The sequence below is a fragment of the Desulfosporosinus shakirovi genome (genome assembly GCF_020595055.1).
GTDB lineage: Bacteria > Bacillota > Desulfitobacteriia > Desulfitobacteriales > Desulfitobacteriaceae > Desulfosporosinus > Desulfosporosinus shakirovi.
The window spans coordinates 57,672-286,418 of record NZ_JAJDOO010000002.1; the positions used below are offsets into that span (position 1 = coordinate 57,672).

Here is a 228,747-nt window from a genome sequence, read left to right on the forward strand (position 1 = left end):
CGATATTTGGGACCAAATTGAGTAAGTTTATTAGAGAACCGCATAATTTTGACATTAGGCACTGTAAAATCATCAATGAATGACTATTTTAAAATTTCCTAAATGGATTAAAGAAACATTATAAGGATAATTAAGTTATTGTTTACAGCTCAGGAAGGGAATGAAAAATATATGTAGAAATCATAATATATCAGCTCCGCGAGAGAAGGGGGCGAGTTATTTATATTTGTTTCAAATATAAATAACTAATAATTCTTCTAGCGGTATAGGATGCTCTGTTATGCCAATTAGTTCAAACTACGAAGTATTTGTTAGGAAAGAAGATGTACATAAAGCAAATCAAATAATTCATAGTCAACGGTAAGTTGATTTTGAAGGCTTCGTTAGAGGATCAGCCGTCATGGCTGTTCCTGAATTTAGAATTGCTAAACTAGTATTGCTTTATATGCCGGCCGCTCCGCATAAACGTGTATTCCCGACACTTTAGCCAAGATTTGGTTAGGGCGCGTCGGGAATACATGGGACGTTACCCAAATGTCCTATCCAAGCGTTCTCATCCTGCTTAAACGAACCCCGTTTAAGTATGTGATGTGAAGAATGTACGTTTTTATATTTTGTAGAAGAAGGGGCTTGAATATGAGAATAGCGATAAAAGATGTAAGAGTTCAAGATGCAGAAACCATCAGCAATATCTATGCCATAAGCTGGAAAGTGGCATATAAGGGGATTATTCCTCAAAGATATTTAGAAGAACTACAAAATGATTTTTGGGTTTCGGCTTTTCAAAACTGGATAAATAATAATATCTTGAAGGTAAAACAAATTTATGAGAATGATACTCCAGTGGGATGTATCAGTTATGGTAAATCAAGAGATGAAAAGCTACCTAATTGGGGTGAGATTGTTTCGATCTATCTTTCGATGCAGATAAAGCTCCATTTGGTTCAGTAACTGAATTTTTGCCTATTTGTGGTGTTGTCGGTTTAGGAAGTCTGATAGCTCAAGGAAATATGAAACATTGTGGTCTCTTGCGTGCGTCTGCTTCAGATATTAGATGGAGGATCAGAGAAGGGGTAGCGTTAGCCTTGCAAAGGTTTGGCGAATCGAATATGGATGGGCTGTTAGATGAGATGCTAGAGTGGGCTAAAGGAACTCTGTTGGAAAAGAGGGCAGTAGTTGCGGCTTTGTGCGAACCAATACTACTTAAGCAACCTAAAGATGTTCTAAGTGTATTACAAATACTTGATAAAATTACCCAAGACATGCTAAACACCGAAAATCGAAAAGATAAGGACTATAAAGTACTACGAAAAACATTAGGGTATGGTTGGAGTGTTGCAACGGTATCTGATCCTGAGAATGGAAAAAAGCTAATGGAGAAATGGTTTGTAAATGAGGATAAAGATATTAGGTGGATGATGAAGGAAAACTTGAGAAAAAAACGGTTAGTCAGAATGGATACAGATTGGACAAGAACTTGGAAATTAAATCTGGGTGTGGAATAGGCTTATACATAATTAGGAGGTTTCGGTTTGAGGTTCATTCATTATTTGAAAAAATTGAGAGATAGCTATGTAATTAATCAAGTGAAGCATATTGAGTTACCTTTATTTAAACCATCGTCAACTGTTAGAAAAAGGTTGATGTTTTCAGGAAGAGTGCAGAAGGTAGGGTTTAGATTAGAAGTTTATGAATTAGCGAAACGGCTGAATTTAACTGGTTGGGTTAAAAATAGAAATGATAAAAATGTTGAGGCTGAAGTACAGGGAGATAATGAGAAAATTATTTTCCTGATTAAATATTTAAAAACATTGAAGAGAGCATCTGTTCGTGATGTGGCAATAAACGAAATGCCGATTGTAGATGATGAGACAGATTTTGCGGTAATAAAGGAATGGTTTTAATTCGCAATTTACTTATATAGAGTACAAAATAACGTAGCTCAAGGGGCCGGCGTCCATGGCGGTCTCTGAATCTGGAAGCGTACGGCATCGAACAGAGGGTTTGCAACATCGGAGAAGACATTTTGGGTAATAACCAGACGTCTCAAACACTCGGACCGTTAGACGCCATGCCTAAGATATGAAAGGGGAAGGGGAGCAAATGAGAATACTAAAGATTTATCAGGTTGATGCATTTACTACTGAAAAATTTAAGGGAAATCCTGCCGGTGTAGTTTTGAACTCAGATGGACTTACTGATCAGGAAATGTTATACATTGCTCGGGAAATGAACAATTCGGAAACGGCATTTATATTCAAGCCGGATGGAGCTGATCATGAGGTTAAGATCAGATATTTTACTCCGAAAACTGAAGTGCCGGTGTGTGGACATGCCACAATTGCTGCGCATTATGTTCGGGCACTAGAATATAAACTTAGCGCTTCAACAGTAATTCATAAGATTGGAATTGGAATTTTACCGGTTGAAATAATTAAAGAGAGCAATGATTATTCCATATTAATGACTCAGGGTAAAATTGAATTTTATCCACCACTTGCTATGCAAGAAAGGGATAAAATCGTCAATGCCCTGGGACTAAAAGAGGACGATTTGGATCAACGATGCCCAATTCAAATTGTTTCTACAGGACATTCGAAGGTTATGATTGGAATTAAAACTAGACGTAGATTGAACGACTTGTTCCCAGATATGCAAGCATTAGCCCAAATAAGTAAAACCATTAACTGCAACGGGTATTTTGTTTTTACAATGGATTCGGAACAAAAGGATATCTTGACTCATGGAAGAATGTTTGCACCTTACATTGGAATTAACGAAGATCCGGTAACAGGAAACGCTAATGGTCCACTTGGGGCATATTTAGTAAAACACGGATTGGTTGAACATGATAAGTCTAACTTTTCTTTTAAAGGCGAACAAGGGCATGCAATTGGGCGAAGTGGTCTAGTAAACGTGATGGTTCATTTAGATAATGGAGAGCCTAAACAAGTCAAAATTGGGGGAAGAGCGGTTATTGTGTTTAAGACCGAGATTGAGATTTAAAAATAATTTAACATAGAAGAGATGACTTTAATTTTAGGGTCAAGCTAAGCTGGCGCGGAGTCTAACACGGTCTTCCCGACACTTAGTAAAGATGAAAGTGGTTAGGCGAGTTCGAGAATACCTTAACGATATAGGACATCTGGATGGTTGTAGATAAACGTTGGAGGAACATCATGGCAATTAGTGAGAGTTACCAAGAATATGTAGTAGACCAACTTAGAGAGTTAGGTTGCGTTTCTGTTAAAAAGATGTTTGGTGGTGCAGGTATTTACTATGACAGTTTAATTTTTGGGGTGAACAATGTTGATAAAGGAGCAAAAAATGTTAAATATACGTCGTGCTAAACCATATGAACATCAAATATTAACGGATATTGCAATTAAATCCGAGGCCTATTGGGGAAATAATTCTGATTATATGGATAAGTTTAAGTCAGTATACAAGGTAACTGAAGAGTTTATATGCCATAATCCAACTTTTGTTATAGAAGATGATAATATTGTGGGATTTTACGGTGTTTTGATAGATGACAAGGAAGTTTTCTTAGAATACCTCTTTATTGAACCCAAAAGTATAGGTAGAGGGTATGGAAAATTATTATGGATTCATTTGGTGAATACATGCAAATCTTTAAGAATTAAAGAATTTGTTATAGTTACAAGCCCTCAAGCTAAAGAATTCTATCTAAAAATGGGTGCAATACCCTTTGGAGAAGTAGAATCTCTTCTGAAAAAAGGACGTATAATTCCACGATTAATTTATACTGGACTTGTGTAAATAGTGGCTATAGTGAAAGGATGTTTGAGGGTCCGCCATATTACCATTAGGCTACGCACAAAAAAGCAATGAATCTTCAGCACTTGAATCGAAATACTATTCACTGGGTTATAGCACATTTAATTCAAATTATTCTATAATTCTATATAGTTTTGGACAAATTGTTAAGGTAGCATCTGAGGCTAAAACGATAATGAAATTATTGGAGGATAATTGTGAGAATTGAAATTTTGAAGGAAAACAAACTAGAAGTTGCTTTGGTAACAAGTGACAAGATCTTGTTAAAAGACGTTCAGTCAGCTCTAGACCTTATAGCAACAGTTGGGTATGAAACAGGGTGTGACTTCATGATTTTGAACAAGGCGGCAATATGTGAAGACTTTTTTGACCTAAGCACTAAGATGGCCGGAGACATTTTACAAAAGTTTGTTAACTACCATATGAAGATTGCAATCTTAGGTGATTTTTCTTCCTACAAAAGCAAGAGTCTAAAAGATTTCATTGATGAATGTAACAAGGGAAAGAATATCTTCTTTTTAAATAATGAAAAGCAAGCAATTGAACGATTTGCCATTTAATGGACCTGAAAATGTCAAATAAAGATGCCTGAAAGCAGGTTTTTTCAGGTTAATTGGTGAAAGTTACAAAGAGGTCAATATAACTGATGAGGAGAAGCCCAGGTTAATCTAATCATAGTTTGTGTAGTTATTCACAGAAAGGAGTGGAAGGCTTGCAATGAATATTATGATTAGGCGTGCAGAGGATAAAGAAAATGAGATTCTAACATTAATTGCATTCGAGGCAAAACGATATTGGAAATACCCCGAAGAGTATTTCGATGTGTGGAAGGACGAGTTGACAATTACTCCTGATTACATAAATAAGAATGAGGTTCATGTCGCAAAGGTCGATGGGAAGGCAGTTGGATTTATTTCAATAGTCGAAGTAAAAAATGATTTCCAGGTGGGAGATTTATTGATTGGAAAGGGTTTTTGGTTGGATCATAGTTTTGTCCAGCCATCTTTTATTCGAAATAGAGTTGGTTCGGAACTAATATTTTTTGCTAAGAAATTGTGTAAAGAAAATAATATTAGTTGTTTACATATTCTTTCAGACCCTAACGCAAAAGGCTTCTATGACAGCATAGGTGCCCAATTTATTGAGGAAGTTCCGTCAAATATCAAAGGGAGAACGGTTTCATTATATAAGCTTCCAATTTGAAAGTTACTTAAAAGGGTTTACGACAGTTTGCCTAGATGAATGCGGTTAGACGGGGTTATTACGGCCTTTTAGGGGCACTTGAAAAATATTTTTATTGGAGAGTTTTATTTATGAAGATAATTATTAGATTTTGCATTCTGATTGCAGTTAGTTTTTTACTCGCATCATGCGGAAAAGTAGCAGTTAGTACTGAGCAATCCCAAAACGGTAGTCCCTTGCTGGAGGTAGAACAACAAGTAGCCGCTGATGAGCGAGATCAAGTAAGTGGTAATTACGGAGTTTATGACATGAAGGGTGAGCTTGTAGATAAACTAAATAAGAATCCGATTGATGTCAATTATGAAGTTGAGCTCAAGGAGTTGAATCAATCCGAAATTTTTTCAACATTAGCACAGGTTGAACTTGAGTCAAAGTATACTAAATTGTGGGATACAGAGTTGAATGCTATATATAATAAACTACTCTCGAAGTTGAATTCAATAGAGAAAGAACTATTAATTCAGTCACAAAAGGGTTGGCTACAGCATCATATGAAAGAATCGGAATTCGTTAACCAAGTGTTTAATTTGCGAGAATCAGGCCCAGTCTTTGGTAGCCAGGGGAGAGTTCAGATGCAACAAGCAATCAATGGAAGAATCCGCGAGAGAACACTGGAGTTGATGGAGTATTATTCACTCCTTGGAAATGATGTGCAATTTGTATTTATAGGCACAAAAAAATAACTTCCCCAATGTCTAGATAAGACCAACTGCGTATAATGGCGTATTCTCAGCAGCCAACGGCCAGTATTGCGAATCATTACCCGATTGGGAGAGGGGGTTAGAGTATGCAGTATAGTTCAATGGTAATATATTTCATGAGCGGAACAGGAAACTCTTATCGAGCGTCTACGTGGATGGAAGATGCAGCTAACAAAAAAGGCGTGAACTCAAAACTAGATCAGATCTCAAAATCCTGTGAAGAATTAGATTTGAAAGAAGTAGACTTGTTAGGAGTAGTTTTTCCAACGCATGGGTTTACAGCACCTTGGCAAGTGATTAGACATGCTTTGCGCTTGCCACATGGAAATAGAAAACATGCTTATGTCCTAGCAACTAGAGCTGGTACTAGAATTGCGTCAATTCCGTTCCCAGGATTAGAAGGTACAGCAGGTTATCTTATTGCACTCATACTATTTTTAAAGGGTTACATTGTTCGTGGTGTCATGGGGCTCGATATGCCATCTAACTGGATGTCTCTGCATTGGGGTTTAAATCTCGAAAACTCCAGATTTATCATTCGTAAAGCAAGGGTAAAAACCAATCTTTTTATAAAAAGTATTTTAGACGGAAAAAGAGTGTACAGGGGATTTATATCTTTATTTTTAGGATTGATTCTGAGTTCTATTTCGCTAGGTTATTTAGTCATAGGACGATTTTTTCTATCAAAATTGTTTTTTGCTTCGGGAAATTGTACAGGTTGCGGTTTATGTGCTAATAGTTGCCCAGTTCAGGCAATAAGGATGGTAGGAAGTAACGAGCCGCGTCCTTATTGGACATTTGCTTGTGAAAGTTGTATGAGATGTATGGGTTATTGCCCTAATAAAGCGGTTGAAGTAAGCCATTCATTTGCAATCATTTTATATTTCATTGCCACATTACCAGTATCTTTTTATGTATTAAACCAATTAGGCAAAATTATACGGATAGAACATTATCTTTTCTTATATAACGTTGTGCTTAATTATATTTACATATTGATTTCATTTTTTGTAGCGTATCTTATTCTTTCAGTACTTATTAAAAATCCCTTCCTTAATAAGCTGTGTACCTACACAACCTTTACCCACTTATATCGTAGGTATCACGAGCCTGACACTTCGCTAATAGATATTGCAGAAAGAAAAAAAGATTGACCAAGAGTGGTTGTAATGCAAAGAGGAGTGGGAATTTGAAAAAGATAGTACTAATCTTTTCGATCATAATAACCATGTCGATTTGTAGTGGTTGTGGGCTACTTACTCAAAAGGATAAAACTACGGATATTTCGGATTACAGTGAATATCTTGGAGCTGAAGGAAAGCATCCCAATGATATATTCCCCCAGAGCATCCCAATCACGGCAGAAATTGAAGATTTTTGTTATTATTACTATAATTCATGGGACCCAAATCATGTAGTCTATCTTGTATATTCCTGCAATGAGGAAGACTATGCTAAAGAAACAGAGAGACTGTCAAAATTAAATTCCTCCAGTGATTATCTTATATATGGGGGAACAGGATTTAATTATCCAATTTGCGCAATTTATGCTGACAGTTATAATGGTTATATTTATGCTTTGGCTGACAAAGACAATAATAGATTGATTTATGTAGAAATTACTTTTTGTGATTATTTCAGCGACATAAACTATGAAGAAATAATTGATAAAGAATATCTTCCTAAAGGTTTCGATGCAAAGCTAGGAAATTCTACCCGACGAGCTTTCGACAAGGGTGAGTTAAACAAATAAGTATTGGGGGGAATCACACAGCTAGTCTAGCGCAAAGGCCGCGCTATCTTGGTACGGATGAGAAAAAATTGGGTATTACATCGCATTTGTAAGAAAGTGCGAATGAGGTAATTTGTATTTTATGAGGTGTACTGTTAGATTGCGAATGAAAGAATGGATTTGAGGATGTGGATTTTGATTTTTTAATTAAGGGTATAATTATTGGGTTCTCAATTGCTGCACCGGTCGGACCGATTGGAGTTCTTTGTATAAGGCGGACATTGACAGAGGGGAGATTATCTGGCTTTTTATCAGGATTAGGTGCTGCCACGGCTGATGCAACCTATGGAATGATCGCTGGTTTTGGCCTAGCAAGCATATCAAACTTTTTGATTGGGCAACAAATTTGGCTGAGGATTATTGGAGGACTTTTTCTTTTTTATTTAGGAATTAAGATATTTATAACAAAACCTTCAGATGAGGCGGAATCGTCGAAACAACACGGACTAATAGGAAGTTATATTTCTTCATTTTTCCTTACGATTGTAAACCCAATGACGATCATTTCCTTTGCGGCTGTCTTTGCTGGATTGGGGATAGGGACAATTCAAACTGATTATTTTTCGTCGATGATATTAGTGATGGGAGTATTTGTTGGATCAGGTTTATGGTGGTTGACTTTAAGTTCAACCGTTCATGTACTCGGAAAGAGATTTGACACTAAGAGGTTGGGGTGGGCAAATAAGGTCTCAGGAATAATAATATTGATATTTGGTTTTATTGCCCTGGCGAGCATCTGAGGGCCAAACCCTATATATCAACGGGGTTGTGAAACTTTGGCAAGAAAAATTCAGGTTCTATTAAAGTCAAAATAAATAAACCGGAGGGGAAATCGATGAAGACAATTGGATTAATCGGAGGGATGAGTTGGGAATCGTCATCCGAATATTATCGAATTATTAATGAAGAAGTTAAGAACCGCCTTGGAGGTTTGCATTCGGCAAAATGCGTTCTATACAGTGTGGACTTCGAGGAAATAGAAATCTGTCAAAGGAATGGTGAATGGGGAAAAGCTGCCCAGATTCTAGCAAATGCTGCACGCAGTCTTGAGAAAGCAGGGGGGGACTTTATTATCATTTGCACAAATACTATGCACAAAGTTGCTGATGAGATTCAGGCAGGTATTCGTATTCCATTACTTCACATTGCGGATATCACTGCAGAACAAGTTCTATTGAATGGTATAAAAACAGTCGGACTGCTTGGAACCAGATACACAATGGAACAGGATTTTTACAAATCACGCCTAGAGAATCAAAGTATAAAGGTTTTGATTCCTAAGGAAACAGATAGAGAGATAGTCAATACTGTAATTTATAAAGAACTATGCCTGGGACAAATCATTGACTCATCAAGGGTGAGTTATAAAAGAATTATTGAAGATTTAATAAAGCAAGGTGCAGAGGGAATCATCCTTGGATGTACGGAAATCGGCTTATTAGTTAAATCAGAAGATTCGATTGTGCCGTTATATGATACGACTTTGATTCATGCAATAGGTGCTGTAAACTTTTCACTTAATTAATCTGGGTATTCTTTCAGGCGCTGAGTAAATAGATTTCTATTTGGAGTTCGAGATACTAAAGGGTAAGTATGGATCCGGACTGTTTTGATGGGAGGCGAGGAAATGTCTGACTTCCTAGAGTTTAAAGAGAGGCGCAAAAGCTTTTAAAAGTGCTTTAGGTCCCAGTCGATATGAAGCTGGGAAGATCAAGGTCATCTGTCCCCATTGTCAGAATGATATTTTTGACGAGGGATCTGCTCAATTGAATACAGCAGGTGCTAGTTTATTGAACCTAGATTGGCTGAATAAATCGGCAAAGATTCTACTGCCTGATTACTCTAATTACGCTTGTCTGTTGGTATGAGTACTGTCCAAAAGGAGTGGGATAAATAATGAAAATTAGAAATAAAGAGTTAGGAATTGGAACTATATCATTAGTATTATTCATCGTTGGTGTCTTGTTTGGGATTTCGTTTAGAAATATTTGTATCGGTGATTATCTATTAAATGGAATTGGGCTGAAGTCATGGTCTAATGTTGACTCGGGGATTCATTATACGGTTTTTTACTCGTTAGCATTTTTTATTCCATCCTTTTTTATCGGACTAAATTATAAAGATAACTTCGGTTCAAAAGCAAGATATATGTCTGCTATAATTTCAGGCACTATTATATTTTGCTATTCGGGGCAGTTATTAAATTGGTAATATGAAATTGATCCGGGACAAAACTGAAAAAGAATATGGATGAAATCTGACAGTAATAATAGGTTATACTAAAGCACTTTAAGGAGTATGCAAGAAATGGATAATAATAATTTTAAGGTTAAGCAGATTACACGGTTGTATGAAAGTTGTAATCAATGTGGTTTGCCAACTTTGACTTGCATATGTGATCTTATTACTCCGATAAATACAAAAGCAAAGTTTTGGGTTTTAGTGAGTAAAAGTGAATTTTATAGACCGTCCAATACGGGAAGATTGCTTAAGTTAATAAACCCTAACTCTACCGAAGTATTTCTATGGGAACGTACTGCACCTTCTTTAAAACTGTTAGAGAATATAACTGCTTATAATGGTAGAACGTTTTTACTATTTCCATCTGAAGGGGAGGATTTGGTTAATAAAACTGCAGATCACCTTCAAGATGGAGAGAAGGCATTTATTTTAATTGATGGAACATGGAAGGAAGCCAGAAAGATAATTAGGAAGAGTTCTTATTTGCAGAATCTCCCGCTGGTCTCAATAAAGCCAGAATATGAATCTAACTTTATTTTGCGAAAAGGTAGAGTTGAAGGGACTCTTTGTACTATTGAAGCTGCAATGGAAATTTTAAGCATTACCGGTGAGACAGGGCAACAGGAAATTATCGACAAATACTTCAATCTATTTCTTAAACATTATAAAGCAGGGGCTAGCTCACATCTGCCTAAAGAATAGCGATTCAATGTGTTCGTACTTACGGTGGTATTGCCTACCCTTAAGAAAAATATATCCAAAGCCACAATATCGACCTGCACTTTTAAACTAATCTACACTAATCTTTAATCCGGATAATCGCTCAGAAGGTTGAACGAGAACCATTTGGTTAGGTTGATTAAACTGAAACTGATAGGATTCTCCGGAGGTTTGTCCAATCGCTGTTTTCCAGCTAAAGTTGTTCATGGACACACTTGGATCTCCGCCCCCGTTTGGTCCGCTTGTCCATGCTACCACAGCATCAGGATCAACAACACAGGGTGCTTCAAGCATGAGCGGATTACCATCGGTTATTACGGCAACTTGTTGGGGCAGGTTTGAGAAGTTGCTAAGGACAGTTGTTGCTAATCCTTTTTGAGATAATACTCCACTTCCGATAAAACGTATATCGTATTTGAGGTCTGTGGGAAAAGCCAGCAGATTTTCACTCTCAACGGATAAACAATCCCCGGGCTCCAGTTCAAAAACTGAAACGTGATAAGCGTTTTTAGCTAAATAAATGACGCCTGATCCTTCGACAGTCATTAGCTCAATATTTTCCCCGGTTAGTTTTCTTTTTGCCATACCTAAGAGAGAGCCCATCACTCCTCCACCATTGTCTGGACCTAGCAACATCTTGTCAAACTTGAAGTTCCCTTTAAAGGCAATCATTGCTCCCTTTTTCGCAATAAACTTACCAGTACCTTCTATTTTACAGCTTAGTTCTTCCTCTACATAAAATTTAAACATGGTTATAAACCTCCTTGAATTGTTACTGCTTTTGTCTATTCATATAGATAGGTTAAATATATAACAAAAGGACTGGCAGCACAACGAAACAGAACACATTGCTTATATATTGAAGCGATGTTTAATATGCAAATTAGAGGTAGTAAATGGGTATTCAGAAGTATCAATAATCTGAGGAGTGAGAGTATTGGACAAGGATTTTAAATACGTTGGACACACTTTTCCAATTCATGATGCATCGCAAAAAGTGAGAGGAAGTTTAGAATATCTAAGTGATATGAAACTGCCTGATATGTTATACGCGAAACTGCTTTTAAGTCCAATTGCCCATGCACTCATTACCAGAATTGATACAAGCAAAGCGGAGGCTTTGCCAGGGGTTATGGGAGTTTTCACGCATTTGAATACTCCAAGCAAAACATACAGTCGCTATCGAATTATACCCAACCAAGAATTTTGCCTAGAGGATGAGCGTTTATTAACAGACAAGGTGCGGTTCGCAGGAGATCGGGTTGCAGTAGTGGTGGCGGTCAGCAAAGAAATTGCCAAGCAGGCCATTGAACTTATTCAAGTGGAATATAAGGCTTTGCCTGTACTAAGCACTCCTGAGAAAGCCTTGCAAGATCAGGGGACTCGAATTCATCCTGAGGGGAATTTGCTTCACGAATATGAATACAAGCTAGGGGAACAGCTTCCACTTACTGAGGACTGTGTCGTTGTTGAAACTGTAACTAATACTCAGAAAGTCCATCATGCAGCAATGGAAACTCATGTTTGTCTTGCGGATTTTGATAGTTCGGAAAAGTTGACTCTATGGGCGGCTTGTCAAGGAGTTTTTGGCGTTAGAACCATTGTCGCTGATTTTCTGGAATTGAGTTATAACAAAGTCAGAGTCATTAAAGTACCCATGGGAGGGTCATTCGGGGGAAGACAAGAAACCATCTTAGAGCCGCTGACGGCTTTTTTGGCTAAGGAACTTAGGCGTCCTGTCAAATTAAGCTTGACGAGGGAAGAAACGATTATCTCTACGATGACCAGACCGGCGACAACTTCCAGGATACGAACTAAAGTTACAAAGGAAGGCTTTCTCGCGGAATGCTGTGTGGATACAGTTTTGGATGCCGGAGCGTATGCCACCAGCTCAATTGACAATACTTATGTAATGTCTAAAAAGATTTGCAAATTGTATCGAATACCTTACTATGAACATTGGGGCAAAACTGTCTATACGAATACGCCTGTTGCTGGTGGAGCGCGAGGGTGGGGAGCGCCGGAAATAATGACTGCCCTTGAAATTCATATGGATGAGGTGGCAAAAAGGTTAGGCATGGATTTTATAGAATTTAGGCTCAAGAATCTTGTCCATCCGTATGACCTAGATAAAAGATCTCAAATATCCTTGGGCAATGCTCGTGTGATAGAATGTCTGGAGAAAGGTGCCGAAGCCTTTGGTTGGAGTAAACGATTCAAGAGGGAGACGGGCCAAGGCAGATTTCGCAGAGGGGCAGGATTGGCCTGCGCTGCTCATAAAAACGGAATGTATGGTGGATTTCCTGAACACAGTACAATGACCCTTAAAATGAACGAGGACGGCTCTTTCATTCTTAATACCGGTCTTCATGAACTAGGGTGTGGAACCATTACCTCCATTACACAAATTACGGCAGAGGTTTTAGATATTGATCCCAAATACATTAGTACATTAGAGGCGGATACAGAACACGGTCCTTATGATTTTGGCTCTTATGGAAGCAGAGTGACCTATATATGTGGTGCTTGTGCCTACGAGGTTGCACAGCTTATAAAAAAGAGAATATTGGAATGTGCTTCGCAGATTTTACAAAAGTCTATCCGGTATTTGGAAAATAAAGATGGAAGAGTCTGGGTAAGCGGGGATGAACAACACTCAATAAGTTATGGTGATATCGCAACAACAGCAAAAATAAAGCATAATACCGACACTGTTATTACCCATACCTATCATGGGACGTCTAATCCAGGGGCTTATGCTGTTCATTTTGCCGAAGTCGAGGTTGACACAGCGACAGGCAGGGTTTGGGTTACTGATTATTTAGCTGCACATGATATTGGGAAAGCCATTAATCCTGGGATGGTCGAAGGGCAGATTCAAGGTGGCGTTCAAATGGGGATAGGCTATGCTTTATATGAAGAAATTAGGGTAGGTAAGGATGGAAGTATTCTGAACAGCAGTCTGAAAAATTATCATGTTCTTAATGCGCCGGACATGCCTGAGGTGCGCATTCTACTGATAGAACAAGGTGGAGATGAAGGTCCTTATGGTGCAAAGAGTATCGGGGAAATTGCCATTGTTCCTGTTGCAGCAGCGGTAGTTAATGCCGTTAATAATGCACTTGGAACCTCTATCTCCAATATGCCTCTTACACCAGAAAAGATTTTGAATGCCTTGGGGGGAAAAAAACATGCAAATTGAGTTTAAGGTCAACGGAAAAGAACATAATATGAAGGTTCAGCCAACCATAAGGTTGGTAGATTTATTGAGAGAAGAACTGGGTTTAACAGGGACTAAGGAGGGATGTGGTGAAGGAGAGTGTGGATCCTGCACTGTAATCATGAACGGCAAGGCTGTAAATTCCTGCTTAGTTCTTGCACCTCAAATTCGAGGTCAGGAGATTTTCACCATAGAAGCGCTTGAAGAGGATGGACAATTAAGTAAATTACAAGAATCCTTTATTAATAATAGTGCAGTTCAGTGTGGCTACTGTACACCAGGAATGCTGATGTCGGCCAAGGCACTCTTAATGGTAAATTCTCACCCTTCAGCAGAAGAGATTAAAACTGCAATTGCCGGCAATTTATGCCGATGTACCGGATACAACAAAATAGTACAGGCGATTCAAGAGGTCGCTGTTGGGAATCAAAAGTTGGGGACTTAAAATTGGATAAAGGAGAATTTTTATTATGAACTGCGATTTTGACCGAATAATTGATCGTCGCCACACATGCTCAGTAAAATGGGATTTCAATCAGAAAATTTTCGGGTGTGAGGATATTCTGCCGTTGTGGGTAGCAGACATGGACTTTCAAGCTCCTGAAGCTGTTATTGATGCGTTGGTTAATCGTGCGAAGCATGGGATATTTGGTTATTCTGATGGAATGGATCGTTATTATGAATCCCTGAGTACATGGATGCATGAGCACCATGGTTGGGAAATCCAAAGAGACTGGGTCTCCTTTAGCCCGGGAATAGTTTTTGCTTTATATCAATTGGTACGAAGTCTAACCAAGCCAGGGGATAAAATTCTCCTTCAATCCCCGGTATATCCGCCCTTCTTTATGGCAATAAAAAATAATGACCGTGAGCTTGTAAACAGCCAATTAAGATTTATACAAGGTCGTTATACCATGGATTTTGAGGATTTAGAGAGGAAGTTTTCCAACGGAGTTAAGATGATGATTTTATGCAACCCGCATAATCCAGTGGGGCGCGTTTGGGAGCGAGAGGAACTAGATCGCTTAGGTCAGCTTTGCCTTGCGCATGATGTCATTGTTATCGCCGATGAAATACATGGGGATCTTATCTACCAGGGACATCGCCATATTCCCTTTGCTGCTCTCTCACCGGAATTGGCTCTTAAATCGATTGTTTGTACGGCACCTAGCAAGACATTTAACCTGGCAGGTTTACAAACTTCAAATTTAATTATTCCAAATCCCGAATATAGACAAGCATTTCAAGAGACACGAGACTTGACAGGGATCCATAATCCCAATGTTTTTGGGATAACAGCTTTGGAAGCGGCTTACAGGTATGGTGGGGATTGGTTGAATCAGCTAATGGTTTATTTGCAAGGAAATGTAGAATTTATTATGTCATCCCTTGACACTGTTCCACAGCTTCAGGCAGTTAGACCTGAGGGGACCTACCTGATGTGGTTAGATTTTAGGGAATTAGGAATGGAACCTAAAGAATTACAAAAGTTTTTGGTGCACAAGGCTAGGGTGGGGCTAAATCCTGGCTTTCAGTTTGGTCCTGGTGGAGACGGCTTTGCACGTCTTAATATCGGTTGCTCCCGTTCCATACTTGAAGAAGGTTTTGAACGTATCAGAGTCGCAATTGATGGATTGGGCTAAAGAGATGCTGAACTAATGCATCGGCGAATTTAATAGTACCCCAAAAGAGCTTTAGAGAACTTGTTGTAGGAGTTTTCTAAAGCTTTTTTGAAATTTAATTAGAGTCTTGCTAATTTGTCGAAAAATCAAGACTTTGCAAGGGTTTACGGGTAGTTTCTTAATAAATATGTGCATGAAAAAACTGCCTTTGGCGTCAAAAACCGTGTACATGGAGTTAAAATCAAATGTTGCACCGGTGCACCATTTGGCCTCTCTTCCCCGACGGGGGGAGTAACTCACTCATTAATGTTATTTGGTAAATTTACGAATTGTTCACCGATGAATATACTTCCCAATAAACTAATAAAAACAGAGATGTGTTAAGGGGGGAATGCCGTTGAAACCAGTCGTCGAAGTTCATAACGTAGGAATGAAATATCAATCCCTCAATGGAGAAATAACAGCCTTGGAGAATATTAATTTTTCAGTGAGGGATGGAGAGTTCGTTAGTATTGTCGGGCCAAGCGGTTGTGGTAAATCCACCTTATTATCGATTATATCGGGACTGATTTTTTCAACCTCTGGTACGGTTTTTCTTTCTGGGGAAAAGGTCATGGGGACGTCTCCGAAAATAGGGTATATGTTACAAAAGGATCATCTTTTTAATTGGAGAACCATTTACCAAAATGTCATGCTCGGACTTGAAATAAGAAAAAATGTTACACCTTCAACGAAGGAGTATGCCATAAAACTCCTAAAAACATATGGTCTTTACGAATTTAAGGATAAATATCCTAACCAGCTTTCGGGAGGAATGAGACAAAGAGTTGCTCTTATAAGAACACTTGTGACTGATCCTCAAATCTTGTTACTAGATGAAGCTTTCTCTGCATTGGACTATCAAACCCGACTGGTGGTGAATGATGATATCTATGACATTATAAAAAAGGAGAATAAAACTGCACTGCTGGTCACCCATGACATTTCCGAGAGTATCAGTATGGCGGACCGAGTGGTCCTATTATCGAAGAGACCTGGAACAGTGAAAAATATCTATGAAGTTAATCTGAACTGTGCTAACAGGACCCCCTTATCTTCTCGAGAAACACAAGAGTTTAGGCATTATTTTCAAGAGATATGGAAGGGGCTTGATGTCCATGTTTAATTTGAAGAAAGACAGTATTTCCTATAGGGCTCAGGTCTCTGGCATTTCTCCAGAACATAAAGACTATCTCCATCGAGTTAGGATGGGAAAAATATTTGTTCGCGTTATACAGTTATTGATTTTTTGTACTGCCTTGTTGCTTTGGGAAATATGTGCAAATGCCAAAATTGTAGATCCGTTTATTACAAGTCAGCCATCAAGGGTTTTAAAAACAATGGCTAGGTTGTATGTAGATGGTGTGCTTTTTCAGCACATTGGAATAACCTGTCTGGAAGCTATTGTTGGTTTTGTCTTAGGGACAGTGTTAGGTACCTTAATAGCCATTATGTTATGGTGGTCTGAATTTTTGTGTAAAGTCTTAGAACCTTATTTAGTAGTTCTGAACAGTTTGCCTAAAATCGCACTTGGCCCTGTCTTCATTGTTTGGATTGGTGCAGGCCCTGCGGCGATTATTGTTATGACCTTGGCAATTTCTCTTATTGTCACAGTTTTAGAAGTATTGAATGGATTCTTAACCATTGATCAAGAAAAGATTAAGCTTGTTCAGACCTTCGGCGGCACAAAATTCCAAGTTCTTACAAAGGTTCTGCTTCCCGCCTCATACCCAACCTTTATAAATGCTCTAAAGATTAATGTTGGATTATCCTGGGTGGGAGTTATTGTTGGAGAGTTCTTAGTATCTAAAGCCGGATTAGGATATCTCATTGTTTATGGTGGGCAAGTTTTCAAATTAGATCTAGTGATGACTAGTGTCATCATCTTAGGTGTGGCAGCTACAGTAATGTATCAGGGGGTGGTATACCTTGAAAAAATGCTTGTAAAAAATAAGACTTGAGCAAGTGGTTTCTCTATATTTAAGCAAGTAGAAATTCTAATCAAATAAAGGAGGATCCTAGCGATGAAAAAAAGGTTTATGCTCGTACTTATTGCAGTAATTCTGGGCGTATCACTAGTGCTGTCAGGCTGCAACAATCAAACTGCGCTAACTAAGGTTAAGCTCTCAGAGGTCACCCATTCTGTTTTCTATGCTCCTCAGTACGTAGCCATGAGTAAAGGGTTCTTTTTAGAAGAAGGACTTGAAGTCGAGCTTACAAATGGTCAAGGGGCAGATAAGGTTATGACTGCTGTGTTGTCTGGCCAAGCTGATATTGGTTTTGCGGGCCCTGAGGCAAGTGTCTATGTATATAACGAAGGCAAAGAGGATAATAGTGTTGTATTTGCCCAACTTACTAACGGAGACGGTACCTTCCTCATGGGCAGAACGCCCGATCCAGACTTTAAATGGAGTGACCTCAAAGGAAAGAATGTAATAGGCGGACGTAAGGGCGGAATGCCCGCTATTGTCCTCCAATATGTTTTAAGCAAAAATGGTTTGACTGTAGGAAAAGACGTCTCTATTGATACCACAATGCAATTTGCAGCAATGCCGGGTGCCTTTATAGGAGGTCAAGGGGATTATGTCATTATCTTTGAGCCTACTGCATCAAGCATGGAGAAAGAAGGTAAAGCATATATCGTAGCTTCTTTAGGAAAGGAGAGCGGTGAGGTTCCCTATACAGCATATTTTACTAAAAAAAGTACAATTGAGAAAAATCCAGAGCTTATTCAAAAGTTCACTAACGCAATCTATAAAGGCCAGCTTTGGGTAGCAAGTCATACTCCCGAGGAAATCGCTATAGCTATAAAACTCCAATTCCCCGATGAAAATGATCAAATACTCGTGAGCGCGGTTAAAAATTATAAGGAGCAAAATTCTTGGAAGTTGGATCCTGTCCTCTTAGAAAATGACTTTTATCTTTTGCAACAAATTATTAAGGATGCTGGAGAGCTAAACAAAATTGCACCTTATGAAACAGTAGTAACAAAACAATTTGGAGAAAACGCGGTAAGGAATATCAAATAATGATAAAACAAGTACATTGAGGATTTTGAATTAGGGATTGAGCATTAAGCTTGGTCCCTTTTCAATGGCTGGTTAGACTCCTGACACTTCGCATCATCAGGTGAATTAGAAAGGCCAGCTATCCTTTGGAAATGGACAAGAATCAATTGACAGAATTTAATGTATCCTGGATAATAGAGGAATCATCTCTAAAGGAGTTAATCAAAATGCTTAATCGTTTAACAGTCATTGAACTATTGTCAAAAGCGAACAAAGATGAGTGGTAAACTAAAAGAGGCTAACGGATTAGCAGTACTATTAATCCTTATTTCCACTTTAGGTTTTAGTGTTTACCCGATCCTGGGGAAAGTAGTTTTTACAGGAGGCGCGGGTCTCTCTACGGTTTTATTTGTTAGATTTAGCATAGCAGCCCTTATTTTCTGGGGTATTACTATTTCTCTGGAAGGATTTCCACGGCTGCCCCTTAGGACATGGCTTCTTTTATGGGGCATGGGGGGGATTTGCTATTCTATGATGGCTGGTCTATATATATCTTCAGTACTATTTATTCCAGCATCCTTAGCAGCTTTACTTCTTTATGCTTACCCCATTATTGTTACTGTCATGGCGGTTTTGATCAAACAAGAAGAATTCTCTGGCTATAAGTTGGCTGGACTGCTTTTAGCAACCTTTGGTTTAGTTTTAGTCTTAGGGGTGGCTTTTCAAGGAATTAATTATCTTGGAGTTATGCTAGCACTTGGGGCTGCTTTTGTTTACGCGCTATATATCCTGATAGGAAATAAAGTGTTGAAAACAACGACCCCTTTAGTCAGTACTACAATAATTTCTACTTCAGCTGCGGTTACTTATGGAATAATAGGGTTACCTATTGGCGGGACGACTTGGAATCTCTCTTGGGGCACTTGGTTGGGGATAGGCGGAATTATTCTTTTCTCAACCATTATCGCGATGCTGACTTTTTTTGAAGGAATTAAACGTATAGGCGCAACATCTGCCTCAATTATTAGTACAAGTGAACCCTTAATGACCGTTATTTTAGCAGTAATTCTATTCAATGAACAACTAACGCCTATGCAAGCCTTGGGGGGCGGCTTCGTTATCATAGGCGGTATTTTCGCTGTTTTGTCATCGGATCCGAAAATGATCAAACAGGTGGATTCCTCAGCCCACTAAAGAATACTTTCTGAACATTTGAAACAAGATTCTTGGGGGTCCTAATAAATATGAATTTGTGCTGGAAGCTTTTCGTTTTCTTCAATATTGAGGGGAGTGAAAGGCTCTTGTTTTTTAAACATTAAGCAACAGGCCTTATATTCTATTTATGCTTTTCATTGTGGTACAATAATAATATGTTTTTCTTTAGCCAAGGCCGTATTGAAAGAAGGTATCCCATTTGGAAAAAACAAGTACACTAGAGCTTGAAAAATCGAAAGTGGGTGTGCTTTTATCTAAAATTAACCACTTTCTGAAGAACTTTAAACCATGGAAAAATCCAAAGTTTTGGAGCAGATTAGGCATTATCCTATTATTGTTTACTATTGTTATCAGCGGGGGAATTACCATTTATATTTCCGCCTTAGATATTAGCAAATTACAGACTCCTCTGGCGAAACCCTCTTATCTTTACGACCAAAAAGGCAACCGTATTTCCCAACTTTCATCCTCACGGATCGAACCTGTTACTGGACAGCAAATTCCTCTTGTTATGAAAAACGCCATTATTGCTGTTGAAGACCGCCGCTACTATGAGCATAAAGGAGTCGATCTTCGTTCTATCTCACGTGCTCTTTATCGAGATGTGATAACGGGTGACTTTTCTGAAGGGGGAAGCACCATCACCCAGCAATTAGCTAAAAATCTTTTTTTAGCTTCGGATAAAACCTTGGCTCGGAAATTAAAGGAAGCTGCTTATGCCCTAAAAATCGAGGCTGTACTTGATAAAGAGGAAATTTTAGAAGCCTATCTTAATCAGATATATTTTGGTGAAGGTCGTTGGGGCCTTCAAAATGCTGCCCAACTATATTTTGCTAAAAATGCTGACGAGCTGACTCTAGAAGAATCGGCTTTACTCGCTGGGCTGCTTAAAGCCCCTACTATTTATTCCCCGCTAAATAACAAGCAAAAGTCTTTGGAAAGAAGAAATCTTGTTCTATCATTGATGAAAGACCAAAATTATATCACATTAACAGAATACGAGAAGGCAATAGTTCAACCTATTGTCTTAAAAAAGGGATCATTAAGCGACCTTTCCGGACAATATGCTCCCTATGTAGATTATGTCATTGAAGAAGCAATTAATCGCATTGGTTTCACAGAAGAACAAATCTTAAACGGAGGCCTGCAAATATATACTCAAATGGATCCAGCGGTTCAAAAGGCGGCGGAAAACGTCTATGAAGAAAGCCATTATTTTCCTGAAGGAAAAGAGGACCAAATTGTCCAAAGCGGAGTGGTTATCTTAGATCATAAGACAGGAGGCATCAGAGGATTAGTAGGATACAGGGGGGAAAGAGTATACCGCGGGTTGAACCATTCGACCCAACTTGAGCGCCAACCGGGTTCTGCATTGAAGCCTTTATCGGTTTATGCTCCAGCCTTGGAAAAAGGCTATACTCCTAATACAATGGTTAGCGACCACCCCTTAAATATTAATGGGTACTCGCCCAAAGATTATGACAACCAGAATCGCGGTTACATAACAATGCAAGAAGCTGTTCGTAATTCTTGGAATATCCCCGCAGTTTGGTTACTTAATGAAATAGGGATAGAAAGCGGTGTTGATTTTGCTAAACGTTGTGAAATTCCCCTCGAAAAAGAGGACCACACCCTCAGCTTAGCCCTGGGGGGGCTTTCTAAAGGGGTTACACCCCTTCAAATGGCACAAGCTTACGGAGTGTTTGCCAATCTCGGAGATATGCATAAAGCTCATGCCATTAGTAAGATTACCACGAAAGAAGGTACAGTTTTATTCCAAGTCCAACCAGAGGTGGTTCAAGTGACGACTCCTAGCGTAGCCTACATGATGACTCTCATGTTACAAGAGGTTGTCAATAATGGAACTGGAGAAAATGCCTTTCTTGATCGACCAACAGCGGGTAAAACTGGTTCTGTCGAACTTCCCCACACTCAAGAATTTTCAGGAATCAGCAAAGGAGTTAAAGACGTTTGGTTTGTTGGTTACACTCCTGAACTCACAGCTGCTGTATGGATGGGTTATGATAACACTGATCGTAATCACCACCTGGCTACTTCAGGCGGCTCTGAGCCCGCCGTGGTTTTCCATGAGATCCTGTCTCGAGCCCTAATTGCCACACCGGTCGTCCCCTTTGAAATTCCGGAGGAATACATTGAACAGAATGAACTTTCCAACAAAGTATACAAGTGGTTTCAAGAAAATTTTCCACTCTTAGAAAGTGACAAAGATCAGTTTGGGAATTGAGCTAAAAGTAAGGGGACAGATAAAGACAAAGACAAGAACTGAGGAACATTGTAAAGAAAAAGGTATAACAAATTCTGTGTCGAATAATTAAAATTGTGTCAAAAATAAGTAGTTTAGGGTATAGAAGATAGGAGTGTCGAGTTCAAATGAGAAAACGATTTACTAGGTTTGGGATGGTTTTGATTGTTCTAAGTTTAGCTTTTATTTTTGGTTGCGGTGCACAAAAAGCCGCGGAGAATCAACCAAGGAAAAGTGAGAGTAAAATAGTCAAGATTGGGGTTTTACCCATTGAAGATAACCTGCCGTTCTATGTAGCTGAAAAGGATGGGATATACACTAAAGAAGGGGTTCAAGTAGAACTAGTCAGTTTTGCGAGTGCTATGGAACGAGATGCGGCAATGCAAGCAGGGCAAATTGATGGACAAGTTGCAGATTTGTTAGCTGTAGCTTTATTAAAGAAAATTGGCACAGATGTAAAAATTGCTACTATAGGATTGGGAGCAACTCCAAAGGAGGGCCGTTTTGCAATTTTATCCTCACCTAACTCGGGTATTAAAGATTTGGCAGGCTTAAACGGAGCGACATTGGGGATATCCCAGAACTCAATCATCGATTACGTCAGCGATCAAATGCTTCTTGATAAAGGAGTTAAGCTCGATGACGTAAAGAAGATGTCGATTCCTAAGATGCCAGTGCGTTTAGATATGCTGCTTTCGGACCAAATCAATACAGCTTGCCTTCCTGATCCCTTGGCTTCCCTTGCGCAAGCAAAAGGGGCCCATGTGCTTGTGGATGATACTTACAAGAATATTTCCCAAACTGTTTTCTTATTCCGCACCAAGAGTATTCAAGAGAATCCTGAGGGAATTAAAGCAGCCGTCCTAGCTTATGGCTCTGCCGGACAAGCCCTGACGAATAATCCTGATCAATATCGTGAGCTTTTCTTGGAAAAAGCACAAATTCCTCAAGATTTAAAGGATAGCTATAAAACTCCAACTTTCTCAAAGCTCCAGCTTCCAACAGAGGAAGAAGTCGAGAGTGTTATGAAATGGATGGTTGAAAAAGAGCTCATTCCTCAAGCGTATGCCTATCAAGAGCTAGTGGATCCCAGTCTACTGTCGAACTAGCAGAATCGATCTGCGTCATTTGAAAGTTGGCATTTATAGATCCTGGGGATTAGCCCAGATATGTGAAGCTTCACGTTTCAATCCACGAACCGCGAACTTCGCATTTCGCACTGCGATTCTGGCCTCCGGCCTCTGACCACTGATTTCTGTATAAAGGAGCGAACAACCTGTGATTGAAGTTTCTCATTGTGATCTCTCATATAACCAAGCAAAGTCACAGGTAAAGGTCTACGACAATTTTAATTTAAAGATAGAACAAGGAGAGAGCCTGGTTCTCATAGGTCCTTCAGGCTGTGGGAAAAGTACCCTTCTTTACCTTCTGTCTGGGTTGATGCCTCCCACAGGAGGCGAGATCCAGATTTGGGGTGAGCCAGTGAAGGGTACCCGTCAGAAAACAGCTTTTATTCTACAAGAATATGGGTTATTTCCATGGCTGAATGTAGAACAAAATGTTAGTTTAGGTTTACGGGTTAGGCATATGACTAAGGGCAAATACCAGTTGCTCGTTGAGGACATGATTCAGAAAATGGGATTAGGAGAGGTGAAACACAACTTTCCCAGTCAGTTGAGTGGGGGTCAAAGACAGAGAGTAGCATTAGCTCGGGCTTTAACATTACAACCTGATTTGCTGTTAATGGATGAACCTTTGTCGGCCTTAGATGCCTTGACCCGTGAAAGACTTCAGACACTGCTGTTAGAAATTTGGCAGGAACAGAAATTAACGACTGTTCTAGTAACCCACAGTATTGAGGAAGCAGTTTTTCTGGGCAGCCGTATCTTAGTACTGCTGGACGGCAGACCCACTCAGGTAGTGGGGGAAATTCTCAACCCTCTAGTTGGGCAAAGAGGATATCGCCAGACTGAGGAATTCTTTCAGAAAACCAGCTATGTTCGTTCCCTTCTAGAAAGGGGTGGACTCGATGAATCTGCGAAGTAGAATATTTAGAGGAAAGTTCTGGGGATACTTAGGAGCAGCATTATTCTTAGTTGTACTCTGGCAGTATGCAGCATGGAGCCTTAAAAATCCCCTTTTGCCAACACCGAAAGCGGCAATCCTCGCCACTGCTCGATTATTTGAAGCAGATCTTGGAAGACATTTTTGGGTCAGTACTTATCGGGTTGTCCTGTCCACCCTGACCGCGTTACTAGTGGGGCTTCCTCTAGGATTGATTATGGGCTTTGAACGAAGTATAGACCGATTTTTGGCCCCTTTAGTTTATATTACTTATCCTATCCCCAAGATAGTATTTCTGCCTTTAATACTCTTGTTTCTAGGCTTAGGAGACGCTTCAAAGATTTTCCTCATTACCTTTATCGTCTTTTTTCAAATATTAGTCACAACGCGGGATGCTGTTCGCAGGGTACAGTCCGAAACAATTTCCTCGCTGCGTTCTTTAGGCGGAAACAGGGCCCAAGTTTATCGCTACGTACTTTTGCCAGCCAGTTTACCGGATGTCCTGACGTCTCTTCGCTTAAGTATGGGCACAGCTATTGCTGTTTTGTTCTTTGCCGAGTCCTTCGCTACTACTGAAGGGTTAGGATATTTTATTATGGATTCTTGGAGCCGCGCAGCACCGGATGAGATGTTTGCTGGAATTATAATGATGGCCTTACTTGGGGTTGGACTATTTATTGTCGTAGACTTCTTCGACAATATCCTGTGTCGCTGGCAACATTTAAAAGGTAACTAGGCTTTGACCAAGAACCTTGAAACATTAAACACCAAATTTATAATTATTATCCAGGATATTTCTCGGATATAAACGTAACTATAACAGTGATGGCAACTGGAGTGAGAGTAACATCCAGCATATAAGGAGTGAAAATAATGGCAGAGTTCAAAGAAATTATTAGTATCCAAGAATTCGAAGGTATTATGGAGGAGTCTCATCAACGAAAAATCATAATCTTTAAACATAGTACAACCTGTCCAATCAGTGCACGAGCATGGCGGGAAGTGCAGGATTTTATTCAGGAAGGTTCGGATGAAGTCCTGGTGGTTATGATCAAAGTGATTGAGTCTCGACCGGTTTCTAATTTAGCGACTGAGAATTTAGGGATTAAGCACCAATCCCCTCAAGCTTTACTTATAAATAAGGGGCAGGTTTTATGGCATGCTTCACATCAGGCTGTGACCCAAACCAATATTAAGAAGGCATTAGAAGGAGATATATCCCCCCTATATTTGAACAATTCAAGCGTTACTTTTAAATAAGGGACAGATTTTTGCATGCTTCACATCAGGTTATGACCCGAATTAATAGCTTTTAAAGGCGAAATATCACTCTTTGATCTAAACAATTAAGTTTGAGAATCTAAATTGAGTGTTTAGATCAAAATCTATGGAGCTTTTCCTTTAGGGCGAGCTCCTTTATTGATTGTTTGTTCACCAAGATTTGTTCAAGTATTCAATTGTATGATATCCTTTTAAAGAAACTTTTTTGTTCAATCTCGGAAGGGTGGATGACGTTGAAGCACACCGAATTTGAATTCAGGACAAATGATGGAGCAGAACTTTTCGCACGAGAATGGCAACCAGAAGATATTCGGCTTCGGGGCGTTATTATTCTTTTGCATGGATTAGGTGAATACAGTGGTCGATATGCTAATATGGCTCTTAAATTCACTCAGGCAGGGTATATTTTATCAACCTATGACCAACGCGGTCACGGCAATTCACCGGGTAGGCGAGGGCATACACCCTCCTATGAGATTTTATTGGATGATATCGATTGCTTTAGACGTGAATCTTTAAAGCGATTTCCAGACTTGCCTGCCTTCCTGTACGGTCATAGCATGGGTGGCAACTTAGTGCTCAATTATGTTATACGTCGACGACCGAAGTTTTCTGGAGTGATTGTTACAGGCCCATGGCTTAAGTTAACGGTTCAATTGCCTGCATTGATTAGAGCGTTCTTAAGATTTCTTAGTAAGCTTTGGCCTACATTTTCACTTTCCAACGGGCTGGAATTAAATGCGCTTTCCCATGATCCTAGTGTGCTCAAGGCCTATGAACTTGATCCACTGGTTCATAAGAAAATTTCTGTTCGTCTATTTACGGCTATGGACCAAGCTGGGCGCTGGGCGATGAAAAATGCTGTTCAGTTCAATTTACCCTTACTGCTGATGCACGGTGGAGGGGACCGAATCACATCTCCTGAAGCCTCAATGGGATTTGCTGCCTGTGTTCAGAAAGATTGTACTCTAAAAATATGGCAAGACTTATATCATGAGCTTCATAATGAAATCGAGAAGGAAGAGATAATTGCCTTCATTATCAACTGGTTAGAACTTCAAGGCTCTAGTGGAGACTAATCGCTCCTTCCAAGCGTAACTAATCCTTCAGTGCGAACTCGTAAGGACTGCGCTTTTGGCAATTATCACGGGTTCGCTATAAATAATCTATTGAGGTGTTATATGGAGGCGACCAGGCAGCTATATTGGAATATCGACGGAAAGTCTTCAATGTATATTTTTGCACTGATAGCCTTTGTTATATTTATCGTAGGAATCATCAAAAAAGTTAGGAATTGGCAACAAGGACGACCTATTAGGTATGATAATCTACTTGTAAGATTTAAGACATTCTTTTCTGCTGTCTTTAAACATGACGAAGATGTTTTTAGGGCGCCTTATCGCCGTTTTATGCATTTAGGGATTTTTTATGGGTTTATAATGTTAACCTTCGGAACGTTAGTTATTGCCATTCAAGATCAGTTTGAAATTCCATTGTTCTATGGGAAGAAATATTTAGTACTTAGCCTTTTGCTGGATTTATTTGGGCTAATGGCCATGATTGGCATAGTAATGGCTGCCTATAAACGATATATACATATACAAGACTCTGAAAATGACACTTATGATGATGCTGTAGTCTTAATTCTTGTGTTTTCAATTCTTTTTTCAGGTTTTGTTTTAGAGAGTTTAAGAATTTACTCGACGGACGATCCCTGGGCATGGTGGTCACCAGTTGGGCTTCTTTTCTCTGAAATTACTCAAATAATTGGTTTATCAGCTCATTCAGCTTCAGTTGTTCATGCCTCTCTATGGTATTTTCATATGTTGCTAACCTTTGGGCTGATCGCCTATATCCCTTATTCGAAATTATTCCATATGTTATCGTCTCCCTTGAACATCTTTTTAAGATCTTATTCGCAGATTGGGGCATTAACCCCAGTCGATTTTCCCCTTACTGAGTTTAATAGTATTGGCGCTGGTCATCTTAAAGAGTTTAGTAAGAAACAACTTCTTGAATTAGATGCTTGTATTTCTTGTCTAAGATGTCAGAAGGGCTGTCCCGCAAATATGAGTGGAGCACCCTTAACGCCTAGAGAAGTGATACAAGATTTAAAGAAGCATGCCGGCAAAAAAAATAAGGACCCTATCATAGATAAGGTGATTTCCAGAGAGACACTTTGGTCTTGTACGACGTGTGGTCTTTGCGAAATCAAATGTCCAATCTATATAGAGCACGTCAAAAGAATTGTTGATATGCGAAGAAGTCTGGCTGCTTATGACCAAGGCTTACCCCCAGAGGTTCAGCAGGTATTTAATAATATCTCTGAATCAGGCAATCCTTGGGGCAAACCCAAAGAAAGCATGGTAGTTTATTCTTCTGAAAACTCACCGGTTCCAGTACTAAGTGAGGAAAAAGAGACAGATATCCTATATTGGGTAGGCTGTTTTGGCTCGTATGGATCACGTAATCAAAAGGTTTCTCAAGCAATGTTCAATATATTAGAAAAGGCTGGAGTTAACTATGCAATTTTAGGAGAAGAAGAAAACTGTTGCGGAGATTCCGTTAGGCGTCTCGGTAACGAAAAGCTATTTCAAAACTTAGCCTTTAAAAATGTTGAAACCTTAAACCGTTACAAATTCAAGACGATTTTAACTCATTGTCCCCATTGCTTCAACACCCTGAAAAATGATTATCCTCAGTTTGGGGGGCATTATCAAGTAATGCACCATTCAGAGTACCTATTAGAGCTGATTAAGTCAGAGAAAATTACCCTAAAGGGGTCTGTTAATAGCAAAGTTACGTTACATGACCCTTGTTATTTGGGAAGATATAATTCTATTTACGATGCCCCAAGAGAGGTGCTGAACTCGGTTCCAGGCTTAGAAATGATCGAGATGAGAAATAATCGAACCTATGCTTTTTGCTGTGGAGCCGGCGGTGGACGAGTATGGTTGGGAGATTACGGGAAGAAATCGGTTCATGGCATCTTGGTCAGGAAAGCCATGAAAACTGAAGCTGATATTTTAGCCAGTGCATGTTCATTATGTTTAGCCACATTGAGTGGAGCGATTAGCGGCCATAATGGAGATATGCAAAGCATGGACATTGCGGAAATTGTTAATTCTGCGCTGTAGCTTTTCTGGTGTCAAAAGATGCATAAGTAAAATTGTTAAATGATCAAATATCACTGGGGATCACGAACCAGGCGACAAGATAGGCTAAAAATCCTGTGCCGCCTACAAACATAAGAATAATAGCTGCAATCCGGACAAGACTGGGGTCAAGTTCCAAGTACTCAGCCAATCCTCCGCAGACTCCTCCTAGTTGCTTATCAAGGCTGGATCGATACAAGCGCTTTGACATAATTTTTCCTCCTTTGCAATCGTTTTCTGCCTGTTTTTTATCCTTGTTGGCTGACTGTTTCACCATTACACTCTTAATACGTAAGAGGGGAATTAAATGTTACACACTTACAAAAATATCTATGTTTAAGGAGTTGTGATTTTTGGAGGATTAGCGTGGTTGCAGTTTCTATATACTGCAGTAATGCTACTACTATACTGTTTGGACTATACTTTAAGGTATTGCAAAATCTTAGTGTCTTCCGAGCGGAGATAATAGGCATGCTTAAACCGGTGGTTGGCGCAAGTCGTAAAGTAGAGAATGTCTCGATATTATAAAGTTACGTATAAATATTTAGCAGAGAGTTCTTACCAACTGAGGTAGGAACTCTCTTTGCCATTAGGGTCAGATATTAAGAAGTTTATGACCTATCGATTTGTTTATTGCATATGCTGTCAAGACACGCTAAGCAATGACAAATCTAAATCTTAAAAAAAGATGACGAAACCTGTCAGTAAATATTTCCCACATAATGAAAGGAAATGCCATTTGATAAGAGAATAGTAAAACTATAAGGAGTGGGGACCGGAGTGAAGAAGGCAGTGACAATTTATGAACACAAACTATCTTGAACCGGATGAAATATATCTTTTTAATTGTGGAGAATTATACCATAGCTACTTAAAGATGGGGGCTCATATAATTGAATCTAACTCATTACACGGGACGAATTTTGCGGTTTGGGTACCTGAAGCACTCAACGTCTGTCTTGTAGGAGAGTTTAATAATTGGTCTTCCACTGATAGTTCAATGACCGAGATTGGGACCAGTGGGGTTTGGTCTATATTTATACCGAAAGTTCTTCATGGGCAGTTATATAAATATGAAGTTCATACGAAGAATGGAAAAGTATTTTTGAAATCCGATCCTTTTGCCTTTTATTCGGAATTTAGACCTGCAACAGCTTCTATCGTATGGCAACTTGAGGGATTTAGTTGGCAAGATCAAGTTTGGATGAAGCAAAGAGGGGTAAATGCTCAGGAAATGCCTCTTTTAATATATGAAGTTCATCTTGGTTCATGGAGAAGAAAAGAGGATGGAACTTATTATAATTGGCGCACCTTAGCTGTCGAGTTATTGGGTTATGTAATTAGCATGGGATATACCCATATTGAATTGATGCCGATTATGGAACACCCTTTCGATGGTTCGTGGGGATATCAATTAACGGGATTTTACTCCTGTACCAGTCGATTCGGCGATCCCCAAGATTTTATGTATTTTGTTAATCAATGTCACAGGGAGGGCATAGGAGTTATTTTGGACTGGGTGCCTGGTCATTTTTGTAAAGATGCTCATGGACTGAGCCGATTTAACGGATCACCCGTTTATGAAAATGATGAAAATGAACAATGGGGTACGTATAACTTTAATTTTGAGAAAACAGAGGTTTGGAGTTATCTCATTTCAAACGCCATATTTTGGCTTGATAGATTCCATGTTGATGGCTTACGAGTGGACGGAGTAAGCAGTATGCTCTATCCAGACTATGAGAAGCCGAAGCATTCTTGGAAATTTAACATTAATGGAGGCAGAGAAAATCTTCGGGCTGTTGCTTTCATGAAACGATTAAATGAAGCAGTTCTTCAAAATTTCCCGGATGCACTGATGATTGCAGAAGAATCTACGGAATGGCCTCTAGTCACCTGCCCAACAGATGAGCATGGACTTGGCTATAATTTTAAATGGAATATGGGTTGGATGAATGACACTTTGCGGTATATGGGTCTCGATTTTCCCTTGCGCAGAGATAATCATCAATTGTTAACTTTCTCGATGACTTACGCCTTTTCTGAAAATTATATCTTACCCTTGTCTCATGATGAGGTAGTTCATGGCAAAAAGTCCTTAATTGGCAGGATGCCGGGGGATTATTTCCAAAAATTCTCGGGACTAAGAAATCTATTCGGATATTGGATGTGCCATCCGGGTAAAAAACTATTATTTATGGGTGGGGAGTTTGCCCAGTTTATCGAGTGGAATGAGGAAGCAGAGCTGGATTGGTTCCTATTGGAATATGAGATGCATGAAAAGCTTCAAAATTATGTGCGTGATTTAAATAAACTATATTGCCAAGAAAGAGCACTCTGGGAAAATGAACAAGACTGGGCAGGGTTTGAATGGATTGATGTCCATAATCATCAACAGTGTATTTTAATATTTTGTCGGAAAGCATTGGAAAGGGATAATTTCCTTATCATATTAATTAATTTCCAACCAAATAGTTACGTGAATTTTAGACTCGGAGTACCTAGGAAAGGGCTGTATAAGGAAATATTCAATTCTGACTTGAGCATTTATGGGGGGAACAATCACACTAATTCTTCATTTGTTAGAGCGGAAAAGGTTGCATGGCATGGTCAAAAGTTTTCAATAACAATTAATGTTGCTCCCTTAGCAATAGTTATATTAAAACCAATCATGAATACTTAAGTATTGGAGGAACAAAACGCATGTTTACGGATAAAGAGAGCTTTAAACAGGCCTATCTAATGAAACTGATTGAGGGGGAGGGCATTACTACAGATGAAGCAACCTCTTGGGATAAATTTGTAGCCTTAGTCATGTTGCTAAAAGAAAAAACGAGCTATTATCGGGCAGTAAACAAAAACTCAATATCACAAGGGAAACAAATTTATTATTTTTCAATGGAGTTTCTAATTGGAAAACTCCTGCATAATTATTTAGTCAACTTTAAAATTGAGGATCTCGTAAGAGAAGCTTTGTCAGATTTAGATATTAATCTTGATGATTTACTAGAGCAAGAAGCGGATCCGGGCTTGGGCAATGGCGGATTAGGTAGATTAGCTGCCTGTTTCCTCGATTCGATGGCTTTCTTAGGAATTGACGGACATGGTAATGGAATTCGCTATAAATATGGGTTATTTGAACAAAGGATTGTATCTGGCAATCAAGTTGAGGTAGCAGATAACTGGCTTAAAAACGGCTATCCTTGGGAAACAAGAAAATCTGACAAGGCTGTGATTGTGAAATACAGAGGGACTGTCAAAACTAAATTCAAAGATGGGAAGGCAATGTTTTATCATGAAAACTATGAACCTGTTTTAGCTGTACCTTACGATGTTCCGATTATGAGCTACGATAATCCCAGGTATATCAACAACTTAAGGTTATGGAGCGCTGAAACAATTTGCAGCGAACTGGATTTGGCTTGTTTCAATCGAGGGGATTTTAATGAGGCCACAAGCTTCAGATCGGAAGTAGAGGCCATTTCCTATATTCTTTATCCGGATGACAGCAGTCGTGCAGGAAGAGAGCTAAGGCTTAAACAAGAATACTTCTTTGTAGCTGCAGGCTTAGGAACCATTGTTAGGAGTTACAAGAAAAAGAACGGTTTAAATTCTTTGCATGACTTCTCCAGACGTGTCTCAGTCCATATTAATGATACTCATCCGGTTTTATGTATCCCTGAACTGATGCGCATATTGATTGATGAAGAAGGAATGGGATGGGATGAGGCTTGGAATATCACTGTCAACACCATGTCCTTTACCAATCATACCATTATGCCTGAAGCGATGGAAAAATGGCCCATTGATATGGTCCAAAACCTCTTGCCTAGGATCTATTTGATTATTGAGGAAATCGATCGAAGATTCAAGGAGGATTTAAGGGCGCGTTTCATGGACAATGATCAAGTCAAGCAAAATACTCATATCTTTAAGGACGGATATATTTGGATGGCGAATTTAGCAATTGTCGGAAGCTCATCAGTTAATGGAGTTGCACAATTACATACTACAATTCTTAAAAATGAGGTCTTTAAAGACTACTATCGAGTATTTGGCTATAAATTTAATAATAAAACAAATGGGGTTAATCATAGAAGATTTCTATTAGCGGCAAACCCTAAATTGTCTCATCTGATTACAGAGGCAATCGGTCCAAACTGGAAGGAAGATGCAGGAGAACTTAAGAAACTTCATGTATTAAAGAATGATCAAAGTTTTTTGGAGCAACTCGCCAACGTAAAATACGAGAACAAATGTCGACTTGCCGAGAAGGCTAAACTTAAATATGGACTCATCCTAGACCCGAGTTCCATTTTTGATGTGCAAGTGAAGAGGATACATGCCTATAAACGGCAACTGCTTAATGTGCTTAAGATTTTGCACTTGTACAATAAATGTATCAATGAACCCGACTCCTTGTCTTGTTCACAAACCTTTATTTTTGGCGGAAAAGCTGCCCCAGGGTATCATTATGCCAAAACCGTGATTAAGCTTATTAACGTTTTGAGCAAAAAAATAGAACAGGATCCCAAAGTTGAGGGAAAGCTTAAGATTGTTTTCTTAGAAAATTTCAATGTGTCACAAGGAGAATTGATTTATCCTGCAGCAGACATTAGCGAACAAATATCGACAGCTAGTAAGGAGGCTTCAGGAACTGGAAACATGAAATTCATGATGAATGGAGCCTTAACTTTGGGAACTCTGGATGGAGCAAATGTCGAAATAAAAGAGGCTGTGGGGGAGGAAAATATTTTTATTTTTGGCCTTACTGCTGAACAAGTGCTGGATTACAACCGTTCCGGAGGGTATAAGCCTTGGGATGAATACCATGCTAATCCAGATATTAGAATGTGCGTGGATCAATTAAACAGTGACTTTTTTGATAATATGGGTCTGGAATTCAGGACACTATACGATTCTCTCATGATCTATAATGATGAATTTTACATTTTAAAAGATTTCCCATCATATCTTAAAATGCATGGAAAACTACAGGCGCTTTATCATACTCCTAAGGATTGGAACAAAATTTCTTTGCTCAATATTGCAAATTCGGGGATTTTTTCAAGTGATAGGACGATTAGAGAATATGCAGATTGGATATGGAAGATTCGATATCGTACCGTGAATTGCATCTCTTCAAATTAATCTTATATCTGTACGGCTGATTAATCTAAGAGAAAGGGGACAAGTATGAAAAGGCAGGAATGTGTTGCGATGCTATTGGCTGGAGGACAAGGAAGCAGATTAGGTGGATTAACTCGAAATCGTGCAAAACCAGCAGTATCTTTCTGTGGTAAGTATCGAATAATCGACTTTACTTTAAGTAACTGCACAAATTCGAATATTAATACCATTGGTGTTCTCATCCAATATAAGCCATTTCTACTTAATTCATATATTGGTCTGGGTTCCGCTTGGGACTTGGATAATCCTTTTGGCGGGGTTCATATTCTTCCCCCATTCTTTGGAGAAACCGAAGGAAGTTGGTACAACGGTACCGCAAATGCAGTGTACCAAAACTACGAGTTCATTGATTATTACGATCCTGAATATGTGATTATTCTCTCAGGAGACCATGTCTATAAAATGGACTATACTCTTATGCTGAAGTTTCACAAAGAGAAGAATGCAGAGATAACTCTGGCTGCGATTCAAGTACCCCGGGAGGAAGCTTCTCGGTTTGGAATCCTAACCATTGATTCGGAAGATCGGGTCACCAAATTCACAGAAAAACCGGCTAATCCGGAGAGTGATCTGGTTTCAATGGGGGTCTATATTTTTAACGGACCCACCCTAAAGCAAGCATTAATTGCTGATAAAGCAGATTATCTGTCTCAAAATGACTTCGGAAAAAATATTATTCCAAATCAGTTAAGTACAGGAAAACGAGTTTTTGCCTATAAGTTTCAAGGGTATTGGCGAGATGTCGGTACTATTGAAAGTTATTATCAAGCCAATATGGAGTCTTTAAAGGATGGACACTTTCTTAATATTTTCGATCCAAAGTTTAGGATCTTTTCCAACGAAGATATTTTTCCTCCCCATTTTGTGGGGTCTGCAGCAGAAATCGAGAATAGCTTAATTTGTAATGGGTGTACTGTTCACGGTAAGGTAAGCAATTCAATCCTGGGAGCAGGGGTTTATGTAGGCGAAGGAGTAGAAATTAAGGATTCAATTATCTTACCTTATGTAAAATTACACAAAGGGTCTAGTGTTTATCGGACGATTATTGGTGAAAATGCTGAAATTATGGGGAATTGTAACATAGGCGCAAGGGGACAAATCGCCCCTGGGTATGAAGGAATAACAGTAATTGAGGATTATCATTTGATCACTGAAGGAACTGTTATTGAATCCGGCATGCATATCTATAGAAGCCGGGCAATGTGAAAGGAGGAAAATAATGTCCAACGCTATAGGTATTATTTTTGCTAATAGCGGTTCTGATAACTTACAAGGGCTTGCCCAGGAAAGGCCAATAGCTGCTGTTCCTTTCGGAGGCAGATATCGCATTTTGGATTTTGCCTTATCTAGCATGGTCAATTCAGGTATAAGGACCATTGGCTTAGTTACGCCTCACCAATACAGACCGTTGCTAGATCACTTAGGGGCGGGAAAAGACTGGTTTTTAGAACGTAAAGATGGAGGGCTATTTATCTTACCCGGTGTCATGCATAGTTTGGCAGGGAGTAAAGATGCTTTTTGTATTAAAGATTTACAAAATAATTTGGAGTATTTACAGAAGGATTATGTAGAAAATGTGCTTATTAGCAGCGGTGATCAAATCTTTAATATAAATTTCAGAGATACTTTAGAATTTCATAAGGACAAGCATGCAGATGTTACCTTGATATATAAAGCAGTAAGGCCAAGAGACGATGACTCGCTGGATCAAATACTGCTTGAGGTTGATGGGGATCAGAAAGTGTCTAAAATCCATAACAAGTATAGTCTGGAAAGCGAAGAACTGACCTTTCTTAAATTTGTGAATATTATAATAATTCGTCGTGAGCTCTTGTTGGAAATTATTGAGAAGTATGGTTCCTATGGTTGTATCGGTTTAATGGAAATCCTCGCTTCGAATATAGAAGTTCTTGAAATCTTAGGCAGTCCAACGAATTCATCAATTGGAACGATTCACACTATCAAGGATTATTTTGATCGAAGTATGGATCTTCTAGACTTTAAAGTTCGAGAACAATTATGGTCGGGGGTGGATCGTACACATACAAAAATTGTGGACAATCCCCCCACTAAATATACAGCTCAGGCTAAAGTCAGTAATTCGTTAATTGCCAGTGGATGCTCTATTGCAGGGGAAATAACAAACTCGATTGTATTTCGTGGAGTAGTTCTAGAACAAGGGTGCAGAATTCAAAACAGTATCATTTTGCCAAAATGTCATATTCATAGCAATGCCCAAACGAACTATACAATTCTTGATAAATCTGTCATTGTTCACGGAGAAAATGTCCTTAAAGGAAGTGAGAGTCACCCTTTGGTTGTTCTCAAAAAAACGGTCATCTAGGAAAGGTGGGAGAGTATGAAACTGGTGTTTGTGACTGCAGAAGCCGATCCTTTTGCTAAAACTGGCGGTTTAGGGGAAGTGGCGGGTTCTTTACCAGCCTTCTTGCATAAACAAGGGATTGATGTCAGGATTATTATGCCTAAGTATAGCAGTATCCCTAAAGAATTCCAGAGAGAGTTTAAGCACTTGTCCCATTTCGACGTCCCAGTTGCTTGGCGTAAACAATATTGCGGCTTGGAAGAAACGGTTTATCAGGGGATACCTTATTACTTTATTGACAATGAGTACTATTTTACACGTCCAAATGTTTATGGAGAATACGATGATGCAGAGAGATTTGCTTTCTTTTCCCGGGCTTCCCTTGAAAGTCTGATCCACATACCGGGGTTCAAGCCAGATATCATACATTGCCACGATTGGCATACCGCATTAATCCCGCTTATGCTCAAAGAGTTTTATAACCGTGAGCCACTATACTACCCAATTAAAACTCTCTTTACAATCCACAACCTAAAATATCAGGGGATTTTTCCTAAGGAAGTTCTCTGCGATATTGTGGGTCTGGGAATGGAGTTTTTTAAGGAAAATGGCTTGGAATTTCACGGAGCGATTAATTTTATGAAGAGTGCTTTACTTTACGCAGATCAGATCACAACAGTGAGTCCAACTTATGCAGAGGAAATTCAAGATCCTTTTTATGGGGAAAATCTTGATGGCTTGTTAAGAAAAAGAAGAGATATTCTGAAGGGTATTCTCAATGGCATTGACTATGAGGTGTATGACCCTTTTAACGACCCCATTCTGGTAATGTCTTTTCATGACGTATCTCTGGCTAAAACGGAAAACAAAAAGCACCTGCAAAAAACAATCGGACTGCCAGTTAGAGATGAGTGTGCTATCTTGGGGATGGTAAGCAGAATCGTCGATCAGAAAGGCTTCGATCTATTGGCCCATGTTATCGAAGAGATTCTGGAACTGGATATTCAGATGGTTATCCTCGGTACTGGAGAGAAAAAATATGAAGAAATGTTACAACATTTTGCCTCTAAATATCCTGAGAAATTAACCATACGATTAGAATTCTCTAATGAAATAGCTCATCAGATTTATGCCGGAGCGGACATGTTGCTGATGCCCTCACGGTTTGAGCCCTGTGGTATTGCTCAAATGATTGCTATGCGCTATGGAACCGTTCCCATTGTCCGCGAAACCGGAGGATTAAAGGATACGGTCATTCCTTATAATGATATTATGGAAACAGGCAATGGATTTAGCTTTGTAAACTATAATGCTCATGAATTTTTATTTACTGTGCAACGAGCCTTAAGTATATATTATGAAAATAAGCTTGTTTGGAATAATATACGACTAAGGGGTTTGGAAAGTGACTTTAGTTGGAGCAGATCAGCAAATGCCTACATCGAACTATATAAGTCATTATTGCAAATATCCTGAAATTCTTAGACATTACTCTAGAAATTTGCTCAAATGAGTTAGATTATACAATTACGTATCACACTAATTTACAGTGTTTGTTTCTGCGATTGGATCAATAAAAAACGACAAGGGTATAGGTGATAAGTATGGAATTTGTGGCGTATCATAATTCGTATGACCTTTATTATCGTGAACCTTTTGGCTCAGTCAACTGTGGTCAAAAGATAACCTTTCGTATTAATGTACTTTCGCCAGTTCCTATTGACGCTTGTATTCTTCGTTTATGGGAAACAGACAGGGAAATTACTAATTTGATGCACCAAACTACTAAGAAGAGAAATCAAAAGGTTGCGTCTTCAGAACAGAGATCCTTTGAGGTTGCTGAGAAGGGAGAATCATATGAGGCAGAATATGCAGGGCCAAATGCTCCCGGACTAATTTGGTACTATTTTGTGATTTATGCAGGCTCTCGTATCTACTACTATGGAAATAATAATAAAAGGTTAGGGGGAATAGGCAGTCTCTGGGAACAAGAACCGCCGGCCTATCAAATTACGGTTCATAAGCAAACAGCAGTCCCTGAGTGGTATAAGCGAGGAGTTATGTACCAAATATTTATTGATCGGTTCTTTAATCCTCACGAAAAAGGGTTCATCTGTGAACCGCGGAAAAACACTCTGTTGCATGCAGATTGGTCAGATCAGCCTGTCTATATTAAGGATGAGCAGGGCAGAGTGACGGATTGGGATTTTTTTGGTGGAACCCTGCAAGGGGTCATTGAAAAGTTGCCTTACTTTCAAGAATTAGGGATTAGTATTCTCTACTTCAACCCAATATTTGAAGCCTCAAGCAATCATAAATATGATACGGGGGATTATCATAAAATCGATCCTATGTATGGGGATGATCTGGTTTTTAAACGATTGATTGACACAGCAAGACACTGGGGAATTTCGATTATTCTTGACGGTGTCTTTAGCCATACCGGAAGTGACAGCATCTACTTTAATAAATATGGCAATTACCCAGAAGTCGGTGCTTACCAATCCGTAGATTCTCCCTATCATAGTTGGTATAAGTTTAAAAAAGATCGCCAAGAGTATGAATCTTGGTGGGGGGTGGATTCCCTTCCGGAAGTAAATGAAATGAATTCCTCATACAGACAGTTTGTTTACGGCTCCGAAAACAGTGTTATTCAGAAATGGCTAAAGGTTGGTGTGGCTGGCTGGAGGCTGGATGTTGCAGACGAACTTCCGGATGAGTTTATTCAGGAATTGCGCCAAGGGATTAAATCCATTAACCCTAATGCTGTCTTAATCGGGGAAGTGTGGGAAGATGCTTCAAATAAAATCAGCTATGACAGTCCACGTCAATATTTTTTGGGGGATGAACTCGATGCCGCCATGAACTATCCTTTCAGGAATAGTTTACTGAGCTTTATCCTTGGTCAAAGTGATGCCAAGGATGTTTATCAAGAACTTATGAGTCTGTATGAAAATTATCCTCGAGAGAATTTTTACGCCGCCATGAACTTAATTGGGAGTCACGATACGATTCGGGTTTTGACTCTTTTAGGAAATGCTCCACCAGAAAAGAGTTTGACGAATACAGAGCGGAGAACTTTTCGGCTTTCACCGCCCGTACGGCTATTAGCAGTACAAAGACTCAAACTATTGAGTTTGGTTCAAATGACATTTCCCGGAGTTCCTTGTATTTATTATGGGGATGAAGCCGGTGTGGAAGGTTATTCTGATCCTTATAACCGGGGAACATATCCATGGGGCAGGGAAGACAGAAAAATAATGGATTGGTATAGTCGAATCCTGCGCATGAGAGCTGAATTTGAAGTGCTTCAAACGGGTCAATTTGAGCCGTTTTATTTCGAGCAGGATGTTTATGGTTTCTCTCGAGCAGGGAATGAGGAAGAAATAGTTATCCTTATCAATCGACACCGAGATGAAGTGAAACTAGTCGATCTTAGTCCAAAACTTTCGTCTGCTCCTTTTATAATTGATTTAATCAATGGAGAAAGACTTACTTCCGAAACGCTTAGTGCTGTGCCAATCAATGCTTTAAACGGAAGGGCTCTGTTTATTAAAAAAAATCCTCCTCACGATTTGCAACTACAGCGTTCCTGTGGGGTATTATTACATATTAGCTCGTTGCCATCTTCTTGGGGATTGGGAGATCTAGGGCAGGAAGCCTATGATTTTGTGGATTTTTTAGCTGAATCCGGACAATCGATATGGCAGGTCTTACCCTTGAATCCTGCTGGGGCGGGAGCTTGTCCTTACCAAAGTGATTCTGTATTTGCTGGGAATTCAGTGTTTATCAGTCTTGATCATTTGATTAATGAGGGCCTATTAGATCTGAAAGAGACTCGTAGAAAATATGAACAGCTTATAAATATTGGACTTCGGGAAAGTTTACTAAACCAAGGGCTAAAAGAACTTAAGCAAAAGTTACTCTATGAGGCCTATCAAAAATTTACTGAGCGTCTTGAATCAAGCAGGGCTAACTCTTTAATATCCTTAAGCTCTGAATATCTGTCTTATAAATACTCAGAATATCTATCTCAAGAAAACTATGCAAGATTTCAAGCCAAACATAAAGATTGGCTTCAGGACTACGTTCTCTTTCGTGCCTTAAAAGTTCACTTCGGAGGTGCTCCATGGTTCGAATGGGAATCAAAAATTGCTTCTCGTGAAACAGAGGGGTTATTCAATTATTCATTGCTTCTCCAAAAAGAAAGAGATTTTAATGAATTTCTACAATACACTTTCTTCTATGAATGGAATAAACTAAAATCTTACGCCGAGGGTAAAGGGATTAAAATAATGGGGGATTTGCCCCATTTTGTAGCGGCCGACAGCTGCGATGTATGGGTAAACCGCAGCTTGTTTATACTTGATGAAAAAGGCAGACCTGCTAAAACAGCGGGAGTCCCCCCCGATTATTTTAGCAAGACCGGTCAATTATGGGGGAATCCGGTGTATGACTGGAAGGCCCAGGCCACTTCTCAGTACTCTTGGTGGAAAATGCGGATTTACTTTGCCTTAGATCAGTTTGACTATATTCGCTTAGATCACTTTCGAGGATTTGAAGCCTTTTGGGAAGTGGATGCTGAGGAGGAGACTGCTGAAAGAGGGCGATGGATAAAAGGGCCGGGGAAACGATTCTTTGAAAGCATGTTTGAGGAGTTTGGAAAATGCCCTTTTATTGTTGAAGACCTGGGAATCATAACTACTGAAGTAAGTGTTTTGAAACAGATGTTTGGCTTTCCTGGAATTAAGGTACTTCAATTTACGCCACCAAAAGAGTTGTTACCGGATGTAATGGATTCGGAAACTAATTTCGTTTACTACACGGGAACACATGATAATAATACCTTGATCGGTTGGTGTGAGAGGAATCAATTAGGGGAAGAGAAAGGCCAAGTCGGCATTACCTCACATTCACAGGCCATAAGTCAAGAAGTCCGTGAAGACTGTCGTCAGTTGATTGAAGAGTTGTATTTGAGTCAAGCGGTTTGGGTTATTTTACCCATGCAAGATATATTAGAGCTGGGCGAGGAAGCGCGTATGAATGTCCCAGGGACAGTTCATGGAAATTGGAAGTGGCAACTTGATAAAAATGTCGATCTGGATGAAATAAAAGATTGGCTTCTTACCAAAGCCGAAAAAGCAATGAGATTACTGGTTTGACATTTGAAGTATTAAATAGAATAATAATCGTAATGGATTTATTGGATATACTTACTAATTGTTTAATGACTCTGTTTTAAATTTATGAAAATTGGGGATAAGGAATTGAAGAAATTTATCGGAATTTTTCTAAAAGGGTTATTAATATTGACTCCTTTAGTGCTTACCTTCTACATTCTCTATAAAATGTTTTTAGTAACTGATGGCTTATTTAAAGGAATGCTAGAGAGGTTTGGTTTATACTTTCCGGGATTTGGAGTGATCGTAACTCTGGCAGTGATTTTTATGGTAGGTTTATTAGCATCAAATTGGCTGACGAACGGATTACTAAATTACATGGAAAAGCTCTTAACTAAAATTCCGATACTTGGCAACATTTACGGAATTATCAAAGACACCGTAAATTCTTTCTCTGCTAATAAACAAGGCTTTTCTCGATTAGTTATGGTCAATATGTCCAGTGAACTTAAACTTTTGGGATTCCTTACTAATGATGAAGAAAGCGCTTTTATTCCCAAAGGATATGTGGCAGTCTACTTAATGCAGTCGATGCAATGGGCAGGGAATTTAATTGTTGTACCGAAAGATCAAGTTCAACTTCTCGAAGTCTCCTCCGAAGAGGCCTTGAAATTTATTGCATCTGCGGGACTCTTAAGTAAAAAGACGATCTAGGCTAAATGATGAGGTTCTGTATTCTCATAATACAGTCTTAGCTGAGAGAACATTTTTGATGATCTTACTGATATTATGACCATTGGCTAAGGTTTTTTCATGAAAAACCACCGGTAAATAGAATGAAGAATGTGATGGATAAAAATTTTAAGGCATGCCTAATTTGACACGCCTTAAAATTTCTTTATTATAGGGAATTTAAAAATTAATTACTCTGGTAGAAAAGTTGCACAGTCAGTCATTTCACTGGTACTGGCGTTAGGTGATTGGACCTCGATCTTTTCAGCATGACAATGATCACCTGATTCGTAATAATGGCAAGTGTTAACAAGACATTTGATCCCGTTGTTAGGTTGAGGCATTTTTTTAACTGACATTGCATATTCCTCCTTAAAATTGAATTCAGTTTAATATTTCCAGTTAATATGTTTTTTATGACATTAATTTATTAGAGTTTTGACAAAATATACATGCAGGTGAGAACTTAGAATGATTAACAACAAACAGAAGATATTTTAAAAGGGTCTGGATATCTAAAAAAGTTAAATATGAAGCCGATAGCAAGGACAAGCTATGGATTAAGAAGAAGTAATATTCAGACGTATTTTTAATAAAGTCTGGTAAGGGAGCAGAGCTTAATATGATCATCGACAAACTCAATCATAAAAGATTATGGTTCTTTCAGAAGAAGGCTAACAAGTATATTACGGACAAGAAAAAATCTTTAGATCTTCTCAATAATGCCATGAAAAAAGCTAACGCTAAAAGAGGTGCGCTTGGCGAAACCTGGGAGAAATTTCAGCTCTTATTTGGCGTATTTAAAGATTGGATTAACGGCAACTATAAGGAAATGCCCATGCATTCGCTGCTAATGATAGTCCTGGGAATCGTCTATTTTGTATCGCCCATAGACGGGATTTTCGATTATATTCCTTTTGCAGGATTAATCGATGACGCGGCAGTTGCTGGCTTTGTTATATCTCAAGTGAGCCTTGATCTTGAACGATATAAGCTCTGGAAAAAGCAAGTCGAAGCAGATTCAGCTAGCTCATCTGTATCTGAAGCATCTTCTTAAGAGTGTTTTCTAGGAACTTTTGATGCTGCAATAATAGTTTTTTGAGAGTATAATTACTCTAAAAGGTAAGCAGAAGTAAAAATTAACTTCTGCTTACCTTCTTTCATTAGAATAACTGTTCAATGGGCAAAAAGTTGAAAATTCGGAAGATTACATCTGTACTTGAGCAGAAATTAGTTGTAGAATTGAAATAACAGTTATGTCAAAAATAGTAATTCGATTTAGAATGTGGGTGAGGGGTAGAGATGTCTGCAGTATCTGAATTATTGTCACTAACTTCTGAATTAAAGCTTAACAAATCCTATGTCCAACAGATAGCAGAAGTGATCGCAGCAGTCATAGAATTTGAGGTTGCTATTATTGATAATAACTTAGAGGTAATTGCTGGGACGGGAAAATACCAAAGTGAAATTGGTTTTGTATACGGGAAAGGATCAATCACTGGACAGATAATTAACAGCGGCAGCAACTTTATCTTAGATGATGAACCGCTTAATCACAATATCTGCAAAGACTGCAATCAAAAAATTATTTGTAAACTCAAGGCAGGAATACTTTCTCCAATAATATGGACCGGGCATGTAATTGGCACAATTTCAATTTTTGCCTTTGATAACAAGGAAAAAAATGAGTTGCTTTCGAACCGTGATAAACTGCTTGATTTTTTAATGAAAATATCAGCCTTGATAAGCAGCAAAATTGGCGAGAATGAAATGCATGGACGCCTTTCATTAATGGCTGACCAATTCAGTGCAGTTATAAATTCCATTGTCGAAGGGCTCGTAACTATTGACCATTCAGGTTTTATAACCCATATTAACAAGTCTGCCGAAAAGTTATTGAATATTACTACACAGCAAGTTTGGGGGCGACACATAAACGATATTTTCCAAGGGTTCTCAGTTCCTAAAGTGTTAAAACTGGGACAACCATATGTTGAACAAGAAATCCAGTATATAAATAAGGGAGAAGTATGCCTATTTATCAGTACCATTACACCCATAAAAACGAATCAGGAAATTATCGGTTTGGTTATTTCATTTCGAAGTATCCGCGAATTGCGGAAGTTAGCGGGTCGTTTGATTAGGGAAGATCGCAAATATACTCTGGACGGAATATTAGGTACAAGCAAAACTATGACCATCCTTAAACAAAAAATGCAACTTGTCGCGGCAACCGACTCGACAATTTTGATTACCGGCGAAAGTGGAACGGGCAAAGAGTTATTTGCGAGGGCCATTCATGAAGAAAGCCATCGCAAAAATGGGCCATTTATCGCTATAAACTGCGGGGCTATTCCAGAAATGCTCTTAGAAAGTGAACTTTTTGGTTATGAAGAAGGGGCTTTTACCGGGGCTAGTCGCGGAGGTAAACCAGGGAAATTTGAGCTTGCAAACAATGGGACAATCTTTCTGGACGAAATTGGAGATATGCCGATGCATCTTCAGGTGAAGTTATTGCGAGTGTTGCAAGAAGTTAAAATTGAACGAATTGGTGGAGTAAAGCCGGTATGGATTGATGTCAGGATTATAGCAGCCACAAATCGCAATCTCGAAGAAATGATCAAAGAAAAACTTTTTAGAAGTGATCTCTTTTATAGGTTAAGTGTTATTCCATTCTTTATTCCTCCGTTACGTGAAAGGAAAGAGGACTTGATGCTTCTTCTCCATCACTTTTTGGATAAGTATAATCTGATTTTAGGTAAACAAATAACCGGTTTTACTCAAGAAGTTCAGAGAAAAATGCTTACCTATCCTTGGCAGGGGAATGTAAGGGAACTGGAAAATGCTGTTGAGTATGCAGTAAATATTGCTACAAATGATATCATTGACAGCGCTTATTTATCCTCTCGAGTCAATGACTATTTTGAACAGAATGCCAGTTTAGCATCGGGTGATCAACCAACGTTAGCTGAATTGGAGAAAACGGCAATTGCAGCCGCGCTGAAAAGATTTGGCAGTACCGGTCAAGCTAAAGAAAAAGCTGCCGATAGCTTGGGTATGAGCAGATCTACTTTCTATAGAAAGATAAAAGAATTGGGGCTAAATACTAAAATTCCCAAATGTAAATAAATTATCCTAAATTGAGATTAATGAAAAGGACTTTCCCTAGGGGAATTCAGAGATAGTATTTCGATTTTCGTTCTTATAATGAGACAACCTACTCATAGAAAAGCTTTTTGGATGTGACTACACAGTCTATCCAAAAGGCTTTTCTATTTAGTTTTAGCGAAATCTAAAATTAGTATATGAACTTAGACTATTGAGAGCGAAGGACCATGTCTTTAAAACTGTGATTAATACACGTTTTCGTTCGGAACGGTTGTGTTTTGCACAAGCTATTAAATAATTGTGGCATGACTATTGCAATATTCGGAAAATAAATCATAAACTCTATTTCGCGGCAGTTTGCAAATACTGCGTCTGCAATTATAAATAATGAGGGGGAATGCCAGCGATCAAGTGAACTCGTTCAACTAATCTTGAACATTGAGACAAGTATGGTATCAGGTACTACTCCCACTAAGAAGTCGGAGTCTCATGATTGGATTTAAGGAGGAACGAAGTATGAGTGAAGAAAAGAGTTTCTTGGGCAAAATTGATCGACCTATTTTTTCGATTTCAGCGCTTATTATGGTTTTTTTTGTTGCGTGGACACTGTTTCAACCTAAGACAGCTGGTGCCGCCTTCAGTGCTGTACAGAAATTCATCACGGTCAACTTCGGTTGGAGTTATGCAATAGGAGTTACATTTTTTTTGTTTTTTGCCTTTTATTTAGCATTTAGTAAATTTGGTAATATTACCTTGGGGAAAGATGGGGAGAAGCCTGAATACGGCACTGGAAAATGGTTTGCTATGCTGTTTGCAGCCGGTATGGGAATCGGCCTTGTCTTTTGGGGAGTAGCCGAACCAATGTCGTTCTATACTGCTCCGCCTTACGGTGAACCTTCGAGTATTGAATCTGCTCAAATTGCCATGCGTTATGTCTTTTTTCATTGGGGACTGCATCCTTGGAGTGTTTTTGCCGTTGTAGGGTTGTCAATGGCGTATTTTCAGTTCCGTAAAGGACTGCCCGCTTTAGTCAGTTCTTCTCTTTATCCCTTAATTGGAGAAAAAGGAGCTAAAGGTTGGATCGGAAAAATCGTTGATATTCTAGCTGTATTTGCAACTATCTTTGGAGTTGCTACTTCTCTGGGGTTAGGTGCTATGCAGATCGCCACAGGGTTGAATTATGCCTATGGCATTCCCACCGGTTTGATGACTTCAATTGTTATAATCTTAGTAATTACAGTATTATTCATAACATCTGCAGTAACTGGAATCGATAAAGGGATTTCCTTCCTTAGCAAAACTAATATGGCACTTATTGCCATCATTGTTGCATTTATGCTCATCGTTGGACCAACTCGATATATTCTTAATGGTTTTTCCGAAACTTTAGGGTCTTACCTTCAGAATATTCTTCAAATGAGTTTTTGGACAGATACTTTCAATACTAACCCTGGGTGGGTAGGAGGTTGGACAATTTTTTATTGGGCTTGGTGGGTTGCCTGGGGGCCGTTTGTTGGTGCGTTCATAGCGCGTATTTCCAAGGGCCGAAGGATTAAAGAATTTATTTTAGGCGTGGTCATTGCTCCTACTCTAATGAGTTTTGTGTGGTTGTCAGTAATGGGTAACAGCGCGTTGTTTGTTGATGTGGTTCAAAATGGCGGGATTGCAGCGGAAGTGGCAAAGGACTCGAGTACAGCGATCTTTGCTATGTTCCAGTACTTCCCGTTTACGGGCTTCATAACACTCGTGTCGACATTAATCATAGCGATCTTTTTTATCACCTCTGCTGATTCTGCAACTTTTGTTATGGCTATGTTCACCTCAGGCGGGGAATTGAACCCTAAACCTGGGCTGAAAATCACCTGGGGTTTGATTGTCAGTGCTGTAGCCATCGCATTGATGATAGCTGGAGGATTAGGTGCGTTGCAGACTGCTTCCATTGCTGCAGCATTTCCATTTATGATTGTCATGTTTGCAATGTGTCTATCAATTATAAAGGCCTTCAATAAAGAAATTAACGGAGAAAGCGTTAATCCACAAGTGAATGATTACAATCCAACCACTACGCACCCCAGTAAGCAGTCAATTAAGGAAAGCTTGTAAAATCAATCAGAAGAGCATAAATATTTGGTTCTGACCTGATAAGCGAAGACTCACATTTGAATGTTGGGTCTTTGTTTGTTAAAGGTTTAAGCTTGAATCTATAAGTTGAACCTTAAAGCTTAATTTAAATTATTATCAGAGGGATTTTTTTACTGTTATTTATCCCTCTGAACACTGGATGGTGATCGTTTTGCAGAAAATCCTAAAAATGGATTATAAAATCCTATAATAGGATTATTACGAATGAACGAACAACGGCACCTTGGGAATTAAAGCCTATTACATCTCAAAATGAGATATTTCTGTTGGAGTGGAAAAAACTTAGGGGCTAAAATGGGGACTAATTGCTAGCGTCATGGTTGGCATAATATTTGCAATACTTCGTCTAATTAAGTAAGACAATTAATTTTAACCTGGGAGGTAGAAGCGGAAATGCCAAATTATTATGAAGAGATTTCTCAAAACGTGATTACAGGTCAACTGGACAGAGTAAAACAGCTGACTCAACAGGCCATTGGAGCAGGGAACAATCCCGTTGAAATTATCAATCAAGGATTGATACCCGGTATGAGTGTAGTCGGAGCACGGTTTAAGGCTGGTCAGATGTATGTACCAGAAGTATTAATGTCGGCACGCGCTATGAATGCCGGAATGGATCTCGTCAAGCCTCTAATTTTAAGTGAAGATATCCCTTCCGCAGGTAAAGTAGTCCTTGGCACAGTAAAAGGAGACCTTCATGATATCGGAAAGAATTTAGTTGGCATGATGCTGGAGAGTGCTGGATTTACTGTCATTAATGTTGGGGTAGATGCGGGTCCTGAGAAATTTTTGCAATCGATAAAGGAGCATCAGCCTGGTGTCATTGGAATGTCTGCTCTTTTGACGACAACCATGCTGGCAATGAAAGATACTATCGAACTCTTAAAAGAAGAGGGTTTGCGCGACAAGGTTAAAGTGATGATCGGCGGAGCTCCCATATCTCAGGACTTCGCAGATGAAATCGGTGCAGATGGGTTTGCCCCTGATGCGGGTTCTGCCGCAGATCTGTGTAAGAAACTTCTAGCCTAATTCAATCCGTTTTCTATTGGGAAGGCGGCTCGGCGAAACCATCCACTGGTGGCTATGGTAACTGAAGAACAGCATGGAACTCTCAATTAAGAAGCAGGAGCCTTCTAAAGTAGCTAAATTAAAGAAGGAGCGTGTGTGATTTGTCAAGAAGCCAATACGTTAGGGCTAACTATCAAGTTAATGCAACACCACAATTAAAGATGTTAAGCGATGACCAATGTGAAAATGTCTTGAATGGTGCCCTCGAGGTACTGGAGCGAACAGGAGCAGAGATACACAGTGAAAAGGCTTTAGAAATTTTCAGAAAAGGAGGATGTTGGGTTGATGGCAACATGGTGCGTTTTCCGTCCCACCTGGTAGAGTGGGCGATTCGCAGTGCACCCTCACGAATTGTAATTTCTAATCAAAAAGGTGAACGCACCATGTTCTTGGAAGGACAAAACGTTTATTATGGCCCAGGTCCTACCAATACTTACACCATTGATCCTTTCACAGGAGAACGACGCCGTGCTAAGAAGTCCGATACTGTGCGGGCGGCAAAAGTAATCGATGCTTTACCTAATATATCCTTTGCCATGGATTGCGGCACAGTTATGGATGTCACTCCTACTTTATCAGATGTTCATGCTTTTCAGGCTATGTTAGAAAACACAAATAAACCCATTATCCACTGGGGTTTTGGTATAGATCAGTATCAGGATATCATTGATATGGCTGCAGCTGTAGCAGGTGGGTTAGAAGCTTTGCAACGCGATCCATTTATTCTTCTCTACTCAGAGTCTAGCCCTCCATTAAGACATTCAGGGGAAGCCATTGATAAAGCAATTTTTGCAGCCAAAAACAATATTCCCATCGTTTATACTCCTTGCACTTTCTCAGGAGGGGTAGCTCCGGCGACAATGGCAGCAACTCTCGTAATTGCAGTTGCAGATTCCTTGGTGGGGCTGGTAGCTGGTCAATTAGTCCGTAAAGGTTCTGGCTTTGTAATGGGTGGGTTAATTTCAACAATGGATATGTCTAGTACTATTCTGTCCTACGGTGCAGCAGAATTAAGCTTGCTTTCGGCTGGATTAACGGCTGTCGCCCGCTACATGAAAATACCGATGTTCAGTACTGGCGGTTGTTCAGATTCTAAGGTGATTGATACTCAGATGGGAATTGAAGCCGCTTTTTCAATCCTGATCGCAGGCTTAAGCGGTGCAAATCTAATTCATGACTGTGGTTATATGGAATATGGAGCGACATCATCCTTAGACTTAATGACCATGGATGATGAAATCATTGGCATGGTAAAGAAAATTCTTGGCGGCGTTTTGGTTGATGATGAACACTTAGCCCTTGATATCATTGATAAAGTCGGCCCGGGTGGACACTACTTAGCTGACGATCATACCATGGCCCATTTTCGCGAATTCTGGGCCCCTACTTTGATCAATAGACTGAGATTTGACGGATGGAAAGCAGAAGGCTCGAAGACCATGGCCCAACGAGTTAAAGAAAAAACCCAAGACATTATCAATAATCACAAACCTGAACAAAAACCAGAAAGTGTACTGAAAGAAATTCAAGCAATTGTCGATAGAGCAGAAGCGCGGGAAGCCAATAAACGATAGGAGGTAGAAAGATATGTCAAATTATTATGAAGAGATATCGCAGAACGTTATCACAGGTCAACTAGACCGAGTAAAACAGCTGACTCAGCAGGCTATCGATGCTGGGAATGATCCTGTTGAAATAATTAACCAGGGTTTGATCCTCGGAATGAGTGTCGTAGGAGCACGCTTTAAGTCCGGCCAAATGTTTGTGCCAGAAGTGCTGATGTCCGCTAGATCCATGACAGCTGGAATGGACATGGTCAAGCCACTCATTTTAAGTGAAGATATCCCATCAGCTGGTAAAGTAGTGATCGGAACGGTAAAAGGTGACTTGCATGATATTGGAAAGAACTTAGTGAGCATGATGTTAGAAAGTGCCGGATATACGACCATCAATGTTGGAGTAGATGCTGGTCCGGAAAAGTTTTTACAAGCGGTTAAGGAACATAAGCCAAATATCATCGCCATGTCAGCCCTACTAACAACAACGATGCTTTCTATGAAAGATACCATTGAACTATTAAAAGAAGAGGGACTGCGGGATAAAGTCTTGGTGATTATAGGTGGGGCTCCAATATCTCAGGATTTTGCAGATGAAATTGGTGCAGACGGGTTTGCTCCCGATGCTGGTTCAGCTACTGACCTTTGTAAAAAACTATTAGCTTAATATTAATTACAGGAAGGAGGATGGTTATGCCAGTAAAAAGTAATTACGTAGAAAATACCAGCCCTATGTTCAGTATCCTTTCCCCCAGCCAATGTGAAGAAATACTGCTAGCGGCTCAAGAGGTGCTTGAACGTACGGGTGTGACTGTACATGATGAGGAAGCTCGTGATATCCTAAAGAAAGCAGGTTGCTGGGTAGACGGAATCCTGGTTCGCATCCCTTCAGCGGTTGTGGACAGGGCGTTAAGATCTGTTCCTAAACGGGTCACTCTTTGTAATAACCGAACCGGATCCAGGGATGTGCATCTGGAAGGATATAACGCCTATTTTGGCACAGGTTCAGATACTCCGTTTACAATTGATCCCTACACGGGAAAGCGCCAACGTTCTACCAAAAAGTCGGTTAGCAACGCTTGCAAGGTGATTGACGCTTTGCCAAATCTCGATTTTGTGATGTCGTTGGGTATCGTCCAAGATGTCCCCCTTCTTATTTCCGATCGGCATCAGTTCGAGGCTCAAGTTCTTAATACGAGTAAACCAATTGTTACAACAGCTCATGATATTTATGGCTTCGCCGATATTATTGAAATGTGTGAAATAATGGCCGGCGGTGTTGAGGAGCTACGGCGCAATCCCTTTATGACCCTTTACGCTGAACCGATTTCCCCACTGCAACATGCCTGGGAAGCGGCATCTAAATTAATTTTGGCTGCCAGAAAAGGATTGCCCGTCGTTTATACTCCTTGTGTAATGGCTGGTGGGACAGTACCGGCTACAATGGCCGGTGTACTCACCCAAGGGTTAGCTGAATCGTTGAGTGGGTTAGTGATCAACCAATCGACGAGAGAAGGTTCCCCCTTTATTATGGGCGGCGTCTTTACAATTATGGACATGTCAAGCACCATTTTTAGCTATGGCTCACCGGAATTTAACCTTTTAATGTCTTCGTTAGCGGATTTAGCCCATTACCTGAAATTACCGATGTTTGGCACTGCCGGTTGCTCTGACTCTAACTTAGTGGATGAACAAGCGGGAATTGAAGCGGCTTTGTCCATTGCCATGACAGCTCTTTCCGGTCCTAATCTGAATCATGATGTCGGGTATATTGAATATGGTTCCACGTCATCCTTAGAATTTCTGGCGATCAACAATGACGTTATAGGGATGGCTCGTCGTTTAGTTCGCGGTATCAAAGTTAATGATGAGACTCTTGCCTTAGATATCATCCATAAAATTGGTCCTGGAGGACATTTCCTATCTGAGGATCACACCATGAAAAACTTTAAAACCGAAACGTATTATCCAAGTCTGATTGATCGTCAGCGTTATGAGTCTTGGCTGGAGAGTGGCTCGAAAACTCTGTTCGAACGGGCTAATGAAAAAGTTAAAGATATCATTGAAAATTATGAGCCGGATCCACTTCCCAAGGACGTCCAACAAAAAATTAGGGCGATTGTAGAACGGTCTGAACAGAAAGTCGTTAAGTCATAAGGGATTAGAAATGGAGTGACAGAATATGCCCTTAATATTAGGGATTGATACAGGCGGAACTTTTACAGACGGAGTGCTTCTTAATTTAGACACGAAGGAAGTAAAGGGAAAGGCCAAGGCGTTTACGACACGTGAAGATTTATCCATAGGTATTCGAAACTGTATCGAAAATATGGGTGATTTAGACCCGCGTCAAGTTCAGCTCGTATCTCTGTCTACGACATTAGCTACTAACGCTATTGTAGAGGGTCGCGGTTGCCGGGTTGGCTTAATTCTCATCGGTCATGAGCCGACTGGTGACCTCCCAGCTCAGCAGACATTTGTAGTTAGGGGCGGGCATGATATTAAGGGGATACCTGTTGCAGAACTCGATCTGGAGGCTATCTTAAAAGCAGTGACAGAAATGCGTGGGCAGGTCGATACGATTGCTATTTCCGGCTATCTTAGCATTAGAAATCCGGAGCATGAACAGAATGCTCAAAAAATAATCCGCGAGCTATGGGATGTGCCTATTGTATGCGCACACCAACTGACGACTGCTTTAGGTTTTCATGAGCGGACAGTGACTGCCTGTTTAAACGCCAGACTATTACCCATTATTGCCGAACTTCTTACCGCGGTAAAAGCTGTCCTTAAAGAGAAGAGTATTTCTGCTCCTTTGATGATCGTCAAAGGGGATGGCTCACTGATGAGTGAAACTATGACCCGGGAAAAGCCTATTGAAACGATCCTTTCAGGGCCTGCGGCCAGTATTGTAGGAGCTGTATTTCTGACGGGGACCGAGTCTGCACTTGCTTTAGATATGGGGGGGACAACCACAGATATAGCTATATTAGAAAATGGCCGGCCCCGAATGAACCGTGAGGGTGCAACCGTTGGAGGGTGGAAAACCCGTGTTGAGGCTGCCGAAATCAGTACTTTTGGCCTGGGAGGAGACAGTTATATTCAAGTTTCTAAGGATCAAAAGTTGATAATCGGCCCAAAGAGGGTCTGGCCACTGTCGGTGACAGCCAGCAAATACCCTATTCTCATTGAAGAACTAAAAAAGGTGGATCCCAATAGGCAAATAATAGATTCCCAGCCAATTGATTGTTTTATGTTGGTCAAGAAACCGGTCCGTAAAGATCAGTGGAATCAAACTGAATGGAGTATAATCAGCGCTCTGGAAGAAAGTGCTCACAATATTTTTGCCCTCGCAGAAAAGGTTGGACGAGATCCTAATTTATTGCCATTAAAAGACTTAGAGCAGGCTCAGGTAATAGGCAGGATTTCCTTTACCCCCACGGATTTGCTGCATGTCCTAAATACCTTTACAGACTATAATGTCGCGGCTGCTCAAGAAGGAGCTGGGATTCTAGCGCAGAGAATGCGCTTAGAACCGGATAAATTTGCAGCTAAAGTCTTGAGTGAGATCCAAGCCGCTCTATGTATGACTATTTTACAAAGCTTTGCTTACCGAGAGGGTTTACGTATTAAGCTTAGTAGTGAGGCCAGTGTCTCATTTCTATTAAGCTCCCTGCTTAATAGAGATCATAAGCGAGGATTTAAGTCCGAAATTACTCTTGATTATCCGATTGTTGCTTTAGGGGCTCCCGTATCCGGCTATCTTCCAGCTGTAGGAAGCACCTTGAATACCCCTGTTTTGATACCCACCCATGCTGAAGTGGCCAATGCGGTGGGAGCTGCCTCCGGTCAGGTCGCGGAACAAATTCGTATCTTGATTAAACCTGGGGTAGCAGGGGGGTATGTAGTGCATGCTCCTTGGAAACGGGAAGCTTTTTTATATCTGGAAGAGGCTGAAAAGAATGCTTTGAAAAAAGCAAAGGAAGTAGCTCTAGAGAGAGCACAGCGGGCGGGTGTGGTCAATCCTGAGTTGTTGGTCGAAAAAGAAGAAGTACTCAGTCATACGGCGGGAGGAAATGATGTCGTGTTTCTTGAGACGCGGATTGAGGTCACGGCCATAGGTCACCCCAGCTGGGAGGCTTGTGAATGAAGGCCAAAGTATTTGCTTGTTACACCTATTACCAAGAACAACAAGGTTCTGAGTGAAAACTGAAAGAAATGTCTGGAATTTCACTCTTGTAATCTAAGGCAGTTTGCATTAAAATACATATAACTTAATATTCGTTTGTTACTGGTGCCCTGCAAAGGGAGAATAGGGAACCGGGTGAGAATCCCGGACGGACCCACCACTGTAAAGAGGAGACTTATGCATAGCCACTGGGAAACCGGGAAGGCGCATAGAGTTGATGATTCTAAGTCAGGAGACCTGCCTGTAACTTAAAGACATGAACAAAGGTAAAGTTCATGGTCGGTTTTCATTTTCATACTAGTTGAAAATGAAAACTAGACTGTGAACTTTTTGGTTTTGTAAATTTATATGAGAGGTGAAAAGGTTTGGGATATCTCGGTCGGGATGTGGAAGTTGTTTCGATAAACGAAACACAATCTTTGGTCGTTTCCTGTGATTCCTGTGGAGCAATCGGTATGAAGGAATTCGATGTGTACAAAATTTCGTGGTTTATAACAGGAAAATTGACCACAAGGGTCGCGCTGTTGGAGGTCTTTTCTACAGGAGGTGTACCACAGATGCTGACCGTGGCAATTTCAAATGAGCCGTGCCCGACCGGCGATGGATTATTAAAGGGGGTGAAGGATGAACTGGAATCCGCAGGATTAGAAAGTCTCCCTGTGGCGATAAGCACTGAGAAAAATATGTCCACAATGCAAACTGGCCTTGGAGTCAGCGTAATCGGACTAGCTGAGAAAAATAAGCTGCGAATTGGAACAGCACAACTTGGAGACGCCGTCTATTGTTTAGGATTCCCTAAGGTCGGAGCTGAACTTAGCAATCCGGAGGACCCGGAAATTATAAAAGTAAAATCCGTTCAAACCCTCTTAGAAAGTTCAAGTATTCATGACATAATTCCAATAGGATCAAGAGGGATACGACTAGAAGCAGAACAATTGGCCTCTTCAGTCAATACTCGATTTAAATTTGCTCCTGCCTGTATTCTTGATTTAGATAAATCAGCGGGTCCGTCAACATGTCTTATTTTTTCGTCATCCGGGGACTTAGATCAAAGATTATTAAGTTCTCTAAATTTGCCCTTAACGATAATCGGTGAATTATACTAAATAATTTAAATTAGGAGGAATACTTGTATGAAGAATCTGGGAATAGAACAACAGGAATTACAACTTTCCGCTTGGAATGTTAAAAGATTATCGATTATGGCCATCTTTATTGCTTTAAGTGCCGTAGGAGCGCTCATTAAAATTCCGAGTCCTGTCGGATCGATTGGCATGGATTCTGCGCCCGGTTTTTTTTGTGCCTTAGCCTTTGGCGGGCTAACAGGAGCGATAGTTATTGCTTTTGGACACTTGTTGACAGCAGCGGTTGTCGGATTTACTCTGACAATTCCGGTCCATCTGTATGTTGCATTGCAAATGGCTTTATGGGCTGCAGCCTATCGTTGGGTCAATGAGAAGCTTGGTTTGATTCCGGCAGTCATCGTTGGAATTGTGCTTAATGGGGTAGTCTCAGCCTTTGCCATGCTTCCAATGTTGGGTATGGGCGGAGTTCTGGCGCTTTTGCCTTTCCTAGTGGTTGGAGCAACTCTTAATGTTATTATTTCTGCACTAGCCTACAAAGCAATTAAGGGAAGCCGGCTCATTTAATTAATGGGGTGAAAATCGTGGAGACCTTGGAAAATGAAATACGCCAAGTGGCAATCTGCCTTAAAAATCTCTCTTATCGTTATCCAAATACAGTGGAACCAAGCTTGAAAAACATTAGCTTAGACGTGGAAAAAGGAAAATTTATTCTCATAATGGGGTCCACTGGGGCAGGGAAAACGACTTTGAGTTTATGTTTAAACGGTCTGATTCCTCAGCTTCTGGAGGGAAAACTAACAGGAGGGGTAAGGGTAGCTGGAAAGGATGTCGGGAAAACTGCAGTACAGTCCTTGTCTAAAGTTTTGGGACTTGTCCTCCAGGACCCAGAGACACAAATTATTGGCCGAAGGGTAGAGGAAGACACCTCATTTGGTCCTCGAAATTTTTTAGTGCCCTTAGAGGAGATTAAACAGAGAGTTAATCAAACCTTAGAAAAGGTTCGTCTCCAAGGGTATAACCATCGTTTATCTGAGGAACTGTCGGGGGGTGAAAAACAACGCCTGGCAATTGCAGGTGTCCTGGTGATGGAACCTGAAATTCTGGTGCTGGACGAGCCGACTTCAGAACTCGATCCGGCAGGACGCTCAGAAATCTACGCGACCCTAGCGGATTTGCGGCGGAAAAAGGATTTAACCATTATATTAGTTGAACACTCCAGCGAAGAACTGATTTATAAGGCAGATGAAGTCGTGGTACTTAACCAGGGAGAATTAGTTTGGAGAGGAGTTCCTTCAGAACTCTTTCGCAATCTGCCCCTCTTGCGTCAGTGGGGGATTAAACCGCTTCCGGTCAGTCAGATCGGATGGTATTTCTACGAAAAGGGTTGGATTACCCTTGCTGAAATCCCCTTGGATATCCCATCTGCAGAAGGTTTGCTTAGAAAGCTTTTACCCAAATACGGACATTGGCAGGGTCATTTACAAGGCCAAGCACAAAGACAAATGCAAGTACCAGTACCACCGGATCAAGGGTTTGGGTCAGGCCAGAGTAAGGATGGCTTGTTTCGGCATGAATTACACTTGTCTAAAAAAGCAATTGCAGTTCAACTCAAGGATCTAAATTATCAATATAACTCAGATCAGACCGCGTTGAGAGGGATTAATCTGATGATTGAAGCAGGGGAATTCGTGGCTTTAATCGGACGAAACGGAGCAGGAAAAACGACTTTAGCCAAACATTTTAACGGACTTTTGAAACCAACCAGTGGTGAGGTTATCATCGAGGGCATGAATACTCTAAAGTATGATACCTCTGATTTGTCAAAAATTGTTGGCTATGTCTTTCAAAATCCGGATCATCAGATTTTCTCAGCTACCGTCGAGAAGGAGTTGGAATTTGGGCTCAAAAACGCGGGATTTAAAGGTAAGGAAATTAAGGAACGTGTTGAACAGGTTCTCTGGTATACTGGTTTAGAAAGATATCGCAGTCTTCATCCGTTTAGTTTGGGCAAAGGAGAACGGCAAATGATTGCCGTGGCCTCAATCCTTGTCTTAAAACCTAAAGTCCTGATCATAGATGAACCGACCACGGGCTCAGACTGGACAGGAGTTCAGACAATGATGGCTTTGATCTGTAAACTCCACACTGCCGGGACAACAATTATCATGATTAGTCATGATATGGACTTAGTTGCTCAATATGCAAAGAGGGTTATTGTCTTGAAAGAAGGCGGTATTTTGTTAGATGGCACGCCAAAGAGAGTTTTTTCCAACGAACAAATTCTTCTTGACTCTGCCATTGTCCCACCCCAATTATGCAGGCTCTCATTCCAATTGGAGGATATTTTAGGGCCCGAACCCTTCATCGAAGCAAGTGAGTTTACGGCGATGTTTGAAAGCAGGGAGCAGTCAGGATGTTTATAGAGTATTTACCGGGAGAGACCTTGCTCCATCGTCTGGATGTCCGGACAAAAATGCTCGGATTCTTAGGGCTTATTATAATTTCCTTTCTATTTCAGGATCCAAAATATCAACTTTTGATTGTCTCGGTTACTGGGCTTTTAGCCTTTTGGATAAAAATCCCCTTGCAAAAGATCCGGGGAATGTTGATTCCCTTGATTCCTATCATCATATCGATTATTCTAATCACAGGATTTACATTTGCACCTGGGCGCTTTGATTATGTTTCCAGTCAAAGGATCCTCTTTTATGCCCTTCCAGGAGAAAGATTGGGGGCTACTGTAGGGGGATTTATGATGGGAAGTACATTTATCTTTCGTCTTTTTAGTATGATGATCGCTTCATCGGTCTTGATTTTAACCACATCAATGGATGATTTCACTCAATTCTTTCAAAAGATGAAGATGCCAGTTGAGGTTTCCATGATGCTGACAACGGCGATACGATTTATTCCAACCCTAGATAAAAAACGCCGGCAAATTCTAGAGGCTCAAAGAGCGCGCGGGACTAAATTCAACGAGAAAGGGATCATCGGTTCCATACGATCCTATATACCGATTATGGTTCCCTTGTTTATTAATTCAATAATGATGGCTAATTCACTATCGATGGCAATGCTTAACAGAGGGTACGGTTTGACGCGAACTTGGACATCTATGCGCGAAATAGTCTTTGCGCCAAGGGATTATTGGGTAATGTCATTTATAGTTCTGTTGATAACATTGAGTTTCTTTGTCCGATTCAGACTGCAGCTGGGAGTATTATAGGTTCATCAAAAACTGTGGCTCTACATGATTTGCATTTTCTTGATATCAAAGGTCGATGAATCAATTCAGGACTATATAATAATAAGGATTGTATTTTCGATTAAATTAATGTGGGAGAGAAACTATGGCACGAGATAAAGATCGACATACTTGGCGTGAAGGATATACTACAGGAAGTTGTGCCGCGGGTGCGGCAAAAGCCGCCTGTCTGTTGCTTAAAGGGAACAGTTTAGCGAAGCAGGCAGAGATTCCACTGCCGAATTCGGCGCGTTTAATGATGCCCATTCACAGCGGAGAATCCGGATACCCTCAAGCTTGGGCCAGTATTCTTAAAGACGGTGGGGATGATGCGGATATCACTCATGGCCTCGAGATTCGTGCGATGGTACGTTTCATTTCTCAGCAAGGAGAAGTTCACATTCGCGGAGGCAAGGGAGTTGGGACCGTCACGAAAAAAGGCTTGGCGATCTCAGTTGGGGAAAGTGCCATTAACCCGGTACCTAGAAGAATGATCCGTGAAGCAGTCCGAGAGGTTTTTCCCGCTGAAGAAATCGAAGTTATTATCGAAGTTCCAGTAGGAGAAGATACGGCCTTGCGTACACTTAATCCCAGACTGGGGGTAATGGGAGGAATTTCAATCCTCGGGACCAGTGGGATAGTCCGTCCCATGTCTGAGGAGGCCTTTAAAACCTCCATCCTGCCGGAGCTGGACCAAGCAGTGGCTTATGGACATAAAACTATTGTACTTACTCCCGGGCACTATGGGTATCGAGTAGCAACTGAACGCTTTAAAGTGCCGCCCGAAGCAGTAATACAGATGAGTAATTTTGTAGGCTATATGTTGGAAGAAGCAGCCTATAGGGGGATTGAACAGGTAATTCTCTTAGGGCATATCGGAAAACTCATTAAAGTCTCGGGCGGGATTTTCCATACCCATAATCGTGTGGCTGATGCTCGAATGGAAGTCCTGCTGGCCCACGCCGCATTAGCAGGGCTTAGTATAGACACCTTAAAGCATTTGGCAGAATTTCCAACTACCGAAGGGGCAACTGCTGAACTTTTACTCCTTGGAGAGCAAGAGCTACTTCATCACCTGGCACACTTGGCTAGTGAAAGAGCCCAAGCTTTCACCTTTGGACGGCTGAGCATTGGAACGATTATGACATTATTAGACGGAAAACCGATTGGTTGGGACATTCAAGCATGTAAGATAGTAGAGGAACAGGGATGGACTTGGTCGATTGAGGCGTAGGCAATTTGAATCAATTATCCTTTAGAAAGTTTCATACCAAACAGTGTCTTCGATCTTTTGGCGTAAAGTGTCATGTTTTTCGAGAGATGGCTCACTTGAGGCATACCCAATTGCAAGGATATTTATTGGCTCATAGTTGTCAGGTATTTTAAATTCAGTTCTCATGACTTTAGCATCAAAATAACAGATCCAACATGTTCCCAGATCTAGCTCAGTCGCTTGCAACATCATAGGATCGTTTACTATGCTGACATCAATCTCGGCAATAGTCTTTTCATCATGCGGTCTTTTCCATGAGAAATCTATTTTAGGATTAATAATTTTGCTTTTTGATAAATTATTTTGAAAAAGAGGAATTCAGTATATACTTATAGAATAACACTGTATCCGTCGAATACACGCCTATAGAATTAAATAGCGTTATACTTAAGGTTCCTTTAATTTAAAGGATCTAAAAGGGGAAGTCGGTGAAACTCCGGCGCGGTCCCGCCACTGTAAACAAGGAGTTCTCTTTGTAAATCCATTTTGAAATACAAGATGCAAGATGGTTGGAAATGAGAATGACGACTTGAAGCCAGGAAACCTGCCTTAAGTAATATCACAAACCTACGAGCGATAGGAGATGTGTGTGTTTATTCAGGGTAAACCATACGAGCCGCTCAGGCTCATTTTTTATTTGTATTCGCTAATGTATCTATAGAAATTTAGTTAAACCACATTATAGAAGAGGGGTAAAGTATGTTACAGGTGATCGGTATCGGCCCCGGAAGGCCGGAATGGTTGCCCCCTGCGATTATTGAACTGGTGAAAAACTGCGAAATTTTAATCGGAGGGTCCAGGGCTCTTAAACTCTTTCCGGATTTCACAGGATATCAATATGTCCTATCCGGCAACTTGTCCAGCAGTGTAGATGTGATCAGAAATGCACTTCAGGAAAAGAAGGTTGTGGGGGTTCTCGTTTCTGGCGACCCTGGTTTTTTTAGTTTTTTACCCAGGCTAAAGAAGGAATTCCCCGAGGAGAATATCGACGTTCATCCTGGGATCAGTTCTCTTCAATTTGCGTTTGCCAGAGCCGAGCTTCCTTGGCAAGAGGCGATTTTTGCCAGTGTCCACGGCCGAGAATTATCCGTATTGCCACAAGTGATAACTCGCCCGACAGCGGTCTTAACCGGTGGGGAAAATACTCCTCAGAAAATCGCTCAATTTTATTTGGAACGCGGCCATAATCCGAAAATTTCCGTTGGGAATGCCCTTGCTTATCCAGAGGAATTTTGGGCAACAATGGATGCAGAACAGTTAGTTCAGGAAAAGACCTTTTTAAAGAACGCTATTGTTATTCTCCATCCACATTCCCATCGGTATTCCACTATACAGGGCAGCGAGCCCAGGCTTGGAATTCCAGACGAGGAGTTTTTGCGGGGCAAGGTACCGATGACAAAGGCGGAAATTCGAGTTCAAGTACTCGCCAAAGCCCAAATTTCTAAATTCGATAATGTCGTGGATATTGGCGCCGGTACAGGGAGCATTAGTATAGAAGCCGCAGGGCTCGCTTCTGAAGGGGTTGTATACGCAATTGAACATAATCCGGAGGCGCAAGAACTCATTCTTACTAATCAACATAAGTTTAACGTTTCAAATCTTCGCTTGATTCCCGGAGTTGCACCCGATGTCTTCGGAGAGCTTCCCCCTGTCGACGTTTGCATTATTGGCGGGAGTAATGGGCGTTTAGCTGAAATATTAAAAACAGTTCCTCTTGTTGAAGGAGGAAGAATCGTGATCACAGCAGTGACGATCGAAACAGTGGCTCAAGGGCTGAAACTTTTTACAGACAATAATTATCAAGATATTGACACTGTTTCAATTCAAGCAGTTCGGTGGAAAGCAGTACAAACTCTGCATATGGCTCAAGCTTTGAATCCAATCTTTATAATATCAGCAAGAAAAGGGGAAGCATCATGAATACAACATGGGGAAAATTCTATGGAGTAGGGGTAGGTCCCGGTGATCCTCAGCTCTTGACATTGCAAGCCGTTGATGTCCTTCATTCAGTCGATCTGGTAGCTATCCCGAAATCCAAGCTGGATAGAGAAAGTGTTGCCTGGGATATTGCCAAAATTCATTGTCCCTCCAATGCTCGCCTTGTCGAACTTGAAATGCCCATGACTTCAGATCCGCAGGTTTTAGCTAAGGCTTGGCAAGATGGAGCACAAACTATTCTGGCTGAATTGAAACAGGGTAAATCTGTCGCCTTTATCACATTGGGTGATCCTTCACTTTACAGTACTTATAGTTACTTACTTAACATTCTCCAGGAGGAGCTTCCTCAGGAATATATTGTAACAGTACCTGGAATTACGGCTATGGCTGCAGCCGCCGCTAAGATTAACCTGCCCCTGGCCACAGGAGATGAGCCTCTGCTTATCTTGCCAAGTACGGAAGATGTTGGGGAGTTCCTTAATTTCCCCAATTTAGTGTTAATGAAAGTCTCCCGCAGACTTCCTGAAATTTTGACCCTGCTTGAAGAACGCGACAGAAAAGCAGTCTTATTGACTCGCCTCGGACAATCTGGCGAGAAAATTCGCTGGGAACCTAAACCAGAAGATTTTAATGCGGATAAAATTGATTATCTCAGTTTATTGCTCGTCAAAAAAGATTTGTTGGGGAGGGAAAACAGTGAGCCAGAAAAAAACTAGCAGTGAAGGTGAAGTAATCTTCGTCGGAGCTGGTCCGGGGGATCCTGAACTAATTACGCTTAAAGGATCTCGCGCCCTGGAGAGAGCGGACCGCGTGATTTATGCCGGGTCCTTAGTCAATCCGGAATTGCTGGGATTGTGTCGTCCCGGAACCCCTTGTCATGACAGTGCCCATCTCACCCTTGAAGAGGTGATTACTCTGATGTTTGAGGGAAGCAAAAATGGAGAAACGATTGTCCGGCTCCATACAGGTGATCCCAGTATGTATGGAGCAATTAAGGAACAATTTGAGCATTTAGATAAGCGAGAAATACCCTATTCCGTCATTCCTGGGGTTAGTTCAGTCTTTGCCGCTGCCGCAGCGGTTAAACGTGAATTTACCCTGCCTGATATCAGCCAAACCCTGATTCTTACCCGTATAGCTGGGCGTACTCCTGTTCCAGAGCGTGAAGCACTGGCCAAGTTAGCACAACATCAAGCCAGTATGTCAATTTTCCTAAGTGTTCAGGACATGGGATCTGTTGTCCAGTCTTTGCAGGAAGGCGGTTATCCTATCTCGACGCCTATTGCTGTGGTTGCAAAAGCGAGTTGGCCAGATGAAGAGATTCTCTTGGGAACCTTGGAAACCATCGTAGAAAAGGTTAAAACAGCAGGAATTCGAAAACAGGCTCAAATCCTTGTCGGCGATTTTTTAGATCCAGCTAAGGGATACGCCCGTTCAAAGCTCTATGACCCGACTTTTACACACGAATATCGGCAAGGGACAGATAAGTGAACAGGAATCTTGACAGGGACACTGACGCAGACGTAAACACAAAAAGTAAAGCAGCTCTTGTGACTTTAACTGACCGTGGGTTAGATACAATCCTGCGTATTGGAGAGGGTCTTCCAAATGCCATTGAAAGAGAATATTATCTTCATGAGAAGGTGCTTAATCAAGGCAACTATCATGGAGATTCACAATCCTCCCAAGGTTTTAAAATTAAATCATTTTCTCGTTTGAGCGATATCATTCCCAGCCTGTGGCAAGAGTTTTCTGTTCTTATCTTTGTTATGGCTTCAGGAATCGTCGTACGTCAAATTGCTTTATTAATAGAAGGGAAAGACCGAGATCCAGCAGTTCTGGTTTTAGATGAGGAAGGAAAATTCGTGATTCCTTTGCTTTCAGGACATTTAGGCGGCGCAAATGCTTGGGCCCATCAGATCTCTGAGCAAATTGAGGCTGTACCAGTAATTACGACAGCCACGGATGTGAGGGGGATGGTGGCACCGGACGAATATGCCCGCAGGTATGGATGGAAAGTTGAACCTGTCGATCATTTACCGGCGGTCAACCGCTTACTTTTAGAGCAAAAACAGCTTAATGTCTGGGCAAGTTATCCGTTGACGCCCGAGCATGAAACATGGGTTAAGGATACCCATTATTGCTTTTTATCCGAAAAGGAAAAGAATCAAGCGAATGTCATTATTGATGCTTTTCCAAACTCAAATATTAAGGCGGATTGTCTGTATTTAGTGCCACCAATTTTAAGTATAGGAGTGGGGTGCCGCCGAGGGGTTGCCAGCGATGTCATTCTAGAGAGAATCAAGCTGGCAATAGAAGAGCTCGGAGCGTCCCTTAAGGCTATCTCGGGAATCTATAGTATTGACCTTAAATCCAATGAAGTGGGGCTGATTGAAGTTGCCAAATACCTGGGGGTTCCGTTTCGAACCTTTCGAGGAGATGAGTTGCAGTCAGTTAATCTTCAAGAACAGTTAAATCGATCAAACTTTGTAAGCGAAAAGATAGGAGTGGACGGTGTATGCGAAGCAGCGAGTTTATTGGGAGCCAAAAGGGGTCGGTTAGTACTTCCCAAGACCAAGGGGCAGGGGGTAACAGTGGCAATCAGCATAGAAAACTCTACGTCGTAGGTCTCGGACCTGGAGACCAGGATCATATGACATCAAGGGTTCAGTCAGTATTAAATGAAGTTGAATACATCGTGGGATATAAAACCTACATAGACCTTATTCGATCCTTTATAACCCATCAACAAATTGTTGCAACGGGGATGCGTCAAGAGATAGATCGTTGTCGGGAAGCCATTCGTTTAGCTGCTGAGGGACATCGAGTAGCTGTCGTAAGCAGTGGTGATGCTGGTGTCTACGGTATGGCAGGGATTATTATTGAATGTTTGGAACAAGAGAACCTGCTGGATTTGCCCTTGGAAATCATTCCTGGAGTGACGGCAGCCTCTGCGGCAGCTTCCATGTTAGGCGCTCCTTTAATGCACGATTTTGCCGTGGTTAGCTTAAGTGATCTGCTGACTCCTTGGGAAGTTATCGAGAAGCGAGTTCGCTTAGCAGCCGAGGGAGATTTTATCTTTGCACTTTATAACCCGAAAAGTAATGGTCGACCTCATCACATTGAGACTGTTCGGGAAATTATTTTACGTTACCGTCGCCCTGATACCCCTGTTGGCTTGGTTCGAGAAGCCTTACGAGGTGAGGAGTCGAGCGTAGAAATCACCACACTGGCTGATTTCACGAATCATCCCATTGATATGCTCACGACGGTCATCATTGGAAACTCTCAAACCCGGATTGTTGGCCCTTATATGGTGACTCCTCGCGGGTATAAACTGTGAAACTTCTAGTTTTAGCAGGGACTGAGGATGGGCGTGACTTGGCAGATACTCTAAAACAGCGCGGTCATCAGATATTAGTCTCTACCCTAACTGCCTATGGGGCAGAATTAGTACAGGAACACGGCTTGCAGGCTCGTTCGGGAGCGATGGATGCCGAAAGTCTTACAGATCTTCTAAAAGCTAATTCCTTTGCAGCTTTAGTGGATGCAACTCATCCCTATGCTGTGCAGGTTAAAGAAATGGCTAAAAAAGTTTGCACGGATTTAGGGCTGCCATACTTGCGTTGGGAACGCTCTGCATTGAAGGTAGACGATCATCCTCTTATTCATTGGGCGGAGGATATACCCGATGCCGTTGAAATTGCATCGAAACTAGGAAAAAACATTCTGCTCACGACCGGAAGTAACGGCTTGCCCGATTGGGTATCTCATCCTTTGCTGAAGGATAAATTGCTTTATGTCCGCGTGTTACCCACTTCTCAGGTATTAGCCCGTTGCGAATCATTTGGCTTAAAACCCAATCAAATCGTAGCGGCTCAAGGTCCCTTTTCTCAAGAGTGGGATGAAGCGATGTTTAAACAACTAAAGATCGATGTCGTGGTGGCCAAAGAAAGTGGAAAAGTTGGCGGAACCCATGAAAAGATACAGGCTTGTCTTAACCTAAACCTGCCCTTGGTTCTTTTAAAAAGACCAGTACCCGAAATGGCTTCAGATAGTCAAACACTTACTCAATTTATTAAACATATGGAGGAATTGATATGAAATCAGAAATTATTATCTTAGGGCACGGCAGCCGTCGTGCAGAAGCTAACCAAGGACTTTTAGAGGTTGCCGAAAAAGTGAGCCAGTTAATGGGACAGACGGTAACCCCGGCATATATGGCTCATGATCACCCGAGTCTGCCTGAAGCAGTGGAAGCAAAGATTCAAAGCGGAGCGGCTCATATTGTCATAATGCCACTCTTTCTTTTCCGCGGAATGCACGTAACGGTAGACATTCATGAGGAATTGCGTGAAATTCGGGAACAGCATCCTGAAGTTGAGATCATCTTTACCAGAGAACTGGGAGCCGATGACGGGATTGCAAGCTTGGCCAGCCTTCGCATTAAGGAGGCTTTGGGCGAATGACAGCAGACTTCATTTTAGACCCGGGCCAAATTGAAACTGAAAGTATGCGTATTATCCGGGCTGGATTAACCTGTCCCTGGCTGGAAGCGGACTACCCAGTGGTGGAACGCATCATTCATACAACCGGGGATCCTTCATTAGAGTCTTCGATTGCGATTCATCCTGAAGCAATTGCTTGCGGTCTCCAGGCTCTGAAAGAGGGGGCTAAAGTTATTACTGACGTAGAGATGGTTCGGGCAGGAATTTCCAAGGAGAAACTCAAGTCATTGGGCGGGAGTGTGGAATGCTTCCTAAACTCTCCAGGAGTTTCCGAACAAGCCAAAGCTTGGGGAATTACACGCTCGATGACCGCTTTTCGTATGAATGCAAATCGTCTGCGGGGTTCAATAGTGGCAATCGGCAACGCACCAACGGCTTTAATCGAGGTCTTACGCTTAGCTGAAAACCCTGAGACTCGACCTGCATTGATCGTGGGAATTCCTGTTGGTTTTATTGGAGCGAAAGAGTCTAAGGATTTATTATGGGAACACCAAGAGTTCCCCTCGATTACTGTGCTCGGAACCCGAGGAGGAAGCCCCATCGCCGCAACCGTGGTTAATGCGCTGATTTATACGGTCTTAAAACAACTTAAATAAGTTACTTCACTCAAGGGGACATATAGAAACTTCAATATAAATCATATAAACTGCCGCTTATGAAGTGATTCGAGATAATACGAAAGTTATTGCGTTATAAAGCACCAGCTTAAGAAAAGAGGGTGAAAAATGATGTCTTCAAACAATCAATTGACGGCCAAACTCATGATCCAAGGAACCTCTTCAAGCGTTGGGAAGAGTGTCTTGGCTGCTGCTTTTTGCCGAATCTTTTACCAAGAAGGATACCATGTAAGTCCGTTTAAGGCACAGAATATGGCCCTCAACTCATTTGTAACAGCGGCAGGTGGAGAGATGGGCAGAGCTCAAGTCGTTCAGGCCCAAGCAGCTGGAGTAGAACCTGAGGTGCGCATGAACCCAATTTTACTGAAGCCAAGTGGACCAACGGGTTCTCAAGTTGTCATTATGGGCAAGTCCCAGGGTAATGTGACAGCCTTGCGTTACCATGGTGAGTATCAACGTATGACCTGGCCGTATGTAACTGAGGCTCTTCACGGATTGCTCAATGAGTATGAAATAGTAGTTATTGAAGGGGCGGGAAGTCCGGCTGAAGTCAATCTTAAGTCAAACGATATTGTAAATATGAGAGTGGCTATGGAGGCAGCTTCACCAGTCCTACTCGTTGCAGATATTGATCGTGGCGGGGCTTTAGCTTCTGTTGTAGGGACCTTAGAATTAGTGGAACCTGAAGAGAGAGCCATGATAAAAGGTATTATTTTCAACAAGTTTCGCGGGGAAATAAAGCTTCTTCAACCTGCTTTAGATTTTATAGAGGAAAAAACAGGAATCCCGGTAGTTGGAGTTGTTCCCTACTTTAAGATTCGTATCCCAGATGAAGACTCTGTTGCTTTGAGCGAAGCAGACGAAAAACCCAGAGTTTCCTTAACGGAACAGTTGGACGTTGCGGTGATTCGCTTACCCTATATTTCAAACTTTACAGATTTTGATGCACTTCAAGATGAACCGGATGTTTCTGTACGCTATGTCACAGATCCGGCAAATCTGGGGAAACCAGACCTGGTGATTATTCCTGGCAGTAAAAATACTCTTGCTGATTTACGATTTCTTCATGAAAGCGGCATAGGTGACAACATTCTTACACTTTGTACGGAAGAGATTCCTGTCATAGGGATTTGTGGCGGCTATCAAATGATGGGTCGCTTAGTAAAGGATCCGCTGCATACAGAGTCCGAGCTTGAAGAAGTAGCGGGACTTGGTATTCTGCCGATGGTGACGGAATTTTATCCTCAAAAACATACTGTTCAGAGTAAGGGGACCATCTTGACGGATCAAGGATTCTTTAAGGCTTGCACTGGAGAAACTGTGGTGGGCTACGAAATTCACATGGGGCGATCCACATTAGATGAAGGGCATTTACCCCTGTTCAATTTAACTTCAAACGGAGAATCAAATCTTGATGGTTTACAGGCAGGGAATTCTTATGGATCCTATTTACATGGGATTTTTGATAATGACAGCCTGCGGGCCTCACTTTTAAATTGGCTCTGGGAGCGCAGAGGGTCTAAGAGACCTGTTGAGGCGTCACTCTCTCAGGCTGCGCTCCGTGAATCAGCGTTTAACGAATTGGCGGATTTAGTCCGTCAAAATGTGGATCTGGAACGGATTCGAGCCATTATGGGCTTAAGGGCAGATTCTTAGGGAAAGACCGGGTAATTAAATATGATAGAAACGCTTTCTTCAATTTGGGCGGTTCTTCCGATTACTGTTTTCATAGGGTTTATACTCGATCAGCTTATTGGAGATCCACGTAGCTGGCCACATCCAGTCGTAGGAATTGGCAAGGGGATTAGCATTTTAGAGAGCAAACTTAATCTAGGTCCCCCGGAGATCCGTCGCCGTAACGGCGTCTTGCTAACTATATTGATCGTGGGTGGAAGTTATCTATTTACCTGGGGTGCGATATCCTTAGCGAACATAGTTCATCCCATACTGGGGGTTGTCTTCAGCGCTTATTTAATTTTTACAACTTTAGCTGGTAAATCTCTTTTAGATGCTGGGCAAAATGTCCTTATTCCTCTGTTGAAAAGGGATTTGAGTGAGGCTCGAACCCAGCTTTCTTGGCTGGTCAGCCGTGATACGACGAATCTTTCCGAGGGAGAGATTGTCCGAGGAACGGTTGAAACCCTGGCAGAAAATTTTGTGGATGGGATTTTATCTCCCCTTTTTTACGCGGCTCTTGGCGGTGCGCCCTTAGCGATGGCCTTTAAAGCGGTCAGTACTTTAGATTCCATGGTCGGCTATAGGAATGACCGTTATGAAGAGTTTGGCTGGTTCTCTGCACGGACGGATGATTGGGCAAATTATCTTCCGGCACGCTTATCTGTACCGATTATACTCCTGGCTGGAAGGTTAAGAGGAATGCCTGTCAATCATGCCTATCAGATGTGGAAGCGAGATGCTTCTGGTCATCCCAGCCCCAACGGCGGTAATCCGGAAAGTGTGGTAGCAGGGTTGCTGGGCATTCGCTTAGGTGGAATCAACATCTATCATGGAAAGCCTCATCACCGAGCAGAGATGGGAGATGTACTCCATCCAGTCAATGCCACTGACATTGTTCATTGCCGTCAGCTGGTGCAAACAGCGACATGGTTGTCCCTTATACCTACTCTATTTGTAGCTTATATAGTAACTACTTATATAGCAATATGATATGATTAGTTTTTAACAAGCTCGAGGTTCGATGGGTGAAGGAAATAAAAAATGGACGGAAAGCCCCGTGGTGCCGAGTGTACTTAAGCCTGGGACTTCGAACCACGAACCACGAATATCGAACATCGAATTAGGGGGATACTGCATGAAAATTCCACGGATCGTCCTGGCAGGAACGCATAGCGGAGTGGGAAAAACAACCCTTGCTACAGGTTTGATGGCAGCTTTAAAAAAACGCGAGCGTCCAATCCAAGGGTACAAGGTTGGACCGGATTACATTGACCCCAGTTATCATGCGGCAGCGACGGGAAGAGCTTCCCGCAATCTTGACCGCTGGCTGTTGGGCGATAATCTTCCTTCCGTTTTTGCTCAAAGCTCTAGAGACCATTGGGCAGTGATCGAGGGTGTCATGGGCATGTTCGATGGAATGAGCGGAACCGCAGGTTTTGGGAGCACCTCCGATGTGGCAAAACTTCTCGACGCTCCCATCATCCTCATTGTTGATGCATCTTCAATGTCTCGAAGTGTCGCGGCACTTGTGCATGGATTTAGCTCATACGACCCGCAAGTTAAGCTGCAAGGAGTTATACTTAACCGCGTAAAATCTTCCGCACAGGAAAAAATCCTGAGAGAAGCCCTTAGTGAGATCAAGATTCCAGTTCTCGGAGTCCTTCCCAAAGAATTGTCACTACAACTTCCCGAACGGCATTTAGGATTAGTTCCGGTAGGGGAAGGCGGACTCTTAGAAGGCTTTATCGAGACTCTTTCAGAGTTAATAACCGACCACATTGACTTGGATCAAGTCGAAAACATAATGCTCGGTGCTCCTGAATTTAAGGAACCTGTTTTGGCTAACGAAACTAAGAAAACTATCACGTGTTCGGCCCATAATTCTAATAGTAAAATTGAAAAGTTCAGGCTGGGCTTGGCTTGGGATGAAGCCTTCCTTTTTTACTACCAAGATGCTTTAGACCTTGTTGAACACTCGAATGCTATAATCATACCCTTCAGCCCATTGCACGATCACTCTATCCCTGAAGACCTGGATGGAATTATGTTGGGCGGGGGGTTTCCCGAACTGCATCTTAACCGCTTAAGTGCAAACATCTCATTTTTAGATTCTTTGCGGGAATATGCTGCGAGTGGCAAGCCAATCTATGCTGAATGTGGAGGATATATGTACCTTGGCAAGTCCATTAAGGATTTTGAAGGAAACGAGTTGCCTATGGCTGGCCTAATTCCTATGAAGGCCGAAATGACAAAACGGTTACAGGGTATAGGATATCGAAAAGGAGTCTTTCGTGAGGATAATTTTCTCGGTCCTCGAGGGACTGCAGTTCAAGGGCATGAATTTCATTATTCACGGGTGGTCTATGATAAGGATTATCCTCCTGCTTACGAACTATTTAAAGGAAATCAAGCGGACCGAATGGAAGGGTATACCCGGGATAATATTGTGGCTTCCTATCTGCACCTTCATTTCTCAGGGCATCAAGAATTGCTCGATCATTGGTTTGCTTCTCCTTCCGGGAGAATTGGAGTATGATAACAGTCTATACTGGTCAGGGCAAAGGAAAGACCACTTCAGCCATCGGAGAAGCAGTGCTTGCCTATTCCGAGGGGAAACGAGTTTTAATGGTCCAATTTCTAAAGGGGAGTACTTACAGCGGCGAACTTGCAGGACTTAATCGCTTAGGAATTCCTCTCATACAATTTGGGGTAGGTTGTCGCTGGTCGGGGATGATTCGTACTGGTTTGAAACACTGTACAGGATGTGGTGAATGTTTTCGTCAAAACCGCAATCCGGAAATCGCTGTAGAGCTAGTTCAACAAGCCATTAGTTTTGTGGCAGAGGAAATTGAGGCGAACATTTATAAGGTTATCATCTTAGATGAAATAAGCCATGCGTTAAATCGAGGTTTTCTTGACTTGAATCAATTAAGAGAACTCTTGTCGACTGAGTCTTCCCGGCACCTGCACTGGATTCTTACCGGTCGGGAGATGCCCGTTGCCTTAGAATCATTGGCAGACAATTGGTGGGATCTAAACATGCTAAAACATCCTTTCTCTAAAGGGGTTAAAAGTCGTAGGGGGATTGAATATTAATGGATTTCGCAGTCGGGTTGGCCCGGTGTCCGGGAACATGTGGAGAATGGGTACAAGGGGCTCGGAGAGGAGTTCCTTTTCTTATAGATTGTCCCATTGATCGATTTTCTGAGGCTAGGGTGGCATTGAGCATGCATGATTCTGGCTGGGACCTTCCTCTAAATAAAATTAAAGCACTCCAAGTACTGGAGTTACTGAAAAAGAACTTAGGTCTTCCTAGGCTGGGTGGTAAGGTGAAATTTTTCCATCAACTTCCGGAAGGGAAAGGAATGGCAAGTTCTACCGCCGACATTACCGCCGTGGCTGCAGCGACTTTGATTGCCCTCGGAGAAGATCCTGCTCCAGCACGCTTGGCTGATTTAGCGTTGAAAATTGAACCGAGCGACAGTGTGATGTTTCCAGGAATTACAGAAATAGAACATGTTCAGGGTCATAACCACCGCTTGCTGGGGTCCTCAGTACCTGCCCTGTTTTTGGCCTTGGATTGGGGGGGGACGATTGATACCGGAATGTTTAACGCACGCCCAGGGTTAGCAGAACACTATCGACGTTACGAAAGTGAAATCAAGAGAGCATATAAATTAGCCTGTGAAGGAATAACTGAAGGGGATTTAGAAAAACTGGCCGGTGCAGGAACGATCAGTGCAAAATGCAATCTGGAGATAAATCCTAAATCCTTCTTCGAGCCCTTCTTATCATGGGTGCGTCAAAAGGGTGGACTTGGTGTGGTAACTGCCCACAGCGGGACATTATTAGCGGGGGTCTTTCCGCAAAGTGGATTATTCAATTATGACGTGTGTAGGAACTTGCGTTTTGAAGCTCAACAACTGTTTAAACCTGCCTACATCGATCTCTTTAATAGTCACTCGGGTGGAATCGTTGCCACTAAGATGGAAATTAATAAAAATACGGGGTGATGCTATGCACGGTGGTAATCTTCGCAGAGCCAAGGAATTGTATGGCTTGGAGTCTTTTATCGATCTCTCGGCAAATATTAATCCATTTGGACCTCCCGATGGAGTTTGGGCTTCCTTGCAAAAAGGCATGGCGGATATCATAAACTATCCAGACCCTGAAAGCCTTGCCTTAAGAAGGATACTCTCCAGCCACCTGGAACAGCCAAGTGAAACAATAATGGTCGGAAACGGTGCAGGTGAATTGATATTCACCATCGTACAAGCCTTGAAACCCAAAAAAGTTGCGATTCCTATTCCGACATTTAGTGAATACGAACGAGCTGCACGATCGGTTGGGGCTGAAATAAACTATATCTCGCTTGGCCCTAGGGGCTGGGCATCGTTTAATCGAATGGATGAAGAAAGTAATAGTTCTGACGAAGAGAGTTTCAATGATAAGATTTGGATAGAACTCCTTAATGGATGTGATTTACTCTTCCTTTGTTCCCCCCATAATCCGACCGGCAGTGTCCTTGAGAAAAACACGTTTGAAGGAATTTTAAGGTTAACCAAGGCAATGGGATGTAGAATTCTCTTTGATGAGTCTTTCCTTGATTTTTTACCGGACGAGTATCGCCAGTCCACTCGAGGCTATTTGGGTGATAATCAGCATCTAATTGTTTTATACTCCTTAACCAAGTTTTACAGTATACCGGGTTTGCGTCTAGGCACTGTCTTTGCACATCAAAGCTTAATTTTTAATTTTGAGCAATACCGTGATCCCTGGTCCGTAAATGTTCTTGCACAACATGCAGGTATAACAGCGCTGGAGGATTTAAGGTATCCGGATGAAGTGCGAGAGAAATTAAGGGAGAGCAGAGCGTATTTTTATCGGGAATTTGACTTAGGCAAGTTTTCGAAGCTGAAACTTTGGCCGACTTCCGTAAACTTTGCTTTAATTGAAATTTTAAATCAAGCACCAGAAGAATTGATTGAGCATTTAGGCCGTTCAGGAATTCTTGTACGGAATTGTGCGAGTTTTGCTGGTCTGCCTGGGAATTTTATTCGTGTCGCGATCAAGGATATCTTTGTCATGCAACGGTTAATTGAGGGTTTGAAAGGATGGAGCGGATCTACGAATCGATGATAATCTTAGGAGATTAAGAGCTTTTAAATTAATCCGAAAAATAATTAATCTATTAATATAAAAGTATTTTTTTTGGCACTTCCGTAATGGAGGTGTCTTTTTGTATATATAAAAATGAGAATCTTACTATTTTTTTCGCCTCAATATTCAAATAAGAGTTTGGGCAATCCCGACAGGGTGGGAGCCTTCTTTTTGGCTTATCCCACAAATATACAAAGCTGTCGATTTGTGGGATAAGCCCGGCCGGGTCTGACGTTAACTATTTGGTTTATGATACATCGTTTTTTAACTCCATGTACATGGCTTTTGATGCCAAAGGCTGTTTTGTTATGCACATATATTAGGCAAAACTACCCGTAAATCCTTGCAAAATCTTGACTTTTCGATAAATAAGCAAACCTAATTAAGTTGGAAATCCAATAAAAATAATTGCCGACCCTATTTTATTGTTAAGATACATCAATTTAAAGCAAAAAAATCCCTATGATACTAGTTAATTTAAGACTAAAATTAGAAATATGAAGAATATTCAAAAGAGTATAAAGTCATTCCGCACCACAAGAAATGGTGAAACAAATTCCTGAGTTATGGGTCAAAAAAATCTCGACAAATAGAGGAGGAACTAAAACATGTTAGTTGTTGGCGAATTAATTAATGCGAGTCGTAAAGCGATAGGAGAAGCGATCAAAGCTCAAGACGCAGAATACATTGAGAAGGTGGCAAAAGATGAGTTTGAAGCCGGAGCAGATTATATAGATGTCAACGCTGGAATCTTTGTCGGTAAGGAACCTGAATACCTGCAATGGCTCGTGAAAACGGTTCAGGGGGTTGTCGAAGCGCCTTGTTGTCTAGACAGCCCTGATCCAAAGGCTATTGATGCTGCCCTTTCTGTGCACAAAGGAATCGCCATGATAAATTCAATCTCACTGGAAAAGGAACGTTATAATGCTTTAATCCCTGTTGTTGCCGGAACGGACCTTAAAGTTGTGGCACTATGTATGAGTGACGATGGGATGCCTGAAACAATGGATGCTCGGTTGAAAATTGCGGAAAAACTGATTGATGGACTTGTCAAAAACAATGTGCCCTTAAATAATATTTATGTGGACCCATTAGTTCAGCCAATCTCTACCAACAATACGTTTGCTGTGGAATTTATTAATTCTGTAGAAGCGATTATGACACGGTTTAAAGGAGTTCATACAATGTGCGGATTGTCGAACGTATCCTATGGCTTACCGGTTCGTAAATTCATGAACCATGCTTTTGCAATTATGGCCATTGGAAAAGGATTAGATGGTCTAATTATTAATCCGTTGGACAAGATGATGATGGCAAGTTTAATTACAGCTGAGGCGCTAGCAGGACGTGACAACTACTGCGTCAAATACCTTAAGGCTTTCCGAAATAAGCAATTTGATTTCTTAGAGTAATTCTATGACAGTATAAAATAGGCTGTAACAACCTGATATTGTTACAGCCTATTTTAGGTGTATAGGTTTTGATTTAACTAAAGAATTATTGCATTATAGATAGCAAAAGTGAAACTTTTCTTTTTGTCATCCCATTAAAGTAATCCCAAAGATCCAATATCAAGTAGTAACGTAATAGAGGTTGCAGATTGAGATCTAAAAGTATCCCAACTGCAAAAGAAGTAATGGTTATGGTTGTTATTTAAAGGCGGCAGTTAGATCTTCTTTCAGTAAATTGTTGCCTATAAAGCTTACAATACCAATCTCAACATCTGGTGATTCCATTATGGAATATTGCCCATCTACATAATTAAATTCAAGGTAATGAGTGCCCGAACAAAGGATCCCTTTACCTCGAATCACATCTCCGAATCCACCTTTTTTACAGGTTGCGAGAATCTGTTTCAATTGTTCTAAACTTACGATTCTAGAAGTATTAAGTCCCAACGAATCAAAGTCATGGTTAAAGGCCTCTTTGGAAGCCTGTAAAAAGCAATTCGATTTTCCATTGATTAAAAATTTGATATCCTGATTAGATAATTTGGCCCAATCCTTTGAGATAATATGGGCAGTCTCGTTTAAAGTTTTTAACCCTTGTTCTATTAGGCGAATTTCATTATCATCTAAGAACTGAGCTTTACTTATAACCAAAGATGAGGCATGTAGGATTTGGCTTTTGTAGAAACCTGAGTAACTCTGTATATGCTTTGTAAAATTCTGAGCATCCACAACCGTAGTTACTGAGTTAATAAAACATTTGCTGGAAATTTCAATATCCTTAAATATATCTAAAATTTCACCCAAAATAAAAATGCCGGAGGGCTCAAAAATGATTCGATCGATTTCTTGACTCAATAAGTGTTTAAGAGTAAGAAGAAAATCTCCCTTTAGTTTACAACAGATACATCCATTTGATAATTCATAAACCTCAAACCCTTCAATTTCTAATATTTCGCGATCCACATTAGCTTCGCCAAAATCGTTTTCAATCAAGACGATTTTTTCACAAGTATCCAGTGAATGCAGGATTCTCTTAACTAAGGTTGTTTTACCTGCACCTAAAAATCCAGAAACAATATCAAATTTGACCATAAATCTCATCCTCCTATGAATCCTCAATACCTTGCTCATCTAAGTAAGCTTAATGATAATTGAGCAAGTATACCATGGATTATTCTGTGTTTTTGGGGATTTTTCAATTCGGTTTACTGAATAATCTTAATTTAGTAGGTGAACAGAAATAATACTTATAAAGCAAATTACTTTGAGCTCTCAATATTAGACAAAGAAGTATAACTAACCTTTCTATAGTTATATTTGCTCAGTGAACTCGTTCAGCTAAAGCTGAACACCCACTTACAAGAAGTGGGTGTCTACTTTGAATTGATAAATATACTGGTTAGGATTTATCAAGATAAAACAAGATAGTCCATGGTAAAGAGAGCCTCCAAAAGACTACAATATTATTAATAACACTAGTCAAAACATTTAGAACATTCAATCAACAATAAACATAGATCTATAGATGACTATGTAAGAGAGGGGAGAAAATGGGAAGTGTTTCTTTGAATAAGCAATCCTCATAATGACCCTAATGAAAATATACTAATTATAATTTAAATTTGAAATTTTAGGAGGATATACATGTTTGATTTTACAGGATTAAGTAATGCCGTAATAGAAGGTGACAATGACCAAGTGCAAGCAAAAGTCAATGAAGCTATTAGTGCAAATGTGGATCCACTAGCTATCATTAATCAAGGACTTATCGGGGGTATGAATGTAGTTGGACAACGTTTCAAAGTTAATGATATGTTTGTACCAGAAGTGCTGATGTCAGCACGCTCCATGAATGCAGGTATCGAGCTGGTTAAGCCTTTACTGGCCGGTGGCGAAATGACCAATAGAGGCACGGTCATTATAGGAACTGTCAAAGGAGATCTACATGATATTGGAAAGAGCTTAGTAGGTATGATGCTTGAATGCTCAGGCTTCAAAGTTATTGATCTGGGTGTAGATGTCTCACCTGAAGAATTCATCGCTGCAATCAAGGAGAACGATGGAAAAATTCTAGCCCTTTCAGCCTTACTTACGACCACGATGCTCTCCATGAAATCAACAATTGAAGAGTGTGTAGAACAAGGTATGCGAAACGATATTAAGGTCATCATTGGTGGTGCACCAATTTCACAGGAATTCTCGGATCAAATCGGTGCAGATGGTTATGCTGGGGATGCTGCAGCAGCGGTGGAACTAGTTGCTAATTTATTGCAATAATAATTAAATAATGAATAGGAGGGACTATTGTGGCTAGTCTTCAATTTAATGAGCTTGCCTATACAAATTTAGATGAATTTATATACGGTCATGCCAAGAAACCAGTAGTTTGTAGCAATGGAATGGTCATTGGAGGAGGAACAGTATATCCAGAAGTAAACTTAACACTTCCAACTATGTTAATCGATACAGAAACCATGCCGAAAGTACTATCCCAGTATGAAGAAATGATTCATGGTATTTGTTCGAAAGCTCACGAACTTCTATCACCTGGAATTATCATAGAAATTGAACTGCTTCCTCCGTGTACCTTCAATCCTCAATGGGGAATTGATGTCACTAAAGTTGCAAAGGGAGTAATGAACGAATACTATTCAAAATTCGGGTTAAAGAGTCTCTTAAGAATGACAGTTGTCGATATTCGTGAAGGTAAGACCCTTACTCATATGTACAAAGGTGAACATTGGGACAATGTTATTAAAACATTTAGAGGGTGTGCTGAAGCTGGTGCTGACTTTTTGGCAATTGAATCGATAGGCGGCAAGCATCTCCACGATGAAGCAGTAATGAACTGTGACCTACCTAGAGCATTGTTTTCTTTAGGGGTTGTCGGCTGTCGAGATATGGCTGTTTTATGGGATGAAATTGTAAAAATTTCGACTGAGACAAACTGTATCCCTTCAGGGGACACAGCATGCGGCTTTGCCAACACCTCAATGGTCATGGCTCATAAAAATTTTATTCCGAAAGTTTTTGCTGCAATTGACAGAGTTATGTGTGCAGTGAGAACATTAGTTGCAGTAGAACGAGGTGCTTTGGGACCAGACAAAGATTGCGGTTATGAAGGAGTTTATCTTAAAGCAATTACTGGTATACCCATCTCCATGGAAGGAAGAACTGCTGCCTGTGCTCATTCGAGTTCAGTGGGAAACATATCCGCGTGTTTGGCTGATTGCTGGAGTAACGAATCTGTTGAAAACGTAAGATTGTTGGGCGGGATGGCTCCTACTGTCTATACTGAACAGCTTATCTACGATTGCCGACTAATGAACGTGGCCTCAGCACGTGGATTTGCTCATGAAATGAGAGATATCCTGTCGGAATCTGATCGAATGTATGACCCCCAAGCATATATCTTAGACCCTGGCGTAGTTATAAAAATCAGTCAAGAGATTGTTAAAGGCAAGACTCACTTTGAGCGAACGAAAATCGCCGCTTCTGCCACAATTAAGGAATTACGAAGCGCTTTCCAAGACGGCTTACTACAACTAGATACTAAGGAATTAAAGTATCTTGATATTTTTGAAAAACAGTTAAAGTTAATGCCTAATGATGAAGCTGAGTTTACACAATTCATGATCAAAAACAGTACTTTAGATAAATTTGATCCTGCAAAGTATGATTTTAACTTTAATGCTGTTGCCAAGTAAGCAGAATTAATTCAGATATTTGTTTTAAAATAATCTTTGGCACCCTTGCCTCTAGCTGGTTAGGTATTAAATCCCGGCGGAGGCTAGAGTGCCCCTTTGAATTTTTTTATTTATAAGTTTATAATAGTTTAAAGAAAATATTTCCATATGTTATAATAATATTATTAAATTGATATCCAACCTAATCCGCATTTGCTTCCATAAACTTGTGTTCAGGAGTGAAATAAGTATTTGCACACTTTAAAGTGTGAACTTGCTTTGGAGGTGGTAATGTGAATCAAGGAGACCAGAATCAAGATAAGAAATTACAGTGGCTCGAAAAATTAGTGGATCGAAATCTTTTGGATAAAATGCTTTGTTCATTTTCCAAATCTACTGGATTAAAAGCAATTCTCGTCGATAACAAAGGAAATACACTAATTTCTACTGACCATGCCATCAAGGACTGTAACTTTTGTGAAATGATAAAATCCGATAGTAATGGTGCAAAAAAATGTCAGCGTTCATATGCGCGTGCTTGCACAGAGGCATCTAAATATGGTGAACCTTATATTTTCCGCTGTCATGCCGGCTTAATAATGTGGGCCGCACCTATTTTATTAGATGAGTATGTTGGCTCAATTATTTGCGGTCAAGTACTTATGTGGGAGCCCGAAGACTATTTTCTAGAAGAAATTGAGGAAATGGTGATGGGACTTAATATAGACGTAGCTGCAGTCAAATGGTCAGCTGCTCAGTTAGAGATTATGTCAAGCGATAGAGTGCAAGCAGCAGCAGACCTGTTGTTTGTCGTGGCAAATCAAATCATGCAAAGCGGTATGACTGTCTTAGCGCAAAGAAGGGAAATAACTGCCCAACAGGCTAGATTGGCTGAAGAAATCCAAGCTCGCAAACGTGCGGAAATCGCCATGGGTACGATTGAGTCGAGAATCATCAGCAGTAATTCCTTAGACAAAGAACAAGAGCTTAAGTCTATGGTACGAAATGGGGAGAAACAAGCAACTGCACAACTTTTAGAAAAATTATTAGTTGATATTATCGCCAAAAATTCTAATCATATTGGTACATTAAGAACTAGAATAATGGAGCTCGTTGTAATTATCTCAAGGGCAGCCGTGGATGGAGGCGCAGAGTTAACTGAAATTCTAAAACTAAATGCCTTATTTCATCAGGAATTGCTGGAAATCACTTCTCCTGATGAACTCTGCCTGTGGGCAAAAAATATGCTGGAAATATTTATGAACTATTTGGAAACTAATAAAAATCAGAAAAATCTGCTGGCAATTCAGAAGGCTGCTGAATATATTCGAAATAATTATCGGAATAAGCTGACAATAGATGATATTGCCCAAGCAGTTTATCTTAGTCCGTGCTATGTTAGTAGAATCTTTAAGCAGGGTTTGGGTTGTACTTTAATGGAATACCTCACACAGGTACGGGTGGAAGAAGCTAAAACAATGCTGAAGAATCCGAAATATAACGTAATGCAAGTTGCTGAAGAAAGCGGTTTCGAGGATCCCGGCTACTTTACTAGAGTTTTCAAGAAGCTTGAGGGAGTTACTCCCAGTCGGTTTAAACAATATGCCTTATAACGAAAAGTACCGAGGGGAGTGAGCTAGGATTGGTAACTTCAGAATTAGAATTAGAGTCAATAACGAGAGCGCTGATCAAAGGGCAAGCCAACCGTGTTAAGACACTTACTACGTTAGCAATTGAAAATGGTGTCACGCCACAAAGGATTTTTCAAAATGCACTACTACCTGGCATGCAAGTTATTGGCATGCAATTTAGAGATAATACAATTTATATTTCAGATGTACTAATAGCTTCAAGGGCTATGCATGCGGGTTTACACGTCTTAAAACCTATCCTGTCAGATCCTCGGCACTCTTCACTAGGTAAAGTTGTAATCGGTACTGTAGCCGGGGATTTACATGATATTGGCAAGAATTTAATCGTCATGATGTTTCGCGGTTCTGGCTTAGAAGTAATTGATCTTGGCATAGATGTCCAGACTGAGGATTTTGTGGAAGCAGTTAACGAACACCAACCAGATATTTTAGCAATGTCTGCAATGCTCACGACGACCTTAGCTATGATGTCTGAAACAATTAGAGAACTTGAACGTCTTAAACTGCGTGGCGGTGTCAAAATAATTATTGGAGGAAATCCTGCGACACAAGATTTTGCCAATGCAATTAATGCGGATGGTTATGCTGTTGATGTTTTTAAAGCTGTTGATTTAGCTTTGAAACTGGTTCAATAATTAATTGAATTATTGGGGAATGTTAAAAACAACAAAGTTGAGGGTTGTTGGTCAGTCTGACTTAAAGCATTGCATTATTGGGTGTAAAAAGGTTGTTGAACCGATTGATAAGAGAATTGTTATGACCAAAACAATTCTTTTTTTTGTTTTAAAATGGATCTTTGGGGTGGCGGAATGGTTTCTGTTTCTAATATCTGTTGCAATGTTAAGTAAAGTAGGGGCTACATAAATGGTTTCGATTAAGACTATTAATGAGTAATTCTGGAGATAACTAGACTCTGTGAAAGAGTCTGAAAATAGTGATGCATTGATAAACTAAGAAGGTCGGTGATACAATGATATGGTACTTTTTAATACTTATAAACCTTCTTCAGGTTATCTTCCTTTGGACGGCAATAGTCTTAGAAAATCGAACTCCCGGAAATACAATAACTTGGCTTTTCATACTTGGTCTCCTTCCTATACTTGGGTTCATCCTTTACATAGTATTTGGGCGAAAAACCCGAGGACCTTTGTTTTATGCTAAACATATCCAAGATAATTCATATAAACATTGGATTAATGAGCAGCAAATAAACATTAAGAGTGGAGATTTAAATCCAAATACTAATTATGAGTTAAAATTGGTCAAGCTTCACTTAAACTCAGGCTATGCTCCTTTAACGGTTCATAATCAAGTGGAAATCCTTTTGAATGGTGGGGAGAAATTTCAAGAATTATTCAATTCCTTAGAAAGTGCAAGCCATCACATACATCTTAGCTATTATATTTTTAAAGACGATGAAATTGGTGCAGATGTCTTGAAGATCTTAAGTCGTAAAGTTACTGAGGGAGTAGAAGTTCGTGTCCTGCTGGATGGAATGGGAAGTCTTTCTGTTTCAGGTGGTTTTATAAAAAGTATGCGTGAGGCAGGAATTTTGGCAGAATGGTTTTTCCCAATTCGCTTTCCCTATATTACTTCTCAATTAAACCTGCGTTATCATCGCAAAATCGTTGTCGTGGATGGCAGTACCGGTTTCATGGGAGGGCTTAATATTGGTGATGAGTACTTATCTCGCGACTCAAAACTAGGTTTCTGGCGTGACACACATTTAAAACTAGAAGGAGAAGCTGTCTATACCCTCCAATCCATTTTCTTGAATGATTGGTATTTTGTGACTCGTCAGGAGGTTAAAGGGGAACGTTATTTCCCTGAAACAAAAATCAAACAGCATCTCCCAATTCAAATATTGGGGAGCGGACCAGATTCAAGATGGACATCTGTTCTGCAGAGCTTTTTTAGCGCAATCACAATGGCGACTCATTGCATTTATATAGAAACTCCATACTTTATCCCTGATGCAAGCTTAATCATGGCCTTAAAAACCGCTGCTCTCAGCGGTTTAGACGTACGGCTCCTTGTCCAAGGAATCCCAGAACACAAACTGACGTTTCTTGCTATGAATTCATATTTTGAGGACTTACTTCAGGCGGGTGTAAGAATTTTCGAATACATGAAAGGAACTCTTCATGCCAAGATTTTAATGATAGATAATCAGCTTACTTCTGTAGGATCTGCAAATATGGATTTGCGGAGTTTTCTCCTGGATTTTGAGGTTAGTGCTTTTATCTATGACTCAACAATTGTCGGAGGTTTATTGAAAAATTTTGAGATGGATATGAATGAGAGCAGGGAAGTCATTCTTGAAAAGTTTCAAAAACGCTCAGTCATAGAACGATTTAAGGAATCGAGTGCCCGTGTGTTTTCACCGCTTTTATAGCAGATTTTCTCTTTTAAACAAAAGGATACATCTTAGTACGAAAAACGACAGGGTGTATTTTTTTGTTTTTAGAAAAAAATTTATGGTTAGGGTGTCAGATGAGGCAGAGAGAGTACGTCTATTTAAATGTAAATCAAGTCATGGGTTTAACTCCTATATGCTTCCGAAATCCTATGGTATGATAGTTTTTGTGTAACTCAGATAAATAAGAATGTAATAAAGAGAGAAGGCAGGAGGCTGACGACGAGGTGGAGGCCAATTCGACCTTTGATGAGACCTATGAACTTTTATTTCCATTGATCTACCGATTCGTTTCGATTCGAATACCTAAGCCAGATGTGGAAGATGTGACCGCAGAAATAATCGTGAAAGTGTGGCGCGGTCTGCCAAATATGGAAAAAAAGACGGCTCTTAAGTCTTGGGCCCTAAAAATTGCGACTCATCAAATTGCAGATTATTACCGAAGTCATAAACGTACCCCTGTGATGACCCTCGAAGATACGCCGTTACCCATGACGCAACAATCCGATCAAAGTGAAACCTGGGCAACCCTGTTAAGTGTTAAAGAAACCTTGGCTAAGCTCTCTCCTCAACAGGTTAACGTTATCCAACTCCGATTAATTGAAGGTTTCAGTGCAGGAGAAGCGGCAGAAATCTTAGGAACAACACAGCAGGCAGTGGACAGCCTTCTATACCGAGCTAAGAAAGGGTTCCGAAAAATCTACCAGGGGAACCTGGACAGAGGAGGCAGAGTCCGATGAAAAGATTTTTTTATAAAACGGATCTCACCGCACTCTGGGAAGAGGATGGTGATTTGCAACGTATGAAAGGTTTCTTCCAAACGATTGAGGCAGATATAGAGGGTAATGAGCAAATTAAGCAGAGTGTGAAGCAAAAGGCTCTTGAAAAAATGACCGGCATTGAAGATTTAAAAGAGCTTCATGTTGATGTGAATATTAACGAAAAGGAAAGTCTAGCTCAACGATTACGTTCAAGACTGCTCACTATGAGTAATTTTGGTCATTGGAAACTAAGTCTTTCTGTGGTTGCGCTGGCATTCTTCGTGATCATTGGGCAGGAAGCTATGAATGGTTCATTGAACATTTTTCCACGCATGGGGAGCACTCAGAAGTTAGCCCAATCGACAGGAAGCCCCCCGCAGGCTGCGGATTCAAAAGGTTCAATGGAAAGGGGCGCTGATAGTAATGCTAAAATAAAAGGGGCTAATGACACCTTAATAGCAAATGAAGAAATTATTGAATCACGATCACTTCAGAAAGATTCGCTATACAGTGCAAATAGCTCTTCAGATATGCGTAAAAATCTTGAAATTTCTCCTGTTTCGCCAGATCAACCAAGCGTTTCTCCCGCAGATACCGGGGTTTCTCGGAAAATTATTCATGATTTAGACTTAACACTTGAGGTGGCAACCATTAAGGATACGGTGACGCAAATCAGCGAAGAGGTAAAACAACTGGGAGGATATGTGGTCATATCTCAACAAAGCGAATCAGATTATCATTCATCCGCGCAGTTGACGGTTAAGATTCCCGCCGACAAGCTTGCTGGGTTGCAGGATACCCTTTCTGCTTGGGGTAAGGTGCTCGAACAACGCTTGCAGGCCAATGATATAACTAACCAATACTATGATTCCCAGGCACGTTTACAAATTTTAGAGGCTGAAGAGAAACGTTACCTCGAAATCCTTGACAAGTCGACAACTATTGAGGACGTGCTTAAAGTGGAAAACTCACTGAGCAACGTTCGTCAACAGATTGAACAATTAAAGGGTCAATTAAAACTTTGGAACCATCAGGTAGACTACTCCACGGTAACCCTTCAAATCGTTACTCGCCAAAGTCCAAATCTCAATGTCACGAACCCGTGGCAACCGATTTCTTGGAGTGAAACCTGGAAAGCGGCAGGGGATGCTATATTGAAAACTTTGAGCAGTACCTGGAATGGACTTAATTATCTGGTAGTGGGGATAGGGTATGCCTCCCCTTACCTTTTAATCGGTGCCTTGAGTTGGATACTATATCGGGTATGGCAAAAGGGTAAATAACAGTAATTGTTCGGCAATCTCAAGGAGGGCTTAGATCTGCAGATAAATGCATGTCTAAGCCCTCCTTGTATCGAGTCGGTCTGGAACCTTAAGTCTTGGTGCCAGTAAGTTTCTATATTGTGACTCGACTTTACGTACAATATATATGTCTGTATAATGAAATGTAATCTGTAACCAAAAAAGTAGGGGGCATTTATTTGAAACTTACAAAGCGATCAAAGTCTATTGGAGAGATTATAGGGATTGGTGTCGGTGCCATCCTTGCCGCTTATGGAATTCAAGGCTTTATTGTCTATTCCGGTTTGAGTGGAGGCGGCGTCGGTGGAATTGCCCTGCTCCTCTACTACACCTTTAATCTTCCGATTGGGATCGTGACATTTATTCTAAATGTACCGTTATTTGTTTTAGGATGGAAAGAAGTTGATAAACAGTTCGTTTTTAAAACCATATGGGGATTAGCGATTTTCTCTATCTTTCTGGACTTATTTAACGGCATTCAACCTTTCGATTTTAACGACATTTTTTTAGGGGCTCTCTATGGAGGGGTCATCTCAGGAGTTTCCTCAGCTATTGTTTTTCGCTTTGGTGGCAGCCTGGGGGGCACCGATATCGTCTCTAAAGTCATTCAACGCAAGTATGGAGTACCTATGGGCACCTCAGCTCTAGCTATCAACGGGGTCATTATCTTGATATCTTGGGCGGTACTTGGCCCGAAAGCAGCACTCTATACTTTGGTAATGCTGTTCGTATATGGCCGTGTCCTTGATCTAATCGAGAGCGGCGTGCCAGCAAAGTCAATTACCATCATTTCAGATCGATCCGAGGAACTCGTCGCCCGAATTATGGTTGATTTAGGACGGGGGGCTACGTTTTTACATGGCAGAGGTGCTTACTCTTGTGAGCCGAAAGACATTGTTATTTGTGTCGTAAGTCTGCCTGAAATAGGCCGTCTAAAACGAGCTGTGCGGGAAATAGATCCTCAAGCCTTTATAATTATTCAAAATGCCGGAGAAGTTTTCGGAAGCGGATTTATTTCTAATGAGTGAGTTAATGCATTATTACTTTGTTTCTGAATCCAAGGTTTTAAGTTCACTCAAAGTAGCTAAGCGATAACCGCGAGCTCTCAAAGCATCAATAATGGGACCTAGTGATTTTACTGTTTGACTGCGTTGATAACCTCCGTCATGCATGAGGATAATTGAGCCTGGGAAAACATTTTTGACAACATTGTCCACAATTTGTTTTACTCCTGGATTTTTCCAATCTTTGCTGTCAACGCTCCACAGAGCTACGACATGGCCATTTCGGTTAGTGGTTTCCAGTTGAGTTTTTGATACGAACCCGCCGGGAGGACGATAAAAATATGTGTGGTAGCCTGTTGCAGCATAAACTGCTTGATCTGTTTGATTCATTTCTTTAACTAAATGGCGTTGTTGATAATCATGGTTAAAACCATGATTTCCAACTTCATGTCCTTCTTTTACTAAGCGCTTTAATATGGCAGGGTTCGATTGTGCCGCCTTCCCCAAAACAAAGAATGTGGCCCGCACCTCCTTTTCTTTTAGGATATCCAGTATATCGGGGGTATCGATTGGATCCGGTCCATCATCAAAGGTAAGCGCTACAACCTTTTCCGGGGTATTTGCCATATAGTAAGTACCGGGAGTCCGAACCAAAGAGGGGGTTGTCAGCGTAAATTGAGTTATAGCCAGAATCCCCCCCACAGTGAACAGAAACAATAATCCTAAGAGCAGTTTTCGCCGAGATAAAACATAAATACGCACTGTCCATCACCCCCAAGTCGCTTCTATAATACCTATGATGAACAATGGGTTACATGCATTCTGCGCTCTAAACTATTTTAAAACATGAAAATAATTTTGTGTGTTGATGAAATGTCTTGTTGAAGGGAGGGAGTTATATGGGTTTCCGTTTCATTTTTGGTCGAGCCGGCAGTGGCAAGAGCACCCTGTGTTTAGAAGAAATCCGAAGTGAGCTCCGCAATGAACCGGGAGGGGCACCGTTTATCCTCCTCGTTCCCGAACAGGCTACCTATCAGTTGGAGGTTGCTTTAGCTAATACGCCGGATCTTGGAGGAAGCTTGCGAGCTCAGGTTTTAAGTTTTCGACGCTTGGGCTGGCGGGTATTTTCAGAGACTGGAGGCGGACAAAAAGTTTTGATCGGCACGATAGGAAAACGGATGCTGATTCGCAAAATTCTTTTAAAGCACCGTCTCAAATTAAAGGCCTTCGCGCGCTCTGCTACCCGACCTGGCATGGCTGAACTGCTTGCTCAAGCCATCGGAGAATTTAAGACTTATGGAGTTGTCCCAAATGATTTACGAAAGGCTAAAACTGCGAACAGTATTTTATTAGATAAGCTTGATGACTTAGCTTTCATTTATGAAGAGTTTCAAGCAACACTTGGGCAGGGAATTCGAGATCCAGATGATGAGCTGACAGTTTTGGCAGAAAAAATCCCTCATGCCCCTCTTATCCGAGGGGCAAAAGTATGGGTTGACGGGTTTACCGGATTTACCCCTCAAGAATTAGAAGTCTTAAAGATTATCATGTTAACTGCTCAGGAAGTTGTCATTACGTCCTCTCTTGATCCGAATTACCTTTCAGAGGAGCACCATCTAGGAACAGGGATATTTAGAGCGGGTGAGGAGCTGTTTGCAGGACCTTGGAAAACTTACCAGGACCTGCAACTCATTGCTTTGGAAACAGGTACCCATATACATACTCCTACCTTGCTTAAAGCCTCAAAACGATTTAAACAGCCTTGGCTTTGGCATTTGGAAAAATATTATGCTGCGTATCCAACTGTATCTTATGGAACTAATCAGTCTTTCGATTCATGCAATTCTAGGGATGAAGCGCCTGTCGCTGTTGACACTGCAACTGAGGGCATTCAGGTTTTTTCAGCAGTCAATCGGAGGGCTGAAGTAGAGGGAGTAGCACGAGAACTAAGGCGCTTGGCTAGGGATGAGGGGTTTTGCTGGAATGAGATGGCGGTCACGACTCGTGACCTCTCAGGTTATGCCGAACTGATTGCTCAAGTTTTCACGTCCTATGAAGTCCCACATTTCTTAGATTATAAACGTTTTGTCCTCCACCATCCGCTAATTGAATTGCTTCAATCCATCTTGGAAGTTGCGCAGAGCAATTGGAGGTACGAACCTCTATTTCGCTGTTTAAAAACCGATTTTTTTCCGCTTCAAAGGGATGCGGTCGATCGCTTGGAAAACTATGTATTAGAACATGGGATACATGGCGAGGGCTGGACGAGAAATGTTGATTGGCGATATCACCGTCAATGGACTTTAGGAAAAAATGAGGAACAACGGGTTACGGAGCTTATGTTTCAAGAGGAACTAAACTCCTCCAGACAGACTGTTTACGACCTCATTGCTCCATTGATGCATGGATTCGTATCGAAAGGTGAGTCTAGAGCTTCAAATGTGCGGACAGTCACGGAAGCATTATATGTTTTTCTGGAAACTTTAAATATTCCTTCAACCTTAAAAAGGTGGTCGCAAAAAGCCCAAGAAGAAGGAGATCTGGGCGAGGCTCGGTTGCATGAACAAATCTGGGAATCCGTCGTTCAAGTCCTGGATGAAATTGTGGTTGGTTTGGGGGAAGAAAGCCTGGAGCTCGAGGACTATGCTTTAATACTTTCTTCAGGGATAGAAGGGATTGAACTAGGTCTGATTCCCCCCGGACTTGACCAAGTTTTAGTGGGTTCATTAGATCGATCACGAAATCCCGAAGTGCAAGTTCTTTTTCTCATAGGGGCTAACGAAGGCATACTTCCTGCACGACCAGTTTCTGACGGAGTACTTGACGCTGAGGAAAGGGTACAGTTAGAGAAAGCAGGGGTTGCCCTTGCTCCAAAAGGAAAGTCTCAGACTTATGAAGAACAGTTTTTCATATATATGGCACTCACCCGCGCTGTAGAAAAACTTGTGGTTTCTTATCCTTTGACTGATGAAGAGGGGAAAGGACTGACAGTTTCCCCTGTTGTCACACGGATCGGCCACCTTTTTCCAACCCTGAGTGAGAATTTCCTGGGAAACCAAGAAGACATATATCAGATTAGTCAACCGGATTCTACTCTTCAAATCTATGCGGATCAACTACGCACTCTGCGCCAAGGAGTACCGCTTTCAACTCTTTGGCAGGCAACCGAAAAGTGGCTCATCGAGGATCCGCTTCGGCATAATCAAACCAAGAGATTACAGGCCAGCCTCACGACCCAGAATCAGGAGGGGAAACTGCAGCGTCCGCTGGCTCGACGCTTATATGGTAAACGCTTGATGGCTAGTGTCTCTCGTCTGGAACAATTCGCCAAATGTCCTTTTGGTCATTATGCCCGTTATGGACTGAAGTTGCGTGAGAGATCTGCTTATCAATTATCCAGCCCCAATATGGGGGAATTCTTTCATACTCTTTTACATGATTTTGCAATCGAACTACAGTCACGCGGCTTAGATTGGGGCAAATTGACGAAGGAAGAATCTTGGGCACTTATTAGTGAGCTGGCAGATCAAATAGCACCCAGTCTGCAGCATGAAATCCTTTTAAGCAGCGCTCGCTACCGCTATTTAACCCGTAAACTGAAGCGCACAGTTCATCATGCAGTTCGAGTGTTAGGCGAACATGCCCGAAAAGGGATATTTATTCCCATCCAACTCGAAGTAGGTTTTGGTCCGCAAGAGACCCTTCCCGGAGTGGAGATCCCGTTAAATGAAGACGATTCGTTGGTGCTCTGCGGACAAATTGACCGAGTGGATGCTGCTTTCTTAGATGGACAAGTCTATCTGCGTATCCTTGATTATAAGTCCCGTGAGTTATCCTTATCGCTGGATTCTATTTATTACGGCTTAAATCTCCAACTGCTTACTTATTTAAACGTCGCTCTACAGGGAGCGGAAGTCTTGTTAAATACTACGCTAGCTTTGCCTTCGTCAGAGGAAACGGAATCAAGTACAGACAGTACCATGAGTGAGATTGCTGCAGGGAGAGATAACCCATTTCTAGAGAAGATTCCTGCGGGATTTCTTTATTTCCCCGTACTGGAACCTCAGCTCGAAGAGAAACTTCCTCTTAGTACGGAAGAGTTGGAGCAACATCGCGTCAGAGCAGTCAAAGTTAGTGGTTATTTATTAGCAAATCCTAGAGTGTTAGAAGCCATGGATTCAACGTTTACAACAGGACAATCCGAATTATTGGGACTTAAATTGAAAAAAGATGGCACCTTTAAAAAAGGGACTAATGTCCTTACTGAGGGTCAATTTTCTCTGCTTAGTGACTATCTTCATCAGTGGTTTCGAGAGAAAGGGGAAGAAATACTAGACGGTGACATTTCCCTATCTCCTTTCCGCAGAGGAAAAAGTACGGGATGCCAGTATTGTGCATATAAGCCCGTGTGTCACTTTGACCCCTACCTGCCGGAAAATCAATACCGAGACCTGTCTTCTCTAAAACCAGAGGAGGTTTGGGATCGACTGGATATATCAAAAGAAGGTACTCCTTGTGACTCTTTGCCCGAAATAAAGGATCCCAACGCTTTGGCTTTAAACTGGCTTGGTGAAGAGAATGAGCCGAAGAAGGAACTAAAGATCGAGACTCGTAAGTTGAAAGGCGGTAATCTGAGTGAGTAAACCCAAATGGACTGAAGAACAGAATGCCGCCATCATGTTGCAAGGAGAACTCTTAGTTGCCGCCGCAGCTGGTTCAGGCAAAACAGCTGTACTTGTGGAACGGTTAATCCGCCGCATTAAGAATGCTGAAGACCCTGTCGATGTTGACCGCTTCTTGGTTGTAACCTTTACAAAAGCAGCGGCCAATGAAATGCGAGAGCGTATCGGCAAAGCCTTAGACGACGCTCTGTTTCAAGAACAAGAGCCTAGGGAAATGGAGCGCATACTAAGCCAACGCACCCTTCTTCATCAGGCTAGTATTACGACACTTCATTCATTCTGTCTGGAGTTGATCCGAAAGTACTTTTACCAACTTGAGCTAGATCCAGCCTTTCGAGTTGCGGATCAAGCTGAGGCAGAGTTACTGCGTCAGGATGTCATTGAAGAAATCTTTGAGACTAGATATGCTATAGAAGACGATGAGTTTTTGAGGCTTGTCGAAGCCTTTGGCACGGATCGTGATGATCACCCCTTAATTGAGCATGTTCTTAATCTCTATTCATTCGCCTATAGTCAACCCCAACCTAAGTCGTGGTTAAATTCGCTTAAAAGGGCCTATTCTTGGGATAGTATTAAATCCCTTATGCAAAGCGAATGGGGGCAAGCCCTTCGCCAAGGACTACTCGATCTTGTGAGTGAAAGTTTAGGCTTACTCGCTAGGGCCAAACAAATTACCCAATCTCCAGGGGGACCAATGCTTTACTCAGCAACCTTGCAAGATGATCTAAACCGCATTGGGTTACTTAACCGAGCTTTACAAGAAGGGGATTGGGCTGAGGTTGAAGCGGAGTTTTACTCCGCGGTGAACTTTCCAAAGCTGCCGGCGATAAGATCAAAATCGAAGCAGAAGTCTGCTCTGGTTGAAGAACAAGCTGAATACGGTGAATCTATGAAAAAAGGGTTACAGGAAGAAAGTAAAAAATTAAGGGATGACGCTAAAAAGAAACTGAATTCTTTAAAGGAAGCGGTCTTCGCTTATCCTCTCAATGAACAGTTGCCTGGCTTGCGAGAGATGGGAACGATGGCTCAAACACTCAGTGACTTAGTGAGCGAGTTTTCTCAAGTTTATGCAACTGCCAAGGGACAACGCAATATTTTAGACTTTACTGACCTGGAGCATTTTGCCCTCCGATTACTGGAAGAAGAGGGTGAGGCTTCTTTGATTGCCCAAGGATTAAAGGAGTTTTTTGCTGAAGTATTAGTGGATGAATATCAGGACATTAACCCTGTCCAAGAACGCATTTTACATCAGGTATCCAGACAAGGGGAGTCCCCTAATCTGTTTATGGTGGGTGATGTCAAACAAAGCATTTATCGTTTTCGCATGGCAGACCCTAATTTATTTATTGCAAAATACAACCTGCTTCCACATTGGCAATCAGACATGACAAAGGATACTAAGACAATGGTCATTGATCTAAACCGTAACTTTCGCAGTCGGCTTGAGGTGGTTGAGGGGGTTAATTTTCTCTTTCGTCAGATCATGACCTTAAGCGCAGGGGAAATCGCCTATGAGGACCAGGCAGCCTTACAATATGGAGCATCCTTTGTTTCCGGGAAAAATCAAATTCGCACAGCAGAAGGGCCAATTGAAGTTCACCTTATTGACTCAAAGAGTATAAAAGACGAGCTGAATTCATATTCTGATGAAGGGACAAAAGATATTGCTACTTTGAGCGAAGGACCATCAGAAAGTGACAGATCAGAAGGTGTCAACCCTGCAGAAAATGATGCTGAGGACTTGGGAGACACTTTATCATCAGAAGATATGGATAAAGCTCGAATCGAAGCACGCCTTGTCAGCCAGAGGATTCAGGGGATTGTCCAAGGAGCGGAATTTCAAATCTATGACAAAAACAATACAAAATTTCGACCAGTTCGATATTCTGATATTGTTATCTTGATGCGTTCTTATTCAGCGGTGGCACCAATCTATATAGAAGAATTCCAGAACACTGGCATTCCTGTTTATGCCGAAACAACCAGCGGTTACTTCGGAGCCAGTGAAGTGGAAACAATTTTGTCACTTCTTAAAATCATTGATAATCCACATCTGGATATTCCTTTGGCAGCAGTTTTGCGCTCCCCGTTGGTAGGTCTAAATGGGAGAGAGTTAGGCCAAATTCGCATGATGCTCCCCGAAGGGGATTTCTTTGAAGCACTTACCATTGCAGTATGGGCCGGGCTTGACGAGGGAAATCCTGCCTTAGAGCAAGTCGATGAGTTTAAAATCATCTTAGGGCTATATGAGGAATCCTTGCCAGAAAAACTTAACAAGGCTCGTCTGATTTTATCCGTCGCTCCCATGTTAAAGGAGAAAATCTCGGATTTTTGGCTTAACCTGCAATCATGGCGAACACGATCCCGACGTACTTCCTTGGCAGATTTGCTTTGGTCTCTTTATGTAGAAACAGGGTACTTGGCTTATGTCGGAACCTTACCGGCAGGCGTACAGCGTCAAGCAAATCTGCGTGTGCTCTATGACCGTGCCCGTCGCTTTGAAGCAACTCGTTACCGCGGCTTGTTCCGTTTCCTGCGTTTTCTGGATCGCTTCCAAGGACAAGGAAAAGACATGGGAAGTGCTCGAGCATTAGGAGAAAATGAAGATGTCGTTCGGTTAATTACGGTTCACGCCAGCAAAGGCCTGGAATTCCCTGTTGTTTTCGTGGTTGGTCTAGGTCGAACTTTCAATACCCAAAGCCTCAGAGGTAAGATGCTTCTACACTCCAAATTAGGAATTGGTATGCCCATCATCGATGTAGAAAACAATGTGCGCTATCCCTCGTTAATTCAATACGCTGTCAAACAACGCTTGGCTCAAGAATCTTTGGCTGAGGAGTTGAGGATTCTTTATGTAGCCCTTACAAGGGCTAAGGAACGTTTATTACTTTATGGCTCCTTGGACAATTTCGATGATACACTCAATAAATGGTATCGTACTTTAGATTGGCAAGATATCCCCTTGCCATCAGGTCAACTCCGGAGTGCCAAGTGCTTTCTGGATTGGATCGGTCCTGCCTTAGCACGACATCCAGACCGACTTTTTGGTGAGGAAAATTCTCCTTTAACATTAACTATGCCAGATATAAGTTCAAAATGGGAACTTCATCGTCACTGCAGTTTAACATCAGTTAAAGAGGTAAACAGGGAAGAATCTCAGGAACTTGACGAAAGCGTCGAAGAAGCACCAAAGAAGGAAACGGATACCGATGCCGAGCAAAGCAATACAGAGAACTCTTCTAATATTAAGACCTTTGAAGAATGGTATTCTGAGGTCAGTCGACGTCTAAACTGGCAGTACCCACATCCAAAGTCTGTTCGGCAGGTTGCTAAAACGAGTGTTAGTGAACTAAAACGTCAACAAACCTGGCATGTAAATGATGAAGCGTCCTCAATATCCACACTTCGAAATCAATCGGATACCATAAAAAGGCCAAAATTCCTTCAAGCAACAAAACAATTAACTGCTGCCGAACGAGGAACCGCTTTGCACACAGTTATGCAGCATCTTCCCTTTAAAGAATGGACAACCCATTGGCCAAGCCTGTCTCTGAAGGAGCAGGTTAATGAAATAAAGGAATTTCTGAATCAATTAGAACATCGAGAAATACTTAGTTATGAGCAACGGAGTGTCATTCAACCAGAACAGGTTGTACATTTCTTGGGCACCCCCCTAAGTCAGCGACTTTTCAAAGCAGAACAAATTCTTCGAGAATTACCCTTTACACTAACATTTCCGTGCGAGGACCGGACAAATGTCATGGTCCAAGGGGTTATTGATGTGGTTATTATGCACAAGGATGAATGCGGTAATATTACAGCAGAAATTCTTGACTACAAGACAGATTCATTTCGAACAGACAATGAAACTGACCCAGAGCAGATTTTAAGAGAGCGGTATACTCTGCAACTGTCACTCTACGCCCAAGCTATTGAACGCTTAAATAAGGTAGAGGTTACGAGTTGTACGCTCTATTCCTTTACTCTTGGCCGCGAAATTACGATTTCAGAGGAGCTTCGTAAGAGCATTATAGAACCTGGTTTTCCATTTCCCTAAGTCATACCAATTCAATTGATTTACAATTATGGTTAGTAATATTGCATTCTAAGTTTAGTTTAAATTAGTATAATAACTGAGCTTTTCTATCCTTATTAGTGTTCAAAATTTTGAACATATGTCATTAAATGATTTAATAAGGGTAGATTGCTATAAAATTATTTAATTCCATAATATTTCGTCATTTCTAAAAAGGATTTTTCAATTAAATGGCGAAGTTAATTAATGTTCCTTGTGATTGTTGTAACTATCTTTAATAAGGAGTAAGGATGAAAGAGGGGTTGTAATGAGTCAAAATAAAATAGGTTCTGTTTTGATTGTTGGCGCTGGAATTGCCGGGATTCAAGCTGCACTGGATTTAGCAGAGTCGGGATACTTAGTTCATTTGGTAGAAGAATCGTCAGCAATCGGCGGAACTATGCCAATGTTGGATAAGACCTTCCCAACCAATGATTGCTCGATGTGTATTTTGTCACCAAAACTGGTTGAATGCGGACGCCATCTTAACGTCAGAACCTACACCAATTCACAAGTTGTTAAAACAGAAGGAGAAGCCGGAAATTTTAAAGTCACTATTAAGCAAAAGGCACGTTACATTGATCTGGAAAAATGTACGGGGTGTGGAGCCTGTGCTGAAGCTTGTCCGGTAAAAGTCGATGATGAATTTAATCAGGGCCTAGGAAAACGAAAAGCTGCGTTTAAACAGTATTCGCAAGCCTTCCCAAATGCCTATGGAATTGACGAAAAAAATTGCTTGTATCAAACTCGGGGTAAAGCCAAGGGGAAAGACATTTGCCTGAAATGTGTTAAAGCATGTCAAGCTGGCGCAATCGACCATCAGATGGAAGACAAAGAATTTGAAGTCGAAGTAGGGTCAATGATTCTTAATCCCGGCTTCAAAATATTTGACGCCTCCAGGCTTGATTACTACGGTTATGGAAAAATCAAAAGCGTTATAACAAGCCTTGAATTTGAGCGCCTTCTCAGCGCTTCTGGTCCCTTTGACGGACATTTAGTAAGACCTTTTGATCAAAAAGAGCCACAAAAGATTGCTTGGATCCAATGTGTCGGTTCCAGAAACGCCAAAATCAATAATAATTACTGTTCTGGTGTTTGCTGTATGTACGCTATCAAAGAAGCCGTTATTGCTAAAGAACACAGCCATATTCCAGTGGATACAACCATTTTCTATATGGACATGAGAACCCCTGGTAAGGATTTCGAAAAATATTATAACAACGCTAAGAATAATCAAGGGGTTAACTTCATTCGTTCTCGTGTATATGAAGTTACTGAAGCCAAAGATGATTCCGGAGATGCTTGCATAAGATACTCCACAGAAGATGGAAAAATTTGTGAAGATCAATTTGATTTAGTCGTTCTGTCTGTGGGTCTTGAGCCAGGCGACAGTTCCAAAGAATTAGCCAAAATGTTAGATCTCAAAGTCAACAAATTTGGATTTGCTGAGCTTGAACCGCTAAGTGGGGTAAATACCTCCAGAGCAGGTGTTTTTGCTGCAGGAGCCTTTAGTGGACCGAGAGATATTCCTGAAACTGTTATGCAAGCCAGTGCCGCTGCCGGTGCTGCCTCCGCTTTATTATCCGATGAGCGTGGAACCTTGGTTAGTGAAAAAGAATATCCACCTGAATTAGATGTTGTCGGAGATGTTATACGAACCGGTGTCTTTATTTGTCACTGTGGTGTCAATATCGGCGGGGTTGTAGATGTACCCAGTGTTGTAGAATATGCCAAGACTCTGCCTACCGTAGCCTATGCCACGGACAAAATCTATGCTTGTTCTCAAGATGCTCAGGCTTCGATTAAAGCATTGATCAGTGAACAGAAACTGAATAGAATTGTTGTTTCTTCCTGTAGTCCGCGAACTCATGAACCTTTATTCCAAGAGACGTTGAAGGAAGCAGGTTTGAATGCCCACCTGTTTGACATGGCTAACATCCGTGACCAATGTTCCTGGGTTCATATGCACGAGCCTGAAAAAGCGACCGAGAAAGCGAAAGATCTCACAAAGTTAGCAATCGTTCGTGCTTCCATGCAACAACCCGTCCAACCTATCTTCATGTCAATGAATCATACTGCCTTAGTGATCGGCGGCGGAGTAGCAGGGATGACAAGTGCCGTATCTTTAGCTGATCAAGGCTATGAAGTTCATTTAGTGGAAAAAGATAATGCTTTAGGTGGAGTTGCTAGAAGATTCTCTACCGGTTTCAGAGGAGAAGACATGAAAGCCTTTGTTGCTGGGCTTATCGATCAAGTAAGCAACCATCCAAACATTAAACTTCACGTAGGTGTGGGAATAAAAGACGTTGGAGGTTTCTTGGGTAACTTTACCACTACTTTAGAAAATGGAGAACAACTGGCACATGGTGTGGCACTCCTGACCATTGGGGGGCAAGAATACAAGCCTAAGGAATACTTATATGGTCAAGATGACCGCGTCATGACCCAAATCGAAATGGATGAGGCACTCTATAACCATGACCCTAAAGTGGATAATGCTAAGAATTTTGTCTTTATTCAGTGCGTGGGTTCTCGTTCAGATGAAAACCCGTATTGCAGCCGTACCTGCTGTACTAAATCCGTTAAATTAGCGCTTAAGGTCAAAAAGAAAAATCCAGGGGCTAATGTATTCGTTCTATACAGAGATATGAGAACTTATGGCTACTACGAAGAGGACTATGAGGAAGCAAGACGAATCGGGATCATCTTTGTCCGCTATAGTGAGAATGCCAAACCCGTTGTAAGCAAGGAAGCAGATACCCTTGTTGTAACAGTCACTGATCACGTTTTAGATCGACCTATAGAGATTGAATCAGATGTAGTTTGCTTAGCTGCTGCCATTAAGGCGCCTGCTGACGGCAAGAAACTTTCCAAATGGTTCAAAATCCCCTTAAATGCCGAAGGATTCTTCTTAGAGGCACATATGAAATTACGGCCTGTTGATTTTAGTACAGATGGAGTCTTTATGGCAGGTATCGCTCATAGCCCTAAAAATATGGAAGAAGTTGTAGCACAAGCTAAAGCAGCCGCTGGGCGCGCCGGTGTTGCCTTGTCTCAAGATCAAGTAGAATCTGCCGGTCTAAACGCTTTTGTCAACAAACGCAAATGTACTGCCTGTGGAACTTGTGAAGCAGTTTGTTCAGCCAAAGCCGTCACCGTTGATATGGTTAACCGCGTTGCAGTTGTGAACGATGCTCTATGTAAAGGCTGTGGAGCATGCGCTTCGAGTTGTCGTTGCGGAGCTATAAGCCTCAGAGGGTGTACAAACGAGCAAATTGTGGAGATGTTAAACTCCCTATAAATTTTGGGCACCTAATAACATTGGGAAAGGTAGATGATTATGGGAGAAATTCAGGTAGAAACTGAAAATAAAAAATACGAACCAAAAATTGCGGCCTTCTTGTGTAACTGGTGCAGTTATGCAGGAGCAGATCTAGCGGGTGTTGGTCGAATTCAATATCCTGCAACTATTAGAACCATCAGAGTCCCATGTTCCGGTCGAATTAATCCCCTATATGTCTTGAAAGCAATGGCCAATGGGGCAGATGGAGTCTTAGTTTCCGGCTGTCACCCTGGAGATTGCCATTATATTAGCGGCAATTATGTAGCAAGAAGGAAATTTGCACTTATTAAATCCTTACTAAACCATGTTGGTTTAGAAGAAGATCGGATTAGTTTTTCATGGGTATCAGCAGCAGAAGGTGGCCGCTTTGCTGAAGTTGTTAAAGGGGTTACCGAGCGTGTCAGTACTCTTGGTCCTAATAACGGAATCTTTAAAGTAGTCGACGGGGGTGCAGCGGATGAGTAAAATTATTAACGATATCCGAGAAACGGCTCGTCAATTACTGGCTGAAGGCAAAGTAGATGTTGTTATCGGTTACGAAAAAGGTTCCTTACCACTAAAAGCGACTCCTTGCTTTGTTCATTCTTCAGAAGGGGTTGACTCCTTGATATGGGATGAAACTTGCGAGAATAATTTAGCGACTTATGCAGCTAAGACTCCCGGAAAAAAAGCCATTGTCGCCAAAGGGTGTGACAGTCGCGCTTTAGCAGTCTTGTTACAAGAAAATCAACTTGTCAGAGATGACTTATATATTATTGGCGTTTCCTGTCACGGTGTCATTGATCAAAGAAGAATCGGAGCTGAAGTGGGGGAAATTCTCGAAGCTAGTATCAGCGATGGTAAAATATCTGTAAAAGGAATGGAAGGGGATAAAGAGTATCTCTTTACGGAAGTAAAGGATGCTACCTGTCGAACCTGCCGTTACCCTAACCCTGTCATGGAGGACCTTCATATTGGCGATACGATTGAAGTTGCTCAAGGAGCTGCCGCCTTTGCAGACGTAGAAGCCTTGGAAAACAAATCTGACAACGAGCGTCAAGAATATTTCAAAGAGCAAATGAGCAAGTGCATTCGCTGTTATGCCTGCCGCAATGCTTGTCCTTTATGCTATTGTCAGGAATGTTTTGTGGATTGCAATTCTCCAAGATGGCTCACTGGCGGTGTAAATCGTGCCGAAAATCTTCTTTTCCAAGCCGGCCGTGTTATGCATTTAGCTGGCCGATGTGTTGATTGCGGTGCATGCAGTCGTGCATGTCCACAAGGTGTCGACATCCGCGCCTTGAACCGTAAAATGACGAAAGATGTTTACGTCATGTATAACCATGAATCCGGTATCAGTGAAGAGGGTAAACCTGCTCTTAATGAATACAGCGCAAATGATCCAGAACAGTTCTTGGTAAAGGAGTGAGGTGAAGATAATGAAGATAAGTAAAGAAAAATTTGGCCAGGCATTTGATGCGTTAGTCGCTGAGTACCAAATAATTGCTCCGGTTAGTGATGCTAACGGAATTGCTTTCAAAGGAGTCAAAAGCTTCTCAGAAGTTAAGCAAGATTATCTGAATTCTAAACTTCCTCCCAAAGCTTTCTTTTTTCCTCAACATGAAAAACTCATGTCTTATAAAAAAGAAGGTAAAGAAGTAACCGTTAAGAGCGAGCTTAAGGTAGAGAATACCGTTCTTTTTGGAATCAGACCCTGCGATGCTAAAGGGATGCAACTCTTAGATATGGTCTTCAAAAATGATCAGTATACAGACCCTTATTATTTTGAACGCCGAGATAAATCGGTCATAATCGGAGTAGCGTGTAACAAAATTGCTCCTACTTGTTTTTGCTCCTCATTTGGTCTTTCTCCGGCTGGCAGTGAAGGGTCCGATATCTTTTTGATTGATCTTGGAGATTCCTACGACGTAGAAGTGATCACAGAGAAAGGGAAAGCTTTGGCTGCTCGTTTCGAAGCGCTCTCTGAACTTTCTGCAGATGAACAAGCCTTAGTTGACAAAATTAAGGATGCAGTGACCTTGAGCAAGGTCGATGTCTCAACCACCACCAGTAAGCTGGACAAGATGTTTAATAATCCTTACTGGGATACTCTCCAAGAAAAGTGCATTGGGTGTAATGTTTGTTCATTCTCATGTCCTACCTGCCATTGCTTCGATATTTCCGAGGAAGTGCGCAAGAATGAAGGCACGAGAGTTCGAACTTGGGATGCTTGTATGGCCCCGCTCTTTACACTTCATGGATCCGGTCATAACCCGCGGGATAATAAAAAGGCTCGTTGGCGTCAGCGGATGATGCACAAGTTTAACTATTTTGTCCATAACAATGGGTCTATGTCCTGCGTAGGCTGTGGTCGCTGCATAAAAGGTTGCCCAGTTAATATGGATATCCGACAAGTCATTGATGGGGCTAACAAAGCAGAATTGGTGGTGGAATGATGCAACTGAATCCATATATCCCAATAACCATGAAACTCGTTAAAAATTTAGTGGAAACCGAAGATAAGCTGATCAATACCTTTACACTGGAGTTCCTCAATCAACAAGATGAAGAAAACTTTAAATATATGCCGGGGCAGTTTGCAGAACTAAGTGCCTATGGTCATGGCGAAGCACCTTTTGGAATCGCAACCTCTCCGACTGAGCCCGGAATTCTAAAGTTTTCCGTTGCTAAAGTAGGATGCGTATCCAATGCCTTACATCTCATGGAAGAAGGAACTATGGTAGGGGTCCGAGGACCAATGGGTAATTACTATCCCCTAGAAAAGTTTAAAGGGAAAAACGTTGTTATTATTGGTGGAGGTTTTGCTTTTACAACTCTGCGTTCACTGGCGAAATATATGTTGGATGACAAACATCGTGGTGACTATGGTGATATTACAGTTATTTACGGTGCCAGAAACCCCGGCTTATTACTCTATAAAGAAGAATTAGCCGAGTGGGAAAACAATCCAAATATTAACCTGATAACCACCATTGACCGACCGGCAGAAGGCTGGACTAAACACGTAGGCTTTATTCCCAGCATCACGGAACAAATTGCTCCTTCTTCCGTTGATACCTATGCTGTCGTTTGCGGACCACCGGCCATGATTAAATTTACCTTACCGGTCCTTGAAAAATTAAACTTTACTCCTGAGAGTATTTACACCTCCTTAGAAATGCGTATGAAGTGCGGATTGGGAATCTGTGGACGTTGTAATATTGGTACAGAATATGTATGTAAAGATGGTCCGGTCTTCTCCATGGCTCAATTAAAAGAATTACCGAATGAATATTAATCAAGTCGGAGGTGATAGTAACAATGGCTGAACCCATTAGAGTTAAAGACTTAGATCCTACTCTGCGTGATGAATTGGCTGGATTATTAAAGGGCTATGATTTTTCCAATTGCCTTTCTTGTGGTATGTGTCTGGCTGGATGTAAGTATAGTGATTTAATTGAGGATCAAGACCCACGTAAATTCATTCGCAAGGTAGCCCTTGGCATGCGAGAAGAATTAGTTAACGATCCTTTTGTTTGGAATTGCAATATGTGTGAACGATGTACTGTAGAATGCCCGATGGGTGTAAATATTGCAGCTATAACAAGAGCTTTCCGAGGAAAAACTCCGGTACCTCCCGGTCATTTACAAATTATTGCCGATGACCATATCCGTACAGGTAACCAAATGGCTGTAGAGCAACTAGATTATGACGAAACCCTGGAATGGCTTGAGGAGGAACTTCAGAAAGAACTGAACGATCCTAATTATAAAATACCCATTGACAAGCAGGATGCAGATTTTATGTTCGGCTTCAATGCTCGAGAGGTTAAACATTATCCCCATGAATTACAGACTATCTTGCATGTCTTTTATGCTGCCAAAGCTAATTATACACTGAGCAGTAAGCGTTGGGACGCAACGAATATCTGTCTATTCACAGGAAAGAATGATGAATTCCAAGAAATTTCTCGTCCGCTCTTTGAAGAAGTAGAGCGCTTAAATGCTAAAGAACTTATCGTCACAGAATGTGGTCACGCTTTCCGCTCCAGTAAAATGTTTGAGCGTACTTTCTGGAAGGGGAAAAAATTCCCTGTCCGCCACATTGTTGAAATTTACGCTGATTGGATAAAAGAAGGCAGACTAAAACTAGATAAGAGCAAAAATCCTCTCCCAGTGACCATGCACGATCCTTGTAATACGGTTCGTAAAGAAGGAGTCTATGAACCGCAACGCTATGTTATTAAACATGTCGTGGAGGATTATCGCGAAATGAATCCCGATGGCAAGTATAACATTTGTTGTGGAGCCGGCGGTGGTGCTTTAGCCGTAGCTGCCACCAAACAGCAGCGTATGATTAAAGCTAAACCTAAAGTTGATCAATTATTGGCTACAGGGGCAAAAATTGGCTGTATTCCCTGTCATAACTGCATTGACCAGTTTAATGACATGAATAAGTTCTATAAGCTTAAAATGAAAATGCACCATCTCAGTACTCTCATTGAAAATGCATTAGTACCTGATGATGCACCGGAGAGTCCTGCAGCAGAATAGACTAGTCAGGATTGTCCTTGCTGAATGTCTTTAACAGTGGCATTAGCAAAAATACTTTTTGCTTTATTTTAAAGTGAATTAGAAAGCCCTGTCGGCGGAAAAATAACCGCACCGTACGGGGCTTTTTTTCTTCCCGTATAGTTCAGAATCTGATAGAATGTCTTATCAATTCATTATCCTTCACTTTGTTTATTGAAGGAGGCCGGAGGAGGAAAAATGGTTAAATGGATAAGGGTTCTTGTAGTGGAGCCTGGAAAATCTCCCGATATTCGAGAAATGCCAAATAACCTTAAAGCTTTCGAACTGACAATCGGAGGTTATCTTGAGATTGCTGAGAGTGTGCGTCCTGGATGCTCAATAATATACAATGGCAACAAACCTCTTCTCCAAAAGCCCCTCAGAAGAGCTGATATTGAGGGAACCTTCATCATTGTCCGAGTAGATCCTCCAGAGCCTGTATCACTTAGACAAGAAGATATCACCACTCTCTTAGAAGTCTATAATTAAATTCTTAAACAAATTACACAGTGAGTTAATAAAGGTTATAATATAGATATAATTAATACATGCGCATTTCAGCTTATTAGCATGTAATGAAAGAGAGCAAAAAGGATGGCTGTACAGATTTTGACAGATAGCACAAGCTACTTGCCAGAAAATACTAGAAAAGAATTAAATATAAGAATGGTATCGTTAAATCTTTCGTTTGGAAATAATAGTATGAGGGAAATTGACATAGATAACAAGATGTTTTACACAATGATGGATGCAAAAGGGATTCCAACCTCTTCCCAACCTTCAGTTGGGGAAATGTATCAAGAAATGACAAGTGCGATTGAGATGGGGGATAGCCTTTGCTGCATCTTTTTGTCTTCAGACATGAGTGGTACTGTATCAACTGGTCAAATAGTAAAAGCCATGGTCTTAGAGAAATACGAAAATGCCCAAGTAGAGATAGTTGATTCTAGATCAAACTGCATGCAACTTGGATTTGCTGTTGTTTTAGCAGCCAGAGCAGCTAAGACGGGCAAAGCCTTAGAGCAGGTTAAAGAAGCGGCCTTAGAAAATATCAAAAGAAGCCGTTTCTTATTTATTCCTGAAAATCTGGAGTACTTGAAAAAAGGCGGCAGAATTGGTGGCGCTAGTGCGTTAATAGGAAACTTATTTAAAATTATTCCGATTTTAACTGTAGAAGACGGTAAGACAACGGTTTTAACGAAAGTTCGAACGAAGAATAACGCTGTTAGGGCTATGGTTGATAGAATGATGCTGGATGTAAGTATGTATGGTTTAGGAGAAATTGTTGTTTTACATATTAACTGTTTCGATGAAGCGATAGATCTAGCTAAAATAATCAAAGAAAATTTAAAAGTTGATATAGAGGTAATGGATATTGGACCGGTCATCGGGTTACATGTTGGTCCAGGTGCAATTGCAATTGCTTATTATACAGAAAATGCTATGAGAGAATGATATAATATAGGGTGAATGATACTCCAATCAAATTTAACTAACTGCCAGAAAGAGGTAATAAGTAATCATGATGTACGAATACAATGGAATAATATTTAAAAACGCTAATCCCAAGCATGCTGACGGAACAAAAGCATGGAGCCAAATATGCAGAATCTGTGCAGGGAAATATAAGATTAAACGAAGCATGCTGGAAAATGTTTGAAGTGGCACATGTGGTGTGCAAGGTTGTACACGTCAAGCCAGTTTCTATATCAATTTTGAGGATGGAGAATTAGTTGAAGTGGTCGATTGATTTTAAAACGGTAAGGACTTATGATACAATGTAAGAGGATGGTAAGAGGGTTAAGATAAAGGAGGTTTTCGCATTGCCAAAACTTAATAGAATTCTATGGTCCCTTGCGATTCTATTTATTGTTATCACCACTGTGATTTTTTCCTTTGTGATTATTTTAGTTGGTGCTGCAACGCTGAGTCTATATGGACTTTATCGACATTACTTTCCGAAAAAGAAATTTCCTAAACACCATAATTCAAGGTCGCAAGTCTATACTTTTGGGGAAATCATCGATGTAAAATCTGAAGTGGTTCATGATACGATTGATGTGAAAAAATTAAGATAACTCATACCCTATTCTTTTACCTAGGTTATAGTTTTTCTGGGATTTGAAGATACAAAAGAATATAGAAATGTTCAGACAGATAAGCCACCGCTTTTTGGGCGGTAACTTATCTGTCTTTTGTTTTTACCAGGATTATTGTTGTGTCTGAGCTCACTTCTTGACCTGACTTGCCGCAACATTTGTTTGCCTTTACACGGTGCTATAGTTAAATCATTAAATAGTTTAATGAAAGAAGGGAAAACAATGTCTGTCTCAAAAGCAAGTCTATTGGGTTTCAATGAAAAAACTGAATCTGGAACAAAATCTAAATTGACATTATTAGCTAATACGTTTCTAATCTCTTTATCTGTCCTTTCAGCGCTAGATCTACTGGTTGCACATTAAAGTGGTGATTCAATAGCCAATTACACAATATCTGTTCTAGTCGATCTAAGTTTAACAGTAATAGGCATAATTTTCTGTTCTGATCTTATTGCAAATAAAATTGAGGATTCAATAATTTGCTTTCTCGCCTATATGGTCTTCTTATGGATATGTACTACAGTACTCAAATTAGTTTTCTTATTATGAAGAAGGAACAAGTTTCCAGCAAGCTCGACCATGGAATATAATACTATATACCTTCGAAAGGAGGGTTATACATGGTATATGAAAACAAACGAGTGGAGGAAATGAACTATTTTGAACTGATTGCTTGGCTTGGAATAGGAAGTTCCCATCCGGGAGGCTTTCCTGCTACCAAGCTCAATTTAGATGCAATACAAGTCACACCTGAGGAATATGTGCTAGACGCAGGATGCGGAAGTGGTCTAACAGCTTGTCATTTAGCTAAAACAGTGGGATGCAAAATTGCAGGCGTAGATATTAGTCCTCAAATGATTGAAAAAGCAAGACTAAGGGCTGAAAAAGAAGGAGTATCACATTTAATTGAATTTAGTGTTTCAGATGTTTATGATCTGCCGTTTAACGACAACCACTTTGACTTAGTAATTGCTGAATCTATTACCGTTTTTTTAGATAAAGTTAAAGTTTATCTTGAGTTTTATCGAGTATTAAAGCCTGAGGGGAGAGTAGCTGACCTGGAAATGGCATTACTAAAAGAATTGCCTGCTAATCTTCGACAGCAGATGGAACAGTGCTTCGGTTCTGGCACTAATCCATTGTCCTTCGAAGAGTGGCATAATGCTTTAGAGCAAGCTGGATTTCAGGATGTTGAAATTAAAAATCCTCAAATATTGAAAGATAATGGCAATGTTGTTATGAATGAACTCAGAAAGGATTGGCTACTGATAAAAGACCTTACCACTAAAATCAAAAGACAGCCTAATTTATTGCCCAGATTGCAAAAGAATGCCGGCTTCATGAAGAAGAACCGCAGCTACTTTGGATTTGGCCTTATTTATGGTCGCAAACCTACTCCTAAGAAATTGGGATTCAAAGATTGGGTTCGGCAAGTTTTATTTCGAAGAAAAGCATAGTAATGCTCGTATACAAGGTATGGATTTTATGATTTTGCTAATCCTATGAGTGGGCCTATAGGAGGATGCAAATTAATTATGTATAACAAAACTAAAGAAAACAGCTTTGAACAAGTGACAACAAATATTTATTTCAATCGTTGTTTTTCATCAACTTACAAAATTATTGAAAACTTTCTAAGCAATAATAATACCCATAAGTTTAAGATCTTTATTTCTCACGTTTGTGAAAACAGCTATCTAGAAGAGGTTGCAGATTACTTCGAAGTGGAGCCGTCTCTTGATGGAAGCGACTATGCTAAGTATTGTTTGGATTTTTGTTTGAAACACCATATTAACCTGTTTGTACCAAGATATAACGTAACCACTTTAATCAACTTTAAGGAACAGTTTGAACAACTTGGAGTTAAGGTAATGTTTATCGGGAATAGTGCAACTTACCAACTTCTTGACGATAAGTTAAAAACCTACGAGGCTTTAAACGATAATGATATTGTAGCTATCCCAAAAACATTTTGTATCAGAAACTATGTGGACTTTGAAAAAGCATATGATGATATAACAAAAGACAAAAGCAGTTCTTGTTTGAAGCCTATCTCAGGAATTGGCGGAGATGGCTTCAAACAAATCTTAGAGAATATGAAAGAAGTGGATGAGCTTTATAAAACAACAGGTTCGACAATCGCCATGGATAGGATAGTACGGGTATTACAGAACTCCAAAAATGTAAACCCCTTCATAGTAATGGAATACTTGGAAGGGGATGAGTTTAGTATTGATTGTTTAGGGAATAAGGGCGAACTTATCGTAGCTATTCCTAGGAGAAAGCTAGACCTGTATCGGCAGAACATTGAATATCGAGAAGATTTGATTGCTCTAGCTCAAAAACTAACAAAGGAATTCTCCTTGAGTTATCTGTACAATATTCAAGTTAAGTATCATGGAGGCAAGGCCTATCTTATAGAAATAAACACCCGTATGTCAGCAGGGATTCATAAATCCTGTTTTACCGGGGTGGATTTCTTAGATCTTGCTATTAGGTTGCTTATGGGAGAGACCGTAACAACACCGAAAAGTATTCGTTGGGGCTTGCAAATACGGACTACTGAGAACTATGAAATTGTAAACGCAGAGAAGGCATAAAAAAGAATACCTCGTTTTTTAAATAGGTATTCTTTTTGAATGGGTCATCTTAACAATATATGTATGAAAATGATATTCCCCAAGCTGAACATTTTTATAGTCGCTTTGGGGAATAGTGAATAAACTTCAGAGTACCAATAAGTTATGAGAAATAGTTCAGTAAGCTGTTATACGCTAGCTGATTAGTCCTAGTTCTCTTTTTGTCCGTTCTGCCAGCTTTTTAAGCATTTTTTCTCTGTCACTATTGTATAACGGTCCATAAAAAACTATTCCGTACTTCTCTAAAATTTTAGATTCGATTTCTTTTCTGGTGCGTCCGACTTCAGGGATATAGAGAGATTTCCTTTTGGCTTTGTGAAATTTCGCATGATGAGCGCTATCAATGAACACTGCAAGGTTTGCAGTTCTGTCGTCATCATTGACTTCGTTAAGATGGTGCAGAATTTCAGTATCTTTCAATTTTCTTTCTAAATACCTCTCAATAATTGACCTTGAGAGCTCAGTTTTCATAGAAATGTTATCGCTCATTGTTGACTCCTTTCAAAGTGACACCCAAATAAAAACAAGCAACAACCATTGGGATGGATTCTGCTCCTAGTCCCGCCAGTCAGGTTGCTTTGAATTCAAACAATTTATTAATTGATTTATTACCTTTTTTATTATACTATAGATTGCTAAAAAAAACAACAGTATTTTATATATTTGCAGGCATGTTTTTATAGACGTATGGTTAAAGTAAGAAAAGGTTCAGTAAAAGGGAGGGTAAATCAATGGATGAATTGGCTAAAATACAGAATGCTCAAGCAAAAGCTGAAAAAAACAAGAAACATCAAAATAATGAAAATACAGCTAAGAAGTTGCCCAGTAAGCAGCACAGTACTAATAAATAGTTCTAAATAAACCATGGTCTTTCAAGATCATGGTTTATTAACAAGCTTGACATTGTGACTATGTACTCATATAATCACAAAATGATCACGTATTTATACTTTGCTAAGTGGAGCGATTAAATGCCAAATCAAACCTTTTCCAGACAGATTCCATAGATTTCTATTTAGTACACGCTATTAATCAACAACTACGGCCTACGTTAAAAGAGGCTAAAACAGGTGAATTTTCAGATCAATAATTTACAGGCTCCAAGTTTGGTTGCTAGGTGACAAGGTAATGAGTGAACATAGCACTGATGTTCTAATAATAGAAGGTCGGTGCTATAATTATATTACTCAAAAAACCAAAGTTTCATTTCAGTTTTTCTAACTGTATGGTATATAATTAATCTTAGCTTTATAATAGATAGCCGAAATGGAGCGTAAATAAAATGAATGTAGCATTTTTTCTTATACCTAAAAAGAACATCGTTTTTTTAAAGGAAAATGCAACGATGCGTCAAGCCTTGGAGAGGATGGAGTATCATAGCTATTCGGCGGTCCCTCTCATTAATGACGAAGGAAAATATGCAGGAACGATAACAGAAGGAGATTTACTCTGGAAGTTAAAAAATACGCCCGGTTTGTCCTTTGAAAACACGGAGGATATTTTCCTAAGCGAAGTAAAACAACATGTTCAGAATTTTCCGGTAACCATCGAAGCCCAAATAGAGGATTTGATTTCCAGAGCGGTAGTGCAGAATTTTGTGCCTGTCGTGGATGATCAGCAGATTTTTATCGGAATTGTACGTCGTCGAGAAATCATTGAATACTGTTCTAAAATCTTGATCCAACGAAAAGCAGACACCGTGAATACTCTGGAAAGGCCTAAACTAAGTTCGTTTACTGAACTTCAAGATTAAACAATCAGCAACAAGGTTGCTGAATGAAAGAATTGGCTATCACATATTAAGTTAGAAGCTATCTGAAATTTTGAGGGGATTAATATGATTTTAGGGAAAAATATTGAACGTTGGCAACAAGAATATCCATTGCTTACTGAAATAATCAATACTAACGAAGTATTCTGGATAAATCCACAATATCAAGCTTATAAGGACGCCATTTTGAAAATTTCCCTCACTGAAGCAGACGTAAAAGTTGCTGACGAACGACTAAAAAAATTTGCTCCATATATCGCCAAAGTCTTTCCGGAGACAAAAGAACAAGGTGGTATTATAGAGTCACCTATTATCAGAATTCCTCGTATGAAAAAACAAATGGAGGAAATATTTAACCAGAAAGTGATTTGTGAAAACTTGTTGCTCAAATGTGACAGTCATCTCCCTATTTCTGGGTCAATCAAAGCAAGAGGCGGAATTTATGAGGTACTTAAGCATGCAGAAGATTTAGCGTTTGAATTTGGAATCCTTTCTAAGGAAGACGATTATTCGATTTTAGACAATGATACATTTAGAGATTTCTTTTCCCACTATTCTATTGTTGTTGGCTCTACAGGAAATTTGGGATTAAGTATCGGCATAATGAGTGCTAAATTAGGATTTAATGTAACTGTTCATATGTCTGCCGATGCAAAGCAATGGAAGAAGGACCTTCTCAGAAGCAAAAGGGTTACCGTGATTGAATATCAATCGGATTACAGCAAAGCTGTTGAAGAGGGTAGAAGACAGGCGGATAACGATCTAAAGAGCTATTTTATTGATGATGAGAATTCAATGAATCTATTCCTAGGGTATGCTGTTGCAGCACTAAGGCTAAAAGAACAACTTAAAGATCTAAAGGTTGTTGTGGATAAAGACCATCCATTATTTGTATACCTTCCTTGTGGTGTTGGAGGAGGACCCGGCGGAGTTGCATTTGGATTAAAGCTAATTTTTAAGGACTATGTGCATTGTTTTTTTGCGGAGCCTACTCATTCACCTTGCATGTTAATAGGATGTATGACAGGTGAACATGATAAAGTATGTGTACAGGACTTTGGAATTGATAATATCACGGATGCAGACGGATTAGCTGTAGGCAGAGCTTCAAGCTTTATCGGAAAAACAATGATAAATCTGTTAAGCGGCATTTACACTGTAAAGGATAATATGTTGTATAGAATGTTGAGTGTTATGGCGGATACAGAAAAAATATTCGTTGAACCCTCAGCGTTGGCAGGTGCTCCAGGTATGTTCAATTTATTCATGACGAAAGCAGGAAACAAATATGTAACAGATCAAGGTTTAACACACAAAATCCAGAATGCATCTCATATTATCTGGGCAACCGGCGGCAACATGGTGCCGCAATCAGAAATGAGAAATTATTACCAAAAAGGTGTTGACTTATTTTCACCATCTAAGCTCGATCTGTAAAAGTACCTAATATTGACTCTCCAACAAGAGTAATTAATATGTGAACTCGCCAGAGTTGAATACCGATTTTATAAGTAGCAAATTATATAGTAAGTTTAAAAACAAGATACAAATTTGGAGGATAGAATGATTAACTTTAAAGAAATAGAAATAAGTGACAAGAAGTGGATAGATCCCCTTCTTGCCACTGCTGATATGAGTGGTTGTCATCAAAATTTCACAAACATATTTGCATGGTCCAAAATCTATAAGTATCGGGTTGCACAAGTAAATGACTTTCTTGTGGTTAAAGGAGTTTTGAATGATTCCCCCTATTATTTTTTCCCTGCTGGTACGGGCGATATCAAAACTGTCTTTGAGGTATTGAAACAAGACGCAGTTTCCAATGGGCAAGAATTTGTAGTGGCAGGAATATCCCCCGAAAATATCACAACAATGAAAGAAGTTTTTCCTGATAACTTCGAGTATAAAGTAATTCGAGATAACTTTGATTATGTTTATCTTCTGGACAAGCTAGTCACCTTAAAAGGGAATAAACTTCACTCTAAGCGCAATTATATCAATCGATTTATTAAGGTGAATTCTGATTGGAGTTTTGAACCGATATCAATAGAAAACTTGGACGAGTGTTGGAAAATGAACCTGCAATGGTGTAAGATTAATTCTCATAATGAGAATGAACATGACATCGCCAATGAAACTTGCGCAGTAAGGCGTTGCTTTGACAATTTCACCGAGCTTGGCTTAGAAGGTGGGCTTATTCGTGCAGAGGGCAAGGTAATTGCTTTCACAATGGGAGAAAAACTAAATTCAGACACTTATGTCATTCACATTGAAAAAGCCTTTGGTGAGATAGCGGGTGCCTATCAAATGATCAATCGTGAGTTTGCTGCGGTTATCCAAAAGAACTATCCCCAACTCATTCATGTCAACCGTGAGGAGGATATGGGCTTTGAGGGATTAAGAAAAGCTAAGTTATCTTACCATCCAGATAAAATGGAGGAGAAATACTGGGCTACTTATTTTGAACTTAAAGAATTAGCCGTTTAAAAGGCAGATGGAGATTACATTTGATGCGCGAAATCAGACTGGCCCGAAAAGGTGAGATGGCTCAACAAAAAGAAATATGGAAACTTTGCTTTGGAGATCCTGACAGTTATATCGATTTCTATTTTGCCAATCGATATAAAGAGGATGAAACGGTTGTATTGCTTTATGATGGAGAGATTGCGACTATGCTTACGATGATACCTGTCAGAACGGTGTTTCCGAATGACCGAAGCCTTAATACAGCCATGTTCTACGCTATCGCAACTCACCCTAAATTCCAGAACAGAGGTTTTGCAACTCAATTAATGGACTATAGCAATAATCAGTTTCTCAGGGCTAGAAAGGAGGAACTTTCTGTTCTTGTTCCAGCTAACACTCAGCTTTTTGAGTATTATCGAAAACAAGGCTACCAGGACGGATTATATATTAGGGAGATTCTATTTAGTCGAGAAGGAGCAGATAGCTTACCTGTCTCTAAGCCGTTCAGTTGTACGATTTTACCAATAACCTCTGAGGATTATAATCGCAGAAGGAATAGCCAACTTAACGGCCGTCTTTATATTTCGTATCCTGATGAGAACATTTCCTACCAAAAAAAACTGTCCCAGCACTCTGGAGCAGATATCTACTCTGTCGACATTGAAGACATAGAGGGGTGTTTAGCCGTTGAAAGAATTACTTCTGACAAGGTGCTAATCAAAGAAATCTTACTTCCTGATGATTTCATTAACACAGCTGTCAAACAGATCGTGCAACAACTCACTGCAAAAGAATATGTGCTGCGCACCCCACCCCACCTAGGTCAGCAATTAGGAGGCTTCATTCGTCCTTTCGGAATGATCAGGGTACAGAGTGGCATAGATGCGGTGATAATGCCAGAAGATTTAGGGTATCTGGGGGTTGCCTTCGATTAGAGATGGAAAACTCACAAAGATTAATATTTCTCTTCATTGACACATTCAATAAGGGGGGATATTGATCTTTTATTAGTTCATGATTATGTTTGTAATATCCTTCACAAGTTTTCCGTTCTGATCACAGATTTTCACTCTAGCCTTGTCATTTTCTAAGGTGAAGTAGAGAATGTAGGGGTTTTTGATATCACCATTAGCCAAAGGATCGGTAGGATCAAGAATGCTTTTTCTATCAATACTAACTGGTCCAAAGAGGTTCTCATCTTCAAGAATAACTTTGGGTTCTTGCTGATAATTACATATTGTGAGCTTGCCTTTGTGGCTTTCATCATAGCTGGTATAGACAACAGAATAGCCGTCATTAAAGGTAGTCGAATCCAAGGCCGGTGCTGAACCTAGTGGGTCAGTGTTAAATGGAATAGTATCCAAGACAAGTATTTTATCGTAATTAGCTTTGTATCTTCGAGCCATAAAAATATTTAAAGATTGCTCAACAGAGGAACCAGAGGAATCTTTAATTAAATTCATGCCGAGTAAACCAAAACTATCCTTGATACCCTGAGTTTTAATAATGTTTTTTATGATGGGCTTATTAAAGTTAGCAACGGGCGTACCATCAAAATCCATGGCATAGAGGTCGATCCCATTAGCAGTGAGAGAGGTATAGGTCAGTTTACGGTCTAAGATATTAGCATTGACTATTTGATAGGGCTTTCGTAAGTAGGTCATCTCCTTAACAGCTTCGTTATCATTCATGAAATAAAAGAAAGATGGTTGGACAAAATGCTTCACATATAATAAATGATCATTTGGTTTAGAGTAATAGAGATCACCTTTAAAATCCATGCTGCTGGCTTCCTCAAAACCTTCAATAGGCAGGAATTCTTGTTCGGAGAATAAGATGTGGTTGTCATCTCGATTGAGAGTTGTTTTAACAACTCCTTCATTGAAAGCTGTTATTATACCATTATTTTGAGAGAGGCGATTATCAAACAATATTATGTCGTCAAGGAATTGGTGAGATGGAAATTCTGCTAAGAGTTTAGTCTCACCATTAGCTATATCTAAATACGATAAAGAAGAGTAGTCAATATTATTCTTTTGATTTGTGGCTAAGACTAAGACGGCATTTTCACTTAATACAAAGTTATCTAACCAAACAATATTTTTAATTTGGCCGAACTTTGTAGATTCAATGTCCAGAAAAGGCTCCCTGAATTCAGGTTTTGGAAGTGTTTTGTATTCTGATATTTGAGTTATAACAGTAGCTATCATCACCACAAGTGTAAATAAGAGCATAGTGTATTTTTTCATAGACTAACCCAATACTCCCTCCATAATATGGTATAATTAATTATTATACCACAATTTAATGGACTAAAAGGAGTAAAAAATGTCTATAATTGATATGTTGAATAAACAGTTTCAATCAATTCATAAGGTTATTTGGATCATTTTGCTGCCACTAATAATCGACATTGGAGAACTTAATCTTTTTGAAAAGATTTTCAAGACTGAGTACCAGCCTTTATCAAAATTAGTATTTAAGTTAGGGTTTATTTCATCGCCACCTAGTATAAGATACACTCTGGAGGATTTTCCTTCTATCTTCTTTCAGTATAATTCAAGGGGTTTTCGAGGTCTTATTAATCAAATAAACCTGACTAATATTTTGCTCCTTGTGTCTTTTGTTCTTATCACAAGTTTTTTACATAGTGGTTATTTATCTGTGATAAGTCAGGCTGGACACAAAAGAGTAATATTTAAGGATTTTCTTCGAGATGGTAACCAATTATGGTTTAAGTTTTTTGTCCTAACCCTCTTAGGGATTATCCCTTCACTTGGGGTATTTATATCGGTAAATTTACTTTATTTAAATTTCATATTTATCATCCTTGTTTATGTCCAATACTCAATAGTGGTTGATAAAGTAAGTCTCAAGGATAATTTTAAGCTCGGAATTAGTTTTCTGTTTGAAAACTTAGGTTTAACAATCAAAATGGCCTTTGTTTTTGGCTTTTTGTTTTCCCTTATAGGTATAGCGATTATTATTTTGGCCGGAATGGGGCAGAATGGCATTGTCGTTGGAGTAATTATTACTGCCTATTTTGGAGCAGTTATTAATAAAGCAGTATTAGAGATCTATAGAGAGGTATCCCAAAAAACAAGTGAGGAAATAAACTTTTCGAAGTATGTATAGCCTTACGCAGGGTAAATCAAATCTAATTATCTCATAAATATGGCCAAGATATGAGTGGATATGCTATGTGCGATAAGCTGAAACCTTCTAAACATGATGTGGAAGGTTTGATTTTTTCTGATAAGCGTCTGCACCTTTCTCTTTTTTTACAATAAATACTCAATATAAGAAAACGGGGAGTGGTAGCTCCCCGTTTGCAACGATACTCTCAATCCTCGAAATGGATAATAACAGAAGTAGAGAGGTTGATCTGAATTACCGCTTTCGTTTTGCCATAAGATTGCTGATAAAACCTTTCAGTCCGCCTTTTTTCGGTTCTTCCCATGCAGATTGTAAAGGCATTTGTCCTCTATAATCTTGATTATATCCCTGGGGGGAATATCCTTGAGACGGATAACCTTGAGTCAAAGGCAACTGGGGTTGGGGGTATTGTTGTAGCTGCCCGAATCCTTGAGGTGGATACCCTGGTGTGGCGTAGCCTTGACCACCCGCATTTTGTTGTCCAGCACCTAAACCAAGATTCCCTCCGAAATTTCCTTGATGTCTAGACATTCCTCCCCCCAGACCGCTTCCGGGACCATTCATATTCATGTTGCGGCTATATCCCGGTGGTATCGGAAAACTGCCTTGCCCTCCCATCGTGGACGGTAATCTCTGACTCTGGTTTAGCATCCAAGTGGGAGCACCCCCGCTAAATTGCCCCGGAGCAACCGCTGGTTGAAAGAACTGATTCTGTTGGGGTATTGATTGTTGATTCCAAAACATATTCATTCTATCTAAAGGCATAAGGTCACTCTCCATATATCTATTAAAATAGGTAATATATGGTAAGTTATTCAAGGCTATACCATTTCGCTACCCGAAAAAGTTGTCTTATATTTTTTTGAAAAAAAGGGGGAGCCCTCCAAAATTCTCTAAGTGCAATGGGTGTAAATCGAATAATTTATTAATAAACTGCAAGCATTGTAAAATAAGAGTTTGTGCCATCAATCGTAAGGTAGAGCACTGTAACGAATGCAACAATATCCTTAATGGAATTGAAACTGAATTTAATTCCTAATACCTTACAGAAAAAACCTATGTACATGATGTAGAAATAGACGTTATTATGATAAAAAGTAATCCCTTAATCTTCTTGGCCCTGCCAGTACCTCTCTGCCAATGAACAATGTACCGTCATCCTTTGTTTTGACATTCCATTTAACAAGTGCAATAAAACCATCAACAATTTCAATTGCCGTTATACTACGAGGATGGACACTGCTTCCATCATTAAAATATAGAGGATTACCGATATCTGGGAACATAGGCTTATGAGTATGACCGGCAATAAGCATATGTTTTTCTTGTATTACCCACTCTGTAAGTTTATTTTCAACTGCGTCTTTCATATGATAGTTTTTGGCTGTACTTGTTGGATCATTTACACCGAATAGCTCTAGGGGTCTCCATAAATATCTAACCAGGAATCTCGATAACCTCCACATTTCATAATCCATGAAACTTGCTTGGTGCCCGTGGATCAAAAGAATCTTGTGTTCCGTCATTGAATATCTTAAAACCAGGCCTTCATGAACCTTAATATTCTCAAATAATGGATAGTAATTTTTGTCCCTTTCATCAAAGTATTGATACAAGTTGTTTTTAACAAATTTATCACTTTTTTTGCACATGTCATGGTTCCCGAAAATTAAATACAGCCTGCCCTCATTGTAGAATTTAGAAAGAAGCCAAAATGCATCACTATGTACGTAGATAACGTCAGAAGCTTTTTTATTCTTCCAAAGCTCATCGCCATCACCAATCTCAATATAAGTATAATTTTCATTATAGTAATGGGTTAAGGCAGCGAAATATAGATTTTGGTTCTTTGAAAAATCATCTGCCCAACTTCCGTCACCCCTATGGATGTCACTCATTAACACAATCTTTGAGGTGTCGTCAAAGGAAATTTCTTCTGCGGATTCAAAGACTTTAGAAATGCGTTTTAACTTATTCATATATTAACCCCCACGAAATAAATAAGTTCTGAAATAGGGAAATTATTTGTGCCAAAATTATACAAGCATGATCTATTTCCGGCTTTGTTTAACTTAATATATTGTAGTAAGTTAATAAATGTGCTTTATTGAGGGTTAGAATCTCATTCCACGAGAGGACGTCTTATCCTTAAGGAGTATATTGATTATTTGATTTTCCTTCGATTTTGTTGATGATGAGGTCAGTCTTTGTAAGGTGATATGAAGACTCTTTTAATTGTCTCACTGAAAAAAAGACAGTTTAAACTGTCTTTTCAACTACCGTTAAATATTTAATTAAGTATCAAATGGAATGCCAATATTTGTTCATAAGACAATAGAATACTATCTTAGGTCTAAAATATCTTTTCTGGATCATCACTGTCATTATTAGTATCAGTTTCAGTTTCAGTTTCGATATCAGCACCAGTACCACTAGTAGCATCAATTTCACAATAAATATCACTATTGCTGTCACTATCTTTATCACTAACAAATTCTTCTACTGCATAAACGGGAACGGTCTTTGTCAAAGCACCCTGCTGAATCTCAGATACCAATGTTTTCAGGTTACTAACTAACTGGTTTCCTTTGTTAATCCAGCTCTTACCATTATTAACCGTCAGTTGGGTCTTTTCCTCAACATTTTGCCAAACACTCTGCGCTTTACCTTTAATATCTACAGCTTTGTCTCCGATTGCATGGGCCTGTTCGACTAGATCTTGGCGCATTTCCTGTCCGCTTTTTGGGGCAAGCAATAGGCCCATCACTGCTCCTGCTAGACTTCCAAACATAGCCGCCTTAATTAGCGTACTCTTTTTGTTTACATCATTATTTCCCACTTCTCATCCGCTCCTTTTAACGCCATGAAATTACAAATGTAACCTCTATCCTGTATATCTAGAAGTTTAGTTTGATGTGCAATCGTTGCTATCATGGTCGTAGGTTTACAAGTCTTATTTATTATATGCTCTCCCATATAAAATGCTTCTGGTTTCAATGGTTCAACTCTTAATTTAATGATGCAGTGAAAGACTAACAAGGATGAACACTACACCATAAGGAGACATAAGATGAAGTTAGATTACTTAACTTGTTGCCCGGATATAGGAGGCTGACAATGTTAAACAATAATTTCATCAGGTCAGATAACAGGAAGGGACACCAATGTCCATTTACAAGTGTTGTGATACTGCAAAAGGATTCGACCGGGATAGTTCATGCTTGGCCTGTTTCAAAAGCGAACATAATTGGAAGTCGTACATATTCGGTCAAAAGCCCAACAAAACGACTTTCTTCCAGTAGTGTAGCTCTCAGCAGAGCTTGCCGAAAAATACCTCCCCCAGCGATTAGTTTGTCAATCAAGCCTAAGTATTGTCAAGGAACTTTAAAAGTCCAACGTGTTTCAGAACCATCAAATCCTGTGCAATTGACTAGTGCCACTTCGGTTAAGAGACTTATCCAAGTGCTCTGTATCCTTTTAACAGCAGGTGGTATTTTGTTAATTGCCAAACCTAAAAAGCTGATAACTTTAGCTAATAGTTTAAGGGCATATTTATTTCGGCCATGTAGGTTTGGCAAAAAATAACGCGCTATTTTGCAGAATAACGCTCCAATCATAAAAAAGCAGGCTGACTGTAACTCTTAAAGGGTTAACAGTCAGCCTGCTTTTTTATGCTGTTAAGCAATGTATTAGAGGAATTAAGCATCTGGTGAGGAAACTCATAATATGGTTTGTTTAGATCAAATGTACAGAAGAGTAATTGAAGGAGATGAATGGAAAGAATTCAAGGAAAAATGATGTATTTAGGGTGGTGGAAAAATGATAGTAAGTCATAACCGGGACGTTTTAGGAACACCTATAGACAATGATTAAATAAAAAATGCCGTCAAGAAAGTACTAATATCTCCTGCTCAAGGGGCGACAAAAAGTGGAAGGAAGAGTGAGTAACCCATGAGTAACCGTGAGATTGCAAGCCTAGCTTGTAAGATTCTTAGTATTTACATGATTATCCAAGGGATTAACGTATCAACCAATGTTCTTTCTTTTGCTGTCGCAATGTCCCATCAAATTACTCTTGAAAATTTGTTGAATATCAGTTATCCGTTAATGTATATTTTCTTTGGAGTTTTACTATGGCTTCTATCGAGTAAGTTATCGGTAGTTATTGTGAAGAAGGAAACTCATTTCAATGAGGGGACAAGGATAAGTGCTAATGATATTCATAGAATTGCATTTTCAGTTCTCGGTCTATTTTTTCTAGGTAATTCATTGCCTAGGCTGGTTTCAGTAATCGCGAATTTTCATATCACGAGTAGTCGAGGAATAAACATTTCTACAGCAGAAATATTACTTGGAGCAGGAGGAGACATAACCCAATTGATCGTGGGATTATGGATATTTCTCAGCTCAAAGGGTTTAGTCAACTTCTTAAAGGCAATCAGGACTGCAGGATTAAAGAAAGAAGAAGAGGATTAAAGAGTCATAACTTCTTAATATTAAACCGATTAAGACAACTGTTCGGAAGCTTCGTAAGGAGGGAGTTAATGCGTGGGGGCGAAAATGGGTTATTTCCGGTTTCCGGATACATGCTGTTAAGTTACGCTATAAATAATGGAGCTATCTCATGGAAAGTAATTGATTCACACCTAGATGTTTAAGGCACAAGTGTAATAGAACTAGGGTCACCTCGCTTGCATCTATTTGACGAACGCGTGTTTAACTCGGTGATAAGGGTTAGCAGTTAAATTTATTTTATTTGTAATACAAATGTGACACGCGACATAATTATATTGCAGGGCAAAAAAAAGATAAGGTAGTGTCCTTATCGGTGCGAGCAAGGCAACCTTATCGGCCGGTGAGAAGTAGCTCGGTTTGGCGCTGGCTACTTTTTACCACTGAGGAGATAGTTCACTTCACAATAACTTTTATCACCTCCACGATTAAAACAAGTAAACTAACTAGTAATGAGCAGGATCCGATCGCAATCATTAACGTCTCATATGTTTTCATGATCCAACTTCCTCCCTTCAGAGAGAAATTGGTTGCATGCCCGCAAATATGATAATTATGTCTATTACAAATATATATGCAGTAATGATGCCTTTAATCACGTTTCACAAAAAATAAAGTTGTCCGTAAAGGGACTTTATTTTTTGTTTGATTATTCTAAAAAAAGTTTCAACGACACTCATTTGAAAGGTGTTCCCAGATCCCTTTTTTAAAAGGAAAGTTTCAAGGAAATTTGCTTACGATAATGGAAAAAAATATTCCCTCATCACCTAGAAGTGTTGAGGGAAGGCCGTCTATTAGCGGGTAAAGTCATACATGATCTTAAGTAGAAAAGGTTGTTAGAAGCCACAAACAATCAATGTTATGGCGATTCAATAATTCAACATATAGCTTACTAAAAAAAGCCAGCTTCAAAGCAGGCTTTTTGGCGGTGTATTCCTTAACATCTTACAAAGAGAAGGCGAGAATAGAAACAGACAGATATTCTCACTTTGACTATACTTAAAGACCTTATTGTTGTATAATGAAAAATAGACACAAAAACTCATAATACTATTTTATCTTACTAAAATTATATCACGAATTCTAAATGGTGTCAAATGGGTTTTCAAGATTCTGAGTTTAGGAGTGTGATTCAATGGACAGTTATCAAGAAAATCATCAAGAGGAAATTAAGTATCTTAGTGACACAATAGCCTTTATTAACGAAGAAATGGAAAAGGAAGAGATTGATTTATTAGAGGAAAAGAGTGATTTAATTGCCGCTCGAAAGGATAGGTATGAAAACACTGTTCATATTTCGAGTGACTTTGAGAGCCTTGTTGATATGAACCTATATCATTCGCAGATTAATAATCAAATCTCAAATTACAATACAAATTCACAGCGTATTAAGAAACTCAAGAAAATGATAAGCTCTCCTTACTTTGGACGGTTTGACTTTATAGAAAAGGGTTTTAGTGAAAAAGAAAAAATTTACGTCGGACTTTACAATTTAATGGATAGGAACACAGGTCAAGTATACGTTTATGATTGGCGTGCGCCTATTTCAAGCATATTTTACAGGTATGAACTGGGCGAAGCAATGTGTGACACTCCGCTGGGGATTAGTCGGGGAGATGTTTTGTTGAAAAGGCAGTATCAAATTCGAAATTCTAAGCTAAAATATTTTTTTGATTGTAGTGTCAGGATTACCGATGAAATACTGCAGGAAGTACTAAGTCATAATACTTCCGCCAAAATGAAAAATATTATAGAAACTATTCAGAAGGAACAAGATGTAATTATTAGGGATAGGGAGCATGAGCTTTTAATCGTACAAGGTGTAGCTGGGAGTGGCAAAACATCGATTGCCCTGCATAGGATTGCTTTCCTCCTTTATGAAGGTCTTAATTCCAGTCTGCAATCTAATAATGTCATCATAATTTCCCCTAACGCCGTTTTCAGTCACTATATTTCTAGTGTCCTCCCCGAGCTTGGAGAGGAAAACGTGAGACAAAGCATTTTTGATGATCTAGTACTAGATGCTTTTAAAGGCAGGTTTGGCGTAGAAACTAGGGATATGCAGCTTGAAACATTGATACATTCCCGAACGAACACCGTAGGAGGAGACCAAAGGCGGCAAAGCATCGATTTTAAAGGTTCGAGGATCTTTAAACAAATTCTGGATAGACTATTATGGCATTATGGGCATCAGCTCATTGTTTTTGAAGATGTATATTATAACGGAACGATTATTGCGACAAGGCAACAGCTAAAGAACCGTTTTTTACACAATGAAATCGGTATTCCGATGGCAAAACAGCTCAAAATAATCGAAAAGACACTCTTGGAAAAGGTCCACCCCTTACAGAGAAATAGGCTTAAACGCTTGGAAAAGATTGTTGAAAAAAGTGAAGGGCATGAATTTGAGATAAAGTCATTCAGCCGATTATTAGCTATTAAACAAGCTAAGGCATTTAGGAAACGAATTCAAAGATTTACGAACGTTGATTATAGTCAGTTATATGAGCTGCTTTTCAATAACCGTGGGCTTTTGGTTAAGTTATCGAAAAGTCTAGAACTCCCAGATAATATCGAAGAAATAGTTACAACAACCCAAGAAAATCTTCGAAAAGGACAAGTGCACTATGAGGATTATACACCACTTCTTTATCTTAAGTTAAAAATCGAAGGAAATGATTTGTTTTCAGAGATCAAACATGTGGTCATTGATGAAGCTCAGGACTATTCACCCCTGCAATATGAGTTTTTTAAGCTTTTGTACAAAAACGCAACTTATACGGTCCTGGGGGACATCCAGCAGACAATTGAAAAGATGATAGACCATTCGCTATATGATGATATTTCTGAAATACTCAATAAACGTAAGACGGTTAAGTTGTCATTAGATAAAGGGTATAGATCGACTCGTGAAATCAACACCTTCACACAGAATCTGCTGGATGAAGGCGGCAAACAAAATTATTGTTCTATTGAACGGCATGGTGAAGAACCTTTAGTTCTCCATCATGAAACATCTGAGTCCATGTATGAGGCGATTATCGGGGATATTGCTATGTATACCGAGCAAGGGTATGAATCCATAGCCGTAATATGTAAAACTCAAGATCAAGCAGAAAAGGTGTATTGTCGGCTGAAAGAGTCAGTGCAAATTACCCTCATTAAACCACGGGGCAGAGAAGTAACAAAAGGTGCATTGGTCATTCCATCTTATATGGCGAAGGGATTAGAATTTGATGTTGTGATTGTTTACGATGCTAATAAGGAGAACTATTCGAGTGATTTTGATAGAAAATTACTGTACATTGCCTGTACGCGAGCGCTCCATCGACTCGTTATTTATTATAAAGGAGATAAAAGTTCTTGGCTTTAATTATGAAACCTTTAAAATATTATCATTCTTTGCTGAAAAATTGTTGAATCCGACCAAATATAGAGGAGGTTAATCAAAATTAGGTGACTAGAAGCTTATCTAGTCACCTAATTTTGAGAATTTCACTTAATTATTGGATTGATCAAGACGTGGAAGGAAAATTGAAAACTGTACTTAATTCTATGACAAGATCGGGGAAAATAGATACTACGACATTATCAGCATCAGTATACAACTCTGGTCTGCCATATCGGTTGTTATCCTGTAAAATGAATAGGGTTACAATCTTTGTGTCTGGCGACACTATCCAATATTCTTTCACGCCAGCCTTTTCATATTACCAATAGGCGATATAACGAGCTATATAGTACAATAGAGGGGAAACAATAACTGAGAGCACACTAGACGGGGTATAATTAAGCTTAATGATTGATTAGAAATGGGAGTAGTGAAGAATGTATCATAATTTAGATGAATGTATTCTTGATTTAGAAAAGGCTGGTCAATTGGTTCGGATTCGTGAAGAAGTCGACCCTTATCTTGAAATGGCAGCTATACACATGAAAGTCAATGCTGCTGGTGGCCCTGCACTGTTATTTGAAAATGTAAAAGGCTCGAATTTCCGAGCAGTATCAAATTTATTCGGTAACTTAGAGAGAAGTAAGTTTATTTTTCGGAATACGCTAGGGACGACACAAGACGTGATTGCGTTGCGCAATGATCCAATGAAGGCGTTGAAAAATCCCTTTAAGCATTTCAGCTCAGGATTGGCGGCTTCCAAGGCACTGCCTTTGAAAAAAGCAAATAACACTTTGACTGGGTTCAATGAAATACAAGTTTCTGATCTGCCGCTTATTCACCATTGGCCAGATGACGGCGGTGCGTTTATAACTCTGCCTCAAGTTTATACAGAAGATCCTGAAAAACCAGGGATTATGAACAGCAATTTAGGTATGTACCGTGTTCAGCTTAGCGGTAACGAGTATGAAATGAATAAGGAAGTTGGTTTACACTATCAAATCCACCGCGGAATCGGCATTCATCAAGAAAAGGCAAAAAAGCTTGGTGTTCCGTTAAAAGTCAGTATATTTATCGGGGGTCCTCCTGCTCATACCCTGGCAGCAGTCATGCCATTACCAGAGGGTCTAAGTGAGATGACGTTTGCCGGTTTGATTGCCGGACGTCGTTTTCGTTACAGCTATGTTGATGGTTATTGCGTTAGTCTTGATGCTGATTTTGTAATTACCGGCGAAGTTCATCCGGGTGAAACAAAGCCAGAAGGGCCTTTTGGTGATCACCTAGGCTATTACAGTCTTATTCATCATTTTCCGTTCTTGAGGGTACATAAAGTATTTGCCAAGTCCAACGCGATTTGGCCGTTTACGGTTGTTGGTCGTCCACCTCAAGAAGATACTGCTTTCGGCGATCTCATTCATGGGTTAACGGGCCATGCAATTAAACAAGAAATTCCTGGCCTGAAAGAAGTTCATGCTGTAGATGCTGCAGGAGTTCATCCTTTACTATTTGCCATCGGAAGCGAACGCTATACGCCGTATCAAATCGTCAAACAACCGACTGAACTTCTCACTATCGCTAACCGCATTTTAGGAACAGGGCATGTAAGTCTAGCTAAATATTTATTTATTACGGCCGAAGAGAATCAACCTTTAGATACCCATCGAGAAGAAGAATTCTTAACATATATACTCGAACGAATTGATCTGCATCGTGACATTCATTTTCAAACTAATACAACAATCGATACCCTTGATTATTCGGGAACAGGTTTAAACTCAGGCAGCAAGGTGGTTATCGCCGCCTATGGTGATCAAAAAAGAGATGTGTGCAGAGCAGTCCCAGAACAGTTGAAGGATTTACAAGCTTTTAAAAATCCATGTTTAGTAATACCAGGGATTGTTGCGATCGAAGGACCTGAGTTTATAAACTATCCGCAAGCACAAAAGGAATTAGACGAGTTAAGCTCGGCTATACAGACAAGAGGCGAGATGCCGATTTGTCCAATGATTATCCTTTGTGATGACAGTTCTTTTATCAGTGGCTCTCTGAATAACTTTTTATGGGCGACATTTACGCGAAGTAATCCTTCACATGATATCTATGGGGTTAATAGTTACTATGAAAACAAGCACTGGGCCTGTGACAATATGATCATTGATGCCCGCAAAAAGCCGCACCATGCACCGCCCTTAATTCCTGATCCGGCAGTAGAAAAGAACATCAAACGTTTATTTCTAAAGGGAGCGAGTCTGAGCGAAGTAAAAGCTGACTGATTCAAGCCTTTATTATAAAGACTGCTGTGACAGCTGAAGTTTCTATGCAGAGTTCAAATGGTTATGTTGATGTTTAATAACTTTAGTAAATGATCATATTCCGAAGATAAAGATAAAGAGAAAGCGACGTGAGTAGGTAATCCTCTCTTCACGTCGCTTTCTGCTCGGTACTATACTTCCACATGCCTCTTAAGAAGGTACACGGAAAAAACGAATAATAGTGATGAGACTATGAGAGAGATAAGAAAGGTTGTGAAGAAATCACTCCCATTTATGATTAAGCAAAAGCCTTGACCGGAGTGTGAGACAAAGGAACCCTTCTGTGGAGAAAGACCAAGGGCTTCAGCCACATAAAGATTGGCCATTAGGCCAAAGATAACCCAGAATATGAGAGAGACAGGTATCCAATGGGACCTTGCAATAATAACTATCAAGGCACCTAAAATAATCGAGAAGGGACTTATAATGATTAACCAACTTAGATCTCTAGCACAAGCCTGAAGCAAGTCTAGAAGTTGCATTTTAGGTAAAAAGACAGGCAACGTTAAATTATAGATTGACGCCAATATCAATATTGAAGCAAAGAAGATACCATACATTTTTAAAACGCGCCAGAAACTGGCAACCCATTTGGCACTAAGAAGCAAACTTCTTGAATAAGGAAGCGCCAGCCACCACCCTGTGGTTCCCTCTTGCCATTCTTTATTGACAACTAAGATGGCGCTCCCAAATGGAATTAGAATTAACAAACCCCAAATAATCAAATGAATGTCGATGTATCCCTTGGAAAAGGTTAAGGCAGCATTAACTAAGACTACTGCAAAAACTGCATAAATTTTACCTAAAAGAGATCGATGACGACGATCTTCTTTTCCGAGTTTAGAATCATTTCTAACCAAAGCCAAAAATGCTTTCATCGAAATAGCCCCCTGTAAATGGATTCGATAGATCCCTTTTCTTGACGCAGGGCTTCCGCATTTCCTTCTAAAACAAGTTGTCCCTTGTTCAGAAATACAACATGTTCAAACAAGCTTTCTGCTTCGTGGATTTCATGGGAGCTGATCAATATAGTCTGTGGTTGATCCAGCATAGAATTAATAAGCAGTTGAATAATGGTTTCACGGGACAATAGATCAATCCCGGAAAAAGGTTCATCAAGGAGCACAAGTTTAACCCTCCGTGCCAAGCAGAGAATGATATGTAAGCGAGCCTCCTGACCTTCTGATAAGGTGGATACCAATACGTCCAAATCGAGACACATGAGGTTGGCCATTTCAAGAGCGCGTGGCAGGTCAAAGCCTGGTAAAATATTGAGAGCATAGGTTAAGGCTTGTTTAATCGTATGGGATTTGTACCATTTTGCACGATCAGGGAGGTAGGCGATCTCTGAGTTTGACTTCCAGTGAGCTCGTTGACCGAAAATCCCGATACTTCCCTGTTGCGGTTTGACAAGCCCAACGATGGCCTTTAAAAGCGTCGACTTTCCCGCGCCGTTAGGACCAATAAGTCCTGTTATTTGACCTGCTGGAAAAGATACGGTTAAGTCGTTGAGGGCGATCTTCGAACCATAGGATTTGCTTAGGTGTTTAAATTCAAGAGCACTACTCATGCCAAGTAACCTCCTTTAGTAAGGACTCCGTTGTAGATCGGTTGATCCCCAGATTTTTCATTGACGAGACGAAGGCAATCACTGCCTCACGTGCCAGTGCTTTTTTTACTTGTTCGACTGTTTCAGAATCAGAGGTGATAAAGGTTCCCTGACCCCGGCGAGTTTCAGTTAAGTGATCACGATCGAGTTCTTGATAGGCTCGCATTACGGTGTTGGGGTTAAGTTTTAATTGTTGTGCAAGATCGCGCACGGAAGGCAACTTTGTTCCCAATAGAACGTCTCCTCTAGCTATAGCCTGGCGTATATGCTGCAGGACTTGTTCATACAAAGGTTTTGACAAATCCAATTGAAACTTAAAATTACCAACTTGTATGCTGTCCACTAACGGTCCCCCTCTAGATAGATCTTTTTGTATTAAGTGTATTATATCAAATAAAACACTTAAGTTGAAGATAAAACACAGTATAATTATCCTGAATTGCTACCCAGGTGGTATACTACATATGTTTAAAATAATGATGACTGGTAAATATGAAGGGAAAGTTACTATTGAAAAAAATTATTCTATTATTTTTCATATTGCTCTTTTTATCGGCCTGCTCACCAGGTAACACAGATAGTTCTCCTTCGGCTGAGCCTCTGGAATCGTACTCGGAAAAAAGCCAAGCAGTAATGAAAACTAACAATGTATACATTCCTGCCTATCCATTAACAATGGAGGAGACTATTCAGCAGTTTTTTGAACAGCAATACAATGCCTATACAGGCCTGCAATACATTAATATCAACTATCTATTAGATATGGACCAAAGTCGTAACCATAATCCCCTTATATGGTTGGAAAACCTTATTCAGCGCAGAAGACTGATATCACACTACCAGTTTTGCTATGTTGAGACAATCAAGTATCCGTACACTATCACCTATGAGGAGAATGCTAAGGATGGGCGAATGGAGTTCTAGAGCGGTAGGAGAATGAACAATGAAGAAGTATTTGTTCATTTTACCATAACAGGGGATCGGGATCGGGAACGGGCATATCCACCTTTTCTGGCCGTTAACGGGCAACATACCATGTGTCTAAAACAGATAGACGGTGTTTGGAAAATCACCTTTCACTATTACCCAGGTTCTAGTAGATATAGAACTAAGACTCCTCTAGTTTTGCTGTCTGAGGAGGAGATGCTTGCGGACTTAAGGCAAGAATTCAAGGCATTATCTCCGGATACATCGTCCGGTGAAACGAAATTCCCTGCCGTTTCTTCTCCATATAATGGTGTCCGATCAGTTGAATATGCCAAGACCTATATTGCGTCACCCAATCCTGCCATCTATGATATTGGAGACTGGATAGGAAACTGTGCCAACTTCACCTCACAATGCCTATGGTACGGGTTTGGAGATGATAACCAGGCTAATGTTTCAGGACGAGAGAACATGACCTCCCAATGGTATGCGGGGCCAGGAGGCGGTTCTCCTGAGTGGGAAAATGTCGAAGCATTTTGGGATTATGCTACAAAACCTAGAGATCCTCAACAATCAGGGGTACATGGTGAGATTGTAGAAACAATTTTCAGGCTGGAAATTGGTGGGGTTGTTCAAACCCGTCCAGGACGCCTCCATAACACTGATGAGAAGTATAGTCATAACCTGTTGCTGGTTGAAAAATCCACACTGCTTTTGGCCCAGAATACACCCGATTGCTTTGTTTATTATTCTGATCTGGCTGATGTAGATAACCGCTTTTTCAATCCTCGGTATTTAATTGAATAGAGTATTGCATCATTCAAAAGGTCATGCAAATCACATCAATATTAAAATTGAGAATGTAGACAAGGATGATGTTTTATACTTGGACGCATCGCCTGTTAGCACAACAGACCCCAGTGAGAAAATCACAAAAACTAATACGAATGTTAAATGGAATTTCCAGGAGAATGCCTTAGAAAATTTAATGGAAAAGGCACAGAGGCCGCTCTAGTTTACAATACTGGATATATGGAAAATGTTGGAATTATCTCGACCCTTTGTTCAAAAGATGCCAGTATTATTGATGGGTGCCGATTGAAACATCCAGAAGAAACTTTCCAAATGTTTGTACTACCCACTCATTTGATGAGAAGATCGAGACTATAAAGGCTGCTCAAAGGGCAGGACTTAATGTCTGCAGTGGAGGTATTATGGGACTTGGGGAGACCATGGAAGACAGAATTGACATGGTTCTTACCATTAGGGAATTAGGTATCCGTTCGATCCTGTGAATATGCTGAATCCTATTCCAGGAACGGCTTATGAAAATAATAAGAAACTTACGAATGAGGATATGTGTAGAATTGTAGCGGTATTCCGCTTCTTGGTACCGAGTGGATTCATTCGTCTTGCCGGCGGCAGAGGATTATTACCGGATAAGGGAGTAAAATGCTTCCAGTCAGGAGTAAATGCAGCTATTTCAGGAGACATGCTTACCACATCCGGAATTTCTATTGAAAAAGATATGGGACTATTAGAACAATTAGGATATAAGGTTGTGTTGTGGAATGAGTAAGGGGATTTTTATTACAACAACAAGAACGAATGTTGGGAAACGTTTGTTACTGGATTAATGGTGAAAAAGTTACGTGAAGCAGGATACTATAAAGTCGCAATTGGATAAGTTAGAGCACGTTATCTTTGCAAACTTTTCTCATTAGCCAGCAATCACTCTTTGCCAACAGTTAATTGAGATTATTCTCTGAAGGACTTAGTAAATTTAACTTTTCGGATAATGGTTCAGCAACTTTAGAATGCGCATTAAAGATGAGTTTTCAATATCAGTATCAGACAGGACATGAAAAGAAAACTAAATTCACGTGTCTGACAGAAGGCTATCATGGAGAAACTATAGGAGTGTTATCGGTAGGAAGCGTAGATTTATATGCGAAAATCTATAAGCCTATGTTAATGGACACTATTCATATGCAAGCTCCCGACTGTTACAGATGTCCTTGTGAAAAATGCAGAGACAGTTGTAATGTTGAATGTTTTGAACATGCTGAAAAGGCCTTCGCAGAGTATGCAGATGAAATCCGTGTAATCATAGTAGAGCCTTTGTTGCAAGGAAGCGCAGGTATGAGAATCTACCCTGCAATCTATCTAAAGAAACTTTGTTTATTATGTGATATGTATAACGCAATTTTAATTGCGGATGAAATCGCAACAGGGTTTGGTAGAACAGGAAAAATGTTTGCCTTTGATCATGCCGGGGTAAGCCCTGACATAATGTGTATTTCAAAAAGGATGACAGGCGGATATATTCCAATGGCTATTACTATCACGACAGATAAGATTTATGAGGCATTTTACGCAGATTATTAAATGAAGGAAAAGCATTCATGCACAGCCATACTTATAGCGGAAATCCTCTTGGATGTTCGGCAGCATTAGCTGTTCAGAAAATATTTAGAAAAGACCAAATAATGGTAAAATATGCAATAAGAGCTGAATATATTCACAATGCGTTAAATGAAGCATTATTAGATCATCCGCATATAGGAGAAATTTAGACATATCGGCTTAGTGAATGCTATGGAATTGGTAATCGATAAGAAGACAAAGGAAGCCTATGATTCTAACGTTAGAATAAGTTATCAGATTTACAAGAAAGCTTTAGGGAAAGGTCTCATCTTAAGACCACTCGGAAATGTGTTATATTTTAATCCGCCATTGATTATCAATGAAGAGGAACTAGATAAAGCAGTAGTTATTTGTGCTGAGTCAATTAAAGAAGTTATAGATTCCCTTAGAAGTCGATGAAAGTCTTGAGGGTGCATATCAATGTACGATCTCAAGGCTTTATTACATTTTGAAAAGAAATTTCCATACAGATCTTTAGACAATATCCGTTACGTTGTTTCTGAAAAAATAATTACCTTGGTGTTGTCTCAAAAATCGGATAACCTTAGGGTGGTGGAAGAAAAGCTAACAACTATGTTCTGGAAATTTTAACTTAATAATTGATACAATTTAAGTCCAGTAATAACAGTGGGCTTTTTGCTTACAATGATCTTATTAGTGATTACGCAACGGATAAAAGCCCGTTTGTTGGAAGGGTATAATATATTAGCATAAGCAGACACTAAAAAAGGTTGCCTTGTGTTGGAATCGAATGTTGAACAAAAGTATCATAGAATCCCTAGGGCATTTTTACTATGTAAAAGAAACAACTAGGATACAATAAGAAAAAAGAGAAGGAGATGCGATGACAAGGGAAAAAGCGATAATAGAAACAGGATGGAACTTAGACAACAGTTATGCACGTCTGCCAAAGTCATTTTTCACCAGCCTCAACCCAATTCCCGTTCGCTCTCCCAAGTTGATTATTCTCAATTATCCGTTGGCAACAGCCCTAGGGTTGGACTTCCAAGCGTTGAAAAGCATTGATGGCGTTGCAGTGTTTGCGGGCAACCGAATTCCTGAAGGCGCTTACCCTCTTGCTCAAGCATACGGTGGACATCAATTCGGGCATTTTGCTTTGTTAGGGGACGGCCGTGCACTGTTGCTTGGCGAACAGATCACTCCCAAAGGGGAGCGGGTTGATATTCAGCTTAAGGGCTCAGGTCCAACCCCATATTCCCGTCGGGGAGATGGCAGAGCAGCGCTTGGACCGATGCTGCGCGAATATATCATCAGCGAAGCAATGCATGCTCTTGGTATTCCTACCACCCGCAGTCTTGCGGTGGTGACAACCGGAGAGTCAGTAATCCGCAAAACCAAGCTTCCGGGTGCAATTCTAACCCGCGTGGCTGCCAGTCATCTGCGGGTCGGCACCTTTCAATACGTCTCAGAATGGGGCGCGGTCGAGGAGCTCAGGGTTTTAGCTGATTACACATTGCAACGACATTATCCAGACGTTGCTGATGCCCCGAACCGCTATCTTTTGTTGCTTCAGGAAGTGATCAAGCGTCAGGCCGAATTGATTGCCAAATGGCAACTCGTTGGCTTCATTCACGGGGTGATGAATACCGACAACATGACCCTTAGTGGAGAAACCATTGATTATGGTCCTTGCGCCTTCATGGATACCTATGACCCTGCAACAGTATTCAGTTCAATTGACGTTCAAGGTCGCTATGCCTATGGCAATCAACCGAATATTGCCGCATGGAATCTCGCCAGATTTGCTGAAACCCTATTGCCGCTGGTGCATGACGATCAAGAAGAAGCTATTAAACTGGCCCAGGATGCGATTTCGGACTTTACTGACTTGTATCACCGTAATTGGCTCGCAGGAATGAGAGCCAAACTGGGTATAGTTAACGAAGAGATCGAGGATGAATCCCTTATTGAAGGTCTGCTCAAGATGATGCAGAAGTATCGTGCGGACTATACTAATATTTTCCGCGCGTTAACTTTTGACAGACTGGAGGATTCGGTTCTGTCTGGCACCCAAGAATTTGGTCAGTGGCATGAGCGGTGGCAGGCCAGACTTGGCAGGCAACAGGAATCGAAAACCTCTTCCCATCAATTGATGCGGAACGCCAATCCTGCACTAATCCCTCGCAACCACCAAGTAGAAGCTGCACTGGAAGCCGCGGCTAAACAAGAAGACTACAGCGTAATGGAACAACTTCTTGATGTTCTTTCAAACCCCTACGCACACTCCCCCGAACAGGCTGATTATTGTACATTGCCAGAGCTATCAAGCCAACCTTACCGAACTTTTTGCGGTACCTGATATAGAAGTATTAAGGACGATTCTTTCTTAAGTCATTCAAAGTTAATCACTAAGCATCTGAAGTTCCGGATTGTTTTTTAAGACAGTCTGGAACTTTCATTTTTCTTGTTTTTTCCTCGACATGGAAGGAAATTATGTCATAGCAGTTATTGACATATGTTCAATACAGAGTATAATTAATTATAAAGGGCATATGTCAATAACTACGAGGAGGTAAATTTATGTCAGGTAGAGATGGAACAGGTTAAAAGGAAAGCAAAGGTGAAAGAAGGACGCTCCTTTTACTTTTGTCAAGACAATTGTACTCTGATGTCCGATGAGTATGAAACAATACAACTCATCGACTTAGAAGGGTTGTGCAGGAAGAGTTGCCGACCAAATGAAAATCCAACGAACTTTTCAACATTTTAATAATGATTAGAGAAAATTATCACATAAATCTTTTAGAATTTTAAATATTGTGTTCGCCTTATTTAACAAATAATTGAGGAGGAGACATTATGATTGCTGTAGTAAACCAGGACGAATGCATCGGGTGTGAATCATGCCCTGAATTCTGTCCTGAGGTTTTTAAGATGGGGGCCGACGGGTTAGCAGTAGCTTATACAAACCCAGTCCCTAGTGAGTGTGAGGCAGCGGCCAAAGAAGCTGCCGAGGGTTGCCCGGCACATTGTATTGCTATTGAATAGTTAAGTAATGAGCGAAGTTTCAAAGAGCAGAATTTGAGGGCTTTGACTAAAGTCAATCGGAGGTGAACATTAGTTGGGAGAACCAATAAGAGTTAAAAGTTTAGATCCGACTTTACGTGATGAAGTGGCTGAATTATTGAATGGCTATGATTTTTCTAATTGCCTCACTTGTGGTATGTGTACAGCTGGCTGTATTTATAGCGATCTGCATAAGGATCAGGACCCTCGTAAATTCATACGCAAAGTTGTCCTTGGTATGCGAGAAGAAGCGGAAAACGACCCCTTTATTTGGAATTGTACAATGTGTAATCGATGTACCGTGGAATGCCCAATGGGAGTGAATATCAACGCACTCACGAGAGCCTTTCGAGGAAAAGTGGCTAAGGCGCCGGGTTATCTGCAAGTTATTGCTGATGATCATATACGGACAGGTAACCAGATGGGTGTTGAACAAATTGATTATGATGAGACATTAGAATGGATTGAAGAAATGATGCAGGAAGAGCTGAAAGATCCGACTTATAAGATTCCTTTAGATGTGCCTAATGCAGATTTCTTCTTTGGATTCAATGCTCGGGAGATTAAACATTATCCAGCTGATCTGCAAAGTATTTTGAATGTTTTTCATGCGGCCAAAGCAAACTTTACGATCAGCTCTAAACGGTGGGATGCTACTAATATTTGTTTGTTCACGGGTAAAAACGATGAATTCGATCAAATTTCACGCCCGATGTTTGAAGAAGCTGAGAGGCTAAACTCTAAGGAAATTATTGTCACAGAATGCGGCCATGCTTTCCGATCGACCAGAGTGTTTGCGCGTGATTACTGGAAAGGGAAACAGTTCCCTGTTCGCCATATAATGGAGTTGTATGCCGATTGGATTAAAGACGGTACATTAGTGCTAGATAAGACCAGAAATACAATCCCAGTAACTCTACATGATCCCTGTAATACGGTTCGTAAAGAGGGGATTGTTGAACCTCAGCGCTATGTGTTGAGCAATACTGTAATGGATTTTCGCGAAATGTTTCCTAACAAGGAGTATAACCTTTGTTGTGGAGCTGGCGGAGGAGCGGGTGCCGTAGCTGAAACTAAAGCAATGCGTATGGTAAAAGCCAAACCTAAAGTTGATCAATTAGTGGCTACAGGCGCGACAATTGGATGTATCCCTTGCCATAACTGTATGGACCAGTTTGTTGATATGAATAAGCATTACAAACTGGGTATGAAAATGATGCATCTCACTGCCTTAATAGAAATTGCATTGGGTTTAGTAGATGAGGAGAAGCAATTTACTCATTAAATCATTAACATTTCGTCAGTAGTAATTGCCTTAGTTTAGGGGAATTAAAGCAAAAAGCACAGGCCAAGAAATTCTTGCTTGTGCTTTATATTTTCTTGTTTTCCTGCTAACATATTGTTTAGGTCAGTCTTGACATCTAAAGGTTAGTTGAAGGTTGAAGTTTTCTAGGAGGACTCAAGACACCGGATACAGTGGATTTCGGAGCCTTTGCCTTAGGCTTTTACTAAAAAGGAACCATGCGTAGAAATCCAAGAGGGTTTCCTTTTTTTAAGTTTACCGTGAACTGTATCACACATTATTCATCTTAAAACTATATAATTGAGAATAATTAGCATAGAAGAGGAGAACTTATGTCGAAGCATAAAAACATTTACACTTGGCGCAGACTCATTCAATTACTATTCACCATTATTGTTGTCTTAATCGGGATTCAATTTACCCGTTTTGTTTACAGCATTACTAATCCAGACACCATGCAGTTCATTGTAAGACCGGCGGGAGTGGAGGCATTTCTTCCGATCAGTGCTTTAGTTGCTTTAAAATCATGGCTCGCTAATGGTATCTTTGATCAGATCCACCCGGCCGGACTTGTGATACTTTTGGCTGCCATGATCGTTTCTCTTTTATGGAAGAGGGCATTTTGTTCTTGGATTTGTCCTTTTGGTACATTATCTGAGGGTTTAGCTTTATTAGGTAAAAAGATGTTCAAGAGGAATTTTATCCTGCCAAACTGGCTCGATTATCCTTTACGCTCTCTAAAGTATATAATTCTTGCTTTTTTTGTCCTTTTCATTTTTGTGCTCATGGATGGAGCTTCAACCTACATGTTTTTACAAACTCCCTATAACATGGTTGCGGATATTAAGATGTTAGACTTTTTTAGGAAGATGACTTGGGTAGGATTCAGCGTTGTCATCGGGTTGATGCTGCTTTCCATCCTTATTGAGCATTTCTGGTGCCGGTATCTCTGTCCCTATGGAGCTTTGTTAGGTTTATTGGGCATGTTAAGCCCTTGGAAGATCCGAAGAGAGTCTCTCTCATGTATATCTTGCGAAAGATGTTCGATCTCTTGTCCGAACCGAATTAAAGTGGATAAAGCACTAACCGTTTGGTCACCGGAGTGTACTGGGTGTTTAGATTGTGTGGAGCAGTGCCCGGTAAACAACACTTTAAGATTTGATCTTCCTAAGACTACGTTCCCTTTGTCACCAAGGATGTTGGCTCTGGGAGTAGTTGTTGTATGGATCGCTTTAGTCGGTGTTGCTAAACTGACTGGCTATTGGGAAACGAGTATCTCAACGGAAATGTATAAGATGTTAATCCCAAGTATGGACCAGTTAAATCACTTTTAAGGTTATAATCCATTCCGTAAAATATACTCCAGAGAGTGTTTAAATACTTGAAAGTTAAGTGGCTAAGATTTTTGACTTTCTTAAAAGTGAGTCTCGATTGAAGAGACCGTAAACCATAATGCTAAGAGGAAAAGCTACGACAGCCTCGGAGAAGGAATGAAATGGTGAAGTAATTCTTATAATGCCAAAGAAACAGTAAATACTATTGTGAGGTGACCTATGAAGATTGGAAATTCTCGTTAGAGAAGATACTATGATGAAGTGTACAGGAAAGGGCTGCTTGAACACTCTCCTTCGGAGAAAAGATGCTTTTGCTGGATATAATGAAGAAATAGAGTTGCTGACTTTGATTTAAATCGTAAGATTGAGAAAATGCTTGAAGCCGGCATTGAGAATATTTCACATCTCCTCCTGCTTAAGAGGAAAGTCCCTTGCCGGCCGGCAAAACGAAGATTATTTAGAATGGATGTAGTATACTGAATAAATATCGATCTGATGTAATAAGTACAGACTGAAAATGGAGATTTCATATATGGGGACCGACCAAAAGAGCTTATCTCTGAAAGAGAAATTATTTATAATTATATTCAAGGCCGATACCAGAGCTGGACGGGCTTTTGATATTGCACTTCTATGGCTGATACTAATAAGTATTTTAAGTATCTTTTTGGAATCTTTGCCGAGTTTATCTAAAGATTACTTAGAGTATCTTTATTGGATTGAATGGGTCATCACAGTTCTGTTTACGATTGAATACATTGCCAGAATATGTATTGTAAGAAGTAAATTAAAATACCTGAAAAGTTTCTTCGGCATCATAGATTTGCTAGCCATACTACCAGCATACTTAAGTATTTTTATTGCCGGAAGTCAGTTCGCTTTGATCTTAAGGATTTTTCGCTTGTTGAGGGTATTTCGAGTCTTAAATCTTGGAAGATATGTTGGTGAATCTTATTCTTTACTTAATGCGCTGAAAGCTAGCAGGTTTAAAATCACTGTTTTCCTAGAAGCTGTTTTAGTTATTGTAGTAATTGTGGGAACACTAATGTATTTGATCGAGGGAGAGATCAGTGGTTTTGATAGTATACCTATATCTGTATACTGGACAATCGTAACGCTTACCACGGTCGGTTTCGGCGATATCACTCCGATCACTCCACTTGGAAGGGTAGTAGCTTCTTTGCTGATGCTCCTTGGTTATGGAGTAATCGCAGTTCCTACTGGAATTGTTTCTAGTGAACTGGCGAGAACCAGATCAACAAAGGGTAATGAGCGATCCTGCCCCAGTTGCAGTATAATAATTGAAGATGAAGATGCAAACTACTGTAAGAATTGTGGACAAGAACTAGAACATTAATATATCCAGATCGCCCTATTAGGGCGGTCTGGTTTTGTTTTTATCAATGTTAACTTTTGTTATTGGGAGGAATTGCAGAAAAGATGCCGAATATTGTATGCATAACATATAATCTGTAGGTATCACTCGAATTATCAGTCATCAGCTTTTGTTGATCAACAAAAGCTGGAATTGTTTTAGATTGATTATTTGCTGGAGAGGCCGGAGTGTTCAGCCTAAGGATTTAATAAAAGGGAGATAGATGATTGAACAAGGAAGATATCGCCAGCATTCGTAAAGAGCTAAAAACAAATAATTCCAAATTGAAAATTCAAGAAATATGCAGCTATTTTATCAAACAAGACAGTAAGGATATCCTCTGTTCTGAAGAAATATACTTTGATATGATGGACGAACTTAAAAAAGAGTTGTATTTAAAAAACTTCAAGAAAGTATTAACCGGTAAGATTGATTCGAAAATTTTTGAGTTAGAATTCAAAAATAATAAACTGGGTGAAAATCAAACACAGAAGCAAATGCTTGAAATTTTGAAAACAAAGAATTTCAAAGAAGCGACACAAACTCTCGTAAGTAAGATTCTTGAAGAAACTTGCGAAAAGTATGAACTGGATTTTATGATTAGTTTTGTTCGAGGAGAAGTATATAAGTCAGCTGAAAATAAAGATAACGGTGAAGTAGATAATGACGTAGCCTACTCCTTGGGGTTTTTTATATGCAGTGTCTGCCCTGTTATCAGTCCGAAAAACTCACTCAATTTTGATTTCATTGAAAGAGAGTTTAGCACCAGTGTGCCTGCAAAAGCTATCATTAATACAGCTTCTCCTTTTGAGGGTTTTATGTTCCCTTCGTTTAGTGAAGATGCTGCAGAAACTGACAAGGTTGTTTACTATACCCAAAAAGAAAACAAGCCCAATCCTTTGTTTGTAGAAAACATTCTCGATTGTGATTTCAAATCGACAGCCCAGGCGGATAAAGAGCGGTTTTTTGAAGTTGTTCGAGACATTGTAGGGGCCGAAATTGAGCCGGAAGTAGTTTCGAGCATTTATGAAGAACTTGGTCGTCGACTTGACGTAGAGGAAGAAAGCGGAGAAGTTTCTTTAATAGGTTTGAAAGATATGGAGAGAATTTTAGAAAATAGCGGGATTAACACCGCAGATAAGTTGAGATCTTCGTTTCTGGGAATTATGGGTGAGGAAAACTACGAGTTTAAAGTCTCGAGTATTACCCCTAGTTATGAAACGAAGTCGATTAAAATTGACAACAACACAGCGTCAATTTCTATTGGACCCCAAGATTTGAAAAATGTTAAGCAAGTAACCAAGGACGGTATACGATATTTGATGATTAGAATTGATGACACAGCCACACTTGAAGGCTTTGATTTGGTTACTGAGGAATTTTAACATCATAAAACTTAACCAGATCGTTAGATCTGGTTTTTTTATATTTACTTAGATTATTTACTGATCTGGGCAGGAAGTCTAAGAAAAAATGTGGAATATTAAATTGGTCTCAATATTAAGATTGTCGATAATTGGAACATCTCCATTAACAATTGTTATGATTAAAAAAGTTCTTACACTTAAGAACTTAAAAGGGAGTTTGTTAGAATGCATTATACAGGTACGATCTATAGACCACCCGCCGAGGCTAAGACCTTACTATTACAAGTTACAGTTGGGTGTTCACATGACAGTTGTACATTCTGCAGCATGTATAAGGATGTCTCATTTCGCATTGAGCCTATAGAGCAAATAGAGGAAGATTTAAGAGAGTCGCGTTCCGATCGCCCTGATGCGAAAAGGGTCTATCTTGTCGGTGGTGACCCCTTCGTATTACGCTTTGAACAACTAAAAATAATTGCTGAAAAGATCAAAGAATATCTACCCCTCTGTGAAACTATTTCCATGTATGCTCGGGTAACCAATATTAAAATAAAATCAAGGGAAGAACTCAAAGCACTGCGTTCATTGGGGATTAATCAGTTGTATATTGGGATTGAAACCGGTCATGATGAAACCTTAAGTCGAATCCATAAAGGGAATACGGCTGAGGAAGCTGTCATACAATGCAAACGACTAGAGGAAGTCGAAATTACGTATCATGGAATTTATTTGAATGGCTTAGCTGGTCATAGCAAAGGAGAAATTAGCGCCTTAGAAACAGCCAGATTCTTTAATCAACTAAAGCCCAAAAGTATAGGGATAACCTCCTTAACCCTGATACCCGGTACAAACTTATATGAACAGAAACTTAAAGGTGAATTCGTCGAGGCTACAGAATTTGAACGAGTTCAAGAATTAAAATGTTTTATCGAACATCTGGATATAAGCACTAAAGTCTTTGCTAATCATGTATCAATGGCTACTCCCGTGGTTGGCAAAATCCCCGAAGACAAACCTAAGATGCTTAAAGTGTTGCAAGACACTATTGACGATTTTGATGAAGATGAATTAAGGCAGTATCGAGAGCAGTTAAGACAGTTGTAATGCCTTAACTCATTCAGGAGGATTTAACTATATGGATATAAAGGTAAGGGAAGCAGTCATAAACGATTATGAAAGTTTATGTGAAATTTATGTTGAACTGGATGAGCAACACAGGTTAAATCATCCTGAACTTTTTATTAAACCTGAAGATTACGCAAGAGCAAAAGAGTACATATCGGAAATCATCAAAGATAGTAATAAGGCACTTTTTGTTGCCGATATTGACACGAAAGTTGTGGCTTTTGCAGAATGTTTCATTCAGAAGTCGTCTGAATTCCCAGTTATCAAGAAGAGGGAATGGGTACAATTAGATAGTATTGCAGTTAAGAGAAATTATCATAATTATCATATCGGTTCCTTACTTTTGGGAAAAGTTGTTGAGTGGGCTGAAAGTAAAGAGATGAAAAGAATCGAATTAAAAGTATATTCCTTCAATAAGTATGCTGATGAATTTTATTTAAGGAAAGGTTTTAAAGATTTAAGTAAGGCTATGTATTTAGATTTATAGTGTTCAGATTAGCATTTGAATTTTAGAAGGCGTATCCGGTTTCACGAGGTCTGCCGGTACTTTTTTAAAAGCAGATGACCCCTAATAAAAATTTGTATTTGTGATCGTCTTTTAGGGCCTGAAATGAATTTTAAAGTTTGGGGGGGAAGTATTGTACAACAGTGAATTGGATGAAATGCTTGATGATGAAAAATTAACAAGGGCAATCAAAAAGAGGATAAGGAAGTCTTCTTTAAAAATGATTTTCATATCACTGGCTGTGATTACTGTAACATTTATTGCAATATATTTTGCTAATATAGCCATAACACATAAGTTGAGTAATGAAATCTTCGGCTTTAATGAGAATAACATTAAGCTTCATGTACCCAACGGTTATATTAGCAAGTCCACTGATTCTATGGGTTTCTTAGTGGGGAGAAGTGATTTTATTGTCTCCAGAGATGTAGCAGGTAAACCCGTGGTTCTGGAAAATAAGGTTTCTGCCTATGGCTTACTTACGCCACTTGTTCTCGGAAGGAGCCAGGGCTTTGGAAGTTTTGCAGGAGAATGGCCGGTTGATTATTGGGAAAATGGATACAGAAAAATGATCTTTTTTAATCCGGAAATATCCTATAAAGAATATAAGAATGATCTGGACGAGTTGGATAAGGTCTCCTCAGATAAACTTATAGAGTTAGGACTATCTTTTGATAAACCATATATAGCAACAGATATGCCAACTATATTACCTTTAGTTAAGAAATCATGGTATTGGATTAATGCCTTTAGAAAAGAAGATTCGGATCGAAACAAAAAACAAGCTGCTGAAAACGATGGTAAGGCAACCTATATTAGAGAAAGTGATGTCTTAGGAGTGAGCGTATACCACGATCTTAAGGACTTTAACGAGGGCTACAATAATCTCCGTGAGTTATTAAAAAGTAGTAAAGATAACAAGTATAACGAAATCTATAACGAACTTGACACAAAAGGCTACACTGATTCCTCCAATGTTCCTATTTTAGGGGTGATCGTTTATGGAACGAAGGATGAACTTAAGTCGCTTATTGGTAATCCACACATTAAGGCTTCTTCGTTTGGAGTGGTAGTAGATAAGTATTAATTATGACCTGTCAAGATCTTTTGCAGAGGTCATATATGTGCCAGAGAATTATAGAGAGGTTGAAGGTTGCGACATTATTTAGGTTTATATGATAATAGAAAAAATGGGTTTTAAGGGGGATGCCTAATGACTATAACCATTACGGGGCCCGCTAACCTTACGGGTAAAGTTATCATGAACTGAAAATCAATAAGCAGAAACAAGTCGTTACCTGATATCTATAGACTAGACACTTTTAAAAAAGTTTTAGTCTATAGATTTTTTTACATCGCTATAAACGAACTTCTACCGGAGACACTATGGCAATCCCTTCAGTTTCAAGAGTTACACCCTTTACTTCAATGTTTGAACTCCTTTAATCTATAAGCCATTGCCTTCTTATAATAATTATTTCCATGATAAGATTACCGCCCATTCTATAGTCCTGTATTAAGGTGGGGAGAGTTAATCAACGGTATTATATTTAAGGAGACACTTAGAAAATTCTAAGGCAGTTATTCTTTCAGCTGTTAGGCCATCAGACATGCTAGAGGCTAGGAAAATAATTGGTTTTATCATAACTATTGGGCGTAACAGTGGAGATTTTATTTGACGATTAATATCTTCGGGAATCATCCCGGTATCAGTTGCTCTACCAGGAAGGAGCATATTAACGGTTATTCCATATGGGCGGAGATCCTCTGCCATTATGTATGACAGTGACTCAGCTCCGTAACCAGAAGGGCCGTAGGGGATAAAGCCCTTGCACCTCGTGGTTTCATGATTTATCATAATGTTGATAATTTTTCCATGTCCTTGGTTAATCATAAGTGGGGTAAACCCTCGGGCCACAAGAAAATAACCCGTAAGATTTGTGTTGATTAAATTTCGGAATCCGTCAGGGGTAACTTGGAAAAAGGGTTGTGGTTCTACCATGAATCGCGTATTTACTGTACGCATACCAATTCCAGCGTTATTGACTAAAACATCAAGTTTCCCCCAGGTTCTCTGTACCCATTCAACTGAATCCGCAACCGATGTCTCCGACCGAACATCTAAAGGCAATCCGTATGCATTCAAACCCGATAATTTAAGTCGCTTAACTTGATTATCCAGTTTTACTCCTGGTCTTGAGGCCAGAGCAACCGTAGCCCCTGCACGAAGAAGACCTTCCGCCATTGCAAGTCCAATACCGCTTGAGGCACCGGTCACAACTATACGGATTCCCGATAAATCAATTGAGGGATTTGAAGTATTAGTTTCAGTCATCATATACCTCCTGAAAAATTGTGCTATGAGTATAATACCTCCTATCCTTTTACAGGACAACTTTAAGCAAAGTGTAATTGAAAAAACAACAAAAATATAATAATATAAATACATTATTAAAACACATTTATGAAAGTCGGGGGATACGATGACAATAAGCAGAGTGAATAGCATTGAAGTGAGAAAGATCAATCGAAATGCTATCTACAAATTTTTATATAAGCGGGATCCTATCTCGATTCAAGAAATAGCTCAGACTCTAAATATGAGTTTACCCACCGTCACCCAAAATCTTAAAGAGTTACAAGAGAGAGATTTAATTATTGAGACAGGTTTATTCGAGTCTACAGGAGGCAGAAAAGCGAAGGCTATTACGTTTAATAGTCATAAATATGCTATTGGATTAGATATCACTCGTAATCATGTTGGAATTGTATTAATAGATTTAAGCGGAAAGTTGATCAAAAATGTCCGAAAGCAATATCCATTTGTCAATTCTAAAGAATACTTTGCAGGAGTTGGAAACTTAGTACAGCGATTCATTAATGATTGCACAATAGAAAGTTCGAAGATTTTAGGTGTAGGTATTGCCTTACCTGCAATATTATCAGCAGATAAACAAAGGGTGAATTACGCAACTGTTATCGATTTCAAAGGGGGAAGCGTGAAGGATTTTAGTGAATTTATACCATATCCATGCATTTTGAGTAATGATGCAAATGCAGCAGGATTTGCAGAACTATGGAATGAAGAAGATATCCAAAACGTGGTATATCTTTCTCTTAATAATAGTGTCGGTGGATCTATTATTATAGGAAAGAATATCTTTTCAGGACAAAATCAACGCAGTGGTGAGTTTGGACATATGACAATTGTTCAAAACGGTCGCACTTGTTACTGTGGACAAAAAGGATGTGTTGATGTATATTGCTCAGCTAAAATCCTATCAGATAGCACCAAGGGGAATATTGCTGAGTTCTTTAAATTTCTAAGATTAAATAATGAACCTCAAAAAACTCTTTGGGAAGAATATCTCTCGCATTTGGTCATCATTATCAACAATTTAAGAATGCTCTATGATTGTAATGTAATTCTAGGCGGATATGCCGGAGCCTATATGGATGAGTACATTGATCAATTAAGAGAATTAGTATCAAAAAGAAATTCGTTTGAGGTAGACGGAAGTTATCTGCATGTCTGTAAATATAGGTTGGAGGCAACAGCTGTTGGCGCAGCCCTGCAACATGTCGAAACCTTTATCAATAATATTTAAATATATTTCTTTAACCTACTCAACCATTGCAAGGAGTACCAATTCTAATGATGTTATCATCTTTACTGGATAACTTAGTAATTCAGGCAAGATGATTTTTCATGTTTGTGTGTTGCAGAAAAATGGAAATAACCATAGAGTTCAGATGACAAAATTAATTCAGAAATGTATAACTTTACTAGTCAAACACAGGTTGACTTAAGTGAAAAAAAAGATATAATTTTATTGAATCTTATTAAAATATATTTACAAAAGTCTTATATAAATCACGGGAAAATAAGTTCGTTTTTTACAAATGTTTAAGTGGTGAAATATGAGGGATGTTAAAGTAAGACTCTATTCTGATTTTAGAATCAGCATGAGAAAGGATTAAACAAATAATCTCATGGGGGAAGAAAATGAAAGAAAATATTAAGCTGCGAGTATCACAGATTGAGAAATCGTTTCCGGGTGTTAAGGCTCTTGATAAGATTGATTTCGCTGTCAAAAAAGGTTCTGTCCATGTATTGTGCGGAGAAAACGGGGCGGGAAAATCAACATTAATGAAAATTATTAATGGAATTTATCAACCGGATAGTGGTCAGATTTACATAGATGAAAAACCGGTGAAAATCAATAATCCTATCCAAGCGAGAACTCTAGGGATCTCCATGATATTTCAAGAGATGAGTTATGTTCCTGAGATGACAGTTGAAGAGAATCTTTTTCTTGGAAATCTCCCCGTTAAAAGGTTCGGCAATGTTAATTGGAAAGAGGTAAGACGACGCACTAAAGAGCTCTTACTGGCAGAAAATCTACCCTATTCTCCGACGACCCCACTTAAAGATCTTACTATATCAGATATTCAGATGCTGGAAATCATTAAAGCTATTTCCTACAAGTCCGATATCATCATCATGGATGAGCCCACCTCGGCGATCACACTTAAGGAAGTAGAAAAACTATTCGTTAAGATAAGAGAACTTAAAGCTAGAGGGGTAAGCATCATCTATATCTCTCATAAGTTAGATGAGGTTTTCCAGATAGCGGATGATATAACAGTGTTAAGAGATGGAACGGTTGTAGAAAGCCACCCTAAGGAAGAACTGGACATCGAAACGGTTATTGCCTTGATGGTGGGGCGTAAACTTACCACGACCTTTCCAAAAGAACACGTTGCTATTGGGGAAGATATGCTTCAGGTTGAAAACTTGAATTGCGCCAATGTATTCCATAATATTAATTTCCATGTTAAAAAAGGGGAAATTTTAGGATTTGCTGGGCTAATGGGTGCCGGAAGAACCGAAGTTATGCGCGCTCTATTTGGCCTTGATCCAAAAACATCCGGGGTTGTAAAAATTAAAGGCAAGGAAGTTTCGATTAAAAACGTGCGTCAGAGTATCGATCATGGGATGGTCATGCTTTCAGAGGATAGGCGACGATACGGTATAATTCCTATGCGGTCAGTGAAAGAAAACACGACCCTTTCTAATTTGAAAAGTGTTTTTTATGCTTACAGGAATCATAAAAAAGTTGAGAAGAAACTGGTCTCCGAAATTCTTAATAAAATGAGAATTAAAACACCAACCATAGATACACCTATAGCATCATTGAGCGGAGGTAATCAGCAAAAGGTTGTTCTCGCCAAATGGATGATAAGAAATCCTGATATTCTAATCTTGGATGAACCTACTCGAGGTATTGATGTCGGCGCCAAGTTGGAAATTTATAAGCTTATGACGGATTTAGCTAAAGAGGGTAAAGTCGTAATTATCGTTTCTTCTGAACTCCCTGAGGTCATTGGGATGTGTGACAGGATTTATGTCATGGCCAAAGGAACAATCACAGGGGAGATAAATCGAGGAGACTTTTCTCAAGAGCTCATTATGAGATATGCTACCGGAACTTTGACAGCTGAGGGGGTGAACTTAAATGAAATTAGGAAGTAATTTTTGGAGTACTGTTAAAAAGAAATACAGCATTTATATGATTCTAGTCGGGTTATTCATTGTATGTTCACTGGCAAATCCTAACTTTTTGTCAGTCAATAATTTAACCAACATTTCTAGGCAGTTATCAGTTACCACTATCCTGGCACTGGGTGCGACACTGCTTATCATCAGTGGAATGCTGGACTTATCATCAGGGTCAGTCCTGGCACTTGCCGGAGTATTTGCAGTATCTACCTATAAAGCGACAGGCTCTTTGTTATTAGCGCTAACTGTAGGTATTCTGACTGGGATTGTATGTAACGTAATTAATGCCATCATGGTTAGTACCTTTAAAGCACCTCCTTTTATTGCTACATTGGCAATGCTTACAGTGGCTCGTGGTGTGGCACTTCTGTACACGAAGGGACAGAACATCCTTCAATTGGGAAAATTTACGGAATTAGGACAGGAATCAATTGGAGTTATTCCCATTCCTATTATTTTTCTAATAGCGATTGCAATTCTAACCTGGTATTTGTTGAATCATACACGATTTGGACGTTCTCTTTATGCTGTCGGAGGTAATGAAGAAGCGGCTATTGCCTCAGGGATTAACGTTCATAAGGTTAAATACACTGCTTTTATCATTAATGGTATTTTTGTAGGGATTGCGGGTGTTCTATTCATGTCCCGTGTCAATGCGGGTCTACCGAATGGCGCTATCAATTATGAGTTTACCGCTCTAACCGCAGCTATTATTGGGGGAACGAGCTTTTCCGGAGGTATTGGTACTGTAGGAGGAACCCTTGCCGGTGCATTTATTGTCGGATTTTTAGATAACATTATGAACTTAAACAATGTAGATTCGTATATGCAACAAATAGTTCGCGGCACCATTATCGCGCTTGCTGTAATCTACGATATTCGATCAAGGAACCGCAGAGCAAAAGCTACGTTAGTCAAAGCCGAGGATCTGGGAGCAGATAAACAATAAAAATATCAGTTTAAGGCTTGTTTAATGATGAGAAATCATCAAATTCTTGAACGAAGTAATTTATGAACTTCAATTAATAAGCCTTGCTGTTTAAAAAATATAACTTTACAAGAGAGAAGGATGGAGAAAAAAGATGAAGAAAAAACTGTTAAGCGTAGTTTCAGTGTTATTAATGGTGGCTTTATTAGCCGGTTGTTCATCAAGTAAGCCAACAACACCTGCCCAGAGTGACTCGTCCAGCGAAAAAACATACAAGGTTGCCTACATAGCACGCGCCCAATCCGATTCATTTGCGGCTTGGCTTGCTAATGCAGTTAGAGATGAAGCTAAGAAATATCCGAATATTACCCTAGAGGTTTTCGATGGTCAGGCAAACGATGATAAAGAAAACTCTATGATTGAGAATGCTATAACCAACAAATTTGATCTGGTAATCGTACAGCCAAATAGTGGCGAATCTCAAAGACCTTATGTAGAAAAGGTCGTTAAAGCAGGTATCTTTGCAATTACAACTAATGCACGTATTTCCGGTATTGAAGGTGCATCGTCAGTTGATGCTCAACCTTATGAGCAAGCAGCGGTTAATGCACGTGCAGCTTTAACACAAATTCCACAGGATGCAAAAGTCGTTGTTCTAAAAGGACCTTCCGGTAACTTCCATGCCGATGAGCGTCGTGCCAGTTGGCAGAAAGAGTTCTTTGACAAACGCCCAGATGTTAAAATTGTTGGTGAGCAAATCGCTAATTGGAACAAAGATGAAGCTATGAAATATATGGAAGACTGGGTTCAAGCTAACGATAAAATTGATGCTGTTATTGCCATGAATGATAACATGGCTGCCGGAGCACTTGAAGTAGTTAAGGACAATCCAAAGTATACAAAAATGTTTGCCTATGGTGTTGACGGAACTGCTGAAGCATTATTCCTCATTAAAGAAGGCAAAATGACGTCTACTTGTTTGCAAAATGCTAATGAACTTGCAGAGAAAATGCTTGATGCAAGTAACAAGCTTTTAACTGGTGCAGAAAAAGAGATTAACACTGATATTGGTAACCCCCTGGTTACTAAGGAAAATGTTGATGAATACATTGAAATCCTAAAAAAATCCGGAACGATTAAATAGTACTTTTATGGCTCTCTGGAGTACGCAGGACATTCTCCCTTAGGGATGAATGTCCTGTTGGCTAACATCTACCCTAACGTTCATATGTGATTGCACCATTTTTAACTAACTTACATTACTCAAGGAGGGGTACTCAATGAAAAATAGAGCAGCCTACATGACCGGTCTCAACAAATTGGAAATCCGGGAAATCGAAATCCCTGTACCGAAAGAAAAACAAGTCCTTGTAAAACTTGAATATGTAGGAGTTTGCGGGTCTGACGTGCATTATTTGGAACACGGGAAAATAGGAGATTTTATCGTCAGTGGTGATTTTATACTGGGTCATGAATGTGCGGGAACAGTAGCTGCCATCGGATCAGGTGTGGAAAATCTCAAAGTTGGAGATAAAGTAGCTTTAGAACCGGGATGTACTTGTGGTCAATGCGAATTTTGCAAAACAGGCAGATACAATCTTTGCCCGGATGTAGAATTCTTAGCCACACCACCCTATCATGGTTGCTTAATGGACTACATTGCATTTCCGGAAAACATGGCCTTTAAGCTGCCAGAAAATATCTCAACTAAAGAAGGTGCCCTTGTTGAGCCATTAGCAGTTGGCATGCATGCCGCAGCTCAGGGTAATGTTAAGTTAGGAGATTCAGTGGTGATCCTCGGCTCAGGTACTATAGGTCTTGTTACACTTCTGGCGTGTAAGGCCTTTGGTGCAACGGATATTACAGTTGTGGACGTTATTCCAAAAAGGTTGGAATATGCTAAGAAACTGGGAGCAACCACCGTTTTAAATGCCAAAGAAGTGGATGTTTTAGCTGAAATCGATAAACTTACGAACAAAAAAGGCGTCGATATTGTTATCGAAACTGCTGGGTCTACCCAAACAATTGCTCAAACCCCTTATCTTGTCAAGAATGGTGGATGTATCGTTCTTGTTGGCATGGCGCCTCAGGATACTATCGAATATAACTTTGCAAAAATTATGGCTAAAGAAGCGGAAATAAAATCCGTCTTTCGTTACAGAAATATCTATCCTCAAGCCATCGATGCAATTTCAAAAAGGATTATTGATATCTCTGGAATTATTACCCATGAGTTTGATTTTGAAGATGTTGCCAATGCTTTTGACTTCGCAATTAACCATAAAGAAGAGGTTGTTAAAGCTGTTATAAAAATCGGCTAAATCTATTTCTACCAATATTCGTAGACTGCTAAACCAGGAGGGATGCGCGATGCAATATTTACTGGGCGTTGATTTAGGGACCTCGGGTACAAAAACTGTGTTGTTTGATCTTGCCGGAAACGCCATCTCTTCAAAGACGATTGAATACCCATTATATCAGCCAGCAAATGGTTGGGCAGAGCAAGACCCTTCTGATTGGTGGAATGCGACATGTAATGGTATTAAATACGTTATTAAAGAGAGTGGTATTGATGCCTCCGGAATTGCCGGAATAGGTCTTTCCGGACAGATGCATGGACTTGTAATGCTCGATAAAAATGGAACCATCTTGAGAAATTCAATCATTTGGTGCGATCAGAGAACAGACAATGAATGCCAGCAAATGAATAAAATAATCGGTGAAAAAAGGCTTATTGAAATTACGGCCAATCCTGCACTTACAGGTTTTACTGCTTCTAAAATTCTCTGGGTTCAGAACAATGAACCTGAAGTTTATGAGAAATGTGCTCATATTTTGCTTCCTAAGGATTATATCCGCTATATGCTTACGGGTGAATTTGCTACGGAAATGTCAGATGCTTCAGGTATGCAACTTATGGATATTCCTAATCGTTGTTGGTCTGATGAAATATTATATAAATTTAATATCGACAAGTCTATGCTGGGGAAGATCTATGAATCGCCAGATATTACAGGTAAGGTACACAGAAGGGCAGCAGACTTAACGGGACTTCGCGAGGGCACAATCGTTGTGGGCGGTGCAGCGGACAACTCAGCTGCCGCAGTTGGTACAGGGGTTGTAAGGGCGGGGAATGCTTTTACGACCATCGGGACTTCCGGGGTAATTTACGCCATTTCAGATGATGTTTCCATTGACCTTAAGGGCAGGGTGCATACATTTTGCAGTGCCGTACCAGGGAAGTGGACGGTCATGAGTTGCACCTTGGGTGCCGGTTTATCTTTGAAATGGTTGAGAGATACTTGTTGCTCTGAGGAAATGATGGAGGCTGAAAAACTAGGGGTTGACCCTTATGTTGTCATGAATACCATGGCCGAACAAGTTATGCCAGGAGCAGGGGGATTAGTTTATCTACCCTACTTGATGGGGGAACGATCTCCTCATCCGGATCCTTATTGCAGAGGGGTATTTTTCGGATTGTCTGCTTCGCATAATCGCGCTAACATGATTCGTGCCGTAATGGAGGGGGTAGCCTTTTCCCAGCTTGAATGTGTTGATGTCTTTAAGGAAATGCGAGTTAACGTAGAAGATATGATAGCCTGTGGTGGCGGAGGAAGAAGTTCCGTTTGGAGACAGATGCTTGCAGATATGTACGGTTGCCCTGTAAGCACCATCAAAGCGGATGAAGGGCCTGCCTTTGGTGTAGCGATACTAGCAGGAGTTGGAGCAGGAATCTATGATTCAGTAGAAAATGCCTGTGACAATTTAGTTATTAAGAATAGTATCCAGAAGCCAAACTTTTCTACCCGAAAGGTGTACGATGAGTATTATCAGCTTTATAAGAAATTGTATATTGATTTAGAGGGGTCATTTAAGTATTTATCTAAACTCCCAAAATAAGTCTGTGAACGGCAGGGTTACAAGAGAGCTTTGTAGTGAACCTACTCAGTATAATGACAGGGGTTATAACGAAACTATTGTTTCGTTATAACCCCTTAAGCTTTCTGTGAAATACCTCAAATCACTATTCTCTAAGGCATTTCAGGTTATCTTGGCGAGTTCAATTCTTCTGATATGTAAATTCCGCAGTTCTGGGACATATCGTGCGAAGGTTGCGCCTCCTTGAAGCGGAGTTCTGGTGCTATATCTGCCACTGGCGGGCTGGTGTATTAATCAAATGTATGAATACTGATGCAAGGGTCATTTTTCAAGACGAAATATCTATTTTCCCGGTCAATTATATTAGCCGCTTTAAACTCTTTAAGCGCCTGAATGACCATAACACGCGAAGAGCCAATCATATCGGCTAATTCCTGCTGGGTAATTTTTAGATCTATCAACGTCGAGGTTGACGATTTTTGTCCATATTGTTCTGCTAAACGATAAAAAAGTTGCAACAATCTCTCTTTTACAGGTAGTCCTGCTTCTTTTCCCAATTTCAACATGGTTTCATAACGTTTTTGCCCTAAGTAGCCAATAATCCTCATGGCAAAGGAAGGATCTTGTTTGATTAACGCCTCAAATTGGAGTTTACTGAAACAGCATATGCAAACATCTTCCATGGCTATGGCGCTTGAATGCTCATTTTGTTCTTGATATAAGGACAATTCACCTAAGACTTCACCGGGTCCGCATATATCCAGAATTGTTTCATTGCCCTCTTCTGTAGTTTGTACGAGTTTCAGCTTACCCGATTTTATAAGGTATATGGTACTTGTGGCCTCTCCTTGACGAAAAAGGTAGTGTCCTCTGGACAATCTCTTTCTTTGCGTACATTGGCACAAGTTTGTAAGTTGATCTTGTTCCAGTCCCTGAAATAGGTCCAATTGCTGCAGACAGATGATGCAACGCTTCATACTTTTCCTCCTCATGTATCAACGGTTGCTATAAATTGAGTATATCGGAAAATGCCCGATACTACTATAATACTTGAAAACCTGAAATGCACAATAATTCCGCCTGTCATAAGCGGAATTATTGTGCATTTTCGGAAAAATTTACAGAAGTACTTCTGCTTTTTCTGCCTTAAATAAAATCATTTTCTCCTCTATACATGCTTTGCCTGTAAGCCTGAAGCCTTTTGGGCCACCTTCCATAGTTGCTATTATAACCTGCATCATTCCGTTATCTTTGATGTTCTGCTGAGTGATCTCCATCTTGTAGATACCAAACCCTAGTACGTCGGCTTCTCTTATTTCCGCTACTTTTCCAACCACGATCATGTGTGGTTCTCCATGGACAGAAGCAGTTGTAATAGGAATAAACGGAGCCTTTGATATTACATCTTTAATCTCTTGAGTTATAACCATTTAAATTCACTCCTTGTAACTTTTAGTGATTATGTCACTTAACTTTATTGGTGTAAGTAGAGGTTGCTTTGTCTAAAGCTTTCTCTAGAGTTTCAACCACATTCTTTTTGAAAACTGACAGATCAACGCTCTCAATTTCGATTGGCACCTGTGTATATTCGAAAAAATCTAAGATAGCCTCATCATTGAACTCGGAAACACCGGTGTCGAGGAGCAAAATTTTATCGTAGAAACCAAAATTCTGCCTAGCGTCAATTTCGTCCCAGCCTTGTGCTTGAATGAAAATTTTTCGCCAATTTTCCAACCAACCTTGAGTAAGGTAAAATATCTTAACCGATTTTTCTAGTTTCTCCTGTCTCTCCTTACCTAAAATCAATTCAATACAATTCCTGGGCTGCAAGCTAATAACATGATATTTTTCTGTGAACTCGCTCATCTCAGGATGGCACATAGAGCCAAAAAAGAGGACCGTCTTTTCTTCGGTCGAATTATCATTTAGCGCATCGGTGATGCCAGCTTTCAGTTTTTCATAGTCTACATGCAAAGCTGGTGCTGTATAGATAACTTTAAACACGGCATCAGATGTCCATTCGGTTCTTATTTCCTCTAGAACCTGCTCAAGCTCCAGTTGGAAAATACCGCAGGCAACAATGCGTACCTCCATATTAATATATCACCTCTTCTCTGAGCATCGTTGTACTATAAGTCATTGGATCTAACAACCAGACTCGTCTTATGTGATCTTAACATGGGGCAAAAAAGATAAATGTTAAATAATTAACAAAAAAGGAAAAAATAATGGTTGTTGAAAAAGGACGTTGGGGAATAAAGGTGTAACTCAGCAAGGCGAGAAGGTAACGATCTCCTTTGATCCGCAAGGCGGAACATTTGATAATAGTACAACGGAAATCAGGGAGAGGTAGAAGAAGCTAGAGGCCGGTGACCGCATTTATGATGACATATCTTTAACGCACAATGAAGTGAGATTATTACGCTGAAAACTTATTGTTTAATATATAAGTAACCTAATATTCTGTTGGAATATTTATTTTAAAGATACCTATTGGAATATTTTCAATTTGTGATTAATATTATAATTGTATACATTAACCATATGTTATTATAGATTGTTAAAATTGGTTTATTATACAAATTGACGTAGTATTTTGCTCGTGCTATTATATCAAAGTAATAGAAAGTGCTATGGAAACGTATATTATTGAAATATCGTAATGATTAATTACATTAATTGAGGTGATCATGAAAAAACTCCTTTTTTTGTTGACATTAGTTTTAATCATGTTAAGTTCGATTGTGGCAGGAACGCTGGCTATGTATACTGTCTCCATTGACAACTTGGCTGAGGGCAGTGTAGTTGCCAAAGAGTTCATCTTTGTTGGGGAAGGTACGGATACCTTTCAGCAGGGACTGAAAATAGCGCCGTCTGAGACAACTCAGTGGCAGTTCAAGGTCAAAAACTATGAAAATAATATCGTATCAGAAACAGATATGTACTACAAACTTACCTTTAATGTGCAAGCTGTGTCAGGTAAAAAAGCAATAGAACCATTAAAAGTCACCGTCAAGGACTCGAAGGGCAATGCGCTTAACAGTGTGACGGGAGTGGGAAGCTTTGCTGTGGTGGGATTGTTTCCTCTTGCGGTTAATGGCCAGGAGCAGAATTACTTGGTGGAGATATCCTGGCCGGATGAGGGAGCTTCCGACGTTAAGTATTCAGGCGGCAATTACGGAACGAAGATTAATGTGGATGCTGTTGCTTCCCAGAGCCCTTTCAGTGCTGTTGATCCGGGAGACCCTTCCCAGGGGGTCGATGTGCGTTATGAGACAACAACCCCGTGGCAGAACGGACAAAGTGGTATTTATCAGTATAACTATAAAGTCACCATTACCAATAATACTTCTGAACCTATCAACAATTGGAGCATTGGCTTTTTCCTTCCCACAGACAAGCTGACTGAGGTTTGGAGTAATGCCAAACTGGTATCTGATTCGCCACCGGGATACTACAAATTTATCAACCCTGGGTATAACAACCAGGCTACAGATAATATATTGCCGGGACAAAGCGTGTCTTTCGGCGGTCCGGCAAAAGGGATGGGTACTGAGGCAATTCAAACTATCAGTGTTGGTGGAAGCAATATAAGCGATATCACCAATGTGGATTTAACTTGTCAATTTGGCATGGCTCCCTGAACTAAGGGATACTGAGCCGATTATATGAATGCGATGAGGAGGAGGGTAAATGAGGAAAAAGATTCTCTTGCTTCTTGCCTTAAGCGCTGTACTATTTGTTTCCTTAACCGTTGGCACCCTTTCCAACTATACAAGTGTTACCAGTTTCGGTACGAGCATTTACCCTGATTTTCACACAAGATAAAGAACCGATAAACCGAATTCAAATCAATAATCAAATCGAATATGAAAATTGGAGGAAAAATGATGAAAAAAGTACTAACGATTGTCGCACTTGTCTTGATTTTATCGACATCCGTGATCGCAGGGACACTGGCAATGTATACGACGACTATTGACAACATTGCGGAAGGCAGTGTTGTAGCCAAAGAATTTATTCTAGTAAAAGGCGGTACGGATACTTTTACGAAAAATGTAAAAATAGCCCCGTCTGAAACAGTGGATTGGCAGTTCAGTGTGAAAAACTATGACGGTTCAGTTATAAGTGAGACGGGGATGGATTTGGATTTTGCTGTGGATGTTATGGCGGAGAACGGCAAAAGCATGATTGCTCCGCTGGTAGTGACCGTTAATAATTCCAACGGCGACATTGTTGGCACTGTAAACTCAAGCGGTAAAATAGTATTTAACGACGAATTCGCGTTGAGCGCAAGCGGACAAGAGAAAACCTATACTGTATCTGTTAACTGGCCCAGCGATAATAACTTAGATATCAGTTATGCTGGAGCAGATTATGGAACAGCCGTTAAGGTGTCTGTAACCGGTAATCAGAAATAAAGGCAGATGAATCGTTAAAATTTCTAAACAGGGCACGAGTACCTTCATGGACTCGCGCCCTGTTTATATGTTCAATGTGTCGTGCTCTAATTTTTTATATGTCCATAGGACATAATATAAGGGAGTAATCCTTTGAGCTATACCGGATCCTCGAAAAGAAGGTTGAGGCATGACAGAAACAAAGTATACGACCCAGGAACAAATAGAGGCAATGCGACAAGAAATCCAACGTGAAAAAGAAAAGATGGCGGGAATATCTTCAGGAAAAGAACCGTCCGGAGGCCTGCTGCCGCAAAGAAGGCAGGCTATGAAAACAGTCGGTGGGGCTATATTTTTAGCTCTCTGCTTACTCATTGTGTGGTCCATTATTTCGATCCAAATGACAAAGAGCAGGGGAGAAATTCCCAACATCCTGGGTTTTCAACTTTTTGCTATAGAGTCCGGCAGTATGGAGCCTACGCTGAAGATCGGAGCAGTGATTGTCAGTCGGAAACCTAAAAACCCGGAAAATCTCAAAATAAATGACATTGTTACATTTAAAACCTTATCCAATGCTATTGTCACCCATCGGATTATTGAGGTGGTTGTTAATGACGACGGCAGTGAATCTTACCGTACAAAGGGGGATAATCCGGGAAATTCAGCGGATCAGGAACTACTCACCTCAAACCGGGTGATCGGAGTTTTTGTTGCCAAAATACCCTTAACCTAAAGCAAATCTTAGGGGAGAAATAGAGATGAAACATGGTCCTCAACGGATTGTAATGATGGAAGGCATCTCCTCCGGCGAACATTTTTTGGTTGGTGGAGAGATACCTCGGCGAGTGTTGGACGACATCACCCTGTCGATCAGAAAGGCGGAAGCCTGGGGTATCAATGGGACGTCATTATTTGAGATCAGATTGTTGCTGGAAATCATGGCCAACATCAGACCCTATGACAGGGGTAAATGCGCTTTGATCGAGCGGGGCATGATGAGGCGCAAACGCGTGATCTTAAGACATGTCTTTTATATCGGAAGCTCCGAAATGCTTTACAACAATATGAATGTGCTGGAATTTCTGATGTTCGCTACCGCCAAGTTCAAGATCGATAAGGTGGTGCTTCAGGAACAGATTTTTGAATTAATTATAACTATAGGACTGGGCCACCTTTCCCTGACACCCAACCATATGCTGACTCGAGAGGAAAAGGCCGTCATCACCTTAATTGCGGCCGCATACTCGGACAGTCTGATGATCGTATTCAATCTTCCTGAATACGTATGGGATGAAGTGCTCATTGATGCTATCGCCCAGATCACAAGCTTTATCAGGGAGCGGGGAAAAACCCTGATCATCGCAACACAAAACTGTCTTTTGATCGAGAAGGCTTGTTCCCATACGGCAATACTGCAGGATGGACAATTAATATTCAACGGCACGGTGGAAGATTTTCGTTTGAATTTTGACAAAGTGGAAGTGATTATCCGGGATAAAGCTGTCCACGCCGTGAGGGAAAAACTCGCCCTGTTGTTCCCCGCCTATAAGCTAGTCTCCAAAGACGACAGCCTGATGATTAGTAGCATTGGTTCAGAAACAATTGACCATGGAGCAATCTATAAAAAAATCCTAGAATCCGGCTTTACGCCAGACTCAATAGAGATTAATCCTAAAACAGTGGAAAATGCCTATAAGGAGCTTATGCGGCAGCATGATTTATAAAAATAGTTATTTCAAGAAAGAACTTCGTCAAGCCTACATGGGAAATAAAGTCAGCACTAATCGAAAAATGGCCTCTGCTCTCTTTCTGGGCCTTTTTTCCTTTGCTCTTTACTTTGTGGTTCAGACTCTCCAGAAAAGCGTGCTTTCCGATGTTGTTCCCGAAATTATGCAGGCCAGTTACTTTTCCACAGTTTACCTTTACATTCACATAGCTGCTGTTTTTAATATCATCTATTTCATTGCCTACTATGACTATCTTTTTTTCTCGGAAATCAGAAACAACTCTTGGTATCTCTTGATTCAAATGGGCTATCAGCCGGGGATCATGTTTATTGCCAAGTTTTTTGCCCTAATGTATTCTGTGATCCTGATTTATTCCGTTGGCTTTGTGGTGACGATAATCCTCACCTTTCTGCTGAAATACACCTTTATAGTGTCCTATCTGCCCACCCTTTACTTAGCAGGGCTGGGAGACCTTCTCCTCATCACGATCCTTTCTATGACGTTTTCCCTCTACGCTAAGACTGTAATTAATGGCCGTTATTGGACTTTCTTCTCCGCCGCGCTTGTCTTCGTGCTAAAAATAACGTTGGGACAGTATGCAATCATTTCCAACCGTGTGTCAATGCAGAACATCTTTACTCTGTTCGATGTGAAGCTATCATCCTATTGGCCGGTTGGGGTGGTGATCATGATGGCTTGCTGCCTGATATGTCTGTTTCGGAGCAAAAATTTGGCCAAGTACTACAACCTTCCTACCGACGCAGCCATCCTGCCGACAGGTATGGAACTTGTAGAAATCGATTCCAAAACGGGCAAGCAGAAATTGATCGGCAGCAAGGCCAAGCAAGGATGGCGCGGCCGAATCGTCGATACGGTGACCACCCTATTCCTGATTGTTTTCATTTGTGCTGCCCTGGCCTTTAATTTCTTCATTATTTTGATCAATGCATCCACACCTGGTCAAGAGGTCACCATACGTGGAGTGATCCCCTTTGTGTTTAGCACCAGTACCATGCAGCCGGAGATTATGATCAACGATCTGGCCTATTTTCAGAAAATAGATGTCCAGTACCCGATCAAGGAAGGGCAAATCATTCTTTTTGAAGAGAATAATGTGCTCTTTGTAGAAAGGGTCATTACCACGAAAGGAAACCAATTAAACGTGGATATTGACAATTATCCGCCCATGTCCCAGATTGGGGCAATGAAGAAAACAGTGACACGACAGGCCGTACACGGCGTATACAGCGGCAGGAACCGCTGGCTGGGAGCGCTGATTCTTTTTGCCAATACCATTGTGGGCAGGTTGCTCTTTTTGCTGGTTCCGGCGGTTCTGTTGTTTTATCAGGGACAGATTTATAAGTATTTCAAAAAGGATTATAAGTAAAAGTAGAAATCCAAGGTATTGTTTTAGCGAATCCTATTTGTCACTCTGTAATGTTAACCAATCAATAATTTAATTGAGGTTGCTTTGGATTGGTGTTATTGCTATGGGATATGATGGGGAGTTAATCTCGGTTGGAGGAGCTTATTAACAGAAAAAATAGCTCATTTTCAAATTGACATATGTAGATAATTTATATAGTTTTAATATGGCGTTAATTAACGTTGTTATAAGCTCAAATAATACATGGTCGACAAAATAGGGGGAGTGGTTCATTTGAAACGAGATGCAATAATTGGCGGAGTCATGGGGGTAATTATCGGCGACGCTTTAGGGTTACCTGTCCAGTTCATGACGAAAACAGAAATAAAGAAAAACCCGATCACGGATATGACAGGGGGAGGTGTCTTCGGACTTGAACCGGGAGCGTGGTCGGACGATAGTTCTCTTACACTCTGTCTGGCTGAAAGCCTTTATGATGTGGGCTATAATCCCGCTGATATTGCTCGGCGTTTTGTGATGTGGTATCGTGATGGCTATTTGACCCCGTCGGGCAAGTCCTTTGATGTAGGCGGAACGACAGAAATAGCCATGAAGAGATTGATCCATGGTGTCGCTCCATTTAAAGCGGGTCCTACTGATGCTAAAAGTAATGGGAATGGAAGCCTGATGCGAATTCTTCCGGCAACCCTTTTTTTCGCCCATGAATCTGATTACACTCTGATTCAACGGATATGTGAAGTTTCCAAAATAACGCACGGACATCCACGCAGCCAATTGGCCTGCAGTTTGTATTCTCTGTTCGTGAGAGAATTACTAAAAGGTAGCACTCCCCAAAAAGCCTATGACACCATGCTGCTTAAATCTCAAACTGTGTTTTTTATAGACCGCAAAATTGGTAAGCAATTAAGTCATTTTAAACGTATTATTAGCGGTGAACTTCCCGATCTTGATGAACGTGATATAAAATCGGGGGGGTATGTAGTTGAATCCTTGGAGGCTGCTCTCTGGAGCTTTCTCACCACATCGTCGTTTGAGGACGCAGTGCTCAAAGCAGTAAACTTAGGTTGGGATACGGATACAGTGGGAGCAATTACGGGTAGTATGGCTGGTGTTCATTATGGGTATTCGAACATTCCCGATCATTGGCTGAGGAAACTATTAGACTATGAAAAAATAATGAGTCTAACTAATCAATTTGCAGAACGGGTATTACAAACAAAGTGATTAACTTAAGGCCTGTGATGTGTAGAGTTTTCAAAATCAATTTAAATTACTTATTGACAACATAAGTTAAAAATGCTAACATAAAGTTCTGGCTTAAACGGCCACTCAATCTGGCGGCATAGCCAAGTGGTAAGGCAGAGGTCTGCAAAACCTCTATTCCTCAGTTCAAATCTGAGTGCCGCCTCCAATCAATTTGCCGATGTGGCGTAACTGGCAGACGCACGGGACTTAAAATCCCGCGGAGTAACATCCGTACCGGTTCGATTCCGGTCATCGGCACCATACAGACTACTTAGCAAACCTCGAAATCCTTTGATTATGGATTTCGGGGTTTTTTATACGTGGGTTGGACGAAGGTTACACCCTTACCGGGATGGCCTTAATAGGGAGTTAAAAACGATGTACAGTAAACCAAATAGTTAATGTCAGACCCGGCCGAACTTGTCCCAGAATCTTACGCGCGTAAGATTCTGGGACAAGCCCGAGGAGAAGGCTCCCACCCTTGTCGGGATTGCCCAAATTCTGATTTTAGAGCCTTCCGTCATTGTATGCTTTTGAAGTAAGTACTCTATAATAACTTCAGGATAAACATAACTGACATTCCCAGACCCAAGGTGACGATAATATTACGGCTCTTATAGGCCACAAAAGCAGCAACTATACCCGCAATCAGGTAATGGTTGTGTAAACTAATATCCAAATATCCTTTAGGCAAAAGTAACAAAGGTATAATTAAGGACGTCAATATTGCCACTGGGACATATTTTAACCATCTGTTTAACCAAATTGGAACCCCTGTAAACCGGAACAAAGCTAGCGCACCAAATCTGGTGAAATATGTAACCAAGGTCATCCCTATAATGATGTATAAAACTTCACTGCGCATGCTCGCTATCCCCCTCTAATAAACCCCCTATTAAACTGGCTATAAGGCAGGCGATAATAATATACCATTTACCTGGTAAGTAAAGGGCAGCAAATACTGAAACCACTGCAGCTATACCGAATACAATTAGACTGATGCGGTCTGCCAACAGCGGTATCAGTAATACCAAAAAAGTTGCCGGCATGGCAAAATCAAGCCCCCAAGTTAAAGGGTCGGAAATGTATCCCCCCAAAACTACCCCGGTAACAGTAGACAAAACCCAAACTAAATAAAGTACAATACTCACAGTCAATTGATAAGGCACACTGTATCCGGTCTTGTGAATTCGGCTAATGGTCAAGGCATAGGCTTCATCGGTCAAAAAGAATGCCAGGAATGCTTGAAGAGGAAAAGGCAGTCTAACCATATAGGGCGCCAAAGATGATCCCATGATCAAGTGGCGTAAGTTTACCAGTAAGGTTGTAAACATAAGAATTCCCCAGCCCGTTATGCCTGCGCCCAGCATGGTAATGCCAATAAACTGTGACGCACCGGCAAAAACAAAAACAGACATTAGAATAGTTTCTATTCCTGACATTTTTGCTGTAAGCCCCATTATCCCACAGGTGATACCAAAGGGCACTACCCCAAGCACCACTGGGGTGCATTCGCGAAGTGCAACCCATACTTCTTCTGCTAGTTCGTTCTTACCTGAGAGGAGATTTGATAGCAGCATAATCATCCACCTACCTTTAATATTTCTTTAAATCTTAACGAGTAGCCAAAATATTGTAAATATCCAATTGTGCTTATATAATATAAATTGGATACAAAATAAGGAGAAATACTAAATGGATATATCCAAATACCTAAATAGCGCAGAATTGGATACCTTTAATAAGCAACCGCTCTATCTGCAAATTTCCTTACTCATTGCTGACAAAATCCAAAAACAAATCCTGCCTTCAGGTACGAAGCTGCCCCCTGAACGGGAATTAGCTGACCTCTTTGCTGTAAGCCGTACAACTGCTATCAATGCCTATCGTAAGTTGGAACAGCAGGGATTGGTATGGACAAAAGTGGGCAGCGGGACTTATGTAGCCCAAGCACGTGATTTAGAGTCTTTATCTGAAGTTCCCTGGCCCCAACTGTTTACTGCCTATCCTCAAAACCCGTTAGCGTCAATCCTGAGGGATCTGGTTTCAACTAATGCTCCGGGTACTATATCTCTAGCCGCAGGTATGCCTGATCCGGCCCTTTATCCTCTGGAAACCTTTACCGAGTTATTTAACCACAATATTGGAACTGTCCCCCCTGCAGATTTTGGACATATTCCTACAGAAGGTTATTACCCATTGAGAAGGGCAATTGCCGCAATGTTGAGCGAGAAGGGGATACAGGCTTCGACGGAGAACATACTAACTCTCTCAGGATCCCAACAAGGCTTATATTTACTAAGTAAAGTGTTATTGGAACCTGGCGACTATGTTGTGATGGAAACACCAACCTTTATCGGTGCTATCCAAGTTTTTCAGGCTGCAGGAGCAAGGGTTTTAAGCCTGCCTTACTCGGAAAAATTTTCAATAGAGCTGTTGGAGGACTTTCTCATTCGCTACCGGCCGAAATTGTTATATATCATCCCTACCTATCAAAACCCGACCGGCAGGGTAATGCCGGAACATGAGCGCAAAGATTTGGTAAAACTCGCAAAACGTCATCGGCTTGTTATAGTGGAAGATGACCCTTACAGCGATTTGTGTTATGGTGAACAGCCGCCTCAGGCTCTTAAAGCAATGGATTCCTACGGAGGAGTAGTTTATCTGGGGACTTTCTCAAAAATTCTATTCCCAGGTTTACGTACAGGCTATCTTACAGGTCCGCCTGTTTTGATCAATCGGCTTGCCTTAGAAAAACAGTTTATTGACCTGCACTCAAACAACATAGCCCAATGGCTTGTGACGATGTTCTTAAATGAAGGGAAGCTTGCAGAGCATCTGACCAAGGTTCGGAAAGAATACAAAAAACGCCGAGATACAATGGCAAAAGCTCTCCGGCATTTGTGTGTAAAAGATATTGATTTTACCGTACCAGAGGGAGGGTTTTACTTTTGGTGTAAGTTAAAACAAGCGGGCACTTCCCAACAACTCTTACAAGCTGCTGCAAAAAACCGAATTTCCTTTGTCCCTGGCGAAGCTTTCCATACAGTACCCACCCCTGGTAAAGAGTTTCGTCTCTGTTTTACAACTCACAATGAAACCTTTTTGATTGAAAGCGTGCAGCGCTTAGCCAAAACCTTGACACAAATAACAAAAAAGGATAACGATAACGATGCACCACCTTCTTCGGTATGGCCGATTATTTAACCTAGCGAGGAAGAATTAGACAAACAAAACTCCCACCTTTGTTGATTTCAACGAAAGGTGGGGTTAACAAATTCCCTACTTAAACTTTATTAATTCGGCTGAACGTTTAAGTTGTTCATCTAGAACCTTAGCATATATTCTTGTTGTTCTGGGGTCGGTATGTCCTAAAGCGTCTTGTACAATTGCAAGGTTTTCCGTTTCACGGAGTAGCAATGTGGCAAAGGTTGAACGCATTTTATGTGCGCTAAAACCGTCAGTATTATGTCCCAATGTCTTAAGAATTTCCATATATTTTGTTATAAGATTTTGTACTGCTCTTGTGCTTATGCGTTTTCCTTGCATGGAGAGAAATAATGCTTCTGATTTGCCTTGAGCATATCGTTGTCGTTCATTTTGAAGATAATCGTCCAATGCTTCCTTGATTTCAGTATTAAAGTAAACGACAGTTTCTTTATTTCCTTTACGAATAACTTCAAAGTAGCCTTTACTAAGGTTTGTAGTTGTGAGATTAAGATGACAGAGTTCGGATAAACGCAATCCTGTACCAATAAAGGTTAGAAATATTGCGTAATTGCGTTTTTCAGTATATGCGTGATATTTAAGTTGTTCCTTAGATAAACCAACACCGTTCTGTAAAACGTCAGTTAGGTCAGCAATTTCATTAGGCTCAAGAGCTTTAGGAAGCTTTTGGTTGACATTAATCGGATCTAGTTTGATAGTAACATCTTTAGAAATCATATCCTCGCGCAGCAAATAACGATAAAGGGATTTTATGACTGCTTGTTTACGAGCGAGAGCGCGCACACCATTATTGCGTTCAACGCTGGCCCAGCTCAAATAAGCTTCGATGTCGCGGTGTCCAATGTTTTCAACTAGTAATAAGCTTACGTCAACAGGAGAAGAGGGGAAAGAAGCCTTAGAATTGCATAGGTACTGAAAAAATAAACGAAGTTCATTGGTATAGGCATATTGGGTATTTTTTGACTTATTTATGACTGCAAGGTGATTAATATAATCTTGTGCGAAATGTGGAAGGGGAGAGGAAGTTAACCCATTATTATGATTCAAGAGAACCGTACCTCCGTCAGTTTGATACAACATAGCGATTATTCTAAGTAAATTATTATCGATAATTATATATATAAACCTTACAACATTCAATTATGCCAATAAAGATTATTTTAGCGCATAGTTGAAGGGAAGACTTACGTAGACTTGATAAATTCCAAGGGGAAATGGTTGAGTAAAGAAAATTTCTTATTGAGGCAGTTATTGCAGGTATGGCTTATACATGCAATGCAGTCGTGCTTTTGGTGAATATTCTTCGAGAATATTCATCTCTGGTTGAACGGTATATTGTGGAAAGGGGAGCCGATTGGGCATCTTGGAGTACGTGTTTGTGAACTATGCAGAAACGATTTTATTCAAGTTTCTCATCCTTACAGGTTGGTTTGAATTGACAGCAGACAAACGAAAGTGTAATTTTGTGATCAGCAGGAAAGAGAACCTAAAAAGTCGAAATAATATGTTATGAGATGATAAACCTAACATACAAATTTGAGTGGAATACATACGCCTCTCTGTGGGCAGTCATGTCAATAGAAGGGAGTAGCCCAGCAGTTTAAAATTAACATTGAGATGTACAAGCGGATATGATAATCTTTCTAAGGATGAGAGCGAGTTGAAGCATTTAGACCATTGTCAAAGCTAAAAACAACACTATTTAGAGTCCGCGTTGGCAAAAAGGAAGATAAATGAGTCCGAGGCCAGTGAAATTTGGGTAGATGAAAACAAAGGTCCAGATATACAGAGAAGGAAAGGTTGGAAGAGATGGATTTAACCACGGTATTATTTAGCTTTATTGGGGGGCTGGGACTTTTCCTTTTCGGTATTAAATCAATGTCAGAGGGATTACAAGCCGTAGCCGGAGATCGGTTAAGGGTTATCCTGGAAAAAGGGACCAAAACACCACTTCGCAGTGTTTTAACGGGCGCATTGGTTACAGCATTGATCCAAAGCAGTAGTGGTACCACTGTCCTAACGATTGGACTCGTTAACGCAGGATTGTTGACACTTAGACAATCTATCGGAATTATTATGGGTGCTAATATCGGAACGACGCTTACGGCTTACCTCATTGGTTTTAAACTTGAACACTATGCCTTACCGGTCATTGCCCTTGGGGTATTCCTTCTGTTCTTCTTTAAAACTAAGCGAGTAAACTATCTTGGACAAATACTTCTAGGATTTGGTCTTCTCTTTTATGGAATGGACATTATGGGCGATGGTTTAAATCCCCTGCGAAGTTCCCCCTTCTTTATTGGTTTGATGACCGATGTCGAAAATAATCCTCTGCTTGGGGTACTTGTCGGAACAATCTTCACTCTTGTTGTTCAGAGTAGTAGTGCAACCATTGGTGTCTTACAGGAGCTTGCGAATCAAGGAGTTATTACTTACTCTCAAGCAGTACCCATTCTATTTGGAGATAATATTGGGACGACCATCACGGCAATCCTGGCTGGAATTGGGGCTTCGGTCATGGCCAGAAGAGCAGCTGCAACTCATTTAATCTTTAATTTAATCGGTACAGCCATCTTTTTACCGCTCTTCCTAGTGGGCATTTTCCCTAAACTCGTCATTTTATTAACCAACTATATATATGTCCTGATTCCTGGGTTTGAGGGAACTTGGAATACACTGGGAATAAAACTTCAAATTGCTCAAACTCATGGTGTCTTCAATCTATTAAATACTTGTATTCAATTGCCTTTTATTGCATTTATGGCAAATATTGTAAATAAAGTTGTTCCTGGGAATGAGGGAGAGGAAATAGTTATCATCAATGCAAAGCCTAAATATTTAGAACCTCGTTTATTTGGTAATCCTTCTATGGCTCTGGCCAATGCTAGCCGCGAGGCCTTGCGGATGGGCAGGATGGCGGGAGAAGCATATGAAAATTCAAAAGACTACTTTTTTGATCATAACCCACATAGTAAACACTTAACAGGTCAATTTGAAGCTGGGATCGATAAGCTTGAAAACGAGATCACAGACTACGTCTTAAACATTACATCCGGTAAAATGCTCACGTCTGAGCAATCGAACCAGAGTTATCGGATTCTGCAAGTGATTGGTGACATAGAACGAGTAGGAGACCACGCCACTAATCTCGTGGAACTTGCTGATTATGCTATCGAATCAAAAGTTAAATTCTCAGAACAAGCCAATAGTGATCTTATGAATATGTTTGAGAAAGTCCAAGAGATCTTCAGGATGTCCTTAGAAGTATTAAAAACTGATGATATTGCTTTATCTGAGAAAGTACTCAAATATGACGATATTATTGACGATCTAGAAATTAGTTTGCGTAAGAGGCATATAGAACGTCTCAGTCAAGGGACTTGTAATGGAAGTTACGGTGCTACTTTCCTTAATATCATTAGTAATCTAGAACGTATTGGCGATCACTCTGTAAATATTGCAAAATACACTCTTTTACACAGGAAAAACTAAAACTGTTTGCATTTGAAAGGGTTGAATCTCAGAGCATTTATTAACTTAAAAGGATTAACGAGGTTTATGTAATATGATACATGAACCTTGTTTTTATTTTAGTAGGATCAATCTTTAAAACTGTATATTTCGTTTAGCCCAGGGGTAGGGGATTAGGAACTTCATTCTATTATTACTAGGAACTGTAATTGTGGTTGTTTCATAATGTTTATTATTTTTAAGCACTATATACTTTTGATAAAGTCAATGATAACATGTAAATAATTGAATTAATAATAAAGCTAAGGGAGTTCTATTGGTATGATCCGAGTTTGGTCGTTATTTGCAATGATAATTATAGCAATCATGCATTCTGCACTTACACACTTCGTGGGCGTACCCTTCTTTAACAGCATTATCGTTAAATGCTTGATACTGGGTATCGTTTTTGGACTAATAAATTACATAGTTGCGGAAGTGTTTGTCAGGAGACTCAATAAACTTAAAAAGATCAATAAGCAACTAAGAGTAAAGCTTAAGACTGATAATTTAATGGGAATACTCAATCGAAGAGCTTTCGATGATGATATTGAAAATTTAGAACATATCGATCCATACTCATTAATTTTCATTGACATAGACAATTTTCGGGATTTCAATAATCGTTTTGGCCACGATGTTGGAGACAGCGTGCTAGTTAAAGTAGGAAAAACAATTCAGGATAGTGTTCGTACGAGCGACCGAGTATACAGATATGGCGGAGAAGAAATAGTTTTGCTTTTAAGAGACTGTGATAAAAGGAACGCTTGGAAGATGGCCGAAACGATCCGCTCAGAAATAAGTGAGCTTGATAATGGATCATACCCTCAAATCACCATTTCCTTGGGAGTTTCAAGTTACCCCTACGATGGCAAAACTATTAACGATCTAATTTCCGCTTCTGATCAAGCACTCTTAAGAGCTAAACAAAATGGAAAGAATTGTACTATTTTATGTTAGCCTATAAGCCATGAAAATGAAATACACAAATCATCGAAGAAGGGACCCTGACATATTAGGGTCCCTTCTTCATGTTAATTCTTGGACCAACGCATCTACATAATAAACTACACGTTTAGAGATAATAATTTGAAGTGGTGGCATAGAGACGTAGTCCTGGGCCAAGGTATTCCCACCGCAAAAGGAGGGCATTTAGATAATGTTCAAGAGCAGAAAAATAGTTGCGGGGCTTATTATCGTTGTTGCTTTACTAAGCATACCTTTCTTCTATAATTTAGGAAAATCCAACAAGGCGCCTCTAATAGATTTGGATACTCCAGCTATTCGGCAACTAGAGGTTAAGGAGTGTATCGAGTCAACGGAATTTATGAAAGCTAATCACATGAAACTTCTGTACCAATGGAGAGAAGAAGGCGTGCGTGAGGGCAAAACGGAGTATGTGAATAGTAAAGGGGAAGCATATAGGCTTAGCTTTCAAACTTGCTTGAACTGTCATTATAATCCGGGAGTAAAAACGTCTGATCAATTCTGTGTTTCGTGCCATAACTACGCTGCTGTAAAGCCGAATTGTTGGGATTGTCATTTGTTACCAGACCCTCATCCCGATTGACCTCTACAATTTAATGTGTGGATGAAAGTTTGAACAAGATATAAAGCAATTAAAAATTGGGATTTATGAAATTATGAAGATGGGATGCAGTAAAATTGAGGATGGGGGATTAAAAGGGAGGCTGGATGCTGCACCATTATGATTAATTCAGGTGAAAGCACGCCTCCTATATTTATTATTTAAGACCTTTGTCATAGGGAATGCCTTCAGCTTTAGGAGCCCGGGATTTTTTAGATGTAAATGCGAGAACAACCATAGTTGCAACATAAGGCAGCATTTTGTAATAGGTTTGATTAATGTTTAAATCACCTAAGAAGGGGACCAAAGCAATTGAATAGGCCACCGTGCGAAGAAATGCGAAGAATAACGCTGCGAGTAGAATCTTAAAAGGCTTCCATTGTCCGAATATCATAACAGCAAGTGCCAGAAAGCCGAATCCTGCAACCCCTGTATGACCATTAGTGTTCCCATTCATAACCCCAACTGCATAGAAGAATCCGCCAATACCTCCGAGGATCCCAGAAAGGCCCACACCAGCAAAGCGCATGAAATAAACATTTATTCCAACTGAGTCAGCGGCATGTGGATGTTCGCCACAGGCGCGTAGGCGCAGACCAAACTTTGTTTTATAAAATACGATAGCAGATATAACAAGCAACACAATGCCAATGTACACAGTAATATACGTATTTTGAAATAATAATTTACCTAGAACTGGTATTTCGCTTAGGGAAGGCACTTCTTTAATATAAAAATTTTTGTTTGTGGTGATACCGTCACTGTTGAAGAACATTTTTGAAAACAATAGAATTGCTGCGGGAACTAACATATTCAGTGCCGTACCGGTAATAGTCTGGTCTGCTTTCATAGTTACAGCAGCAAGGGATAACAACAACGAATATAGAAATCCCGCAGTTGCTGCAACGAGCATACCCAGAAGCAATATTACCTGTACGTCCATGGAGGCACCTTGGACAAAGTAAATAAAGAAGCAACCAAAAAATGCACCGAACAGCATAATACCCTCCAGGGCAATATTGATGACACCACTACGTTCACTGAACATACCGCCCAAGGCCACCAAAAGCAGGGGAATGGCAACTGGAAGCGTATTCTGAATCAGATAATAAAATGTATCTATCGTTTACGCTCCCTCCTTTGGATCAACAGGCAGAAATTTTTTTGATCGGTTTTTCCTGAAAAGATTATTTATAAGGTTGCCAACCATAGTATTCATAAGCATAGCAAAGGCTGAAAAATATATAATAACCGCAATCACAACATCTATGATCTCTGGTTTATAGCCGTAGAGACTTGCTAGTGTACCACCGCGCTGAATGTGAGAGACAAAAAGTGCAGAAAAAATAATTCCGATGGGGCTGGAGTTGCCTAGGAGGGCTACTGCAATACCATTAAAACCGTTCGCAGCAATTACGCTTACCGGCTCATAGGTCATACTGCTTCCAGCGATGGTCGACGGTGCTAAAATAGCAAATGCTCCGCCAAGCCCTGCCATGCCACCTGCAATTACCATCGTTAGTATGATATTGCGTTTACCGTTCATACCGGCGTAGGCGCTGGCATATTTGTTAAAGCCCGTTGCTTTTAGTTCATAACCAAAGTTAGTTTTATTTAGAATAATAAATAATATTAGTGCCGCAATAATAGCAATGAAAATAGAAATATTAACACTGGAATTAGTAATTCCAAGAGAGGGTATTTGTGCCGACGTGGGGAGGTAGGAAGTTCTGGTTTTCGAGGAAATATACATCGTTGCGTTTCCTTGAATAAGCATATCTACCAGATACATACCGATATAGTTGAACATTATGGAGGTAATAACTTCATTAACGTTCAGCAATGCCTTAAATATACCGGGGATCAAGCCCCAAAGCATTCCACCGGCCATACCGGCCAGAACACAGACTAACCAGTGAACACTGTCGGGTAACTTCCACATAAACCCTACATACAAGGCAAAGAACATGCCCATTGTATACTGGCCCGAAGCCCCAATGTTAAATAAGCCCATTTTAAAGGCAAAGCCTACAGCCAGACCTGTCATTAAGATAGGAGTTGCATAATAAAACACATCCCCAATGCGTTTGAAACCACCCAACAACAGTATCTGAAATCCTAAAAATGAGTTGGCAGGGCTGGCGACAGTCATAATGATATATCCAAAAACAAGCCCCAGCAATATAGCAAGCAGCACTGCAGTAAATGCCGAAAAACCTCTAGTTTTCCCCACCTTTTTGATATTGTCCTGCATTGTCATTCTCCTTTGCAATGCTGCTTTTGGCACCTGACATGTACAGACCAAGTTCTTGAACAGTGGTTGTCATGGCGTCTAGCTCACCAACTATTTCTCCTTCATACATTACAATAATTCTATCGCTTAAATTCATGACCTCCTCCAGCTCGTGAGAAATCAACAAGACCGCTTTTCCGGCATCACGTCTTGCGATGAGCTGTTTATGTATGTATTCGATAGCCCCAATATCAAGACCTCGGGTAGGTTGTACTGCAATTAGCAGCTCATGTTCCTTGTCAATTTCCCGAGCAAGAATTGCCTTTTGCTGGTTTCCGCCCGACATACTTCGCATGGGAGTAATCGCCCCTTGTCCGCTGCGAACATCATATTGCTTAATCAACTTTTCGGCATATGAGCGCACGGCATTGCTTTTAATAAATCCGAAATGCTGAAACTCAGGCCGCCAATAACGCTGCAGAACCAGATTTTCTTCTAATGAATAATCAAGTACGAGACCATACTTGTGGCGATCCTCCGGAATGTGGCTCATACCTGACTTTGATCGAGTGCGAATCGTCGCCTTTGTAATATCTCTGCCGCAAAGAGTGATAATTCCATTGCTTGTTTTTTCAAGCCCTGTAAGCCCCGAGACAAACTCAGTTTGTCCGTTTCCGTCGATACCGGCAAGACAAAGGATTTCACCTGCTCGTACATCGAAACTAACGTTTTTTACAGCATTGTTGTTATGAATCTTGGAGGAAACTGTAATATTCTTTACAGATAGAACAACATCGCCGAGTTCCTTAGTTTCTTTATGCACCTTGAAGTTCACATTTCGTCCAACCATCATTTTTGAAAGTTCTTCCTTTGTGGTATCTTTTATTGCAACGTCACCCATTAATTTACCCTTGCGCAGTACAGTGCAACGATCGGCAACAGCCATAATCTCATTCAATTTATGGGTTATAAACAAAATTGATTTACCTTCTCTGGCAAATTCCCGCATTATTTCCATGAGCTCATCAATTTCCTGCGGGGTTAAAACTGCAGTTGGTTCATCAAAAATCAAAATATCATTTTCACGATACAGCATTTTCAAGATCTCAACACGTTGCTGCATTCCAACTGAAATCTGTTCAATTAAAGCATCGGGGTTTACTTCAAATCCGTACTGTTCACTTAGTTTTATAACCCTTTTCCGGGCTTCTTTCTTTTGCAAGAAGCCCATCTTATTGGGCTCAACTCCTAGAATGATATTTTCAAGAACCGTAAAAATATCTATAAGTTTAAAGTGCTGATGTACCATGCCAATGCCCAAATTGTTGGCGTCATTGGGATTATTAATTTTAACGACCATACCATTCTTCCTGATTTCCCCTTTTTCGGCCTGGTATAAGCCAAAAAGAACGCTCATAAGTGTCGATTTTCCCGCACCGTTTTCCCCTAACAAGGCATGGATTTCGCCCTTTCTTAAACATAGGGTAATATCATCATTGGCTGTAATGCCCGGAAATTCTTTAGTTATATTGAGCATTTCAATAATATAGTTTTCCATAATTAACCTCTTTATGTTTTTTAAAAGTTAATATCCTAAAAGGGGAAAGGCATTTGCCCTTCCCCTTTAAAGGGCTTCTACTTACATAAGGCTCAGGCCAATATGTGGGCAGCAAAACTATAATTATTATTATCTTACCTCAACAGTAACCTTTGAAAGTTTGAGGCTGGAAACAAGCTCCTTAGCTGTTGCATAACCGTTAGTATCAGCAACCTTGATGGTACGGACAGGATCTACCGAACCCTTAGCTAGTGATGCATATATAGCGTCATAGTCGTTTTGGGTGAATGATTTGAATCTGTCAAAAGCATTGCCGTCTTGTTGTCCGATAATCGTTGTTGGAAGACCTACACCATTGTTGGCTGCATTGAAATAGGTAGATTTTCCTGCGAAGGTGCTCCAGCTGTTGGTTTTATAGATGGTTTCAAGAACTTGTATAACAGAAGCTCCAAGACCTTTGGTTGCAGATGTAATAACAGTATCGCTCTCATATCTCTGGTCGACGTCAACGCCGATAACTTTTTTTCCTGCTTCAGCAGAGGCCGACATGATACTTTTACCTACTGAACCGCCGCAAGCAAAGATAACCTCTGTCCCTTCCTGATACATGGTTTTTGCTGTTGCTTTATTGGTATCAGTTTCTGCAAAATCTCCAGTATAATGATAAGTAACAGAAATTGCACCTGCAGGAAGGCCTAATTTTACCGCGGCAGCCTCGGCGCCCTGCAAATATCCATAGCCAAATGCTTGAACAGCCGGAACTGCCATACCTCCCATAAAACCAAGCTTTTTCATGCCGTCCATAACAGCGGCATAGCCGGCCAGATAACCGGGCTCTTCTTCAGAGTATAGAATGCTGGCAACATTATCATTCGTTTTAAAGGTTGCGTAATCAGCAGTATGAGGTGTTCCATCTAAGAGGATAAACTTTACATCAGGGTACCTTGTCTGTGCTTCGTAAATCGGAACCTCAAACAGAAAACCCGGTGTTACAATTACCTTAGCGCCACCGGTTACAGCCAAATCAATAGCTGCAAGATAGCCTGCGTCAGACGCTTCTTCAGGCTTATAATACTTGTGAGTAATTTTGTTTTCCTCAGCAAAGGCAACTACGCCTTCCCAGGAGCCTTGGTTAAAGGACTTGTCATCGATGTTGCCTTTGTCAGTAATGAGTGCGATTTCGAAGCCTTTGCTTGTTGCACCACCTTCACTAGTTGTACCACCGCAGCCAGTAACCATCGCGATGCAAAACAGAAAAAGAACCGCCAGTATTGCCGAAAATCTTTTCATTATACTCCTCCTCCTATAATCTGGATATGATAGTTACTACCAAATGTATTTTACAACCCTTATATAAATTACAACTATTTTCCTATTGTTTATATAAAGTCTGGCTTTGCGAACTAAGTCATCTAATAATGGTTGACTAAGTCAGATAAATGTGCTATTTTTAGTGAAATAACTATTGAGGGGCAACCATATGAATTCAACATATACACCATTGGTTCATACCATTCGAAGCTTTAATCGATTTTACACTAATATCCTTGGACTTTTAGATCATCATATGCTTGACAGTGATTTTTCCCTGTCTGAAGCTCGTGTATTGTACGAAATTGGGCATATGGAGAATTGTACTTCTAAAAAATTAATTGAGGAACTAAGAATCGACTCAGGCTATCTAAGCAGGATTATAAAACGCTTTGATAAGCGCAATTTAACTTATAGAGTACAGTCCACTGAGGATGGCCGATTGTATTATCTTTATCTTACCGATAATGGAAAAGAGACGCTTTCAAAGCTGGATAATCGATCTGATCAACAAATCTATCAGATGATTGTACAATTACAGGAGCAAAACCAAAAAAGGCTTATTGAAGGTATGCAAGCGATTGAAAGTGCGCTGTCAAGAGATTCTGTTTCCAGAAACGAAAAGATAAACTTGCGTTACGAGTTGATGCCTGGAGATGTAGGTCAGCTAATTCATCTGCATGGTTGGATATATGCCCAAGAATGTGGGTATAACCATGTTTTTGAAGGCTATGTTTGTAAGACCTTATCTAACTTCTTTGAAAACTATAGTCCGCAGAAGGATAGGTTTTGGTTTGCTGAAGTTGACGGAGAGATGATAGGAGCTATTGCAATCGTCGGACATTCGGAAGAAAAAGCTCAGCTTAGGTGGTTTATACTTCATCCCAAATATCGAGGAATAGGTCTTGGCAACAAGCTGTTGAATGAAGCCATGCAATACTGTAGAGAGAAGGGGTATAAAAATTTATTTTTGGTGACCACGGAAGACCAAAAAACAGCTATAAAAATGTACTTGAAAGCTGGATTCAGAAAAGTGGCCGCGAATGAAAATCATGCCTGGGGCAAGGATTTGATTGAGCAGACCTTTGAGTTGAATTTACCATAATTATGCCTAAATAAGTCAGCACTTTAGCCTTAGCCCTTAACCCATTAAACATCCGATGTGGGGTCCCTTGTCAAGTCTAACCCAGAGGCTTAATTCACCTCGGATTATTCATTATTTCCCCTGTCTGCTTGACAGGGGGCAGTTCACTCATCATCGGCTGTTCTTAATATTCGTTTATAAAATTCTCTAAAGTTAAGCCTAACCTAACTTATTAAGCCTTTATCTCGATACTGAGCCAAATACCGACGCAGTGTATGCTCTGACAAACCTGATTGCTCACAAAGGGCAACTTTAAGCTGATTTGAAGCCTTAAACCAAGAAGAAAAATGTGAACCTACTAAACCCCGTAACTGAATGTTTATGGGGTTTTTGTTATTTAATTTTCGTTGCTTCCAATATCATGATGATTTTCTGTGTAATTGTAAATAAGCTATGAAATCTATGAATACTTAGTAAAGCTTTTCAATATAAATGATTATAGGCTAATTACTTTCAAAATCGAATAATTAGAGATTCGAAGCTTAGAGAGGGTTTGAGGACGTGATAGAAGGTAAGGAAAACTGGGTAAAGTTGGAGAGGAATCTCCGCCAGATAGAATTATTTTTGGATCAGAAAACGCGGAAGTATCTGATTTTAAAAGGCATTTCGAATGCCCGCTTTATTTTGCTTGTCGAGGTATACTTTAACCCTGGCCTTTCATTAACTGAACTTTATGAAAAAATGTGTGTAACTCTCAGTACCGTAAGTAATCTTACTGATCAACTGGTTATTAGCGGGCTGTTGAGAAGGGAAAGACGTTCAGATGACCGCAGGGTTATTGAACTAAATCTTACCCAGGAAGGACATAATTTGCTCGAAGATATTCTTAAGTACAGATACAGCCTTATTAAAAATATCCTGGAAGTAATGCCAAACGGGAGCGTAAGCAGCTTTGTTAAGATTATCGAAGAATTCGTCTCTCACGTCTAAAACGGAAAAAGCGGGAAAACATTTCTGTTCATAGGAAGGGGGCGGAGAAGAAATGAATTATAGGGAGAAAAGTAATATCTCTCAAAAATCCGGAACAAAGGAGAAAGGGTATTATATTTACTGTATTCTGCAGGGCAGTACAGCTCTGATAGAAGACCATAAGGGAATCGATGGTATTGGCAAACTTTTTTTAAAAAATTATCGCAACCTTACTGCTGTTGTCAGCGAAGTGGAACTTGATACTTTTAAAGCACAAATAGCAGCAGTAGGCGAAGAAATTGATAGGGAGTGGATTGAGGAAAAAGCGCAAACTCATGAAAAAATAGTTGAGAGATTGATGAAAGAGAATGCTCTTCTACCAGCAAGGTTCTGTTCAATTGTGAGGAAAAAAGAAGATATCATAGCTTATATGGCTGACAATTACCATGAGTATGAGAGAGCGCTTGAAAGATTGAAAGGACGAGAGGAGTGGGGAGTTAAGGCATACTTCAGTTTTGAAAAGTTTAAACAGTTCATTATCGATAATACTCCAGAAATCAGGGAAAGAAGAGAAATGCTTGCCTTTATGTCAATCAAGGCCACCTTTCTCATTCAGCGCAAAATAGACAACCTGATTAAGGAACATATGGACAAACGTCTTCAGGGGATTATTCCACACATTGTAGAGATCCTGCGAGATGCGAGCGAGCAGGAGTCAATTGGGGCTGCGGAAATTATCAATCAAGAGCAGGTAGATAATTCGCTGCTTTTTAAGGCTTCTTACCTTGTTGAAAAAAACTTATTTCCTGCTTTCAACCATAAGCTGCACAAATTATCCGCTGAACTTGAACCAGAGGGGATGACTTTGGTTGTTAGCGGGCCATGGCCCCCGTATTCCTTTGTTGAAGATAAGAAAAATTCAGATCTTGAGCGATCTTTGGTACGAATGCTCTTTCCTATAAGATTGGCCGGAAAGAATTAAAACCAGTTAAAGAAAAGAGGACGTTAAGATGATGGAAGCAGTTCGGGACAAAAATGACAGGTCTTCCCTTGTAGATGTGATAGACAGGCTTTTGGATAAAGGATTGGTAATTAATGCAGATATTACTGTATCTGTAGCCGGAGTGGAACTATTGGGGGTAAAGGTTAGGGCCGCCCTGGCCTCTTTTGCAACTGCAGCAAAGTATGGCCTTGAATTTCCCTCTGGTACCGATTACCAGACTGAAGCGTGGAGGGTGGCACAAGCCGGTGTGGAGACATGCCCTCAGTGCGGCAAGGAAGTAAGTAAAGAAGAGTTACTCACTGAGTGTTGTCCTTGGTGCGGCTGGATCAGCGCCAAAGCTGAGCTGAGATTAAAAGAGAGGGAGATAGCAGAGATGCAGAGAATATCTGCGCCTATCCCGCCTATGCTTCAAAGATAATGCTTTTACATGTAATGATAGAACCGGGCGTGGAGGAGAGGCAGGATGGAGCAACGAGGAAAAAGACCTATTCAAAAAGAAGAGTTAAGGCTATTCATGGAGGCCCTGGATGAGAAGAGCAAGAGAATATTCTGGCATTTCCGATGTCATGGACATGTCAAGCTTGCCGAACTGACTGAACTTATTAATGCTTCTAATAATATGGAGGTCTTATACAGACTGAGAGAGGTAATAAATCCCCTGGCTGTAAGCATTTTGGGCAGGCCTTTGGTAGATTTTTGTGAATCCAGGCTTGACCGCGTTACCGGAAAAAAGGTGCTTTTTCATTGGTGGTTGCTGGATTTTACAGAAGCTAACCAACTTCTGACAGAACTCGGAGGGAAACCTGCCTTGGATCTCTTTGATGAACATGACCATATTGTCATAATCTCTGAGGTATCTCCCTCATTGACAGTAAGTGATCGAGTGAAAGTGGAGCAGAGGCCGGGTATCTTAAGTATCAGGCTGGATAAACTCCGATAAAATCCAGGGAGGAGGGGGAGTGGCCATGGCAATTGACATTAATGAGGACAATTTGAAACACGGCTTACTGGGCTTGGTTATGGCTCTGGTAGAGATTATTAGAGATTCTCTGAAACACCAAGCCCGTGAAAGAATGAAAAGTGGGATTTTAGCGGATAAGGAGATGGAGAGATTAGGGAGGGCTTTAATGGAACTCGATATAGCCATTGAGGAAATAAAAGAGGAACAGGGAATTACCGAATCGGTAAAGGGTGTAAGAGATGGATTGGATGAAATTGTAGATAGTGTTGTAGACCGGCTTCTAAATCCTGAGAGATGGGCGGAAGAAGCGGATCAGTGAATGCGTTTACGCTAAAGCTGAACATCGAGACTTCGGTGGAGGAGTCTACCCTGAAGTAGATAAGGAACACCCACTTAAAGTGGGTGTCTTGGAATTGATAAAGGACAACTGGAATTAGTCTTTAGGCAAAGGCAGGGTTGATTATGGAGTATCTATATCTAGCGATGTTTCTCCAGGAGCTTGGCAAGGAGATTAACGAAACAAATATACAAAGGATTTTTGCTGCTTTGGACATGGAAGCGGATGAGGCTAAAGTTCAGTTTTTGATCCCCGCATTGTCCGTTTTAACAACGGTTAATCGGAAAACGATCAAGAAAACAGCGGAATCTTCTCTTGGTCAGCAGATCAGTTATTTGCAGAAACGATTTGAGGTTTTGGAAAACTCTCTGACAAAAGCTAATGAGAAGAAGACATTCCCCAAATACGAGGAGTCGGGACCACTAGCAGTTAACGCGGACAAAGAAAAGATGAAAGAGGCAGACGAACCTGAGCATGTAGTTAATCCCTATCCTGTTGGGCATCTTGAAGACAAAGGACCAGAAACAGTGAATGAATCCTTTGGATACAAAAAGAAAGAGACTGTGCAGAAACAACCTGCCCGGTACGTGTATGGTATAGCCGATCAAGGAATAAAGGAGCATCTGGGACCAATAGGTCTGGATGGTAAGGAAGTTTATACAATTCCCTATAAAGACACCTGTGTTATTGTTCACGACTGCTTAGCTGAGCCTTACAAATCAGAGGATGAGAACGTAGTAAAGGAATGGCTGTTCACCCAGCAGGAAGTACTGGATTCGGTAGCGGAGAAGTTCGGAGTGGTGCTTCCGATGAGCTTCGATATGATCGTAGAGGGAAAGAACGGAAGTGATCCTGATCAAGAGGTAAGGGAATGGCTGGAAAAAAATTATGAGAATTTTCGCGTAAAGATGTCTGTTCTTAAGGACAAGCAGGAATATGGAGTTCAGGTCATTCTGGACACAGGCATTTTAAGTGAAAAACTCATTGCAACAGATGAAATACTGAAAATCAAAAAGGCAGAGATCGACACTAAACCGGAAGGAATTGCCTATATGGAGAAAGAAATTTTGAAGGACCTGTTGAAGGAAAAGGTTGAGGAGAGTGCTGATCAGTACTTCAGGGAGTTTTACCACAGGATAAAAAAATACACGGAGGACATTGTCTTAGGAAAGGCTAAAAAAGTTGGGGGAAATCAGCAAATGCTGATGAATCTGTCATGTTTAGTGAAAAAAGACAGGGTCGGCGAATTAGGAAATGAGCTGGAGAAGATTGAAAACGTCGATGGTATTTCGGTAAGATTTAGTGGCCCCTGGGCGCCTTACAGCTTTGTCACTCCTGAAAAGGGGGTGACAAGCAATGGAGAAGACCAGTCTGAATAGTGGCGAAGAGTTGATCTTAAAGGCTCAAGGCCACTTACAGTTTGGAGCCTCCTGGAAGCAGGGCCATTTTTTCCTTACTAACCGACGGCTATTTTTCACCCCTATTGCTAAAAAGCTATTTGAAGTCAGCCTGGATCAGATTACAGAAATGAGCATTGCCAAAAGAAGCTGGCTGCTGGGGGTGAGAGTGAAACAGTTATGTATTAGCTACAGCGCTGGCCTTGAGACGGAGAAAGTCTGCATAACCTTGGCAGAACCCAAGAAATGGGTTGAGGAGATTAAAGAAAGTATGACACTTATGCTGGCCGAAAGGTGGAGTTACAATGGAGCCAACCCGGAGCTCCCAGGCAACACTGAATGACCTGCTGGATAGAATCCTTGACAAGGGTATTCTGTTAAATACAGACCTGATTATATCGGTAGCCGGGATTCCCCTCTTGGGTGTTAATCTCAAACTGGCTCTGGCAGGGATGGAAACCATGTTGGAATACGGTATCATGCAGGATTGGGATGAAGCCCAGCGTGCTGTGGCTATGAAAGAAACAGAAATTGATAGGCCTGCCCTGGGGAAAGATGAATATATCATTTTTTCCGTATTTGGAACCCACTGGTACAGCAAGGGGATCTACAACAGTTGGCGGGCAGGCACACTATACATTACCAATAAAAGGCTGATCCAGTTCAGGAAAATGCCCTCTGAAGTTTTATTTGAAGTGTACTATGAAGAGATCAAGGCGATGGCTCTTCGGGAAAGGGATCACTTCACAGGCAGCAGGCGTAAAGAGCTCCATCTCCTGTTAAGGGAAGACGAAGTAGCCCAGCTGCACACTAAAAATTCCGAGGCTTTGAGAAAAGTCTTGGTAGACGCCATTAAAGCAAAGGGACTAAGCCTGGCAGAGAATCTTGCCTTCCCGGATAAAAAAGAAGTGCCTGGCGACTTTCTAGAGCAGGAGGAGGAGGTGCATCATTCGGGCCAGATGTGGCATCAGGTCTCCTTTTTGGCGGATGGAAACACGCGCTACCAATGGAAACCGGGACACTTATATCTCACGAATAAGAGGCTCTGTTGGTGGTATGATTTTGAAAGAAAGCTGCTTTTGGAGATTCCTTCTGAAAAGCTTCAACACGTTACCGTGCAAAATGTCCAGTTTGGAAGTGCACCAGTGGAGGAAAAGTCTCTGATTGTATTATATAAAGAGGGAAAAGAAAATAAAGTGGTCTGCTTTTCATTCAATGAAGCTTCCCTGGGGGAATGGGAGAAAGTGATTGGAGAACTGACCAAGGAGCATGAAGCCGGAAGAGGGATGGAAACATGTCCCAGGTGCGGGAGAAAAGCAACCAGAGCAGATTTGCTCGTAAACGGCTGTTCACGGTGCGGTTGGGTGAGTCACAGGATCCAATAAGGGGAAAGTTTATAAGCATGAAGGGGGAGCAAACCGGGATGACAGGCGTGTATTTCAGTCAGGAAACTAAAATCTCCCTGAGAGTACAAGAAGCTGGGGCCAGAGAAGTGGGACGTGGTATTGCAAGAATGGATCCGGAGGATATCAGCTTGTTAGGTGTAGAGGTTGGTGATATTATTTCTATCTTCGGCAAAGAGGATGCCGCTGCCAAGGTCCTGCCAGCCCATAAGGAATACCGAGGTAAATCGATTCTCCAGATCGATGGAATCCTGCGCGCTAATGCTGGGGTCGGCATTGATGACGAAGTGGTTGTGGGAAAAAGCACATGCACTATAGCCCGTTCTGTTACTTTATCTCCAATCAGTGAAGACTGTAACCCCAATCAGAGATGGGATACCGAATATATAGGCAAATTGCTGGAAGGTTTGCCTGTGAGGCAAGGCAACCGGGTCCGGGTCGCACTTTTTGGCTCAAAATCTGCGGATTTTATAGTGACTAAGACGTCTCCAGGTGAGGTTGTACTGATCCATGCTTGTACAGCATTGGAAATTGAAAGTACTGCCGATGAGCGGAAAGGTAGAGTCCGAATTGCTTATGAGGATATCGGAGGACTTCATCCTAAACTACAGCGAGTACGGGAAATGATCGAGCTTCCCTTCAGATTTCCGGAGATATTTGAACAGATTGGGATAGCTCCTCCCAAAGGTGTATTGCTTTACGGCCCTCCGGGAACGGGTAAAACCTTGATTGCCCGGGCTATAGCCTCGGAAACCGAGGCCCATTTCATTGCAGTAAACGGACCTGAAATCATTCATAAGTTTTATGGAGAGAGTGAGGCCAAATTACGGGGTGTGTTCGAGGAAGCTGCCAGTAAGGCGCCTGCCATCATCTTCATTGATGAAATTGATGCGCTTGCGCCAAAACGGACTGAGGTATCCGGAGAGCTCGAGAAGAGGGTTGTCGGCCAGCTTTTAGCGATGATGGACGGACTGGAAAAACGCAAGCAGGTGGTGGTTATTGGGGCGACGAATATTCCTGATGCCTTAGACCCGGCCCTGAGGAGACCGGGCAGGTTTGACAGGGAAATCTCCATCAGTGTACCTGATAAAGGCGGAAGGAGAGAAATTCTTGAAATTCATACAAGGGGAATGCTTCTGGCGAAGGACGTTGATTTAGGAAAGCTTGCTGAGATCACACATGGATTTGTCGGAGCAGATCTGGAGGCTTTATGTCGGGAAGCAGGGATGTTTGCTGTCCGAGAGATTCTTCCGGAAATAGATTTTCACCGGAACTTTATACCCAAGGAGAGCTTACTTAGGCTGGGGGTCAACATGGACCATTTTACCTGTGCCATGAGGGAGATCGAGCCTTCTGCCATCCGTGAGGTATTTGTTGAGGTTCCAAATGTAATGTGGGAGGATATAGGTGGGTTAAGTGAGATAAAGGAAGCACTGAAGAAAGCAATTGAGTGGCCGCTTAAATATCGAGAACTTTTCGACCATGTAAAGAGTCGAAATCCGAAAGGTATTTTATTAGCAGGACCTCCCGGGACTGGTAAGACCCTCATCGCTAAGGCCGTGGCCTCTGTGAGCAACGCAAACTTCATTTCAGTTAAAGGTCCGGCTCTTTTTACTAAATGGGTGGGTGAGTCAGAAAAGAGATTGAGAGAAATCTTTAAAAAGGCGAAGCAGGCTGCTCCTTGTATAATATTTTTCGATGAGATTGATGCCATGACGAGTGCCAGGGATTCGGGGGCCTCTGATTCAGGTGTGGGTCAAAGGGTTATCAGTCAGTTGCTGACCGAACTTGATGGGGTAGAAGAACTGAAAGGCGTTGTTGTCCTGGCTGCCACCAACCGGATAGACCTAGTAGACCCTGCCCTCTTGAGACAGGGCAGGTTTGATCACATCTTTCAAATTTCTGAACCTGATGAGTTGGAGAGATGTGAGATCTTTAAAATTCATCTGAGAGGCAGGCCCGTGGCTGAGGCAGTGAATATCGAAGAACTGGCAGGTCATACTGCCGGGTTTGCCGGTTCTGATATTTACGGCATATGTGAAAAAGCAGCGCTAAAGGCTATGGATAGGTTTATCACAAGTGGTGAGGATTGCCTGGATAATTTGGTGATTAGTGCAGAGGATATGCATTTAGCGATAAATGAGGTAATCCGTATCAAAAAATAAAAACACAAGAGTAATACATTTTCTGAGAAATTTCCTCCTGCATAAGATTTGGCTTGAGCGATATTTTCTTTCAGTGCTTTAGCAGCGCCGTCTATGTCTTTATGAGCATCCATATATTCAGCTATATGATAGCGTGCTTCTAGTTGGAAAGGATAAACGAGTAAAACGTTCACGGTCATGGATCGGGGCGCATAATTAGCACGATGCCAAGTTAACAGATGTCGCAGGGGCGAGGTTATAGACAGCATCAAAAGAGTTGTCAGTAACCCCGTCCCTGCGACATGATATAGTTCGTATCTGATTGAATGATGACGGTTCAATGGTAACGGGAATGGAATTTAAAAAATACAAACTAAAAAAGAAGTTGATATGTTGGTGTCAGACATTGGAAGCATGTTATAGTAGGGGGAACAAGGGTTAGGAGGTTTGTTTAAGTGGTTGAATTTATAATGAATTGGCTGGTGAGCTATGGGCTCAATGAGGGTGTCGCTGAATACCTGTCGACAGGGATTTTAGTGGTATTGATTGGTTTGCTGAGTATTCTGGCAAATTTCATTGCCAAAAGAATCGTTCTCCGAGTTTTACCTCATTTTATCAAGAAGATAAAATTTACCTGGAACACGATTATTTTGGAGCGAAAAGTGTTCCATAAATTATCTCACATCGTACCGGCCATTATCATATATTCCTTTGCCCCAGCCTTTACGGAGCAGATGACAAGGGTAATTCAGAAGTTTTCATTTGTTTATATTATCTTAGTAGGAATTACAGTTATTGATGAAGTATTAAATGCATTAGAGGATATCTATAGGAATTATGAGGTTTCTAAACATAAACCAATCAAGGGATACCTTCAGGTTGTGAAGATTTTTGTCTACATCTTAGGTGGAATTCTGATTATTGCTACGATCATGGGGCAAAGTCCCCTCTTATTATTCAGTGGTATCGGAGCATTAACGGCTGTTTTTCTCTTGATTTTCAAGGATTCGTTACTCGGCCTGGTTGCGGGTGTTCAGTTGTCTTCGAATGACATGATCCGATTAGGTGACTGGATCGAAATGCCTAAATACGGTGCGAACGGAGATGTCATCGATATCTCATTAGTAACCGTTAAGGTTGAAAATTTCGATAAAACGATTACGACGATTCCAACATATGCGCTAATCTCGGATTCTTTCAAGAACTGGCGGGGTATGACACAGTCAGGCGGCAGGCGAATCAACCGTTCTGTCTATATCGATACGACAAGCATTAGTTTTTGCACAGATGAAATGTTGGATAAATTCCAGGAGATCGAGTGTCTATCTGACTATATACGAACCAAAAAACATGAAATAGCCCAATATAACCTAGAGAAAAAGATCGACACCTCTAATTCGGTGAATGGCAGACATCTAACCAACATTGGGGTCTTCAGGATCTATATAGAGAGTTACCTAAGAAATCATCCGAAGATACATAAGGACATGATACAGATGGTCAGACAATTGCCTCCTGAAGAACATGGCTTACCACTTGAAGTGTACGTATTTACCAATGATACTGACTGGGTATCGTATGAAATTGTACAGTCCGATATTTTCGATCATTTATTAGCGGTCGTACCTCAATTTAGTCTTAGGCTCTACCAGAGCCCAACTGGCTATGATATTAGCCAAGCTGTGAAGGATCTTGCCTAGCCGTTCAATCATAAGAGACCAATGACGTCTGTCACCGTGAAAAAGAAGAGAAGCTCATCAGCTTTACGCAGAGTGAGCTATGCAAGATAGAGTTTCATGCAGAGGTCTGTGTTTAACGACTTTGTAACAAGGAACTGTTGTGGGCAGGACGTTTTGGCTCAAGATAGGTGATAAAGTACTAGCTAATTATTTTGGCTTTGATACAAAAACGGACAAATAATCTGCTTTAGGGCTTGCCTGGCCAGATTATTTGTCCAAATTCTTAAAAGCGCTTTCTTAAGGCATCAAGCACCTAGTCCACATTCTGGAGGGAGTTAAAGTGGCCGAAACTAAAGTCCTCAATGTGAACTATTATCATATTGTCTACAGAGAGTAACAGCAGCTAACAATCTTCCAGCGGATTTCTGACTTCGTAGGGCCGCATCATATCATTGTCTTCGTGGTCGAGAATATGGCAGTGCCAAACATAACCTGGCTCCGCGGCAGGATTGAAGGGAAATTGATTAATGCCGGGGATTGAGACCACCTCGGCTTGAGGCGCGAATCGGATCCTGATCGTAGTTACTTGTCCGGGATAGGCTTGAATGGTATCCTTCCAGCCATCTTCATGAGCGGGTGGGTTAATTGGTCCATCCAGGAGGTAAGGTTCCACGGGTAACACTTTAGTTGGATGCTCAAGTGGAGGCTCACCGTTGAGGGCTAACCAATCGCTCGTATATTTGTTAACCAAAAAGCCCTGACGACTGATCAACCGGAATTGAATTAAGTGGATGTGAATCGGATGAGCCCCTCCCGTTAGGTTGACAATTTGCCAGTCCTCGGTAGATCCTACTAAGGGTAATTCGGAGGTAGGCATATGCCATTTATGACCGTCCAGCAAAAATTCTAAGGGTCCCGTAGGGCCTAGAACCAGATTGAGAGTCAGGGTTCGTTTTTTTCTGTCACGTTTGAGCGGGTATAGAATATTCAAGATTTTTGGCAATGGTGGGGGTAGGACAGCGGGCTTGTTCAGCACAGTAAACTGCATAAGTTGGCCTGTTGTCTGGGGATCCGGTGGATTCCCATTAGGGAACGGAGCATTGGCAGTATTAGTCATAATTAATTTAGTGCCCGGTGTTAGCTGGGAGAAGTCTATAAGGATGTCAACTCTTTCGCTAGGCGCAATGAGCAAGGCGTCGAGCTGAACAGGTTTCGGCAGGTAGCCACCATCTGTGCCAATTTGCACAAATGGCATCTGATTTGAGAAGGCCATATTATAGAAACGATCATTAGATCCGTTCAAAATTCGAAAACGGTATTGCCTGGGTTCGACATCCAAATTGGGCCATACCTTGCCATTTATCATAATCGTATTACCTAAAAACCCTGGTATCCAGTAGGGATGAACATTCGGAACGAGTCCATTACTGGGATACGCCAAGGAGCCGTCGTCAAAGAAGGATCTGTCTTGGATGACCATGGGTATCTCATATTTGCCTTGCGGCAGCACGGAATGCTTTTCATCGAGGTGATTTTGAGGGTCCCGTAATAAATAGAAACCGGCCAGTCCCATCATGACATTAAGTCGGGTCATGCCTATCGAATGGTCATGATACCATAAAGTCGTCGGTTCCTGCTCATTAGCGTAATGATACCGTGATTTAACAAAGGTTGGTCCGGTTATGGCTTCCCCGGCGGTAAACCATGCTTCGGGGAACCCATCAGATGATGGCTCAGTTTCTCCGCCGTGCAAGTGGGGTACCATAGGCACGGGACTTTGAGCTAAAGGAAATCCTGGCGGAAACGGTGGGAAGGGGGGCATAGGCATTTCCATTTTATTGGGGTTAGCCCAATGAAGAGTAGGATCTACAGCCAAGGGATGGGGTTCGGTCAGGTTGTTAATCCATTGCACATTGATGGGAATGTGTCTTTTGGCTTCAAAGGTTGGACTAGGTGTTGACTTGAAATCAGGTATGATCTCATCTGTTTCAGGAATTCTGACTTTGCCCCCATAACCCCACACGGTTGTCTCAGGGAAACCTTCCGGTAGAATTTGCTGGGTGAACTGACTGACTGTCACCTTATAATCGTGGCTTTTTATTTTACCGCTAATCGGGTGCTTAACAACTCTTGGCATAAAGACAGGCGGGACAAAAAAATGGTTTACAAACTTCGGAATAGTTGTCGGATCAAGGGGATTTGGCGCTAAACTCCCGGCTCCATTTAAATGAGTTTCCTCTGGGTCGCTTTCAACCTCATCTGCTGACTTATCTTCTTCTCTGTTAACAGAGAAGGGGGGGGTTAGGTCAGCAGTGAATAATTCCGGAGCTGGGTTTTGTGAAGGATGGATACTTTGAGGGAAATTGAATACATTACTTGGATCATAATTAGTCTTGATGTCTTGCAAAACGTTCACGTATTGACCATAATAAGCCATTGGGTAATCTTTTAGTTTACTATACGGAAAGTTCACATATGATCCTAAAGTAAGCTTCTCAATATATAAAAAGCCCTCTGCTACCCATTCCTTGTTGATTGGCGCTTCATCATTCTCTTCCCAGCTTGATGAAATGGCCATAATATAGTTTGCCTTCCTATAATAAAAAGCAGTATTAGTCTTCATAACATCACTTACTGCTCCGCCTAATGAATAAACTTTAACAAAGGAATTGTAATCCGTAGGGGCTTTATCGATTATTTCTATGATTTTACATAATTTATGGTCGGAAAGATGCTCATACATAAATCTTCCTGTGTCCGTGAATTTCTCACTTTTCGGATATGTGTTTCCTATTGTGTTTACAGCATCAATAAAATCAACATACTCGATACTTTCAAAAGTAATTCCCGGTATACTTAGGATAGGCTCCAATAGTTTTCTGGCTTCATCGGGTTTTCCATAGAAGAAAGCATACATTAATGCCCCTTGTTTATATACTCTGCCAAAGGCACTCATTCTTCTATCCAAATCTTCTAACCATTCTTGCCATACACTCAAAAAGCTGAGCCTAGCCGGTTGATTGTTGTTCCACTTCAGTTGAATAAGGGTTATTTTATCTATTTTCTTTTTCAAGGTAAATGTGAAGGAAGTGACAACTCCGAAATTTCCTCCTCCGGCTCCTCGTAATGCCCAAAACAAATCTGGATTGCAGTTGTGATTAGCTATTAATATATTTCCTTTGGCATCCACCATTTCTGCTTCAATCAAGCTGTCAAGGGTAAGTCCCAAGTAGCGGGTTGATAAACCTATTCCTCCACCTAAAACCAATCCGGAAATTGCTACTGTAGGACAAGTACCTCCAGGAAATGCATATCCGTATTCATATAGTATTTCATATAATTTTCTAAGCCTGGCTCCTGCTTGTACCTTTACTACGTCATTAAGAGTATCTATTTCTATATGATTCATTAGTGTCGTGTCGATTACCAGTTTCTCTGTTCCGGTTGAATAGCCTTCGTAGTTGTGTCCCCCTGAACGAATGCGAAGTCTTACTTGATTTTTTTCTGACCAAAGAATGGCATTGGCAACATCCTGATTATTATAGCAATAGACAATTGCTATAGGATATTCATCTATATCTCTGTTGTACTCTTGTCTGGCTAGTTCATACTCTGGATCAAAAGGCCATATAACCTTACCAGTTAATCCTTCTTGTTCCAAGATAAGCACGTCCTCTCAGTTTATATACTTCTGTATAAATTATTCAGTAGCTAATACGGTCAATTTCTTGACCAAAACGAGGGTCTGGAACCCTGGACAAGGGTTTTCAGTGTCGAGGACAGCTGAATGACATTTAGATCCAAATAAGAATTTAGGATAGTAGAGCTGGAAGGTGATGCCATTTCAAAAGCGGGAAAGAGCAAACAATTGCTATTTGCAGTATTTAACCTTAGCCGCTGCTGGTTGCCCAAAACGCTTTGATATCCAAACCCAGAATAGAATATGCTTGTTTACTTAAGATTGCTACTGTTGCAAGAATCATGAATGACAGGATACAAAGTGGCGAAAGCGTGACCATTATTCGGCAACCCTTTAGGCTTTGAGAAGATCGCTGAGAGAGGTAAAGTAGGTCGATTTTATAATATAGAAAATATTCTGACCCGGGTTTTGCCGTCGAAATAATTATCTCGGATATCACCCATCATTGGTTTATTTCATTTCAAAGCGTGTTCAATCAATAAGAATTTGTGTGCAGATTTTTGGTGTAGGTGTCCGGGATATTTGTTTAAAAGTACTAAGTTATAAGTGTTGTAAACAGCTAAGCAGTTTTTTATTTGTGCAAAATATGTCGAACAAAATTTGTGGGATTATCAATTGTAGTAGTGTAACATAAAGCAGTAAGTCGATATTAAGTGAATGCTTGCAGTAAGAAACATAGAGAGGTCTCGGTTTCCTTCTTCGCAAGATTTAATTTCGACAATATAAGGATTAAAGAGTTACAAGTAGTGTATATGGAAGGAAAGGAAAGCGACATAAATTGGTTCTTGGAACGGTTAGAATCAAATTCGATAATCGGGATGATAGCGGGTATGGATTTTTTTTGATGGCTTAGGAGTTCTGTTACTACGCAAAGGACAGCTGATTACGAAAGGGATAAAGGATCTCCTGCAGAAGCTAGAAGTTACGTTTGGAGAAAACAGGAAAACATAAGTCGTCCGCTTTAAACAACATGATCATGAACGTTTGGGCATAGCCTGAATGTTGCTTTATTCGCAACAATTACCGGAATGGGTTTAAGATATAAAGAGATGAGACTCAAATATTTGACCTTGGGGGCGTTGCTTCATGACTTAGGAAAGTTGAGGGTGCCAAAGGAAATCTTAAGCAAAAAAGGTAGTTTGACAGAAGAAGAGTTTGTTATTTATGAAGCAACACTCTCTGTCGGGAGTAGAAATGCTGAAGAATACCCATTTATTACCTAGTGTGCTGGCGACTGTCAAAAACCATCACGAGCGTTGGGATGAACTATCTAAGACTGTTTTGGACAAACTAGTTATATTAATCAAAGAAATCGGAGGTTTACGCCAAGTCATGAAAGAAGCCAAAAAAGCGGAAATTCAAATGAATCTAACTGAATTTGAAATGCCGCCTATGCAAGACGTTGTCATTGTCGGCCGTAATGCACCTATAGGACCTGAGGCATTAAAGAGGATGGTTGATGTCCTCAGCCCAGATCAGTATAAGATCATTAAAGTTGATCACCCAGTCATAGAAGCCATAGTAGTACGCAATGCTCTGATGAACATGATCCCCGAAGAAAAATTATGCGAGTTCATTTTAGAGGAAGGAGGGAAGATTGTTGATGAAACTACGATTATCAAAGCTCATGTCAATATTACTGTACACATCAGCAAATCAATTGATTTATGATAAATGTTAGGCGAGTTGAACATATTTACTCTAAAGAATTCTACACAGTGGATGTCTTGGATGGAGTTTCAAAGATAAGGACATTATTATCGGAAATTGAAAATGGTTGTTGTCCGGTAATGGATGATGGTTATCTGGTGGGAGTAATAACCTACAAGGAGCTGCTGAGAACACATCCCAATCGAATCATTGCAGATGCTATGAGAGGGAAACCTGTCACAGTTTCTGTTGAAATGCCGCTTTGGCAAGCCAAAGAACTCTTTGACGAGACTGGTCTGGATGTTTTCTTAGTAGAGGAAAAAGGTATATTATCCGGTATTCTACCTCGAAACCTGCTTGAGATTCAACTAGGATCTCATATTGATTCATTGACTGGTCTTTATAAGAGTGATTACATATATTATCATGGTGTTCGACTACTTGAAAACAAGCAAGAAATCAGTATTCTTTTTTTTGACATTAACAATTTCGGCTTAATCGATAAAACTTTCGGTCATACAGTAGGGGATAATATTTTAGTCGAAGTGAGCAAACTGTTATGTGAAAATGCTCCTTTGGAGGCCTTTTTGTGCCGTTTTGGAGGAGATGAATTTGCTGTTTTATTACCTGCACACTTGGACACAGGTGTAGCTTTAGCTTACCATCTGACGGATATTATAGGTAGGCACAGCTTTACTTGCGGAATAGAGGTAAGTATTTCAGCAGGAGTAATTGGGGGACGGCGGCACAAAGAACGTTCTGATGATCCATGGCAAACAATGGAGCAACTGATAAATATTGCGAGTCTAAGGTCAACAGAAGCTAAAAAGACTAATGCAACACTTTCCGTGGCAGAAATTCAGGTTGGAGATGAAATCGCCTAGGAGGAAAATTCAAGGACATATTATGACTACTCTCAATAGGTTCAGTTGATTTTAAAATGGTAGAGTAGAGCCTGACTAGGAGTGAATTTATGTTCAATATTTTGGTAGTCGAAGATGACACCAACACACAAAAACTGATCTGCGCTGTCCTAAAGCAGGGAGGGTACAATGCTTTTGCGGCAAAAGATGGCCTCAACGCTTTAAGTATGATGGAAAGGCAATATTTTGATTTGATGATCCTGGATTTGATGATGCCGAGGATGGACGGCTATCAGCTTTGCCAAGAATTACGCGATGTGGGAGAAACTATTCCTATCTTGATGATTACGGCACAACAAGAAATTAAGGATAAACATAGAGGCTTCCTTGTAGGCACAGACGATTACATGACAAAGCCCTTTGACGAGCAGGAAATGCTGTTTCGCATAAAGGCACTACTGCGTCGGGCCCAAATTGTTAATGAGCAGAGATTAATCATCGGTGGCACCACTTTGGATTATAATACGCTTACCGTCACTCATGGTGAAGATACAATTATCCTTCCCCAGAAAGAATTCTATTTACTCTTCAAATTGACAAGTTATCCAAATATGATTTTTACCCGCCTGCAATTGATGGATGAGATCTGGGGTCCCGATACAGAAACAGATGAGCATACCTTGAATGTTCATATGGGCAGGCTACGCGAGAAATTTAAAGATAACCCTGATTTTGAGATCGTTACTGTGCGCGGACTAGGATATAAGGCGGTGAAGCAACCATAAAAAAAAGAATGAGTCTCGCTGTTTCCCTGGTTGTATTTGTTTTTTTTGTTATGGCTTTGTCGGTTGTGATTGGCAGATTATGTACATATTTACTGGAATTTATTTTTGGCAGCAGCTTTTTGGAAAATGGTATTTTAGGTTTTTTTGCCTTGTTGCTAACAAGTGTATCGATTGGAACTTCTATCACCGCTCTTCTAAGCAGGTGGATGGTTAAGCCTGTCCGTAATCTGATTGAAGCTATTGAAGATGTAGCTAAAGGGGATTTTTCGGTTACGGTTAAAGGCAGCAACATTCCAGAGCTGGAGAGCCTTGCCGCGAGTTTTAATAAAATGGCCCGGGAGCTTGCGGGAATTGAAATGTTGCGCCTTGATTTTATCAATAATTTTTCTCATGAGTTTAAAACGCCGATTGTTTCGATTAAGGGCTTTGCCAAACTTTTGAAAGAAGGCGGTTTAACCGGTGATGAAGCGCAGGAATACTTAGATATAATCATTCAAGAGTCCCAAAGATTGGCTGACCTTTCCACAAATGTTCTGAATTTATCAAAGGTGGAAACTACGGAGATCATTAGCGAAAAAGAGGTTTATGCGCTGGATGAGCAAATTCGCCGCGCTATACTTATATTGGAACCCAAATGGAGCGCTAAAAATCTTTCAGTAGATGTGGATTTGGAGAGTATAACTATTTATAACAATGCATCCCTACTCCAACAAATATGGGTAAACCTCTTGGATAACGCTATCAAATTCACAGATAACGGTGGGGAATTACTAGTCAGTTTAAGACGCATCAATTCATCGCTACGGTTTTGTTTGCGAGATAGTGGCCAGGGAATGGACGAGGAAACAAAACAACATATCTTTGACAAGTTTTATCAAGGGGATACATCCCACGCAACTGTTGGGAATGGACTCGGACTGACGTTGGTTAAAAATATTGTCGGCCTCTGCAGCGGTCATATAGAAGTCGAAAGTAGTCTGGGAAAAGGCAGTGCCTTCACTGTTTTCTTGCCTTTGGGGATGCCGATGGATAATATGCACAGCTAAAGCTGTTTTTATCATATTGCTTGGAGTACAAAAGTGCCTGCCAAGGGATAAATCATCCCTTGGCAGGCACTTTTGTATTTTGCTATCCTGAAAATATCCCCAAAAAGTATTCATAAGAATGTCTCAGACCCAAAAGCAAAGCTTGGGCGGCGAAGCTTCCCGACCAGGGAGCACTCTCTTTTCATTATCTGATGGTGTCGTTATGGCATGGGGCCTATCAGAAAGTATAACTTTTCGTTGCATACTGCAAGAAAGGCTAATACTTGCGAAGACAGTGTCTTCGTGGGTGCCAGCCAAGTTTTCTAATCCTAGTTGAGGTTGAGTTGATATTAGCTTGTTAGCATAGAACTACAAAATGAAAGGAGTTACAGACTATGAATATAATCTCAAAACAAAAAAACCGTGGCACAAAAGCAATCCAAATTGAGAGTTTACACAAAAATTTTGGCGAATATAAAGCCTTGAACAATCTGTCTCTGGAAGTGAACCGAGGAGAGATTTTTGGATTTCTGGGGCTGAATGGTGCCGGAAAGACAACGACCATAAAAACTCTCTTAGGGATGCTCAGGCCAACCTCCGGCAAGCTCTACATGTTAGGTGAAAAGGTATGTGCCGGAAACTGTAAATTATGGGATAAGGTTGGGTATTTGGAGGAAGCTGCTTTTTATCCTGATTTAACCGTAATCGAAAATCTTGACATAGCACGCCGGATGCAAGGGGTATCTGACAAAGAATCCGTCAATCGGGTTATTTGTAAGTTAGGGCTTGAGCCGCACAAAAAGAAAAAGGCGAAGCAGCTTTCTTTAGGAAATAAACAGCGCTTGGGACTTGCCAAAGCCATGATCCACAATCCGGAAATCATGATCCTGGATGAACCGATCAACGGTCTTGATCCGGCAGGAGTGGCTGAGATACGGAATATGTTATATGATTTAGCGAAAAATTTTGGCGTTACTATTTTTATATCCAGCCATCTGCTGGAAGAACTCGCAAAAGTTGCTACACGCCTTGGGATTATTCACAACGGTCACCTTATTCAAGAAATCGAAATGGCTAAGCTGGAACAATCCTTGCAGAAAAATTTAGTGTTGGATGGACGGGACAAAAATGCCCTAAAGAGTGTGCTTAAAGAGCAGGGCTATGAATTTGAGGAAACAATGGATGGTCATCTCAAATTAACCGATGGCCAGGCAGTTGAGAGTCCTGAACGGTTGGCCGAACTCCTCGTTAGGTCTAATCAACCGCCAACCCTGCTTCGAGTAATTACGGAGGATTTGGAAGGCTACTTTCTTCGGACAATTGGTATGGTAAGGGGGAATATCCAATGAATATTTTTTCTGTTCTACATTGTGAATTTCGCAAGATTATCCGCGCTAATGTGTTTGGGCTGGTGTTTTTTGTTTTTGCATTTGGGCCAATCATGATGGGAGTTGGAATTACTTCATCCAGTAGCACTGGTGATATCAATTGGCAAATGTATTTAACCGAATTACTGAGTGGTCTTGCCGCCCTGGGACTTATCGGATACACATTTATCTCTGCCTGGGTATTTGGTCGAGAGTTTTCAGATAAAACGATTAAGGATTTGCTTGCCAAGCCTGTATCCAGATCACAGATTGTCATGTCCAAATTGCTGGTTATTTTAGCCTGGGACCTATTGCTTGCCCTCTTTATGTTTGTCGTTGCCCTCGCCGCAGGTGGTGTTCTGGGGGTTACTGGCTGGTCAGCTGCCCTTATTGGGGATGTTTTCTTTAGATTTATTATAACATCCCTATTGTTTATTGTGGTTACCACACCAGGAACCTTTTTGGCAAATATTAGCAAGGGATACTTGGCACCCTTGGGACTCATTTTGGTCATCGTAATTTTCTCAAACGTGTTGGCCTCTATGGGATTTGCCCCTTATTTCCCCTGGACAATCCCCTCGGTATTTCAAAGCACCGGGTTCCTTGATTTGAGTAGCATAGTCATTCTTGCTTCTACGGGATTAGCCGGAATAGTTGGAACGTTTGCTTGGTGGAGATTTGCTGAGCAATGATTTTAACTATTGCTCCCAAGTTCGGACTTTACGATAAGTTATCATAATACCGACCTATTCTCCATGCTTTTCAACGTATAACCCCAGGCGGATACCCATATGCTTCGATTGGAATCGAAGCATATGGCAATGAATTTCTTTGCTTTCTTGCAAAAGGTAGATTCCATATTGATCCGGTCAAGGGCACTCACCTTAGGGTTTCTTCTGAAAATGGGGCACCGATGGACATTTTAAAAAGATTGCCTGCCTATTTACGGTAATGAGGGTGAATAAACCCTCCCCGGAGGAGGTTCGCTCAGAGAAAAATAGGTGACCGGATATATGAGTAAAAACCGAATTATATGAGGGGGATTTATCTTGTTTAAAAAAATAGGTCCAGCTGTGAGGGGATTTAAAATGACGAAAATGAGAGTTCTGATTGTTATTGTACTTGTTTTGGCCGGTACAGGAGTTACAACCTTCATGGGAAAGACGGAAAAGACAATCGCAACTGCTCCAAATAAAGTTTATGTCAAAGTCAGTGTGACAGAGAATGTTATTAAGCAAGCAACCCTTTCCTATAAGGCTTCCTTAGAAGCCTCTGAAGAGGGTATTGTAAGTGGCAAGGTAAGTGGTAAGGTCGTTCAGGTTATGTTCGAAAATGGTCACTATGTATCCCAAGGGGACACGTTAATTAAATTGGATGATCAGGAGATTAAAAACCATATAGCTTCTTCTGAAGCCAAGCTGAAAGCCTCAGAAAGTCAAGTGAAATCTTCTGAGAGTCAATTAGTTTCTTCACAAACCGAATTGCAGAAAATGCAGCTGAGTGTAGACAATGCAGTGAGTACCTATGACAGAACGAAAGAGCTTTTTGACGGCGGGGCTATTGCCAAGGTTGAACTGGAAAGTGCTGAAACAACGGTAAGCAATGCAAAAAGCGACCTGGAATCGGCAAAAGCCAATATCGAAACAGCACAAGCCAGTATTAAAACAGCACAAGCGAATGTGACTGCAGCACAGGTTGATTTAAAAATTCTTACAAATTCGCTGGCGGATACGACCATCACTGCGCCCCTTACTGGGATCATAGATGAGAAAAGTGTGAGTCTAGGACAATATGCCAACCTAGGAGTTGCCTTAGGAAAAGTTAAGAGCATATCACCGATCTATGCGGTAATTGAAGTAGACCAAAACGATCTAAGTTCTCTTAAAGTAGGACAGAGTGCCAAGGTCAAAGTTGGAAGTACTGATATCAAAATCTATGACGGAATTATAAAGAGTACTGAAGCCTCTGCAGATACTACATCAAGAGTTTTTAAATGCAAAGTTGAGGTTGCTAATCTTGATCAGACACTGAAACCGGGCATTTATGCCAACGTGGATATTGTAGGTGACCAGACATCAGAAATGATTGCTGTGCCGACAGATGCCTTGAGCGGAAATCCAGGAAATTATACAGTGTTTGTGAATGATCAAGGGGTTGCCCGTAAACGCATGGTCAGTATTGGGCAAATCACAAAAGGCTTAGTGGAGATCAAAGACGGCGTAAAGAATGGTGACAGCGTCATCATTACCAATGTGAATACACTGCAGGATGGCGATGCGGTTTCAGTGGTAATGGAATAGGAGGACAAGATTAATGTTTTTAACAGATATCAGCCTGAAAAGGCCTGTATTTGCCACTGTCATCATTATTGCTATGCTGGCAGTGGGTGCTATGAGTTATATAGGACTCCCCATCAACGAAAACCCTGAGATCGAGATTCCTTATATCGCGGTTGCCATTTCCTTGCCGGGAACTTCAGCAGAACAGATTGAAGCGAAAGTGACAAAAAGAGTCGAGGAATCTGTCGGACAAATTTCGGGAGTGAAACACATTACCTCCAGCATTTCGGAAGGGGTTTCCCAAACCGTCATTGAGTTTAATTCCGGAACAGAAGTCAATGTGGCGGCCCAAGATATCAAAGACAAACTAAGCGGTATTCGGGGCACTTTGCCCCAGGATATCGAGGAACCCATTATCCAAAAATTCGATTTTGCGGCAACACCCATTATATCCTTCGTGGTCACCAGCCCTCTTTCCAACAAGGACTTATCACAAGTCGTCGAAGATGACATCACCAAAAAACTAAATACGGTGAAAGGGGTTGGATCGGTTACCACCTATGGTGCGCAAGTCAGGGAAATACATATCAAACTCGATAAAGAAAAAATGGCGTCCCTTAATGTGACCACTGCAGAAATCACCCAGAGCCTGGGAAGTGACAACATAAATAGGTCCAGCGGAAAAGTTTCCAATCATGATAAAGAAGTTTCTATCAGAACGAATGGTACGGTCAAAGAAGTTAATGATTTCTTGAATATTTTAGTCGCCAATCGCAACGGGACTGAAATAAGAATCAAGGATGTTGCTCAAGTGGTAGATACTATTAAGGATAAGGACAGTTTATCTTATTATAAGGGTGCAGAATCGATTGGGATTGATATCGTTAAACAATCCGGAGAAAACACCACCCAAGTAGCGGACGATCTTAAAGCAAAAATTGCAACGATTCAAACCTCACTGCCTAAAGATGTAAAAATTAATATTGTCAATGACAATTCCCAGATCATACGGGCCTCCGTGGCTGAAGTTCAGAAAACCTTGCTGGAAGGTTGTATCCTGGCGGTGCTCGTGGTTTTCCTCTTCCTGCGGAATGGGGGAAGCACGGCCATCAGTGCGATTTCACTGCCTACCTCGATTATCACTACCTTTGCCGCTATGAAACTGATGAATTTTTCACTCAACACCATGTCCTTAATGGGTCTCTCCTTATCAGTCGGATTGCTGATTGATGATGCCATTGTTGTCGTTGAGAACATTGTGCGTCACTTAAAAATGGGTAAATCCGCTATCGAAGCAGCGAAAGACGGGACGAGTGAGATTGGGCTGGCTGTGACGGCTACCACCTTTACCATAGTTGCTGTCTTTCTCCCCATTACCATGGTTGATGGATTGATCGGGGCCTACTTCAAGGAATTTGGTCTAACGGTTGCTGTCAGCGTCTTGATTTCTTTATTTGTATCCTTTACATTAGTTCCGTTGATGGCATCTAAATATATAAAAAGGGAAAACGAGGAATTAGATAAAAAACACGGTCCCCTGGGGAAATTCTTAATATGGTTCAATCACTTGTTTGTTAAACTTGCCAGAGTCTATACAAGACTTCTCAGGGTAACCTTGAAACACAGGACTAAAACCATAGCTATTGCCACGGCAATGTTCTTCGGCAGTTTGCTCCTTCTTAACTTTATTAATATTAGTTTTTTAGATTCCTCAGACAACGGAAAGATCACAATAGCAGCGGCGACAGATGGAGGGACAACCCTGGATAGTGCGGCAGAAACAACCAAAAGAATGGAAAGTATTCTTAATAAGTATCCTGGAGTAGTGTACCTGTATTCCACTGTTACACCCAGCAACATCAACATAAGTGTGCAGCTTCCAGACAAGAATGCCAGAAAAGAGACCTTAAGTGAAGCAGCCAATAAAATGCGAGAGAGTTTAATTCAGATTCCGGGAATTAGCGTTTCTATGACGATTGGTTCAACTTTGGGGGAAGTATGGGCTACCGAAATTCATTTTACTGGGGATGACTTTAATCAGCTTTTAGACTATTCGATGCAAGCCGAGAAAGTCTTAAAGAAAATTCCCGGGGCTGTTGACGTAAGTATAAGCTATAAAACTGGAAAAGCAGAAGCAATAATTGAAGTAGATCGGGATAAGGCCGCTGATTTAGGGGTGAGTCCCTTGGTCGTAGCCAATACCTTGGGAACACTTTTTAATGGTTCTCTCGTAACCCAGTATGAAACAGAAAAGGATCGTTTTGACGTTAAAGTGTTGCTCCAGGATGATCAGAGGAAGGACTTTGACAGCTTAAAAGGAATTTATGTTCCCGGTTCAAATAACCGTATGGTTCCACTCGATCAGGTTACAAAGCAAGTTTTCGCCACGGGCTCTACGACCATTAGTAGGTATGATAAAGCTCGAGAGATTGTGGTAACGGCCAATGCCTCCGGAGTTTCGGCAACTCAGTTGAATACTCAGTTTAACACAGCCTTGAAAAATGACACGAAGATGCCCGCCGGAGTAAGCCAAGTCAGCGGAGGAGATCAGGAAATGATGGCAGAAGCTATCCCCGGCTTAATGCAGGCACTTTTGATGGGAATTCTATTCATTTACTTGGTTCTTGCCGCTCTGTTTGAAAGTTTTATTGATCCCTTGGCGATTGTCTTGGCTTTGCCCTTCGGCATCATTGGAGCCCTGTTGGCCCTGTTTCTCAGCGGCAGCAATTTAAGCATGATGGCCATGATTGGTATTATTATGTTGATGGGACTGGTCACCAAAAATGCGATTTTGTTAGTTGACTATGCTAAACAAAAGCTGTCCGAGGGAGAGGAGCGCAATGAAGCGCTGCTACAGGCGTCTTCGACACGACTTAGGCCTATCCTTATGACGACGTTAGCGATGGTATTCGGTATGATTCCCACAGCGCTTTCTACAGGGTTAGGCTCGGAAGGACGCGCACCTATGGCTTATGCCATTATTGGCGGCTTAATTACGTCAACTTTTTTAACCCTCATCGTTGTCCCTGTCATCTATACGCTGTTGGACGATGCCAAAGGTTTTTTTCACAAGAAAACGAACAGTTAAATTTTATGATACCACTATAGAAAATGCTTGACATAGTGTTAACTACAGATGTTAGACTAGGACATGAGTTTGATCAATAGACTGTAGACAATGTGAACAAGCTTGTCCTTTGCATTTGAAGATACGGAGCACTTAAAATTTATATACTTAATAGAGAAGAACCGATCTCTAGGAATTTTATTTGGTAAAAAGGAGGGGAAGAGAATGAACATTGCAGTGGTAAGTAAAAAATTTGATCTTTCGCAGGATACCCTGCGCTATTATGAAAGAGTCGGTATGATTCCGCCTGTCAATCGCACCCCGAGCGGAATTAGAGATTACACCGAGGAGAACTGCAAATGGGTGGAGCTTGCCAAATGTATGCGTAGTGCCGGCCTTCCGGTAGAAGTGATGATCGAATATTTGAAGCTGACGCAGCAAGGAGAAGAGACGATCCCTGCCCGGCGGGAACTCCTTCTTGAGCAGCGTGAACAGCTTTTGGCACAGAAAGCGGCTGTCGAAAGCACGCTGGATCGACTGAACTTCAAGATCGAGCGCTATGAAATAGCCATGGAAACAGGTGTGTTGTCGTGGGATCGTGAAGAGGTATAATACACATATTTTCGCAAGTTAGAGGAGATTATGATTAGGCAAACCCAGGCTCTAGGCGGGGGTGGGCGGTTGGATCTAAATGACTTGAAACGAGCGAGAGGATTTCAAAGTAAGGTTCCACAGCGATAACAATATCTTTGGCAGTACGTTGAGGTGGACCTGGTCTGTCCCGTTGTTCATCAGCCTTGCCAACATAGGTACATTTGACATTAGCTTTAGAAGATTCCTCTAGTGAATGGGCAAGAAGCCGGGTTTGAGGCACTTCTCGTGCCTACAGACTATCGAAGCCGAGAAAAGCTGGGTCTAAGAGATTGATTCTTACACTATGCGCTCATTTTCCTTTTATGTTTAGTTGCACTTGGGGTTATGGGGCTAATTGGTGTGGGCCCAGGAAGGTTTGATTGATTTTCATATACGGGACAAGGTTAAAGCCTCCTGTCGTAGTTTTTATCCTACGCAGGAGGCTTTAACCTTGGGGAGTCCTCACAGATACCATCATAAATGCAGAACAAAAATATTTTTTACCATATGTTGCCGTAAAGCCCTAGCTCAGCTATGGGGATATAAGGCAAATCTAAAGATCCTTTTGTATTATATATGTGTATGTAATATACTGTTTTCATGGATATGAACTATAAGTCAAACAACAACATTGTCTACTCATGCAAGTACCATGTGGTCTGGTGTCCTAAATATCGTCGGAAGGCTTTGGGTGGGAAGATTGAAGCTCGTTTGAAGGAATTGATTCAAGAGACATGTATCTGAACAAATTATCTTGATCAAAAACACCCTGCAGGAATATATCTAAACTGCTAACAATGTAGTTAGTGATTATGTTGCTGGTAATACTGTAAAACACACCTCCAAAACTGTCTCTGACGATTTGCCGAGTGCTTCGAAGAACCAAGTTATTCAAGATGCTAAGAGTATTTTCAAAAAGTACACCAAAAAACTCAAAGTCAATGCTGAAAAAGAACCTGACAAGCAAAAGGAACTAAAAGTCCCCATTCTCAAAAAACCAGTGGCTATTTGGAATAATCAAAACTATTCTATTAAGTTTGGCTATATTGCTTTCCCTGTTTGGCATAATGGTAAAAGCACTAGAATAATGGTCAAGACTGAAACAACAGGGTATCAAGTGAATCTATTAATTAACAAGTTGGGTACACTTAGAATTACTGAAAAATCGGGTAAGTTCATGGCACAAATTGCCGTAAATGTAGTACCTATGCAAACCACGGGTACAGACTCAATGGGCATAGGTCATAGAGACATTATCGGTGCTAAGAATATCATTTTTGCACCTGTGATAGATGGTAACAGTCTATCAGCCTAGACAGCTATATGCTCTGGTCTAGGAGAGGTAATGCATACCCTTAACTTGGGGTCATACTCGATTGTCGGAAACGGACTTTCGTTTAATCACCCAAGAATCCCCCAGATTCATCTGTGGGGAGTGTCAAATTTCAAACGTAAAGACATCATGGTAAATTGGCTGACTCAGTTATTAGTAATCATCCATTGGTTCAATCCATTAATATAGTACGCCTTTTACCGAATGCGGGAAGATCAGGAAATTGCCTGTGACGCTTTAGCCATGGAGCGAATCAATACGAAACAAGCCAACGACTATGCTTATACCCTCATCAAATTGGTAGAGACATACTCTAACACGCCGCGATTGATAGGATTGGCAAGTTTATCTGGCTCTAAATCTCAGATCAAGAGGAGAATAACCATGATTAAAGAGTTCAGAAGGTCTTTCGTTAAATGGTCTTTGATAGGATTATCAGTGATCGCTTTGCTGGCTGTTGTGGTTTTCACCAATGTTAAGAATCTACCGGACTATCATATATCAGTTAATCAAAGTGACATTAAAGAAATTCGCATTTCTATGAATGGTATAGAGAAAACGATTAATGATCAAGATTGGTCGTCTCTAATTCAGGCGTTCAATAATTCCAAAATCACACGTGTCCGAAATCTTGAGGTAAATCACAGCTTGGTTGTTCTATTCGCCTTCAATGACGGAAGCGGAAGAACACTAGATTTTGCAGTGAACGGTAATGAAATAAGGGTATCTCGACATATTGGAGAAACAAAGGTGGATTATATCGCTGAAAATCCAGACGTTAAAAATGTTGTTGCAAAATTGTATGACAATGCTGATGCCGATGCTGATACGTCCAACATAGACGTCGCACAACCCCCTGGGGACTTAACCGCCGGGCAAACAGGGTATAGTTCCCATTATCCTAAACTGGAAATTCTCAATGGAACGACCAAGCTCATTTGGACTAGGGGAGACGCCAACTACACTTCCCAGCCTGGCATGTTGATTGGTAATACAAATTTCGGTTTAGGAATTGACGAAGCGATGAAATTACCAGCCAGTGTGCTTAAGCCAGAATCATGGCTTGAGTTCATGGCTGAGGAGGTTGCGGGCTTAGATAAGCCAACCTACCAGCTTAGGTTAGTAGATAGCAATCAACAATTAAAGTTGTACCCAATTAACCAAAACTCAATCCTTCTCCCCAAAGCGGAAGGTAACTATTTATTTCAACTTCAGGTTAATTGGGGTAACGAAAATCACGTAATTTATTATTGGTTTCAGATAGAAACACAGTCAGCAACAGCAGTAGATTATTCAAGTGCTGCTCGGGATTTCTTAAGCCAGAAGAATCTCAAGATAGCTGTAAACAGTGTTGGTGCTGAAGATGTTCAACTGCCAACTGATTTTACAGCCGTCAAAGATGGTGTTAGAGTTGGCGACCTATTAAGGCGAAGCAACGAATTATCGAAACTTAATAATTTAGACTTTTCTAAGTATATGGGTCAAAGAATCAAAATGTATACGGCTCAAATTGAAACTGGTGTCCGTGAATCAAATTATGATGTAGTCCTATTCCTAACCGAAAATAAAGTGGTCGGTTATTGGATTGATGCTGGAATGAAAGACCCTAAGCAAAACAGACCTGATTTTAATGTTTTAGTAAATCTTCTGATAGCAAGATGAAGGTATTAATTCCTGTCTGTGAAGGGGCCGTGTGTGCTTCATTAAACCTACAACCTGAGGTAAAGGAGGCGAGTAAACACCAATGAAACATCTACCCTCAGCTTGGCAGCTTGCAGTCCAAAGGGTTCCGGTGGTAAATCCAGCTCCTCCGGTCAGGTTATTCCTCAGGAGCCAAGCCGGGATCAGGAAAAGGTCCCTTCATCTCGACAAAGTTTCGTCTAAATCCAAGGTCTACCTTAGGGATATAAGACTTAAGAAAAGGTCAAAGAGCAGTTTCTGCATATGAAGAAACTACAAGTCTGATTTTTGTTGCTCGAACCCCATTATTTGGTATGCCTTTACGAATTACGGGAAGACCAGGAAATTGCTTGTGATGCAATGACTGTAAAACACTTCGGAGGAAGCTCCAAGGACTATGCGGATACCCTTATGAAATTGCTGGAAAGCCATGTCAGGCCCCTCAAAATGGCAAAGGCGGATTGAATGCAAAGGTAGACACAGAATTGTATAATCGTATTGACACTCTTCTAAATTCCTTTATTTAGCCTTCGATGCCAGCAATTCTAGAAGTGGGGCGTTGATCTGGTCCCGATGAAGAAATGGATCTGAGCAGGGCGGAAAAGGGAAGAGAGGTTACTTAATGGAAAAATCAGCGCTTACCAAAATAATCGTTGTTCTGTCGGTTCTCGTACTGTCTTTGACCGGGGGATTGATTATGCTATTAATCAATTCCGCCGGCCTAAATTCGGCAGACCTGAATCCGGACGAGAGATTAAACCGCCTGATCGCAGCTAAATTCCCGGAGACCCGCTCAGGGAAACAGGGTGTGCTTTTAAGGACAGAGGACATCCCGCAGGACGATCTGCTTTTGGCTTTGATCTTTAACGAAGCGAAGGTGGGGCAGTCGGGCGGACAGCTGGGCGTCAGTCTGCTGGTCCTGGACAAAGAACTGAACATTATAGGGAACTCTGCCAGTGGGATGCCCTTAAGTCCTTGCTACACAGCACAAACTTTGCAGGCAAACACTTATACAATCACCTTTGGATGTACGGATCACACCAAGTGGCTCAGCGAATCCGATAAAGTCGTTCCTGTCGATATCCGGAAGGTTAAAGCGGTGTATGACAACGGTACCGAGGTTCTGTCCCCGGTGCAAAATAACAGTTATATCTGCTGGGCCAAGGGAACACCCGACCTGGTGGGACTGTATTTTTATAATGCCGACAATGAGCTTCAGGCCGATCATACGGAAATTTGGGGACCGGGTCTTGGCGTGTACGGTGTGGAGAATTACACTGTTAGTCCCGAAAATGTCGTGAAGGGTTATCTGAAAGCGAAAGAGAATAATGATTATGAGGCTTGGAAGGCCGCCTTATGGCCTGCTCTAAAAAACGTTCAAAACTTTACGCCCACATTTGAAAAACCCGGCGATCTAGGTGTTTTAAGCCTGAGCATGGAGAGGGTGGCGGTTTCAGAGGAAGAAACCAGAGGCATCAAAGCGAGGTACACAGGAAGTGAGCTTGCGCAGAGTTACAATTGGTCGGACGAATACATAGCGGAAAATATGATCGTGGTTTCCGCCCAATATACGGTAGATTACGACAATACCAAAGTTCCTTACCAGGAAGGGGCTTTGAACCAGGATTTTATTCTGATCAGAGAGTACACGGGTTCCGGTTCCTCGTGGCTTATTTGGGATGGAACCAGCTCGAAATAAGCAGCAAAGCTAAAGAAATCCGCCCCAAGCTTCAAGTTTTATAAGGGATATGAATCCAGCCTTTGAATTATAAAACATCAAAGAAATTTTTATGTTGACAGGTCCATATTACGGATGTAATCTGGATTTGGAATACATCTGCAGGAAGAGGTTTGCAAGCAAGCCTGAAAAGCAGTAAAGCGTGGTATCCTCACAATAACTCTGATTGGAATCAACATGATGCAATATGTGGAGCAGGGCAGGGAAAGGAGCAAAAAGATCGTCAGAGCGACCCTTGTTTCATCGTTATATCGTAAGGAAAACTCTTCAGAAGGAATCGTTTTGGTTTATGAAATGAATTGAGCACCGCAATTAAAAATAATCGAATTCTTTAGGACATAAAATCAAAAACGGAGTGAAGATATTGGCTAAAAAAAGGGACAAAAAGAAAAAACTTAAAAGGGTTTTTATAATCCTAGCACTGCTGATTGCAGGGCTCCTTGTCGGGAGGGCGGCATTTGCCGTTTTTTATTTCGGAGAGGAAGGATTATTCGCTGATAGACAAACAGATGGTAGTGCTGATTTGAATAACCGGGTCAGCTTTCTTTTGATCGGGACGGATAAAAGGCCGGGGGAAAATTCTTACAATGCGGACTCGATCATTGTGGCCAGCCTTGATCCGAAGACGAAACTCATTTCCCTGCTGTCCATTCCCAGAGATACCCGGGTAACCCTGTCGGGATCAAAAAGCTATTATAAAATCAACGCCGTTCCCATGTTAAAAGGGATCCCGGAGCTGGAAAAACAGGTTACCGGGCTGACCGGCATCAAGCTGAACGGCTATGTATTGACGAATTTCGCCGGGTTCAAGGATATTATCGATACGCTGGGCGGGATCACCATTGACGTGGAAAAAGACATGCAGCACGTGACCGGGGACAAAGAGGACGGCTATATCAACCTGAAGGCCGGGGTGCAGGAATTGGATGGCTCAAAGGCCTTGCAGTATGCGCGCTACCGTGACAACACAACGGCCGACATCGGAAGAACCGCCAGACAGCAGAAAGTACTGACAACGGCAGGCAAAAAAATGCTTGAACCCGCCACAATTCTTAAACTGCCCAAGCTTGTCCCGCAGTTAATGAAAACAGTGGAAACGGACCTGTCTTTGAAAGATCTCCTAACACTTGCCGGGGCGGCAAAATCATTTGACGACGCCACAATCGTAACCCAAACCCTGCCTGGAGACGCGATTATGCTGGACGGGTTAAGCTATTGGGAAGTAAACCGGGATAAAGCAAAAGAGGTGGCCGGCAATCTTCTCCTGGGACAAACTGCCGATGATATCTGGGACAGCTCGGTGCTGGCCTCCTTGGATCCGGAAGTGAAAGCCCGTCTTGCTGCTCCGGCAAGGGAAGAGGCTATCGACATCCCCGAAATACCGGGAGTTATCGCCCCAGAAGAGGGAGCGACACCCGTGACAACCATCCAAACCGAGCAGTATGCGGGGACGATCACCTGGTCGCCTGTCGATGCCATCTTTTTCGCTGGTCAGGAATATATGGCGACGATTACCCTCCTTCCCAAAGCAGGGTATACCTTAAAAGGCGTCACTGAGGACTTCTTTACCGCACCGGGAGCATCCACCACTCGGAATGCTGCAGGATCAGGGGTCATTACGGCAGTGTTCCCGGTGTCGCCGTCTGAGCCGGCACAACCGACAGAACCGTCTGAGCTAGCTGAGCCAACTGAGCCAACAGAATCAACAGAACCGGCGACAACAATCAGCCTTTCGAAAATTAGGGGGGTGATACCGCCTGAATCGGAGGTGTCACCTGTAACAACGATCAGCGAAACGGAGCAATATACCGGGACGATCACCTGGTCGCCTGCCGACGACCCCTTTGTCGAAGGCCGGGACTACACGGCAATCATCACGCTGGTCCCCAAAGAAGGATATACCTTGGCAGGGATTGGCGAGAATTATTTTAAAGTGCCGGGCGCAGCAGCGGCAAACCCTGCCGGAACGGGAGTCGTAACAGCGGTATTTCCGCGAGAAGATGAAGATTTACCCGGCACCGAATAACTTTAACCCCAGCAGGTGGCGTGTATGAGGGGGGCACATTAGCCCCTTTTTTGGCATGGTTAATATTTTTCGTCCGAAGGGCTGCCGCCAAAATCATGGTTGACAAATTTATTTTTGGTAATGAGGAAATCCATAGCGTCAGGTCAGCAGCTTTTTTATCGTCATAATCAACCAAAACCTGATCCCGTATTTGATGGGGCTGGATGAAAAGGTGGAACTAAATATCAGTAATTCCTTATGGGTGAGAGAAGGAGAAGAGATCAAGCAGGATTTCTTAGCAGCCACCAAGGATAGCTTCAACGCTTCTGTGACCCCCCTCGATTTTAGTAAGGCCAATGCCGCAGATCAAATCAATCAATGGGTGGCCGAAGCGACCCATAAAAAGATAGATAAGATCATCAGTTCCCCGATACCTTCAGATGTTATCATGTACCTAATCAATGCCATCTACTTCAAAGGGGATTGGACTGAGCAATTCGATAGCAAAGATACGGTCAAGACACAATTCAGGACAGGGAACGGCAGCACCAATGAAGTCATGATGATGAGCAGGACAGGGAAGGTTGAATACGGAAAGGGCGACGATTTCCAAGGGGTCCGGCTTCCATACGGAAGCGGCAAAGCGGCAATGTACTGCATTTTGCCGGAGAAAGACCAAACAATTAATGATTTTATCGCGACGATGGATGCAGGCCGCTGGAAGAGGATCATGGACAGTATCTCAGAGCGGGATGAGGTAAATTTGCAGTTGCCCCGTTTCAAATTGGAATACGGGATCAAGAATTTAAACGACAGCCTGACAGCCCTCGGGATGGGGGAAGCCTTTACGGATAAAGCCGATTTTTCCGGGATCGGCGACGATCTCTGTATCAGCCGAGTGCTGCACAAGGCGATCATCGAAGTTAATGAAGAAGGTAGTGAAGCAGCGGCGGCAACCGCAGTGGAAATGAAGCGGACGTCTGCAGCGGAACCCCTGGCTTTCATCGCCGACCGTCCGTTTTTATTCGTCATTGTGGATGATCAAACCGGGACAATTTTATTTATGGGCAAGTTGTATGAAGTGAAATGAATTTTCTCAATTCTTTACCGTGCCTGAAATCAGCAAAGGGGATGATGGCTATCTGTTTCGCCATAAGGTTAATTGTTGGCGGTAACTGGCGGCGGTCGTATAGTCTGGGCCCAGAAAACTCTATCAATTATTAATGTTGAAGCGGGGAGGACCAGGGAGCTTCCGAATTCAGAGGGAGATGCAGCCATTGATCCTTCGTTATCTAAAGACGGAAAAAATATTGCCTTTGTTTCTGCAAAAAACTTAGGGACTGGAAAAGACAATATCCGAATGCAAAGACTTTATAAGGTATTCTAATGAGATCGGTAAAAAAGGATTCCTCGAAAATGATGTTTATCAGAAGGCAATTGCAATGTCGCTTCTTAACATAGGTGAACATGCCAACGGCCATGCCTGTCCCAAATTGGAATGCGCGTTCCAATTTGGGACAGGCATTTTATATGAGATTATCACCCTCATGAGTCTGACCACATAGTCTGTGAATAAAGTAACAGAAAGGACAGATGCTATTATGAATGATTTGATAACAGATCGCAACTGTCTACATAAAAATATAGCAGTCGTTTATGAGACGGAATATGAAAATTATTCTTTACCAATCGTTCCCGAAATGTTATTATTATTTACAGGAGGGAAAGTAATGGGACGAACCAAGGAATTTGAGGAAAGTGTAGTTCTCCAGAAAGCCATGGAATTATTTTGGAAACAAGGCTATGAAAAGACATCTATGAACGATCTGGTAGAGCATATGGGAATCCATCGTAGAAGTCTATATGATACCTTCGGTGATAAGCATACATTATTTTTAAAAACGATAGATTGCTTCGGAGAGTTTATAAAATCCAGACTAATATCTGAAACTTCACGTGCAGAAACGGCAAAACAAGCGATACAGTTTATCTTTGACTTTATGATCGAAGGAAATGGAAATAGACCATTGGGTTGCCTACTTGTAAACTCAGCAACTGAAATGGCTTCCCGAGATAAGGATGTAAATAAAAAGACGAAAGAAGCATTTATGCAAACAGAGCATTTTCTTGCGGAGCTTATTCACAAAGGACAGCAAACAGGTGAATTCACATGTGATTATGATGCTGAGGTTTTGGCAGAAACCTTGAACAATACTTTGATTGGGATTCGGGTACTTGCAAGAACCTCAGCTAGCAAAGAAAAGTTACATCGTATAGCAGATTTTTCCTTAGCAATACTAAATAAATGAGGTTTTTTTATGACTCTAAAGATAATTGCTTGTGAGGTTATGAAAGAAGAACTGCTTACCGTGGCCTCAGGCCAAGACATTGTATTCGAGTTTCTCCCACAGATACGACATAATCATCCCGAAAAATTGGTAGTCGAATTGCAGAGCATTCTGGATAGTTCAATCGGCTTTTCACGAATTGTTTTAGGATACGGGCTTTGTGGGGGCGCAACTAAAAAATTGCGGGCGGGTGACTTTATTTTGACAATACCTCGAGTCCATGAATGCATTCCGTTGCTTCTTGGCTCTCAAGCAAGTTATGAGAAACAACGTATGAGTGAAATAGGTACATTGTATATGTCATCTGGCTGGACGAATAGCGAAGGGTCTATTATTGGAGAGTATAATCGCTCCAATAAAAAGTATGGTATTGAAAAGACCAAGAGAATTTTCGCTTTGATGTTTAGCGGCTATAAACGCGTATTGTATATCCGATCTGGAATTTCGAATGAAGGGAAAAATATTCAACAATCACTTGAAATAGCACAATTACTTAAGTTGGATCATCAGATCAAACAAGGGGATTTGACCTATTTTGACAAGTTGGTAAATGGACCTTGGCTTAAAGATGAGTTTATTAATATTCCACCTCACGGAGTAATTGACGATTCTTATTTCATGGTTATAGATCAAAAAAATGTAATCTAAACCGGAATGTGAAGTGTATTCTTTCTCCTCCATAATTAGACAATTGTATTCACTTGGGTAAATAGCGCAGAAATTCGAAACTTGCGCTTTATCACCTACAGGGAGGAAGTGGGTGACTACCCCTTCCCGATACGGGCTGCAGAATGACATCAGATAAAAGCAATGAGCCAAGTCAGGTAGAGGGGGGGGTTCCAAGATCATGTACTTTGAAATATATAAATAACAAGGAAGATTCCGACTGCGAGGACTAAACCGGTGAGCAATGTATTAAGTATTGACGATGATTGATAGATAGCCTCAGTAATTTGTTTCTCAGTTTTCTTATACTTGATATAGGCGAATACGCTCATTATTGCACCTAGACCCACAAGGAGGATTCCAACAATTGATGAATATCCATGTGAAGAAGGTAATACATTTTCAAAACCAGCTTGGCTCAAAATATATGACATTTGTTTTATGAACAAAGAGAATCGCTCTACTACGAAACCGAATCCCATTATCCCTATGGATGTTCTTATCCATGCAAGAAAGGTCCTTTCATTGGCCATGTAAAAACGGGGGTCACCAACTTTTACAGGCGTCGTTTCTTCAATTATTTTTGACATACAACAACCTCCATAATTCCAAGGCCTTTTTCAATCTTTTTTAATAATAAGTATCCTCTCTTGGATTCTCAATATAACTTTGCTCTCCATTCCTATCGTCATTACTCTCAGCTGGCTTTTGGTTTATATTCTATCATGATAATACAAATAAAACCCACACCCTGGATGCACAAACAAAGATTATCTCTTGACGAGGTAGTCTTTTGCTTTTAATTATATGGTATTATTATCCTTGAAGAGTAAGAACTTTGAATATTTGTTAAACCATTGGTTGATACATTGGGATAAGCAAGCAAAAGGTGCCAATCAAATAAAATAAAGGATTGAAGTGTAAGCTGGAGTAGTTATGGGAAAAAACCAAAAAATAGGGGGGCTGTTACTTGAACTGTACTGTAATAAAAAATATTCCATTTGACTTAGACTTTGAAGATTTACTGAACAGATTGCGTATCAAAAAAGGGACTGAATATGAAAAACGGATAGAAGAACTTGTCCAAGAGGCCGAAAAAAATGGAAATCTTAAGGTTCTATATAAGTTATCATACATAGAAGATAAAAAGGATGATACGGTTGTTATTGATGGTGTAAAGTTTTCCAGTCGTATCTTACGAGTCAATTTGGATAAGGTCAACAGGGTGTTCCCATATGTTGCTACCTGTGGGCATGAATTAGAGAATTGGTCAAAAGGCTTCCCAGATATGCTGGAAATGTTTTGGTTGGATACAATTAAGGAATTAGCCTTGAGATCGGCAAGGACTGCTCTTACAAAAGAGTTAAAGGATAAGTTTAAACTGGATAAAATGGCCAATATGAATCCAGGTTCTTTAGAAGACTGGCCCATTAGTCAACAAAAAGAACTTTTTCAACTCTTTGACGGTCATGAGAAATCAATTGGGGTGGAACTTAAGTCTAGTTTTCTGATGACACCTATTAAATCAGTATCAGGCATATTTTTTCCAACAGAATCTAACTACGAGAATTGTATGCTATGTCCCAGAGGAACCTGCCCTGGAAGAAAGGCTCCCTATGATGAAAAACTATATAGTGAGAAGTATGCATTATAATAACGTCTGTTCGAGGGGGATATGAAAATGGATAAAATTAATCTTTGTGAGAAATTAGATCTTTTTAAAGAGTATTGGAGTCCCAAAATATTAGGCGAAGTCAATGAATCCTATGTGAAAATTGCAAAACTTAAGGGTGAATTTTTATGGCATATTCATGATAAAGAAGATGAAATGTTTCATGTTCTAAAAGGAGAATTGATTATTAAGTTTAGGGATAAGGATGTCATATTAAATGAAGGTGAATTTCTTATTATTCCAAAAGGGATCGAACATATGCCTGTTGCTAAAGAAGAAGTACATGTCATGTTAATTGAAGCAAAAACAACGTTGAACACCGGAGGTATAAGAAATGAAAGAACCGTAGAGAAACTTGAAAGAATTTAGTGAGGGTTGTTCTTAATCAATAAAAATTCGATCTATAAAAAGATGAGGCCAAGTTTAACTGACCCCATCGCAACCGCGTCTAGTGAGGAAGATTTGACCGCACCGTTGAAAGACTAACAATTACAAAAAGGAATGAAAGAAGATGGAAGAGCAAAGAGTTTTAAAAATGTTGAATGAACTAATGGGCGAAATCAAGAAAACGCGAGATGATCTATCGGGTGAAATATCACAAACGCGAGCTGATTTATCGGGCGAAATATCACAAACGCGAGCTGATTTATCGGGCGAAATATTACAAACGAGAGCTGATTTATCGCGTGAAATATTACAAACGAGAGCTGATCTATCAAGCGAAATTTCACAAACACGAGCTGATCTGTCGGGCGAAATAAGTACGATAAAATCCGAAGTCGGTATAAACCGCATGCTATTGGAGGAGGTACAAAAGCAGATTAAAACGGTTGCCGAGGGAGTAACGTCATTGAGGGAACAAACTGCACAGCAATTCGAAACACTTACACACTATGTAAACGAAAAAACGAGTTTACTGGAGAAGGTTATCCGAAACGAAATCGATGAAGGTAAACATATAAAAGGTATATTGGGCGAACATGAGGTTTCAATAAGGCACTTGAAAAGCAAGAGTTTATAAGGGCAAAATGAGCCGCAGAAAAAGGCAGACGCTGACAGGTATGCAGTAGAGCAGGCTGCTGAGGCTGATAAAGCCAAACGAATGGGGGAAGCTGATGCTCTCAAGTATAGGATTGAAGCCAAAGCCAATGCCGAACAAAAACGCCTTGACGGTCTCTGGCGCGGAGGTCGAAAAGGCCAAGGAACTTCCGAAGTAGAGGTAGTCAAGCTCAAAGGCTTAGCAGAAGCGGAAGCTAAAGAGAAGCTGGCCGAAGCTTTTGAAAAATTCGGTCAGGCAGCGGTACTGGACATCATGGTCAAGATTGAAGAAACTCTGGTCACCAAAGCTAACAGACTGCTGCCTAACAAAAAATTAAAGATTATGATATAACCCAGGTACAACTTTTTTGAAGTGTACCTGGGTTATATCAAACAAGAAATACAGTCGGGCAAAGGGCTCCGACTGTGTTTCATGCAGAAAGAAATAATTGGCTCTTTCACACCAAACGGTGGGAACAATACCCGTTTAGTCATCAGATTAAAATAATCAATTCGTTTATCTTTAACATATCCTTCTAAATCGGCTTATCGCATTCTGTCCCAACGATGTTATTGAAATCACATTCAGGTTTATTTATAAATTTAGTTAAGCAATTTTAAATTTGACAAATTCAATTCCATAACGTATCGATGATGCCCCTTACCAAATTCATCTTCACTCATTTTAATAGTTTTAAAACCTAATTTATCCTTATACAAATGAATTGCCGATACGTTTTCCGTATTAACTGTTAAATCCATTTTATTAAATCCTTGTTCTTTTATATTTGAACAAATTGAATGGAGAAAATGATATCCTAAACCTTGTCCCTGGAATTCATCTGCTATCGCATAGTCAAATAAATAAGCCTTATCAAATTCCTCCCAATCACGCATTAAAATGGCTATACCGATAATTCTCTTTTTATTTTCTTCCTTAAGAATAAAAACATTACCATGGCGAATTTGAGGAACTAATCCCCATTCATCTATTCCTTGCTCATTGAATATGTCTAGTTCAAAATTAACTATTCTTCTTAATAACGCTAAATTAAAGTCTTGAACTAAATAAATTTTTATATTTTCTTGATCACCATTAAGATTTCCCACTACTTTTCGGGGTAAATCTTTTATTTCTTCTAACATTTCAACAACTCCTTTGATTTCGTTCAAATTATTGTTAATATCTCCAAAAATTCTTCGTTTATAATCTTCAAAAAATAAAGATTGCTCATCACAAGAGAGATCTATATGGATGAAAGACTTTTAAGCCCAGAGTCGCGGATAGCAATTGACAATTAACATTTATCTATAAATTGCTTAGATGTGAAAGTAACGTTATTACTCGGAATGATATTTATTTGGCTTTATTTATATAGTAACTAGAGGAGGATTCAATCTTGAATAAGAAAGTTCTAATGTTGGGTTTGGCAGTATGCCTATCAAGTATTATCACAGGATGTTCGAATTCTCAACGTGATGAAGTCACAACGCTTAATAAAAGCTATGATATAGAAAAACAAAAAAACATAGAGTTAGAAATAGAGAAGGCTGTGTTAAATGAAAAGCTAGAAAGCATAAATAAGAGACAAGAAAAGCAGGTCGCAATAATTACAACTTTAATTAGAGATTCCGCAAGTGGTGTGGATATATATCCCATTTATTCCGCTGATGTTGATAACTATATCAATAACTACAATAAGGAAATAGATTTTTATATAGCTATACCCAAAGAAGATTCACTAAAAAGTAAATTGGATACCATTGCAAAAAGTTTATCAGAAACTTATTTTGGCAACCTTCCGATTAAGGTATTAGAGTTTGATGATAAGAAAATTGTAACAATCGATCTGGAGGAGACCTCGGAAATGTCAATAAATACTTCAATTCAAAAGAATAGTTCATGGGCCACTGGCTTTTTCCAAGGATCGACAGGGGGAACCATAACTACTATTCGTTTAATTGAATCATTCCTACAGAAAGACTATCAGGGTGAATGGGTAGAAGGTATAAGATTTTCGTATAAGGGTCAGCCTGTCGATTTCGAACATACGCCAGAATTAAGTAAAGTCATTTATCGAAGATAGAAATATAGGCGAGATGGACAGCTTCTATATAGAAAATAATCACCCGCCAATTCTAACTCAGGAAGTATGGGAGCAGGTTCAGCTTTTGCTTCCAGTATGAAAAAATAATTACCCAAAGAAAGGCTTATGTCATTACCCTCCAGTTGCTTTCAAAGCTCAAAGGGCCAGTCTCTCCATGTAAATGTAATTTGGAGAGACTGACCCTTTTTTTCTATGGGCAGGTATTGCAATTCTGATGATGATTCCTGCCTATTTTATCCGGTGATTCCGGATGAACCTCGGTTGTCTCCTTCGAATGGCTGACGGTTACTTGATGTTTCTGCTCCAAAGCAAGTTGTTCGAGTTGCCTCACACGCCCTTTCAAACCATTGCACAACTTATCAGTACGCAGCTCATCAATATATGGCGAAGCAGAAAGGAGGATTCGGAGCTCTTCGTCGATATCCCGGAGCGCGGAAAAATCAATCCAGTCAAGGCTGCCGGCCAAAGCGATCTGCTCGGCATGCGCCGATTTAAACGGATGACTTGGCACATCACCATTCGGATGAATTCCCCTTGCAAGCTGGTCATGCCAGAGGCTTGTGCCGCTGTCAAAGATGGGTGCTGCTCCCAGCCATGTAAGGGTATCTACATTTCGGACAGCACCAAAGTTTCCAAAATGGCGGTCTGTGTTGGCAATGAGAAAGTCAAAAGCCAGAAGATAATTTAGGAATTCCTTCATACCGGGGATGCCAAGATGCTCACAGCAAAGAAGAAAATGTTCATACAAGGAGTGATGATTGAGCTTCTTCTCACTCTTATAAATGCTGTATGCACTAACCAGTTCTGTCTCAGGCGTAATGAAGTTTTCGCATACGCTGTAGGGGATTTCGTTCTCCCAAACAAGACTGTACGGTACATAAGCGGTATGGTTTAAACGCCGGTGCAGAGAAGTCGCCAATACTTCATTGAGCGGTTCCTGGTGGAACGGATTGCTTCCGGATTTAAGCAGGTAACGTTTTCCGTCGATGATTTTCCATTTTTTGCGCAGCCATCCGTCGGATGTGTTGCATGGAGAGAGCAGGTCGAGTTCACTGCCGGGGGAAGCTTGACCAAAGAGTGCATTCCCCACATCATCAGAAAAAGGGTTGTTGAAAAAATTAATATTTTCCCACTTAAAGGGATGCTCCTTGGGGTTGATCCAATACTGATCAGACAGACTCAGCCCGTAGCATTTGGTTAGAAGTTGCTCTGTATAGGCTGTGTTCAGGATGTCAAGAGCCTCCCTGATACCGGAACGGCTGGCCGGAATGGAACGTCCCCGCCACCAATCGTTCAGGCTTTTCCTGTTAGGGAGCCCCTTGATAATTGCAATGCCGACGGGAAGGTATTCCAGATGAATCACTCGAGCGACCCTCAAAATCGCGCCCGTATCTTCGTCAATATTTAGTTCTGCCACAGGGGTATGTTTATTCATCAACGTGTAGAGCATCCGTGTTTCTTCCCTTCAACGGTATAATTATTATTGGTTCATTTTACCATTTCTCTTTATTCATAACAACTGTTAGTTCAGGAAGAAGGTATAATCAAATATCAAATGCGCAACTGAAAGAAAGATTTCAATCGAATAAGGATCATCTTGGAGCGATCCTTTGACTTACTTCAGGTAGTTTGGCCATTAGAGGATTGAGTCGCTGGCTGATTGAGCGGACATAAAAAATCCCCCGGTGATCGGGGGAAGGGGAAGGATCTTTGGGAATATTATACAACTCAAGTTGGCGGATCCATTCTAAAAGACATCAAAGCTGTTTATGCTAGGATTCAGGCCAGGTCGAAACGATCTGCGTTCATCACTTTGTTCCAGGCAGACACGAAGTCCTGTAAAAACTTATCCTGAGAGTCGTCACAGGCGTAGACTTCCGCGATGGCCCGGAGTTGGGAGTTTGAACCGAAGAGGAGATCAACCCGGGTGCCGGTCCATTTGAGTTCGCCTGTCGCGCGATGACGGCCCTCGAACAGGTTTTCATCTTCAGATGTGGCCTTCCAGGTTGTGTTCATGTCGAGGAGGTTCAGGAAGAAGTCGTTGGTAAGGGTCTCTGGTTTCTTGGTGAAGACACCGTGCTGAGACTGTCCGTAATTGGCATTCAGGACGCGCATGCCGCCAACCAGAACCGTCATTTCCGGAGCGGTTAAGGTCAGCAATTGTGCACGATCTAGGAGAAGTTCTTCTGCTGACACGGAAAATTTGGTTTTTAAGTAGTTGCGGAAGCCATCTGCAACCGGCTCGAGCACTGAGAATGAGGTAACATCGGTCTGCACCTGCTTGGCATCTGTGCGTCCCGGCCTAAAAGGAACGAACACATTATGATTGGCATTCTTCGCAGCTTGCTCTATACCCGCACACCCGCCAAGGACGATTAAGTCGGCGAGAGAAACTCTCTTTTGGCCTGACTGTGAACTGTTGAACTCCCTTTGGATTTTTTCAAGGACTTCTAACACAGCATTCAGCTGATTGGGCTGGTTGACTTCCCAATCCTTCTGTGGTGCAAGGCGGATGCGTGCTCCATTTGCCCCGCCGCGTTTATCGGAGCCGCGGAAGGTAGACGCCGATGCCCAGGCTGTTAAGACAAGCTGGGAGACGGAGCGGCCGGAATCTAAGATTTTACTCTTGAGATCCGCGATATCCTGTTCGTTAATCAATTCATAATCGACTGCCGGCACCGGGTCCTGCCAGATCAGTTCCTCCGCAGGAACTTCAGGACCGAGATAGCGTGAACGCGGACCCATATCCCGGTGGGTCAGCTTGAACCATCCACGGGCGAAAGCGTCCGCAAATTCCTCGGGGTTTTGTTGGTAGCGTCGTGCGATTGGTTCGTAGATCGGGTCGTAGCGAAGGGAGAGGTCCGCCGTGGTCATCATAGGCCGGTTTTTCTTCGATGGGTCGTGTGCGTCAACCACCATGTCTTCTTCGGCCACGTCCTTGGCCAGCCATTGATGCGCGCCGGCCGGGCTTTTGACCAGTTCCCACTCGTATTTGAACAGTACGTTGAGATAGCCCATGTCCCATTTAGTCGGGTTAGGCTTCCAGGCCCCTTCAATGCCGCTGCCAATCGTATCTCCGCCTTTGCCGCTGCCGAAGCTGCTCTTCCAGCCCAGGCCCTGTTCCTCCATGCCGGCGGCTTCAGGTTCCGGACCGACATGGGCCGGATCCCCTGCACCGTGACACTTGCCGAAGGTATGTCCGCCGGCGACGAGGGCGACAGTCTCTTCATCGTTCATGGCCATCCGGGCGAAGGTCTCCCGAACGTCATGGCCGGAAGCGACGGGATCCGGGTTACCCTTCGGCCCTTCCGGGTTTACGTAGATCAGACCCATTTGTACGGCGGCGAGGGGATTCTCGAGCTCCCGGTCGCCGGTGTAGCGCTTGTCGCCAAGCCACTCGGCCTCAGAGCCCCAATAAATGTCCTCTTGCGGCTCCCACACATCCTTGCGTCCGCCGGCGAAGCCGAAGGTTTTGAGTCCCATTGACTCGATGGCGCAATTGCCGGCGAGGATCATCAGGTCGGCCCAGGAAATTTTTCTGCCGTATTTCTGCTTGATGGGCCAGAGCAGACGGCGAGCCTTGTCGAGGTTCACGTTGTCGGGCCAGCTGTTGAGGGGTGCCAAGCGTTGGGTGCCGGATCCCGCGCCGCCGCGGCCGTCGTTTGTGCGGTACGTGCCTGCGCTGTGCCACGCCATTCGGATGAAGAGAGGCCCATAGTGACCATAATCGGCAGGCCACCATTCCTGCGAGTTGGTCATTAATGCAAATAGGTCCTTCTTCAGGGCTGCCAGATCGAGCGTCTTGAATTCTTCTGCATAGTTGAATTTTGGAGCCATGGGATTGCTCAAGTTTGAGTTCTGATGAAGAATCTTGAGGTTCAACTGATTCGGCCACCAGTCCCTGTTAGAAGTACCACCGCCTGAAGTGGCATTTTTCGTTCTGCCTGTTACTGGGCATTTGCCTTTTTCATCCATAAAGTCCCCTCCTCATATAATAAGTCATTGAATAAGTGTTGCATATCGGGATTATCAAGGGAAGGATGGAGATTTCGACGCAATGAGAAAATATTACCCGACCTTGACAACGATGCCAGAAACATAATGATATAGTTTGCCTTTAAGTTCATCAGCTAAGAATCGTAGATTTGTTTGATTTTGAATTATGCATCTAAAATATTTTGATTATAATAAATGGTCTAAAATAGTAATTATTATAATTTAATTCATTATATAATATGATGACACGGATGACAATAAAAATATAATGAGCCGAGTCCGTAAGGGTTTCTGCTTACTCACTCAAATAAACATATAAATCGTCCCTTAAATACAAGAAATGGTAGATCAGAGATCTTTGAAGCTTAATCATAGTTACAGGTGGAAATATATTTGAAGTCAAGAGGATATGGCGATATAGCGGAGAATAAATTTTGGTATGAATATTGTTACCCGAGGGAAGATTGGAGGAATATTGAATGGCTGATAATAAAGTTAGTATTAAGCAATTCATGAAAGATGAATTGCAAGAGAGTTTAATGGTAATTAAGGGTTCATTTATAACTGTCGCTAAAGAATTTAACTTTACTGAAGAAAATTGTCCCTCTAATCCTGCCTTTACAAATCTGGAAAAGCTTCATATTATGAGAGATAATGGGATAAGTATGTTTGGCTTGTTTGAAGATGACAGGCAAATTGGATTTGTAGCACTTGAAAAGGCTAATGATAATATTTTCTACATAGAAAGACTTTCTGTGTTACCGGGATTTAGGCATAAAGGGTATGGTAAAACCATATTAGATTTTGTTTTTAAATATCTAAAAGCGCAAGGAGCAAAGAAAGTTTCCATTGGTATTGTTAATGAGAATTTACTTTTGAAAAATTGGTATATATTGTATGGTTTTAAGGAGACGGGTTTAACAAAATATGAGCATTTACCATTCACAGTTTGTTTTATGGAAAAGATTGTTGATGAATGACGATTAAGGGTGAATATCATTGAAAAATGCTTTAGGTTGAAGGTTTTATAATATTTTTAACTCTCAGAATAAATCTGGGAGTTTTTTGTAGTTCTATTCATTGACAAGAATAGAATTACCTCATACTCTTATTATATTAAAAATTTCTAATATAAAAATATAATAATTGTATGAGGTGATAAAATGTCAAATATGGGGAACCAACTTATATCAAATGTATTCAAAGCTTTGGCTCATCCTACGAGAATTCAAATAGTAAAGTTATTAAGAAATAGTGAACTATGTGTATGTGATATACTACCTAATCTTGATTCTGAACAATCTAATACCTCTCAGCATCTTACAATATTAAAAAATCAAGGTATTGTTGAAAGCAGAAAAGACGGATCTAAGGTTATATACTCAATTAAAAATGAGGAAGTTTACGAAATGTTTGACCTTGTTGAAGCAATTATTCTTCGTCAAATAGAAGAAACAAAGACTTCATTATCTAAATAAGTCAGGAAGATGATCATTTATTTATTTTTGAGTGGTTAAATAATCAATTACTTAGAATGGAGTGGCTTTATAATTTAGGTGCACGACAATAAGCTCCTTTGCTCTTGATTGAAATAAGAAAATCCTGCATGACTTTTTAAAGGTTATTAGACTTCTTGAAAAATCGGTATAACCATGGGACGCCTTTTGGTCTTGGCATAAAGATGTCTGCTCACAGCATCTCTGACGCGATTTTGTAAAATGTTGGTTTCATGGCTACCATTCTGAAGACTGCGTTCTATGGTTTGTCTTGTAATCACTTTTACCTCATCGAGCATTGCGTTTGATTCTCGAACATAAACAAATCCCCGGGTGACCACATCCGGACCCGTTAGCATTTTGCCGGTTGCCCTGTCGAAGGCCAGAATGATGATTAGAATTCCATCCTGGGAGAGAAGTGACCGTTCTTTCATAACGCTACTCCCGATATCTCCGATTCCCAAGCCATCGATAAAAACTCGCCCGGCGGTAACGTTATTGGCCAGCTTTGCTCCATGCCGTGTAAATTCTATTACATTGCCAATTTCGGCCACAAAAATATTTCCCCGTGGAATTCCCACTTGCACAGCAAGTTCAGCATGTTTCATGAGCATGCGGTATTCCCCGTGGACAGGAATAAAGTACTTAGGTTTTACCATGCTGAGCATAAGTTTAAGCTCTTCTTGGCTGGCGTGACCGGAAACGTGCATCCCGGAGATGGATTCATAGATGACTTTGGCCCCTAACTTGAAGAGCTGATCAATATTTCGAGAGACGGCTTTTTCATTTCCCGGGATGGGTGAAGTCGAAAGAATAACCGTATCTCCCGGATAGATGGAAATCTGCCGATGATTATGGTTCGCCATGCGGGTGAGGGCAGCCATGGGCTCGCCTTGACTGCCTGTGGTCAGGATGCATACTTGATTGCTTGGCAAGCACATGGCCTCATCGATGTCAATGAGAGTGTCTTCAGGGACATGAAGATACTCAAGCTCAGCGGCTATGCTAATGACATTGACCATGCTTCGGCCGACGGCGGCGACTTTGCGCTGGTATTTGAAAGCGGCGGTGATGGCTTGCTGAAGCCGATTGACATTGGAAGCAAAACTGGCGAAAATAACTCGTCCCTCGGCACCGGCAAAGGCCTTGTCAAGGTTTTCCCCAACCAGCCGCTCAGACTTCGTAAAGCCGGGGCGTTCCACATTGGTACTGTCTGAGAGAAGGCAGAGAACTCCTTTGTCGCCAAGTTCTGAAAACTTGTGGATGTCGAGAACCTCTCCGCTCACCGGAGTATGATCCAGCTTGAAATCTCCGGAATGAATGATGGTTCCCAGGGGGGAATGCAGGGCTAAACCGACAGAACCCGGTATGCTGTGGCTCCCATTAATAAAGTCAATGGCGAAGGTGCCCAGTTTTATGGTTTCTCCAGGTTGGATTACCTGGGTAGTTATTTGTCCCAATTTAGCTTCCGTTAGTTTATATTGAACTAAGCCAATGGCAAGGCGTGTTCCGAAAACAGGGACATTAAAATGTCTCAACAAATAGGGGAGTCCTCCAATATGATCTTCGTGACCGTGGGTAATCAGGATTCCCAGGATGAGGTCTTTATTTTCAATGAGGTAAGTATAGTCTGGGATTACCAGGTCGACTCCATACATATCCTCGTCAGGAAAAGCCAGACCCGCGTCAATTATCAGGATTTGATCATTAAAGCGGATAGCGGTGGTATTCTTTCCGATTTCCCCTAGGCCACCGAGAGGGATAATTTGGAGTTTGTTTTCTTTAGACAAGTAAATGATACCTCCTATATTAGAACTTTTCCCCGCGTTTTTGCTTTTCAATAAACTCGTTAAGATCTTCTTTTTTCACCCGCCAGCTATGACCGATTTTAAAGGCGGGGATTTTATTCTCCTGAACCAAACGATAACTAGTTACCTCGCTGATTTGTAGGTATTCGGCCACTTGGCGCAGGGTCATTATTTCCTTATATTCAGCCATCGGACTCACTCCTTAATAGGTTTGCTAACATTAATAGTGATTATTATTGATTAAAACTGATAACAAAATTATATAATAGGTATCTAAAGAAGGCAATCTTTAGCAAACTATAGATTGTTTTGACAAATTCCCTTTATGATTATTTGTGATAATGTACTACAGGCACTCTCGAGAATTTGATGTCCTCAATGAGTTAATCAGTAACGAGTATTTTCTTTTTGCTCCGAGGGGACAATATCGGGAGTAGCTTGTCGTAAAGAGTGAGGTTAGTATGGAAACATTATCCTTCAGAGAGTCATGGTTAAGCAATATTAAAAATGACGTATTGGCAGGGCTTGTCGTTTCCCTGGCCTTAATTCCAGAGGCGATAGCATTCTCAATTATTGCAGGGGTAGACCCAATGATGGGGTTGTATTCATCCTTTATTATCCCAATTGTGATTGCCTTTGTCGGAGGAAGGCCCGGAATGATTTCTGCGGCGATAGGAGCAATGGCTCTTTTATTTATTACCTTAGTGAAAGACCATGGCATTGAGTATCTGTTTGCCGCCACAATATTAACCGGAATATTTCAGATCTTGTTTGGGACATTTAAACTGGCGAGATACATGAAATTTATACCTCGCTCAGTGATGGGTTTACCGCTGATAATAAGGCCAATTCATTCAACGCTTGTAGCGATTGTTGGAATTACTGCTATTGCCATAATACTTGACGTCAAGGTTCCGGTGATCGGAGACATGGGAATTATTACACGTTCCTTGCCCAGTTTTTCTATACCTAACCTGCCGATAACCCTAGAGACATTATTAATTAAGGGATAAATCTTGTAAAGTTTATCCGGCACCTTTCTGTGTAAGGCTAACTAAGGGTGACGAGATATCAAACGAAGATATTAAAAAGGTTGCCGAGTCAGACATTACCATAGTGTGGGACAAATCCAAAGTTGATGAAAAGGGCTGTAATGGGGCTCCCGATATGATAGTCGAAATAATTTCCCCTTCATCAATAAAAACTGATAGGATAATAGAGTTCAATATGTATGAAAAAGTTGGTGTTAATGAATACTGGATTATTGAACCTCTCTCTGGCGATTGCCAAGCCCAGACCGGCTCCGCCGGAGCCGCGGGAGCGGCTGGCCTTGTAAAAACGCTCAAAAATCTTTTCGCTTTCTTCGGCCGTGAGACCTGCTCCCGTATCAGCTATTGAAAAGATTATCCACTGGGAGGAGCGCTTAAGCTGCAACACGATGCGCCCCGGGAGTGAAGTTGATGGCATTATGGAGCAGGTTCCCCAGCACTTGGTGGATTTGCGCCCGGTCTGCGAGGAGGGGAACTGCTTCCGGCGCAGGGATAAAAGCCAGCTCCAAGCCGGACCGCTCAGCCAGAGGACGCAAACCTTCCGCACTGGTTCCGGCCAGCAGGTTGGCATCCACAGCCTGCAGATCCGGGGGTATTCTGCCCGCATCAATCCGGGCCAGCAGCAAAAGGTCTTCCACCATTTTGGCCAGGCGGTCGGTCTCCAGGCGCAGACGCCGGACAAAATCCGCCGCCAGTGCAGGTTCCTGCATGGCACCGTCTTGGAGGGCATCAATGGCAGCGCCCTTGGCGGCAATGGGGGTGCGCAATTCGTGGGATACGTTGGCCAAGAACTCACGGCGCAGGGCGTCCAGCTGCTTCAGGTCTGTAAGATCCTGGAGCACGAAGAGAAAAGGTCCGGCGCTGTCTGGTCCAAGACGGGAAGCCAAGACTCGGAGCAAGCGGGACGGACTGGTATGCTCCACGGTGGCGGTGCAGTGATGGCACTCACCGGCCATACACCCCTGAATAAACTCCAACAATTCTGTTTCCCGGACCAGGGTGTCGAGGGACGCCCGGTCATGACCTCCTGGAAGTGCAACAGGTGGGCCGCAGCCGGGTTGGACAGGATAACCCGTCCCTTGGTTTGGCATAAGATCACGCCCACAGGCAACTGAGCCAGGATACTCCCAAGGCGTTCGCGTTCAATGCTTAAGCTTTCAAAGCTGTGGCGGAGAGCTTGTGCAGTTTGATTAAGAGCTTGCCCCAGGTGGGCTATTTCAGCAGGGCCGGATGGCTTAACCAACTCATTAAACTTTCCGTCGGCCAGGGCTCTGGCCATGGCCTTGGTATTTTCGAGTGGGTATGCCATGGTCCGGCTAACCATAATTCCAACGATCAAGGCCAGTAAGAATTAATGATAAAAGAAGCCTGAAAGGGCTTCTTTTATCATACTAATCAGTGTCTTCGGGTGCCCAGCCATGTTTTCTAATAAGCTGAGCTTGTTCTTTTTGCTTTGTTGTCTCTTACCCCAAACACATAACACTTCGTCAAGGTGCCAATCACCTTTCTCCGCCGAAACGTCCTGCGCCATAATTAAGCAAATTTCCGAATACCAGTTTTCTTTTCAGAGATCATAATATATAATAATCCTATAATCGCATAAACGAGTATAAGAGTATAATAAAGGTTAGTAAGAGGTGATTCAATGGATAAACTGTTAGATGCCTTAAAGGCCCTATCTGACGAAACCCGGTTAAGGATACTAAACCTGTTATTCGAAAAGGAACTCTGTGTCTGCGATATCATGGAAACCTTACAGATTACACAAGCTAAAGCATCAAGGCATTTGATCTATCTAAAGAATGCGGATTTGGTGAAAGACCGCAAGCATGCCCAGTGGGTTTACTATTCCTTGGCTATCGATGAACGGATCAAGTTTATAGACAGCTTGGTTTATGAAAACTTGAGGAATCTGGAACTATATCAGAATGACCTGCAAAACTTAAAGGATTGGTTAAAGCGCAAGACTGTGAACTGTGATTAGATTTGAGAGGATGATAGAAGTGGAAAAGGTTAAACAAGCCAAGTTACCGTTTTTGGACAGATTTCTGACCCTTTGGATATTTATCGCCATGGCAGTAGGAGTTTTTGGGGGGTATTTCTTTCCTGATATGGCAAAGTCGCTGAGTGAATTCAGCACGGGAACAATATCCTGGCCGATAGCCATCGGTCTGATCATCATGATGTATCCCCCCCTAGCCAAGGTGAAGTATGAAGAGATCGGAAAAGTGACCCAAAATAAAAAGATTTTTTCCTTCTCGCTGATCCAAAACTGGATTATCGGTCCTATTTTGATGTTTGTCCTGGCTATACTGTTCCTGGGAGATAAGCCCGGCTTTGCCATTGGTCTTATTATCATAGGCCTTGCCCGGTGTATTGCCATGGTTATCGTTTGGAATTCCCTGGCCAAAGGGGATAACGAATACTGTGCTGCTTTGGTAGCGTTGAATTCTATCTTCCAAATTCTTTTATACACGATCTATATTTATATCTTTGTCACACTGATACCTAAGTGGCTGGGACTTTCCTGGGGAGGCCAGGTCGTGGATGTTTCCATGTGGGAAGTAGCCAAGAGTGTTCTGATTTATTTGGGGATTCCTTTTGCAGCAGGCTTTTTGACCCGCTTCAGCTTAGTAAGAATTAGAACAAAAGAGTGGTACGAAGAGGTCTTTATTCCCAAGATCTCTCCCTTAGCTTTGCTAGCATTGCTTTATACCATCGTCATTATGTTTATAACCAAGGGAGAACAGATAATTAATAATCCGGGAGATGTGGTTAGAATTGCCATACCCATGTTGATTTACTTCGCCATTATGTTCTTTGTCAGTTTTTATATGTCCTTTAAAGGCGGTTTCAGATATGAGCAAACGGTCACCCTGGCTTTTACAGCCGCAAGCAATAATTTTGAACTAGCCATAGCCGTTGCCGTAGCTGTCTTCGGGATCGCTTCAGATGTAGCTTTCACGGCAGTCATCGGTCCTTTAGTAGAAGTACCGGTCATGATTGCTTTGGTGAATTCAGCTCTCTTCTTCAAACGCAGGTATTTTGATGAAAATGGCCTGCCGAAGTACGGCCAATAGAAAGGATTAACTATGACTCAGAAAATAAAGGTTGCTTATATTTGCGTTCATAATTCCTGTCGTTCCCAGATGGCAGAGGGGATATCCAAGCTCATTGCAGGGGATGACTTTGAAGCCTATTCAGCGGGGACAGAAACCAAGCCGTTGATTAATCAGGATGCGGTTGAGGTGATCAAAGAGATTTATGATATCGATATGAACACAAGCCAAAGCTCAAAATTGATTTCAGATATCCCTCCTGTCGATGTGGTCGTAACCATGGGATGTAATGTAGAGTGTCCTTTTCTACCGTGTAAATACAAGGAGGATTGGGGACTGGATGATCCTACGGGCAAGGATAAGGAGGAGTTTATCAAAACTGCCCAACTAATCGAAGAAAAGGTTAGGGACCTAAAAAACAGAATAAACAGTTTGTGGTAAGGTTTTTTGACTATAACATTAAATATTAGAATATGCTTATCCCTTGTTAAGTTTAGCAATTAAAAGGGGGCGATCAAGATTATGAAGAAAAAAGTGCTGTTTATTTGTATTCATAATTCTGCAAGAAGTCAAATGGCCGAAGAGTTTTTAAGATTGCTTGGTGGGGAAAAATATGAAGTAGAAAGTGCAGGTTTTGAGGCTACAGAGATTAACTCTCTTGTCATTCAGGTAATGAAAGAAGAGGGGATTGATCTTACAGGCAAAAGAACCCAAAGTGTGTTTGAGTTGTATAGGGCTGGGAAATTCTTCGGCCATGTAATTACAGTTTGTGATAAGGCAAAAGAATCAGATTGTCCGATATTTCCGGGAACACCCAAAAAAATCCATTGGGATTTGGAAAACCCGGAAGATTTCTTAGGAACCGAAGCAGAAAAGATGGAATTGGTAAGGGAACTGCGTGATAAAATTAAGACGATGGTTCAGCAGTTTATTAATAAAGACGAAGAATAGTTAAAATACTCTTGTTGAAACCGCGTATTCATCCTCATCTCTTAAATCAAATTGAACCGGTGAGGCATAATAGATGAGAGAAAACGATACCAGTATGTTAGAGTAATACAAAAACATGGTCAGAACGGGTTAATATATCACCTTAAAGTCTTAAATGTTAAATCAGGAGTGTTACTTATGAAAAAAATGCAAATCTTTGAACCTGCTATGTGCTGTTCTACAGGTTTATGTGGAGTTGGGGTTGACACCGAATTGCTTCGAATCTCAACAGTTATTAATTCACTCAAAAAAAACGGCATTAACATTGACCGTTTCAATCTCACCAATGCTCCCATGGAATTTGTCAACAATAAGGCGGTGAACGATCTTCTCCAAACTAAAGGGGTTGCTGAACTGCCGGCTGCTGTCATAGAGGGTGAGATAGTAATCACCGGCAGGTATCCCAGCTATGAAGATTTTGCCCAGCTCCTCGATATTCCGCTTAGCTTTTTGGGTGAGAAAGATGAGACATTTAACATTCTTTCTAAAAGCTCAAACTGTGGCTGTTCTGACGGAAGTTGTTAAAAATGATCAGCGGCCCGAGAATAAATGGGGGTAAACTATGTGTGGAGATTTTCAATCCTCAGCAGATAAAACTTACTAAGTATTTATTTTATACAGGCAAAGGCGGTGTCGGTAAAACCTCTGCCGCTTGTGCCACTGCAGTCACTCTGGCGGACAGTGGTAAGAAGGTGCTTCTCATCAGTACAGATCCTGCCTCAAACCTGCAGGACGTTTTTAACACGGATTTGACGAATAAGGGGGTGCCCATTAAGGACGTTCCGAACCTTGTGGTTGCCAACCTTGATCCCATCAAAGCGGCAGCGGAATATCGCGAAAGTGTCATCGCTCCTTACCGGGGCAAACTGCCCGATGCCGTGCTGGATAATATGGAGGAACAGCTTTCCGGCTCTTGTACAGTGGAAATTGCTGCCTTCAATGAGTTTTCTAACTTTATAACCGATGATCAAACCCAGATAGACTATGACCATATCATTTTTGATACGGCTCCGACAGGTCATACCCTCAGGATGCTGCAGCTGCCCTCGGCATGGAGCAATTTCATCAGTGAAAGTACCCACGGTGCATCTTGCCTGGGACAGCTCTCCGGATTGGAAAGTAAAAAGGAGATCTATAAAAAGGCTGTGGAAACCTTAGCAAACGGCAAATTAACAACTCTTGTGCTTGTTTCCCGGCCCGAAGCAGCACCCCTTAAAGAAGCAGAAAGGGCCTCCGGAGAACTTGCCGAGATTGGCGTTAAGAATCAGACGATGATCCTTAATGGCCTGCTGGCTTCCTATGATGACAGTATTTCCGAGAGCCTTTATCACAAGCAGCAAAGAGCGCTGGCAGATATGCCCCAGGATTTACGAAACCTTGTCACTTACGCTGTGCCGCTAAGAGCCTACAACATTACCGGAATAGACAATGTAAGAGCACTGCTGACCAAGGATAACTATGTCCTTCGTGATGAAAAGATACATGCCCAAGCCATTCCCCAGCTTAAGGAGGTCATTGATGATCTGTACAACACCCATAAAAAGGTCATCTTTACCATGGGCAAAGGGGGTGTGGGTAAGACGACTATTGGGGCGGCCATCGCCAGGGGTTTAGCCGTGAAAGGTAAAAAGGTTCACCTTACAACCACGGATCCTGCGGCACATCTGAAATTTGTAATCGATGAAACCAGCGGCATTACCCTCAGTCATATTGATGAGCAGGCTGAACTGAAAAAATATCAAGAAGAGGTGCTTGCCAAGGCCAGAGCGACCCTGTCCGAGGAGGATATAGCCTATATCGAAGAAGATTTACGCTCCCCCTGTACCCAGGAAATTGCGGTGTTCCGAGCCTTCGCCCAGATTGTAGAAAAGGCTGAAGATCAAATTGTTGTCATCGACACTGCTCCCACGGGTCATACTCTCTTACTCCTGGATTCCACCCAGAGCTATCACAAAGAAATTCAGCGTTCTCAAGGCGATATTCCCGAATCTGTGAAAAAGTTGTTGCCACGGCTCCGCAATGCCGAAGAAACCGAGGTCATCATTGTTACACTGGCTGAAGCCACACCCGTCTATGAAGCCCTGCGCCTTGAAGAAGATTTGAAACGGGCAGGAATTGGGACGAAATGGTGGGTGATCAATTCCTCAATGTATCGTAGGGGGACAACCAATCTACTGCTGTCCGCCAAGGCGAGCAACGAGATTGAGTGGATTAACCGGGTCGATCAACATGCGAAGGGAAACTTTGCCGTCATCGCCTGGAGTGCGGATGAAGTCAAAGGGGATAAATTGCTGGCTTTGTGAAGTGAATTAAAGGGGCCGTAACGAAACTTGAGATTTTTTCAAGCTTGGTGGTGCGTTATCCCAAAATAGAGGACTGTACACCTTTGAAGTGGTGAACAGTCCTCCAATATATCAGGGGATTACAAATAGAGTGGGGATGTATAAACCGGAAAACAAGTTTCCTTACATCCCCTTGATTCGAAGGCTAATTGGTTTTTTTACGTGAATGTGATGATGTTCAGAGTAATACTATTACCCGTATCTGCTGAAGTAACATTAGTAGCAGTAGTTACGATGACTCGAACACTGTAGGTTGAGCTAGCACTAGTAGCGGGTGCTGTATCCACATAGGTGCTCGATAACGGAAATCTTTGGGTACCGGCAGTTTGGCCAGATCTATTTGAAGTCCTGGTGTTAATTAAAGTTGAATCTCTATACAATCTTGTTTCAAAAACAAATGCCCAGTCTGAAGTTACTACAAAATCAAGTCCAAAGGCATAATCAATTTTAAGCCGTTGGTTTATTACAACGCTTTGCGTAACACTCGCCACAGTAGCCTCAGTGTCTAATGGTGGGAAGACACTAATAGGACCAGTATTATTATTAAACGCTAACTGTGGTGATCCTGTGGCCCCGGTTGCGCCGGTCGATCCAACATCACCTGTGGCCCCGGTTGCCCCCGTAGATCCAACATCGATTGAAATTCCAGTTGCACCTGTTGCGCCAACATCGCCTGTAGCCCCAGTTGCACCTGTCGCGCCAACATCACCTGTAACACCAGTTGCTCCGGTCGACCCAACATCGCCTGTGGCCCCGGTTGCCCCCGTAGATCCAACATCGATTGAAATTCCAGTTGCACCTGTTGCGCCAACATCGCCTGTAGCCCCAGTTGCACCTGTCGCGCCAACATCACCTGTAACACCAGTTGCTCCGGTCGACCCAACATCACCTGTAACACCAGTTGCTCCGGTCGACCCAACATCACCTGTAACACCTGTTGCTCCGGTCGACCCAA

The 228,747-nt window shown here is 40.9% G+C and carries 204 protein-coding genes, 2 tRNA genes, 10 pseudogenes and 2 riboswitches; of the genes and pseudogenes, 177 read left to right on the top strand and 39 right to left on the bottom strand.

Translation table 11 applies throughout. The features are described 5' to 3' along the window. Positions 1–636 precede the first annotated feature (636 nt). From LJE72_RS02390 to LJE72_RS02460, 15 genes are all read left to right on the top strand, one after another. Positions 637–951, top strand: coding sequence for a hypothetical protein (locus LJE72_RS02390; protein WP_229246030.1), 315 nt, complete (start codon positions 637–639; stop codon positions 949–951). A gap of 59 nt (positions 952–1,010) precedes the next feature. Beyond that, positions 1,011–1,505 carry a hypothetical protein gene (locus LJE72_RS02395; protein WP_229246031.1) on the top strand — a complete coding sequence of 165 codons (495 nt, stop codon included), beginning with the start codon at positions 1,011–1,013 and terminating at the stop codon, positions 1,503–1,505. Positions 1,506–1,532: 27 nt separating this feature from the next. Next, entirely contained in the window at positions 1,533–1,904 is a 372-nt protein-coding gene (locus LJE72_RS02400; protein WP_229246033.1) for an acylphosphatase, read from the top strand. A 199-nt stretch (positions 1,905–2,103) separates the two neighbouring features. Next, positions 2,104–3,006 (top strand): PhzF family isomerase, encoded by a 903-nt coding sequence (locus LJE72_RS02405; protein WP_229246034.1) that lies wholly within the window; start codon positions 2,104–2,106, stop codon positions 3,004–3,006. Positions 3,007–3,179: 173 nt separating this feature from the next. Further along, positions 3,180–3,350 carry a TfoX/Sxy family protein gene (locus tag LJE72_RS02410; protein ID WP_229246036.1) on the top strand — a complete coding sequence of 57 codons (171 nt, stop codon included), beginning with the start codon at positions 3,180–3,182 and terminating at the stop codon, positions 3,348–3,350. Next, on the top strand, positions 3,328–3,783 hold the full coding sequence (locus LJE72_RS02415) for a GNAT family N-acetyltransferase (RefSeq protein WP_229246038.1): 456 nt from the start codon (positions 3,328–3,330) through the stop codon (positions 3,781–3,783). The genes LJE72_RS02410 and LJE72_RS02415 overlap by 23 nt, the downstream gene beginning before the upstream one ends. Before the next feature lie 215 nt (positions 3,784–3,998). After that, positions 3,999–4,361: a DUF4180 domain-containing protein gene (locus LJE72_RS02420; RefSeq protein ID WP_229246040.1), complete on the top strand. Its 363-nt coding sequence runs from the start codon at positions 3,999–4,001 to the stop codon at positions 4,359–4,361. Positions 4,362–4,518: 157 nt separating this feature from the next. Continuing rightward, positions 4,519–5,004: a GNAT family N-acetyltransferase gene (locus tag LJE72_RS02425; protein WP_229246042.1), complete on the top strand. Its 486-nt coding sequence runs from the start codon at positions 4,519–4,521 to the stop codon at positions 5,002–5,004. Between the two features lie 110 nt (positions 5,005–5,114). Continuing rightward, positions 5,115–5,726 (top strand): lysozyme inhibitor LprI family protein, encoded by a 612-nt coding sequence (locus LJE72_RS02430; RefSeq protein ID WP_229246043.1) that lies wholly within the window; start codon positions 5,115–5,117, stop codon positions 5,724–5,726. A gap of 104 nt (positions 5,727–5,830) precedes the next feature. Continuing rightward, positions 5,831–6,898 (top strand): EFR1 family ferrodoxin, encoded by a 1,068-nt coding sequence (locus tag LJE72_RS02435; protein ID WP_229246044.1) that lies wholly within the window; start codon positions 5,831–5,833, stop codon positions 6,896–6,898. A 35-nt stretch (positions 6,899–6,933) separates the two neighbouring features. Next, the gene (locus tag LJE72_RS02440) at positions 6,934–7,497 is read left to right on the top strand and encodes a hypothetical protein (RefSeq protein ID WP_229246045.1); all 564 of its coding nucleotides are present in this window, start codon (positions 6,934–6,936) and stop codon (positions 7,495–7,497) included. A gap of 167 nt (positions 7,498–7,664) precedes the next feature. Continuing rightward, positions 7,665–8,276, top strand: coding sequence for a LysE family translocator (locus LJE72_RS02445; protein WP_229246046.1), 612 nt, complete (start codon positions 7,665–7,667; stop codon positions 8,274–8,276). A gap of 95 nt (positions 8,277–8,371) precedes the next feature. Then, positions 8,372–9,061, top strand: coding sequence for an aspartate/glutamate racemase family protein (locus LJE72_RS02450; RefSeq protein WP_229246047.1), 690 nt, complete (start codon positions 8,372–8,374; stop codon positions 9,059–9,061). A 371-nt stretch (positions 9,062–9,432) separates the two neighbouring features. After that, the gene (locus tag LJE72_RS02455; protein ID WP_229246048.1) at positions 9,433–9,747 is read left to right on the top strand and encodes a hypothetical protein; all 315 of its coding nucleotides are present in this window, start codon (positions 9,433–9,435) and stop codon (positions 9,745–9,747) included. 96 nt (positions 9,748–9,843) lie between these two features. After that, complete coding sequence (locus tag LJE72_RS02460; RefSeq protein ID WP_229246049.1) at positions 9,844–10,479, top strand: tRNA-uridine aminocarboxypropyltransferase; 636 nt, start codon at positions 9,844–9,846, stop codon at positions 10,477–10,479. Positions 10,480–10,566: 87 nt separating this feature from the next. Here LJE72_RS02460 and LJE72_RS02465 read toward each other — a convergent pair whose 3' ends face one another. Then, complete coding sequence (locus LJE72_RS02465) at positions 10,567–11,247, bottom strand: AIM24 family protein (RefSeq protein ID WP_229246050.1); 681 nt, start codon at positions 11,245–11,247, stop codon at positions 10,567–10,569. Between the two features lie 178 nt (positions 11,248–11,425). On the opposite strand from LJE72_RS02465, the gene LJE72_RS02470 reads away from it, so the two are divergent. The 14 genes from LJE72_RS02470 (at position 11,426) to LJE72_RS02535 (ending at position 28,346) form a co-directional block, all read left to right on the top strand. Further along, complete coding sequence (locus LJE72_RS02470) at positions 11,426–13,699, top strand: xanthine dehydrogenase family protein molybdopterin-binding subunit (RefSeq protein ID WP_229246051.1); 2,274 nt, start codon at positions 11,426–11,428, stop codon at positions 13,697–13,699. Next, positions 13,689–14,162 carry a (2Fe-2S)-binding protein gene (locus tag LJE72_RS02475; protein WP_229246052.1) on the top strand — a complete coding sequence of 158 codons (474 nt, stop codon included), beginning with the start codon at positions 13,689–13,691 and terminating at the stop codon, positions 14,160–14,162. Before LJE72_RS02470 ends, LJE72_RS02475 begins: the two co-directional genes overlap by 11 nt. Positions 14,163–14,187: 25 nt before the next feature. Next, on the top strand, positions 14,188–15,360 hold the full coding sequence (locus LJE72_RS02480) for a MalY/PatB family protein (RefSeq protein WP_229246053.1): 1,173 nt from the start codon (positions 14,188–14,190) through the stop codon (positions 15,358–15,360). 376 nt (positions 15,361–15,736) lie between these two features. Then, positions 15,737–16,504, top strand: coding sequence for an ABC transporter ATP-binding protein (locus LJE72_RS02485; RefSeq protein ID WP_229246054.1), 768 nt, complete (start codon positions 15,737–15,739; stop codon positions 16,502–16,504). After that, positions 16,497–17,339: an ABC transporter permease gene (locus tag LJE72_RS02490; protein ID WP_229246055.1), complete on the top strand. Its 843-nt coding sequence runs from the start codon at positions 16,497–16,499 to the stop codon at positions 17,337–17,339. Before LJE72_RS02485 ends, LJE72_RS02490 begins: the two co-directional genes overlap by 8 nt. Positions 17,340–17,402: 63 nt before the next feature. Further along, positions 17,403–18,407 (top strand): ABC transporter substrate-binding protein, encoded by a 1,005-nt coding sequence (locus LJE72_RS02495; RefSeq protein WP_229246056.1) that lies wholly within the window; start codon positions 17,403–17,405, stop codon positions 18,405–18,407. 255 nt (positions 18,408–18,662) lie between these two features. Next, a complete protein-coding gene (locus LJE72_RS02500) occupies positions 18,663–19,580 on the top strand; it encodes a DMT family transporter (protein WP_229246057.1) in 918 nt (305 codons plus the stop codon). Between the two features lie 259 nt (positions 19,581–19,839). Further along, the gene (locus LJE72_RS02505; protein WP_396390280.1) at positions 19,840–21,846 is read left to right on the top strand and encodes a PBP1A family penicillin-binding protein; all 2,007 of its coding nucleotides are present in this window, start codon (positions 19,840–19,842) and stop codon (positions 21,844–21,846) included. A gap of 146 nt (positions 21,847–21,992) precedes the next feature. Next, on the top strand, positions 21,993–22,973 hold the full coding sequence (locus LJE72_RS02510) for an ABC transporter substrate-binding protein (protein ID WP_229246058.1): 981 nt from the start codon (positions 21,993–21,995) through the stop codon (positions 22,971–22,973). Positions 22,974–23,142: 169 nt separating this feature from the next. After that, a complete protein-coding gene (locus LJE72_RS02515; protein WP_229246059.1) occupies positions 23,143–23,910 on the top strand; it encodes an ABC transporter ATP-binding protein in 768 nt (255 codons plus the stop codon). Continuing rightward, positions 23,894–24,664 (top strand): ABC transporter permease, encoded by a 771-nt coding sequence (locus tag LJE72_RS02520; protein ID WP_229246060.1) that lies wholly within the window; start codon positions 23,894–23,896, stop codon positions 24,662–24,664. The genes LJE72_RS02515 and LJE72_RS02520 overlap by 17 nt, the downstream gene beginning before the upstream one ends. A 137-nt stretch (positions 24,665–24,801) precedes the next feature. Then, positions 24,802–25,188 (top strand): bacillithiol system redox-active protein YtxJ, encoded by a 387-nt coding sequence (ytxJ, locus tag LJE72_RS02525; protein ID WP_229246061.1) that lies wholly within the window; start codon positions 24,802–24,804, stop codon positions 25,186–25,188. 248 nt (positions 25,189–25,436) lie between these two features. Then, positions 25,437–26,288: an alpha/beta hydrolase gene (locus LJE72_RS02530; RefSeq protein WP_229246062.1), complete on the top strand. Its 852-nt coding sequence runs from the start codon at positions 25,437–25,439 to the stop codon at positions 26,286–26,288. A gap of 102 nt (positions 26,289–26,390) precedes the next feature. Continuing rightward, positions 26,391–28,346 (top strand): heterodisulfide reductase-related iron-sulfur binding cluster, encoded by a 1,956-nt coding sequence (locus tag LJE72_RS02535; RefSeq protein WP_229246063.1) that lies wholly within the window; start codon positions 26,391–26,393, stop codon positions 28,344–28,346. A gap of 43 nt (positions 28,347–28,389) precedes the next feature. On the opposite strand, the gene LJE72_RS02540 is transcribed toward LJE72_RS02535, so the two are convergent. Then, positions 28,390–28,575: a PspC domain-containing protein gene (locus LJE72_RS02540; RefSeq protein ID WP_229246064.1), complete on the bottom strand. Its 186-nt coding sequence runs from the start codon at positions 28,573–28,575 to the stop codon at positions 28,390–28,392. 591 nt (positions 28,576–29,166) lie between these two features. Between LJE72_RS02540 and glgB the strand changes: the two genes are divergently transcribed. From glgB to LJE72_RS02575, 7 genes are all read left to right on the top strand, one after another. Beyond that, a complete protein-coding gene (gene glgB, locus LJE72_RS02545) occupies positions 29,167–31,047 on the top strand; it encodes a 1,4-alpha-glucan branching protein GlgB (protein WP_229246065.1) in 1,881 nt (626 codons plus the stop codon). A 20-nt stretch (positions 31,048–31,067) separates the two neighbouring features. Next, on the top strand, positions 31,068–33,515 hold the full coding sequence (locus LJE72_RS02550) for a glycogen/starch/alpha-glucan phosphorylase (RefSeq protein WP_229246066.1): 2,448 nt from the start codon (positions 31,068–31,070) through the stop codon (positions 33,513–33,515). 45 nt (positions 33,516–33,560) lie between these two features. Beyond that, positions 33,561–34,760 (top strand): glucose-1-phosphate adenylyltransferase, encoded by a 1,200-nt coding sequence (locus LJE72_RS02555; RefSeq protein ID WP_229246067.1) that lies wholly within the window; start codon positions 33,561–33,563, stop codon positions 34,758–34,760. A gap of 13 nt (positions 34,761–34,773) precedes the next feature. Next, on the top strand, positions 34,774–35,898 hold the full coding sequence (gene glgD, locus LJE72_RS02560) for a glucose-1-phosphate adenylyltransferase subunit GlgD (RefSeq protein ID WP_229246068.1): 1,125 nt from the start codon (positions 34,774–34,776) through the stop codon (positions 35,896–35,898). A 15-nt stretch (positions 35,899–35,913) separates the two neighbouring features. Next, complete coding sequence (gene glgA, locus LJE72_RS02565) at positions 35,914–37,353, top strand: glycogen synthase GlgA (RefSeq protein ID WP_229246069.1); 1,440 nt, start codon at positions 35,914–35,916, stop codon at positions 37,351–37,353. A gap of 128 nt (positions 37,354–37,481) precedes the next feature. After that, a complete protein-coding gene (locus LJE72_RS02570; protein ID WP_229246070.1) occupies positions 37,482–41,039 on the top strand; it encodes a bifunctional glycogen debranching protein GlgX/4-alpha-glucanotransferase in 3,558 nt (1,185 codons plus the stop codon). Positions 41,040–41,144: 105 nt separating this feature from the next. Next, positions 41,145–41,711, top strand: a complete 567-nt coding sequence (locus LJE72_RS02575; RefSeq protein WP_229246071.1) for a DUF502 domain-containing protein — start codon at positions 41,145–41,147, stop codon at positions 41,709–41,711. Positions 41,712–41,920: 209 nt separating this feature from the next. Here LJE72_RS02575 and LJE72_RS02580 read toward each other — a convergent pair whose 3' ends face one another. Continuing rightward, the gene (locus tag LJE72_RS02580) at positions 41,921–42,088 is read right to left on the bottom strand and encodes a DUF1540 domain-containing protein (RefSeq protein WP_229246072.1); all 168 of its coding nucleotides are present in this window, start codon (positions 42,086–42,088) and stop codon (positions 41,921–41,923) included. 263 nt (positions 42,089–42,351) lie between these two features. On the opposite strand from LJE72_RS02580, the gene LJE72_RS02585 reads away from it, so the two are divergent. The 13 genes from LJE72_RS02585 to cbiD all read left to right on the top strand — a co-directional run bounded on the left by LJE72_RS02585 (position 42,352) and on the right by cbiD (position 59,355). Then, positions 42,352–42,786, top strand: coding sequence for a YkvA family protein (locus LJE72_RS02585; protein ID WP_229246073.1), 435 nt, complete (start codon positions 42,352–42,354; stop codon positions 42,784–42,786). Between the two features lie 245 nt (positions 42,787–43,031). Further along, a complete protein-coding gene (locus tag LJE72_RS02590; protein WP_229246074.1) occupies positions 43,032–44,858 on the top strand; it encodes a sigma-54 interaction domain-containing protein in 1,827 nt (608 codons plus the stop codon). 495 nt (positions 44,859–45,353) lie between these two features. Next, positions 45,354–46,940 (top strand): glycine betaine uptake BCCT transporter, encoded by a 1,587-nt coding sequence (locus LJE72_RS02595; RefSeq protein ID WP_229246075.1) that lies wholly within the window; start codon positions 45,354–45,356, stop codon positions 46,938–46,940. A 432-nt stretch (positions 46,941–47,372) separates the two neighbouring features. Next, positions 47,373–48,008 carry a cobalamin B12-binding domain-containing protein gene (locus tag LJE72_RS02600; RefSeq protein ID WP_229246076.1) on the top strand — a complete coding sequence of 212 codons (636 nt, stop codon included), beginning with the start codon at positions 47,373–47,375 and terminating at the stop codon, positions 48,006–48,008. Positions 48,009–48,139: 131 nt separating this feature from the next. Next, positions 48,140–49,621, top strand: a complete 1,482-nt coding sequence (locus LJE72_RS02605; RefSeq protein ID WP_229246077.1) for a trimethylamine methyltransferase family protein — start codon at positions 48,140–48,142, stop codon at positions 49,619–49,621. A gap of 13 nt (positions 49,622–49,634) precedes the next feature. Further along, positions 49,635–50,270, top strand: a complete 636-nt coding sequence (locus LJE72_RS02610; protein WP_229246078.1) for a cobalamin B12-binding domain-containing protein — start codon at positions 49,635–49,637, stop codon at positions 50,268–50,270. Positions 50,271–50,296: 26 nt separating this feature from the next. After that, positions 50,297–51,760: a trimethylamine methyltransferase family protein gene (locus LJE72_RS02615; RefSeq protein WP_229246079.1), complete on the top strand. Its 1,464-nt coding sequence runs from the start codon at positions 50,297–50,299 to the stop codon at positions 51,758–51,760. Positions 51,761–51,785: 25 nt separating this feature from the next. After that, positions 51,786–53,753, top strand: a complete 1,968-nt coding sequence (locus LJE72_RS02620; protein WP_229246080.1) for a hydantoinase/oxoprolinase family protein — start codon at positions 51,786–51,788, stop codon at positions 53,751–53,753. 125 nt (positions 53,754–53,878) lie between these two features. Further along, a riboswitch (cobalamin riboswitch) is annotated at positions 53,879–54,051 on the top strand. 106 nt (positions 54,052–54,157) lie between these two features. Next, complete coding sequence (locus LJE72_RS02625) at positions 54,158–54,898, top strand: alpha-ribazole kinase (protein ID WP_229246081.1); 741 nt, start codon at positions 54,158–54,160, stop codon at positions 54,896–54,898. 27 nt (positions 54,899–54,925) lie between these two features. Next, complete coding sequence (locus LJE72_RS02630) at positions 54,926–55,441, top strand: ECF transporter S component (protein ID WP_229246082.1); 516 nt, start codon at positions 54,926–54,928, stop codon at positions 55,439–55,441. 8 nt (positions 55,442–55,449) lie between these two features. After that, positions 55,450–57,300, top strand: coding sequence for an energy-coupling factor transporter ATPase (locus tag LJE72_RS02635; protein WP_396390216.1), 1,851 nt, complete (start codon positions 55,450–55,452; stop codon positions 57,298–57,300). Continuing rightward, a complete protein-coding gene (locus LJE72_RS02640) occupies positions 57,291–58,103 on the top strand; it encodes an energy-coupling factor transporter transmembrane component T family protein (RefSeq protein WP_229246084.1) in 813 nt (270 codons plus the stop codon). The genes LJE72_RS02635 and LJE72_RS02640 overlap by 10 nt, the downstream gene beginning before the upstream one ends. A gap of 124 nt (positions 58,104–58,227) precedes the next feature. After that, positions 58,228–59,355, top strand: coding sequence for a cobalt-precorrin-5B (C(1))-methyltransferase CbiD (cbiD, locus tag LJE72_RS02645; RefSeq protein ID WP_229246085.1), 1,128 nt, complete (start codon positions 58,228–58,230; stop codon positions 59,353–59,355). 21 nt (positions 59,356–59,376) lie between these two features. Here cbiD and LJE72_RS02650 read toward each other — a convergent pair whose 3' ends face one another. Further along, positions 59,377–59,712, bottom strand: a complete 336-nt coding sequence (locus LJE72_RS02650; protein ID WP_312038887.1) for a nitroreductase family protein — start codon at positions 59,710–59,712, stop codon at positions 59,377–59,379. A gap of 55 nt (positions 59,713–59,767) precedes the next feature. Further along, a riboswitch (cobalamin riboswitch) is annotated at positions 59,768–59,960 on the top strand. Positions 59,961–60,093: 133 nt separating this feature from the next. Between LJE72_RS02650 and cbiE the strand changes: the two genes are divergently transcribed. The 15 genes from cbiE (at position 60,094) to LJE72_RS02725 (ending at position 74,706) form a co-directional block, all read left to right on the top strand. Continuing rightward, complete coding sequence (gene cbiE, locus LJE72_RS02655; RefSeq protein ID WP_229246086.1) at positions 60,094–61,314, top strand: precorrin-6y C5,15-methyltransferase (decarboxylating) subunit CbiE; 1,221 nt, start codon at positions 60,094–60,096, stop codon at positions 61,312–61,314. Then, entirely contained in the window at positions 61,311–62,048 is a 738-nt protein-coding gene (gene cobI / locus LJE72_RS02660) for a precorrin-2 C(20)-methyltransferase (RefSeq protein WP_229246087.1), read from the top strand. Before cbiE ends, cobI begins: the two co-directional genes overlap by 4 nt. Then, entirely contained in the window at positions 62,029–62,823 is a 795-nt protein-coding gene (gene cobM, locus LJE72_RS02665) for a precorrin-4 C(11)-methyltransferase (protein WP_229246088.1), read from the top strand. Before cobI ends, cobM begins: the two co-directional genes overlap by 20 nt. Further along, on the top strand, positions 62,820–63,959 hold the full coding sequence (locus LJE72_RS02670; RefSeq protein WP_229246089.1) for a cobalt-precorrin 5A hydrolase: 1,140 nt from the start codon (positions 62,820–62,822) through the stop codon (positions 63,957–63,959). Before cobM ends, LJE72_RS02670 begins: the two co-directional genes overlap by 4 nt. A gap of 26 nt (positions 63,960–63,985) precedes the next feature. Then, positions 63,986–64,675: a precorrin-3B C(17)-methyltransferase gene (cobJ, locus tag LJE72_RS02675; protein WP_229246090.1), complete on the top strand. Its 690-nt coding sequence runs from the start codon at positions 63,986–63,988 to the stop codon at positions 64,673–64,675. Then, the gene (gene cobK / locus LJE72_RS02680; RefSeq protein ID WP_229246091.1) at positions 64,672–65,436 is read left to right on the top strand and encodes a precorrin-6A reductase; all 765 of its coding nucleotides are present in this window, start codon (positions 64,672–64,674) and stop codon (positions 65,434–65,436) included. The genes cobJ and cobK overlap by 4 nt, the downstream gene beginning before the upstream one ends. Then, positions 65,433–65,801: a sirohydrochlorin chelatase gene (locus LJE72_RS02685; RefSeq protein ID WP_229246092.1), complete on the top strand. Its 369-nt coding sequence runs from the start codon at positions 65,433–65,435 to the stop codon at positions 65,799–65,801. The genes cobK and LJE72_RS02685 overlap by 4 nt, the downstream gene beginning before the upstream one ends. Next, the gene (locus tag LJE72_RS02690) at positions 65,798–66,436 is read left to right on the top strand and encodes a precorrin-8X methylmutase (RefSeq protein ID WP_229246093.1); all 639 of its coding nucleotides are present in this window, start codon (positions 65,798–65,800) and stop codon (positions 66,434–66,436) included. Before LJE72_RS02685 ends, LJE72_RS02690 begins: the two co-directional genes overlap by 4 nt. Before the next feature lie 132 nt (positions 66,437–66,568). After that, the gene (locus LJE72_RS02695; protein WP_229246228.1) at positions 66,569–68,113 is read left to right on the top strand and encodes a cobyric acid synthase; all 1,545 of its coding nucleotides are present in this window, start codon (positions 66,569–66,571) and stop codon (positions 68,111–68,113) included. Positions 68,114–68,134: 21 nt separating this feature from the next. Beyond that, entirely contained in the window at positions 68,135–69,124 is a 990-nt protein-coding gene (gene cbiB / locus LJE72_RS02700; protein ID WP_229246094.1) for an adenosylcobinamide-phosphate synthase CbiB, read from the top strand. A 145-nt stretch (positions 69,125–69,269) separates the two neighbouring features. Further along, positions 69,270–70,670 (top strand): cobyrinate a,c-diamide synthase, encoded by a 1,401-nt coding sequence (locus tag LJE72_RS02705; RefSeq protein WP_229246095.1) that lies wholly within the window; start codon positions 69,270–69,272, stop codon positions 70,668–70,670. Continuing rightward, positions 70,667–71,230, top strand: a complete 564-nt coding sequence (locus tag LJE72_RS02710; protein ID WP_229246096.1) for a cob(I)yrinic acid a,c-diamide adenosyltransferase — start codon at positions 70,667–70,669, stop codon at positions 71,228–71,230. The genes LJE72_RS02705 and LJE72_RS02710 overlap by 4 nt, the downstream gene beginning before the upstream one ends. After that, positions 71,230–72,147, top strand: coding sequence for a GHMP family kinase ATP-binding protein (locus tag LJE72_RS02715; protein ID WP_229246097.1), 918 nt, complete (start codon positions 71,230–71,232; stop codon positions 72,145–72,147). Before LJE72_RS02710 ends, LJE72_RS02715 begins: the two co-directional genes overlap by 1 nt. Positions 72,148–72,151: 4 nt before the next feature. Continuing rightward, positions 72,152–73,273 carry a pyridoxal phosphate-dependent aminotransferase gene (locus tag LJE72_RS02720; protein ID WP_229246229.1) on the top strand — a complete coding sequence of 374 codons (1,122 nt, stop codon included), beginning with the start codon at positions 72,152–72,154 and terminating at the stop codon, positions 73,271–73,273. Positions 73,274–73,902: 629 nt separating this feature from the next. Next, positions 73,903–74,706 carry a methyltetrahydrofolate cobalamin methyltransferase gene (locus tag LJE72_RS02725; RefSeq protein ID WP_229246098.1) on the top strand — a complete coding sequence of 268 codons (804 nt, stop codon included), beginning with the start codon at positions 73,903–73,905 and terminating at the stop codon, positions 74,704–74,706. 237 nt (positions 74,707–74,943) lie between these two features. Here the strand turns inward: LJE72_RS02725 and LJE72_RS02730 are convergent, their stop codons facing one another. Continuing rightward, complete coding sequence (locus LJE72_RS02730) at positions 74,944–75,837, bottom strand: CobW family GTP-binding protein (protein WP_229246099.1); 894 nt, start codon at positions 75,835–75,837, stop codon at positions 74,944–74,946. A 552-nt stretch (positions 75,838–76,389) separates the two neighbouring features. Here LJE72_RS02730 and LJE72_RS02735 point away from each other — a divergent pair. The 9 genes from LJE72_RS02735 to LJE72_RS02775 all read left to right on the top strand — a co-directional run bounded on the left by LJE72_RS02735 (position 76,390) and on the right by LJE72_RS02775 (position 85,589). Beyond that, positions 76,390–77,022, top strand: a complete 633-nt coding sequence (locus LJE72_RS02735) for a corrinoid protein (RefSeq protein ID WP_229246100.1) — start codon at positions 76,390–76,392, stop codon at positions 77,020–77,022. 29 nt (positions 77,023–77,051) lie between these two features. Next, positions 77,052–78,452, top strand: a complete 1,401-nt coding sequence (locus LJE72_RS02740) for a methyltransferase MtaB domain-containing protein (protein ID WP_229246101.1) — start codon at positions 77,052–77,054, stop codon at positions 78,450–78,452. Positions 78,453–78,724: 272 nt separating this feature from the next. Next, positions 78,725–80,044, top strand: a complete 1,320-nt coding sequence (locus tag LJE72_RS26460) for a PocR ligand-binding domain-containing protein (protein WP_229246102.1) — start codon at positions 78,725–78,727, stop codon at positions 80,042–80,044. Between the two features lie 29 nt (positions 80,045–80,073). After that, positions 80,074–80,718, top strand: coding sequence for a cobalamin B12-binding domain-containing protein (locus LJE72_RS02750; protein WP_229246103.1), 645 nt, complete (start codon positions 80,074–80,076; stop codon positions 80,716–80,718). A 19-nt stretch (positions 80,719–80,737) separates the two neighbouring features. Next, a complete protein-coding gene (locus LJE72_RS02755; RefSeq protein ID WP_229246104.1) occupies positions 80,738–80,947 on the top strand; it encodes a hypothetical protein in 210 nt (69 codons plus the stop codon). A gap of 106 nt (positions 80,948–81,053) precedes the next feature. Then, on the top strand, positions 81,054–82,478 hold the full coding sequence (gene cls / locus LJE72_RS02760) for a cardiolipin synthase (RefSeq protein WP_229246105.1): 1,425 nt from the start codon (positions 81,054–81,056) through the stop codon (positions 82,476–82,478). 248 nt (positions 82,479–82,726) lie between these two features. Further along, a complete protein-coding gene (locus LJE72_RS02765) occupies positions 82,727–83,239 on the top strand; it encodes an RNA polymerase sigma factor (protein WP_073030201.1) in 513 nt (170 codons plus the stop codon). Next, positions 83,236–84,543, top strand: coding sequence for a DUF4349 domain-containing protein (locus tag LJE72_RS02770; protein ID WP_229246106.1), 1,308 nt, complete (start codon positions 83,236–83,238; stop codon positions 84,541–84,543). Before LJE72_RS02765 ends, LJE72_RS02770 begins: the two co-directional genes overlap by 4 nt. Positions 84,544–84,740: 197 nt before the next feature. Continuing rightward, positions 84,741–85,589: a YitT family protein gene (locus LJE72_RS02775; RefSeq protein WP_229246107.1), complete on the top strand. Its 849-nt coding sequence runs from the start codon at positions 84,741–84,743 to the stop codon at positions 85,587–85,589. 12 nt (positions 85,590–85,601) lie between these two features. On the opposite strand, the gene LJE72_RS02780 is transcribed toward LJE72_RS02775, so the two are convergent. Next, a complete protein-coding gene (locus LJE72_RS02780; RefSeq protein WP_229246108.1) occupies positions 85,602–86,327 on the bottom strand; it encodes a polysaccharide deacetylase family protein in 726 nt (241 codons plus the stop codon). A gap of 137 nt (positions 86,328–86,464) precedes the next feature. Here LJE72_RS02780 and addB point away from each other — a divergent pair, with 137 nt between their 5' ends. The 13 genes from addB to LJE72_RS02845 all read left to right on the top strand — a co-directional run bounded on the left by addB (position 86,465) and on the right by LJE72_RS02845 (position 106,915). Continuing rightward, a complete protein-coding gene (gene addB / locus LJE72_RS02785) occupies positions 86,465–90,208 on the top strand; it encodes a helicase-exonuclease AddAB subunit AddB (RefSeq protein ID WP_229246109.1) in 3,744 nt (1,247 codons plus the stop codon). Further along, positions 90,201–94,304, top strand: coding sequence for a UvrD-helicase domain-containing protein (locus LJE72_RS02790; protein WP_229246110.1), 4,104 nt, complete (start codon positions 90,201–90,203; stop codon positions 94,302–94,304). The genes addB and LJE72_RS02790 overlap by 8 nt, the downstream gene beginning before the upstream one ends. Positions 94,305–94,590: 286 nt before the next feature. Beyond that, positions 94,591–97,623, top strand: a complete 3,033-nt coding sequence (locus LJE72_RS02795; RefSeq protein ID WP_229246111.1) for an FAD-dependent oxidoreductase — start codon at positions 94,591–94,593, stop codon at positions 97,621–97,623. A gap of 39 nt (positions 97,624–97,662) precedes the next feature. Next, complete coding sequence (locus LJE72_RS02800; RefSeq protein ID WP_229246112.1) at positions 97,663–98,130, top strand: hydrogenase iron-sulfur subunit; 468 nt, start codon at positions 97,663–97,665, stop codon at positions 98,128–98,130. Beyond that, a complete protein-coding gene (locus LJE72_RS02805) occupies positions 98,123–99,073 on the top strand; it encodes a 4Fe-4S dicluster domain-containing protein (RefSeq protein WP_229246113.1) in 951 nt (316 codons plus the stop codon). The genes LJE72_RS02800 and LJE72_RS02805 overlap by 8 nt, the downstream gene beginning before the upstream one ends. A 10-nt stretch (positions 99,074–99,083) precedes the next feature. Next, entirely contained in the window at positions 99,084–100,100 is a 1,017-nt protein-coding gene (locus tag LJE72_RS02810) for a 4Fe-4S dicluster domain-containing protein (RefSeq protein WP_229246114.1), read from the top strand. Continuing rightward, positions 100,100–100,942, top strand: coding sequence for an FAD/NAD(P)-binding protein (locus LJE72_RS02815; RefSeq protein WP_229246230.1), 843 nt, complete (start codon positions 100,100–100,102; stop codon positions 100,940–100,942). The genes LJE72_RS02810 and LJE72_RS02815 overlap by 1 nt, the downstream gene beginning before the upstream one ends. Positions 100,943–100,965: 23 nt before the next feature. Next, a complete protein-coding gene (locus tag LJE72_RS02820) occupies positions 100,966–102,198 on the top strand; it encodes a (Fe-S)-binding protein (protein ID WP_229246115.1) in 1,233 nt (410 codons plus the stop codon). A 216-nt stretch (positions 102,199–102,414) separates the two neighbouring features. Then, positions 102,415–102,705, top strand: coding sequence for a DUF3846 domain-containing protein (locus tag LJE72_RS02825; RefSeq protein WP_229246116.1), 291 nt, complete (start codon positions 102,415–102,417; stop codon positions 102,703–102,705). A 105-nt stretch (positions 102,706–102,810) separates the two neighbouring features. Continuing rightward, a complete protein-coding gene (locus tag LJE72_RS02830) occupies positions 102,811–103,671 on the top strand; it encodes a DegV family protein (protein WP_229246117.1) in 861 nt (286 codons plus the stop codon). 368 nt (positions 103,672–104,039) lie between these two features. Continuing rightward, positions 104,040–104,294 carry a hypothetical protein gene (locus LJE72_RS02835; protein WP_229246118.1) on the top strand — a complete coding sequence of 85 codons (255 nt, stop codon included), beginning with the start codon at positions 104,040–104,042 and terminating at the stop codon, positions 104,292–104,294. A 641-nt stretch (positions 104,295–104,935) separates the two neighbouring features. Beyond that, a complete protein-coding gene (locus LJE72_RS02840) occupies positions 104,936–105,772 on the top strand; it encodes a class I SAM-dependent methyltransferase (protein ID WP_229246119.1) in 837 nt (278 codons plus the stop codon). A 78-nt stretch (positions 105,773–105,850) separates the two neighbouring features. Then, a complete protein-coding gene (locus tag LJE72_RS02845) occupies positions 105,851–106,915 on the top strand; it encodes an ATP-grasp domain-containing protein (RefSeq protein WP_229246120.1) in 1,065 nt (354 codons plus the stop codon). A 174-nt stretch (positions 106,916–107,089) separates the two neighbouring features. Here the strand turns inward: LJE72_RS02845 and LJE72_RS02850 are convergent, their stop codons facing one another. Next, entirely contained in the window at positions 107,090–107,443 is a 354-nt protein-coding gene (locus LJE72_RS02850) for a hypothetical protein (RefSeq protein WP_229246121.1), read from the bottom strand. Positions 107,444–107,685: 242 nt separating this feature from the next. On the opposite strand from LJE72_RS02850, the gene LJE72_RS02855 reads away from it, so the two are divergent. The 5 genes from LJE72_RS02855 (at position 107,686) to LJE72_RS02875 (ending at position 112,126) form a co-directional block, all read left to right on the top strand. Further along, entirely contained in the window at positions 107,686–107,805 is a 120-nt protein-coding gene (locus tag LJE72_RS02855; RefSeq protein WP_229246122.1) for a DUF4023 family protein, read from the top strand. Positions 107,806–108,236: 431 nt separating this feature from the next. Next, positions 108,237–108,707: a CBS domain-containing protein gene (locus LJE72_RS02860; protein WP_229246123.1), complete on the top strand. Its 471-nt coding sequence runs from the start codon at positions 108,237–108,239 to the stop codon at positions 108,705–108,707. Positions 108,708–108,791: 84 nt separating this feature from the next. Beyond that, complete coding sequence (locus tag LJE72_RS02865) at positions 108,792–110,162, top strand: D-serine ammonia-lyase (RefSeq protein ID WP_229246124.1); 1,371 nt, start codon at positions 108,792–108,794, stop codon at positions 110,160–110,162. A gap of 126 nt (positions 110,163–110,288) precedes the next feature. Further along, positions 110,289–111,212 carry a DUF2156 domain-containing protein gene (locus LJE72_RS02870; protein WP_229246125.1) on the top strand — a complete coding sequence of 308 codons (924 nt, stop codon included), beginning with the start codon at positions 110,289–110,291 and terminating at the stop codon, positions 111,210–111,212. Between the two features lie 23 nt (positions 111,213–111,235). After that, a complete protein-coding gene (locus tag LJE72_RS02875) occupies positions 111,236–112,126 on the top strand; it encodes a GNAT family N-acetyltransferase (RefSeq protein WP_229246126.1) in 891 nt (296 codons plus the stop codon). Positions 112,127–112,198: 72 nt separating this feature from the next. Here LJE72_RS02875 and LJE72_RS02880 read toward each other — a convergent pair whose 3' ends face one another. Then, positions 112,199–113,440, bottom strand: coding sequence for a hypothetical protein (locus LJE72_RS02880; RefSeq protein ID WP_229246127.1), 1,242 nt, complete (start codon positions 113,438–113,440; stop codon positions 112,199–112,201). Positions 113,441–113,519: 79 nt separating this feature from the next. Here LJE72_RS02880 and LJE72_RS02885 point away from each other — a divergent pair, with 79 nt between their 5' ends. Further along, the gene (locus tag LJE72_RS02885) at positions 113,520–114,326 is read left to right on the top strand and encodes a hypothetical protein (RefSeq protein WP_229246128.1); all 807 of its coding nucleotides are present in this window, start codon (positions 113,520–113,522) and stop codon (positions 114,324–114,326) included. Positions 114,327–114,581: 255 nt separating this feature from the next. On the opposite strand, the gene LJE72_RS02890 is transcribed toward LJE72_RS02885, so the two are convergent. Beyond that, on the bottom strand, positions 114,582–115,112 hold the full coding sequence (locus LJE72_RS02890) for a hypothetical protein (protein WP_229246129.1): 531 nt from the start codon (positions 115,110–115,112) through the stop codon (positions 114,582–114,584). Positions 115,113–115,209: 97 nt separating this feature from the next. Between LJE72_RS02890 and LJE72_RS26650 the strand changes: the two genes are divergently transcribed. Continuing rightward, positions 115,210–115,386 (top strand): DUF3795 domain-containing protein, encoded by a 177-nt coding sequence (locus LJE72_RS26650; protein ID WP_396390236.1) that lies wholly within the window; start codon positions 115,210–115,212, stop codon positions 115,384–115,386. Between the two features lie 46 nt (positions 115,387–115,432). On the opposite strand, the gene LJE72_RS02895 is transcribed toward LJE72_RS26650, so the two are convergent. Beyond that, on the bottom strand, positions 115,433–116,326 hold the full coding sequence (locus tag LJE72_RS02895; protein ID WP_229246130.1) for a metallophosphoesterase: 894 nt from the start codon (positions 116,324–116,326) through the stop codon (positions 115,433–115,435). 374 nt (positions 116,327–116,700) lie between these two features. Beyond that, positions 116,701–117,186 carry a YtxH domain-containing protein gene (locus LJE72_RS02900; protein WP_229246131.1) on the bottom strand — a complete coding sequence of 162 codons (486 nt, stop codon included), beginning with the start codon at positions 117,184–117,186 and terminating at the stop codon, positions 116,701–116,703. Between the two features lie 278 nt (positions 117,187–117,464). Between LJE72_RS02900 and LJE72_RS02905 the strand changes: the two genes are divergently transcribed. The 3 genes from LJE72_RS02905 (at position 117,465) to LJE72_RS02915 (ending at position 122,232) form a co-directional block, all read left to right on the top strand. Continuing rightward, the gene (locus tag LJE72_RS02905; protein ID WP_229246132.1) at positions 117,465–117,932 is read left to right on the top strand and encodes a hypothetical protein; all 468 of its coding nucleotides are present in this window, start codon (positions 117,465–117,467) and stop codon (positions 117,930–117,932) included. Positions 117,933–118,298: 366 nt separating this feature from the next. Continuing rightward, the gene (locus LJE72_RS02910) at positions 118,299–118,823 is read left to right on the top strand and encodes a hypothetical protein (protein ID WP_229246133.1); all 525 of its coding nucleotides are present in this window, start codon (positions 118,299–118,301) and stop codon (positions 118,821–118,823) included. Positions 118,824–119,994: 1,171 nt separating this feature from the next. Next, on the top strand, positions 119,995–122,232 hold the full coding sequence (locus tag LJE72_RS02915; RefSeq protein WP_229246134.1) for a HelD family protein: 2,238 nt from the start codon (positions 119,995–119,997) through the stop codon (positions 122,230–122,232). A 142-nt stretch (positions 122,233–122,374) separates the two neighbouring features. Here LJE72_RS02915 and LJE72_RS02920 read toward each other — a convergent pair. Further along, positions 122,375–122,557, bottom strand: a pseudogene (locus LJE72_RS02920) (Uma2 family endonuclease); the annotation flags it as partial. 130 nt (positions 122,558–122,687) lie between these two features. Between LJE72_RS02920 and LJE72_RS02925 the strand changes: the two are divergent. Beyond that, the gene (locus tag LJE72_RS02925; protein ID WP_229246135.1) at positions 122,688–124,523 is read left to right on the top strand and encodes a UbiD family decarboxylase; all 1,836 of its coding nucleotides are present in this window, start codon (positions 122,688–122,690) and stop codon (positions 124,521–124,523) included. Between the two features lie 170 nt (positions 124,524–124,693). On the opposite strand, the gene LJE72_RS02930 is transcribed toward LJE72_RS02925, so the two are convergent. Genes LJE72_RS02930 through LJE72_RS02940 form a run of 3 tightly spaced genes read right to left on the bottom strand, consistent with a single transcriptional unit; the run spans position 124,694 to position 126,514 of the window. Beyond that, positions 124,694–125,440 carry a hypothetical protein gene (locus tag LJE72_RS02930; protein WP_229246136.1) on the bottom strand — a complete coding sequence of 249 codons (747 nt, stop codon included), beginning with the start codon at positions 125,438–125,440 and terminating at the stop codon, positions 124,694–124,696. Next, the gene (locus LJE72_RS02935; protein ID WP_229246137.1) at positions 125,437–126,132 is read right to left on the bottom strand and encodes an ABC transporter ATP-binding protein; all 696 of its coding nucleotides are present in this window, start codon (positions 126,130–126,132) and stop codon (positions 125,437–125,439) included. The genes LJE72_RS02930 and LJE72_RS02935 overlap by 4 nt, the downstream gene beginning before the upstream one ends. Then, the gene (locus tag LJE72_RS02940) at positions 126,125–126,514 is read right to left on the bottom strand and encodes a GntR family transcriptional regulator (protein WP_229246138.1); all 390 of its coding nucleotides are present in this window, start codon (positions 126,512–126,514) and stop codon (positions 126,125–126,127) included. The genes LJE72_RS02935 and LJE72_RS02940 overlap by 8 nt, the downstream gene beginning before the upstream one ends. A gap of 167 nt (positions 126,515–126,681) precedes the next feature. Between LJE72_RS02940 and LJE72_RS02945 the strand changes: the two genes are divergently transcribed. The 15 genes and pseudogenes from LJE72_RS02945 to LJE72_RS03015 all read left to right on the top strand — a co-directional run bounded on the left by LJE72_RS02945 (position 126,682) and on the right by LJE72_RS03015 (position 140,648). Then, entirely contained in the window at positions 126,682–127,095 is a 414-nt protein-coding gene (locus tag LJE72_RS02945) for a lipoprotein (RefSeq protein ID WP_229246139.1), read from the top strand. Positions 127,096–127,107: 12 nt separating this feature from the next. Beyond that, the gene (locus LJE72_RS02950) at positions 127,108–127,905 is read left to right on the top strand and encodes an amidase domain-containing protein (RefSeq protein WP_229246140.1); all 798 of its coding nucleotides are present in this window, start codon (positions 127,108–127,110) and stop codon (positions 127,903–127,905) included. 4 nt (positions 127,906–127,909) lie between these two features. Next, positions 127,910–128,113 (top strand): hypothetical protein, encoded by a 204-nt coding sequence (locus LJE72_RS26655; RefSeq protein ID WP_396390243.1) that lies wholly within the window; start codon positions 127,910–127,912, stop codon positions 128,111–128,113. Between the two features lie 82 nt (positions 128,114–128,195). Then, positions 128,196–128,677, top strand: a pseudogene (locus tag LJE72_RS02955) (biotin synthase BioB); the annotation flags it as partial. An 88-nt stretch (positions 128,678–128,765) separates the two neighbouring features. Beyond that, a pseudogene (gene bioA, locus LJE72_RS02960) lies at positions 128,766–129,924 on the top strand (adenosylmethionine--8-amino-7-oxononanoate transaminase); the annotation flags it as partial. A 21-nt stretch (positions 129,925–129,945) separates the two neighbouring features. After that, entirely contained in the window at positions 129,946–130,116 is a 171-nt protein-coding gene (locus LJE72_RS02965; protein WP_229246141.1) for a hypothetical protein, read from the top strand. A gap of 253 nt (positions 130,117–130,369) precedes the next feature. Continuing rightward, positions 130,370–131,845 carry a protein adenylyltransferase SelO gene (locus tag LJE72_RS02970; RefSeq protein ID WP_229246142.1) on the top strand — a complete coding sequence of 492 codons (1,476 nt, stop codon included), beginning with the start codon at positions 130,370–130,372 and terminating at the stop codon, positions 131,843–131,845. Between the two features lie 500 nt (positions 131,846–132,345). Beyond that, positions 132,346–132,534 (top strand): ferredoxin, encoded by a 189-nt coding sequence (locus LJE72_RS02975; RefSeq protein WP_073032806.1) that lies wholly within the window; start codon positions 132,346–132,348, stop codon positions 132,532–132,534. A 73-nt stretch (positions 132,535–132,607) separates the two neighbouring features. Next, positions 132,608–133,837, top strand: coding sequence for a (Fe-S)-binding protein (locus LJE72_RS02980; RefSeq protein WP_229246143.1), 1,230 nt, complete (start codon positions 132,608–132,610; stop codon positions 133,835–133,837). Between the two features lie 350 nt (positions 133,838–134,187). Then, on the top strand, positions 134,188–135,189 hold the full coding sequence (locus LJE72_RS02985) for a 4Fe-4S binding protein (RefSeq protein ID WP_229246144.1): 1,002 nt from the start codon (positions 134,188–134,190) through the stop codon (positions 135,187–135,189). 532 nt (positions 135,190–135,721) lie between these two features. Beyond that, a complete protein-coding gene (locus LJE72_RS02995; RefSeq protein ID WP_229246145.1) occupies positions 135,722–136,546 on the top strand; it encodes an ion transporter in 825 nt (274 codons plus the stop codon). 245 nt (positions 136,547–136,791) lie between these two features. Next, positions 136,792–137,949: a DUF4317 family protein gene (locus LJE72_RS03000; protein ID WP_229246146.1), complete on the top strand. Its 1,158-nt coding sequence runs from the start codon at positions 136,792–136,794 to the stop codon at positions 137,947–137,949. 207 nt (positions 137,950–138,156) lie between these two features. Continuing rightward, a complete protein-coding gene (locus tag LJE72_RS03005) occupies positions 138,157–139,035 on the top strand; it encodes a radical SAM protein (RefSeq protein WP_229246147.1) in 879 nt (292 codons plus the stop codon). Positions 139,036–139,066: 31 nt separating this feature from the next. Next, entirely contained in the window at positions 139,067–139,543 is a 477-nt protein-coding gene (locus LJE72_RS03010) for a GNAT family N-acetyltransferase (protein ID WP_229246148.1), read from the top strand. Positions 139,544–139,694: 151 nt separating this feature from the next. Next, positions 139,695–140,648, top strand: a complete 954-nt coding sequence (locus tag LJE72_RS03015; RefSeq protein WP_229246149.1) for an anti sigma factor C-terminal domain-containing protein — start codon at positions 139,695–139,697, stop codon at positions 140,646–140,648. A 444-nt stretch (positions 140,649–141,092) separates the two neighbouring features. Here LJE72_RS03015 and LJE72_RS03020 read toward each other — a convergent pair whose 3' ends face one another. After that, complete coding sequence (locus tag LJE72_RS03020) at positions 141,093–141,896, bottom strand: SDR family NAD(P)-dependent oxidoreductase (protein ID WP_229246150.1); 804 nt, start codon at positions 141,894–141,896, stop codon at positions 141,093–141,095. A 148-nt stretch (positions 141,897–142,044) separates the two neighbouring features. On the opposite strand from LJE72_RS03020, the gene LJE72_RS03025 reads away from it, so the two are divergent. The 6 genes from LJE72_RS03025 to xylB all read left to right on the top strand — a co-directional run bounded on the left by LJE72_RS03025 (position 142,045) and on the right by xylB (position 149,952). Continuing rightward, positions 142,045–143,169 (top strand): ROK family transcriptional regulator, encoded by a 1,125-nt coding sequence (locus LJE72_RS03025; RefSeq protein ID WP_229246151.1) that lies wholly within the window; start codon positions 142,045–142,047, stop codon positions 143,167–143,169. A gap of 398 nt (positions 143,170–143,567) precedes the next feature. Next, positions 143,568–145,097 carry a sugar ABC transporter ATP-binding protein gene (locus LJE72_RS03030; RefSeq protein WP_229246152.1) on the top strand — a complete coding sequence of 510 codons (1,530 nt, stop codon included), beginning with the start codon at positions 143,568–143,570 and terminating at the stop codon, positions 145,095–145,097. Then, positions 145,081–146,073 (top strand): ABC transporter permease, encoded by a 993-nt coding sequence (locus LJE72_RS03035; RefSeq protein WP_229246153.1) that lies wholly within the window; start codon positions 145,081–145,083, stop codon positions 146,071–146,073. Before LJE72_RS03030 ends, LJE72_RS03035 begins: the two co-directional genes overlap by 17 nt. Positions 146,074–146,206: 133 nt before the next feature. After that, positions 146,207–147,196, top strand: coding sequence for a sugar ABC transporter substrate-binding protein (locus tag LJE72_RS03040; RefSeq protein ID WP_229246154.1), 990 nt, complete (start codon positions 146,207–146,209; stop codon positions 147,194–147,196). A gap of 136 nt (positions 147,197–147,332) precedes the next feature. Further along, entirely contained in the window at positions 147,333–148,373 is a 1,041-nt protein-coding gene (locus LJE72_RS03045; protein WP_229246155.1) for an NAD(P)-dependent alcohol dehydrogenase, read from the top strand. A 49-nt stretch (positions 148,374–148,422) separates the two neighbouring features. Further along, on the top strand, positions 148,423–149,952 hold the full coding sequence (gene xylB / locus LJE72_RS03050; protein WP_229246156.1) for a xylulokinase: 1,530 nt from the start codon (positions 148,423–148,425) through the stop codon (positions 149,950–149,952). A 269-nt stretch (positions 149,953–150,221) separates the two neighbouring features. On the opposite strand, the gene LJE72_RS03055 is transcribed toward xylB, so the two are convergent. The 3 genes from LJE72_RS03055 to LJE72_RS03065 all read right to left on the bottom strand — a co-directional run bounded on the left by LJE72_RS03055 (position 150,222) and on the right by LJE72_RS03065 (position 152,025). Beyond that, positions 150,222–150,908, bottom strand: a complete 687-nt coding sequence (locus tag LJE72_RS03055; RefSeq protein ID WP_229246157.1) for a Crp/Fnr family transcriptional regulator — start codon at positions 150,906–150,908, stop codon at positions 150,222–150,224. Between the two features lie 141 nt (positions 150,909–151,049). Beyond that, positions 151,050–151,361, bottom strand: coding sequence for a pyridoxamine 5'-phosphate oxidase family protein (locus LJE72_RS03060; RefSeq protein ID WP_229246158.1), 312 nt, complete (start codon positions 151,359–151,361; stop codon positions 151,050–151,052). Positions 151,362–151,395: 34 nt separating this feature from the next. After that, positions 151,396–152,025 carry a DUF1638 domain-containing protein gene (locus tag LJE72_RS03065; RefSeq protein WP_229246159.1) on the bottom strand — a complete coding sequence of 210 codons (630 nt, stop codon included), beginning with the start codon at positions 152,023–152,025 and terminating at the stop codon, positions 151,396–151,398. A gap of 596 nt (positions 152,026–152,621) precedes the next feature. Here LJE72_RS03065 and LJE72_RS03070 point away from each other — a divergent pair. The 9 genes from LJE72_RS03070 to LJE72_RS03105 all read left to right on the top strand — a co-directional run bounded on the left by LJE72_RS03070 (position 152,622) and on the right by LJE72_RS03105 (position 158,951). Beyond that, positions 152,622–153,575, top strand: coding sequence for a cellulose binding domain-containing protein (locus LJE72_RS03070; RefSeq protein WP_229246160.1), 954 nt, complete (start codon positions 152,622–152,624; stop codon positions 153,573–153,575). Between the two features lie 49 nt (positions 153,576–153,624). Beyond that, positions 153,625–153,759: a hypothetical protein gene (locus tag LJE72_RS26140; RefSeq protein WP_282437818.1), complete on the top strand. Its 135-nt coding sequence runs from the start codon at positions 153,625–153,627 to the stop codon at positions 153,757–153,759. A 62-nt stretch (positions 153,760–153,821) separates the two neighbouring features. Beyond that, positions 153,822–154,352, top strand: coding sequence for a hypothetical protein (locus LJE72_RS03075; RefSeq protein ID WP_229246161.1), 531 nt, complete (start codon positions 153,822–153,824; stop codon positions 154,350–154,352). A 169-nt stretch (positions 154,353–154,521) separates the two neighbouring features. Beyond that, a complete protein-coding gene (locus LJE72_RS03080) occupies positions 154,522–155,064 on the top strand; it encodes a signal peptidase I (protein WP_229246162.1) in 543 nt (180 codons plus the stop codon). Positions 155,065–155,089: 25 nt separating this feature from the next. Further along, positions 155,090–156,055 carry a P-loop NTPase family protein gene (locus tag LJE72_RS03085; protein WP_229246163.1) on the top strand — a complete coding sequence of 322 codons (966 nt, stop codon included), beginning with the start codon at positions 155,090–155,092 and terminating at the stop codon, positions 156,053–156,055. After that, positions 156,045–157,445, top strand: a complete 1,401-nt coding sequence (locus LJE72_RS03090) for a S26 family signal peptidase (protein WP_229246164.1) — start codon at positions 156,045–156,047, stop codon at positions 157,443–157,445. Before LJE72_RS03085 ends, LJE72_RS03090 begins: the two co-directional genes overlap by 11 nt. 273 nt (positions 157,446–157,718) lie before the next feature. Further along, the gene (locus LJE72_RS03095) at positions 157,719–158,669 is read left to right on the top strand and encodes an ADP-ribosylglycohydrolase family protein (RefSeq protein ID WP_248286177.1); all 951 of its coding nucleotides are present in this window, start codon (positions 157,719–157,721) and stop codon (positions 158,667–158,669) included. 112 nt (positions 158,670–158,781) lie between these two features. Then, positions 158,782–158,856 (top strand) — tRNA-Cys (locus LJE72_RS03100). A gap of 8 nt (positions 158,857–158,864) precedes the next feature. Beyond that, positions 158,865–158,951, top strand: a tRNA-Leu gene (locus LJE72_RS03105). 286 nt (positions 158,952–159,237) lie between these two features. On the opposite strand, the gene LJE72_RS03110 is transcribed toward LJE72_RS03105, so the two are convergent. Together LJE72_RS03110 and LJE72_RS03115 are read right to left on the bottom strand one after the other, a co-directional pair. Next, the gene (locus LJE72_RS03110; RefSeq protein ID WP_229246166.1) at positions 159,238–159,555 is read right to left on the bottom strand and encodes an AzlD domain-containing protein; all 318 of its coding nucleotides are present in this window, start codon (positions 159,553–159,555) and stop codon (positions 159,238–159,240) included. Next, positions 159,545–160,270: an AzlC family ABC transporter permease gene (locus LJE72_RS03115; RefSeq protein ID WP_229246167.1), complete on the bottom strand. Its 726-nt coding sequence runs from the start codon at positions 160,268–160,270 to the stop codon at positions 159,545–159,547. Before LJE72_RS03115 ends, LJE72_RS03110 begins: the two co-directional genes overlap by 11 nt. 115 nt (positions 160,271–160,385) lie before the next feature. Between LJE72_RS03115 and pdxR the strand changes: the two genes are divergently transcribed. Continuing rightward, on the top strand, positions 160,386–161,897 hold the full coding sequence (gene pdxR / locus LJE72_RS03120) for a MocR-like pyridoxine biosynthesis transcription factor PdxR (RefSeq protein WP_229246168.1): 1,512 nt from the start codon (positions 160,386–160,388) through the stop codon (positions 161,895–161,897). A gap of 75 nt (positions 161,898–161,972) precedes the next feature. On the opposite strand, the gene LJE72_RS03125 is transcribed toward pdxR, so the two are convergent. Next, complete coding sequence (locus LJE72_RS03125) at positions 161,973–162,965, bottom strand: tyrosine-type recombinase/integrase (RefSeq protein WP_229246169.1); 993 nt, start codon at positions 162,963–162,965, stop codon at positions 161,973–161,975. Positions 162,966–163,727: 762 nt separating this feature from the next. On the opposite strand from LJE72_RS03125, the gene LJE72_RS03130 reads away from it, so the two are divergent. The 3 genes from LJE72_RS03130 to dsrJ all read left to right on the top strand — a co-directional run bounded on the left by LJE72_RS03130 (position 163,728) and on the right by dsrJ (position 166,998). Then, entirely contained in the window at positions 163,728–165,410 is a 1,683-nt protein-coding gene (locus tag LJE72_RS03130) for a Na/Pi cotransporter family protein (protein ID WP_229246232.1), read from the top strand. Between the two features lie 300 nt (positions 165,411–165,710). Next, on the top strand, positions 165,711–166,388 hold the full coding sequence (locus LJE72_RS03135) for a GGDEF domain-containing protein (RefSeq protein WP_229246170.1): 678 nt from the start codon (positions 165,711–165,713) through the stop codon (positions 166,386–166,388). A gap of 199 nt (positions 166,389–166,587) precedes the next feature. Further along, the gene (gene dsrJ, locus LJE72_RS03140) at positions 166,588–166,998 is read left to right on the top strand and encodes a sulfate reduction electron transfer complex DsrMKJOP subunit DsrJ (RefSeq protein ID WP_229246171.1); all 411 of its coding nucleotides are present in this window, start codon (positions 166,588–166,590) and stop codon (positions 166,996–166,998) included. 175 nt (positions 166,999–167,173) lie between these two features. Here the strand turns inward: dsrJ and LJE72_RS03145 are convergent, their stop codons facing one another. The 4 genes from LJE72_RS03145 to LJE72_RS03160 all read right to left on the bottom strand — a co-directional run bounded on the left by LJE72_RS03145 (position 167,174) and on the right by LJE72_RS03160 (position 172,097). Then, positions 167,174–168,139, bottom strand: a complete 966-nt coding sequence (locus LJE72_RS03145; RefSeq protein ID WP_229246233.1) for an ABC transporter permease — start codon at positions 168,137–168,139, stop codon at positions 167,174–167,176. Positions 168,140–168,142: 3 nt separating this feature from the next. Beyond that, positions 168,143–169,270 (bottom strand): ABC transporter permease, encoded by a 1,128-nt coding sequence (locus LJE72_RS03150; RefSeq protein ID WP_229246172.1) that lies wholly within the window; start codon positions 169,268–169,270, stop codon positions 168,143–168,145. Beyond that, entirely contained in the window at positions 169,236–170,807 is a 1,572-nt protein-coding gene (locus LJE72_RS03155; protein WP_229246173.1) for an ABC transporter ATP-binding protein, read from the bottom strand. Before LJE72_RS03155 ends, LJE72_RS03150 begins: the two co-directional genes overlap by 35 nt. Positions 170,808–170,936: 129 nt before the next feature. Next, positions 170,937–172,097: a BMP family lipoprotein gene (locus LJE72_RS03160; protein WP_229246174.1), complete on the bottom strand. Its 1,161-nt coding sequence runs from the start codon at positions 172,095–172,097 to the stop codon at positions 170,937–170,939. 190 nt (positions 172,098–172,287) lie between these two features. On the opposite strand from LJE72_RS03160, the gene LJE72_RS03165 reads away from it, so the two are divergent. The 11 genes from LJE72_RS03165 (at position 172,288) to LJE72_RS03215 (ending at position 183,116) form a co-directional block, all read left to right on the top strand. Continuing rightward, positions 172,288–173,223 carry a bifunctional helix-turn-helix transcriptional regulator/GNAT family N-acetyltransferase gene (locus LJE72_RS03165; RefSeq protein WP_229246175.1) on the top strand — a complete coding sequence of 312 codons (936 nt, stop codon included), beginning with the start codon at positions 172,288–172,290 and terminating at the stop codon, positions 173,221–173,223. Between the two features lie 540 nt (positions 173,224–173,763). Then, the gene (locus LJE72_RS03170) at positions 173,764–174,192 is read left to right on the top strand and encodes a MarR family winged helix-turn-helix transcriptional regulator (protein WP_229246176.1); all 429 of its coding nucleotides are present in this window, start codon (positions 173,764–173,766) and stop codon (positions 174,190–174,192) included. 52 nt (positions 174,193–174,244) lie between these two features. Beyond that, the gene (locus LJE72_RS03175) at positions 174,245–175,153 is read left to right on the top strand and encodes a GvpL/GvpF family gas vesicle protein (RefSeq protein WP_229246177.1); all 909 of its coding nucleotides are present in this window, start codon (positions 174,245–174,247) and stop codon (positions 175,151–175,153) included. Between the two features lie 28 nt (positions 175,154–175,181). Then, a complete protein-coding gene (locus LJE72_RS03180) occupies positions 175,182–175,592 on the top strand; it encodes a gas vesicle protein (RefSeq protein WP_282437819.1) in 411 nt (136 codons plus the stop codon). Between the two features lie 45 nt (positions 175,593–175,637). Then, positions 175,638–176,114, top strand: a complete 477-nt coding sequence (locus tag LJE72_RS03185) for a hypothetical protein (RefSeq protein WP_229246178.1) — start codon at positions 175,638–175,640, stop codon at positions 176,112–176,114. Between the two features lie 25 nt (positions 176,115–176,139). Next, entirely contained in the window at positions 176,140–176,454 is a 315-nt protein-coding gene (locus LJE72_RS03190) for a gas vesicle protein K (RefSeq protein WP_135548358.1), read from the top strand. 143 nt (positions 176,455–176,597) lie between these two features. After that, a complete protein-coding gene (locus LJE72_RS03195; RefSeq protein ID WP_229246179.1) occupies positions 176,598–177,851 on the top strand; it encodes a GvpL/GvpF family gas vesicle protein in 1,254 nt (417 codons plus the stop codon). After that, a complete protein-coding gene (locus LJE72_RS03200) occupies positions 177,829–178,212 on the top strand; it encodes a hypothetical protein (RefSeq protein ID WP_229246180.1) in 384 nt (127 codons plus the stop codon). Before LJE72_RS03195 ends, LJE72_RS03200 begins: the two co-directional genes overlap by 23 nt. Further along, entirely contained in the window at positions 178,175–179,254 is a 1,080-nt protein-coding gene (locus LJE72_RS03205; protein WP_229246181.1) for a gas vesicle protein, read from the top strand. The genes LJE72_RS03200 and LJE72_RS03205 overlap by 38 nt, the downstream gene beginning before the upstream one ends. Next, positions 179,164–181,437 carry a CDC48 family AAA ATPase gene (locus LJE72_RS03210; RefSeq protein WP_229246182.1) on the top strand — a complete coding sequence of 758 codons (2,274 nt, stop codon included), beginning with the start codon at positions 179,164–179,166 and terminating at the stop codon, positions 181,435–181,437. Before LJE72_RS03205 ends, LJE72_RS03210 begins: the two co-directional genes overlap by 91 nt. Positions 181,438–181,871: 434 nt before the next feature. Continuing rightward, positions 181,872–183,116: a mechanosensitive ion channel family protein gene (locus LJE72_RS03215; RefSeq protein ID WP_229246183.1), complete on the top strand. Its 1,245-nt coding sequence runs from the start codon at positions 181,872–181,874 to the stop codon at positions 183,114–183,116. 382 nt (positions 183,117–183,498) lie between these two features. On the opposite strand, the gene LJE72_RS03220 is transcribed toward LJE72_RS03215, so the two are convergent. Both LJE72_RS03220 and LJE72_RS03225 read right to left on the bottom strand, forming a co-directional pair. Next, positions 183,499–185,274, bottom strand: coding sequence for a multicopper oxidase family protein (locus LJE72_RS03220; protein ID WP_229246235.1), 1,776 nt, complete (start codon positions 185,272–185,274; stop codon positions 183,499–183,501). Positions 185,275–185,454: 180 nt separating this feature from the next. Continuing rightward, a pseudogene (locus LJE72_RS03225) lies at positions 185,455–186,765 on the bottom strand (FAD-binding oxidoreductase); the annotation flags it as partial. A 1,022-nt stretch (positions 186,766–187,787) separates the two neighbouring features. On the opposite strand from LJE72_RS03225, the pseudogene LJE72_RS26660 reads away from it, so the two are divergent. The 10 genes and pseudogenes from LJE72_RS26660 to LJE72_RS03270 all read left to right on the top strand — a co-directional run. Then, positions 187,788–188,018 (top strand): annotated as a pseudogene (locus LJE72_RS26660) (HD-GYP domain-containing protein); the annotation flags it as partial. Beyond that, entirely contained in the window at positions 187,960–188,466 is a 507-nt protein-coding gene (locus LJE72_RS03230) for a hypothetical protein (protein ID WP_312038886.1), read from the top strand. The pseudogene LJE72_RS26660 and the gene LJE72_RS03230, both read left to right, overlap by 59 nt. Then, positions 188,463–189,329: a diguanylate cyclase gene (locus tag LJE72_RS03235; protein ID WP_229246184.1), complete on the top strand. Its 867-nt coding sequence runs from the start codon at positions 188,463–188,465 to the stop codon at positions 189,327–189,329. The genes LJE72_RS03230 and LJE72_RS03235 overlap by 4 nt, the downstream gene beginning before the upstream one ends. An 89-nt stretch (positions 189,330–189,418) precedes the next feature. After that, the gene (locus tag LJE72_RS03240) at positions 189,419–190,093 is read left to right on the top strand and encodes a response regulator transcription factor (protein ID WP_229246185.1); all 675 of its coding nucleotides are present in this window, start codon (positions 189,419–189,421) and stop codon (positions 190,091–190,093) included. Between the two features lie 8 nt (positions 190,094–190,101). After that, on the top strand, positions 190,102–191,139 hold the full coding sequence (locus tag LJE72_RS03245; RefSeq protein ID WP_229246186.1) for a HAMP domain-containing sensor histidine kinase: 1,038 nt from the start codon (positions 190,102–190,104) through the stop codon (positions 191,137–191,139). 374 nt (positions 191,140–191,513) lie between these two features. Next, entirely contained in the window at positions 191,514–192,467 is a 954-nt protein-coding gene (locus LJE72_RS03250) for an ABC transporter ATP-binding protein (protein ID WP_229246187.1), read from the top strand. After that, the gene (locus LJE72_RS03255) at positions 192,464–193,177 is read left to right on the top strand and encodes an ABC transporter permease (protein ID WP_229246188.1); all 714 of its coding nucleotides are present in this window, start codon (positions 192,464–192,466) and stop codon (positions 193,175–193,177) included. The genes LJE72_RS03250 and LJE72_RS03255 overlap by 4 nt, the downstream gene beginning before the upstream one ends. 357 nt (positions 193,178–193,534) lie before the next feature. Continuing rightward, entirely contained in the window at positions 193,535–194,785 is a 1,251-nt protein-coding gene (locus LJE72_RS03260; RefSeq protein ID WP_229246189.1) for an efflux RND transporter periplasmic adaptor subunit, read from the top strand. A gap of 13 nt (positions 194,786–194,798) precedes the next feature. Then, positions 194,799–197,852, top strand: a complete 3,054-nt coding sequence (locus tag LJE72_RS03265) for an efflux RND transporter permease subunit (protein ID WP_229246190.1) — start codon at positions 194,799–194,801, stop codon at positions 197,850–197,852. A gap of 204 nt (positions 197,853–198,056) precedes the next feature. After that, positions 198,057–198,443 (top strand): MerR family transcriptional regulator, encoded by a 387-nt coding sequence (locus tag LJE72_RS03270; RefSeq protein ID WP_229246191.1) that lies wholly within the window; start codon positions 198,057–198,059, stop codon positions 198,441–198,443. Between the two features lie 34 nt (positions 198,444–198,477). Here the strand turns inward: LJE72_RS03270 and LJE72_RS03275 are convergent, their stop codons facing one another. Continuing rightward, on the bottom strand, positions 198,478–198,705 hold the full coding sequence (locus tag LJE72_RS03275) for a hypothetical protein (protein ID WP_229246192.1): 228 nt from the start codon (positions 198,703–198,705) through the stop codon (positions 198,478–198,480). Between the two features lie 359 nt (positions 198,706–199,064). On the opposite strand from LJE72_RS03275, the pseudogene LJE72_RS03280 reads away from it, so the two are divergent. The 9 genes and pseudogenes from LJE72_RS03280 to LJE72_RS03320 form a co-directional block, all read left to right on the top strand. Continuing rightward, positions 199,065–199,196 (top strand): annotated as a pseudogene (locus LJE72_RS03280) (transposase); the annotation flags it as partial. Between the two features lie 130 nt (positions 199,197–199,326). Further along, on the top strand, positions 199,327–199,779 hold the full coding sequence (locus LJE72_RS03285; RefSeq protein ID WP_229246193.1) for a hypothetical protein: 453 nt from the start codon (positions 199,327–199,329) through the stop codon (positions 199,777–199,779). A 222-nt stretch (positions 199,780–200,001) separates the two neighbouring features. Further along, complete coding sequence (locus LJE72_RS03290) at positions 200,002–201,459, top strand: M56 family metallopeptidase (protein WP_229246194.1); 1,458 nt, start codon at positions 200,002–200,004, stop codon at positions 201,457–201,459. Positions 201,460–202,099: 640 nt separating this feature from the next. Beyond that, positions 202,100–203,176, top strand: a complete 1,077-nt coding sequence (locus LJE72_RS03295) for a DUF4829 domain-containing protein (RefSeq protein WP_229246195.1) — start codon at positions 202,100–202,102, stop codon at positions 203,174–203,176. Between the two features lie 403 nt (positions 203,177–203,579). Continuing rightward, on the top strand, positions 203,580–205,241 hold the full coding sequence (locus LJE72_RS03300) for an LCP family protein (RefSeq protein ID WP_248286179.1): 1,662 nt from the start codon (positions 203,580–203,582) through the stop codon (positions 205,239–205,241). Positions 205,242–205,422: 181 nt separating this feature from the next. Next, positions 205,423–206,310, top strand: a complete 888-nt coding sequence (locus LJE72_RS03305) for a serpin family protein (protein WP_396390285.1) — start codon at positions 205,423–205,425, stop codon at positions 206,308–206,310. 75 nt (positions 206,311–206,385) lie between these two features. Then, the gene (locus LJE72_RS03310; protein WP_229246198.1) at positions 206,386–206,607 is read left to right on the top strand and encodes a hypothetical protein; all 222 of its coding nucleotides are present in this window, start codon (positions 206,386–206,388) and stop codon (positions 206,605–206,607) included. 214 nt (positions 206,608–206,821) lie between these two features. Next, positions 206,822–207,529 carry a TetR/AcrR family transcriptional regulator gene (locus tag LJE72_RS03315; RefSeq protein ID WP_229246199.1) on the top strand — a complete coding sequence of 236 codons (708 nt, stop codon included), beginning with the start codon at positions 206,822–206,824 and terminating at the stop codon, positions 207,527–207,529. Positions 207,530–207,538: 9 nt separating this feature from the next. Further along, a complete protein-coding gene (locus LJE72_RS03320) occupies positions 207,539–208,216 on the top strand; it encodes a DUF1638 domain-containing protein (protein ID WP_229246200.1) in 678 nt (225 codons plus the stop codon). A 197-nt stretch (positions 208,217–208,413) separates the two neighbouring features. Here LJE72_RS03320 and LJE72_RS03325 read toward each other — a convergent pair whose 3' ends face one another. Further along, positions 208,414–208,824: a YidH family protein gene (locus tag LJE72_RS03325; RefSeq protein ID WP_229246201.1), complete on the bottom strand. Its 411-nt coding sequence runs from the start codon at positions 208,822–208,824 to the stop codon at positions 208,414–208,416. A 380-nt stretch (positions 208,825–209,204) separates the two neighbouring features. Here LJE72_RS03325 and LJE72_RS03330 point away from each other — a divergent pair, with 380 nt between their 5' ends. The 4 genes and pseudogenes from LJE72_RS03330 to LJE72_RS03345 all read left to right on the top strand — a co-directional run. Beyond that, entirely contained in the window at positions 209,205–209,888 is a 684-nt protein-coding gene (locus LJE72_RS03330; RefSeq protein ID WP_229246202.1) for a vitamin B12 dependent-methionine synthase activation domain-containing protein, read from the top strand. A 27-nt stretch (positions 209,889–209,915) separates the two neighbouring features. Beyond that, positions 209,916–210,275 (top strand): cupin domain-containing protein, encoded by a 360-nt coding sequence (locus LJE72_RS03335; protein ID WP_229246203.1) that lies wholly within the window; start codon positions 209,916–209,918, stop codon positions 210,273–210,275. A gap of 142 nt (positions 210,276–210,417) precedes the next feature. Next, positions 210,418–210,927, top strand: a complete 510-nt coding sequence (locus LJE72_RS03340) for a hypothetical protein (protein ID WP_229246204.1) — start codon at positions 210,418–210,420, stop codon at positions 210,925–210,927. Positions 210,928–210,936: 9 nt separating this feature from the next. Next, positions 210,937–211,251: pseudogene (locus tag LJE72_RS03345) on the top strand (flotillin family protein); the annotation flags it as partial. 296 nt (positions 211,252–211,547) lie between these two features. Here the strand turns inward: LJE72_RS03345 and LJE72_RS03350 are convergent. After that, the gene (locus tag LJE72_RS03350; protein ID WP_229246205.1) at positions 211,548–212,090 is read right to left on the bottom strand and encodes a GNAT family N-acetyltransferase; all 543 of its coding nucleotides are present in this window, start codon (positions 212,088–212,090) and stop codon (positions 211,548–211,550) included. A 254-nt stretch (positions 212,091–212,344) separates the two neighbouring features. On the opposite strand from LJE72_RS03350, the gene LJE72_RS03355 reads away from it, so the two are divergent. Beyond that, positions 212,345–213,031, top strand: a complete 687-nt coding sequence (locus LJE72_RS03355) for a hypothetical protein (protein WP_229246206.1) — start codon at positions 212,345–212,347, stop codon at positions 213,029–213,031. A 13-nt stretch (positions 213,032–213,044) separates the two neighbouring features. Beyond that, positions 213,045–213,131: a recombinase family protein gene (locus LJE72_RS26665; RefSeq protein ID WP_396390287.1), complete on the top strand. Its 87-nt coding sequence runs from the start codon at positions 213,045–213,047 to the stop codon at positions 213,129–213,131. A gap of 111 nt (positions 213,132–213,242) precedes the next feature. Here the strand turns inward: LJE72_RS26665 and LJE72_RS03360 are convergent, their stop codons facing one another. Together LJE72_RS03360 and katG are read right to left on the bottom strand one after the other, a co-directional pair. Further along, a complete protein-coding gene (locus LJE72_RS03360; RefSeq protein ID WP_229246207.1) occupies positions 213,243–214,502 on the bottom strand; it encodes a HipA domain-containing protein in 1,260 nt (419 codons plus the stop codon). Positions 214,503–214,831: 329 nt separating this feature from the next. Continuing rightward, positions 214,832–217,027, bottom strand: a complete 2,196-nt coding sequence (katG, locus tag LJE72_RS03365) for a catalase/peroxidase HPI (protein ID WP_229246208.1) — start codon at positions 217,025–217,027, stop codon at positions 214,832–214,834. Positions 217,028–217,527: 500 nt separating this feature from the next. Here katG and LJE72_RS03370 point away from each other — a divergent pair, with 500 nt between their 5' ends. Next, positions 217,528–218,028 (top strand): GNAT family N-acetyltransferase, encoded by a 501-nt coding sequence (locus LJE72_RS03370; protein ID WP_229246209.1) that lies wholly within the window; start codon positions 217,528–217,530, stop codon positions 218,026–218,028. A gap of 183 nt (positions 218,029–218,211) precedes the next feature. Beyond that, positions 218,212–218,526 (top strand): ArsR/SmtB family transcription factor, encoded by a 315-nt coding sequence (locus LJE72_RS03375; protein WP_229246210.1) that lies wholly within the window; start codon positions 218,212–218,214, stop codon positions 218,524–218,526. A 146-nt stretch (positions 218,527–218,672) separates the two neighbouring features. Here LJE72_RS03375 and LJE72_RS03380 read toward each other — a convergent pair whose 3' ends face one another. Beyond that, positions 218,673–220,334 carry a ribonuclease J gene (locus LJE72_RS03380; RefSeq protein WP_229246211.1) on the bottom strand — a complete coding sequence of 554 codons (1,662 nt, stop codon included), beginning with the start codon at positions 220,332–220,334 and terminating at the stop codon, positions 218,673–218,675. Positions 220,335–220,353: 19 nt separating this feature from the next. Then, on the bottom strand, positions 220,354–220,542 hold the full coding sequence (locus LJE72_RS03385; RefSeq protein WP_229246212.1) for a helix-turn-helix domain-containing protein: 189 nt from the start codon (positions 220,540–220,542) through the stop codon (positions 220,354–220,356). Positions 220,543–220,813: 271 nt separating this feature from the next. On the opposite strand from LJE72_RS03385, the gene LJE72_RS03390 reads away from it, so the two are divergent. Beyond that, positions 220,814–221,365, top strand: coding sequence for a SulP family inorganic anion transporter (locus LJE72_RS03390; RefSeq protein ID WP_229246213.1), 552 nt, complete (start codon positions 220,814–220,816; stop codon positions 221,363–221,365). Then, positions 221,355–221,624 (top strand): annotated as a pseudogene (locus LJE72_RS03395) (Uma2 family endonuclease); the annotation flags it as partial. The gene LJE72_RS03390 and the pseudogene LJE72_RS03395, both read left to right, overlap by 11 nt. Here LJE72_RS03395 and LJE72_RS26670 read toward each other — a convergent pair. The 3 genes and pseudogenes from LJE72_RS26670 to LJE72_RS03405 all read right to left on the bottom strand — a co-directional run. Next, positions 221,625–221,819 (bottom strand): annotated as a pseudogene (locus tag LJE72_RS26670) (ATP-binding protein); the annotation flags it as partial. Then, positions 221,776–222,243: a sensor histidine kinase gene (locus tag LJE72_RS03400; RefSeq protein WP_229246214.1), complete on the bottom strand. Its 468-nt coding sequence runs from the start codon at positions 222,241–222,243 to the stop codon at positions 221,776–221,778. The gene LJE72_RS03400 and the pseudogene LJE72_RS26670, both read right to left, overlap by 44 nt. Further along, on the bottom strand, positions 222,219–222,710 hold the full coding sequence (locus LJE72_RS03405; protein WP_229246215.1) for a HAMP domain-containing protein: 492 nt from the start codon (positions 222,708–222,710) through the stop codon (positions 222,219–222,221). Before LJE72_RS03405 ends, LJE72_RS03400 begins: the two co-directional genes overlap by 25 nt. A 336-nt stretch (positions 222,711–223,046) precedes the next feature. On the opposite strand from LJE72_RS03405, the gene LJE72_RS03410 reads away from it, so the two are divergent. The 6 genes from LJE72_RS03410 (at position 223,047) to arsA (ending at position 227,753) form a co-directional block, all read left to right on the top strand. Continuing rightward, a complete protein-coding gene (locus LJE72_RS03410; RefSeq protein ID WP_229246216.1) occupies positions 223,047–223,385 on the top strand; it encodes an ArsR/SmtB family transcription factor in 339 nt (112 codons plus the stop codon). 10 nt (positions 223,386–223,395) lie between these two features. Continuing rightward, positions 223,396–224,481 carry an ACR3 family arsenite efflux transporter gene (gene arsB / locus LJE72_RS03415; protein ID WP_229246217.1) on the top strand — a complete coding sequence of 362 codons (1,086 nt, stop codon included), beginning with the start codon at positions 223,396–223,398 and terminating at the stop codon, positions 224,479–224,481. A 12-nt stretch (positions 224,482–224,493) separates the two neighbouring features. Beyond that, the gene (locus tag LJE72_RS03420) at positions 224,494–224,901 is read left to right on the top strand and encodes an arsenate reductase ArsC (protein WP_229246218.1); all 408 of its coding nucleotides are present in this window, start codon (positions 224,494–224,496) and stop codon (positions 224,899–224,901) included. Between the two features lie 81 nt (positions 224,902–224,982). Beyond that, positions 224,983–225,411 carry an arsenate reductase ArsC gene (locus tag LJE72_RS03425; protein WP_229246219.1) on the top strand — a complete coding sequence of 143 codons (429 nt, stop codon included), beginning with the start codon at positions 224,983–224,985 and terminating at the stop codon, positions 225,409–225,411. 177 nt (positions 225,412–225,588) lie between these two features. Then, complete coding sequence (gene arsD, locus LJE72_RS03430) at positions 225,589–225,975, top strand: arsenite efflux transporter metallochaperone ArsD (RefSeq protein WP_229246220.1); 387 nt, start codon at positions 225,589–225,591, stop codon at positions 225,973–225,975. Between the two features lie 41 nt (positions 225,976–226,016). Beyond that, on the top strand, positions 226,017–227,753 hold the full coding sequence (gene arsA, locus LJE72_RS03435) for an arsenical pump-driving ATPase (RefSeq protein ID WP_229246221.1): 1,737 nt from the start codon (positions 226,017–226,019) through the stop codon (positions 227,751–227,753). Between the two features lie 197 nt (positions 227,754–227,950). Here the strand turns inward: arsA and LJE72_RS03440 are convergent. Beyond that, a pseudogene (locus tag LJE72_RS03440) lies at positions 227,951–228,747 on the bottom strand (hypothetical protein); the annotation flags it as partial.

What these genes read in the sequence shown, in the direction of transcription:
- LJE72_RS02570 (WP_229246070.1), top strand. Translation starts at nt 37,482, where the DNA reads ATGGAATTTGTGGCGTATCATAATTCGTATGACCTTTATTATCGTGAA.
- LJE72_RS03250 (WP_229246187.1), top strand. Translation starts at nt 191,514, where the DNA reads ATGAATATAATCTCAAAACAAAAAAACCGTGGCACAAAAGCAATCCAA.
- LJE72_RS02925 (WP_229246135.1), top strand. Translation starts at nt 122,688, where the DNA reads ATGTATCATAATTTAGATGAATGTATTCTTGATTTAGAAAAGGCTGGT.
- LJE72_RS03090 (WP_229246164.1), top strand. Translation starts at nt 156,045, where the DNA reads ATGATTTATAAAAATAGTTATTTCAAGAAAGAACTTCGTCAAGCCTAC.
- LJE72_RS02895 (WP_229246130.1), bottom strand. Translation starts at nt 116,326, where the DNA reads ATGAATAAGTTAAAACGCATTTCTAAAGTCTTTGAATCCGCAGAAGAA.
- LJE72_RS02530 (WP_229246062.1), top strand. Translation starts at nt 25,437, where the DNA reads ATGACGTTGAAGCACACCGAATTTGAATTCAGGACAAATGATGGAGCA.
- LJE72_RS02770 (WP_229246106.1), top strand. Translation starts at nt 83,236, where the DNA reads ATGAAAAGATTTTTTTATAAAACGGATCTCACCGCACTCTGGGAAGAG.
- xylB (WP_229246156.1), top strand. Translation starts at nt 148,423, where the DNA reads ATGCAATATTTACTGGGCGTTGATTTAGGGACCTCGGGTACAAAAACT.
- LJE72_RS02585 (WP_229246073.1), top strand. Translation starts at nt 42,352, where the DNA reads ATGATCATCGACAAACTCAATCATAAAAGATTATGGTTCTTTCAGAAG.
- LJE72_RS02540 (WP_229246064.1), bottom strand. Translation starts at nt 28,575, where the DNA reads ATGTCAAAGCGCTTGTATCGATCCAGCCTTGATAAGCAACTAGGAGGA.
- LJE72_RS02615 (WP_229246079.1), top strand. Translation starts at nt 50,297, where the DNA reads ATGCCAGTAAAAAGTAATTACGTAGAAAATACCAGCCCTATGTTCAGT.
- LJE72_RS03065 (WP_229246159.1), bottom strand. Translation starts at nt 152,025, where the DNA reads ATGGAGGTACGCATTGTTGCCTGCGGTATTTTCCAACTGGAGCTTGAG.
- LJE72_RS02475 (WP_229246052.1), top strand. Translation starts at nt 13,689, where the DNA reads ATGCAAATTGAGTTTAAGGTCAACGGAAAAGAACATAATATGAAGGTT.
- LJE72_RS03025 (WP_229246151.1), top strand. Translation starts at nt 142,045, where the DNA reads ATGACAATAAGCAGAGTGAATAGCATTGAAGTGAGAAAGATCAATCGA.
- LJE72_RS02825 (WP_229246116.1), top strand. Translation starts at nt 102,415, where the DNA reads ATGGTTAAATGGATAAGGGTTCTTGTAGTGGAGCCTGGAAAATCTCCC.
- arsB (WP_229246217.1), top strand. Translation starts at nt 223,396, where the DNA reads ATGATAGAAGTGGAAAAGGTTAAACAAGCCAAGTTACCGTTTTTGGAC.
- LJE72_RS02390 (WP_229246030.1), top strand. Translation starts at nt 637, where the DNA reads ATGAGAATAGCGATAAAAGATGTAAGAGTTCAAGATGCAGAAACCATC.
- LJE72_RS02395 (WP_229246031.1), top strand. Translation starts at nt 1,011, where the DNA reads ATGAAACATTGTGGTCTCTTGCGTGCGTCTGCTTCAGATATTAGATGG.
- LJE72_RS02820 (WP_229246115.1), top strand. Translation starts at nt 100,966, where the DNA reads ATGGCTGAACCCATTAGAGTTAAAGACTTAGATCCTACTCTGCGTGAT.
- LJE72_RS02735 (WP_229246100.1), top strand. Translation starts at nt 76,390, where the DNA reads ATGTTTGATTTTACAGGATTAAGTAATGCCGTAATAGAAGGTGACAAT.
- LJE72_RS02865 (WP_229246124.1), top strand. Translation starts at nt 108,792, where the DNA reads ATGATTTTAGGGAAAAATATTGAACGTTGGCAACAAGAATATCCATTG.
- LJE72_RS03175 (WP_229246177.1), top strand. Translation starts at nt 174,245, where the DNA reads ATGAATTATAGGGAGAAAAGTAATATCTCTCAAAAATCCGGAACAAAG.
- LJE72_RS02845 (WP_229246120.1), top strand. Translation starts at nt 105,851, where the DNA reads ATGTATAACAAAACTAAAGAAAACAGCTTTGAACAAGTGACAACAAAT.
- cobI (WP_229246087.1), top strand. Translation starts at nt 61,311, where the DNA reads ATGAATACAACATGGGGAAAATTCTATGGAGTAGGGGTAGGTCCCGGT.
- LJE72_RS02725 (WP_229246098.1), top strand. Translation starts at nt 73,903, where the DNA reads ATGTTAGTTGTTGGCGAATTAATTAATGCGAGTCGTAAAGCGATAGGA.
- pdxR (WP_229246168.1), top strand. Translation starts at nt 160,386, where the DNA reads ATGGATATATCCAAATACCTAAATAGCGCAGAATTGGATACCTTTAAT.
- LJE72_RS02805 (WP_229246113.1), top strand. Translation starts at nt 98,123, where the DNA reads ATGAGTAAAATTATTAACGATATCCGAGAAACGGCTCGTCAATTACTG.
- LJE72_RS03165 (WP_229246175.1), top strand. Translation starts at nt 172,288, where the DNA reads ATGAATTCAACATATACACCATTGGTTCATACCATTCGAAGCTTTAAT.
- LJE72_RS02550 (WP_229246066.1), top strand. Translation starts at nt 31,068, where the DNA reads ATGTTTACGGATAAAGAGAGCTTTAAACAGGCCTATCTAATGAAACTG.
- LJE72_RS03035 (WP_229246153.1), top strand. Translation starts at nt 145,081, where the DNA reads ATGAAATTAGGAAGTAATTTTTGGAGTACTGTTAAAAAGAAATACAGC.
- LJE72_RS02715 (WP_229246097.1), top strand. Translation starts at nt 71,230, where the DNA reads ATGGATTTCGCAGTCGGGTTGGCCCGGTGTCCGGGAACATGTGGAGAA.
- LJE72_RS03205 (WP_229246181.1), top strand. Translation starts at nt 178,175, where the DNA reads ATGGAGCCAACCCGGAGCTCCCAGGCAACACTGAATGACCTGCTGGAT.
- LJE72_RS02500 (WP_229246057.1), top strand. Translation starts at nt 18,663, where the DNA reads ATGAGTGGTAAACTAAAAGAGGCTAACGGATTAGCAGTACTATTAATC.
- LJE72_RS03425 (WP_229246219.1), top strand. Translation starts at nt 224,983, where the DNA reads ATGAAGAAAAAAGTGCTGTTTATTTGTATTCATAATTCTGCAAGAAGT.
- LJE72_RS03130 (WP_229246232.1), top strand. Translation starts at nt 163,728, where the DNA reads ATGGATTTAACCACGGTATTATTTAGCTTTATTGGGGGGCTGGGACTT.
- LJE72_RS02875 (WP_229246126.1), top strand. Translation starts at nt 111,236, where the DNA reads ATGCGCGAAATCAGACTGGCCCGAAAAGGTGAGATGGCTCAACAAAAA.
- LJE72_RS02520 (WP_229246060.1), top strand. Translation starts at nt 23,894, where the DNA reads ATGAATCTGCGAAGTAGAATATTTAGAGGAAAGTTCTGGGGATACTTA.
- LJE72_RS03200 (WP_229246180.1), top strand. Translation starts at nt 177,829, where the DNA reads ATGGAGAAGACCAGTCTGAATAGTGGCGAAGAGTTGATCTTAAAGGCT.
- LJE72_RS26140 (WP_282437818.1), top strand. Translation starts at nt 153,625, where the DNA reads ATGAGGAAAAAGATTCTCTTGCTTCTTGCCTTAAGCGCTGTACTATTT.
- LJE72_RS02415 (WP_229246038.1), top strand. Translation starts at nt 3,328, where the DNA reads ATGTTAAATATACGTCGTGCTAAACCATATGAACATCAAATATTAACG.
- glgB (WP_229246065.1), top strand. Translation starts at nt 29,167, where the DNA reads ATGAACACAAACTATCTTGAACCGGATGAAATATATCTTTTTAATTGT.
- LJE72_RS02850 (WP_229246121.1), bottom strand. Translation starts at nt 107,443, where the DNA reads ATGAGCGATAACATTTCTATGAAAACTGAGCTCTCAAGGTCAATTATT.
- cbiE (WP_229246086.1), top strand. Translation starts at nt 60,094, where the DNA reads ATGTTACAGGTGATCGGTATCGGCCCCGGAAGGCCGGAATGGTTGCCC.
- LJE72_RS03150 (WP_229246172.1), bottom strand. Translation starts at nt 169,270, where the DNA reads ATGCAGGACAATATCAAAAAGGTGGGGAAAACTAGAGGTTTTTCGGCA.
- cobJ (WP_229246090.1), top strand. Translation starts at nt 63,986, where the DNA reads ATGACATCAAGGGTTCAGTCAGTATTAAATGAAGTTGAATACATCGTG.
- LJE72_RS02855 (WP_229246122.1), top strand. Translation starts at nt 107,686, where the DNA reads ATGGATGAATTGGCTAAAATACAGAATGCTCAAGCAAAAGCTGAAAAA.
- LJE72_RS02885 (WP_229246128.1), top strand. Translation starts at nt 113,520, where the DNA reads ATGTCTATAATTGATATGTTGAATAAACAGTTTCAATCAATTCATAAG.
- LJE72_RS02610 (WP_229246078.1), top strand. Translation starts at nt 49,635, where the DNA reads ATGTCAAATTATTATGAAGAGATATCGCAGAACGTTATCACAGGTCAA.
- LJE72_RS03325 (WP_229246201.1), bottom strand. Translation starts at nt 208,824, where the DNA reads ATGTCAAAAATAATTGAAGAAACGACGCCTGTAAAAGTTGGTGACCCC.
- glgD (WP_229246068.1), top strand. Translation starts at nt 34,774, where the DNA reads ATGTCCAACGCTATAGGTATTATTTTTGCTAATAGCGGTTCTGATAAC.
- LJE72_RS03390 (WP_229246213.1), top strand. Translation starts at nt 220,814, where the DNA reads ATGGAAACATTATCCTTCAGAGAGTCATGGTTAAGCAATATTAAAAAT.
- LJE72_RS02405 (WP_229246034.1), top strand. Translation starts at nt 2,104, where the DNA reads ATGAGAATACTAAAGATTTATCAGGTTGATGCATTTACTACTGAAAAA.
- LJE72_RS03005 (WP_229246147.1), top strand. Translation starts at nt 138,157, where the DNA reads ATGCATTATACAGGTACGATCTATAGACCACCCGCCGAGGCTAAGACC.
- LJE72_RS03085 (WP_229246163.1), top strand. Translation starts at nt 155,090, where the DNA reads ATGAAACATGGTCCTCAACGGATTGTAATGATGGAAGGCATCTCCTCC.
- katG (WP_229246208.1), bottom strand. Translation starts at nt 217,027, where the DNA reads ATGGATGAAAAAGGCAAATGCCCAGTAACAGGCAGAACGAAAAATGCC.
- LJE72_RS02840 (WP_229246119.1), top strand. Translation starts at nt 104,936, where the DNA reads ATGGTATATGAAAACAAACGAGTGGAGGAAATGAACTATTTTGAACTG.
- cbiD (WP_229246085.1), top strand. Translation starts at nt 58,228, where the DNA reads ATGGCACGAGATAAAGATCGACATACTTGGCGTGAAGGATATACTACA.
- LJE72_RS03160 (WP_229246174.1), bottom strand. Translation starts at nt 172,097, where the DNA reads ATGAAAAGATTTTCGGCAATACTGGCGGTTCTTTTTCTGTTTTGCATC.
- LJE72_RS03185 (WP_229246178.1), top strand. Translation starts at nt 175,638, where the DNA reads ATGGAGCAACGAGGAAAAAGACCTATTCAAAAAGAAGAGTTAAGGCTA.
- LJE72_RS02580 (WP_229246072.1), bottom strand. Translation starts at nt 42,088, where the DNA reads ATGTCAGTTAAAAAAATGCCTCAACCTAACAACGGGATCAAATGTCTT.
- LJE72_RS02930 (WP_229246136.1), bottom strand. Translation starts at nt 125,440, where the DNA reads ATGAAAGCATTTTTGGCTTTGGTTAGAAATGATTCTAAACTCGGAAAA.
- LJE72_RS02495 (WP_229246056.1), top strand. Translation starts at nt 17,403, where the DNA reads ATGAAAAAAAGGTTTATGCTCGTACTTATTGCAGTAATTCTGGGCGTA.
- LJE72_RS02795 (WP_229246111.1), top strand. Translation starts at nt 94,591, where the DNA reads ATGAGTCAAAATAAAATAGGTTCTGTTTTGATTGTTGGCGCTGGAATT.
- LJE72_RS03180 (WP_282437819.1), top strand. Translation starts at nt 175,182, where the DNA reads ATGATGGAAGCAGTTCGGGACAAAAATGACAGGTCTTCCCTTGTAGAT.
- LJE72_RS03315 (WP_229246199.1), top strand. Translation starts at nt 206,822, where the DNA reads ATGAATGATTTGATAACAGATCGCAACTGTCTACATAAAAATATAGCA.
- LJE72_RS02965 (WP_229246141.1), top strand. Translation starts at nt 129,946, where the DNA reads ATGTACGATCTCAAGGCTTTATTACATTTTGAAAAGAAATTTCCATAC.
- LJE72_RS02905 (WP_229246132.1), top strand. Translation starts at nt 117,465, where the DNA reads ATGTTAAACAATAATTTCATCAGGTCAGATAACAGGAAGGGACACCAA.
- LJE72_RS02490 (WP_229246055.1), top strand. Translation starts at nt 16,497, where the DNA reads ATGTTTAATTTGAAGAAAGACAGTATTTCCTATAGGGCTCAGGTCTCT.
- LJE72_RS03420 (WP_229246218.1), top strand. Translation starts at nt 224,494, where the DNA reads ATGACTCAGAAAATAAAGGTTGCTTATATTTGCGTTCATAATTCCTGT.
- LJE72_RS03375 (WP_229246210.1), top strand. Translation starts at nt 218,212, where the DNA reads ATGTCAAATATGGGGAACCAACTTATATCAAATGTATTCAAAGCTTTG.
- LJE72_RS02995 (WP_229246145.1), top strand. Translation starts at nt 135,722, where the DNA reads ATGGGGACCGACCAAAAGAGCTTATCTCTGAAAGAGAAATTATTTATA.
- LJE72_RS02455 (WP_229246048.1), top strand. Translation starts at nt 9,433, where the DNA reads ATGAAAATTAGAAATAAAGAGTTAGGAATTGGAACTATATCATTAGTA.
- dsrJ (WP_229246171.1), top strand. Translation starts at nt 166,588, where the DNA reads ATGTTCAAGAGCAGAAAAATAGTTGCGGGGCTTATTATCGTTGTTGCT.
- LJE72_RS03190 (WP_135548358.1), top strand. Translation starts at nt 176,140, where the DNA reads ATGGCAATTGACATTAATGAGGACAATTTGAAACACGGCTTACTGGGC.
- LJE72_RS03410 (WP_229246216.1), top strand. Translation starts at nt 223,047, where the DNA reads ATGGATAAACTGTTAGATGCCTTAAAGGCCCTATCTGACGAAACCCGG.
- LJE72_RS02430 (WP_229246043.1), top strand. Translation starts at nt 5,115, where the DNA reads ATGAAGATAATTATTAGATTTTGCATTCTGATTGCAGTTAGTTTTTTA.
- LJE72_RS02975 (WP_073032806.1), top strand. Translation starts at nt 132,346, where the DNA reads ATGATTGCTGTAGTAAACCAGGACGAATGCATCGGGTGTGAATCATGC.
- cls (WP_229246105.1), top strand. Translation starts at nt 81,054, where the DNA reads ATGATATGGTACTTTTTAATACTTATAAACCTTCTTCAGGTTATCTTC.
- LJE72_RS03195 (WP_229246179.1), top strand. Translation starts at nt 176,598, where the DNA reads ATGGAGTATCTATATCTAGCGATGTTTCTCCAGGAGCTTGGCAAGGAG.
- LJE72_RS02815 (WP_229246230.1), top strand. Translation starts at nt 100,100, where the DNA reads ATGCAACTGAATCCATATATCCCAATAACCATGAAACTCGTTAAAAAT.
- LJE72_RS03135 (WP_229246170.1), top strand. Translation starts at nt 165,711, where the DNA reads ATGATCCGAGTTTGGTCGTTATTTGCAATGATAATTATAGCAATCATG.
- LJE72_RS03385 (WP_229246212.1), bottom strand. Translation starts at nt 220,542, where the DNA reads ATGGCTGAATATAAGGAAATAATGACCCTGCGCCAAGTGGCCGAATAC.
- LJE72_RS03240 (WP_229246185.1), top strand. Translation starts at nt 189,419, where the DNA reads ATGTTCAATATTTTGGTAGTCGAAGATGACACCAACACACAAAAACTG.
- arsD (WP_229246220.1), top strand. Translation starts at nt 225,589, where the DNA reads ATGAAAAAAATGCAAATCTTTGAACCTGCTATGTGCTGTTCTACAGGT.
- LJE72_RS02985 (WP_229246144.1), top strand. Translation starts at nt 134,188, where the DNA reads ATGTCGAAGCATAAAAACATTTACACTTGGCGCAGACTCATTCAATTA.
- LJE72_RS02915 (WP_229246134.1), top strand. Translation starts at nt 119,995, where the DNA reads ATGGACAGTTATCAAGAAAATCATCAAGAGGAAATTAAGTATCTTAGT.
- LJE72_RS03320 (WP_229246200.1), top strand. Translation starts at nt 207,539, where the DNA reads ATGACTCTAAAGATAATTGCTTGTGAGGTTATGAAAGAAGAACTGCTT.
- LJE72_RS02870 (WP_229246125.1), top strand. Translation starts at nt 110,289, where the DNA reads ATGATTAACTTTAAAGAAATAGAAATAAGTGACAAGAAGTGGATAGAT.
- LJE72_RS02830 (WP_229246117.1), top strand. Translation starts at nt 102,811, where the DNA reads ATGGCTGTACAGATTTTGACAGATAGCACAAGCTACTTGCCAGAAAAT.
- LJE72_RS03235 (WP_229246184.1), top strand. Translation starts at nt 188,463, where the DNA reads ATGATAAATGTTAGGCGAGTTGAACATATTTACTCTAAAGAATTCTAC.
- glgA (WP_229246069.1), top strand. Translation starts at nt 35,914, where the DNA reads ATGAAACTGGTGTTTGTGACTGCAGAAGCCGATCCTTTTGCTAAAACT.
- LJE72_RS02970 (WP_229246142.1), top strand. Translation starts at nt 130,370, where the DNA reads ATGACAAGGGAAAAAGCGATAATAGAAACAGGATGGAACTTAGACAAC.
- LJE72_RS03405 (WP_229246215.1), bottom strand. Translation starts at nt 222,710, where the DNA reads ATGGCATACCCACTCGAAAATACCAAGGCCATGGCCAGAGCCCTGGCC.
- LJE72_RS02695 (WP_229246228.1), top strand. Translation starts at nt 66,569, where the DNA reads ATGTCTTCAAACAATCAATTGACGGCCAAACTCATGATCCAAGGAACC.
- LJE72_RS02720 (WP_229246229.1), top strand. Translation starts at nt 72,152, where the DNA reads ATGCACGGTGGTAATCTTCGCAGAGCCAAGGAATTGTATGGCTTGGAG.
- addB (WP_229246109.1), top strand. Translation starts at nt 86,465, where the DNA reads ATGGGTTTCCGTTTCATTTTTGGTCGAGCCGGCAGTGGCAAGAGCACC.
- LJE72_RS03155 (WP_229246173.1), bottom strand. Translation starts at nt 170,807, where the DNA reads ATGGAAAACTATATTATTGAAATGCTCAATATAACTAAAGAATTTCCG.
- LJE72_RS02890 (WP_229246129.1), bottom strand. Translation starts at nt 115,112, where the DNA reads ATGCCTTTAGATAGAATGAATATGTTTTGGAATCAACAATCAATACCC.
- LJE72_RS02600 (WP_229246076.1), top strand. Translation starts at nt 47,373, where the DNA reads ATGCCAAATTATTATGAAGAGATTTCTCAAAACGTGATTACAGGTCAA.
- LJE72_RS02595 (WP_229246075.1), top strand. Translation starts at nt 45,354, where the DNA reads ATGAGTGAAGAAAAGAGTTTCTTGGGCAAAATTGATCGACCTATTTTT.
- LJE72_RS02860 (WP_229246123.1), top strand. Translation starts at nt 108,237, where the DNA reads ATGAATGTAGCATTTTTTCTTATACCTAAAAAGAACATCGTTTTTTTA.
- LJE72_RS03255 (WP_229246188.1), top strand. Translation starts at nt 192,464, where the DNA reads ATGAATATTTTTTCTGTTCTACATTGTGAATTTCGCAAGATTATCCGC.
- LJE72_RS02755 (WP_229246104.1), top strand. Translation starts at nt 80,738, where the DNA reads ATGTTAAAAACAACAAAGTTGAGGGTTGTTGGTCAGTCTGACTTAAAG.
- LJE72_RS02935 (WP_229246137.1), bottom strand. Translation starts at nt 126,132, where the DNA reads ATGAGTAGTGCTCTTGAATTTAAACACCTAAGCAAATCCTATGGTTCG.
- LJE72_RS02620 (WP_229246080.1), top strand. Translation starts at nt 51,786, where the DNA reads ATGCCCTTAATATTAGGGATTGATACAGGCGGAACTTTTACAGACGGA.
- LJE72_RS26665 (WP_396390287.1), top strand. Translation starts at nt 213,045, where the DNA reads ATGGACAGCTTCTATATAGAAAATAATCACCCGCCAATTCTAACTCAG.
- LJE72_RS03115 (WP_229246167.1), bottom strand. Translation starts at nt 160,270, where the DNA reads ATGCTGCTATCAAATCTCCTCTCAGGTAAGAACGAACTAGCAGAAGAA.
- LJE72_RS02910 (WP_229246133.1), top strand. Translation starts at nt 118,299, where the DNA reads ATGAGTAACCGTGAGATTGCAAGCCTAGCTTGTAAGATTCTTAGTATT.
- LJE72_RS03010 (WP_229246148.1), top strand. Translation starts at nt 139,067, where the DNA reads ATGGATATAAAGGTAAGGGAAGCAGTCATAAACGATTATGAAAGTTTA.
- LJE72_RS03110 (WP_229246166.1), bottom strand. Translation starts at nt 159,555, where the DNA reads ATGCGCAGTGAAGTTTTATACATCATTATAGGGATGACCTTGGTTACA.
- LJE72_RS03290 (WP_229246194.1), top strand. Translation starts at nt 200,002, where the DNA reads ATGCGGGAAGATCAGGAAATTGCCTGTGACGCTTTAGCCATGGAGCGA.
- LJE72_RS02730 (WP_229246099.1), bottom strand. Translation starts at nt 75,837, where the DNA reads ATGGTCAAATTTGATATTGTTTCTGGATTTTTAGGTGCAGGTAAAACA.
- LJE72_RS02800 (WP_229246112.1), top strand. Translation starts at nt 97,663, where the DNA reads ATGGGAGAAATTCAGGTAGAAACTGAAAATAAAAAATACGAACCAAAA.
- LJE72_RS03265 (WP_229246190.1), top strand. Translation starts at nt 194,799, where the DNA reads ATGTTTTTAACAGATATCAGCCTGAAAAGGCCTGTATTTGCCACTGTC.
- LJE72_RS03060 (WP_229246158.1), bottom strand. Translation starts at nt 151,361, where the DNA reads ATGGTTATAACTCAAGAGATTAAAGATGTAATATCAAAGGCTCCGTTT.
- LJE72_RS02435 (WP_229246044.1), top strand. Translation starts at nt 5,831, where the DNA reads ATGCAGTATAGTTCAATGGTAATATATTTCATGAGCGGAACAGGAAAC.
- LJE72_RS03210 (WP_229246182.1), top strand. Translation starts at nt 179,164, where the DNA reads ATGTCCCAGGTGCGGGAGAAAAGCAACCAGAGCAGATTTGCTCGTAAA.
- LJE72_RS03350 (WP_229246205.1), bottom strand. Translation starts at nt 212,090, where the DNA reads ATGTTAGAAGAAATAAAAGATTTACCCCGAAAAGTAGTGGGAAATCTT.
- LJE72_RS03295 (WP_229246195.1), top strand. Translation starts at nt 202,100, where the DNA reads ATGGAAAAATCAGCGCTTACCAAAATAATCGTTGTTCTGTCGGTTCTC.
- LJE72_RS03020 (WP_229246150.1), bottom strand. Translation starts at nt 141,896, where the DNA reads ATGACTGAAACTAATACTTCAAATCCCTCAATTGATTTATCGGGAATC.
- LJE72_RS02510 (WP_229246058.1), top strand. Translation starts at nt 21,993, where the DNA reads ATGAGAAAACGATTTACTAGGTTTGGGATGGTTTTGATTGTTCTAAGT.
- LJE72_RS02535 (WP_229246063.1), top strand. Translation starts at nt 26,391, where the DNA reads ATGGAGGCGACCAGGCAGCTATATTGGAATATCGACGGAAAGTCTTCA.
- LJE72_RS02590 (WP_229246074.1), top strand. Translation starts at nt 43,032, where the DNA reads ATGTCTGCAGTATCTGAATTATTGTCACTAACTTCTGAATTAAAGCTT.
- LJE72_RS03030 (WP_229246152.1), top strand. Translation starts at nt 143,568, where the DNA reads ATGAAAGAAAATATTAAGCTGCGAGTATCACAGATTGAGAAATCGTTT.
- LJE72_RS02950 (WP_229246140.1), top strand. Translation starts at nt 127,108, where the DNA reads ATGAACAATGAAGAAGTATTTGTTCATTTTACCATAACAGGGGATCGG.
- LJE72_RS02425 (WP_229246042.1), top strand. Translation starts at nt 4,519, where the DNA reads ATGAATATTATGATTAGGCGTGCAGAGGATAAAGAAAATGAGATTCTA.
- LJE72_RS03045 (WP_229246155.1), top strand. Translation starts at nt 147,333, where the DNA reads ATGAAAAATAGAGCAGCCTACATGACCGGTCTCAACAAATTGGAAATC.
- LJE72_RS02460 (WP_229246049.1), top strand. Translation starts at nt 9,844, where the DNA reads ATGGATAATAATAATTTTAAGGTTAAGCAGATTACACGGTTGTATGAA.
- LJE72_RS03245 (WP_229246186.1), top strand. Translation starts at nt 190,102, where the DNA reads ATGAGTCTCGCTGTTTCCCTGGTTGTATTTGTTTTTTTTGTTATGGCT.
- LJE72_RS03230 (WP_312038886.1), top strand. Translation starts at nt 187,960, where the DNA reads ATGAAGCAACACTCTCTGTCGGGAGTAGAAATGCTGAAGAATACCCAT.
- LJE72_RS03370 (WP_229246209.1), top strand. Translation starts at nt 217,528, where the DNA reads ATGGCTGATAATAAAGTTAGTATTAAGCAATTCATGAAAGATGAATTG.
- LJE72_RS02810 (WP_229246114.1), top strand. Translation starts at nt 99,084, where the DNA reads ATGAAGATAAGTAAAGAAAAATTTGGCCAGGCATTTGATGCGTTAGTC.
- LJE72_RS03340 (WP_229246204.1), top strand. Translation starts at nt 210,418, where the DNA reads ATGGAAGAGCAAAGAGTTTTAAAAATGTTGAATGAACTAATGGGCGAA.
- LJE72_RS02710 (WP_229246096.1), top strand. Translation starts at nt 70,667, where the DNA reads ATGATAACAGTCTATACTGGTCAGGGCAAAGGAAAGACCACTTCAGCC.
- LJE72_RS02640 (WP_229246084.1), top strand. Translation starts at nt 57,291, where the DNA reads ATGTTTATAGAGTATTTACCGGGAGAGACCTTGCTCCATCGTCTGGAT.
- LJE72_RS02465 (WP_229246050.1), bottom strand. Translation starts at nt 11,247, where the DNA reads ATGTTTAAATTTTATGTAGAGGAAGAACTAAGCTGTAAAATAGAAGGT.
- LJE72_RS02555 (WP_229246067.1), top strand. Translation starts at nt 33,561, where the DNA reads ATGAAAAGGCAGGAATGTGTTGCGATGCTATTGGCTGGAGGACAAGGA.
- LJE72_RS03080 (WP_229246162.1), top strand. Translation starts at nt 154,522, where the DNA reads ATGACAGAAACAAAGTATACGACCCAGGAACAAATAGAGGCAATGCGA.
- LJE72_RS03360 (WP_229246207.1), bottom strand. Translation starts at nt 214,502, where the DNA reads ATGCTCTACACGTTGATGAATAAACATACCCCTGTGGCAGAACTAAAT.
- LJE72_RS02705 (WP_229246095.1), top strand. Translation starts at nt 69,270, where the DNA reads ATGAAAATTCCACGGATCGTCCTGGCAGGAACGCATAGCGGAGTGGGA.
- LJE72_RS02410 (WP_229246036.1), top strand. Translation starts at nt 3,180, where the DNA reads ATGGCAATTAGTGAGAGTTACCAAGAATATGTAGTAGACCAACTTAGA.
- LJE72_RS02450 (WP_229246047.1), top strand. Translation starts at nt 8,372, where the DNA reads ATGAAGACAATTGGATTAATCGGAGGGATGAGTTGGGAATCGTCATCC.
- LJE72_RS03040 (WP_229246154.1), top strand. Translation starts at nt 146,207, where the DNA reads ATGAAGAAAAAACTGTTAAGCGTAGTTTCAGTGTTATTAATGGTGGCT.
- LJE72_RS02685 (WP_229246092.1), top strand. Translation starts at nt 65,433, where the DNA reads ATGAAATCAGAAATTATTATCTTAGGGCACGGCAGCCGTCGTGCAGAA.
- LJE72_RS03075 (WP_229246161.1), top strand. Translation starts at nt 153,822, where the DNA reads ATGAAAAAAGTACTAACGATTGTCGCACTTGTCTTGATTTTATCGACA.
- LJE72_RS02880 (WP_229246127.1), bottom strand. Translation starts at nt 113,440, where the DNA reads ATGAAAAAATACACTATGCTCTTATTTACACTTGTGGTGATGATAGCT.
- LJE72_RS03270 (WP_229246191.1), top strand. Translation starts at nt 198,057, where the DNA reads ATGAACATTGCAGTGGTAAGTAAAAAATTTGATCTTTCGCAGGATACC.
- cbiB (WP_229246094.1), top strand. Translation starts at nt 68,135, where the DNA reads ATGATAGAAACGCTTTCTTCAATTTGGGCGGTTCTTCCGATTACTGTT.
- LJE72_RS03070 (WP_229246160.1), top strand. Translation starts at nt 152,622, where the DNA reads ATGAAAAAACTCCTTTTTTTGTTGACATTAGTTTTAATCATGTTAAGT.
- LJE72_RS02690 (WP_229246093.1), top strand. Translation starts at nt 65,798, where the DNA reads ATGACAGCAGACTTCATTTTAGACCCGGGCCAAATTGAAACTGAAAGT.
- LJE72_RS03055 (WP_229246157.1), bottom strand. Translation starts at nt 150,908, where the DNA reads ATGAAGCGTTGCATCATCTGTCTGCAGCAATTGGACCTATTTCAGGGA.
- LJE72_RS02480 (WP_229246053.1), top strand. Translation starts at nt 14,188, where the DNA reads ATGAACTGCGATTTTGACCGAATAATTGATCGTCGCCACACATGCTCA.
- LJE72_RS02630 (WP_229246082.1), top strand. Translation starts at nt 54,926, where the DNA reads ATGAAGAATCTGGGAATAGAACAACAGGAATTACAACTTTCCGCTTGG.
- LJE72_RS03335 (WP_229246203.1), top strand. Translation starts at nt 209,916, where the DNA reads ATGGATAAAATTAATCTTTGTGAGAAATTAGATCTTTTTAAAGAGTAT.
- ytxJ (WP_229246061.1), top strand. Translation starts at nt 24,802, where the DNA reads ATGGCAGAGTTCAAAGAAATTATTAGTATCCAAGAATTCGAAGGTATT.